The sequence below is a fragment of the Lwoffella lincolnii genome, assembly GCF_037201985.1.
GTDB lineage: Bacteria > Pseudomonadota > Gammaproteobacteria > Pseudomonadales > Moraxellaceae > Psychrobacter > Psychrobacter lincolnii.
The window spans coordinates 922744-1153429 of sequence record NZ_CP147511.1 but is presented as its reverse complement, the minus strand read 5'-3'; the positions used below and the strand labels follow the sequence as shown (position 1 = coordinate 1153429).

Below are 230686 nucleotides of genomic sequence, written 5' to 3'. Positions count from 1 at the left end.
GACTGATGGGACAGATGGTTTGGTGTGGGATTGACAGACATAAATGGATTGTCATTCATTGGTTTGCCAGTGATGTGGTCGGTTGTGTGGTCAATTGTGGGTTGTTTTTTTAAGTTTGGTTGCTGATTCATAAAAATCCTTATATGATGGTGGTTATGTTATGGTTTCATTAATGATGGTCTCATTGAGACTCTCACTCATCAAGGCGAATTGTCCTTAAATGGCATTGTTACCACTTAACACTGTACTTAACCTTGTGCTGTTAACAGTATATTTAATATTTAAAAACAGTGTTTTTAAAAACAGTGCTTTTAACCTTTTCATGCCAATTTATTTTGATACCAATTTAATGGTTAATGTCTTATTATTTCTCTCATTGGTTATCTAATTTGTAGTTATCTTATTAATTATTGTATCGAGACTGTGCCGTGCGACGTTTTTTTTATTCTTATCAGTCAGATGATGTGGCTGTTTATCCGATGCTATCTTCATTAAAAGTAGGTGATGACGTGGATTTACCAATGGACATCTGTCATCATTGGTGTCAAGTGTTGCGAGCAAAAGTGGGCGATGTTGGTGTGTTATTTGATGGTTTGGGCGGTGAATATCAAGTATGTTTAAGTCATATTGATAAAAAATCTGCTCAAGTTACGTTGCAAGGGTTTGATAAGGTTGACAGAGAGGCTAATATACATGCCAAACTGGCTTTGGTGATGAGTCGTGGTGATCGCATGGATTATGCCATTCAAAAAGCCACTGAGCTTGGTGTGGTTGCCATTCAATTACTCAGCAGTCATCATGGTGAGGTGCATCTTAAGAGCCAACAAGTGGATAAAAAACTGGCACATTGGCAACAGATTGCCATCAGTGCTTGTGAGCAGTGTGGTTTGAATCGTCCACCTTTGTTGCTTGCTCCCATGCCCATTGCTGATTATTTGTCATCATCTGCTGATGTTAGCAATGACAAGCACAGTATCAAGGTGAGTAACAGCGTGGCACGATTGATTGATGAGCCTTATTATCAGAGATTATTGATGCCAAGCATGCCCACCAGTATGCTCATAACTCCGACTGATACTGACAATGATGGCATGAACTTTTTAAAATCAGAACATATCAAGCTGATGCTAAGTGTGCCAAATGTTGATAATGCTGGTGTGGATATTCGAGCAAAAGGGTTGCTGACTGTGCTTAATCATATCAAAAACCATACCAAAAACCATGTCAAAAACCATGCCAAACCAACCATTGAATTGTTGATTGGTGGAGAAGGGGGGTTAAGTTTGGCAGAACAAAAACAAGCATTGGCAACAGGTTGGCAAGCATGGCAGATTGGTGAGCGTGTGCTAAGGACAGAAACCGCCCCAGTGGTGGCATTGGCAAGCTTGCAGGCACTGCATCAGTCTCAGTGTCTTAGTGATGAGTGGCATGCTTGATGGGTTGAATGGTGATGGGTTGAATTTAACCGTTATTTCCCCAATTAACATTATTTTATCAATTTAAAGTCATTGTTAATATAATATTCAATAATCATATTGTTAATCGTTAAGTTGTTCAAATCGTTATGTTGTTAGTGGTCATGTTATCAATCGTCATGGAGGGACTGTGCCATTAGTAAAATGAGTGTGTTTTATGATTGAAAAAACAGTAAAAGATGCCTTATTGCTCAAACTCATTACCCATACTCAGCTGGGCATGTTTATCTTGGACAGCCAATTTCGCTATCTGTATGTTAACCAAACTTTCACACATACCCTTGGCATCAGTGAAAACTATGTGCTGGCTCGACCTTTTAGCATTTATGAGTTGCCCTATTTGTTGCCAGAATTGCAAGAGATGATAAGCAAGATATATGACAGTTTGTTAAATACGGGCGAATTTAAAGGGGAGATGGGCTTTTTTACCCACAGTCAACATCGCATGGTATTGCAGGTGGCGATTTATTCTGAGGTCATAGAGGGTGAGTTGTATTATGTTGGGAAATTTCAAGATGTGAATATTAAAGCAAAATCAGAACTCACGGCTGGCGTGTTAAGTCATGACCCATCAACCAAAATTCCCAACCGTCAATTTTTTTTGATACAAGCCAATGACCTTTTACTCACCACGGTCAAAGAGTTGGTGTTGGTTCGTCTCAACATTGACCGATATCGTTTATACCAAAGCACTTTGACCAAGGAGCAATGCCAGAAGCTATTGACAGATTTTGTTAAACGGGTAACAGATTTGCATTTGGTGGGTTTAAAGCTGTTTGCCCGTTTTGGGGGTGATGATTTTGCCTTGTTGTTTGAAGTTAATGACGCACAAAGGGTGCGTCAGTCGTTAGACAAATTGATGCAGTTGTGTGAATTGCCGTATTTGATTGATGAAGATGTGGTTTATTTAAGGTATTCGGTTGGGGTGAGCCATTATCCCAAACAAGGCAATCAAATTGATTTGCTGATTGAAAATGCTGAAAAAGCCATGCACCATGTTAAGCTTCATGGTGGTGGTGATGTGCATTGGTTTGATAAACGCATCAACGTGTTGTCGCAAGATGATTTAAGATTAGAAAATGAGCTAAGGCAAGCGTTAGACGCTCGTCAGTTTTCCCCATTTTATCAGCCGAAAGTTCGCCTTAAAGATGGACGCATTGTGGGTTTTGAAGCCTTAGTACGTTGGCAACACCCCACACGGGGCATGGTGTGTCCCATTGATTTTTTAACAGGCATCATTGAGCATAAGCTTACCTTTGAGCTGTTTACCCAAATGGCAGAGCAGGTCTGCCAAGATTTACAGCGTTGGAGAGAAATGGGCTTTCATGACATTTCTGTGGCGATTAATGCAGAAGCCAGTGAATTAACACACGCAGGATTATTGCCTTTTTTACGAGAGTTGCTTGCTAAGCACACCATCAATCGTCATTGTCTGCACATCGAAATCACCGAAATGACGCTCATGCACCATCGTCAAACGGTACAAGATGCCATTCAAGCCATTAAGGAGATGGGCATTTTAATCTTGCTTGATGATTTTGGCACAGGTTATGCGTCACTTAATTATCTGCAACAATATGAATTTGATTATCTAAAGATTGACAAATCGTTTATCAATCACATCAAAAATAATATTGTACAACAGCACATCGTTGAAACCATCATCAGTTTAGCAAAAAGACTGGGGCTTAAAACCGTGGTTGAGGGTGTGGAAACCAAAGAGCAAAGTGAGCTGATGCAACAGTTGGGTTGTGACTTTGCTCAAGGCTATTATTATGGCAAGCCGATGCAATATCAACAAGCGATTGAATTTATTACCGCTCATCTAGGACACAAAAATAGCGACAAAAAACAGCCAAACAAAAAATAACCAAACAAAAAACAGCCACACAAAAATCAATCCGTGACTTGTGAGTAAGATTTGCTGACTTGTGCAATGTTAATTGACTGGTTATCTTAACTGTTGAATTGATGTTGTTTAAGTTTTATTATTTAAATAATTTTTTAACTGATTTTTAAGATTTATTGTATTAATTTGCTGATTAGGAAGGGAAGGATAGGTGATGGCAATTTATACCGCCCCATTACAAGACATGCGTTTTATTTTAAATGATGTGTTTGATGCTCATAATTTTTGGCAAAAAAATGCCAATTTGGCACATGTGGACATGGATACGGTCAACATGATATTAGAAGAGATGGCTAAGCTGTCGCAACAAGTGCTGTTGCCACTGAATCGTAACGGTGATGAAGAGGGGGCAAAGTATCTGGGTGATGGCAAAGTCGCCACCCCCACAGGGTTTAAGCAAGCTTATCAGCAATATGCTGAAGTAGGGTGGATAGGTTTGGGTGGTGATCCAGCATATGGCGGACAGGGTTTTCCTAAAATGGTGACCATGCTTATTGAAGAGATGATGTTTTCGGTTAACCAGTCATTTGCCTTGTATCCCAACTTGACTGTTGGTGCAACCTTGTGCTTGTTGGCTTCAGGTTCTGAAGAGCAAAAACAAACGTACCTAGAAAAAATGTATGCTGGTGAATGGTCAGGGACAATGTGCCTAACTGAGCCACATGCTGGTACGGATTTGGGCATCATTAAAACCAAAGCTGTGCCAAACGATGATGGCAGTTATGCCATTTCTGGTACAAAGATTTTCATCACCGCAGGCGAGCATGATTTGACCGATAACATCATTCATTTGGTGCTGGCAAAAACCCCGAATGCTCCTGAAGGTTCTAAAGGCATTTCATTGTTTGTTGTGCCTAAGTTTTTGGTTAATGATGATGGCAGTCTTGGTGAGCGCAACGATGTGTGGGCAGGCTCTATTGAGCATAAGATGGGCATCAAGGCTTCTGCCACCTGTGTGATGAATTTTGATGGGGCAAAAGGCTGGATTATCGGTGCAGAAAACACAGGTTTGGCATCTATGTTTGTGATGATGAACTATGAACGAGTAACCATGGGTTTGCAAGGCTTGGGTGGCACAGAGTTGGCGTATCAAAATGCAGTCGCTTACGCCAAAGACCGCACGCAAGGACGCAGTGATACAGGCATCATCAGCCCACAGACTTCTGCTGACCCCATCATTCATCATGCCGATGTGCGTCGTATGCTCTTAAATGCCAAAGTCAATAGCGAAGCATCACGCTGTTTTGCCATGTATGTTGCCAAACAGTTAGACACGGCTAAGTTTGGCACAGATGCTGAAAGTGCCAAAGTTGCCACGACTCGTGTGGCATTATTAACCCCGATTGCTAAGGCATTCTTAACTGACAAAGCATTCACCGCCACTGTTGATTGTCAACAAGTGTTTGGTGGTCATGGTTATATTCGAGAGTGGGGCATGGAGCAAATCGTGCGTGATACTCGCATCTCGCAGATTTATGAAGGCACGAATGGCATTCAGTCACTGGACTTGCTTGGGCGTAAAGTCGCCAAAAATGGGGGTAAATACATGCAGAGCTTTTTGACAGAAGTGCGTGAGTTTATCGCAGGCATGACCGTTGACCATGCCATTAGGCAAGCCACATTAGATGCTGTCAACATCATCGAAGACTTAACCAACACCGTATTATCAAACATTGGCAAGAGAGAAGATGAAATCAATGGCTGTGCGGTGGATTATCTACATGCCACAGGTCATCTGTGTTACGCTTACATGTTTGCGATGATGGTGCAGGCCACTGATGGTAAAGACGGTGAGTTTTATGCCAATAAAATCAAGCTGGCAAATTACTTTGTTGCCCGCATCTTACCACAGATAAACGCTCATGCTGATATGGTCAAAGCAGGCAGCACATCGATGATGGATTTTGATGTGGCGTATTTTGTTCAATAGAAGACAGGCTTCAAATAAGCATTGACCCTAAATTTGGCTCAATGAGCATCTGTCTAAAAAACAGCACTCATTGAGTTGCTGTTTTTTGCTTTTTATTAAATGGGTGATGACGGTACCGACGCAAAAACCAACCCAACACCGCCAAACGCAATAACAACAATGCCCAAACGCTCAGCCAAATGCCTGCCACCGCAAAGGCATGATAGAGCCATAGACTTAGCGGAAAAAACAGCACAGCCACCATCAATGCCGCTTGGCGAATTTGTTTGCCTGCTGTCATACCAAAAAATATGCCATCAAGCCAATACGCACCCACGCCAACCAAAGGCAACATGATGGCGTACCAACGGTATTCATACGCCAACGTGGCCACGGCATTGATGTCAGTCATCATGTCAAGATACGCATCAATACCAAGCCACCAAAATAACACCAACATCACCGCCAAAGCATGGCTCATGATGCCAGTTCTTCTTACCACCAACCAAAACTTTTGTTTGTTGCCTTGTCCATGACTTTGTCCAGACAGATTTTCTGCTGCCACTGCCAAGCCATCTAGGGCAAACGCCGATAAATTTAAAATCTGTAACAACACCCCATTTGCCGCCAGCACCACATCGCCACTCATGGCAGATAAGCGTGTAATCCATGCAAAGCTTAACGTCAGTACCAAGGTGCGGATAAAAATGTCTCGATTGAGTGAAAATAGCCTAAGCATTTTATCACCACCAAACTCATCATAACGCCAGTAACACAGCTGTCGCCATGACAATGTCAGCTCTGAACAGATAAAATACAATGCCAAGCCCACCGCCAACCAATAAGCAATCACTGTTCCCAATGCCACGCCTGCCAAGCCCATGTCAAACACATAAACCAACAATAAAGTCAATATAATGTTGCTAATGGCAATAAAACTCTGTAAATACAGCATGTGGCGAGTTTTACCCATGCCTGCAAAAAATCCCAAAAACACAAAGTTCATCAGCTCCGCCACAATGCCCCATAGGCGTACTGACAGATACGTTTTGGCTTCAATCACCGCACTGGCACTGCCACCGAGCCAAGATAGTCCCACATTGATGGTCAATGGTTGTGTCAAAAACACCACCATGCCAATGACCATGGCAAGCAACATTGCTCTGTGTAAAATGGGGATTAATGGGTGAGATGGGGCGGTGGCATCATCATCTAAATTGGCATCTGTCTGAGCAGATGACTGATATTGACCAACCGCTTGGGCAGTCAGACCAGAAGACGCATACTGTAAAAAGTTAAAATTGACGAGCAGCAAGGTCAAAAGCTGAATTGCCAACATCATGCCTGCCAATTGGCTACTGCCTTGCATGTGTCCCACCACCGCCGTGTCAATCAGACTTTGTAAAGGCATGACAATGTTTGCCAAGGTGACAGGAATGGCAAGATGTAAAATATGACGGTAGCTAACAGACATCATGATGTTTGAATCACAAAACTTAACATGCTTATAAAACCTAAAATGCTTATCCATTCAGATAAGGGCATACGCATAAAATAGCCCAAGTAAAAATTTATCATCACCATTGGTTTAAAAAAAGCACCTAAGTTAGGTGCTTTTATATGACCATGACAAAAAAACATGACCATGACAAAAAACAGTGGCTTATTCACTAAACGCTTTTGGATCTTGAAAGCTAACCACTTCTTCTTCAAACTCAGGTTTCACTTTCACCACAAAATCATCTCGTGATAAACCCATACGCAGTGGAATGGAGCTGGCAATGTAAATTGATGAGTATGTGCCTGCAATCAAGCCAATAAATAAAGCCACCGAGAACCAATATAATCCTTCTCCCCCTAAAAACATCATCGCCAACACCACCACCAACACCGTCCCCACAGTCATAAAGGTACGGCGTAGGGTTTCGGTCAAAGATAGGTTCAATACCTGTTTTGGGGTCAAATCACGTACTCGGCGAAAATTTTCTCGTATGCGGTCATAAACCACAATGGTGTCATTCAATGAATAACCAATGAGTGCCAACACCGCTGCCAATACCGTTAAATCAAATGGCCAACCGAACAAGGCAAAAACACCCAAAGTTACCACCGTGTCATGGAATAATGCCAATACCGCTCCCAACGCTAATTTAAATTGGAAACGAATGGCAACATAGACCAACATACACGCCAATGCCAATGCCAATGCCATGACCGAGTCGATATAAACATCATTGCCCACTTGGCTGCCAATGATGTTGATGTTGGCAATCTCGGCATTATTATTGGGCAAGTCCAAGGCATGATTCAAAGCAACTTCCAGTCCATCGGTGTTGTCATCTTGTGGTGGTAGACGCACCAACAAGTCTGTGTTTGCCCCCACATATTGCACCACCGCATCGGTAAAGCCATTTTGTGCCAACACATCGGTAATTTGAGCCTGCTGCACGGGCTGTTCATAGACCACATCGGCAGACACCCCACCAGTGAAATCCAATCCGAGATTTAACCCATTAAAAAAGATGGCAAATAAGCCAGTAAATACCAATAAGATTGACAAAATCCCCATGGGTTTTTCAAACTTCATAAAGTCAAGCAAACGTTGATTGCCAACAGTTTTTAGACCACCTTCAGCGATGGCGGCCTCATCTGCCACAAGGTTGGTGGTGGCATTGTTGTCAGTGGCATCGGTGATAACATCATGCTGAGCATCGACTTGCCCAGTGATTGTGGTGATGTTTGATGAAGATTGGTTACGATGACGAGCCACATTACTGCCTTTACCATCACGTCTTGGGCGGCGGCGGTTGCGATGAGTTTTTTGCCCGTTAATTTCTGTCGTGTTGGTGCTTTGTGAGTTAGGGGATAGCTGGTTGTCATTTTGCATGTTTTGTCTCCTAACCAATGCTTAAATGTTTGATGGATTTACGTTTACCATAAAAAATTTGCACCAAGGCACGAGTTACCATCACTGCCGTAAACAGCGAGCTGATGATGCCAATGGCAAGTGTGATGGCAAAGCCCTTAATTGGGCCTGTGCCAATGGCAAATAAAATAAACGCCACAAGCAGTGTGGTTAAGTTGGCATCAAAGATACTGCTATAAGCACGGTCAAATCCTGCCACGATGGCTGATTTGGCACGCACGCCGTTGGCAAGTTCTTCTCGTATGCGTTCAAATATCAAAACGTTGGCATCTACCGCCATACCAATGGTCAGTACAATGCCTGCGATGCCCGGTAAAGTCAGCGATGCACCCATGATGGACATGATGGCAACGATGATGATGACGTTTAATGCCAAAGCAATATTGGCAATCACTCCAAATAGGCGATAAAACACAATCATAAATAAGAACACCAGCATATAGCCCACTTGAGTTGAAAAAAGACCCTTGTCAATATTTTCTTGTCCCAATGATGGACCGATGGTGCGTTCTTCAACAAAATACATGGGAGCTGCCAATGCCCCAGAACGCAACAATAACGCCAATTCTGCTGCTTCAGCACTGCTGTCGAGTCCTGTGATGCGAAATGACGAACCAAGCACGGCTTGAATGTTGGCACGATTGATGACTTTGGTCTCAGCATACGGCGTGCGGATTTCTTTACTTTCACCACTGACAGCGTCTTGTTCATAGCTGATGCGTTGTTTGTTTTCAATAAACAGCACCGCCATTTGTTTGCCAACCGCTGTGCGAGTGGCATTTTGCATCAGTTTGCCACCTGCATTATCCAGGGTGATGCTCACTTCTGGGCGACCATTTTCGTCAACACCAGTTTGAGCATTGCGGACTTTGTCTCCTGTAACAATGGCTTGACGCTCAAGTAACACAGGTGGACCATCTAATGTGCCAAAGGGGAAGCTTTCTGTTCCTGCAGGGGGCAGACTACCTGTGAAGGTCTCTGCGCCTTCTGCCACCATTCTAAACTCCAAGTTGGCAGTACGACCCAATACCCGTTTGGCTTGGGCAGTGTCTTGCACCCCAGGCAACTCAACAACGATGCGATTTGCCCCTTGTGATTGTACTAAGGCTTCTGCCACGCCAAGTTCGTTGATGCGATTGCGTAGGGTGGATAAATTTTGTCCCACGGCGTATTGATTGATTTCGGTTAAAGTGGCATCGTTATAGGTCAAATTTAAAGCAGGACCTTGCTCATCATAGCTTGCGTTAAAGTTAAAGGCATGACGCATGGGTAAGCCAAGTACCTGCTGAGCTTTATCACGAGTGGCGGTGTCATTAAAATGCAAAAGCATGCCTTGTTTGGTCAGCTTTTGACTGACAACGGCTATCTGCTCTGCTCTTAAATGACGACGCACTTCACGACTGGCATCTTCCAGACGGCTTTGTAACGCTTTATCCATGTCCACTTCAAGAACAAAACGGACGCCCCCACGTAAATCCAGACCAAGCTTCATGGGCTTAGCTCCGATGTCACGTAGCCATTGAGGGGTGGTTTGGGCAAGGTTTAATGCCACCACATAATCATCTCCCAGTTTTTGTCTTAGCACTTCTTGTGCTTTTAACTGGGTTTCAGAATTATTTAAACGTAACAAAGCACTGTTGCCTGTTAACGTCGCACCATGAAAGTCAACACCAGCTTGTGATAGCAGATTTTTTGACTCCTCAAGCACACTTTGGCTAAGTTCAGTGCCTGCTTGACTGCTGGTGATTTGTACCGCAGGTTCATCAGGATAAAGGTTGGGTAGGGCGTACAAGCCAGCGATGACAAACACGATTGCAATGATGATGTATTTCCAATAGGCGTATTGCATAATCACTTCTTATCTATAAAAACGTTTATAAAAACGCTGATTTAAAAAGCTAAAACAGCAAACATTCTAAAAGTCTGCCTTTATGGGCAGTGTGTTAAGCACCTGTGGATACGTTGTCAATCGTACCATTGGGTAACACAGAGATGACCGAGGCTTTTTGTACCATGACGTTGTTTTTGGCATTTAATGCAATCACGGCATAATCACCATCAATGGATAACACCTTACCCATCAAGCCCCCTGCAAAAATCACTTCACTGCCCACTTTTAAATTATCAATCATCTGCTTGTGTTCCTTGTTGCGTTTGGATTGTGGGCGGATAATCAAAAAATAAAAAATGGCAAAAAAAGCAATGGGCAACAGCAACTGGCTAAACATCGCCACACCAGTCGGTTCACCAGCAGCATGGGCGGTTTGAATAAAAGCAATCATACACAACTCGATATTTGATAGAATTGATAAAATTGATAAAATTAATGTCATTTAAAATGAATGTCATTAAAGTCATTTCACATTAATGTCATTCAAAAGTCATTCACACTCAAGGAATTTACTGACAATAAAAATTATAAAAAATAATAATGGGGCATACTACCAAAAAATAAACGCTTTGGTAACAATTAATTGATAATAAAGCGTTCAATCACCCAAGAAGTCATGCTAAGATGATGGGGTTTATCGTTATTTTATCATCACATTCCCCATATTATATGAGTCATATTAGTTGCTAAGGTTGCTTTTGTTTACGTTCATCAAATGCCTAACTGTGCCAAGCCTGTCAAGGTCATCAAACATATTGGAACGATTGCTTTATTCATCATCATTCAAGCCTGTTACTTCGGTTTGTGGTGCTTGGTGGGATGTTTGGGTTTGTGGTGCTTTGGTTTGTATTGGCGCTGGGTTACCCAGCACCGCATTTGCCATGGATGCCACCACTGATGCCAGCACTCATAATGTGGTCTTACTGGTGTTATTTGTGTTTATGGCAATTGCGGTGTCATTTACTTGCTCAGCGGCTGAATCGACGCTTTTGAGCATCACCCCATCTTATATCGCTGACATCAAAGAAAGTGATGCCAAGCGTGCAGACATGCTCAAACGGTTAAAACAAGACAATGTTGACCAATCGTTAGCCGCCATCTTAACGCTCAATACCATTGCCAACACTTTAGGCTCTATCGGAGCTGGTGCTCAAGCCAATTTGGTATTTGGCAGTGCGTGGTTTGGGGTGTTCTCAGCGGTGATGACCTTAGCAATTTTGACCTTCTCAGAAATCATTCCCAAAACTTTGGGTACGGTATACTGGCGACAACTCAGTGGCATGGTGGCATATTTTGTCTTTGGCGTTATCAAACTGTTGTATCCTGTGATTTGGTTATCCGAGCGATTGACCAAATTTTTGGTTAAAGGTAAAGATGCGCAGGTATTTAGCCGCCGAGAATTTGCCGCTTTGGCAAGTGTGGGCGAAGAATCAGGGCAAATTAACCCACTTGAATCACGCATCATTCGTAACATGTTGGCATTTGGGGCAATCAAAGTCGAAGACATCATGACCCCACGTTCGGTCATCATGGCATTTGAGCAAAATGCCTTGGTCAGTGATGTGTTTGCCAATCATAGCAAAATTGGCTTTTCTCGCCTGCCTGTGTATGATGAAGCATTAGATAACATCACAGGATTTGTACTAAAGACTGACCTGCTACTGAGCAGAGCCAATGGCAATCTTAACCAGCCGATTAGTAATTTAAGCCGTGAAGTCAGTTTTGTGTTTAATAAAATGAAGCTGTTTGATTTGCTTGATTACATGTTAAAACAGCGTATTCACATTGCCATTGTGGTGGGTGAATATGGTGAGGTTAAGGGTCTGGTTAGTTTAGAAGACGTGCTAGAAACACTACTGGGTCTTGAAATTGTTGATGAAATTGACAAAGTAGAAGACATGCAAGAGCTTGCTAAACAACTGATGCACAAGCGTAGTCAACGGCTTGGCGTGAGCTTAACTGATGATTTAACCGAACAACGGATATCAAACTAAATAACGAGGTTGATTTATGTCTTTATTGCATGCTTTTATCCCATCACCCAATGACAGATACCATCGCAATGGCTCAGTAAACAAGCGTGTGTTAAATTCTGTGTTAAGCCGAGCGTTGAAATATGCTTTAATTGGCTCTATTGCAGGCGTTGGCATTGGTTTGATGACCAGCACCGCACAAGCGGTCTCCCCAACCCAAAACGATGTGTATCAATATGCTGCCGCCATGGAACAAGCCGTTAACAGTAAAAATATCAGTGGTGTTAGCAGGCTGATTGATGATGATGCCATCATTGTCATTAACCGTAATGGACAGGCCAACCTTAATAAAGATGCCTATCTTAAACTGCTACAAAAAAGCTGGCAGTCATCTGGTAACTACCGCTATGATATTGACGTACAAGATGTCATCATCGCAGGAGATGAAGCCAAGGTTACCATCAAAACGGTAGAACACTTTGAAAAAGGTGGCAAACCTGTGGTACATACCACCATTTCACGCACAACATTGTCATTGGTGAATCATCAAGCCATGTTGTTAAAAGCAGTGTCGCAAGTAACCATTGAATAGGCTTGTTCATCTGTATTCATCAATCATTCATCTTAAATTATTCATCTTAAGGCTTTGCATTTATGTGTCAGTTATCTTAAGATAAGCCATTAATTAATGAAACGATGAATTAATGAGACGATGAGCCACCAGACGATGTGTTGAGCATTGATAAGTTTTTCATTTATCGATCTGATTGTCTGTCGATGTGATTGTCGTGAATGATAATTCCGTGTTGTGAGTGATAGTAAGGTAAGGATAAAGAGCGTATGCGACAACCACAAATATTACAACCGCAAATGTTGGCCGTGTCAGTATCAGCATTGATGCTGGTGGCCTGTGGCAGTACACCCAGCACATCAACACCAACATCAACAACAAAGCCCACCGTCCGCCCTGCCCCTAGCCATACAGTACCCACCACCGCACCCAGTCAAGCACCTGTCATTATCAGCCCCACCACCACCAACCCCAATGCCATCAGTCCTAACCATCAGGTTGAGGCACTGTTAGATGAAGAAAGTCTGGAAGAATTGGCAGATTTACTAGAAGCCACCGACATGAAAATGGTGGAGAATAAAAAGCAAGACATTATTCGTTATGGTGATTTATGGGATAGGGTGCGAGCAGGATATAAGCTGAACCCAACGCCAGCATACAACCCGCGCATCGAAGCTCAAAAAACATGGTTCATTACTCGTCAAGATTATTTAAATCGTTTAACCGCTCGTGCCAGTCGCTATTTATATCACACCACCAAAGAGGCTGAACGTCGTGGCATTCCAACCGAACTTGCGTTATTGCCTGTGATTGAAAGCTCTTATGACCCAAATGCCACCAGTAATGCCAATGCAGCAGGTCTGTGGCAGTTTATTCCCAGTACAGGCTTGGCATATTCTTTATCACAGACATCAGATTATGACGGTCGCCGTGATGTGATTGAGTCCACTCGAGCTGCTTATGATTTTTTAAGCACGCTTTATACTCAGTTTGGCAGTTGGGAGCTGGCACTGGCTGCCTATAATGCAGGTCCTGGGCGTATCAGTCGTGCCATCGTTGCCAATCAAGCACAGGGGCTTCCAACCGATTTTTGGTCATTACGCCTGCCCACAGAAACCATGAACTATGTTCCCAGATTTTTGGCGGTGGCTGATATTGTCAAAGACCCCAGTGCATATCATGTTTATCTGCCAGCCATCGCCAACCAACAGCACTTTAGAGAAGTGTCAGCTGGTGTGGGGGCCAATCTGACTGATGTGTCTAAAGTGACAGGGGTGGATTATCAAGAGCTGATTAGTCTAAATCCGGGGTTAAAAAATGGTGTGCTATCAGCTTCTGCACCCCAACGCATCATCATTCCAAACTCGGTGGATTATAACAAAGATAAAACAATCCAGACCTTAGGCACATCAAGTTATGTGGCAAGCAGTGTCCAGCCAATTGGTGATGTGCCAACATCAGGCGATGCACTGGCGGCTTTTGCTCAGCGGGGCAATCGACCCACCGCCATTAACCCCATACCAAGCACACCAACGCTAAGCACGCCAATACCAAGCGTCTCCGCACAACACCCCACCCCACCTATCCATTCTGCTAACACCAGTCATACAGAGCCACCGCTGTCCGCTCAAGAGCTGGCGATGATTAGCAATCAAGTACGTCAAGAACAATTAAATAAAATCATTACCACAAATACTTCAGGTTCGGTTGAGCTTGCTTCGCTAGAAACTCAGCAATCTGTGCTTGAGTCATTGGGTCAAGAAAAACGCCTAAGCTATGGCACATCTAATAACACAGCAAATTTAGAGGCAACCCGTGGTAAACGCAGTATCTATCGAGTTCAACCCGGAGACACACTGAGCAACATTGCTACCCGAGCAGGAGTCAGCTGGCGTGATATTGCAAAATGGAATCAAATCAACCCAAGTGATACATTACTGGCAGGGTCAAGTTTGTATCTTTATGATGCCAAACCAATTTCGCCATCAACTCCATCAGCTTCTTCTGCAACCAAGCCAACCAGCTATGTGGTTCAGCGTGGTGATACTTTGATAGAGACGGCTAATCGCTTTGGGTTATCGGTCAATCAATTGGCAAGTTACAATAACTTAACCACCAATGATAAGCTGTTAACAGGGCAAACGCTATGGCTTATCCCTGATAAGACCAGCAGCACCAGTAAGAGTAAGCTTGATTCTCTTGCGACAAGCTCAAGCCCATCTAACATGACCACGCAAAATTACCGTGTGCGTCGTGGTGACAGTTTGATTGGTTTATCAAATCGTTATAATGTGCCTGTCAGTACCTTGGCAACACTCAATGGCATCAGTGAAACAGATGGGTTATTGTATGATACCATCATCAAGTTGCCTGCCAATATCAATGTTAATATCAACGCTAGGTCAGACAACAGTTCAACAACTTCGACCGCTTTGGCATCGACTGATGATAATGTATCAAGCAGTTATAAAGTACAAAGTGGCGATACGCTCATTGGCATCGCTAATAAGCTGGGTGTGAAAGCAGAAGACATAGCAGCCATCAACCGTTTTAATGCCAACCATCTGGTGCAAAGGGGACAAACCATCAAAGTCCCTGCCTCTCAACAAGCAGTTGACCGCAAACTAAACAACGAATCCATCTTGCACAAAATCCAGTCAGGCGATACTTTGATTGGGCTTGCTAACCGTTATGATGTTTCTGTGTCTGATTTGGCAAGTGCCAATGGCCTTAGCACCACCAGCACCCTTATCCGTGGTAAAACGTTAACCATTCCAGCTGCAGATGGTGGCACGTCGTCTGGTAAGCTTGGCAGTTCAAGCACCAGCAGTGGCCGTCCTGCTAAGACCAACACCGCCAGTACGCCAACATCTGCCACCGAAACTTATGCCGTCAAGCGGGGGGACAACCTAATCAGTGTGGCACGCCGATTTGAAACCAGCACCCAAAACCTAGCGGCATTAAACGGCATTGCCAATAATGCTCAGTTACAAATTGGGCAAAATCTGATTGTTCCTATGGCGACATTAAGTTATAAAGTTAAATCAGGCGATAACCTAATCGGTTTGGCAAATAAATATGGCATCAGCCCATCTGAGCTTGCCAAGATGAATGGATTGGACAATAATGCCATGTTGGTGATTGGGCAAATATTAACCGTGCCTAATCCTAACAAATAACGCCCATTTATCCATAAAATATAACCAAAAAACAAACATAACTAAAAAACAAATATAACCAAAAACTCCCTAAGGGCCTTACTTTTTGAGTAAGGCTCTTAGACTTGCCATGTAATCATCACCAACCTTTTGTGGGTCTTTTTGGGTTTGTTGTTTTTTGACTTTGCTGGGCCAATCAAGATGCTCTTCGGGCAGCTCTTCTAAAAATCTTGATTGTGTGGTGGTTTTCATTTGTCCTCCATGACGTCGCTGGGTTGCTATGGTCATGGTCAGCTCCTTTTTGGCACGGGTGATGCCCACATACATTAAACGGCGTTCTTCTTCTATGGTGTCAGACATGATGGCATTGCGATGTGGTAACAAATCTTCTTCTAGCCCCATCATATACACATACTCAAATTCAAGCCCTTTTGCTGCATGTAAGGTCATTAAATTGACTTTATTGGTGTTCTCTTCTTCTTGTTGCTGTTCTAACATGTCAAGCAAAACCAACTTGCGTATCACCGCATCGATGGTTCGATTGTGGTCATCTTCAGCACGGTTAATCAGTGCTTGAATGCTGTTATATAGCATCTCGATGTTGTCTAGGCGGTTTTTTTCTTGTTGAGGGGTTTTGCATTCTTGACGCAAGGCATCAATGTAACTGGTTTCATCAATCATCTGGCGAATGATGGGCACAGGGTTGTCATGACCATCGAGCTTTCGAGTATGATGCTCAATAAAATCAGCAAATGCCTTGAGCGTGCCATATGCTTTATTAGGCAAAACGTGAGCCAACCCATTATGCCCACATGCTGTCAATAACGATACCCCATGTTCGGTTGCAAACAGCCCCAACTTTTCTAAGGTGGCAGGCCCCATACCACGTTTTGGTGTATTGATGATGCGTAAAAAAGCCGCATCGTCTTCAGGGTTTAAAATAAGCCGTAGATAGCCCATGATGTCTTTGATTTCTCCACGAGCAAAAAATGAAGTGCCACCAGAGAGTTTGTAAGGTATCTGTAATTGCCTTAATTGTGCTTCTAACATGCGTGCCTGAAAGTTACTTCGGTATAGCACGGCATAATCTTCCCATTGGTTGCCATGTCTGAGTTTATGGGTAAGAATTTCTTTGGCAACCCTTTCGGCTTCATCATCATCATTACGGCAGTTGATTATCCGAATCAGTTCACCATGCCCTTTTTCACTCCAAAGTTTTTTGGCAAAAATATGCTCATTATTGGTAATCACCGAGTTAGCAGCAGATAAAATTCGATTGGTTGAACGATAATTTTGCTCAAGCTTGACCACCTTTAACTTAGGAAAATCCTGTTGTAGCAGTGCCATGTTTTCAGGTTTTGCCCCTCGCCATGCGTAGATGGACTGGTCATCATCACCCACCACCGTGAAGCGGGCTTCGATTCCCACCAACAACTTAATCATCTCATACTGGGCGGTGTTGGTGTCTTGGTACTCATCGACCAACAGATAACGGATGCGAGCTTGCCATTTATCACGCACGGTGCTGTTGTCTCGTAATATTTTGGTTGGTAGGACAATCAAATCATCAAAATCCACCGCATTATAAGCACGTAAATTGCGTTCGTATAACGCATACAAGTTGGCAAAAATCAAATCTTCAGGATCGTTTAACGTGTCTGCTGCATGTTCAGGGTCAATTAACGAGTTTTTCCAATCACCGATAAATTTCATCGCCTTAGCAATCAGCTCACGACTTTCTGCCCCAGACAGATTATCACGCATCATCAGCTCCATCAGTAGGCGTTTGGAGTCATCACTGTCCATGATCGAAAAATTGCCTTTAAGCCCAGAATGTAACAGCTCATGGCGTAAAAACTGTAAACCAAACTGGTGAAAAGTCGACACGGTTAAACCACGGCTACGCTCACTGGGCAATAACTTTTGTACTCGAGCTTTCATCTCTCTTGCTGCTTTATTGGTAAAGGTAACAGCAGTGATACGCTCAGCTGGAATTTGGCACTTCTCAATAAGATAAGCAATTTTTCGTGTGATGACCGAAGTCTTGCCAGAGCCTGCCCCTGCCAGTACCAGTAATGGACCTGTGGTGTATTGCATGGCTTCTTGTTGGCGCAGGTTTAGCTTACTCATAATAAATGACCGACTAATGACAAAAAATGAATGACAAAGAAATGACAGAAAAAACCCATCATTATAGACACATACATGACTTTGACAAGGAAAAAAGCACAAAGACCACCCACAAGCTTAATGATTGATGATAAATAAGCTTTAGAACTGTATAAAAAATAAACAATCTTAGCTTAGCCTTGTTTTGCAAGGCACACACCCTGTTAAAACCCTGCTTATCCACAAAGTTATCCACAGGTAATGGGGATAACTCACTGGGTTGCTGGTTTATAAGTTGCTAACTTTTAAGCTTTTGAACTGTTATCATCGGTTGTTTCAGTTTTGCCTTTTTAGTTTTGCCTTTTCAAGATTTAGCAAAACTGATAAACTTAGCTTGGTTAGTTATTGAGTTAGTTGAGTTATTGATTTTAAGTCATCAAAGGTAATCAGTCATGTTATTTGTTACAGGTGGGTTGGGCTATATTGGCAGTCATTTTGTGGTATCAGCATTACAGGCAGGTCATGATGTGTTGGTGTTGGATAATCTGAGCAATAGCCATGCCGATGTGCAAGCAAAAATAGAGATGATTTGTCAACGTTCATTTATTTGCGTTCATGGTGATGTGCGAGATGCAGCTCTATTGAATAGATTGTTTAGTGAACATGACATAAAAGCGGTGGTGCATTTTGCAGGGTTAAAATCAGTGGCAGAATCTGTGGCTAATCCACTGAGTTATTACGATAATAATGTCTATGGCAGTCAGATTTTATTACAAGCCATGCTCAAGCATGGTGTCTATCGATTGATTTTTTCATCATCTGCCACTGTCTATGGTGAACCGCACTATTTGCCTTATGATGAACAGCATCCAACCAATCCTGTGAATCCATATGGTCATAGCAAACGTCATGTTGAGCAAATGCTGGCAGATGTTTGTGTGGCACACCCTAACTTTACTGCCATATCTTTACGATATTTTAATCCAATTGGGGCACATTCGTCAGGGTTAATCGGTGAAAACCCAAAGGACATACCCAATAATCTCATGCCCTATGTGCTAAAAGTTGCCAAAGGTGAATTACCTTATTTGCAGATTTTTGGTGATGATTATGATACTAAAGATGGCACAGGTGAACGTGATTATATTGACATCATGGATTTGGTGGCAGGTCATATGGCGGCGATGGCATACCTTGCTAACACAGGTCATCATGTCTTTAATCTGGGAACAGGTAAAGGCACAACTGTGCTTGAGTTGGTCTCGGCATTTGAATTGGCAAATGATTTGAATGTTAATAAAAAAGTGGTGGCAAGAAGAGAAGGGGACTTGGCAAAAGTATGGGCAAATTGTGGTAAAGCTCAAGAGCAACTTAAATGGTCAGCTCAAATTGATGTGAACACAAGTTGTGTGATGGCATTTGGGGTTTTAGCTGACTTGAAAAGATAATTTTGTTAAACAACCTTAACCATATACATTTTTTAAAAAATCAAAAAAACAATTATCTGGCACTTCAGTGGTGTAGGTTAGTTTATGTATACTGATGGTATCGGTTATCTGATTAAATTTATCCTTATCAAAAGTATTATGAAGTTCACTGGCTAATAGATGTGGCAAAGTGTCATCAAATATCTCGCAATTATCGTTTTTTAAATAATTTTTTATTAAAACATCAAACATGATTTGAAATAAAAAATAATGTGGGATGCTGTGAGAGTTTTTCCAGAAATTAAGCATGATGTTTAAGCAATGTTGTACTACTAGATTTTGCTTATCTGCCACTATAAAGCTATTCATAACATTCACAAAGTGACTGTCATGTCAATTAAAATATTTGGAGTTATGGCTTACCCAAAAATCTTTTCTATCCGCATTTTTATCTCTTTGAAACATAAAAAAACTTTTTCCGCTAATATTGTTGTCGATGGTTGCTGTCAATAATATGGTTGCATCTATCCAAATACCACCGTAATTATTTAATAAAGCCAATCGAAGAATGTCTGAAAAAAAAGCTGGTTTAAAAACTCTGGCTTTTTTTTCTATAAAATCAGGTATTTCTAAGTAGTCATGGATATTGCCATTATCAAGGCGAATAACGGTATAATCTCCTTTGTGCATATTTACTGAGTTAAAGCTCATAGTGACAATATCAGGTAATTTATTGTTAATGCCTTGTCCCCAGTACTGCCAAATGACTTTTTGCGTATTTAGTTGCTTTTTTGCTTTAATTTCAATCTTTGGAAATTTTCCTGAAAAATAAACTGAAATAACTTTATCCCAACACTTAGCCAAATATTCTTGATGGGTCAGTTCTGCTTGCTGCAGTTTTTGTAGTCTTATTTTTTTTGGTATAAAAGTTCGATAAAGCCCTTTATAGGGTTTTTGATTAAAAAAGATGATTTTTTGTTTTTCTTTTGGCATGCTAGAAAAGTCATCAAAAAGTTCTACGTTCATAATCATAATCCAAAATGGTCTTTTATCTTTTCAGTAATAGACACTCTTGATGTTTCATCATATTTTTTGAATAATGAAAACCATTGATTTCTCCCTAAGTAGTTAATTTGGAATAATTCAGGTTGTTTATATAAGCACATCATAAAAACACCTTGGTCATCATCAACAATATTATTGCATAATTTACAAAATAGGTCTTTAGGTTGGTTACTAAAACATATTGACTGTTCCAGTATTCTATGTTTTTTGATAGTTCTTGAGAGATGTTTGATAAAAACTCATGGTTACTCTGTATGTCAGCAATTTTTGCTAATATATGATTGAATTTTTTAAATATATTAAGACAAATCACCGTTGTTGGTCTGCTTTTCCGCATCGTCAGTATTTTTTCTTTGAATTTTTCTTCGGTAAAAATCACCATGTTATTATCCAAAGTTGCCAAATAAGAAAAGTATTCAAAATAAGTGTTTGTCGTGCGTTTTAAATAACTTGGATAATGTTCGGTCGAAATGTTTCCACGTCCAATATCGAAAAAAGCAGTTACTATTGTAATATCGTTCATCGATTTACTCAAGCTTGATGGGACAATCCATATGGATTGCATTTAAATTTTGAGAAAAATACTTTATAATGCCGCAAAGTTTATCAAGTGTGTGGATGGTTCTGGTTAAGCACAAGATGATTTTTGTTTGCATGATTTTATCATACTATTTTAATTTGCCATACTTTTTTAGAGAATATGAAACATATTATTCAAATTATCAGTCTTATCACGGCTAAACAGCGTAGAGAGCACATCAGCTCTCATTTTGCTCATCTTAATATGCCTTTTAAGTTTTTTGATGCGGTGAACAAAGAGACTTTGCATTTAGTACTAAGCAAATATCCGCTGAATTTTACCAAAGATGGCTTGACAGACGGTGAAAAAGCATGCTTTTTAAGTCATTATCTGCTTTGGCAGCGTTTGTGTGCTAGTGATAACAACTACCTGATTGTCTGTGAAGATGACGTTGTATTAAGTCCAGATGTTGGTAAATTATTAGAAAATCTACCTGCCATTATGCAAGATTGTGATATTTTAAAATTTGAAACCATGCTTAGACCTGTGGTGATTGAGCCTGATTGGCAAAAAACATTTGAAGGGTTTGTGCTAAGAAAACTGAAAACCGAAAATATGGGGACAGCAGGCTATGTTGTCTCAAAAGATATGGCTTGCCATTTGGTTAATTTTTTTAAAGATGCCCGTATTCATCAACCCATTGATCATTATTTATTTAGGGATTTTTTATCAATGGATAAAAAAATCTATCAAACTGTACCCGCATTTGCCATTCAAGATGATGTGCTAAATTCCGACAAAAATCATTTGCGAAGCGATTTGCATGACGAAAGAATAAAAAGAAGAAATAATAAAAGACTGCATTCTAATAAATTGATTAGAGAGTTTTTGCGATTATTTCAACCTTTTAATACAAGATATCGTAAAGAAAAGAGAGATGATAGGCTTATTGTCAATTATGGTCAAATTATCATGTTTAAAACGGATGATTAAATGCTTAAAATTTTCTTGATTAATCTTGATTCTCGTCCAGACAGATTGGCATATGTGTCTAAACAATTAGATGAACTGGGTTTGGATTTTATTAGAATTTCGGCAGTGGTGGGTAAGGACTTGAACTTAGAAGAGCAACAACTCTTTGATAAACGGGGCTTTATTCTAGAACAAAAAAAAGAACTTGTGTTAGGTGAAATTGGTTGTGCCATGTCGCATAGATTAATCTGGCAAAAAATGCTTGATGAAAATATTGACCATGCACTGATTTTGGAAGACGATGTTAATATTGATGAATATTTGGTGGATTTTTTAAAAAAAACAATACATTATCAAGAATTTGATTTTTTAAATTTATCCTTTACCAAACCCTATGAACTTAATGAGCAGGCACTTCATTTTTTGCAACAGAATGGCATTACGGAACGTCCAAAATTATGGCAATCACGAAAGATTTGGAAAAAAATTGAGTCTAAAAATGGATTTCGTATTTTTAAATTGTATTTTTTTAAAAAGTTTACACTTTGTGAATGTGATTTTGCTCCATCTTTGGGTAGTGGGTATATTATATCTAAATTAGGTGCTGAACATTTTTTACAAGCAAGTGATGTGATGACATTTCCAATAGATTTGACATGGCGTTTTTCTGCTGGGTTATTAAGACAAGGATTTGTATCAAATGTATTGATAGAGCAATGTTTGGATACGGACATAAAAGGAAGATATGTGGGTTATAAATTAACGCCATTGCAAAAATTACAACGTATTTTTAAGAAAAGTCGTTTTTTAAAACGTCGAATCGCTGTATTAAAAATGTATGGATTGGAAAAAATGTAGTGAAATAAATGTGGTGAAACAAATGTGGTAAAATAAAGGAATGTAAATGCTTAAAATCTTTTATGTCAATCTTGATGATAGCCATGATCGCAATCAACAGATGATAAAGCAGTTGGATGGTTTGGGTCTGACTTATGAACGTATTTCGGCGGTTTATGGTAAGGATTTGACGGATGAGCAAAAATCTTTTGTTAATTATCATGATTTTTTACTGCGTATGAAGCGCCCAATGCAAGATGGTGAAATTGGCTGTGCCATGTCGCATCGGCTGATTTGGCAAAAAATGCTTGATGATAACATTGAGTATGCGTTAATTTTGGAAGATGATGTGGTGATTGATGAAGATGTGTTGTCTGTCATTCATTGTCCCTCTTTTTATCAATCGTTTGATTTTTTAAATTTATCCTCAAATTTTCCTTACAACCCAAACAGGGCGTATTTAACCCAATTGCTGGCAAATCAACCAACCGCCATTCGCACTGAGCAGAATAACAATTTATGGTCAAAAATTGACTGGGGTAAGCATTGGAAAATCTACAAACTGCATCAACATCAAAAAATCATTGCCTGTGAATGCGACCCTGCACCAGCATTGGCCAGCGGCTATCTGCTGTCAAATAAAGGGGCGAAGTCTTTTTTGCAAGCAAGTCATGTGCTTGATGTGCCGATTGATAATGTGTGGCGACATGCAGACGGTGAGTTGCGTCAAGCATTTTTGCCAAAACCATTAATTATACAGTCAGATATTGATAGCAATATTGGCGATAGAACAAAAACGGTACAATTAACACTCATGCAAAAGCTCAAACGGGCCATGCTTAAACGAAAACCAAACCCACGTCATGCTGATGTTAGGCGAATGTATCATGTTAAATAACGTTACTGTAAATGGCAACGTCAATGGTGATTTAAAATCCAAGCCACTGGCGTCAAAAACCAAGCCAATAATTGTGTTGGCAACGTTTACTTTGCAAGGGGGTGGGGCAGAGCGATTTGTGTTGACATTGGCAAAAGCCTTTTTCAAACTTGGGTTTGATGTGCATGTTATTGGTTTTAAAGCCCAAGTAGATTATGAGTTAACCAATGATGTGACGGTGCATTTTTTGAATTATCAACAATATCGTTGGTTGCCAAAATCATTGCGTTATCCCTTATTTGCCAAAATTTTTGATGGTTTTGTTAAAAAACACATTGGCACGCCAACTCTTATTTTATCTAATTTGTATCAAGTAGATTGTGTTTTACATCACAGCAAATTGGATAACATCGTTTATGTGATACACAATACTTTATCGATGGAATATAAGCTGATGACCAGTCATTTTGATGGCAATCAAAAAAAAATCAATGACTTAAAACAGCTTTATGCCAACCACCCTGTGGTGTGTGTCAGTCATGGTGTGAAAGATGATTTTGTGCAATATTTGGGGCAACACCCCAAAATGACCGCCATTCACAATCCCATTGCACAAGATGACATCAAGAGACAAGCCAATGCCTTTGACGCTCATGCCAAACTGCCGAAATCCTGTGAGCAGGGTTATCTTATCCATGTGGGTAAGTTCAAACCCCAAAAAGACCATAAATCGTTAATACAAGCTTATGCACAAAGTACGCAAGCATTGCCATTGGTATTGCTTGGCATGGGGGGTGAGATGTCCGCTTGTGAGCAGTTGGCTGATGAGCTGGGCGTTTTAGATAGGGTGATTTTTATGGGGTTTCAGTCCAATCCTTATCCTTTTATTAAGTCTGCCACTGCCATGATATTGGCATCACAATTTGAAGGGTTTGGCATCGTCATTGCAGAAAGTTTAAGCTTGGGTGTGCCAGTGATTTCAACCGATTGCCCACATGGTCCTGCTGAATTGTTGCCAGATAATTGCTTGGTAGAGCTAAATAATCTAAGTGCGTTGACGGACAAAATCAATCAAGTCATGAATAAGCCACAAGACTTTATCACACCGTTTGCAACGCATTTATTACCCGAGTGCGTTGCTCAGGCGTATTTGGATTTTATGAGAGTAAGCAGGGTGGATTAATTGATATTTGTTTGTTGCAACCGCAACTTTGCCCCTTTTTTATCTTCATAATTGGTGAGCAACTTTGCCAAAAAAATGTGTGGATAGCAGTTGTTGTTTACCGTCACTCTTGGCAAAGTCAGTAATTCATCGCTGGTTAATCCTCCTTGGGGTACTTCTGTTCTGCCACGATACATGGCGGTGGCGGTATCAAACCTTTGTTGTTTTAACATCGCCACATGGCTTGAGTGAAATTTACCGTATGGATAACAAAAATGTCTCATCGGTACGCCAAGCAACTCTTCTAAAAATTGTTTGCTGTGTGTGATTTCTTGTTCTGCGGTGGCATCGTCAACATCGATTAGGCTGATATGACTGTGCGTATGTACGCCCACTTCCATGCCTGCATTTAGCCACTGTTTAAGCTCAGCATCTGACATGAGTAGATTTTTGGGAATGCCTTTGGCTTCGTCCCATTGATTATGGCCGCCAATGTGTCCGCTCACCACATAGCAGGTGGCTGTAAATCCATGGCGTTGTAAAATCGGTAAGGCCTGCGTTAGGTTGTTGCGATAACCGTCATCAAAGGTAATGCCGATGACTTTGCCCTGTTTTTCACCTTTTAGATAAGGGGTGAGTTCATACATGGATAAGCCTTGATAACCAAGCAATTTGAGTATTTTCATTTGTAGAGCAAACCGTTTGGGTGGCAAGTGCAAGCACTTAAACGGAGCATTTTTGATGGGGTGAGAGATGCTGTGATACATTAAAATTGGGATTTTTTGCATGATGATGGTTTCTTATGAGATTGTTTTATAAAGTTGTTTTGCAAGATTGTTTTTATGTGGTTGGTCATCGTATCGGTTCTGGTTTAAAAATACGCTTAATGGCTTGGGCAAGCGTCAGCCAAAACGGTCGTTGAAAATTGATGGCATGAATGTTTGCACATTGAACGGCAAAATCACTGTCATCAAACTGTTGCCAAAATGGCATCATTTGGCTCTCCACATAAGCTTTTTGTCGTCTGCGAGAAAAATGACGCACGAACTCTTTGCCTTCGATGATTGTGTAATGCTGTTTGAAAATTTCAGCAAAACAGAACTGTTCAACAGTGCGAGCATTGGTCAAGGCCCTGATGGGATACATCAAGTTGCAAGCTTGTAATAAATAAATAACGGCATGACTTTTTACGCCCATGATAAGTGAACTGTACATGGTTGCATGGTCTTGTAAGCGGTAGATGAGCGGTGAGCCGTCTGCTGGGTTGATGTGACTGATGTCCTTGCCTTTTAAGCCGTTGATGCCTGCTTTATTCGCTTCACCATAAAGATAATTGCGATATTTTTTATGAGTAAAAATTGCAGACTCTTTTTTGTACATGACCACATGTTTATCATCAATCTTGTCATATAAAGGCATGGGATTGGTTAAAAAATAGGTATCGCTGTCAAAAAATAAAAACTTGCTATGATTATCAGCAATGTGATGCTTGATGAGCAGCGCCATGATATGGGCAAGCCCTAAGGTTTTTAGGCGGTAGTAATAATTATCCTGTGTGGCTATGTGAAATAATTTATCCGATAGGGTTAAGTTAATCAACTCTAAGTCAGTTTGTTGTTGCCAGCTGGCAAAAAAATCAGGGCGTTCAGACAGCACAATGACGGTGGGGCGCTCATGCCCATCAATCTGAGCAAAAAAGCTCAAAATACTCAGTTTAACACCATCATAATACATTTCGTCATCACCATAAACCACATAGCATAAAAAATGCGAACGTGGTGTGGCATGTTGGGCAAATTTTAACGCTTGCCAATCTTGGCTTGGCAAGTCATTTGGTTCAACCAAGGTGTTAAAAGTCTGGACATCTAACATGACATTGTTTGGCATGGGTCACCACCAACGTGTGCGTTCACGGGTATGGCGATTTTTTGCACGGCTATATATGTTATTGTTGCTGTCTAATTGCAACCGCTCAAACACGTCAATGACGATTTGTCCCAACTCATGTTCATCGCACAGTTTGTCCAGTCTCCATCGCATGTTTCTTAGCGTGTCATCTGTTCCAACTGCCATGGCAGATATGCCATCAAATAACGCCACTCGTTTGGTTTGTAGGGTTTGTTTGATGTGTTCGTTTTCTGTTAAATCTGTGCCATTCACTTGGCAAAGAAGCCGTTCGGTTTCGTAAGATTTTATGGTATTGATAAGCATCACAGCGTTCATCAACAATGCTCTTAAGCCAAAATCATCATCACAATCAATAAAAGTATCACATGCAGAAATCAACCAGCGTGTGTTTAATGATTTTAATAAAAAGTCCTTTTCGCTTAACCATAAGGCTTTGAATTTCTCATAATTATCCACCACATCAATGTCACGGCGAATCAGTACAATCAGCGTGGCATGATAATGATTGATTTTAGGCTCACCGATAAACTCATGGCGTAAATTGTCGATATGTTCGTGCAAATTTTTGGCAGAACCGAAAGTATAAGTTTTGTCTTGACCGTTGATGATGGTGGATTTTAGTTCGTTAATATCAATGTCGGTGAGGGTGTCATAGAGCTGGCTTGCCCCAAAACGGCGTTGATGGCGGCTAAACGAAAACCATTGTTCAAGACGAGATTTTTTTCTGGGTGGCATGATACATTCCAAAAGTCATTGATAATTATTGACTGTCATTGACTGTCATTTTTGATGATGATAAATCCATAATAATACATATTTATCCAAGGTATAAAACATCAACACCACTGAAGCCATCCACCCATAACGCCCTGCTAAAAATTGTCCACGTAGCCAATATTCTCGAATGAATGAAAACACACTTCGCAACCCTGCTGTCAATAAAGAGCCGTGCTTGCCTTGCTGGTGGTTATCTATGGCCCAATCATTGGCATAGCGAATGCGTTTGACAAGATAATGATACAAATCATCGTTGGTGTGATGGTGTTGCAAACCGTTTAGTTTGACGATTTGAGCATCTTGGGTATCAACCGATTCATGCACCTCCAAATCATTATAGCCCAGATGGCTGGGATAAAGGCGATTTTCCCAATCTCGATACCAACCATTTAAATGGGTGGGAATGCCACAAAAATAATTGACCCGAGCAAACGCATAAACCTTATCACGTTGCACAGGCTTTTTAAGCACATCGGTAATGGCTTGTCGCAAGGGTTGGTCAAGGCGTTCATCCGCATCAAGTACAAGCACATAATCGCCTGTGGCATAAGCTTGGGCAAGCTGTCGCTGTTTGCCAAAGCCTTGCCAATCGGTATTGACATGCCATTTTGCCCCATGACTTTCGGCGATTTGGCGAGTGTTATCAGTACTGCCACTGTCTAACACAATGATTTCATCAACGATATCATGCACCGTCTCTAGACATGCTTTTAGGTGTTTACTTTCATTTTTACAAATCATCACCAATGACAGCGTGGATTTTTTTTGTGAAACATCAATGGGTTTTAAGTTTTGTGCCATCGCCACAGAATGTAAAAAAGCGTGTTCGGCTTGGTTGTGGGTTAAATCATACAGACAAGCATATTTATTAAATGTATATTGGGTAAAAAATAATGAATAAATCAGCCCATAACGACCTTGTAAGAATCGACCGTCAAGCAGGTATTGTTTAATAAATGCCCATAAAGGATTAACCACAACTTTATAAAATTTACCCTTTTTGCCTTGAGCGTGCCTGTCATCTGCCCATGCTTTGGCATAATCTAAGCGTTTATTTAGCCAAAACAGCGGCGTGGGGGCGGTGTGGTGGTGTAAAAAACCGCTTAATTTTTTGGTTGTTGCGTCATTTAATATCACAGACTCATGCACTAGGTTATTGTCATATTGAAACTTTTTGGGATACAGTCGCCAATGGGCCTTAACCCCCCATAAGGCATTATCAATTTGATGCCCAAAGACAAAATCAAGCCGTTTGATGCCATAAACCGTATCGGTAGGGGGGTTTTTGATGACCTTTAAAATGCTGTTTTTGAGCTGTGGCGTCACCACTTCATCAGCGTCCAATGCCAAAATCCAGTCGCCTATGGCATAAGCTTGGGCAAGCTGTCGCTGTTTGCCAAAGCCTTGCCAATCGGTATTGACATGCCATTTTACCCCATGACTTTGGGCAATTTTTTGACCATCATCGGTACTACCGCTGTCTAAAATGATGATTTCATCTACCCAATCGGCAATGGCAGGTAAAGAAACCTTAAGATTGTCAGCTTCGTTTTTGACAATCATCACGACAGATATCGTATAATTTGATGATTGTTTCATTTTGGAGATGCCTGTATCTCATCAGCTTTTGGCATCAGTAATTGCCCATCAAAAGGCGTTAGATTACCATATGCTTGGGTATGCTCAAAAAATATGGGTATGTCATCTGGGTTTTCTTGTTCGGTTCTTGATAAAAAAGTATTACGTGTTTGATTATGTGTTTTAATGCCTAACCAATCAGCTAAAAACCAGACAAAGCCATGGCCTGCTTGTGGTGTATTATTCTCTATACGTTCGCTGTCATCACTGGATAATTTAAACAATGGTGTGCGTAAAGTAAATTGTGTGTCATCATGTTTGAGTTTGGTTTGGTGTAAGCCATGGTCAGATGTATAAACCATACTAAATGGTTGGTTGTTGTTTTTATTGGCAGTATGTAATAGTTGATAAATTTCTTTTAAAAACATATCAGTTTGGTAGATGGTGCTTAAATAATCTGCCAAATCGTCATTATCAAAATAAAAACGTGGGCGTTTATTATCTAAGCGTTTAACAAAACGAGGGTGTGAACCCATAAGATGTATGGCAATGAATTTGGGCTTGTCTGATGGAGAGTTTATCGCTTTTTCTATTTCTGCTAACATTTCATGATCAAATCGGTGAGTCTTGGTTGGAGCGTGGTCTCCATAAAAATACAAGTGATTGGCTTGATTAGCAATATATGAAACTTCATTATCAAATACACCCACATGATCTTGATTAGAAATCCAATAAGTTTCAATACCAACTTGGTTTGCTAAGGAAAAAATACTGTTTTGAAATTCCACTTTTTGTGGGTTGGGAATGGTTAAAAGTCGTGGCACTGATGTGGTTGTATGACCTGCTGGTGAAATAAATTGATTGTATTTAATTCCGTTGACATTATCTAAAAAAGGTGTGGTTTTGACAGGATAACCATATGAAGACATATAGTATTTAGACATACTTTCACCCAAGACAAACACATGATTTTTATATTTTGGCACATAAGCAGATACTTTCCAGTCAATTGGTTTTTTAGAAAGTTCTTGCAGATTATTTTGATAATTTTTATAAATATGATAACTTGTGGTGGTATAGGGAATAAGATTTAGGATTTTAGAAAAATGCCATTTAAAATATGAATGCTTGATTGGTATGATACAGCCAATAAATACTAAGATTAAAATGATAGAAAACCAATAAAAAAATTGACGCTGTTTATGTGTTGCTCTAATTTTTTTTGTTAAAAAAAGTATGATGAGTGTTAAAATGATAATACCAAGATAAATCCATAATGTAAATGGGTCAAAAAATTCCGTTACTTCATTGCGGTTAGTTTCCAAGGCAGAAAAAATCATAGCCGAGGTTGGATAGCCATATTGTAAACCAATCGGAAAAAACAATATCCACGCTAAAAATAGTGGGCTTAATAATTTAAAAACAATTGGTTTTAACCATAAGAAATTGATAATGACCCAAATAAGTAAGATGTCATGTACGTGAGGCTGATTACCTGATACGCCCCAACATAGCAACGTTGCGAATAATAACGTTGCGATGAATATGAGATAATTATAATATTGAAATGGTTGATTATGATGGATTTTCATATTTATTAGCTTCATCTCTATTTTTTTTAATCATTGCCAATAATCCTTAATCCAAGGCGTTGGCAATACTTTACGATACCATTTGCCACTTTTACCGACAATCGCATCAGGTGGATTAATCTCTCCATGAAAAATGACGATTTTTGCTGTATCTGGCAGTTGTGGCGGTTTGATAAAACTGATGGGAAAGGGTTGTACGCATTGGTATTTAAAGCTGACGCACCAACGGCTGTCCCAATATTCTAAATGATGATGTGTTTGTAGATAATTGGATAAAAATGCTTGTTCGTGGCGGAACTGCTGACGAATGGTATCAAAATTTTGTTCAAAGTGGCTTAATAAGTTAGGATACGTGTTTTGCCCAATGTCAAAACGATATACTGAGCTGTTACCCACCATTCGCCAAGGTTTTTTCCAATCACGAATGATCATCACGCTGTCATCATGCTGTGCCTTGTGGGTAAAAAAACAGTCGATGTTATCAACAATGACGATGTCAACGTCTAAAAATAATGCCACACCTTTTAAATCATAAAGCTGTGGTTTAAATGTGGTGAGTTTTTTCCAACCACGTTCGGGTAGATGACTGGGTATGCTTTTGGCAAATTGTAAATCAGGGATTGGATAGCAGTGAATGTTTGGGTCAATGCCTTGGTCATCATCGGTTAAGCACACCATTTGAAATGGTAAGGTTAAATTTTTTTTAACCATCTTGTACAGTCGGTTGACGTATTGTGCAGGGTATTTTGTACCCCATTTCATACAGATGACGTAGCGAGTTTGGGTCATGGTTTAATCTTTTTTGTTGTCAGATTTGTTGTCAGAGAATTTGCTTGTCAAGGCATTGAGTTGTTTGCTGTTGGCTTGATAGACATCATCAATGTTTGGGACATATTTAAAACGCCGATAACCCCACATATAATGCTCAGATAAAGGGGTTATCATGGTTTGCATGGCATGATTAAGAGCGGTGGTTGCGACGGTACTGTCTTTATCGTATAGCGCAGGTTGGTTGAGTTCATAACAATGCACATCAAAACCGTTCCCGTCAGTACGGCGAATGCAGGCCAGTCCCACCAAGGCACAACCTGTTTTACTGGCAAGTTTGGGGGCAAGGGTACTAGATAGCGTGGGAATGCCAAAAAATGGCACAACCACTCCGCCAGTTGGGTCTGGTACATGGTCGGGTAACACAATGCTAAATCCACCTTGTTTTAGGGTTTTAAAGATGGATTTGACGCCCGTGGCATCGGTGGGAACTAAGGTGGCATTGAGACGTTGACGACCTTGTAGCACAAATTCATTGCTCAGTCTTCCCTTAACAGGTTTGTACATGATGGTGGGTGAGCCAAATTGATTGAGCCATGCGTTCATGATTTCCCAGGTGCCTAAGTGCGGTACGATGGCAAGCATGCCATTGGGGTTCTTTAATCCTGCTTGTAGAATATGTGGGTCATGTACTTGCTTAATTTGCTGAATGCTCCAGTTGGGTGGCATTGCCCAAGATTTGATTGATTCGACACTGCTTAGGGCTTGGTTGGTAACGATGGCATGATGCAAGGCTTGTTTTTGCTTTGGGCTAAGATTGGGGTATGCCAGTGAAAGGTTGGTGTTGATGGTGCGATGCAGTTTCAGGTTGGGAAATTGCTTCATTCCCCAAGCCACTAAATGTGCCAATGCCCGTAATACGGACATTGGCACATATTTAAACAATGAATAGGGGTTCATGATGTCAGTGTCAGCAAGATGGGATAATGGCTATTTCGCTGATGCCAGCTCTTGCTTTTGCTCACGTAAGCGAATACCCAAATCACGCAACTGCTTGTTGTCCACTTCAGCTGGGGCCTGGGTTAATGGGCAGTCAGCGGTTTTGGTTTTGGGGAAGGCGATGACATCACGGATAGAACCTGCCCCAACCATCAGCATGATTAGACGATCCAGACCAAAAGCAATGCCCCCATGTGGCGGTGCACCAAACTTTAACGCATCTAATAAGAAGCTAAATTTTTCTTCGGCTTCTGCTTGGTTGATGCCCAATGCTTCAAACACCGCTTCTTGCATGTCGACGGTATTGATGCGTAGGCTTCCACCACCGATTTCTGTGCCATTTAGCACCATGTCATAAGCGATGGATAGGGCAGTCTCGGGTGAGTCTTTTAGTTCTTGCACACTGCCCTTAGGTTTGGTAAAGGGGTGGTGCATCGATGTCCATTTGCCGTCATCTGTCTCTTCAAACATGGGGAAGTCCACCACCCACAGTGGCGCCCATTCACAAGTTGCCATGTTCATGTCATGACCAACTTTGACACGCAATGCTCCTAAAGCATCATTAACCACACGGGCGTTGTCTGCCCCAAAGAAAATTAAATCACCATTTTGGGCGTTGGTGCGTTCGATGATGGTTTTTAGGGCATCGTCATGGATATTTTTGATGATTGGGGATTGTAGCCCTGACTCTTTATCCACGCCGTTATTGATGTTGGTGATGTCATTAACTTTGATGTATGCCAAGCCTTTTGCCCCATAGATGCCCACAAACTTAGTGTATTCATCAATTTGTTTGCGAGTCAGCTCATTGCCATTAGGAACACGCAACGCCACCACACGCCCTTTGGGGTCGTTGGCAGGACCTGCAAAGACTTTGAAGTCCACATCTTGTAACACATCTGCCACGTCAATCAGCTTTAATGGAATGCGTAAGTCAGGCTTGTCAGAAGCATAATCACGCATGGCATCGGCATAGGTCATGCGTGGGAATTTGCCCAAATCCACATCTAACATGGTCTTAAATAAATGCTTAATCATGCCTTCGTTGATGTCCATGATTTCTTCATCGGTTAAAAATGACGTTTCAATATCCACTTGGGTGAATTCTGGTTGGCGGTCGGCACGTAAGTCTTCATCACGAAAGCATTTGGCAATCTGATAATATCTATCAAAGCCCGACACCATCAGTAATTGTTTAAATAACTGTGGCGATTGTGGTAAAGCAAAAAAGTTACCTTGACGTGTGCGACTGGGTACAAGATAATCTCTTGCGCCTTCAGGAGTGGCACGGGTCAAGATGGGGGTTTCGACATCTAAAAAGCCATGTTCATCTAAATAGCGACGAATGACAGAAGTGGCTTTAGCACGAAATATCATGCGTTCTTGCATTTCTGGGCGACGCATGTCCAGATAGCGATATTTTAAACGCAATTCTTCTGAGACGTTTAAGTTGTCATCATTGAGTGGAAATGGTGGCGTTTCGGCTTTTGCCAGTACCGTGATTTGTTTGCCCAACAGCTCAACCTTACCACTGGTCATGTTGGGATTTTCAGTCCCTTGATAGCGACCTCGTACTCGTCCTGTGATTTGTAAAACATACTCTGAGCGAGCGGCATCAGCGGTGGCAAAGGCCTCTGGGGTATCAGGGTCAATGACTACTTGTAAAAGACCATGGCGGTCACGCATGTCTAAAAAGATGACCCCCCCATGGTCACGACGACGGTGTACCCAACCCACCACGGTGATGGTTTGGTCGATAAGCGCTTCGCTGACATTGCCACAATATTGAGTACGCATTTGACTGCCCATAAAATTCACTGCCTTAAAATCAAGATAAATAACATTGAGATAAATAAAATTGAATATCAATCATCGAGTAAAAATAATTTAATGGCTAATTATGCCTTTTTGTGGCTTGGCTGACAACCTTACTGTTTCACTTGTGGTTAAAAATATGTTAAATGTGGTAAATGATGGGTCAACGTGAGATAAAATAAACAGTTAAGAGCAAACAATCAAGAGTAAGCCTAAGTAATTAAGCGTAAGTAATTAATAAGCATAAGTAATTAAGCGTAAGCAGTTAAGAGACAGTGGCATTATATGCTATGATAGGCAACACAAAAAAACGCTGTTTTACTTGATGTGTTTGACCCTTTGTATGTTACCCATTTAAGTCAGTTTTCCATTAAATCCGTTCTCCATTAAAACAAAAGGATAAACCCCAGTCATGGATTCATTAAATGTCATCAACATTTTATATCTGGTGGGTGCGTTGCTGATATTTTTTAGCATCATGGCAAGTACGGTATCAGCACGGCTTGGCATGCCATTGTTGCTGTGTTTTTTGGGTGTGGGCATCTTGGCAGGTGAGCAAGGTGTGCTGGGCATTCATTTTGCTGAGTATGGATTTGCCAATTTTATTGGGCAAGCAGCACTGGCGTGCATCTTGCTTGATGGTGGTCTTAGGACATCGTTTCAGTCGTTTAGAGTGGGTTTGCGTCCTGCCATTACTTTGGCAACGTGGGGAGTGTTTGCCACGGTTTTGGTGTTGGGTTTGTTTGTTACTTGGCTGATGGATTTAGATTGGCGACTGGGTCTATTGATGGCTGCGATTGTTGGTTCAACCGATGCAGCAGCGGTGTTTTCCTTACTGAGAAATGGTGGTGTCAAACTCAACGAACGGGTACAAGCTGCTCTTGAATTAGAGTCAGGGGCAAATGACCCATTAGCAATTTTGTTGGTAACAGGACTAATAGCGTTAAATGTTGACCCTAATGGGCTGAACATGGCTGGCTTTATGCTGTTGTTGTTGCAGCAAATTGGGGTGGGCTTAATCATGGGCATTGCTGGGGGGTATTTGCTGTCTAGACTATTGCCAAAATTGGCATTGGCAGAGGGCATGTATGCCATTTTGATTATGTCGGCAGGTCTTGGCGTGTTTGCTGCCACCAATTTGCTGGGTGGTAGTGGTTTTTTGGCAGTGTATTTGACGGGTATTTTAATTGGTAATTATAAAGTGCGTGCCACCGAACATGTGCTTAGGGTGATGGACAGCTTTGCTTGGCTGTCACAAGCGGTGCTGTTTGTGGTGTTGGGTATGCTGGTTACGCCATCAAATGTGCTTAATGTCTGGTATTATTCACTTGCCATTACCGTATTTATGATTTTTGTTGCCAGACCTTTGGCGGTGTTCACAAGTCTTAAACCATTTAAGTTTAAAAACCGTGAGATTGGTTTTATTTCTTGGGTGGGGCTAAGAGGGGCTGTGCCAATTACCTTGGCCATTTTACCCATCATGGCTCAGGTAGAAGATGCGTTTTTATTGTTTGACATCACCTTTGGTGTGGTGGTGTTGTCTTTGCTTGTGCAGGGCATGAGCATTCCATTTATGGCAAGTCGTTTTAATGTGCGATTGCCAACCAATGACGACCCTGAAGCTCATTTGGAGATATGGGTATCGGACAAAGAACGCATTAATTTGTATAAGTTTGTGGTAAAATCTGGCGCGTTTGCCGTTGGTCGCCACCCAACCAGCATCACCAACCGCCTAAGTTCAGATGACATTCAGCTGTTCGCTTTGGTGCGTGGTTCTCATTTTTTACCTGTTCATGCAGACACGGTCTTAAAGCCCAAAGATGAGGTGTGGTACGCTTTACATGGGGATTATGCCAAAAAAATTGCCACCATTTGTAATGACAGCAACATCAATTTACAATCACATGATGACTTTTATGGTGATTGGTTGGTGTCGCCACATGCCAAATTGGTGGATTTGCCATTTTTAAAGTCTTTGCTAGACCAAGATTGCCCCAAATCTACCTTACCAAAACACATCAATAACCAAACTGTGGCAGAGTACATGCTTTTTGAGCTAGAGACCAAACCTGTGGTTGGCGATACGATAGATTTGGGCAGTGAATGGGCGTTAATCATTCATCAAATGAATGATGATGGCAGTATTCGCAGTATCGGTCTAAAGCATTTACAAAGTAAAGACGTTGATTAAAAAATGGTTAAAGATAAAAAGATGTAAAGATAAAAAGATTGTAAAAATGCTGATGATGCCCCATATTAAGGTTTTGGGACAGACCCCAATGTCCCAATGCTCCAATGTCCCAATGCGACGTTGCTGACATGCTGTTCCTAATACGTAAAGTTTTTAACACATAAATTCTTAACACGTAAAACAGTGATGTTATTAAAAAAAGTAACGTTATTAAAAAAATAGAAAATTGACGGAAATTAAATATGTTATTTCATTCGGATAAAACCCCCATTGAGCTTAAAGTCATTCACCTAAACCAAAAACAGCAAAAACGTCGTGAACAGCTGTTGGCAGCCAAAAACGACAAAAATGGGCTAAAACAGCTCAAAAAAAGCCTGGCCAAACAAGCCAAAAAGGCACTAAAAGATAACCTAAAAGGCAAAAATAAAGGCAAAAAAAGCGTCTATGTCATTGATTTTGATGGTGATATCAAAGCATCAGCGGTCAAACATTTGCGTGAAGAGATTAGCACCATTTTAAGTTGTGCTGAGCAAGGTGATGAAGTGGTGGTGCGTTTGGAGTCCTCTGGTGGGCTGGTGAATGGTTATGGCTTGGCAGCGGCTCAGTTGGTACGCATCAAAGATGCCAACTTACATTTAACCATTTGTGTGGATAAGGTGGCAGCCAGTGGGGGCTATATGATGGCGTGTGTGGCAGATAAAATCTATGCCGCCCCCTTTGCTGTTATTGGCTCGATTGGTGTGGTGGCTCAGCTTCCTAACTTTAATAAGGTATTAAAAAATCATGACATTGAATATGAAATGTTCACCGCTGGCGACTACAAACGCACCGTCACAATATTTGGTGAAAATGATGATAAAGACCGTGCTAAATTTCAACAAGAAATTGAGCAAACCCATCAATTATTTAAACACTTTGTAACCACCTACCGTCCCAAACTTGACTTAGATGCTGTGGCGACAGGTGAGCATTGGTATGGTGAGGATGCCCTAAATTTGGGCTTGGTTGATGAGCTTAAAACATCTGATGCTTATCTGTTAGAAAAAATGCAAACGCAAGAAGTCTATGTCTTGCATTCGCAGACAAAACCAACGCTTGCCCAAAAACTTGGCTTTGCTGCCATGGCAGAGCAGTCTGCCAGTTGCTTAATTGACATGGTAAGCGATAAATTACCACAAGTCATCACTCAGCTAAACAATGGCAAACGCAGTTGGTTTTAACCAGTTGGTTTTAAAAAAGTGAGTTTTAACAGCATGTGAGCCATATTAAGCCACATATCACAAGGTCATACCATAAGAACGTCAATGCCTATTTCTGTGTTAACACTTCTTCCCCCAGTCCTTGCCAAAGATCGCCATTTTTTAGAGCAACAGGTGCGTCAAGCCGCCTCGCAACTTGTCTTTGAGCAAGGCAACTTTGAGCAAGGTAAAAAGCAGGGAAAATCAGCTCAAGCCAATCAAGCTGATTTAACTTTTGATGGCTCACCTTTAACTCTTGACGATTTGCCAGCCAAACTTGTTGATAAAATCAGCAAATCACATGAGGCAGTACAAGCAAGGAAAAACAGCGTGCCAATCATCACACTGAACGATGATTTGCCCGTGAGTCACTCTGCTGATGTGTTGGTTAATGCCATTCAAAAACATCAGGTCATCATCGTGGCAGGGGAGACAGGCAGTGGTAAAACCACCCAACTGCCTAAGATTGCTTTGCTTGCTGGGCGTGGGCTGACAGGACAAATCGGACATACTCAGCCAAGACGGTTGGCAGCTCGTAGTGTCGCTAATCGCATTGCTGATGAACTTGGTGAGCCATTGGGTCAGTCAGTGAGCTTTAAGATTCGTTTTAATGAGACAGGCTCGCCCAAGTCATTGATTAAGCTGATGACTGATGGCATTTTGTTGGCGGAGCTGTCGCATGACCGTTTTTTGACTCGTTATGACACCATCATCATTGATGAAGCCCACGAACGCAGTCTAAATATTGATTTTATCATGGGATATCTTAAAAACCTGTTACCCAAACGCCCTGATTTAAAGGTCATCATCACATCAGCGACGTTAGATACCCAGCGGTTTAGCCAGTATTTTAGTCAGTATGACCCTAAAACTAAGCGGTTAACACCTGCCCCTGTTTATCAGGTTGAAGGTCGCAGTTATCCTGTGGAAGTTCGGTATCGCCCACTGACTGATGAGCCTGTGCATGGCAGTGATGATGATGCTTTTGATGAATTTGAAGACAATCTGCCCCGTGCGGTGGTGGCGGCAGTGGAAGAATGTTTTGCTGATGCCCATGATAAAGGACATGCTGACCAAGCGGATATTTTAATTTTTGCAGCGACAGAAGCTGAAATTCGTGATTTGCAAGAGGTGCTACAGACACATGGACCTAAGCACACGCAAGTATTGCCTTTATATGCACGGCAAAGTTATCGTGAGCAGCAACGCATTTTTAACCCATCAGGGGGCAGACGCATCGTCATCGCCACCAACGTGGCAGAGACTGCCTTAACCGTGCCAGGTATCCGTTATGTGATTGATTTAGGATTTGCACGCATTTCTCGCTATTCACATCGTTCACGCATACAAAGACTGCCCATTGAAGCAATTAGCCAAGCGGCCGCCAATCAGCGAAAAGGTCGTTGTGGGCGTGTTGCCCCTGGTGTGTGCATTCGTTTGTATGCTCAAGAAGACTTTGAATCTCGTCCTGTGTTTACTGACCCTGAGATTTTGCGAACCAATTTGGCATCTGTGATGCTACAGATGGCAAATTTACGGCTTGGGTCGGTAGATGACTTTGATTTTATTGAACCGCCAGATGGTCGCTTGGTCAATGATGGGCGAAAACTGCTTGATGAACTTGGAGCAATCAAAACCATTGCCAATAAAAACAGCCGTCATCAATCCAAGCGTCAGCAGACGCTTGATGACATTCAACTGACTGACATTGGTAAAAAAATGGCACGCATGCCCATTGACCCCAGACTTGCCCGCATGTTGGTGGCAGGGGCAGAGTTTGATTGCCTTCCCCAAATGCTCATCATCGTGTCAGCGTTGGCAGTGCAAGACCCAAAAGAACGCCCATCGGATAAACGCACCCAAGCCGACCAAAAACATGCCCTGTTCCGAGTGGAAGATTCGGACTTTTTATTTTATCTGAAACTTTGGCAGGCGATATTTGCCAATGATGATAACGGCTTGTCTAATAATGAAATCAAAAAGTTTGCCAAAAAGCATTATTTAAGCTTTCCAAGGCTCAGAGAATGGAAAAAAACCCATGGCCAATTGACACAGATGGTGGCAGATTTGCGTCTGTTAAACAATCCTCATGGTAAAACTGACCACAGCCATGATGACGGTACTGATATCATGGCTTTATTAACCCAACAGACCCAAGACAATCCTGTCAAGGTCAGGGCCAATGACAAAACCAATCATAAAGCCAATGACAAAACGAATGATAAAGATAACCCAAGAGCCTTACATTATGCCAATTTGCATCGTGCGTTATTGACAGGCCTATTAAGCTTTATTGCCCATAAGACGGATACTCGTGGTGAGTATTTGGCAGCAAGGCAACAAAAAACTCGTATTTTTCCTGCCAGTGTGTTGTATAAGCAAAATCCGCCCTGGGTGATGGCGTTTGAAGTGGTGGAGACATCGCAAGTCTATATGCGAACCCTTGGCAAGATTGAGCCTGAATGGATACTTTCAACAGCAGGTGAGTTGCTAAAATATCATTACTATGAACCACATTGGTCAAAAAAAACAGGCAAGGTGCAAGCTTATGCTCAAATCAGCTTGTTTGGTTTGATTATTGTGGGCAAACAGCTCACCAATTATGAACAGGTCAATCTGACCGAATCTCGTGAAATTTTTATTCGAGATGGGTTGGTCACTGGTGATTATGGTCGGAATCCCCCTTTTTTACAGCATAATATGGATAAGATTGCCGATGTTGCTCGCATTGAAGACAAGCTTAGACGCAAAGATTTGTTGGTTGATGAAGAAGCGTTGTATCAATTTTATGACCGTAAAATCCCACAACATGTTGCCAGTCGTAAGACATTTGAAGACTGGCGGGCAGAAATTGAAGCCAAAGACAGCCAGTTTTTGTTTTTTACTGATGATGATGTTCTGACCCAAACCGCACCAACCACAGGCGATTTTCCTGAGAATTGGCAGTTGGGGGAGTTAAGATTGCCCTTAACTTATGTGTTTGACCCTGCCAGTGATGATGACGGTGTGAGCATTCGTGTGCCATTGGCTGCCTTACCACAATTAGATGCTGTTGAGCTTTTGTGGGGCATTGCAGGGTGGCGATATGAATTGGTGTTGCAGTTATTAAAATCTTTGCCTAAAGAGATTCGTCGTCAAATTGTTCCCATTCCTGATACTGCTGATGAATTGTATGATGAACTGGAGCATAATCATCAGCAAGGTTTGCTAAACCAGCTATGTCAAGCCCTGAACAGTCGTGGCATCGCAGTCACCCCAAAAGACTTTGATTCCAGCAAAGTAGACCGATATTTGCAACCACAAATCTGTGTGGTCGATGACAAAAACCGCCTAATCGAAAAAGGGCGAGACTTACAAACCCTACAAATTCGCCATGCCAGCGAAACCAGCCAAGCGGTGCATGAGCAGGCAGGGCGACATGATGACTTTCCTGAGCATTTTAAATTTGCCATTATCCGTCACCGTGCAGGCGTGGTGATGAAAGAGTTTTCTGCCTTAGTGAGTGATGATGCTGGCATGGCGGTGTCCATTCATCAATTCACTGATTTAAATGTTGCGTTACATGCCCACCGTCAAGGGGTATTGACCTTAATCAAAAGGAATTTGGGGGCAAAACAAAAACAGCTCACCAGTCAGATTGACAAGTCGTTTAAGCTGGCGTTTGCCCCATTGGGTGAGCTTGATAAGCTAAAAAATATCGTCATTGATGCCACTTTAGATGCGTGCCTAAGTGGTGCATCAGGCGGTGCATCAGATGGCATGTCTCAGACACAAGTCGCCAAATTTATTCATGATGATGTCTTGCCACAATCCATTGATGACAGACTGTATCAGCTGGCAAGTCATTTGCCATTGACCCAAGCTCAATATGAACAAAGCAAAAAAGCGGTACTCAATGCCTTTTTGCCAATGGGACAAACGGTGTTAAAACTGTTAAAAGAAGTCTATACTCGTTGGCAACGCATTCGCCAAACCTTGTTGATGCTAGACCGTGATGTGTTTGCTGAGTCGATAGATGACATCGAAGACCAGCTAGATGACTTGCATTTGGCTGATTTTGTCTATCGCATGGCGTATGACAGGTGGCAACAATACCCCAGATACCTTGAAGCCTTGGAAATTCGGCTAGAACGCTTGCCACATAATTTAGAGGGCGATGTCGATGCGGTGTATGCGTTAGATGAACATATGGAGCGACTGGCAGGGCGAGCCGATGACCCTGCCATTAGCGAGTACCGTTGGTTGGTGGAAGAATACCGCATTCAGCTGTTTGCCCAACCGATGAAAACCCACACGCCAGTGTCTGGCAAACGGCTTAAAAAACTGTGGGAGTCGCCATATTGAACAAGCAAGTGGTTCTAGGCCCTTTAATCACAGATGAACACCTAACCTTTGAGCAGGTCAATGCCATATATGGTTTGTACACGGCTGATATGGTGAACAGCATCACTCATGTCGCATCTGAGTATGAAACTGACCAAATCAGCATCACAGGTTATCTTTATCCAAACAGACTACAAAAGGAGCTTAACAGCCCAAAATCCAGTTTTATTGATGGTAAAAGCCCGAATATGCCAAACACACACACGTTGAGCATTGGCATTGATGAAGCAGGTAGAGGCCCATTGCTTGGTGGAGTCATGGTGTCAGCGGTGCTGTTGCCAACCATATTATCGGGTACGTTTGTTCAATTATCTGATGACATTAACTTTAAGAGCAGTCCATTGGCAGGGCTTAACGACTCAAAAAAATTGACTGCCAAACGTCGTGAGCAATATGCTCAAGCCATACAAGACACCGCCATTGGGTATGTGCTGGTTGATGTGCCAGCAGTGGTGATAGATGGCATTAATGTTTTGCAAGCATCATTATTAGCAATGCAGTTGGCAAGTGATACGATGCTTAAGCAAATCAGTGCTGGTGTCTATGATGTCTATGGATATGGTGATGGTGGTGGCGTTGGCGACAAAAGCATCATAAAGCGACTACAAATCAAGCCATTGGTTGATGGCAATCGCTTACCATCATTAATGATGGCAGACCACCATCACTTATGGCAACCACTGATACAGACTTATGATTGGTCAGTCAGTCAGCTATGTCCGCAAGCCATTATCAAAGGTGATATGTTGCATAGTAGCATCGCTGCTGCCAGCATCTTAGCCAAAGTCAGTCGAGATAAGCAGATGCTGGTCTTAGCCAAGCGTTATCCTCAGTATTTGATTGACAAACATAAAGGTTATCCAACCCAAGCCCACCTGCTTGCGATTGCTGAGCATGGCATACTACCAGAGCATCGGCGTAGCTTCGCTCCCATTTGCTCGTATCGTAAGTCCCATTAAATCCCTAAGGCATTTGATAGAGGGTGTTTAATTTAAGGGGTGAATGATTGTCTAAAATTTTTAGTTTAAAATAATCATGTTTGTCAATTTTTTCTAAGGAAAAATGAAACATGTCATGTTCATTGTTTTTATGGAGCAGAAGAAATCTTGCAAAAAATAATTGTTTAGACTGTTTGCTGTAATTGTCTAGCAGTTCAATTAACTGATGATGAATGCAATACACATCATCTTGTCTTGTCTGACAAAGACTTTCGTCATATCGATAATAACCATACTTCTTAGATTGATGGTCATTCATATGATGAAACTTTAAAAATCTTTCTTGGGTAATTTTAAAGATGTCATCATCAGAAATGATTAGGTAAATATGAGACATAGACGCACTTCAAAATTGAACATTTGTCATTAATAATGGTTGCCATTAATGATGGATACTAAAACTCATCTAAATTCTCAAATAATCAAGTATTATGACGTATGACACACTACCAATCAACGACATAATCAATGACATGAAAAACACCCTTAGAGAAAACCCATTGAGTAAACCAAATAGCACAAAGTTTAGGATTAACGTGATAAAAAAGTAGATAAGACATTTTTTTATCATGCGACTAATCCCTGCCAACGTTTGTTTAATATCCAATGTGAGCATGTCATCATAATCCATTTTTTGACCATTTACTTTTTGACCACCTGCTTGTTGAGTAAAAAAAGTTAAAAGTTAAGTGAAATCAGTGATTATCTATGTTTTACTCAACAATAGATATTTATTTAACAATAAGACTTTTTTATTCATTAAAAACACCCCAAAGGTTGTCTCACTTTTGGGATGTGGTTTAAAATCATCGATGGGCTTTTTTAACCATTTGCAACATTAAATTTTTAACCATTTGCAACATTAAAAATTGTCATGCTAAAAATTAGTACGATAACTCAGCACGGCGGTTTTGGGCATGGTCAGCTTCAGTACTGCCAGTGGCGATGGGTTGTTCTTCACCATAGCTGACCACTTGAATGTTGGCAGGGTTTACGCCTTGAGATGTTAAGTAATCACGCACTGCTTGGGCACGACGTTCGCCTAATGCCATGTTGTACTCACGGCTACCACGCTCATCAGTATGCCCTGCAACCAGCACACTGGCATTTGGGTTGTTAGACAGTAAGTTGGCATGTTGGTCAAGTACGTTGGCAGATTCTGTTGTGATGATACTTTGGTCAAAGCCAAAATACACCACTGTTTGTAGGTTATCAGCCGTGGTGGTAACAGCGGTGCTATTAGAAACCAGTTCACCACCCATATAGCCAACATCTGCTCCACTTGGAACACCAAGCGGGGCAACCAATACTGCAGATTTGTTAGGCTTGGTAGAACAACCAGACAATACCACCGTGCTTGCAACCACTAAAGCGGTTAAAAATTGATAAGAAGTACGCATCATAATAAAACCTTATTGATGATAAAGAATTGATGATAAAGAAGCCACATTGGCATATTAAAAAACCCAAATGCCGACTTTGACAGATTTGTCAGCATCATGCTACCTATTGGTAAACAAAGTTTGCTTAAATGTAAAACTTAAGCAATTTTGCTAATAATCGCAAAGTTTATCCATAATAACAAGCATTTTTTGCTTATTTGGTTGTTTATGGGCTTAACGATGAATGGCTCGATGCCCAATGTCATGTCGGTAGTGCATGCCATCAAATGTGATGCGTTTGATGGTATCAAGAGCTGTTTGCTGGGCGGTGGTAATGCTGTCAGATAAAGCGGTTACACACAATACCCTACCGCCATTGGTAACCAGTTGTCCATTGTCCATGGCTGTCCCTGCATGAAACACTTTGACATCAGCAAACTTGTCATCAGCAAACTTGCCTTCAAGTTGCGTTAATCCTGTGATGATGTCGCCTTGAGATGATGATTCTGGATAGCCTTTAGATGCCAACACAATGCCCAATGCAGCTCGGTTATCCCAATCAGCGATTAATGGCAGTTGTCCTTGTAATCCTTGTGCCACAAGTTTGGGCAGTGATGACTGCAATCGCATCATGATGGGTTGTGTTTCTGGGTCACCAAATCGACAGTTAAATTCAATGACCTTTGGGTTACCTGCGTTATCTATCATCAACCCAGCGTATAAAAATCCTGTATAAGGATGCCCAGCGTCTTTCATGCCAGCAACCACAGGTTTGATGATGTGGTTGATGACTTTATGATGCACATCATCGGTTACCACAGGGGCAGGGGAATAGGCGCCCATGCCACCTGTATTAAGTCCAGTGTCTGCCAGCCCCACCCGTTTATGGTCTTGACTGGTTGCCATTGGTAAGATGTTGTCGCCATCAATCATACAAATAAAGCTGGCTTCTTCTCCTGTTAAAAACTCTTCAATGACCACTCGACTGCCTGCACTGCCGAACTTGTTGTCTGACAACATGTCATCAATGGCAGTGTGAGCATCAGCCATGTTGTCTGCAATAATCACCCCTTTGCCTGCCGCCAATCCATCTGCTTTGATGACGATGGGGGTGGTTAATTGGTTCACATGGGCTTTGGCATCATCGGCATTGGTAAAGCTTTGGTAGCTGGCAGTCGGAATGCCATGCTGTTGCATGAATGCTTTGGCAAAGGTTTTTGAGCCTTCAAGCTGGGCACAATAAGCACTAGGGCCCCATATGTGAATGCCTGCTTGACGACAATCATCGACAATGCCTGCCACCAAAGGGGCTTCAGGACCCACTATCACCATGTCCACGTCATGGCGTTGACAATAATCAATGACAGCAGTATGGTCGCTGATGTTCAAATGAATATTTTGGCATTTGGGTTCGTTGGCAGTGCCTGCATTGCCCGGAGCAACCAACACTTGTTTGACGGCTTCGTCTTTGGCACATTGCCATGCCAGGGCATGTTCACGCCCACCTGAGCCAAGTATCATAATTTTCATCATGTTCTCCTTTAAAAAGACGTGTTAAAAAGACGTGTTATTTTTGATGCAAATATTGACTGATGATGTGGCTTAAATAAGGGATAAAATATCCTGCCAAATCATGCCCCAACCCTTTAATGAGTTTAAAATCAGCATTGGGGATATGGTTCGCTACGTTGCGTCCATGATGCCATGGCAATAGCCCGTCTTTATCACCATGCAATACCAAGGTTTTTGCCTGAATTTGTTGACTATAGGCACGGATATCACCTGTTGCCAATATCGCCTGTAATTGTTGAATGATGCCAAGCTGGTGAACATTACGCAGGTGTTTTTTGGTGATGAGGCGTTTGACTGGTTCATCATCTATGAATCCAGGCGAACCAACCATGTGCATGAACCACACCCCATGAGCCACAGAAGCCTGTAAAGAGGTGTTGTCTGGCTTGGTAAACAAGGCATTTAACTGTTTGAGTTTTGGTGGTGGCAACAGACGAGCATTGGTCGAGGTGAACAGCAAAAGCAATCTGTCGATATGATTGGGATAATTAGCCGCCAAAATTTGGGCAATCATACCCCCCATAGATGCCCCAAGCACATGAAACTGCTTAAAACCAAAAATTTGCCTTAGTCGATTTAGCAAGCCTGCGGTGTCGTCTGCCATGTCTTGTAACCTGTAGGCGACAGAATGACGATTTTTTAAGCCCACCTGCAACCTAAGCATCATCTCTAAACGGTTAAAAGAAGACAAATTAGGTAAAGATGGATTGATGATTTTACTTGATAGACCAATATCACGGTTATCAAAGCGAATCACAAAAAAGCCAGCTGCCACCAATTGCTTGATTAAGGCATCTGGCCAGAACAGCATTTGTGACCCCAAGCCCATGATTAACAATACTGGTGGGTGATTGGGATTGCCACCTGCTTCCACACTCAAGGTAATCTCTGGTGAGATTTGGATAAACGCATGATACATGCCTTGGGTCAAATCAGAGATTGTCCATTCAATGGCTTTTGCGTCATCGCTTTTTGCATCATTACCTTTTGCGTCATCATAAGTTGCGTCATCATAAGGTTGCTGTTGCCACTGACTGGCAGGCACAAAATTGGCTGATGTCATAAATACTCTTGGCTAAATGGGCGTGTCATATTTAAAGTTCATTTAAATTTAACGGTCATTTAAAGCGTGTTTACCGTGTTGTTAGAATGGTGATAAATCAAGCGTTGGCCTTGCAGGCGTTTTAAATTTCCAGCATTTGAAAATCCATCTTACCCACGCCACATTCAGGACAGCTCCAGTCATCGGGAATGTCTTCCCATTTTGTTCCCGGTTCGATGCCTTCTTCTGGGCAACCCAATGCTTCATCATATATCCAGCCGCAGACGATACATTCATAGCGTTTCATTCATATTCCTTAACCTTGAGATTTTTTAACTTTTAGAGCATGGTGTTAAGCTTGATGGCAAGTTTGCTGGTGGCAAGTTTGTTAAAACAAGTTTGTTAAAAACAGACATTATGCCTTAAATCTGTGTGGCTATCCACAATTACTGTCCACAATTACCGCCACAACCCACCACCATAATCCCAATCATCAAAACAAGCCAAACACTCAACAGTCAGACTCGGTTGCTTGGATTTAAAAAAATTTATTCACATTTAACAATTTTAACAATTTACTCACATTGTAAAATCTTTGTATTTATTAAATAAATAACAAACATGCCATTATTCATATCAATCTATATCCTTATTGCTCAAACTGTCCTATAATAACCAAACAGTCACTAAAAATTAACTTCAATTCACCCAACCAAAAGGACACGTCGATGAACTATTATAATGATACAGACAGCAACGAAACCCAAGAGTGGTTGAATGCGTTTGATTCTGTCATCAAACATGCTGATAAAGAAAGAGCCCAATTTTTATTAAAAGCCTTATATGATAAAGCAGTACAAGAAGGACTGCCATTTAACCGTCTTGATACCGCTTATATTAACAGCATACCAGCCGAAGATGAGCCTGCTTATCCTGGTGATTTACATATGGAGCGTAAAATTCGGGCGTTAATTCGTTATAATGCTTTGGCGATGGTGATGCGTGCCAACCAAAATGATGATGATTTGGGTGGTCATTTAGCGACATTTGCATCCAGTGCCACTTTATATGAAACAGGGTTTAATCACTTCTTTAGAGCTGCTAATGACCATTTTGGCGGGGACATGATTTATTATCAAGGACACTCCGCCCCTGGGATTTATGCTCGTTCATTCTTAGAAGGTCGCTTATCTGAAGAGCAGTTAGAAAATTTCCGCCGTGAAGTGGGTGGTAAGGGATTATCAAGCTATCCACACCCTTATTTGATGCCAGATTATTGGCAGTTTCCAACTGTATCGATGGGCTTAGGTCCTATCATGTCCATTTATAATGCTCATGTGCAAAAGTATTTGATTAACCGTGGGTTGTTAGAAAATCAAGACCGTAAGATTTGGTCATTCTTAGGCGATGGTGAGACCGATGAGCCAGAAAGCCTAGGGGCAATCTCTTTGGCTGGGCGTGAGAAGTTAGATAACTTGATTTGGGTGATTAACTGTAATTTACAACGCCTTGATGGGCCTGTGCGTGGTAATGGCAAAATCATTCAAGAGCTTGAATCAGTGTTCCGTGGGGCAGGCTGGCGGGTCATCAAAGTAATATGGGGTGGCAACTGGGACCCACTATTAGCCAAAGATGACAGTGGGGCATTAAAACATCGCATGATGGAAGTGGTCGATGGTGAATATCAGCTGTATGAAGCTCGTGACCAAAAGTTTGTGCGTGAGCAGTTCTTTGGTAAATACCCTGAGCTCAAAGAAATGGCCAATTCACTGACTGATGAAGACATCGCCAAACTCAACCGTGGTGGTCATGACCCTGTTAAAGTGTATGCTGCGTTTAGCGAAGCCATGAAAACCAAAGGACAACCAACTGTCATCTTGGTAAAAACCGTTAAAGGCTATGGTCTGTCTGAGCAAGCACAATCAGTCAATAAAACCCACCAAATCAAAAAATTAGATCCAGAGTCTTTGGTGTATTTTAGAGATCGCTTTAACTTACCGTTCACAGACGAGCAACTGACGGCGTTGCCATTTTATCGACCAGAAGAGGATTCTGCGGAGATAAAATATCTAAAAGGTCGCCGTGAAGCTTTGGGAGGGCATCTGCCTAATCGTCGCAGTGGTCATATCCCTTTACAAATTCCTGAGCTGTCCATCTTTGATAAAGTATTACAAGGCAGCAATGGCAAAGAGCAATCCACCACCATGGTGTTTGTGCGCTTATTGTCTGCCATGCTTCGCAATAAAGACATTCAAGACCGTGTTGTCCCCATTGTGCCAGATGAAGCTCGTACTTTTGGCTTAGAAGGCATGTTCAGACAACTGGGCATTTATTCAGCATCAGGTCAAACCTACACACCAGAAGACAGCGAAGCATTAATGGGCTATAAAGAAGCCAAAGATGGACACATGCTAGAAGAAGGCATTAACGAAGCAGGAGCGATGAGTGCTTGGATTGCATTGGCAAGTAGTTATTCCATCAATGCTTTGCCGATGATACCCATGTACATCTACTACTCCATGTTTGGGTTTCAGCGTGTTGGTGATTTGGCTTGGGCGGCAGGTGATTGCCAAGCACAAGGATTTTTATTGGGAGCGACCGCAGGACGCACCACACTAAATGGTGAGGGGTTGCAACATCAAGACGGTCATTCACATATTTTATTTGGTACTGTGCCTAACTGTGTGTCTTATGACCCTTGTTATGGCTATGAGCTGGCAGTCATCGTTCATGATGGCTTACGTCGTATGTACGGCGAAGGTGAGCGTGTGTATTATTACATCACCTTGATGAATGAAAATTATGAGCAACCTGCCATGCCAGAAGGTGTGGAAGAAGGCATCAAGCGTGGCATGTATTTATTAGAAGACAACAGTGATGGTGCAACGCCTCAAGTGCAGTTACTTGGCTCTGGTGTCATCTTAAGAGAGGTACAAAAAGCGGCAAAAATCTTAAAAGATGACCATAACATCACCTCTCATGTGTGGAGCGTAACCAGCTTTAATGAATTGACTCGAGATGGCATGGCATGCGATGATTATAATCGTTTGCACCCTGCCAAAGCTCCTAAAGTCTCTTGGATAGAAGAGCAATTTAAAGGTTATGAAGGCGTGATTGTCGCATCGACTGACCACATACGCAACTATTCAGAGCAAATCAGAGCATGGCTTCCCAAAGAAGTCAGTTATGCCACATTGGGTACTGATGGTTATGGTCGCTCAGACAGTCGTCAGCAGTTGCGTCGATTCTTCCATGTGGACGCCGAGCATGTGGTGGTCGCCACCTTAAAATCATTGGCAGACAGAGGTGAAATCAGCTTAGACGTGGTACAAAATGCCATCAATAAGTTCAATATTGATGTTGACCATCCCCCTGCGTGGCAACCACAACCGCATTATGACCATTTTCCTGATGCACCAGCACCTGAAGTCATCAACCCAAATCCAGTGCCAGAACTGAAAGAAGAAGATGAATAAAGCCATCTAATAAAATTGAGGCACGACCTTGGCAAACGTCCAAGGTCTGTTATTTAGAATCATTCTTATGACAAATAAAAAGTAGGTGAAACAATGGAAATCAAAACCCCAGATTTAGGCGTAGACAGTGCTGAGGTCAGTGAAATTTATGTCAATATTGGCGATGTGATTGCTGTCGATGACAACATCGTTCTGTTGGAGTCTGACAAAGCCTCTGTGGAAGTGCCAAGCACCATTGCAGGTAAGGTTAAAAGCATCATGGTCTCTGTTGGTGATACGGTCAGCGAAGGCGTGGTGCTGTTAGACGTTGAATCTGAAGGCACTGAATCTGAACAAGCACAAGAGATAACACAAAACGCAACTCAAACACAAGATTCAACCCAGAACCCTGTGAGTGCCGATGCCAGTGGTCAGCAAAACAGTGATGAACACGGCGATGCTCAATCTGTTCAAAGAGCTGGTGAGTCAGTTACCCATGCCTTGCCAGACTTAGGTGTCGATGAAGCTCAAGTGGCTGAAATCATGGTCAATGTTGGGGACACGGTCAGTGCAGAACAACCGTTAATTTTGGTTGAATCAGACAAAGCATCGGTAGAAGTGCCCGCCCCAACCAATGGCGTGATAGAAAAAATCTTGGTATCAGCAGGTGATACGGTCAAAAATGGTCAAGATTTTATCGTGCTATCGTCCTCTTCTGCCCAATCTTCTGCCCAACAACCAAGCCTTGCCCCAACTGCTGATGAACAGCCTAAAAACACATCAGACAATCAGCCAACTGACACCAACGACCAGACCCAAAAAACCGCCGTGCCAGAGAACAACACTCAGCCAGCAGAGCAAACCCACGCTTTACCAGATTTGGGCGTAGAAGAAGCTCAAGTGGCTGAAATTATGGTTAATGTCGGTGATGAAGTGACTGCTGAACAGTCAATTTTGTTGGTTGAGTCGGATAAAGCTTCGGTGGAAGTGCCAGCCCCTGTGTCAGGTAAAGTTATCAAACTGTTGGTTAATGCAGGCGATACAGTCAGTAATGGCCAAGATTTTATTGTCATTGCCAGCCAAAGCTCACAATCTTCAGCTTCAGCTTCTCAAAGTACCAATGCCAACAAGCCAAGTCAGCAAACTGAGCAAGGCAAACCGAGCGTTCAACAAGGACAACAAGGACAACAAGGACAACCAGCAAAAACACAGACTTCTGTTGCTCAAACATCTCCACAAGTGAACACAGCAAAACTGACCGAATCCCAAGTGAATGCCAAAGCAACCGATGTGTATGCAGGTCCTGCGGTGCGTAAATTGGCACGTCAGTTGGGTGTGGACATCACTCAAGTCAAAGGCAGTGCTGTTAATAACCGCATCATCAAAGAAGATTTGTTTGCCTTTGTCAAATCTGCCATGCAAAATACTGGCAATATGACCAGCAATGCACAAGCGAATGTAACCACCACCCCTGCCGTGTCATTACCAAAACTTCCTGACATGTCAAAAGTCGAGCTATGGGGTGAAATAGAGCGTCAGCCATTAAGCCGATTGCAGAAAGTGTCCATTCCACAGCTTAACCACAACAACCACATTCCCCAAGTGACTCAGTTTGACTTAGCAGACATCACTGACACCGAAAGCTTCCGTGGTGAGCTAAAAGCAGACTTTAAAAAACAAGGCATTGGTTTAACCATTTTGGCATTCATCGTCAAAGCCACCACATACGCCTTGCAACAGCATCCTAAGTTTAACAGCCATCTCAGCGATGACAACACTGAACTGTTGGTGCGTAAATCAATCAATATGGGCATTGCTGTTGCCACAGAAGACGGCTTGGTTGTGCCAGTCATCAAAAATGCCCAAGATAAAGGCATCAAAGAGTTGGCGGTTGAAATTGGCGAATTGGCTGGTAAAGCCCGTGATAAAAAGCTCACCCCAAAAGACATCACAGGGGCAAGCTTTACCATTTCTTCACAAGGTAACTTAGGTGGTACGGCATTCACCCCACTGGTTACTTGGCCACAAGTGGCAATCTTGGGTGTGTCTGAAGCAAACATGCAACCCAGATGGAATGCAAGTAAGCAAAACTTTGAACCAAGACTGATGTTGCCACTGTCTTTGTCATATGACCACCGTGTCATCAATGGGGCAGATGCCGCTGTCTTTACCCGTTATGTGGCACAGCTGTTGGCAGACCCTCGTAAAATCTTGTTATAATCCACATAAGTCATTATCTACACAAAAAGCAGTCTTTGGACTGCTTTTTTTATCATTGATGACAAATGAATGGTAATATGACTGATGGCAATATTTGCTTGGGGATACATCTCCCTAAGCGGTTTTATAAAAATCTTATAAAAATCTGTCTGATAAAAATTTAAAATAAGCACTTGCATTTTATTCTTTTTTTCAATATTGTAACAATATCATTTATTAAATGATTTAAAGGATTGTTAAATTGTTAAAAGGAATTTATATGCTTCAATCAAAACCCATCTCTTTTGGCTTGGCGGTTGCTACCATCATTGGCTTGAGTGCGTGTAACAAACCAGCCAATCAAACTGCCCCAGCCGATGCCGCCGCATCCACTGATGTGTCTGCTGACAGTGTGTCTCAGGGGACTTTGGATAAAATCAAACAATCAGGCACCATTGTTCTTGCACACCGAGATTCATCCATTCCGTTTTCTTATATTGCAGATGACCCAAATCAGCCTGTTGGTTATGCTCATGACCTACAATTAAAGGTTGTGGAAGCGTTAAAAGAAAAGCTACAAATGCCTGATTTAAAAGTACGCTACAATCTTGTCACTTCTCAAACACGCATTCCTTTGGTACAAAATGGCACGGTTGATTTAGAATGTGGGTCAACCACCAACAACGAAGAGCGTGCCCAGCAAGTTGATTTTTCAGTAGGGTTTTTTGAAATTGGCACCCGTCTGTTGACCGCAACCGATTCGGGCATCAATGGGTTTGATGACCTTGCTGGTAAGACTTTGGTCACCACTGCTGGCACAACTTCTGAACGCTATATCCGCCAATTTAATGATGACAAACAATTAAACATCAACATCATCTCAGCCAAAGACCATGGCGAATCATTCTTGATGCTTGAAAATGGCCGAGCCCAAGCCTTTATGATGGACGATGTGCTGTTGGCAGGCGAAAAAGCCAAATCTAAAAACCCCGATAAATGGCATATCGTCGGTGAACCACAATCTTTTGAGATTTATGGTTGTATGGTTCGTAAGGGCGATGGTGAGTTTAAAGCGGTTGTAGATGATACCCTAAAAGCCGTCTATGCGTCAGGTGAGATTAACGGCATTTATGATAAATGGTTCATGCAACCAATCCCACCAAAAAACATCAACATGGCATTCACCATGTCTGATAGCTTAAAAAATCTTTTGGCAAATCCAACCGACCAACCAAAACAAACTCAATAGGATTGATGCCCCAGCAAAGATGATGGGGCTGGTTGGCTGTTGCGATTGTTGTTATGTGTGATATTTGATAAAGGGAATGACTTTGAATTATCAATGGAATTGGGGCGTACTTTGGCAGTCCACAGGCATTGGCAATGAACTGTATTGGCATTGGTTGGTCATCGGTTTTAAATGGCTGCTCATTATTGGTGGTACAGCTTGGCTGATTGCCATGGTGATAGGGACGATACTTGGAATCATGCGTACCCTGCCCAATCGCAAGACACAGAGCATTGCCAAGATTTATGTGGATTTTTTTCGCAACATTCCTTTATTGGTTCAGCTGTTCTTTTGGTTTTATGTGATGCCAAATCTGCTAACCGAAGGGTTTCGCACCTTTTGGTATCAATCACTTGATCCAAACACATCGGCAGCCATGTCAGCGGCCATCGGTCTTGGGCTATTCACTGCCGCTCGCATCATTGAGCAGGTACGAACAGGCATTCAATCACTGCCAAAAGGTCAGGCGAATGCAGCGGCAGCCTTGGGTTTTAACACAGCACAAGCGTATCGCCATGTGATTTTGCCCCAAGCCTTTCGTGCCATCTTACCACCGCTAAGCTCTGAGCTGACCAATTGTTTTAAAAACGCCTCCATTGCGTCTTTGGTTGGTGTTACCGAGCTTATCAGCCAAACCAAAACCATCAGCGAATACACCCAAAACAGTTTTGAAATTTACACTTATGCTACAATCATTTATTTGTTGTTTAATTTAACCTTAATTTATGGCATGACTTTGCTTGAAAATAAGTTACGCATCAAAGGTCAAATCAGTGGGGAACAGCATGTTTAATGACATTCAAACCGCTGCCCCAATTTTGTTATCAGGATTGTCAATTACCTTTAAGGTGCTGTTTTTTTCTGTTTTAGGTGGGTTATTACTCGGTACGCTGCTTGCTTTGATGCGTCTGTCGGGGAAAATCATTTTGGCATTGCCTGCCAAGCTTTATGTCAATTATTTTCGCTCAGTACCGCTACTGTTGGTGTTGCTTTGGTTTTATTTTGCTGTTCCCATGATTTATACCATGATAACTGGCAAATATCTCACGATTGATGCCAAATTTATGAGCTGTGTCATCGCTTTTGTCATGTTCGAGGCGGCTTATTTTGCTGAGATTGTGCGTGCTGGGATTCAGTCCATTGGCAAAGGGCAAGTCAATGCAGCAAAAGCACTTGGCATGACTTATTCACAGACCATGCGTTTGGTCATTTTGCCACAAGCGTTTCGTAAAATGTTGCCACTGGTACTCCAACAATCCATCATTCTTTTTCAAGACACCACTTTGGTTTTTGCGGTGGGTTTGGTGGATTTGTTTCGTGCCGCCTATGTGCGTGGCGAGCTTATGGGACTGCTTGAATTTTATATCTTAAGTGCAGGGGCGGTGTATTTTATCATCAGTTTGATTGCGTCTAAGGGCGTGGCAAGACTTCAAAAAAATCTGCGTGTATGACATGTATGACACAAAAGGCAATAAGGCCAATAAGGACAAATGATGGCAATCATAACCCAACTCGATGACAAATCTTATATTAACGAATTTGGCGGCTTGGTCACTGACAGTGGTCATAAATCTGATGACATCATGATTAAAATTGATGAAGTCAGCAAATGGTACGGCGATTTTCAGGTATTGACGGACTGTGTCGCACATGTGCATAAAGGCGATGTTACCGTGGTTTGTGGTCCTTCTGGCTCAGGAAAATCAACCCTCATCAAAACCGTGAACGGACTTGAGCCTTTTCAAAAAGGTAAAATCACCATCAATGACATCAGCGTCGGCGATAAACGGACCAATTTGCCCAAACTGCGTAGCCAAGTTGGCATGGTGTTTCAGCATTTTGAGCTGTTCCCTCATTTATCCATCATCGATAACCTAACCCTTGCTCAACAAAAAGTACTGGGGCGTAACGCTGATGAGTCCACCAAAAAAGCCATGAATTATTTGGACCGTGTGGGTTTGGCAACACACGCCAAAAAGTTCCCCGCTGAGCTTTCTGGCGGTCAACAGCAGCGAGTGGCCATCGCTCGTGCTTTATCAATGGATCCGATTGCCATGCTGTTTGATGAACCCACATCCGCACTTGACCCTGAAATGATTCAAGAAGTGTTAGAGGTGATGGTGGATTTGGCCAACGAAGGCATGACTATGATGTGTGTAACGCACGAAATGGGATTCGCTCGTCAAGTGGCAAGTCGCATCATCTTTATGGACCAAGGGCATATTGTGGAAAATTGTAGTAAAGACGAATTCTTTCAAAATGCCAAATCAGAAAGAGCCCAAGCGTTTTTGGGTAAAATTCTAAGTCATTAAACTGCCAAGCCATTCAATTTTTTATCAGTATTTATTGACAATACCCCATGACAAACGGACAGATTTAACCCTTAATTAACCACGTCATGTTAGCCATCATGTTTTAAACAGCCATCATGTTTTAAACAACCATTGTCCGAGTAATGTCGCCAAATTTTTTGCATCGTGATTTTTTGGCAGCTTCGCCATCATCTCAGACAGTGGGTTGTCGCCATTGTTGATATGAGTATGGTGTAATTTTAACCGCCAGTCAAAACCATGACGAGACAAAGTCGCTACCCATAAGGTGTGGGAATCATGGGGTAGGGCAGTTAGGTCAATGTGCTGCAGGGTACTCCCCATGCTGTCTTGTAAATGAATACTGCCTTCACTGACGGCATTTAGGGGGGCATGGTTGAAGGTGCTGGCGGTCAAAGTGATGTGGCGAATATGGGTTGGTAAGTGTTGTAATCGCATCTCAATCGATTCCAGCTCATCTGTTTGCTGAGTAGCGTCTGTTTGTAACGTAGAATCGGTGCTGATGGGCTTTTTTTTACCCAGTCGTTCATCACCGTGATGGCGAATATTCTGTGAGATGTCACGTAAGTTTTTATACCACACCATCTCGACCAGTTGGCCTGCATCATCATACAAAAACGCATGCAAGTCGATGTCTAACGGCACGCTGGTTTTTTTTATTTGATGAATCAGTCCAGATTTGTTAACAAAGGTGCGTTGATAATCTAAAGTAAAATAAATCGGCAAAGCATATTGTGCATTGCTTAAGCAAATATCGTCTTTTAAAACATGACCCTTTGGGTCGTCATTTTGTAAGGATTTACTAAAGACATTTAAATTGGGTTGACGCATCATTGACATTCTCATCGAATTATGGATAAGTTATAAATAACAAAAAATAACAATTAGAACCATGATAATGATAGCCATGATAACACAGACGGACTGTGAGCAAATGATTATTGAGAATATTTTCATCTGTGGGTAGAGCGACTATAATACCGCAACAATACCGTAACTTTAGGTTTTATATGTTTTATCGTCAGTTTTTAAGGATAATCCCACATGCCAAAGTCAATGCCAAAGCCCACTTTATCCAATCAAGATACCAATCAAGATGCCCAACAGTCAGCCAGTGCGATGGCATTTAATAACGGTCGTTGGTTCACTGACTTTTTGCCCTTTTCTGGTCGCCTAGAGCAAGACAACGTTGGTATCAATGAATATTTGCCAATCAGTCAAAGTGTGTTGATGGCAGTGCAACATGCGTTTGCCATGTTTGGGGCAACGGTATTGGCACCGTTACTCATGGGGTTTGATGCCAATTTGGCAATTTTACTTTCTGGGGTGAGTACCATTTTATTTTTTGTCATCACAGGTGGGCGTATGCCAAGCTATCTTGGCTCAAGTTTTGCTTTTATTGGGCCTGTGTTGGCAGTAACCGCTTATGCTGGTAGTGGGCTAAACCCCAATTTGTCAGTGGCATTGGGTGGCATCATGGCGTGTGGCATTTTGTATGCTCTTATTGGCTTGGTGGTGATGAAAATAGGGACAAGTTGGATTGAGCGGTTGATGCCTCCTGTGGTAACAGGAGCGATTGTGATGATTATTGGTTTAAATTTGGCAGGGGTAACGGTCTCTGGCGTATCAGGCAATGAGTTTGATAAATGGATGGCGGTTATGACTGTATTGGTGATTGCGTTGGTGGCGGTATTTGCCAAAGGCATGTTTAAGCGATTGTTATTGTTGCTTGGGTTGTTATTGGCGTATGTTTTGTATTGGGTGGTAACAGCGGTCATGGGTCTGGGTACGCCGATGAATTTTACAGAAGTGGCAGCGGCTGATTGGGTAGGGTTGCCAACTTTTTATGCCCCAAGTTTTGATGCCAATGCCATCATCATGCTTGCCCCTGTGGCGTTTATTTTGATTGCTGAAAATTTAGGGCATTTTAAAGCCGTGGAAGCCATGACTCAGCTTAAAGTAACGCCGTTTATTGGTCGGGGGTTTGTGGCAGATGGTTTGGCGACGACATTATCGGCAGGGCTGGGCGGTACGGGTGTAACCACCTATGCTGAGAATATTGGCGTGATGGCAGTTACCAAAGTATATAGCACCATCGTGTTTGTGCTGACAGGTGTGGTTGCGATATTGCTTGGACTGTCGCCAAAGTTTGGGGCAGTGATTCATACCATTCCAACCGCTTTGCTTGGTGGTGCGTCGATGGTGGTGTTTGGTCTTATCAGTGTGGCAGGGGTACGGATTTGGCAGGATAATCAAGTGGATTTTTCTGATAATCGTAACTTATTGATAGCAGCCATCACCGTCATCATGGGAACAGGGAATTTTAGTTTAACCTTAGGTGGCTTTGACTTAGGAGGTATTGGCACAGCGACATTGGTGGCGATTTTATTGAATGTGTTATTTTATCAAAAACAGGCTTAAACGTTGGTTTTGATTTTTATGATTCATTCTCTGCCCAAATAGCTGTCCCAATCTTTCCATATGGGTTGCAATCCTTGTTCTGTGAGTTTGCGTACAACTGCCTTAGGGTGGCGGTCATCATCAATGCTAAATTGCTCCAATGTGTCATCTGCTGTTTGGTTATCTGCTGCTGAATATCCGCCCGGTTTGGTCTGTGAATAGGCACTCATTTGTGTTACCATTAAGGGTATCACATGGTCTCTAAATGTTGGCGACTCTCTGGTAGACAGCACAATGTCCACCTCAGGGGCGAACAGACGCAATGCACATAACACTTGAACAAGCTCTTTATCGCTCATGGTACAATGTGGCGATATTCCTCCTGCACATGGTCGCAGGCGTGGCACAGCAACGCTAAACCGACTTTGCCAATGGGTTTTTTGTAGGTAGCGCAGATGTTCTGCCATCATATAGCAGTCTGTGCGAAAATTGTCAGACAACCCCACCAACACCCCAAGCCCAATTTTATCAATCTTGGCTTGTCCGATTCTATCAGGTGCATCTAATCGCCAGTTGAAATTTCTTTTTTTTCCCTTTAAATGATGATAAGCATAGCTGGGCTTATGATAAGTCTCTTGATAGAGCATGACGCCATCTAGCCCCCATGATTTTAGCTGAGCGTAATCATCGGTTGATAACGGTTGCACTTCCATCAACAAAGATGACACATGCTCTCGCACTGTTTTGATGTGTTTTTTAAAATATGGCATGCCCACTTGACTGGGGTATTCACCTGTTACTAACAACACTTGACTAAACCCTAAGCGGTTAATGGTTTGGCATTCTGCCACAATCTCATCATGCGTGAGCGTTTTTCTGGCCATCGGATTGGACAACGAAAACCCACAATAGGTACACTCATTGGCACATAAGTTAGACAGATACATGGGGATAAACAGCCCCACGGTATTACCAAAGCGTTGACGGGTGATTTTTTGTGCTTTAACCGCCATTGCTTCTAGATATTGACTCGCCGCAGGTGATAATAACGCCATCAAATCATTCATGTCTGGCTTATCTTTGGTCAAGGCAATTTTGACATCATGGTCAGTTTTACCATAGATGGACAGGCAAATCTCGTCCCAATTAAGCGTGTCTAAATGGGTACTAAACGTCATCACGCCTCCAAAAATCCAGTCAAAGGGCTGGTTGGCATGGCAGTTTTGCTCACAGTGCCACGCTTGGCAAGGCGTGTCATCATGCCCACTTGAACCGCCCAAGCAAACGCCTTTGCCATCAGCATGGGGTTGCCTGCTGTTGCGATGGCGGTGTTAATCAATACCGCATCTGCCCCCATCTCCATTGCTTGGGTTGCCTGACTGGGTGAGCCAATGCCTGCATCAATGATGATGGGAACGTTGGCCTGTTCTATGATAATCTCTAACATGGCTTTGGTTTGTAGTCCTGCATTTGAGCCAATGGGTGCTGCAAGTGGCATCACCGCATGACAGCCCACATCTTCTAATCGCTTGCACAGAACAGGGTCAGCCCCACAATAGGGCAACACAACAAAACCCTCTTGAACCAATGTCTGTGCCGCTTTAACGGTCTCTATTGGGTCTGGCATCAGCCATTTGGGGTCGGGGTGAATTTCTAACTTTACCCAATTTGTGCCAAGAGCTTCACGAGCAATGTGTGATGCAAATATGGCTTCTTTGGCATTTTTTGCCCCAGACGTATTGGGCAGTAAAGACACCCCCAATTCTAATAAAGGGGCTAGGATATCATCATGTTTGTTTATCAAATCTATGCGACGCATGGACAGTGTAACCAGCTCACTGTTTGCCGCTGTGATTGCTGATGTCATCTGTTCTGGGGTGGCAAATTTGCCTGTACCCATCAGCAATCTTGTTGCAAATTGTTTGTTGGCAATGACCAGACCATCATCTTGTTGATTTTGCATCTCAATCTTTTGCATTTCAACCTCCTGCTATCGCACCAAATATGAGCATGGTGTCATTGGGCTTTATGATTTTTGACCAATCATCTTGTGATAAAATATGTTCATTGAGTGCCACGGCGACATTTTGGTTGTCTGTTATTTTAGTAACAATTTCCGCCACACTTGTTCCCATTTGACAATCAAAGGGCTTATCATTAAGGGTGAACTGTATCGTTTTTTTGTCAATCATCAATCATCTCCTGCTCCTACCATCTTTAATAGCTGACAAGTTGCCTTTTGCCAATCATCGGCTTGGGTGATGGCACTGACTACCGCAATGCTTGGCACGCCTGTCATCAGCACCTGTGGCACTTTATTGATGTCAATGCCTCCAATGGCGACTGTTGGATAATCGCCCAGCTGTTTGACTTGCTGTTCTAACGCAACCAAACCTTGTGGTGATGATGGCATGTCTTTGGTTTGGGTGGCAAATATATGCCCCAGTGCAATATAAGATGGAGAAATTCCAAGAGCAACATTCACCTCTGCCATATGATGCGTTGAAATGCCAAGTCTAAGACCTGCATCGGCAATGGCATCAAGGTTGGCACTTTGAATGTCCTCTTGCCCCAAATGCACGCCATACGCCCCATGATGAATGGCCAATTGCCAGTAGTCATTAATAAACAGGCGAGCTTGATATTGTCTGCCAAGGGCAATGGCTTGCTTGACCGTTGTCGTTACTTGTGCTTTTTGAGTGGCAGACAGTGTGTCCCAATCGCCTGCTTTTAGCCGTAATTGAATGGTCTTAACACCCAAATCAAGCAGTCTTTTAATCCATATGATACCATCAACCACAGGGTATAACCCCATACGATATGGCACAGTGGCGAAGATGGGGTTGTAGATAACGTTGTTTTTAATGTTAACGCTGTCTGTAAGGTCATCAGACATCATGATAAAGCCTGCTTATGTGTTATTGTTGGTGATAGATTAGAGTATCATAAAATTAAGACACATATCATTAAGACATTATAGATGACTTACGTAACTTTAGTAAGATAATTTAGGTGAGATAAACAGTAAGATGAAATCTTAAAATGTGGTAAATTACCCACTGTATCAACGCAGAAATCCAATTCAAGCATGGTAGACAGCGACCAGTCTAAAACATAACGCCCATACCAATCAATCATCGCTTTTAGTAATTTTAATCATGAAATCATGTCTATATTTTCTGCAGAAAAGAATGTCCGTGAAGACATTCGTTCAGCAGTGCCTGAATTTTTTAGCAAGTTAGATAAATTAATCAAAGAAATTTTAGGAGTAAAAACCAATGTCAGTAGGATTAAGACAGCACAGCAAAGCAGAGATACTGGAAATGACCAAAACAGATCTGATAGAGATGTTTAAGACAATACCAATGAAAGAACAACAAACGAACAATCAGATATTAGAACAAATTCTCCAAGCACAGACACCAGCACAAGCTTGGCAGGCAATCAAACCAGTATTTCATCTAACAGAGCAAAACAATCACCAAGACAACACACCATTTTAGCCATTAACAAATCTGTCAATAAACTCAATACTCCCAAGCCATTGCTAAAGGTTCTGTATTAGATAGTCAGATAAACAACAATGAGACTAAATTAAAAATAGATTATGCTGCCAATAGAATGGCACTGCCATCAAAGGCAGTAATGCTTGGGTTGTTAAAGGGTTTAAAAAGTCCAAAGATGGTTATGGTCAGGGTCATGGCAAAACCATACCTACTGAACACCAGTCCTATTCCGCTCGTACTGGTGCAGGAGCTTTGGACAAAGATGGTACTGAAGACAATCAGATGGTGAAAGTAGAGTAGGTGGATATACTTCTACCCCTACGCACACTAAGCCTACAATGACACGTCTTAATGTGGGAGCATCTGATAAAAGTAAAGACCTTGTGGCAAATATGGTAGCCACAGACTTCGCCAATGACGAACTGACTTCTAACCGCTCTCACAAGGTCTCTATAGACAGTCTAATCTAAGACATCAAACAATTCAACCAACCAAGGCATTCAACCCTACCTAAAACCACCACAGAGCCACTTAAAGGGTTGGATAATGAGTGGTTATTAAAAAAAGACAAATCTTGATGATTTGTCTTTTTTTATGTGGGGGTATTTTAAGGTGGTATCAAGCAAAGTACAGACGTGTGCGAATGCACACACATATTGAATAATAAGTCTTGCTCAAACCTACATAAAAAAGGCTTTCAAAACGTTTGAAAGCCTTGATTGACATGGGGGTATTTGGTGGGCCCAGTAGGACTTGAACCTACGACCAAAGGATTATGAGTCCTCTGCTCTGACCAACTGAGCTATAGGCCCTATCAATAGGGACAAAATATTAACGCATTTAAAAAAAATATGCAATAGCTGAAATTCTATCATTTAAGCTAAAATGTGTTGACAGTCAAAAATTAATCTATATAATAGCCCCCCATCTATGCGGGAATAGCTCAGTTGGTAGAGCACGACCTTGCCAAGGTCGGGGTCGCGAGTTCGAATCTCGTTTCCCGCTCCAATCATGCTTAGTTTCAAGCTAAAAAGCCTAACGTAATCGTTAGGCTTTTTTTATTGCCAATAACGCCACTTGCATATGAAGGCTTTCATGCTTTGCTTTTTTTCTAAAAATATTTTATAAGTAATATTATAGAAACAAAAATTACAAAATAAATACATAAAATTCTCAAAAAAAAACGATTTGTTGACACTAATTACATTTTGTTAGAAACTAATCGCAATTCAATACGTTCATACACATTAATATGGCATTTGATAAGAAATTTGTATGATTTGTATGAATGGTTAAGGCGTGTCATTTTCTCATTTTCAAAGGATAAATCATGAAAGTCAAACAAATTACCCTAGGTTCTTCAACGCTCGCTCTTGCGGCACTTCTGACAGCGTGTGGTGGCAGTAGCAGCTCTGGCGTGCAAAAACCAACACCTTTGGTGGCTAATACTAATAATTCTGGCAACCACGGTAACCACGGTGCTACCAATCACGGTAACCACGGTGCTACCAACCACGGCAACCACGGTGCTAACAACCCAGTACCAAAATGGGATGCAACTGTCCGTTATGCTTCATTGAGAAATAATGCAATTAAGGAAACAAATGATTATGCACGTAAAGAACTTGGTCTTGTTCCCAAGAATACTGGCTACACTCTAAGCGTAGACGGTAAGGTACAAGCCCATGATATCGACCTTAGCAAATACGCTAAGGGACATCATAAATTTTCTGTCCAAGAAAGGGTAACTGGTAGTGCTGACGGAGTTCAAGGTTCTATCACAAGAAACTCTGATGTTTATCTTTTTAAACAAGATTATTCATTAGTCGCAGGGATTCATAATAAAAATATGACCGTAAAATTGGGCAATGAGACAGATAACATACCTATTGATGAGATGTACGCTCTTGTTCGGGGAGTACCCACCGAAAAATTACCAACCATAGGCAAGTTTAATTACTCAGGTTCAGGTAAGATTTGGTCGCAATCTGGGGCTCAAGAAGTCAATTTTAACTATAATGTGGATTTTGCTGAAAAAACAGGCAGTGGCAGCCTTGGTAATATCACCTTATCAAAAGGCGACATCACCACACAAACATTCACAAATGAGATTGATAATAGCTTTATTACCACCCCAGGCATTGAAGGGCGGGCAACTGCTGGCAGCCTTAATGGTGGTTACAGACTTGGTTTCTTTGGGCCAAATGCCGATGAGATTGTCGGTTTAGTGGAGCTGGGCAATGAAGAAGATGTGATTGGCATGTTTGGTGGTACTAAGCAAAAATAAGCGCTTTGATTGATTGCATGACAAAAGGCCGTCATCTGACTGACGGCTTTTTGTGTGTTTTGTTTTAATGGAACATTTATGAAAAAACTTGGCTTTTTTATAACCAGTCTCATGCTGATGTCTATCATGACGCATGCCAATCATGCCAATGTGGTGCATACCCAAGGCGTTGATATGCCATTAGAAAAAACCCCTGACATCACACCGATACAAAAGGCAGGCTCTGAGATTAACATGGGCAAAGTAGGTACGCTAAACCTAGGTGATGGGCTGACAGGGCAGATTAATCGGGCGATTGTGGCAAAAGATTGGCAATCGCTTGATGGGCTGCTACACACCTATCAATCATCAGCAGAATATGACCCCATACTGTATCAATATGCACTGGGGGCATGGCATCGCTCACAATTTAATCATCATCAGGCGATAGCAGTGTATCGGCAAATGCTGGCGGACAATCCTGATTTTCATTATGTCCGTTTTGACCTTGCGCTCATGCTCTTTGAAGATAAGCGCTATGATGAAGCCAAATCAGAGCTGATGGCGGTTAAGCCTTTGCTAAATGCTGACATGCAGGCATTGACCGAACGTTATCTTGACCAAATTGATAAACGTAATAAAGCGAACACAAGTTTTAATGTCAATTATGAAAAAACCGACAACGTCAATAACGCTTCACCTGCCACCCAAGTCAGATGGCAAGGTAAGACATGGAAAAAAACCGCTGAGAGTCTGCCCCAAAAAGCCACAGGGGTGCGATATGGTTTTGACATCGCCAAAGACAAACAGCTTAGAGCCAATCACTACCTAACCGCCAATGCAGGCATTGATGGGGTGCATTATTGGAATAAGCCTGAATATGATGAACAAACCGCCACGCTTGGGCTGGGATATAAATACCAAAACGTGCGTGGTAATGTCAGCGTCGTGCCATTTTTGAATCATACATGGCTTGATGATAAGCCTTATCAATATGAAACAGGCATCAAAGCAAACATCAATCGCCGTATCAGCTCAAAACTTCATGTGGGGGCAGGCGTGCAATACGCCAAACGATACTATGATGAGAAGCGACTGGCAGAGCGTTATGACAGCGATGTCCGTCGTGTGAGTGCCAGTTATCGCTATGTATTAACGCCGAGCTTGATGGTTTTTGGTGGGGTGGACATTACCGATGATGACACTAAGGATAAAGAGGTTGCGTCTGTGCGTCATGGCATAAATTTGGGTGTGCTAGGTGAGATGGATAATGGCATGGGCGGACGTGTGTCGGTGCGTTATGCCAAACGAAAATTTGACGCACCTGAACAGCTGCTTTATGGTTTTGTCCGTCAAGATGATGAATATTATCTACAAACAGCACTGTGGTATGATAAGTGGCAATACAAAGGCTTTGTACCAAATCTTAATATTAACTACCGTAAGATAGACAGTAACATGGCGGACTTGTATTCTCGTGATGGTGTGCAGTCATTCATCAGCGTTGAGAAAAAGTTCTGATGGGTAAGGTGGTTGTACTGGGTGGTTGTATTGTGTTGGGTGATGACCACTACCTTAAGGACTTAAACCTCAATCATTCGTCGCTCCGTGCATTCATCTTTTCGTGCAACTTTTTGATATGCGCCACTTCATTTTTGGCACCCAGCACCACTGGCACACGTTGATGAATGTCAGTCGGTATGATGTCTAAAATTCGCCTGATGGCATCGGTACTTGCGCCGCCTGCTTGTTCAATCAGTAAGCTCATCGGATTGGCCTCATACATCAAACGTAACTTACCAGCCTTGTGGGGGTGTTTGGTATCAAATGGGTAGCTAAATACCCCGCCACGGCACAAAATCCGATGCACATCGCCGACCATCGCCGCCACCCAACGCATGTTAAAATCTTTGCCACGCACGCCATTTTTACCATCGACAAGCTCATCTACATAACGTTGCATTGGTGGCAACCAATAACGGTAATTTGACGCATTGATGGCGTATTCGTTGGTATTGGGTGAGATGGTGATTTTATTTTTAATCAACACAAATTGGTCAGTGGTGGGGTCTAGGCTAAACATTGCCACGCCATTACCTGTTGTGAAGGCAAGCATGGTTGATGTGCCATAAATCACATACCCTGCTGCCAACTGTTGTGTGCCTTTTTGCAAAAAATCGGTGTCGGTTGCTTGCTTGCCTTGGTGATGATACGGCAAAATTGAAAAAATCGTTCCCACCGTCATGTTGATGTCAATGTTGCTTGAGCCATCTAGTGGGTCAAACAACACCAACACACTGCCTTCTGGATTGGTTGGGGTGATGTCATCAAGCTCTTCTGATGCCACGCCTGCACAGTAACGATTGCCAGTTAAGGCAGACAACAACAATTCGTTGGCAATCACGTCCAGTTTTTTTTGCTCTTCATCTTGTACGTTTTTATTGCCTGCGTCTCCTAAGATGTCTGCCAATGCCCCTTGGCGTAATAACGCACTGATTTGTTTTGCCACTTGAGCGATGCTATTGATGGTGTCGATGGTGGCATCTCGATATGCTTCATTGACTGTGGGTGAGACTGTGTTTGGCTCAGACAGATATTGCTTAAGGTGGGTGGTGTTTGGGTGTGTGAGCATGACCATGATTGTTCCTTTAACGGTTTTTTTAACTGCTTTTTTATGAAACGTGATACCTAAACTGTGATGCGAGTAATGGCGATGATGTTTGATTGTGTGTGATTGTTGTGTGTGATTGTTGTGTGTGATTGTTGTATGTGGTTAAGGAGTGCAAAATAACCCCAATGTTAGCATAAATTGCCTTTAGCCTTTAAAAAATTTACGCTAAAATACGGATAAAATTCAGCAAAATGAGCAAACGTAAAACACAAATAAGACGCTTTTTTTATTGCTATCCATCTCAGTCCATTGCAGTCCATCGCATGGCATGTCTGACGACACAATGACACTGTCTTTACAATATCATGATTGTGTCATCACAATTTATTGACAATGCCATCTTAACCAAAAGGCAATTTTTATGAACATCGCTTCTACTAACGCCACCTATCAGCCTTTGCCTTTTCAATCATCACAACAGATTTTAACCGATATTGATGCCCGTCTAAATGCGTCATTAAGCCGTCCACAGTTGACCGATGATGGGCAACTTCGCCATTTTTTAGGGGTAGAAGGGCTAAACCGCCAACAGCTTGAGAACATCATTGAAAAAGCCATGGGGTTTTTTGATGCCCATGGTGGTTTGATGACCAGCAATGAATTAGAAGGTTGTACGGTGATGAATTTGTTCTTTGAAAATTCCACCCGCACACGCACCACCTTCGAAGTCGCCCAAAAACGCTTAGGGGCAAATGTCATCAACCTAGACATTGCAAAATCCAGCACCAAAAAAGGTGAAAGTCTGCGTGATACCCTTTGGAATTTACAAGCCATGTCAGCAGATGTGTTTGTGGTGCGTCATTCTGCCAGTGGGGCGGCCCATTATATGGCGACCGAAGTTACCCCCAATGTTGCCATCATCAACGCAGGCGACGGCTGGCACGCCCACCCAACGCAAGCCATGCTTGACATACTCACCATTTACCGTGAAGCAGATAAGCCCTTTGATGAACTTTCTGTGGCGATTGTTGGCGACATCAAGCACAGCCGTGTGGCTCGTTCGGACATTTCGGCTTTGACGACTTTGGGGGTACGTGATATTCGTGTCATCGCCCCCAAGACTTTGTTACCAAAAGGCATTGAACGCCATGGCGTCTTAGTATTTGATGACATTGATAAAGGCGTGGCGGATGCTGATGTGATTATTGGCTTACGCATTCAAAATGAACGCATCGGCTCACCCTTGTTGGCATCGTCTGGTGAATATTTTAAACACTACGGCATCACCGAACAACGGTTAAAACTTGCCAAGCCCAATGCGTTGGTCATGCACCCAGGCCCTATGAACCGTGGCATTGAAATCGCATCAAGCGTGGCAGATGGCAGTCAATCGGTGATTTTAAAACAAGTCAATAACGGCATTGCGGTGCGTATGGCGGTATTGGCATTGGCGATGGCAGGACAACGACAAGGAGGGCATTTTAAACCTTACAACTAAGATGGATTTTTATTTTTTATAAGGATAAAGTCATGTTAACAAAATTCATAGCGTTAGCCATGGGTGTGTTGTTGTCGGTGTCGGCGGCGGATATGGCGACGGCGGATATGGCGACTTTGACACGCCAAGCCCAAAATGGTGATGTGGCGGCTCAGCTTGATTTGGCTGATGAGTATTATAAGCGAGGTAACCATGCCAAAGCATTTGAATGGACTACCAAAGCTGCCAGTCAAGGGCTTGCAACTGCTCAATATAGTTTGGGGTGGATGTATGTCAACGGTCATGGCGTGAGCCAAGATTATCAAAAGGCGGTGGAATGGTTTACCAAAGCCGCCAATCAAGGGCATGCAGCTGCCCAATATAATCTGGGCGGAATGTATGCCAAGGGTCATGGCGTGAGCCAAGATTATCAAAAAGCATTTGAATGGACTACCAAAGCCGCCAATCAAGGGTATGCCGATGCTCAAAATAATCTGGGCGTGATGTATGACAACGGTCATGGCGTGAGCCAAGATTATCAAAAAGCATTTGAATGGACTACCAAAGCCGCCCATCAAGGGCATGCAAAAGCCCAATATAATCTGGGCATGATGTATCACAAAGGTCATGGCGTACGCCAAGACTATCAAAAGGCGGTGGAATGGTTTACCAAAGCCGCCCAGCAAGGGCATGCAGATGCTCAAACTATTTTGGGTGTGATGTATACCAAAGGCCTGGGCGTGCGTCAAGACCATCAAAAGGCGGCGGAATGGTACACCAAAGCCGCCCATCAAGGCGATGCAGTCGCCCAATTTATTTTGGGCTTGATGTATTATGATGGTGAAGGCGTACCCCAAAATAAAAGCACCGCCAAACGCTACTTTGGTCAAGCCTGTGATAATGGAGAACAGTCAGGCTGTAATAAATACCACGAGCTAGACCAACAAGGCTACTAGGTGCTGATGATGCCCCGTATGACCCCAAATCAAGCAAATCAAGAGAATGCGATGAAAAATCTACTTCCCCCCAACTGGTGATTTTAAAACAGGTCAATAACGGCATTGCGGTGCGTATGGCGTTATTGGCATTGGCGATGGCAGGACAACGACAACGACAAAAAGACCATTTTAAAGCTTACAACTAAGTTAGATTTTTATTTTTTATAAGGATAAGGTTATGTTAACAAAATTCACAGCGTTAGCCATGGGTGCGTTGTTGTCGGTGTCGGCATTGGCAGCGGATATGGCGACTTTGACACGCCAAGCCCAAAGTGGTGATGTGGCGGCTCAATTTAATTTGGCTCATGAGTATTATCAGCAAGATAACCATGCCAAAGCGGTGGAATGGTTTACCAAAGCCGCCAATCAAGGGTTTGTAGATGCCCAATATATTCTGGGCTTGATGTATGCCAACGGTCAAGGCGTACGTCAAGATGATCAAAAGGTGTTTGAATGGTACGCCAAAGCCGCCCATCAAGGGCATGCAAAAGCCCAATATAATCTGGGCGTGATGTATCACAAAGGCCTGGGCGTGCGTCAAGATTATCAAAAGGCGTTTGAATGGTTTACCAAAGCCGCTCATCAAGGGTATGCCGATGCTCAAAATAATCTGGGCGTGATGTATGACAAAGGCCTGGGCGTGCGCCAAGATTATCAAAAGGCACATGAATGGTACACCAAAGCCGCCCATCAAGGCGATGCAGGTGCTCAACGTAATCTGGGGTGGATGTATGAGAATGGTCATGGCGTGAGCCAAGATAAAAGTACCGCCAAAATTTACTATGGTCAAGCCTGTGATAGTAGTGGAATGCTGGGCTGTGATCACTACCGTAGGCTAGACCTACAAGGCTACTAGACGCTGATGATGCCCCGTATGACCCCAAATCAAGCAAATCAAGAGAATGCGATGAAAAATCTACTTTCCCCCCCCCAACTGGTGATTTTAAAACAAGTCAATAACGGCATTGCGGTGCGTATGGCGGTATTGGCATTGGCGATGGCAGGACAACGACAAGCAGGTGATTTTAAAGCTTACAACTAAGTTAGATTTTTATTTTTTACTTTTTATTTTTTATAAGGATAAGGTTATGTTAACAAAATTCACAGCGTTAGCCATGGGTGTGTTGTTGTCGGTATCGGCAATGGCTGCAGATATGGCGACTTTGACACGCCAAGCCCAAAGTGGTGATGCAGCGGCTCAATCTGATTTGGCTGATGAGTATTATCAGCAAGGTAACCATGCCAAAGCATTTGAATGGATCACCAAAGCTGCCAATCAAGGCGATGCAGTTGCTCAATATAATCTGGGCTGGATGTATGCCCTAGGTAAAGGTGTACGCCAAGATGATCAAAAGGCGTTTGAATGGTTTACCAAAGCCGCCAATCAAGGCGATGTATTAGCCCAATTAGTTCTGGGTGGGTTGTATTATAAAGGTGAAGTCGTGCACCGAGACTATCATAAAGCATTTGAATGGTACACCAAAGCCGCCCATCAAGGCGATGCAGATGCTCAAACTAATCTGGGTACGATGTATTACGACGGTCAAGGCGTGAGCCAAGATTATCAAAAGGCGTTTGAATGGTACACCAAAGCCGCAGGTCAAGGTGATATATTAGCCCAATTAATTCTGGGCGGAATGTATGTCCAAGGTGAAGGCGTACGCCAAGATTATCATAAGGCGGTGGAATGGCTTACCAAAGCCGCCAATCAAGGCGATGCAGTCGCCCAATATTATTTGGGCGGAATGTATGAAAACGGCCTGGGCGTGCGTCAAGACCATCAAAAGGCAGATGAATGGTACACCAAAGCCGCCAGTCAAGAGTATGCAGGTACCCAAGATAATCTGGGGCTGATGTATGACAATGGCAAAGGCGTACGCCAAAATAAAAGCACCGCCAAACGCTATTTTGTTCAAGCCTGTGATTATGGCGAACAGTCAGGCTGTGCTAACTACCGAATACTAAAATACTAAACCAACAAGGCTACTAGGTGCTGATGATGCCCCATATCCCAAATCAAGCAAATCAAGAGAATGCGAGAACTGGGGCATCAAGCGTGGCAGATGGCAGTCAATCGGTGATTTTAAAACAGGTCAATAACGGCATTGCGGTGCGTATGGCGGTATTGGCATTGGCGATGGCAGGACAACGACAACGACAAAAAGACCATTTTAAACCTTACAACTAAGATGGATTTTTATTTTTTATAAGGATAAAGTTATGTTAACAAAATTCACAGCGTTAGCCATGGGTGTGTTGTTGTCGGTGTCGGCGGCGGATATGGCGACTTTGACACGCCAAGCCCAAAGTGGTGATGTGGCGGCTCAGCTTGATTTGGCTGATGAGTATTATAAGCGAGGTAACCATGCCAAAGCATTTGAATGGACTACCAAAGCTGCCAATCAAGGGTTTGCAGATGCTCAATTTGGTTTGGGCGTGCTGTATCACAATGGTCATGGCGTGCGCCAAGATTATCAAAAAGCGGTGGAATGGTACACCAAAGCCGCCAATCAAGGGCATGAATATGCTCAAGGTATTTTGGGCTGGATGTATGAGAATGGTCATGGCGTGAGCCAAGATAAAAGCACCGCCAAACGCTACTATCGTCAAGCCTGTGATAATGGAAATCAGTCAGGCTGTGATAACTACCACAAGCTAGACTAACAAGGCTATTAGATACTGATGATGCCCCATATCCCATATCCCAAATCAAGCAAATCAAGAGAATGCGATGAAAAATCTACTTCCCCAAGACTGGCAATTTGACACCGCCCAACTCAAAGGCATAAGCACAGATGGCAAATGGCTATTACCGCCCCTTGTTGATCTGTGTGCCAGATTGCGAGAGCCGGGGCATCAGTCGCACGGCACACTGGCAAGCGAGGGGCGAGCGGCACGCCAAAATGGCTTTTTGCATGTGGTCATGCCACCTGATACCAGCCCTGTGCTAGAAAACGGCTCACTGTTAAAGGGTCTCAAACAAAAAGCATGGGCAGACGGTGGCATTTACTTGCATGTTTTGGGGGCATTGAGTGCAGGCTTAGAGGGCAAACAACCTGCCAATTTGGCAGGACTAAAACAAGGCGGTGCTATCGGTGTGAGCAATACAGCGGCAGGTTTTGAGAGTGATTTGGTATTGTTACGCTGTTTAGAATATGCAGCGACCTTTGACATCAAAGTCTTCTTCTACCCTGATGAACCCAGTTTATCGGCAGGGGGTGTGGCTCATGATGGCTATATCGCATCTTTTCATGGATTGCAAGGCATTCCGTGGCTGGCTGAGACCATTGCACTATCTAAGCAAATTTTGATGACCGAAGAGACAGGCATTCATGCACATTTTAGCCAAATCACTTGTCGCACCTCGGTAGAGCTAATCCGTCATGCCAAACAAAAGGGCTTGCCCATTACCTGTGATGTGGCGATGCACCAGTTGCACCTGACCGATGATGACATTGAGGGTTATAACGCTCATGCTTATGTGTTGCCCCCTTTGCGTAGTAACACCGACCAACAAGCTCTTATCAAGGGTCTTCAAGATGGTACGATTGACGCCATCTGTTCTCATCATGAGCCTTTATCAAAGGCCGCCAAACAAGCCCCCTTTGCCCAATGCCAAGCAGGCATCAGTAACTTTGATACCTTTATGGCACTGGCGGTGCGATTGGTTCATGAAGGGGTATTGACTGGTGAACAGTTGGTAGAAAAAATCTGCCTAAATCCTGCTCGCATTGCCCAGATTGGCGACTTTTATCAAGACAAAGGCGGAGCGGTGTTGGTTAATCCCAATTTGTCTTGGCAAGTGACAGAAGACACCATGCAATCAGCGGGTAAAAACACCCCCTTTATCGGACAGACGCTGATGGGTAAAGTAGAGCAAGTGTTATTCTGACCTTTGTTCATCTGCTGATGGCTTATCACTTTCGGTGATGATGGCGGTGTTTTTATCAGCAGAATCAGCGGATTTACGCTTGCTGATGGATTTAACGCCAGCTTTCATACGCTCAATGAGTTGCCCCACGGTGGTTTTTGCATTGGACGCATCAATATTTGCTCGAATGTTTTCAGGATTGGCTTCAAAAGTATCAGAATAACCATTTCTAACAGGGCCATTTTGAGCATCACCATTTTTAACATCAATGGCATGGGCATGATGGTTTGTTTTTTGATGGGTTGAATGGTCATTGGCAGGGTGGGTATGTGCCTGATGGGTTGAATGGTGGGCTGAATGGTGGGTCGATTGATAGGCGAAGCTGTGCCTTACTCTTGATTCATCAATCTTATCAGTCTTCTTGTCATTCTTATCAAGGTTATTAATATCATCAACGTCATCAACGTCATCAGCGTCATCAATGAGGTTGTCTTGTGCCGATTCACGCATCTGACTGTTTTCAAATAAGCTTAACAGACTGATGTTCATCTGCTCTTTAACCAATTGCTGGCTATGTTGGAAGCGATTGGCGATAAGCCCCAACCAAGAATCATGGTCAAAGGGTTGCATCTTGGCAATCTCGCCTTTGATGGGTAGGGCGTAAGGCAGATTTTGATATAATTGCCATAGGCTGATTTGGCTTAAGTCTTTTTTTAGCAGATAATCGCCCTTATCTGTGTTGGCAATTAAATCATTGTCTTTAAGTAGATTGATGTATTGATACCATTTGGGTAACTCTTTCCGTCCAAGAATGTTACGCAGTTGTTTTTCTGGTGTGCTTTTACCAACTTGATGATTCTTAAACACCAAATTCAACATGTCTAATAAACTAAAAAATGGATGACGAGGGTTCACTTCATCGCTATCAAACACGGTTAAAGTGTAACTGATTTCTACCCCCAACAAAATGATATTCCATGACAAATGTATCCATAACAAAAATACAGGCAATGCTGCAAATGCCCCATAAACCGCTTCATAACTGGTAAAATTGGTCATCGCTGTGCCAAAAACCTGCTTTAACCCTTCAAACAAAATGGCAACAATCCCGCCTGCAATCGCAGCATGTTTGATGGGAACATTGGCTTTAGGAATGAACCAATACATGCCCACAAAACCTGCAATGGTGATTAAAAAAGACACCAACTGCACCCAAAATGACCAATCAATGCCATAACCCATAAACTGCTGATTCAAAAAACTCAGACTTTGCACTGTGCTTGAGACAATGAATGCTGTTCCCAATACCAAAGGACCTAAGGTGATGATTGTCCAATAACGAATGACACTTTTAAGCCCACCACTTCGGCCTTCTACTCGCCAAATTTCGTTAAAAGCAGTCTCGATGGTGGTCAGCGTCATGATGGTGGTAACAAACAGAATCAACACACCGATGGCGGTCAGATTGGACGATTTTTCAGCAAAGCTGTTGATGTATTGACTGACCTGAAAGCTTGATGATGGCATCAAGTTACTATAAACCATGTTATAAATTTGCTCACGCACTTCCGATAAGGCAGGAATGGACGAGAGCATCACCAGCATAACCGTCAAAATGGGAACGATTGATAACAAAGTGGTGTAGGTCAAAGAAGCTGCTTTTTGTTGGCATTTATCTTCAATAAAATTTTTGACCAAAAAGAACAAAAACTCAAACCAGCGACTGTCATAAAAAGGCAATTTCTTAAGTAAATTTGTCATTTATAAGTCTCATCAATTACAATGGTAACAATAATCAGCTTTAAATAAAACAAAGTTGAACAGTAAGGCAAAAATTATTGACAATGTAATGTAAAATCAGTCAATTAGCAATAAGTAAACGCATTTTGCCAGACACATGACCTTTTTACCTGCCCTTTTATATTATAGACAAAACGGACACCATATGATGACAACCACATCTGCCCCTTATATTTTGGTCTTATATCACTCTACCTATGGCACAACCAAGCAACTTGCTTATCAGATTGCCCAAGGGGTGCAAGAAACGGGTATGATGGTGAAAATTCGCACCGTACCAACCGTTTCTGCTGACACGCAAGCCAGCAAGCCTGCCATTCCTGATGACGGTGATTTGTATTGCACTTTTGATGATTTAAAGCACTGTTCAGGTTTGGCATTGGGCAGTGCAACTCACTTTGGCAACATGACCGCTGCGATGAAATATTTTTGGGACAATACCGTAACGTTATGGATGGCTGGAGATTTGCAAGGTAAGCCAGCGTGTGTGTTTACCAGCACAGGCAGCATGCACGGTGGGCAAGAAAGCACCTTATTAACCATGATGTTGCCACTTTTGCATCATGGCATGTTGTTGTTGGGTTTGCCGTATGCCAATGCAGAGCTAAACCGCACCAATCAAGGAGGCACGCCTTATGGGGCAAGTCATGTCAGTGGGGCAACGCATAACAATGTGATGACACAAGATGAAAAAACCTTGGCAGTGGCTCAAGGTAAGCGATTGGCTCAGGTTGCCCAAAAGCTGTTGTTGCCTAAAGTCGTTGCCCAAAAATGATAAATGGTGAATGGCCATTGACATATGAATCATGATTAGTTTGATTTTTCTATGTGATAAATATCTTTAGTTTGCTATCATGAATTTAAAGTTAACCTTTATTTTGGATTGTAAAAATGCCAGTGCTTAGTTTATTTGGGTTGATTTTTGAGTGGCATGATGACAAATTTGAACTTATTCATAAAAAGCGTGGCATTACTTTAGACGAGGTGGCAAGCGTATTTTTTGATAGCAATTCGCTTGAAAAAGAAGATTTTGGTGCTTATTCTGAACAAAGAACATTGATAATTGGCATGAGTAATCAAGCAAGATTATTGGTGGTGGTTTGGACGCAGCGAGATGAAACTTATCGCATCATCACCGCCTTTTTCCCAACCAAACATCAAGAAAGGGAGTACGCCCATGCAAGGCACTAAATATACAGATATCGAGTATGAACGCTACAAAGATTTCGATTTTAGCGGAGCAAAGCCCATACAAAATCCAAAAATTTTAGAAGCCAGAGCAAGAAAACAAGCTCATGATTTAAGCAAATTTTTTGATTATGATGTTATTGAAGCCATCAAAAAACACGACAACGAACACGACAGACAAAGAGCAAACACGATACTAAGAGCATTATTCACCTAAAAAAATCCACCACTTAGGTGGATTTTACCTAAGTCATCAACAAGCACTTATATTTTAAAGCCAAGTTCAATCAAATACGGCCTGTAAAACTCTTTACCTTTTTTGTCTTAGTCAGCATGCGTCATTGACAAAATTGAAAAGTCATAGACAAAATTGACAGTAAAAACGCTTATTTGACCGCTGATAACGCCATTTGCATCTGTGTGCTGTCATTGTTTTGTATGACTTTGACAGGCAGATAATTCAGACTTGGGGCAAGCCAAAAAGTGGTTTGGCGGTCTTTGTCATCGTGTATCCTGTCAATGCGTACGGTGTCATAACTGCCAGCAGGCACGGTGATTTTAGCCCTGCCAGACTGTTTAAATTGAGTGGTTTCGATTTTATCTTTTTTGACCAAATCATATTTGCCCGTAAACTTGCCGTTAAGCAGTTCTTGGCGGATTTGCACTTCCAAACTCAGCTCATCAAATGCAGGTTGTGTTGTGTTTAACGTGATGCTTTTGCCTTTATAAGAGCTGACCACCTTGTCATTGGCAAAGCTGACTTTATGCAGATTGCCCACGCCCAAAATCTTATAAGCGGTGCTGGCAGACTGGGGCTTTACTTTGTCATCTATGATTTTAAAAGAGCTGGTTTGCTTGGCAGTGGCAGAACCCAGCATGGCAGTTCCATTCACCTGATACGTCCAGTCATTCCCATCGTGGCTTAAGGTGCGAGTGGCACTGCCCTTGCCACTGACTTTATCTTTGACCAAAAACGCATAAGTGGCGGTAACAGGCTCAATGGTACGGGCTTGGCTGTTCATGGTAAAAGCTCCCATCGATAAGACACAAATAAATAAAGCATGCAGGTGCTTGGGCAGGCGCATGGTGTGTTGAATATGTTGAGCTGACTGTGTTAATTGTGCTAAAACAGTGTTTTGATAAAAAACCCGCTTTTGATAAAAAAGCGGATAAAAAAGCGGGCGTGTGCTGTGGGGCATGATTTGCTCCTAATTCATCAGTGTCATCTTCATCATTGCCAATTTGGCATCATAATGGTCATATTTTGTTACAATTTCAAGGGTAATTTTATTATTTTTGTTGGGACAACCACACAATGGCAATGAAAGCTAAAAAAGCAATGAATGATGGAAAAATTGATGGAAAAATTGATAAAAAATCATCAATCAACCTTGAATACAAATCACATAATCCCCATTCTTGCTACAACCCCAAACACACCCACAAACAGTCTACAGACCATCTTATAGATGAATGGCCGTGATAGACAATGTGGTAGGGCAATGAAAGATGAAAGTATGCCATCCATGTCGGTGTGAAATGTTGGTGTGATTGGGTACAAAAACCTAATAATGTTAACGTTAAATTGGAGTAAAAAGATGAACATTCGTCCTTTACATGACCGCATCGTGGTTCGCCGTGTGGAAGAAGAACAAAAAACCGCAGGCGGTATTCTTTTGCCAGGTTCAGCGCAAGAAAAGCCCCAACAAGGTGAAGTGCTTGCCGTGGGTAATGGTCAAATTCGTGATAACGGTGATGTCCGCCCCTTAGATGTCAAGACAGGGGACAAAGTGCTGTTTGGTCAATACGCTGGTCAAACCGTCAAGGTGGACGGTGAAGAATTGCTTATCATGAAAGAAGCTGACGTATTGGGTGTGCTTGAGAGCTAAATTGGTAATCTAACCAGTAATCTAATCAATAAATTTAATAAATTCAATAAATGGAGAATAATCTCATGGCTAAAGATGTGAAATTTGGCAGTAATGCCCGCAAAAAAATGATTGATGGTGTCAACGTATTGGCAGACGCTGTTAAAGTTACTTTAGGCCCTAAAGGTCGCAACGTGGTGATTGATAAATCTTTTGGTGCCCCAACCATCACCAAAGACGGCGTATCAGTTGCCAAAGAAATCGAACTTGAAGATAAATTTGAGAATATGGGTGCTCAACTGGTGCGTGAAGTTGCCAGCAAAACCAATGATGTGGCAGGTGATGGCACCACCACCGCCACTGTATTGGCTCAAGCCATTTTACAAGAAGGCATGAAATCGGTTGCTGCTGGTATGAATCCAATGGATTTAAAACGTGGCATTGATAAAGCCGTACGCAAAGTTGTGGAAGAAATCCACAACATCTCAACCCCTGCCGATGACTTTAAAGCCATTGAGCAAGTGGGTGCCATTTCTGCCAATTCAGATGCCAAAGTTGGTGAACTTATCAGTAAAGCCATGGAGCAAGTGGGCAAGCAGGGTGTCATCACCGTTGAAGAAGGTTCAAGCTTTGAAGACACGCTAGAAGTGGTTGAGGGCATGCAATTTGACCGTGGTTATATCAGCCCTTATTTTGCCAACAAACAAGACAGCCTAACCGCTGAATTTGACAACCCATATATCCTATTGGTTGACAAAAAAATCAGTAACATTCGTGAAATCGTGCCATTACTTGAGCAAGTCATGCAAACCAGCAAGCCATTGCTCATCATCGCTGAAGATGTCGAAAACGAAGCACTGGCAACCTTAGTGGTGAATAACATGCGTGGTGGATTAAAAACGTGTGCGGTTAAAGCCCCCGGATTTGGTGATCGCCGTAAAGCCATGTTGCAAGACATCGCCATTCTAACAGGTGGTACGGTCATCTCTGAAGAAGTGGGCTTAAGTCTAGAAACCGCCAATATTGAGCAGTTAGGCACTGCCAAAAAAATCACCGTGGGTAAAGAAAATACCGTCATTGTTGATGGTGCTGGCAATAAAGCTGACATCGATGCTCGTGTGGAATCTATCCGCCGTCAAGTTGAAGAGTCTACTTCTGACTATGATAAAGAAAAACTACAAGAACGCATCGCCAAGCTATCAGGTGGTGTGGCTGTCATCAAAGTCGGTGCTGCGACCGAAACTGAGATGAAAGAGAAAAAAGACCGTGTGGACGATGCCCTACATGCCACTCGTGCGGCAGTAGAAGAAGGCGTGGTTGCTGGTGGTGGCGTTGCTTTGGTGCGTGCATTGTCTGCTCTTGATAAGCTGACAGGCGACAATGATGATCAAAACGCAGGCATCAACATTCTTCGCCGTGCCATGGAAGCCCCACTGCGTCAAATCGTCTCTAACTCAGGTGATGAAGCGTCTGTTGTGGTCAATGAAGTTAAAAATGGCTCTGGCAATTACGGCTATAATGCCGCCACTGGTGAATATGGCGACATGATTGAAATGGGTATTCTTGACCCTGCTAAGGTAACTCGTTCAGCCCTAGAAAATGCTGCTTCGGTTGCAGGCTTGATGTTGACCACGGAAGCGATGATTACCGATTTGCCTGCCAAAGATGACCCCATGGCAGGCATGGGTGCTGGTGGCATGGGCGGTATGGGTGGCATGGGCGGTATGATGTAAATCGTCGCCCCATCTTTATCAAACCCTTTTTTATCAAACCCTTTGCTTCAAAAAAAGCCCTTTTTATTAAAAGGGCTTTTTTTATTGGTGAATGATTGGTGAATGATTATGAATAATTAATGAATGGTTAATAAATAAACATCATTCATTTCTTCTAAACACCCAAGTTTTATCATCTGACGCATCTTTAACATAAGAATAGCCGTCCCAATCAAAGCCCTTTAACTCGTCAGGATTGCTAAGTTGGTTGTCAGCGGCGTATCTTACCATCATGCCACGAGCTTTTTTGGCATAAAAACTGATGACTTTATATTGACCATTTTTATGGTCTTCAAACCTTGGGGTGATGATGTTGGCATTGAGTGTCTTTTTATCGATGGCTTTAACGTATTCGTTCGATGCCAAATTAATGACGGTATTGTCGTCAGACAGACGCTGATTCATCAATTCGCTGATTTGACTGCCCCAAAATTCATACAGATTATTGCCTTGGGTGTTTTTCAGCCTTGTTCCCATTTCTAGGCGATAAGGCAATATCAAATCCAAAGGTTTTAATAACCCATACAAACCTGATAAAATTCCCACATGCTCATTAAGATACATCACCGCTTGCTTATCTAGTCCATAAGCATCTAGCCCTGTATAGACATCACCATCAAACAAATAAATGGCAGGTTTGGCATTATCTGCACTAAAAGGTGTTTGCCAGTCTTGGTTTCGCTTGGCGTTGAGTTGTGCCAGATTATCAGAGATGCCCATCAGCTCCATCAGTTCGATGGGCTCAAACTGTTTTAACTGCTTCATCAGCGTTTGCGATGCGTTTATCAATGCAGGTTGGCTGTAATGATTGCCCACATTGATGGGAATGTCATCAGTTTCATTTAAGCTTTTGGCAGGCGATAATAAAAAGTACATGGATTTTCCTTGCTTTTTTAAAGGTAGGAATTCAAATTTTTATTTATGACTTGTTTGATTGTTGTTGGCTTAACCATGTGTGAATGGCGATTGCCTGCTCATTGGCATTGCCAATATAGGTGGCAGGGGTCAAGTCTGCCAAGCGTTTTTTCTCGCTTTCTGGCACGGCATTTAGCTCATCACCATGAATAAAATCCAGCATCATCTCACGGGTCATGGCTTGTCCACGGGTTAGGACTTTTAATTTTTCATACGGTTTTTCTATATTATAGCGACGCATGACGGTTTGAATGGGTTCAGCAAGCACTTCTTGCGCATTGTGCAAATCTTCATTAAGACGATTGGCGTTTATCTCCAACTTGCCAATGCCTTTTAAGCAGGCATCAAAGGCAATCAAACTTTGGGCAAAACCCACGCCCATGTTGCGAAGGACGGTTGAGTCGGTTAAATCTCGTTGCCAGCGTGAAATGGGCAATTTTTCGCCCAAATGAGCCAAGACTGCATTTGCCAGACCAAGGTTGCCTTCAGAGTTTTCAAAATCAATCGGATTGACCTTGTGGGGCATGGTTGATGAGCCAACCTCGCCATCTTTAAGTTTTTGTTTAAAGTAACCAAGCGAAATATAGCCCCACACATCACGGTTAAAGTCGATTAAAATCGTGTTAAATCGACGCAGGGCATCAAATAACTCCGCCATATAATCATGTGGTTCAATTTGGGTGGTGTATGGATTGAATGTCAAACCAAGACTGGTAACGAATTTTTGGGCATGGTCTGCCCAGTCAATGTTGGGATAAGCAGATAAATGGGCGTTATAATTACCAACCGCACCGTTTATTTTTCCTAATAATTCCACATGATTAAATTGGGTTAATTGGCGGTGTAGGCGATAGGCAACATTTGCCATTTCTTTGCCCAATGTGGTGGGGCTGGCGGTTTGACCGTGTGTGCGTGAGAGCATGGGTTGATTGGCGTGCGTTTGGGCAAGCGTGGCGATGGCGTCAATGAGTTGTTGCATGCTGCTTGCCAGAACATCACGACTTGCCTTTAGCATTAAGGCATGTGATAAGTTGTTGATGTCTTCGCTGGTGCAGGCAAAATGGATAAACTCGCCCGCATTTTTAAGCTCGTCAATATCAGCGATTTGCTCTTTTAAAAAGTACTCCACCGCCTTGACATCGTGGTTGGTGGTGCGTTCAATCTCTTTGATACGCAGGGCGTTTTCTTCGCTAAAATTTTGCACAATTTCATCAAGGCGTTGGTTGGTTTTGGCAGAAAATGGCTGAATTTCTATCATCTGTGGGTGATTGGCAAGAGCTTGCAACCAACGGATTTCAACGGTAACCCGAGCGTGGATAAGTCCAAATTCTGACAGATACGGACGCAAAGCATCGCATTTAGAAGCATAGCGGCCATCAAGTGGGGATAGGGCGGTAAGGGTGGATAACGGCATGAAAATTCCTAATAAAAAAATAACTAAAATAAATCACCAAATCATCATGGCGAATAATTAGACGCATTATAACCAATTTGGTCGCTAATTTCTTTAATGAAACTGATTGATAAATATATTGATGTTTTATTAAAAAATGTCTTGCTTAGTTTGTAATTTGTTATTATATTATAAGTATAGTTACTATTTTAACCCAATCCATACACGCTCATACAAGGACACGCTTATGAAAGCATTATTGACAACCACCATGCTGGCTGCTGCCATGACTTTAACCGCTTGTGGTGGTGGCAGTTCGGACAGCTCTGGCGAACAAGTGGCAGTAAAAAAAGACACAGTAAAAAAAGACACCATACCCACACCTACCACTCCAACAACTCCTGCTCCTAAAAATCAAACAGGCAAGAAATCTAATGTATGTGAGACTAATGGTTCAACAGTCTATGCAACAGCAACTGGGTGTATTTATTCTTCACCAGGCTTAAATAATGGGGCGAACATAACTTACACTTGTAGTAATGGTCGAGTAACTTCAACTGTAGGGCTTTCTGCTGGTGAGAACATCAATCTAAATGGCGTCACCATTACTTGTAAACCATAAGGATTAATTTGGTAGGGCTAACAATTGTTTAAAACAACGGCTTATAGATATAAGCCGTTGTTTTAATAAGCCGTTGTTTTATGTTTTTTATTATAGGTAGGGTTAGAATGAAATCACTTCTTAGTACCAGTCTGTTGGCAGTGGTTCTATTATTGAGTGCCTGCGGTGGTGGCAGTTCGGACAGCTCAGGCAGTCGTGCCATGAATGACATGAAAAAACAATCAGAAGAGTTTTTTAAAAATTCTTACGAAAAATCATATGTCAATTACCCTGACTGTCAAATTGATCAGAGCAAGGGCATTATTTATGTTGGTAGAAGACAACTTAATGCCATTGTTCCACAAGAATGTAAAGTTAAATTACCCAATCTAAACGGTGGTCTGACTTTTAGCCTAAAATGCTATACCAACCTGAGTACCAACAATTTGCCTTATATTAATATTAAGGGAGAGTCTAGACATATTGGTGAACTAAAAAATATGATAAAAACAGGCAAGCCTTATTTGGTAAGTTGCTTAAAATAACACATGAAAAATAAACTGTTTTTATTGATTTATACCCTAGTGGTATTTGCGTTTGGGTCATTGGTAACGTTCTTACTGATGACTCGCTCGCATATGGCTCAACTGGCACAACTCAAAGCAAAAACATCAACCAATATCCATGATTTGGCCACTCCTTTACCACACAAATTACCACAGGGTGAAAACATTGAGCAAGCCTCAGAACAACCACTCATCATTGAATCACTTGCCATTGAGCATGGCCTAACTCAAGCACAGACCAATCAGCGTAACTTTTCTACACAAGATTTTAATGAACAATCTGCCAAAGCGGTGTTAAACAGCATTTCCAACCGTCAACTTGATGCTTATGTGGAACGGTTTATGACGGATAAAGATGCCGAGTTAATCAAAGACAAACGTCAATTTGCCAACCGAGCGATTGAAGAGTTGTATCAACCTAATGACAATCAGCCGTTGACAGGGCAGATAATCATGTCCGCCAGTCCCAATTTTACTCAGCAGTCCATAAATACCAACACCTTATCCAAACGGCAAAAGCTCTATGCCCATCTAAATACCTTTGGCAAAGTACCATTGGGGGCAAATGTTTTTATAAAGTGGACAAACCGTACCACTGGAGAAGTGTTGCTGTTTGAAAAAAAACTGATATTGCCAAACTCAAATACCAACTGGGTCAGCTATCAACCATATGATTCATGGCAAACAGGCAGTTATGATGTGAAATTTTATCAGTTTACTTCTGAATTAACGCCTGTGGCTCAGTTAAGTTATGATGTTTATCAAGTGATTGATTAGGTGGTTGATTGGTGGATTATGCTAAATTGATGACCTTAAAACTAAAACGAAACTGACGCATTTGTCCCATCAATCACCCCACCCCCTAAGCAAATGTCGCCATCATAAAACACAACCGATTGCCCTTGTGTTACCGCACGCTGGGCATCATCAAACACCACTTTGACTTTATCGCCTGTCTCATCAAGGGCAAACACCGTACAATCTTGGTCAGGCTGGCGATAGCGGGTTTTGGCGGTGCATCTAAAACCTTGCTTGCCAAAAATCTGAGCAGGTGGAGCAATTCCCCAATCCAGTTTATAAGCGGTGAGTTCGTCAGATTGTAACATGGCATGATTATGCCCCTGTCCGACGATGAGACGGTTATTTGTCAGGTCTTTGTGTAACACAAACCACGGCTCTTCAGGGCGATTTGCCACACCGCCGATGCCAATACCGCCACGCTGTCCGATGGTGTAATACATCAAGCCATCATGTGTGCCGATTTTTATGCCATCATCGGTGTAGATATCGCCTTTTTGGGCGGGCAAATACTGTTGTAAAAAATCCTTAAACTTGCGTTCACCAATAAAGCAAATCCCTGTGGAGTCCTTTTTGTTGGCGGTGATAAGGTCATATTTTTGGGCAATGGCTCGCACTTGTGGCTTTTCAAGCTCACCGATGGGAAAAAGTGCCTTAGCGATTTTGTCGCCCCCCACAGCGTGTAAAAAATAACTTTGGTCTTTATTGGTGTCCAAACCACGCAGCAACTGGGCCCTGCCATCTTGACCAAAACCACGGCGTGCGTAATGTCCTGTGGCGATAAAATCCGCCCCAAGTCCAAATTGTGGCCCAGACGCATAATCCAAAAAGGCTTTAAACTTAATTTCTTTGTTGCATAAAATATCAGGGTTTGGCGTGCGTCCTGCTTGATATTCTGCCAAAAAATGTTCAAAAACATTGTCCCAATATTCCATGGCAAAGTTGGCGGTGTGTAATTTAATGCCGATTTTATCCGCCACCGCTTGGGCGTCGGCAAGGTCAGTCATGGCGGTGCAGTATTCACTGCCATCATCTTCTTCCCAATTTTTCATAAACAAGCCTTCAACATGAAAGCCTGCTTGTTGTAACAAAACAGCCGATACCGAGCTGTCCACACCGCCAGACATGCCAACGATGACTTTAATGTCTTTGGGGGGGGTATTTAAAGTGTTGGCAACATCAGCCAAAGTAAAAGCAGTGGTTATCATAATCAAAACTAATTAAAAATTGATGGTTATTGGTTGTGTTTTTATGGGCTATTGATGGGTTTTGCAAAATGCAATGTGCCATTATAACAGAGTTTGATAACAGAGTTTGTGGCTGATATTGATGGCTGATGTGGATAAAAGATACTATAATGACACAAACAACGAATTGGTTAAAGGAAGTCATGCGACATGATAAAAATTGGTCAAGGGGTGGACATTCATGCCCTACACAATAACGGAAAAGCCAACCAATTTGTGAAATTGGCTGGTGTGGAGATTGAACATCATCTCAGCCTACAAGCCCATTCTGATGGTGATGTGGTGCTACATGCTTTGGCAGATGCCTTGCTTGGAGCAATGGCATTGGGTGATATTGGTGAGCATTTTCCTGACACTGACCCAAATCACGCAGGGCTGGACTCTGGTGTGCTGTTAAAAGCGGTTTATAAGAAAATCACCGATACAGGATACCGCATTGGCAATGTGGACGTTACCATTGTGTGTGAACGCCCAAAAATCAGCCCTTATAAAATTGCCATGCGAAAAAATATCGCCCATCTTTTGAACACTTCGGTGGATAATATCAGCGTCAAAGCCACCACCAGCGAAAAACTGGGTTTTACAGGACGGCAAGAGGGCATCATGGTTACAGCCGTGGTACTTTTAGTCAGGCATGAATAAAATTAAGGCATGATGCTAAAAAACGCAGACAAATTCATCAAAGCTCAACCTTAGCACGTTGGGCTTTTTTTGTGTTGGGTATTTTTATATTGAATCTTTTTATATTGAAATTTGGCATTACGATAGGCGAAATTTGCACATTATTTTGATGACAGTTTATTTACAATATCTGTCTGATTGTTAAGATAAAATCAATCAAAAATAATACTTGATTTATGATATTTAGGTAATGCCATGACCCAATTTGACAGCCACTACCCACATGATGTGCAAGCAAACACCGCTTTACCCACCATCAACCAATGGCAGGATAAGCCAAATTTTTTTAATAACATCAGCCAACTGGCAATACAAATTCTTGATCCCATCGCCATTGATAAAGGTCATTATCCTGTCAAAGAAATGGCTGAGCTTGCCAAACTGGGGGCATTTGCCCCACATTTATCCAGTCAAGGTGGACGCTTTGATCAAGCGATTGCCAGTACGGCAAAAATTGCCCAAGTCTGTGGCACAACAGGATTTTTATCTTGGTGTCATCAAGTGATGGGATTGTATCTTGACCAGTCAGACAACACCCAACTCAAACATCAGATGTTAGCCAATCACACACTGGGCAACACGTTTGGCGGAACGGCGTTATCCAATCCGATGAAAACATGGGCAAACATTGAGCCGATGATTTTGCGTGGCAAAAAAGTGGCAAATGGCTATTTGGTGTCAGGCACATTACCATGGATCAGCCACATCGCCCCAAATCAATATTGTGGAGCAGTGGCGACGGTTGAGCATGTTGGGACAACACCGTATGATGTGTTCTTTTTATTAAGCTTCGATGATGACCGTCAAACACAATGGAAGCTCAATCCATGCCCAACATTCAGCGGTATGGAAGGTTCAAGCACGTGGCAAATTGAACTCAATGATTATTTTGTGCCAAATGAGACCATCATTGCTGACCCTGCCAAACCGTTTATTGAGCGAATTCGTGGGGCATTTGTGCTGATGCAGATGGGAATTGGTGTTGGGATTATTCAAGGGGCAATAGATGACATTCGTGCTGTTGAAGCTCAACTGGGGCATGTCAATCAATTTTTGGAAGACCAAGCAGATGGTTTGCAACTTGCCCTTGATGGGGCGGTGGCACGCACGGCCGAACTTGCCAAAACACCGTTTGAGTCCAGCAAGGATTATCTGCTTGATGTGTTGGATTTACGCATTCAAGGGGCAAAATTGTCTTTGCGTGCCACTCAAGCAGGCATGCTGCATCAAGGAGCAAGGGGCTATTTGATGACGGCACACCCACAGCGGCGGTTGCGTGAATCCCAGTTTGTGGCGATTGTTACCCCAGCAATCAAGCATTTGCGTTATTTATCGCATCAATTGATGACGGAAGTGACGCCAAACTGAATTGGTTGTGTGTTTTGAATTATACAATATATAATTTTCATTGACATAAGCGAAACAAGGAGTTGTGATGGAAGTTACCATAATACAATGGGACAATGGTGTTGGTGTCAGAATTCCTGCTGGTATTTTGGCAGAATTGAACTTGACCAGTGAACGGCGAGTTGATATTCGTGCTGAAGCGGGAAAGATTATCATTGAGCCAATCCTTGATAATCAAGAAACCCTTGATAAACTATTAAGCCAAATCACACCAAATAACTTACACGATGAAATTGATTTTGGGCAATCTGTTGGCAAGTAACGGTTATGAGTTATGTTCCAGATGTTGGTGATATTGTTTGGTTAGAATTTGACCCGCAAGCAGGGCGTGAGCAAGCAGGACATCGCCCTGCGGTGGTATTAACACCAAAAAGTTATAATCAAATCACAAACTTACTTATCTGTTGTCCATTAACCACAAAAATCAAAGGTTATCCATTTGAAGTGATGATTGATGGTGTGCCACAAAACGTGGCATTATCCGACCAAATCAAAAGTTTAGATTGGAAAGTTCGTCATGCCAAACTTAAAGGTAAAGTAAGTCAGCAAGAATTACAACAGTTGAAAGATAAACTTGCCTTGTTGTTGGACATATCAAACTAAGTCTCCAATATCACTCAAGCCAATAAACAAGAGAAAACAATAAACAAGAGAAAACAATGAACATAGACAAAGATGGCAACCCAACAGATGGACGTGGCGAATGGCAACAATTTCTTTGCCGAGCGTGTGGTTGGATATATGATGAAAAATTAGGTGACCCAGATGGGGGATTGCCTGCTGGCACACGATTTGATGACATTCCTGATGATTGGCAATGTCCGTTGTGTGGTGTTACCAAGCGAGATTTTGAACCATTTACCCCACGCAATGTCGCCATTGTCAAACCTCAAATCAACCCAACAGGTGATGTGGGAGGTTTGGTGGTCATTGGGGCAGGGTTGGCAGGTTGGGCGGTGATTGAAGCGGTGCGAGCATTGGATTTTGAGTATCCGATTACCTTAATCACCGCTGACACTGGCGACCGTTATCATAAACCACAATTATCGGTGGCAATCAGTCAGCATAAAACTGCTGATGGGTTGATTAACCAATCTGCCATTAGCGAAAAAGACCGCTTAAATGTGGGCTTGGTGGCAGATACTTTTGTCATGCACATTGATGCTGTCAATAAACAAGTGCGTACCACACGGGGTGATTTTTATTATGAATCTTTGGTGTTTGCGATTGGGGCAACGCCTATTTTACCAGCCAGTTTATCCCCTAAATTTGTTTGGCGGATTAACCATATCGACATGTTTGCCAAATTACACAATAAACTTGCAGACAAACCCAATCAGTCCATTGCCATCATTGGTGCAGGCATGGTGGGCAGTGAATTGGCAGAAGACATGGTCAAAGCAGGGCATCAGGTTACTTTAATTGACCGCAACCAATTGCCCCTTGCTGATGTGTTACCAATCAAAGCTGGTCAAATGGTTAAAGATGCACTTGAGCGGACAGGCATTCGTTTTTTAGGTGGTCATGTGGTCAGTGGCATAAAAAAAACCGCTCAAGACCAATATGACATAAGTTTTGAAAATGGCAATCGTATTTTGGTGGACGAAGTGGTGGCAAGCACAGGGTTGATGGTCGATGAACGATTACCAAAACGAGCAGGGATTCTCTTTAACCCACAGCAAGGCATTTTTGTTGATGGTCAAACATTACAGACATCACAAACCGACGTGTATGCCATTGGTGATTGTGTGGCAATCGGTGGGCAGGCGTGCCGTTATGTTGCCCCATTGAGGGAGCAAGCCAATACCATCGCCCATCAAGTGTTGCGTCTTAAGCATTCAGGTTATGCCCATCAATCTCCCATCATTCGTTTAAAAACCAAATCAGTTTCGGTAACGATGACTGGAAATCCTTGCAAGCAAGCACATTGGCAAACCTTGGTAGATGATGGTCATGCCTTAATCATGCAGCAGCCCAAAGAGATGGGCAATGCAAGGGTGGAAATTATGGTGAATGCCAAAGCAGGTTTGATGACACCACATGATGACATGACGATTTAATCATCTCCGCTACCAGCATTGAAGATTGGGAGCTGGATTCATGCTGGTTTTGGCCACGCATATTTGGATTTATTGGCAAAACAAACAACCTTTGCCAAACAAACTGCTTGAAGCCATTCAAACTGCAGACAAACTTGCGATTAGTGCCATTTCTTGTTGGGAATTGGCTCAATTAATTTGTAAAAAGCGAGTAAAATTGTCAATTTCAGTTGCAGGGATTTCCAAACATATCAGTAATTAATGACGGTAATGGCATTATGGTAACGGCACAATACCAACAGCAATGGCACTAAATAAGGTTAATAACGACAACCCCCAAATCCAAAAAAATGAATGGCGAATGTGTTTGCCCATTGATAAATCAGCCAACCCAAGCCCCATCCATAAAGCAGGTGATAACGGTGTCACAAATGTCCCCACAATACTGCCAATAAGCATGGCATAACCTGCTGATGTTGAAGCAACACCTGCTTGGGTGGTGATTTGTTCTACCACAGGGAATAATCCAAAATAATACGCATCTGTACTTAATACCAACTCAAGCGGAATGCCAATAATACCGATGATGATATGTAAATAGGGTAAGCTTGAATTTGGCAGTATCTTAACCAAATCATGAGAGATGGCATCGAGCATGCCTGTGCCTTTTAAAATCCCCAAGAATGTGCCAGCGGATAAAATAATGCTTGCCATAACAATCGCACCACCTGCATGGGCATTGATGCGAGCCAGCTGTTGTTTTGGGCTATGATAATTGGTCAACAATAACACAGATGTGGCAATCATAAACACATACCCAGGTGGTAGCATGCCTGAAAATAATACGGCCATGGTCAGCACAAAAATCACCACATTAACCCAAAATAACTTAGGGCGTGCTAAACTTTGTTCTTCTTCACTTAATTTAGCAGGTTTGATGAGTTCGCTCACATCAGGCAGTACTCCAAACTCTTTCACAATGCGTCTTTTTTCCTTGATGCCCAAAATCACTGCCAAAGCGGTGATGTATGTTAAAGCAATGACTTGCACACCAAATAATGGGCGATACAACTCATTAACATCCATCTCTAACACAGTTGCCACACGTCCTGTCGGTCCACCCCAAGGAAGCATATTTACCACGCCTGCACTTGCTGCTAATAATAAAAATAGCATATAAGGATTCATGCGAAGCTTTTTATACAGTGGCAACAAAGCAGGAACAACCAATAAAAAAGTGGTTGCACCTGCCCCATCAAGCTGTGCCACTACTGACACCAGTACCGTACCGACACTCACGGCGATGACATTGCCACGAGTGAGTTGAACCAACTTATCAATTAAAGGGCGGAATAAACCAACGTCACTCATGATGCCAAAGAATAAAATGGCAAAAATGAACATAATCACAATCTGAATGACTGATTTTGTCCCTTCACCATAAAAATCCTTGATTTGTGCCAAATCAAAGCCTGCCACCATCGCACCGATAATTGGCACAAGCGCCATGGCAATAATGGGCGATACTTTTTCTGTTAAAAGCAAGCCAACAATCACAAGAATAATTGCCAAACCAATGAATGTTAACATAGGATATGTCCCTTAATGTCATGTAATGACATGCCCAATTTTTTATTCATTTTTTATTTGTCAATTGGCTTTTCTACCACTTAGCTTACCCATCGTCAAGAAAAATCCAATTGGCCAAACAATGGCAGGAATAAACCAAATGGGATTGAAAATAAACGCCATGCCCAGTAAGCCTGCTTGTATCACATAATAGCTCATGCTGATTAAAGTAATGCGAATAACCGCCCCTTCACGGTTAATTAAACCAACCACCGCAGACGCTGCCACCACATTATGCACTGATACCATATTACCTGCTGCACCGCCCACCGCTTGTAATGCCACCACCTTACTTGCCATGGCGGTATCCAAGCCAATTTGGGTGGCGGTTGACCATTGAAACGATGAAAACATCATGTTGCTTACCGTATTTGAACCAGCAATAAACGCTCCTAACGCCCCAATGCTTGATGCAAAGAGTGGCCAAGCATCACCAAATGCCCCTGCTGCACTTTGGGCAAGCATCACAGGCATGGCAGGCAATACGGTGGCGGCATCGGCTGCTGATGCTGAATTGATAAACACCTGCACCATTGGAATGGAGCATAATAACGCAGGTGCTGCTGCCAACATGGTTTTAGCGGATATTGACCAGCTTTTTTTAACTTGAGCTTGGTTCATGCCAAAGATAAAAATACAAATAATTGATGCAATAAGCAGGACAGAAGCAGGCGAATACAGTAACATCTCTTTTGTGCTGATGGTTGTGCCAAACAGGTTGTCAAACTTTAAGGTTAAAGCATCACTGGTTAATAGACCTTTAAGTCCAATGGCTGGAATGCGAGTCATAATCAGCAAGATAATGACAATCAAATAAGGTGAAAACGCACGCAATACCGAAAACTTAGGTGCAACGCTGTCATCGTGTTTGTCATGTTGTAATTCACCCATCCATGACTCATGCCATTTTGACGTTTGTGGAAAATCAAAGGTTTCTTTGGGTTGCAAAAATCCTGCTTTGGCAGCAGGCACAACAATCGCCAAACCAATAAAACCACCGACCAATGATGGGAATTCAGGTCCTAAAAATTTAGCGACCAAAAAGTACGGCACAGTAAAGGCAATCCCTGCAAATAAAGCAAAGGGAGCTACTTGTAATCCTTGAGTAAAGGAGCGTTTTTCACCAAAAAATCGTGTTAAAAAGCAACATAAAATTAAAGGGATTAATACCCCAATCATCGCATGGAACATACCAACATTGGCGGTGGTTTGTAGAATATAATCATCTAAGGTGGCAGGGGTAATGGCAGAGATGATGTCTGCATTGTTATCCAACCCATTTTTTACCCCAATCAGCAGTGGTGTCCCAACCGCACCATAAGACACAGGGGTAGATTGAATGATAAGCATTGCCATCACTGATGCCATGGCAGGAAATCCCAAGGCAAATAACAACGGTGCTCCAACAGCAGAGGGTGTTCCCCAACCAGAAGCCCCTTCGATTAAAGAGCCAAATAACCATGCCACAATAATCACTTGAATGCGACGGTCAGGTGAGATGTCCATAAATCCTTTACGAATGGCTAAAATTGCCCCACTTTCTTTGACAGTGTTTAACAATAAAATGGCGGTAAACACAATAAACAAAACGCTGATGGCGGTGATAACGCCTTTGGTGGTGGCAGCCAAAACTTGGTTAATGTCAACATGCCATGCAAATATTGCCAAAGCTGCTGTGATGAGGTAAGTTGCTGCCATTGCATATTTGGCAGGTAATCGCATGATGACCAGCAATAACAGCACGATAAGGATTGGTAATAATGCCAAAAAAGTATACATGGGCAAACGCTCCTTGTTTATAATATTTACAATAACTTTCTTAAATCTTGTTTGTTAACATACATATATGATAGCTTAACAATAATTATCTTAAAGAAATAAAATAATACTCTATTATCCAAAAGTCATTCAATACCATTTATTCAAAAAAACCAGAAAAAACTAGAAAAGATGCGAAAAATGACTGAAAATATGTGTCAAACAGTTTGTTGTTTTCTAAAATTTTATTACTTTTAATTATGAATATTTTGTACAATACATCACAAAGTTACTGGTTTATACTTTACTAAAGGACAAACATATGATTATCTCATCTGGTAATGACTACAAAGAAGCGGCACGTCGTCGCCTACCACGGTTTTTATTTGACTACATTGATGGCGGTGCTTATGCTGAATACACCCTAAAGCGTAACGTCTCAGACTTATCGGAAGTGGCATTGCGTCAACGGGTCTTAAAGGACATGTCAAGTTTGGATCTGTCCACCGAGATTTTTGGTGAACGTCTCTCCATGCCTTTGGCGTTATCGCCTGTGGGATTAACAGGCATGTATGCCAAGCGTGGTGAAGTGCAAGCGGCTAAAGCTGCTGACAAAAAAGGCTTGCCATTTACCTTATCAACGGTGTCTGTGTGTCCGATTGAAGAAGTTGTGCCAGCGATAAACCGCCCAATGTGGTTTCAGTTGTATGTGTTAAAAGACCGTGGCTTTATGCAAAACGTGCTGGAGCGTGCCAAGGCGGCGGGGTGTACCACCTTGATATTTACTGTGGATATGCCTGTGCCTGGGGCAAGATACCGTGATGCTCACTCAGGAATGAGTGGGCCAAATGCTGCCATGCGTCGTTACCTGCAAGCCACATGGCACCCACATTGGGCAATTAATGTGGGTTTATTGGGTCGTCCGCATGATTTGGGTAATATCTCAAAATACATGGGTAAAACCATTGGTTTAGAAGACTATATCGGTTATCTGACCGCCAATTTTGACCCATCGATTTCATGGAAAGATTTGCAATGGATACGAGATTTTTGGGACGGCCCAATGGTGATTAAAGGCATTTTAGACCCTAAAGATGCAAAAGATGCGGTGAGCTTTGGTGCAGATGGCATTGTGGTGTCTAACCATGGCGGTCGTCAGTTAGATGGTGTGCTGTCCACCGCCAGAGCCTTACCAGCGATTGCTGATGCGGTAAAAGGTGACATCAAAATCTTAGCAGATTCAGGCATTCGTAATGGTTTGGATGTGGTGCGCATGCTTGCCATGGGGGCAGACTTATGTATGATTGGTCGGGCGTTTGTCTATGCGTTGGCAGCAGAAGGGGAAGTGGGGGTAACCAATTTGTTGGATTTGTTTGAAAAAGAAATGCAGGTGGCAATGACCTTAACCAGTTCAGCATCGATTAAGGACATTAATCATGAGTGTTTGTTGGATTTTTTAAAGTCATCAAATTCATAAAGTCATCAAACCAAAGTCATTAAACCTGTCAAATGATTAAAATCCATCATCTAACCTAACGTTAATGGGCGATTGGAAGAGACTAAAAAGCATGTCTCTTCCCATTTATTTTTAATTTTATTTATTTTTTAAGCAGATGTTCATAGCGTTTGTCAGTAAGTGTCTCCATAAAAGCGACAAGGGCTTCTACTTTCCTGTCGGTCAGCTTTTGAGCTTTGAGTTCTTCTAGACTGATGTTTTGCGTGACTTCAGCATCATTCCATGGCTTATTTGTTTCAGGATTGATGCGGTTATCTGGGTTATTATATTTATCATAAAATAAGACGACAGTTTTTAGGTCTTTAAATACCCCATTGTGCATATAAGGAGCGGTAACAGCAACGTTTCTTAAAGTTGGCGTTTTGAATTTGCCCTTTTGGTTGGCATCGTGCGTCAGTTTTGGGTGATTCATCAATCCTAAATCAACAAAATCAGTGGCCACTTTCGTCAGTGCCAACATCTGTTTGTTACTGGGTACGCCAATATTGTGGTATTGATAATTGGTGAACGTTTCATATTGGTCATCTTCTTTTGACTGAGGCAATTTGTGGCAACGATGACAATTAACATTGTCGTTGGAGAAAAATAACGTTCGTCCTAAATCTTCTAAGGGTGTTAATTCATATTCACCTTGTAAATATCGGTCATATTTTGAATCAAATGGTGAAAATAGGGGTGTTGTCTCAAAAGAGGCAATGGCATCAGTCATGGCATCATAGGCTTTATCTGTGTCCTGCCAAATGCCTTTACCATAAATATTGGCAAACGCATGCAAATAGTGGGCATCTTGTTTGAGTCGCTGAATGATGGTAGATTTATCCGTACCCATTTCTATGGGGTTCAGTGGTGGCTGGCCTGCTTGAACAATTAGGTCATCTGCACGACCGTCCCAAAATTGTCCACCGACGTATGCTTGATTGATGTCATCAAAATAAAAATTGGGAGAAAAATGGGCATAACTTGCCGTTGGGGTGTTGCGATTGCCAAAAGAATGCCCATCATCTCCTAAAGACACCATGCCTTTAGCAGCGGTTTGTCTGCCATCTGTGAATGCCAAATCAGGATTGTGGCAAGTGGCACAACTCATGGTTTGATTTTTAGACAAACGGGTGTCAAAAAATAACATTTCCCCCAATCGTTGTTTATTCTTTAGTGGTTGCCCATCAATCTGCATTTGTCCATCAATCGGCTTGCCTTTATTAAAGGCATGGGACATCGATGTGCTGGTCAGAGCCATAAGCACGGTGATGCTAACTGCCGTTAACGTGGTCAAAACATATGGAATGTTATGATTTTTTTGCGTGTTGTTTTTTTGCATACCATGCTCCACAATCAAAAAATGGTTGTAACAACAGATTGCCAATACTGCGATGGTGTTTGTCAGTTTTCTTTGTCAACCCAAAAGTGTCTGGCGGTGCATAATCTTGACTAAAAGCTTGCGTGTTGTGCCAATTATCAAAAACACTTAAATATCCACCATAATTTTTATGACCACAAGACACACTGTGATGCAGTTGATGCTGAGCTGGTGACATAAACCACATTTCAAGCCATTTGGGGTATCCAAGATAAATGTGCGAATGTCGCAAATTACCACCAATCAGGGAAAACATCGCCACCAAAGCATTTACCCCAAATATGGTAATGATATTTAACTGTGCGCCAAAAAGCCATAAGCAAATGCCCGTAACCATACCAACACTGAGTGCGTATCGCAAACCAAATAACAAATTTTCCAATGGATGCACCCGATAAAAAGTGATTGGGTTTAATAACGTTGCACTGTGATGAACCTTGTGAAATTGCCATAAAAATGGGTTGGTATGTAGCCAACGGTGTAGCCAGTAGCGACTAAATTCACCAAAGATAAATATCATCAACGTATAAATGGTGGCAATCGTCCAATTTGGCAGTGGTAGGAGCAAAGGGGCATGAACGTAAGTCAAGCCATTAAAAATCAGCGTGGTAACCGTCTTTGCTGATAAAATTAGGGGCATCAAAAGATGGGTTTTAATCAACCAAGCCACCACAAAATATTTGTAATCCAGTATGGACTGTGGGTGTAGCCAGTATTGTCGAAGGTGGTTTTTAACATCGTGATATCTAACATCGTGATGCCTAACATCGTGATGCTTAACATGCTTGTTTGATGATGGTTTGTGGTAAAGCCAATACACCATGGTTAAGATACCAGCACCACACAGATAAACCCAATATAATCTTTGGTTGGGATTAACCAAATATTCATTGACTAAAGGCAGGTCGATAAACAGCATATTGGCTTGCATCAATCACCATCTGCTTCAAGAATGACTGGCTGTATTGGTAAGGCATGGATTAAGTGCTGATAATAGCCAATTTGTAACTGGTGAATGGTGTCATACAGTTGGGTGCTTTTATGGTTGTCCATTGCAAGTTCATCAATGGTTAGGTGTTGTATTTGATGACGGGCATCTTTTAGCAACTTTTGGTTGTCATTTAATGGTTTTTGGGCATGGTATAACTGAGTAATGTCAACCAAATTGAAGTAATCTTGTTGGTCAATCAGCTCAGATTGAGCTTGCAAAATGGCATCAATGGCATTCACACTCAACCCACTGAGATAAAACTCTGCCCGTTTTTTATCTGGATTGTTTTGATATTTTTTGGATAATCCAGCCACATCAGCAATCCGCCATTCTTTTAAAAAATGGCTTTGATTCGCCAGCGTGTTGATTATCTTGGATAAAGAAAGTTTGGGCTGATTTAAGTAATCCACTCTTTTATGTTGATAGGTGTGTTTGATGGTGTCCAGATGTTGACAAATATGTTGGCTGATGGCGTGAGCAATGTGTAAGTCTCGTTGATTAAGATGCTCGTCTTGATATAAAACGACTTCCAGAGCATTGATGGTTTTGTAAGAGTTTTTAAATAGAGCAACTTCAGGTTTGCTATGACTGCTCAATACTTTTTGCATCTGCTCATGAATGTTTTCATTACCAATATGAAATATGTCAATATAACGTGGGGTGTCAATGACATGCACATCAAAATCACCTGCAATGTAAGTAGCTTCAACTTTTTTCCAGTTTAATGCCAAATCTTTAAAATGCTCATCAATCGTTTGGGAACGCACCCCAGCTGTTGACTGTTGTAGTGTTGTTGCCAGTTGTTGACAGCTGTTCAAGGCGATATTGGCATTTTTTTGCAAAACATTATCATAAATACTGGCCAGTGCTTGTTGTTCTTGTTCATGATGCTTTTGTTCATGTTGTTGATGACTGTCTTGTTCTTGTTGGGCAATGGCGAGGGTGCTTAAGCCAACAGCGATGATGATGATGAGTCCGAGATGTTTTATGGCGTGCGGCATCAAACTGCCCTTATGTTGGTGATGGTGAACATGGTTAATTATAACGTGTTTAAGAAGTCCAACAAATCATGACGTTGTGTTTTGTTCAGTTGGATAAATGCCTGTTTTGCCTGTTCTGCTTCACCACCATGCCATAAAATGGCTTCAGTAACGGTGTTGGCACGTCCATCATGTAATAATGGTATGTTAGCACGGCTTTTTGCACCCAATCCCCATAAAGGCGTGGTTCGCCAATGCTGTGGGGTGGCATCATATTCTGGGCGGGCATCAGCCAAATCCGGCCCCATGTCATGCAACAATAAGTTGCTATAAGGTTGAAATATGATGCCATCATGAGTTTTTTGTATGGGAGTATGACAAGTGGCACATTGTAATGTTTTAAATAGAGCCTGTCCGTTACGTTTGCTGTTGTCTGCGATGTTTTTAGGGGCTTTAAGATGTTGTAAATAAAAAGCAATGGCTTGTAGGCGACCCATTGGCAAGTCCAAATCTCCTTCTGGGGTTGGGCGTGGACGTGGGGCATTGACACAGGCAGTTTGTTGCCAAGTACAGTTTTCATTAGGGTGCAAAGGGTTGGTCAGTCCCATGTCGTTAATGGCGGCATCAGCGGTTTGCATCAAAACGCTGGGCATAGATGCTTTATGTCCAAACCGCCCAATGGCAAGGCGGTTATTGCCAACATCGTGATTGCCAATGTCAGGGGCATAATTCACTTTGCCATAAATACCATCTTGATTGCTGTCTTTTTCATCAACTGCTGACAGTATGTCTTCATCAGGAATTTTCTGTAAAAGACCAAGCCCCACTAATAAAGGAGCAATTCTCAAGCTAATGCGTGTTTGTGAATTGGGTGTGCCATATTGCCAATCACTGACCTTGGGTATGGGTTTGCGTAAATGAACCACCGTGCCATCTGCTAACGTTTGTTGACCATATTGCCACACAATGTCTGTTTTGGCTTCAAAAGGAACACCATGAATGCCATTAACCGCTAATTGACTGCCATAAATGGAATCGGTGGGAGTCATTTGTTGGTACTGACCATAATGGTGTTTGTTGGGTTGTGATAACTTAAATACCAAAATGCGACTGTGATTGCCGTCATCGTTAAAGCTTTGTTTATGTCGAGTGGCACGATGACAAGCAACACAAGCATTGGCATTAAATAATGGGCCTAAGCCATCTCTTGCTGTGGTGGCACTGGGGGCAGCAACCCAAGTAATGGTAAAAAAAGAGCGTCCAAGCATGAATTTATCCATATCAGCATCAGACAGCCCATCTATGGGTTGATTACTGGGTAAATGCTCACGAGTCTCTGACCATGGCATTGATAGTAAGATTGGTAAGATTTGGGCATGGCTGTTGGTGATGAAGCACCAACAAATCGCATATAAAATCTTTATACCCCAAATCTTTATGTTTCCCAAAATCTTTGTTTTACCCCTCAATTTTGGTCTCTTCTTGGTCGGTAACATCATCGGTTGTCAGATTAATTTGATAAGCTTTGGCAATGTCAACCATTTTATCTCCCAATCGGCGTAGCTCATTTTTTAAACTGACAATATTCATGGTTGATGCCACATTTTGTGGTTGTATTTGATAATCAAAGTGCATGCTGGTTTTTGCCAAATGATCGATTGTGGCAATGCGTTTATCAATGCTTGCAATCATTTGATTGATTTGTTTTTGTTCATTGGGACTTAAGGTGTCAATTAAGGCGATACGTCCAATTTTTTTACCTTGATAAGTGCCATACAAAACATTTTTAAATCCAGCAAAATTTTGCATGATGTCTCGGTGGGTATTATCAGAAAAACAAGAATGTTCATCTTCTTCACTGGGTGTTAGCACAGCAACGGCGATGCGTTCGTTGGCAAGCTCAGATTTGATAAAAACCCCCATGCCTGTAAAAATATCTTTTAAGGCAGTTTTTTTATCTATATTTTTATCCGCATGTTTGCCCATAAGTCTGCCATTTAGAGCGTTGTAATATAAGCCATTTGGTTGCCATGCTTGGGTTACGGTATGTAAGTCGTCAACCAATTTTTGAGCCGCCGCCGTCAGATACGCCAAACGTCGTTTTGCATTTTTGTCAGTTGTGAAGTCGGTTAATGGACGTTGCCCAGCTGTCATTGGACCATGGGTGATGGTGTCTTCTATAAAATTATGATAGTCTTGGTCTTGCCCCCATAATAAAAATTCAATGGCATGGTAACCTGTTGCAACATTGGCCTCGCCGCCATTTTCATTAAGTTCGGTCAATACTTCAGGGGTGATGTCAGTGATATCAACCGCTTGGGCATTTTCTCCTATTGGTGTGAATAGACCCGTGGCATCAATGATGTTGCCCTGTGTGCGATTGCCATCGGCATCGATGGTATAGTCAATCATGTGTTCATCTAATGGCCACGCATTGATTTGCCCCTCTAAATTGCCATAAATCTCTGCCACCCAACCTTCCTCAGCATCGATAGGACCTTGTGATAGGCGAAAAATTTCTGTCAAACCATAACTTTCTCTGGCCTGTAACCATGCTTCTTTGGCGGCATTTAAGTTTTGTTGAGTTGGATATTTGGCAAATCGCTCTAAAGCTTTTTGCAATATTTTGGCATCGTTTAGGCTGGCTTGATAGCTTTTTTGTGCCAACACGCTGTAGTTTTTTAGAAAGTTTGTTGCCTGTTTTTGTATGTTGATGGATTGATTGAGTTGGACAGCTTGTGTGTGAGCTTGTGTATAAGCTTGTGTGTGAATGGAGGATAAACTTGCAAACGTTGTGGCGATGATGGCAAGTGCGCTAAAAGAGAGTTGTTTCATGATGTTGTCCTGTACTGGGTTGGTTTTACGATATCTTGTCAGCTTTACAATATGTTGTCTTACAGCAAGTTAGCCATATGGACTAATAAGCCAATCTTAGATAACAGTAAAAGAAGATGATGACTGAGTTAAACTGGTTTGATGAGTTACATTTAAGAAACATGTTAGATAAATAATAATCATTTTTATTTATAAATGCAACTTTTAATTTAGCTGGTTCATCAAATCCTCCTAGCGTGGAAACCATGCACTTTAGGGCATGGAGGAAGTGCTGTGTTGTTAAATTGATATTTCACATTTTTAATGATAAAATGTGAGCTATGAAACATCGTGCCTACAAATTCCGCTTTTACCCAACTGATGAACAAGCCAAACTGCTTGCTCAAACCTTTGGCTGTGTGCGGTTTGTCTATAACACGATTTTGCGTTGGCGTACTGATGAATACTACCAAAGCAAAACTAAAATTGGCTATATTCAAGCCAATGCCAGATTGACTTGGCTTAAAAAACAACCTCAATTTGCTTTTTTGAATGATGTTTCGTGTGTTCCCACCCAACAAGTACTTAGACATCAACAAACCGCCTTTAAAAACTTCTTTGAGGGTCGTGCTAAATACCCAACATTCAAAAAGAAAACTCACAAGCAATCGGCTGAATTTACCAAAAGTGCTTTTAAATACACAGACGGTCAGCTTTTTATTGCCAAAAGCAAACAACCGCTTAATGTTCGTTGGTCTAGGCAGCTGCCAAGCGAGCCAAGTACCATCACAATCACTAAAGACTGTGCAGGACGATATTTTGTGTCGTGCCTGTGTGAATTTGATAATCAAATTTTGCCAAAATCTGATACCACCATTGGTATTGATGTTGGCATTAAACATATGTTTGTTACCGACAGTGGTCTTAAAATTGACAATCCTCGCCTAACAGCCAAATACGCTACCAAACTTGCTAAGGCTCAAAAAGCCTTGAGTCGCAAAAAACTCGGTTCGGCTAACCGTGCCAAAGCAAGAATGAAAGTAGCCCGTATTCATGCCAAAATCTTAGATTGTCGATTAGATAACTTGCATAAGTTATCTCGCAAATTAGTCAACGATAACCAAGTGATTTGTGTTGAGTCACTGCGAGTAAAAAACATGATTAAAAATCCCACGCTTGCCAAGCATATTGCGGATGCAAGTTGGGGTAGACTTATCCAACAATTAGAATACAAAGCTGATTGGGCAGGTAGAAGCTTAGTCAAAATAGACCAGTTTTTCCCAAGCTCTAAACGCTGTTGTCATTGTGGATACACTTTGCCTTTTTTAAGTCTTGATACTCGCCATTGGGATTGCCCTGAGTGCAAGACTACCCATGACCGTGATGTCAATGCTGCCAAAAATATATTAACCGCAGGGCTTGCGGGGCTTGCCTTTGGAGAGAATGTCAGTCTTGTGTAGTTAGTCTGCATAAGCCAATCTCGTTGAATTAGGAAACACCCAGTAGCGATATTGGGAATCCCCTTGCTTTAGCTAGGGGAGAGGGTCAAATTGAAATGGTTAATCAGTCGGTCAATTAACCATGGTGAGTTGTGCTTGATGGATTGCAATTTGTGTTGAGATTAGATATGATTGTCAAGGCTTTAATAGACATTTATACAGTTTTCATAAAATACATTTGCCATCAATTTGGAATCATCATGAATGACATCAATCCAGAAATCAAATCACTCATTGAAAGTCAAATTCAAGAACATAAAGTGTTGTTATACATGAAAGGCACACCACAATTTCCACAATGTGGATTTTCTGCTCGTGCCATAGAGGTATTGACGCAAATCGGTCGACCATTTGCTTTTGTTAATATTTTAGAAAATCCAGAAATTCGTGCCACTTTACCCTTGATTGCCAACTGGCCAACTTTTCCACAGTTATGGATTAACGGTGAGTTGATAGGTGGTAGTGATATTATTTTACAAATGTACCAAGCAGGTGAGCTTGCACCCATGGTAGAAGCACATAGCCCAGAAGCTTAACCTTTATCTTAACTCACAGGCCTCAATCTGGTGATTGGGGTTTTTTTGTTTAAGCTTATGTCTGTTTAAATTTAAAAAACAGTCATGTGTCAATTTTTCACAAAATTGGCGATAAAATTGACTATAATGAGCGGTTTTTTCTTTCATAACAATTTTTTTTATAACAAATTTTTTCTTTCATAATAAATAAGCAACAAACGAGGTAACCCATGCGATATCCTAAACATTATGATGTCATTGTCATTGGTGGTGGTCATGCAGGCACAGAAGCGGCATTGGCATCGGCACGCATGGGAGCAACCACATTGTTGCTCACCCATAATATTGAAACTTTGGGGCAGATGAGTTGCAATCCTGCCATTGGTGGCATTGGTAAATCACATTTGGTGCGTGAGGTGGATGCTCTGGGTGGGGCGATGGCATTGGCAACGGACAAATCGGGCATTCAATTTCGAGTACTTAATGGCCGTAAAGGGGCAGCGGTACGAGCAACCAGAGCCCAAGCGGACCGTATTTTGTATAAAGCTGCCATTCGTCATATGTTGGAAAATCAGCCCAATCTTGACCTGTTTATGCAGGGAGCAGACGATATTTTGATGGATAATGGTAAGGCGGTGGCCGTGGTGACTGCCACGGGCATTGAGTTTGGTTGTGAGCAGGTGGTGCTCACATCAGGGACGTTTTTGGGTGGGGTTATTCATATTGGTTTACAAAATGCCAAGGGTGGGCGAGCAGGTGATCCGCCATCGATTCGATTGGCTGACCGTTTGCGTGAACTGAAGTTACCTGTGGGACGCCTAAAAACAGGCACGCCTGCTCGCATTGATGCTCGTACGGTGGATTTTAGTGTGATGACCCCACAGCCTGGAGATACACCTTTGCCTACGATGAGCTATATGGGCAATGTTGCCATGCACCCGCGCCAAATCAATTGTCATATTACCCACACCAACGAGCGAACACATGACATCATTCGCAATCATCTGGACAGAAGCCCTATGTTTAGTGGACAGATAGAAGGAGTAGGCCCCAGATATTGCCCGTCCATTGAAGATAAGATTCACCGTTTTGCGGATAAAGACAGTCATCAAATTTTTATTGAGCCTGAAGGTTTAACCACGCATGAATTGTATCCTAATGGCATCTCAACCAGTTTGCCGTTTGATGTGCAACTTGAATTTATCCGTACAATGAAAGGTTTAGAAAATGCCCACCTAACTCGCCCTGGCTATGCCATAGAATATGATTATTTTGACCCACAAAATCTTAAACCCACTCTTGAGACCAAGTCCATTGATGGGTTGTATTTTGCAGGGCAAATCAATGGCACAACAGGCTATGAAGAAGCAGCAGCTCAAGGTTTATTGGCAGGGTTAAATGCTGCTTTGGCAAGCTTAGGGCGTGAACCATGGACACCAAGACGAGACCAAGCTTATCTTGGTGTGTTGGTAGATGACCTAATTACCAATGGCACAAAAGAGCCATATCGCATGTTTACCAGTCGAGCAGAATATCGCCTACTATTAAGAGAAGATAATGCAGACCAACGTTTAACTGCCATTGGGCGACAACTTGGCTTGATTGATGATGTCCGATGGGATTCATTCAATCGTAAAATAGATGCCATTGCCCAAGAAACATCACGACTAAAAGAGTTGTGGGCAACGCCACAAAATGAACTTGGTGAACGCTTTGCTCAGCAAACAGGTGAACATCTGTCTAAAGAAGCCACTGCCTATGATTTGCTAAAACGTCCCCATGTAACCTTTGCTGATATTGCCAGTATTACTGATGGCCAAGTGGATAAACAGGTGGGGGAGCAGATTGAAATTACCGTTAAATACGCAGGTTATATCGACCGTCAACAAGATGATATTAAGCAGATGAAACGTCTTGAGAACACAGCATTGCCTGTGGATTTTGACTATGCCAGTATCTCTGGGTTATCTCATGAAATCATTCAAAAATTAACCCAAATTCGCCCTGCTACATTGGCTCAAGCCAGTCGCATCAGTGGCGTTACTCCTGCTGCGATTCAATTACTTGCCATGACGGTAAAAAAACAGCGTAAAAGTCAGATGGCTTTGATGTCGTCTGAACATGACTAGGGATAACGTATGGGCTTGGTGTTTTAGTATTTTTAGATTTTATCTATCATTTGAGACCATGAGCATCATCGTATATTATGCTCATGGCTTTTAGGGTTTATTCAAAAAAATATCTTAAGATACGTTAGCATCTTTTTTCAACTGGTGTAATGATAGTGCAATATCAGTACTGATATCAGAATATTCTGAACCTGCACCAATCATTTCTTTGGCTTTATCAAAATTTTTTCGATTGATTTCTTTTGCTACTTTACCGATTTCTTTGTGGAATTCTGCATGTTTTTGTTTGCAGTGGCGATAACTCTCAAGAGCAGCCAAGGCGTTTACGTTATCTTCATCATAAAGCCAAACACCTAAGACACATAAATCATCACGAGACACTTTGGCTTCATCTAGGGTCTCTTCATTATTAATGGCTTCTCTTAATTTGCCTTTCCAGTCTGCATGAGCTTTTAATGCTGCACTAAAATCTAGAGGTTGAATGGTTGTGCTGGGATTACTCATAAAGAAATATCCTAATCAAAATAAACATGGTTAATTTGCTTATGTGACTTGTTAATTTTTATCAATAGATGTTACTTTTTTTATTAAGAAAACTAAACAAATCTTTGCTATTCTATCAAATTTAAGGGGGGGGGGGCAACCTTTTATAGCCATAAAAATCCTGTGTTTACAAATCATGGTTTGCAATCGTATTATGTGGTTTTTTATCAAAATGGGGGGCATATTTTAATTTGGCATTAGGATAGATGAATTATGCACATGATTTTATAAGAATGTTCTTTACAATACGCAATTGATTTATGGCGTATTTATTATTTATTCGTGCAACCATGTGTTGGTTTCGTCGTTTTATCAAATGTTATGTGTGATTTGTAAAGTGCCTGCCATTGATGAAATACATTGATAAAACACCATGAAAACAAGACAGGGTTTAAAATGATGTGAGAAGTTATGTCTGTTTTAATCAGTTCTGCCAGCTTTGCTTTTTCTATTGTGTTGCCAAGTTTGTTGTTAATGGGATTGGGGTTTTTCTTACGATGGCATCATAAAATCAGTCGAGAGTTTATTAATGACGCATCACATTTGGTGTTTCAATACAGTTTGCCATGTTTATTATTTTTAAGTTTATTCAATACGCAGGTGGATATTAAAGCACAGTTACCATTGATAGGGGCTGGGGTGGTGGTAACATTGCTGTTGTTTGTTGGGGCTGAAGTGTATGCACATTATTTTATCACCAAGTCAGAAGATAAAGGTGTGTTTGTGCAAGGGGTGTTTCGCAGTAATATCGCCATCATTGCTTTGGCAACGATACACAATGCTTATGGGGAAGTGGGTTTGGGTATTGGGGCGGTATATATGGGGGTGTTGATGGTGCTGTTTAATGTGTTGGCGGTCATGACGTTAAGCCATCATGACAGTCGTCAGTTTAAAAATCAATCTAAAACCACGGCACAAACTTTGTCTTTGCTTGGGGTTAATCTTATTAAAAACCCACTGAATATTGCTTTATTTCTGGCGGTGATTGCTAAGGCATTAGATGTACCAACACTGCCAGCATCTGTTGTCAATGTGGGTGAATTATTGGCAAGGGTTGCTTTGCCGCTTGCTCTGATTTGTGCTGGAGCAACCGTGAATTTTAAAGACATGTTAAGTTTATCTGGTGTGTCGATGCAGGCAAGTCTGATTCGTATTTTTATTGCCCCTATGTTGGCGGTATTGGTCGGTTGGGTCTTTGGCTTGATAGGGGGAGTGGCGTTTATTCCCCATGCCAACGAGACTGCTGACATGGTTGATATGGCAAAGGTACAAATGGGGGTGTTGTTTTTGATGGTATCTGCCCCCACAGCAGTGGTGAGTTATGTCATGGTAAAAGCCATGGGTGGTAATGAAATTTTAGCCGCCAACATCATCGCATTTACCACCATATTTAGTATGATAAGTATGGCGGTGGGGTCAGCGGTGTTAAGGGCAATGGGGTGGATGTGATGCGATATGGTTTAACTTGCTGAGTGCAACGCAAACATCAGTGCAACGCAAATATCAGTTTAAAGCAAACAATTCAAGCGTGCTGGTCAGCTCAATGGACGCAAGACGCATGTCTTGTTCCCAAATATTGGCAGCGACAATCAGTTCATCAGGACGATATGTGTCAATGAATTGCCTAAGCTTGGGTCTGACGTCATCAACACCACCAATAAAAGAGACTGCTTGGCTTTGCTCTACAAATGCCTGCTCTTGTGGGTGCCACAGTGTGTCCATATTGGCAACAGGTCTTGGCACTTTACCCAAATTACCACGCACCAGTTGTAAAGCACTTTGTTGAGCCGATGTGAAGTGATAATGGGCTTCGTCAGCATCATTTGCCAGCAGTAAGTTGGCGGCAAGCATGACATATGGCTGTTGGCAATGGGTAGATGGCTGGAAGTTTTGTCGATAATGGGCAATGGCATCACCCATCATTCTAGGGGCAAAGTGGCTGGCAAACGCATAAGGTAAGCCCAATTTGGCGGCCAAATTGGCCCCAAACAGTGATGACCCTAATATCCACACTGGCACACGACTGCCCATACCGGGGTAGGCGGTAACATCATTGCTGGCATCGCTGGCGTACAGATAACCCATCAGCTCTTGCACATCTTGTGGGAAGCCATCAGCACTGTGCATGGTACGCCGTAATGCTCTAAATGTTGCCCCATCAGAGCCGGGGGCTCTGCCCAAACCTAAGTCGATGCGGTCGCCATACAAGGCTTGTAATGTGCCAAACTGCTCAGCAATCACCAATGGTGAATGATTGGGCAACATCACACCACCTGAGCCGATGCGAATGCGACTGGTTTGAGAACCAATGTGCGACAGTAGTACAGCGGTGGCAGCACTGGCAACGGCAGGCATGTTATGATGCTCTGCTAACCAATAGCGATGCAACCCTGCTTTTTCAGCTGTTTTTGCAATGGCAACGGTTTGTTTAACCCCATCAGCAATCGAACGCCCTTCGGCGATGGGAGCTAAGTCCAGATAAGATAATTTTGGTGTTGGCTGATGATTCATTTTGGCACTTTATCCTTAAAAACAGTCATTTGAAAATTGGTCGCAAACACATCGCATACAAATCACTTGGCATACAAATCACTTGCCAACCCCATCAAACTGTTGTTGACATAAGTGAATAAACGCCTGTCCAAATTCACGCACTTTGGCATCATCACGCACGGCTATCCAACTGGTAAATCGCCCAAATGCGTCAATGTCCAGTGCGGTTAAATTGGCATAATGCGTTGGTTCATAAGCCATCTGGGCAATGATGCCTACCCCAAGCCCTGCTGCCACATAGGTGCTGATGACATCAGCATCGAGTGCTGCCAGCACAATATCAGGCGTTAGTCCAGCATTTAAAAAGGTGTCATCAATCACCCCACGTCCTGTAAAACCACCATGATAAGTGATGATGGGATAGCTTGCCAAAGTTGGTAAGTCTAGGGGCAAACCCAAACGGTCTTCTGTGGCTAATGGGTGATTTTTTGGCACAATCACCTTATGCGACCAGTCATAATAGCGAGTGCATCGTAAATAGTCGTTGTTTAGCAAAGCTTCGGTGGCAATGCCAATGTCGGCTTGCCCACGAATGACCATTTGGGCGATGCTCTCTGGGTCGGCTTGTTGCAGCACCAAATTGACCTTGGGATAGCGATGGCGAAATGCCATGACTATCTGGGGCAACACATAGCGTGCTTGCGTGTGGGTGGTGGCAACGGTCAAGGTGCCTTCTAGTGGATTGGTGTGGTCTAGGGTAATGTTTTCGATGGTGCGAATTTCGGTAAAAATTGTTTCGATATGTGGCAGTATGGCTTGTCCAACTTCGGTTAAGCCTGTCAGTCGTTTACCTTGACGGATAAAGACATTGGTTTTTAATTGACTTTCAAGAGCGGAGATGTGTTTGGATAAGTTAGATTGGCTGGTATGTAAGACGTTGGCAGCTTGGCTTAAGTTGTAGCCATTGATGACGGTGTGCCAGACGGTTTCTAGCTGTTTTAGCTGGATTTGTAAATGACGTTGATTGATGATGATGTCAAGGGACATGAATGTGTGGTTCTCGTATTTGGCTGACTATATTTGGCTGATTGATGCGTTTATTTTAGGGCATCTTTGATGGCGTTGATTAAAAATGCTTGTAAATCGTCATCACTGTTTTTTATATGTTCACTGATTTTATCATATAGACGTTGGCTAACATTGATGGTCAGTTCGATGTCTTCACCGACTAAGCTGTGTTTATTCACACTGATGATTGCCCATGTCCAGCCTGCGTATTTTGTATCAACCAAATGAGTGTTAATATCGCTGGCTTGAGGCAGGGCGTTGTCTTGGTCGATGCAATCGCTTAGATAAGCAAATACCGCTTGGCGGGCATGGGCGATGGTGTCTGCCATGCTGTTACTGGTAATCTCAAGTGAAGGAATGTCAGGTAATTTAGCGACAAACTGACCGTCATGGGGTTTGATGGCAACAGGATAAAGCATGTGATGTCCTTATTATTTTATTAAAGTGGTGTTTTATAAAAGTGATGTTTTACCATGACCATGAAAATAGCCATAAAAAAATGGCTGTTTCAATGAGAGTTTATGCAGATAACGCTATCCATGTATGGCATTATAATATGATTTGAATTACCATAACACACTTAATTATAAATTGCTCAATATTGCCATGGCGTTATTGAGATGTTTAGATTTGATTTTTGAGAACTTGCATGAACCATACCGACAAGCAACCTTCCAATCAGCCACCCAATCCAATCATCGAATCTGTGCCAGCCAAGCAAATTTCAGACCAGCAAGCGTTAGACGTACCACACATCACCACCACCATGACAAAAAAATCATGGCAACAGGCGATGATGGCTTATCTTGATTGCCGTGCGTTGATCATGCTGTTTTTGGGTTTTTCTGCTGGCATTCCCATTTTGTTGATATTCTCAAGTCTGTCATTGTGGTTAAGAGAAGCTGGGGTTGATCGCAGTGTGGTAACCATGTTCAGTTGGGCAGCTTTGGGCTATTCGTTTAAGTTTATTTGGGCGCCTTTGATAGATGCTGTGCCATTGCCTGTGCTGACCGCTAAAATGGGACGCAGACGGGCGTGGATGTTGATATCCCAAATTGGGGTGGTGTTGGCCATTGTTTTGATGGCAAGCATTAACCCTGCTGAACAGTCTTTGCTGCCGATGATGGCAATGGCAGCGGTGCTGTTGGGCTTTTCTTCTGCCACCCAAGACATTGTGATTGATGCGTATCGCATTGAGTCAGCACCCCTTAATATGCAGTCGGTGTTGTCTGCCATGTATACGGCAGGTTATCGGTTGGGCATGATTGTGGCGGGAGCAGGGGCGTTATATTTGGCAGACAGTTTTGGTTCAACCGAAGCGGTTTATCATTATCCTGCTTGGCGTAACACTTATTTTATCATGGCGGCGGTGATGGGTGTGGGCATATTGACCACATTATTGATAAAAGAGCCACTGATAAAAGAACCATTGATAAAAGAGCCGATGCTAACAACAGAACCCATTAACCAAGAAATACGCCAGATGGGTCAAACCAGTGATTATGTGCGTTTGGTGGCGGTGTTTGTGTTGTCAGTGATGGCGTTTATCATGGTGTTTAAGCTTTCTGGTTCATTGTTACCAAAAGTGGACAGCCCATTGATGGGATTTTTGTTGGAAGTGGTGCATTTGGTGTTGGCGTTGGGGCTGGCGTTGGTAACAGGTTATGCGTTGGTACAGGCCAAATTGGTGGATAAGCAGGTGGCATTTGCCACTTGGATTGAGCCAGTACTGGATTTTTTTCGTCGTTATGGCTCACAAGCGATGTTGCTCCTTGCATTGATTGGGTTGTATCGCATTTCTGATATTGTTGCAGGGGTCATCTCCAACGTGTTTTATCAAGACATGGGCTTTAGTAAAACTGACATTGCCACAGCGGTGAAGTTGGTGGGTGTGGTGATGGTGATTGTTGGGGGGTTTTTGGGTGGTATTTTGGCACAAAAGATGCGTATCATGCGAGCCATGATGGTGGGTGCGATATTGGCATGTGTTACCAATTTATTGTTTGTTCTGTTGACCTTACACCCAGGTGAGCTGATGTACATGTATGTGGCGGTGATATTTGATAATTTGGCTGCTGGGCTTGCCAGTGCCGTGTTCATTGCTTTTTTATCGGCATTGACTTCCATTCGTTTTACCGCTGTGCAGTATGCCATTTTTAGTTCATTGATGACGCTGTTGCCTAAGGTGTTGGGCGGTTATTCTGGGGCGATTGTGGACAACATGGGTTATCTATTTTTCTTTATCTTTACCTTTGCCATTGGCATACCCATTTTGGGGCTGATTTATTGGGTAGATAAGAAGATGGACATTGCTGAAGTGCCAAAAAACTAAAACCAAAAAACCAAAAAACCAAATATGTCATTAACCATCAAACAACTCAAAGCTCAGTTCACCAGTATTTATGCTGATTTGCCGACACATTGGCAAAGAGATTGGCTGCTGCATATTATTGACAAGCCCAGTGGTTTTTTAATCAGTGATGATGACCATTTGCTCAGTGATGATGAATACACACGTTGGCAGGTAGGCATGAATAAGATGCAAGCAGGCACACCTTTGGCATATTTGACGGGGGTTCAGGCGTTTTGGGGGTTGGATTTTGCAGTCAATGAACACACGCTGATACCTCGTCCTGATACGGAAGTGTTGGTTGAGCAAGTGTTGATATGGATTGAGCAACAGTCGCAAGATGCTCAACATCGTTGGCAAACAAACCAGCATCAGCCATTGAAGCTGTTGGACATGGGAACTGGCTCTGGTTGTGTTGCCATCAGTCTGGCGTTTGAGCTTAATCAACGTCAACACAAAAAACATCAGCAATATTTTAACAGCCAATCATGGCAAGTATTTGCCACTGATATCAGCCCACAAGCATTGACCATTGCCAAAAAAAATAGCCTAAGCAATTTGAATGATTCAAAAAATTTAGATTTAACCCAAACATCAATCACATTTTTACAAAGTCATTGGTTCAATGATTTGCCAATACCCCAATATGATGATGATAAGTTTATGGTGATTGTCAGTAATCCTCCCTATATTGATAAAGCCGATGCTCACCTTGCTAATTTAACTGCAGAACCCATCACCGCTTTGGTGGCAGATAAGCAGGGTTTGGCAGACATTGAGAGCATCATTATGGGAGCAAGGGCATATTTGCAGGTCAATGGACTGTTGGCGATTGAGCATGGGTACACACAGGCGAAAGCGGTTAGGAACATATTTGATACTTATGGTTATCACAATGTCCGCACCGTACAAGATTATGCTGGGCAAGATAGGGTAAGTTTGGGTGAGCTTGAATGAATTGAAATGAGTTGAAGCAAACGTAGCGACAACACAGCCACTTAATAGCCACTTAAATCTAGCAACTTAAATAACTTAAATATAGCCACTTAGCCATTGAGTAAAATGACCTTGTTTTTAGTTTGGTCATTTTTAGTGATTTGTTTATTAATTTTTATAAAAATTTTATCAAAAGGGTATGTTATGTCAGAAACCACCAGCAAAACCACCAATGACATTGAAGTCATCAACTCACAACTGCCTGATGCCCCAACAGGCAGTTCAGACAATATGTCAGCAGATGCGTCATCTGCTCAAGCATATCAAAAAATATATTTGCAAGATTATCAAGCCCCAGCATTTAACATTGCCCAAGCGGACTTGACCATTCAAGTGTATGACCAGCACACATTGGTAAGCAGTCATCTACACATTCAAAAGCAAGATGCTGATTATCAAGGGGGTTTAACCCTTGATGGTGTGGGGCTTGAGCTGATTGACATTGCCATTGATGGGCAAACACTGCCCAAAGAGCGTTATCACACCGATGCCACCAGTCTGATGATAACCGATGTGCCTGATGATTTTAGTTTATTCACTCGTGTCAAAATCGACCCCAATCACAACACCGCCCTAGAAGGCTTGTATCGAGCAGGAGAGGGTGATGATACCATGTATGTAACCCAGTGTGAGCCTGAAGGCTTTCGAAAAATCACCTATTTTATTGACCGACCAGACGTGTTATGTGAATACACCACTCGCATCGAAGCAGACAAACGCTATCCTACCTTGCTTGCCAATGGCAACCTTATTGAAGCAGGTGAGATTAGCGATGCCAATTCTGGCAATGCTGGCAATCGTCATTATGCTGTGTGGCATGACCCCACCAAAAAGCCCAGCTATCTGTTTGCTTGTGTGATTGCTGATTTGGCGGTATTAGAAGACAATCATATCACCAGTGAAGGCAGAGATGTTTTGTTGCAAATCTATGCCAAACCCAAAGACATCAGTAAGTGTGATGTGGCAATGACTGCCTTAAAAGATGCCATGCGTTGGGATGAAGTGAACTATGGGCGAGCTTATGACTTAGACCGTTATATGATTGTGGCGGTCAGTCAATTTAATATGGGGGCAATGGAAAATAAGGGCTTGAACATCTTTAACACCGCTTGTGTGTTGTCTGAACCTGCCACCACCACCGATGCCAGAAGCTTTAGAGTCAAGGCAATCATTGCTCATGAATATTTTCATAACTGGACGGGCAATCGCATTACCTGCCGAGATTGGTTTCAGCTGTGCTTAAAAGAAGGCTTGACCGTCTATCGTGATCAGTCTTTTTCTGCTGACCAACAATCTGCCAGTGTACAACGCATCGAAGATGTGGCGATATTGCGGACAAGCCAGTTTGCTGAAGATGCCAGCCCATTGGCTCATCCTGTCCGTCCAGAGAGTTTTATTGAGATTAACAACTTTTACACCGCCACCGTGTACGAAAAAGGGGCGGAAATTGTTCGAATGTTGGCAAACTTACTTGGTGAACAAAAATACCGTGCAGGCATGAATGAATACTTTAAGCGTTATGATGGTCAAGCGGTAACGGTAGAAGATTTTTTGTCAGCCCTTGCCACCCAAGATGTTCACGTTCTTGACTTTATGCCATGGTATCGTCAAGCAGGCACGCCTAATGTTCACATTGAACAAGACTTTAATCCCACCACCGCTCAGCTGAATTTGAGCATCAAGCAACACACTCGAGCAGTAACAGGACACCCCAAGCCTGTTGCTTTGCCCATTCCTATGGACATGGCGGTGTTTGATAGGCAGACAGGCAACCTTGTGTTTGAACAGACGCTTTTGATAACCCAAGACAACCAAACGTTTGAGCTTGACTTATCGACTGTGTTGCCAACAGTCGATAAAATGCTTGACCCTGTGTTATCAGTATTTCGCAATTTTAGCGCACCTGTAACGGTGGACTTTGCTCAATCCACTGATGATTTGTTATTTTTAATTGCCAATGAAACCAATGGCTATAACCGTTGGCAGGCAGGGCAAGGGGTGGTTAATCGCTTACTCAGACATGGCAATGATGATGGTATTCATGGTGGTGGCAACGTGGTTGACGCACTTCGTGATGAACACCAGCGTTATTTTGCTACTTTAAATCAGGTCTTAGCAGAGTTGACGCAGTCAGATCCCATGTTGGCATCTTATATGCTTGATGTGCCAAATGAAAATGAGCTGGCAACTGGACTTAGCCATGATTATGACCCAATGCTTATTAAAAACAAACGAGATGCCTTTATTAAACACATGGCAACTGCCTTACAAGACACTCTGATAACCGCATATCAACATAGCCAAGCAGAAAGTTATGTGGATAGCCCCAACGCCAGAGGCAAGCGAGCATTACGCAATGTGTGCTTGTACCTTCTTGGCTTTATTGAGCAAAAACAAGCCATGACATTTGCCACCCAACAGTACGCAGATGCCCACTGTATGACTGAGCGACAAGGGGCATTACAAACCCTAATTAACATGAATAACGCCCAAACACAACTGTCGCATTTTTATCACACATTTTCAGATGAACCGTTGGCAGTGGATTTATGGTTTGCCGTGCAAGCAGGCAAGCATGATGTGTCTGTGGCAGAAATCCAAGCCCTAATGCACCATGAACAATTTGATTGGCATACGCCCAACCGAGTGCGTGCGGTATTGACAAATTTTGCCAATCGTCCAGTGGCATTTTGGTCAACCGATGGTATTGAGCTGTATTGTCAAGCCATTGGTAAGCTTGATGACATCAACCCAGTTTTGGCTTCAAGACTGCTACAAAGTGTCTCTCACTGGCACACATTGATAAACTCGAAACAAGTCAATGTCAAAGCACGCCTACTTGAGCTAAAAACCAACATTCACTCTAAAAATGTCAGTGAAAGCTTAGATGCGATTTTATCGGTTGAATGACTAAAATGACTAAAATGACCAAAACATAATGACCATGCTAAAGTCATCTTCATCATGACTTACTGACCAGAAACTTAAGACCAGAAACTTAAGATTAGGAACTTAAGCAGATAGCTGTTAAAATAACGGCTGTCTTTATTTGATGTTTAATAAAAATCTGATACTTGAGAAAAATTGCAATATGTTTCAATTACATGCCACACTTGCCAAAGACACTTTCTATGTTGGGGAATTTCCCTTATCCACTTGTCGTCTGATGAATGACTGTCAATTTCCTTGGCTAATACTTGTGCCAAGGATAGCAGGAGTGAAAGAAATCTATGAACTCAGCCCAAATGACCAAGTGCAGTTTTTACGTGAATCCAGTTGGTTATCTAGCCAACTTGCTAAGACATTTGGGGCGGACAAAATGAACGTGGCTGCCCTTGGCAACCAAGTGCCACAATTACATTTTCATCATATCGTGCGATACCAAAACGACAGCAAATGGCCAAATCCTGTTTGGGGAACACCTGCCATTCCTTACAGCAATGCGGTGCTTGCCAACATGCAGCAGGCATTGATGATGGCACTTAGGGGTCATCATGAAATGCCATTTCAATGGCGTTTTGACGTGTAAAACGTTGATGGCATACCAATCACCCCATATCATCCATATCATATGGTGGCAATGTTTAGTTAGAAATGTTTAGTTAGATTAGGTGTCGCTGACAAAAATGCCCACTGAACGCTCTTGTACTTATCCGCATGTCGAGTTCATACCGATATTGGTATCAGCATTGTTGTTGGTGCTTTGGGGTCAGCTGGACATGTCATATCATCATGCCGATAACATTCATCTGTTAACATGGCTGTTTGTCGCCTTGATGGCAGCAGTAGGTATGATGGGCTGGTCTTCAAACAGAGCCAACCAGCATCAGCCGTTAATCAATGATGGTTTAGATGTGCTTAGCTTGTTTACTTTGGGGTCTTTAATATTATCAACGGGGTTGTATTCGTTGGTGAATCTGCTTTATGTTGCCATGATGCTGATACGTTTGATAAAAATTCAACCGTCAACTCGCTTGGTCAAATTGCTGGTTGCCTTATTGCCATTATTGACGGCTTATGCGTTATTCACACAGGTGCATAATCCTGTTTATGATGTGTATTTTCCGATGTTGCCTGATGTGATGCAAGCGGCGCTGTTGGCACTTGGGTTAATGGGCATGGTGGCAGATGGGTATTATTTACTCCATGATGCCAATCGATTAGATAAGCAATCAAGTAAGATGGGCATCAATCATACCACTGATAACAACACCGTACTTAACGAACGCATCAAAGAGCTTGGCTTGGTCATCAACAGTTTAACCCGCTATGTGCCTTGTCAGTTACACTCATCGATTATTCGTGAGCATCATACCCCCATCATTTATAACAAACGCACCGAATTGACCTTAATGTTTGCTGACATTGTTGGCTTTGCCCAATTGTCTGAAAGCTTAAGTGCTGAGCATTTGGCAAATGTTTTAAACACCTATATGGCAGCCATGACACGCATCAATATCCAGCATGGGGCGTTATTGGATAAATTCATCGGTGATGGCATGGTGTGTTTTTTTGGTTATCCTAAGTCCAATGATGTCCGTGGTGATGCTGTGGCGTGTGTGGCAATGGCGTTAGACATGCAACAACAAATGCACCTACTTAGCAATCAGTGGCAGATGATGGGGATTGATGATGTTCATATCCGCATTGGCATCAACACAGGTTGCTGTCATGTGGGTAATTATGGCAGTAAAGACCGCATGAGCTTTACCGTGATAGGGCGAGAGGTTAACTTTGCCGCTCGTCTGGAAGCGGCTGCTCAACCCAAAGAAATTTTAATCAGTCAATCAACTTATGACTTGGTCAAGCATAAATTTCATTGCCAAAAAGCAGGCAGTCTAAAAATTGCAGGATTTCAGGACACATTACCCTGCTATCGAGTGATGGCAAACCCTCAAGAAATCCAGAAATCTGAGGGGGGGGGGCATGCTCAGAACACTTATGTCATATAGAATAAGGCAAGCGGGGTAGGACGCATATTACGCATATTAATGATTCTCTGATGCGTGATTAATGGTGTATTTGGGAATTTCGATTTGTAAATCCGTGTCGTCTAAGATGACTTGACATGATAAACGGGAATCAGGCTCAAGCCCCCAAGCACGGTCTAGCAGGTCGGCTTCAATGTCGTCCATGTCATCAAGACTGTTAAATCCCTTTCGCACAACCACATGGCAAGTGGTGCAAGCCTTTGACATGTCGCAAGCGTGTTCTATTTTTATGTTATGTTCAAGCAAGCCTTGACATAAATTATCGCCTTCATTAAGTTCAATCTCCGCACCATCTGGGCAGATTTCGTGATGGGGCAATATGGTAACTTTGGGCATGATGACTCCAATTTGGGTTTGCTTTGTTAAAGCGTGTTTTTATTCAAACAATGACTTGATGTGATGTCAATATGACATTCAATATGACATGACATCAAGTCAATATGTCATCTATGATTGCCATTGACTGGGTGTTGTGCCTGTCATGCTTTGGCGAACCGCTTGGTTCATAATCACACTGGCAAAGTCATCGCTGATGCCTTTTAGGTTGCTAACAGCGGTGTGCAGATGGTTTTTATCACCCATACTAATGGCGTTTTCAACGTGTTGCATGGCGGTTTTTAGTGCTTGTGTTTGTGTGCTGTCCAATAAATGGCCAAATTCAACCAACGCCGACTCAATCGCCAACAGCTCCCGTTTGGCTTCTACTTGACTTTCAATCAGGCTACGTTGGTCTTTATCTGACTGAGCATTATCAAACCCTGCTTGTAGTAGCTTTTCTTGGTCAGCGTCAGACAGTCCATAAGATGGCTTAACCTGAATGTTGCTTTGTTTGCCTGTGGTCAGCTCTTGGGCGGTTACGGTCAGTTGCCCATTGGCATCAATGGTAAAACTCACTTCGATGCGAGCCAATCCTGCTTTCATGGCAGGAATGCCAGTAAGTTTAAATTGCCCTAACGAACGATTGTCCGCCACCGTATCACGTTCACCTTGCACCACATGAATAATCATGGCGTTTTGATTGTCTTGATACGTGGTGAAAACCTGCTTTCGACTCACTGGAATGGGGGTGTTGCGTGGAATGATGACTTCCACCAATCCACCCATGGTTTCAAGCCCCAAAGATAAAGGCGTTACGTCCAATAACAGCACTTGTTTATCTGATTGTTGACTGATAAGTTGGTTGGCGTATCTGGCAGCCCCCAACGCCACCACTTCATCAGGATTGATGCGAGATAAGGGCGTTTTGGCAAAATAATCCGCAACCAACTGTCCAATGATGGGCAGTCGGGTTGAACCACCCACCAGCACCACATCATCAATGGCGGATTTATCCAGTTTGGCATCTCTTAATACTTGTTCACACACTTGTAGCGTGCGATTGGTAACGGGCAATATGATTTGTGCCAGCTGTTCTGCATTCAATGTGCCTTGCCAATGTGTGTCATTTAAGGTAACAAAAACATCAATTTGGGCTTGGTGAGATGCTTGTTGTTGGAGTTGTTGGCTAAGCTGCTCTTTATATGTTTTTGCCAATATGTTAAGCCGTTGTTTTTGTAGATTGTCTATCTGTTTTGGCTCAAATCCAGCTTGTTTTATTAACCAATTTGCCAAAAGTCTGTCTATGTCATCACCACCTAACGCACTGTTACCCCCTGTTGCCACCACTTCATAGATGCCTTGATTGAGCTTAAGCAATGACACATCAAACGTGCCACCACCCAAATCATAAATCAGATGATACGCTTGTTGCTGATTTTGGTCTAAACCATAAGCCATGGCGGCGGCGGTAGGTTCATTAAGCAATCGCAAGACATCAAGACCAATCAGTTGAGCGGTGTCTTTGGTGGCTTGGCGTTGGGCTTCATCAAAATAAGCAGGAACGGTAATCACCGCCCCAACAATGCTGTCATCAGGTAGGGCTTGTTTGGCTCGCTGATATAACTGCTCAAGAATCATGGCAGAAATTTCAACAGGATTTTTGTTGCCTTGTGGGGTTGCGATGCTTGGCATAAAACCATCATCACCAACCAGCTGATAAGGGTGGTTAAAGCGAATGTCTGACTGAGTGCGACCCATAAAACGCTTGATGGAGCGAATGGTATGCTGTGGATATTGTTCTGCCATGGTTTCAGCAGGATTGCCAACCAAAGTGGTGTCTTTGCCAAAATACACCACCGATGGTAATAGTTTTTGGCAATCCACACTGTCTTGCACAGATTTGCCATCACCTGATTGGCATTGGCTGACTTTATCACCAATAACTTGGGGCTCACCTGAGCGAGTAACTGCCACCAATGAGTGGGTTGTCCCTAAATCAATGCCCAAGGCAAAACGGTGGGCGTGAGGTTTGGCACTGTGATGGGGTTCAGCAATTTGCAATAATGACATAGTTTATTAACCACGAACGTTTATTAACCACTTATTAACCACTACATTGATTAAAAACCACCAAATAGCGATTAAAAATAACACATATTATAAAGAAAACTGGATAATAGGCACAGCCCAAACCAGAGTCTAAACGTATAAATCATCATCTAATGTGTCTATTTGCGATGACTTATCCATCTTTTTGCTGATGTCTTTATCAATTTTTACCAAAAACTGAAGTTTTTGCGTGGCATCGATTGCCGATTGCCAATCCTGCTGATGGTAAGCTTGGGTAAAATCATTTGATAATTGTGCCAACCAATCTTGCATTTGCTTTTGTAATGAAGGTAATTGTTGGGCATCTGCATCATCAAGCCTAATACGAAAATCCATCGCCAAATCTAAAAAATCCAAATCATAAATGGAATCTTGAATGTGTGCGTCTTGCCCAACCAAGGCCAACAAATGGCTGGCACGGCTATCTGGGTATCGTAGGGTTTGGTAGCCTTGGTTAATCACCGCAGACATTTGTTCACTTTGTCTGTTGTTGGTTTTACTGTCAATAACATCTGGGTGATATTGAGTTTGCAAGGCACGCAGTTGGCTGTCCAATACGGATAAATCAATCTCAAAAGCAGTTGGTAGTTTAAATAAGCTAAAATAATTCATTAATAAATCCGATTAAACTGTAAACGATTCACCACAGCCACATTCGCCTTTTTGGTTGGGGTTGGTGAATTTAAACCCTTCGTTCAAACCTTCTTTGACATAATCCATTTGCAAGCCATTTAGATAAACCATGCTTTTTGGATCAACAAAAAGATTCACGCCTTGACTTTCAAAGCGTTCATCATTGTTGTCAGGCTCATCAACAAACTCAAGCACATACGCAAGCCCCGAACAACCAGCCGTTCGCACACCCACACGTATGCCTTCGCCATGCCCACGATTGGCTAAAAAGTTACGGACGTATTCACCTGCGCGTTCGGTCAGTTGTATCATGTTATGTTCTCGTCAGTTTTATTCACTCTTATTTGTCAGCTTACTTAGCGTTATCTTACTTAGCGTTATCTTACTTAGCGTTATCTTACTTAGCGTTATCTTGCTTAGCAAGCATTATCTCAGCAATCTTAAGCACCCACTTTAGTTTGATAATCGTCAATCGCCGCTTTAATGGCATCTTCTGCCAAAACAGAGCAATGGATTTTAACAGGGGGCAATGCTAACTCTTCAGCAATGTCTTTATTTTTAATTTCACGGGCTTGGTCAAGTGTTTTGCCTTTAAGCCACTCAGTAACCAGCGAGCTTGATGCGATTGCTGAGCCACAACCATAGGTTTTAAACTTAGCATCTTCTATCACGCCATCATCGCTGACTTGGATTTGTAATCGCATCACATCACCACAAGCAGGGGCACCCACCATGCCTGTGCCAACGTTTTTGGCATTTTTGTCAAAATTACCGACATTACGAGGATTTTCGTAATGGTCAATCACTTGGTCTGAATAAGCCATTTGGTAACTCCTTTATTTTCTTTATTTTGGCTAATGCGTTGGCATCGGTCAATCAGTCATCGTTCATCATTTATTAATCATCAAATTGGTCAAACACATCAATCAATGCTCTTGCCATTCTACTTGGTTTAAATCAATGCCTTCTTGGTACATGTCCCAAAGTGGCGACAGCTGACGCAATTTGTCCACCGCTTCGTGAATTTGTGTGATTACCAGTTCAATATCAGCTTCGGTGGTGTAACGACCCAAGCTAAAACGAATGGAGCTATGTGCCAACTCATCAGGTCTTCCAATGGCTCTTAACACATAAGACGGCTCAAGGGTTGCTGATGTGCAAGCTGACCCTGATGATACCGCCAGATTTTTTAGCGACATCATCAATGACTCTCCTTCCACAAAGTTAAAGCTGATGTTGACAATGTGTGGCACAGAATGCTCAAAATCACCGTTAAGATAAATCTCTTCAATGTCTTGCAGTCCTTGCCAAAGCTGTTGGCGTAGTTTTGTAACATGCTCAAAATCTTGCTCAAACCGCTTGGCAACCAAATCAAACGCCTCTCCCATGCCAACAATCTGATGCGTGGGCAGAGTGCCTGAACGCATGCCTCGTTCATGTCCACCGCCATGCTGTTCAGCTTTAATGCGTGCTCTTGGTTTGCGACGCACAAACAACGCCCCAATGCCTTTAGGTCCATAGGCCTTATGTCCAGAAAAGCTCATCAAATCTACTTTTAGCTCAGATAAGTCAATGCGTGTTTTGCCAATCGCTTGAGCCGCATCAACATGGAACAGCACACCTGCTTGACGAGTGATGTCGCCAATACTTGCCACATCAGTGAGTGTGCCAAGCTCATTATTGACCATCATCAAACTGACCAAAATGGTGTCTTCTCTTAACGCTTCTTTCACTTGCTGGGGCAAAATCATGCCAGTGCCTTGTTGTGGCTCAAGATAGGTAATTTCAAAACCCTCTTGCTCAAGCTGTCTGCAAGTATCTAACACCGCTTTATGCTCAATCTGACTGGTGATGATGTGTTTGCCACGACTTTGATAAAAATGTGCCGCCCCTTTAATCGCCAAGTTATCAGACTCGGTTGCTCCAGACGTAAAAACAATCTCACGAGAGTCAGCATTGATAAGCTCAGCAATCTGCTCACGTGCGGTCTCCACCGCTTCTTCTGCTTGCCAACCATAACCGTGTGAGCGAGAAGCAGGATTGCCAAACACCCCATCAAAAGTCAGGTACTGTGCCATCTTTTTGGCAACCTCTTCGGCAACAGGTGTGGTGGCGGCATAGTCAAGATAAATCAGTTTGGATTGGCTCATGATGCAGAGACCTCTTTATGGTGATTACGAATATTAATGGTATGAATGGTGTGATGACCATCGACTTTGTTGTCGTGTCTTGTGGTTAGAAATCTTTGTCGTTCTGCTGTGCTATGCACATGTTCCATATCAAGAAGTTGTAGCAGTGTGATGTTTTTTAGGTATTGTTCAATGTGCTTAGACAACGCATACCATAAGTCATGTGTTAAGCACATTGCCCCACCTTGGCAGTCGCCTTGACCTTCACACAGCATGGCATTAACCGACTCGTCAACAGCGGTAATGACGCTCATGACATCGATTTCATTTAAAGGCTTGGCAAGATGATAACCTCCTGCTGCCCCACGAGTGCTGACGACAAATCCTTGCTTACGCAATTTGGAGAATAATTGTTCTAAATAAGAAATGGATATGGACTGACGCTTGGCAATGTCAGATAATGACACGGCAGTGTCTTGCTGGGCTTCTTGCAATGCCAAATCCAGTAGGGCAGTAACCGCATATCTGCCACGAGTTGTCAGACGCATGGGAAATCCTCATATGTATAATCGGTATGTATGTTGGTGCATATGTTGGCATCATTATTGGCACAATGGCTTTTATTGACTTTTTTTGTTTGCTGATGTTTGTTCGATGTCGATGACATTGATGATGAATAAAAGCCATGCTCATTAAGACCTAAGACCGCTTAGGTGAACACACGCCATTATATTAATCTTGACTAATTTAGTCAAGATTAAAAATGACCGTGAGATGTCCATAAAAAAATAGATTTGTTAATAAAGGTAACCGTAACCACATGTCCATAAAGGGGCAGTTAACAAAAGTGGTTGTCAGGGGTGGTTATTAGGGCTTTGAACTGTTTCTTGAAATCTAACTAAATCTATCTTATAATATCCAAATGAATAGATTAATCAGTATCAACGAAGCTTCCAAACAACTTGGCGTGTCCATCTCAACCTTACGCAAATGGGAACAAATAGGTGTGCTTGTCAAGGCAGTACTACAATGACCACCATTCGTGGACACATCATAGAGCTAACCCCCAACAACACCCAAGCCACCCATCTCAAAAAAGCGTGTGGCGTTGCCAGATTTGCCTATAATTGGGCGTTGGCAGAATGGAAAAAGCAATATGAACAAGACAAAAACTACCGTGATGAATGTCAAGCAAAAGGCATAACCATTGACGAAACCAAACTTCACAAACCATCACAAGGTAAACTAAGAAAACAACTTAATTCTATCAAGCGTGAACAATTCCCCTTTATGCTTGAAGTTACCAAATGCTCCCCACAACTTACTATTATGCAACTAGGCGATGCCTTTAAACGCTTTTTTAAAGGCGAAAGCAAATATCCCCAATTTCGCAAAAAAGGCGTCAATGACCGTTTTAGCCTATCCAACGACCAATTTAAACTTAAAAGTAAAAATAACAAACCACACATTCAAATCCCCAATCTGGGGTTGGTTAGAATGACCGAACATCTAAGATACAATGGCAAAATCCTATCCGCCAAAGTTTTTACCAAGGGCAGTAAATGGTTTGTGAGTATTGCTGTTGAATTAGATGACACTCAAAAACCTTTACCCAAAACAGGTAAATCAGTCGGTTTAGACTTAGGCATTACCGATTTAGCCACGCTTTCAGATAGTACAAAAATCAAAGCCCCAAAACCACTTAAAAACAAACTTAAAAAACTGCAAAGATTGTCAAAATCTTTATCAAGAAAACAAAAAGGCAGTAATAACCGTGAAAAGGCGAAAACCAAGCTCTCACGGCTGCATGACAAAATCAGTTGTATCAGAAAAGACTTTACTCATAAGCTCACAACACAACTTGTCAAAAGTTATGACGTGATTTGCCTTGAAAACCTTAACGTTAAAGGCATGGTTAAAAATCGCAAGCTTGCAAGGTCTATCCATGATTTGGGATTTTATGAATTTAAACGGCAACTTATTTATAAAGCAAATCAATGGGGCAAGAGCATCAAAGAATTGGACAGGTTTTACCCAAGCTCTAAAACTTGTTCAAATTGCGGTTTTATTATGGCAAAAGAAAACTTGACACTTGCGGTTAGACATTGGATTTGTCCTAGTTGCCATGCCAATCATGACCGTGATATTAATGCAAGTATCAATATTTTAAATCAGGAAGATAAGGTTTTAACTTTATCTTAATATTAATCGTTGGTGGGTAAGTTCTATCCCCAATTAAAAACGCCTATGGAGTTGATGTAAGTCCAAGTTCAAACGAATAAGGCAAACAACGTTGAAGTAGGAATTAAACGCTAAATTTGCCTTTGGGTAGATTTGGGTGGGTTTTAAGGAACGGCAGTGGTGAGTTGCAAAGGTAATTGTTAAGGTGGTTAAGACAAGCTGTTAATTCATCATCAGCATCACCACCGCCACCAAACAAATGACAGCAAGGGCAATTGATAGGTAGGTATAAACATTTTGCCGACTTTTTAATTCTGCCAGTTGTGTGGTCAAGCGAGCGTTATCAGTCATCAGTTGGTCATTACTTTGCTCAAGCTTGGCAATTTTTTCTTGATAATCCGTTATCTTCTGTTGTTTGTTGGCTTCTTGCTCTTCTTGGCTGGGCGTTTCTTTTTTATTTTTGTCAAATAATGCGAACAGTTGAGCCAACAAATGACTGACGCTTAAAGTTTGTAAAAAGTGCTTAAGCCATTGTACTTTTTGTTCATCACCCAAGTATTGTAGTGCATCAATCTTTGCTTCTTTATCAGATAATATTGCCAAAATGACCTGAAAGCTATAAGCATTCACCATGATGTCTGCTTGGTCTTTTTGTATGGGCAAGTCAGCATCTAGCAAAATGCCTTTGGTGCTAAAGGACAGATAAATCCGCTCATTAGGCAAATAGGTGTTTATCTCAACCACCACTTGAGCTTGTGCCAATGGATATGCTGCCTGACGCAGTTGGGCATCAAAGCGTAAAATTAGGGTGAGCATGGATTCGGCGACCACCAAAAAGAAATCCAGCACACGCTGGGACCAATAACGAGACTCAGACCACGATTGAGAAGACGATGATTGCTTAGAGTCTGTGTGGAATTGTTGCGTCATGTCGTTACCTTATGGTTGGTAATAAATGGTTGGTAATAACGGCTAGCAATGCTGGGTAACATGCTCAGATTATTGTGATTGCTCGCTGAATGATAAATGCTTAATATTCAATACTCAAGGGTGAAATGGTTGATGGTAGATGATAGCATCTTTGACAGTGTGTTTCATCATTCATTTGTTGTGCAACATTGATTTGAATTTTAATCGCATTCTTGACATGCTGCTAAGCATTGCTGTCATTCATCAGTAAAATTCCTTTTTAACTTGACCTATCTGATAAATTTGATTATTGTCTGTTCATCGGCGTGTGTTTATGGTTTTTTTTATGGTTTGTGTTGATGGTGTGTGGTCATTTGGCTGTTACACTGAAATTCACTCAAGCCTACTTAAATCTGCTTAAGCCCACTTAAGGCATCAGATATGGACACACCTTAATGTAGCAAAAGCTAATGTAGCAAAAGCATTGCTTTCTTACCCCTGTGGCGGTACAATGTTTCACCCCATGATTTTAAAGACCATCATTTTTAAGGAACTGTTATGAATAAATCTGAATTAATCGACAGCATCGCAAAAAAAGCTGACATCAGCAAAGCTGACGCAACCAAAGCGTTGAACGCTTTTATTGACACCGTTGGTCAAGCACTAGAAGAAGGCGACAGTGTGTCATTGGTTGGTTTTGGCACGTTTAGTGTGAAAGAAAGAAAAGCCCGCACAGGTCGTAACCCAAAAACTGGCGAAGAAATTCCCATACCAGCCAGCAAGATACCGAGCTTTAAAGCAGGTAAAACGCTAAAAGAGAGTACCAATAAATAGTTACCAATAAACAATGACCAATCAATAATTAAGTGGCAATAAATCATGTCATTTGCTTATTTTGCTTAAAGTTTTAGTCAGTCAAATAAAGATAAAGACGCACCCCAAGTCGGTGCGTTTTTGTTATGTTGGCATTGGCTTAAGGTGATAAGGTTAACCATGAGTTAACGTTAAAACAATGGGTTAAATGCAGGCTAAATGCAGGTTAAATGCAGGTTAAACGTGGGTTAAACGTAGGTTAAATGATGATGTCCAAATGAGCAGACTTGATGACATTGCTTGTTTATGACATGAAAGATGATATTAAAGGCATTTCTTGCTTAGTCATTTCAAGGTATAATGTGATGTTATTGTCTGTTTGATGTTGTTTTAAATTAAAAAACCAAGTAAAAAACCAAGTAAGAGAGCTAAGCAGTTAGGCATATGGATAAATTAAGAGATTTTTTAAAAAGCTGGCCGGGTCGTATCATATTGATATTGGTGCTATCACCCATGGCATTGTTGGGCATTGAGTCTTATATTCATGGCTCAGTTGACCCCAATGAAGTTGTCAGAGTCGGTGATAAAAGCATTACCAGCTCTGAATTGCAGGCAATGATGACAAGACAGCGACAAACCATCTTAGACAGCGGTGTGGATTCTGGTCTTATCCATGAAGATGTGCTACAAAGTCAAGTGCTTAAAAGCTTAGTGGACAGAGCCATGCTAGAGCAACAAGTGAACAAATTGGGCTTGGGCGTGTCTGATGCCACCATCACTCGATTGCTACAACAAAACCCCAACTTTTTAGATGCAGATGGCAATTTTTCTAACCAATTATTTGAACATTTTTTACGTTCGCAACACATGAATAAAAATCAGCTGTTTGCTCAATATCGCCAACAAATCGTATTGGATCAGCTAAATAGAGGCATTGTCAATACTGCCATTTATCCCATCAGTGCGGTACAGCGTCTGATTGGCTTACAGATGGAGAGTCGTGAAGTTTGGTTAAAACGCTTTGCTTGGCAGGATTATCAAGACAAGGTGCGTGTTTTAGATTCACACATTCAAGATTATTATCAGCAACATCATAATGACATCAATAGCGTGGAGACCGTAGATTTAAGCTATATTAAAATCACCCCACAAGATTATGCCAATGTGCAGGTTACCAAGGCAGACATTGAGCAACAATATGAGCAGTATCAACAAGAATATGATGCCAATAGACAGCGTCATTTAAGCCAAATCCTACTGACTGGTAAAGATGCACAAGCACGAGCCAATCAGCTGAAACAACGAATCGATGCAGGAGAAGACTTTGCTAAATTGGCAAAAACCTCATCAGATGACCCATCAGGAGCAGATGGCGGTGCGATTGGGAATTTCAGCCGTGCGTTGTTTGCTGATGACGGTGATAAAGTGGCTAAAGTCCTTGATGGGCTGGCAGTGGGCGAGGTCAGTGAGCCAGTACAGACTCAATTTGGCTATCATTTGTTTGTCATTACCTCAGACAATCAACCAAATATGCCAAGTTTTCAGGAACTTCATCCCAAACTTGAACAACAAGCCAAAACTTATAAAGCCAGAATGGCTTATGATGATGCGTTAATCCAAATCAATCAGCTGGCTGCCGATGGCTATGGCATCAATGACATTGGCAAACAGCTGAATATCAAGGTCAATCACATCAAAAACTATCCCAAAGAAGATAACCAAACAGCATTGGCACAACCTGTGGTGATAAAGACGGCCTTTGATGAATTTGCCCTACAAGACCAGTCGGTATCGACCAGCATTGAGCTTTCTGATGGCGTGGTGTGGGTACAATCAAGCAATCATCAACCTGTCAAGCCATTAACCTTAGCACAGGCAACCCCGCTTATCAGACAAACATTGACGCAACAAAAAGCCAGTGAGCTGGCATTGGCAGATGCCAAACAACTTGCTGCCCGCATCAATCAATCTTCAACAGATTTGGCAAATATGGGGTTAATGGCATTGGGTGATGTTACCAGACAAACCCCATTGTTAAACGTTCATGAAAAGCAGTTGGCATTTTCTCAAGGTAAATCAAACATTGGGCAAGCACAAGGGCAGGCAAATCAAGAACAGACAAACGATGTCATGGGCGTGGCAACCATGACGGACACAGGAGCCAGTGTGATGGCATTAGCTCCCATGCAACAAACCAATGTCAGTCAACTGGGTGAAGAGGAAACGCAAGCTGTGGCGATGAATGTCCGTGATAACGTTGGGCAAGACCAAATGCAGGATTATTTGGAATATCTGCGTTTAAACCACAAGATTACCTATCACGATAATGCGTTGCAGCAACTGGTGCATTAACCGTTTAATAAGCCGTCTAATGAACAGTTTAATGAACAATCTGATGTGGACATCGCTAAAAAATGGTTAAAAAAAGGACAGCAATTTGCTGTCCTTTGACTTTTTAAGATGGATTAATGGGTTAAGATGGGTGATGGTATTAGTGGCGAAAATGACGCACCCCTGTAAACACCATTGCCATGCCATGTTCATCAGCCGCTGCAATCACATCATCATCACGTATTGAACCACCTGGTTGAATGACTGCTGTGATGCCCACTGCTGCCGCATTGTCAATGCCATCTCTGAACGGGAAAAACGCATCTGATGCCATGACTGCTTGCTTGGTGGTTAGATTGGCGTGTTCTGCCTTGATGCTGGCAATGCGGGCGGCATTTACTCGACTCATTTGTCCTGCCCCAATGCCAATGGTGCGTAAGTCTTTGGCATAGATGATGGCATTGGATTTGACATATTGACAGACTTTCCAGCCAAACAGCAAATCTTGTAATTGAGCGTCAGTTGGCTTGACTTTGCTCACCACTTGTAACTCATCGATGCTGATGTTATCAAGGTCTTGCTCTTGTACCAAAAGCCCCCCTGTTACCCGTTTATAATCCAGTAAAGCCAAGCGTTCGTGTGGAATGGGTAAAGCACCACAGGTGAGAATCCGCACGTTTTTTTTGCTGGCGGTGATGTCTAACACACCGTCTTCTAAACTTGGGGCGATGATGACTTCCACAAACTGATTGTCAATGATGGCTTGGGCGGTTACTTTGGTCAGTGGGCGATTAAAAGCGATGATGCCACCAAAACTTGACTCTGGGTCAGTGGCAAAAGCCGTTTGATACGCACGAAGTTGGTCAACATTGACCGCAACGCCACAAGGATTGGCGTGTTTGACAATCACGCAAGCAGATTGTGAGAATGACTTGACACATTCTAAAGCGGCATCGGTATCGGCGATGTTGTTATAAGACAACTCTTTACCTTGCCATTGCTTGGCGGTGGCGATACAAGCTTCATTGGCTTCATGTTCAACATAAAAGGTGGCTTGTTGGTGGGGATTTTCGCCATAGCGTAGGTCTTGCGCCTTGAGAAATTGCAGGTTTAACGTGTTGGCAAAGGGTTTTTTATCATGGCCATCGTGTGAGCGACTGCCCAAAAAGCTGGCAATCATGCCATCATAATGGGCGGTGTGTTCAAAAGCTTTAACCGCTAATTGATAACGAAAGGCTTCATCTAAACCCTTGTTTTTGAGCTGATTGATGACGTTGTCATAATCGTTGGGGTTGGTGATGATGGCGACTGACTGATGATTTTTAGCGGCCGCTCTGACCATGGTAGGGCCACCAATGTCGATGTTTTCGATGGCATCGCTCATGCTCACATTGGGATTGGCAATGGTTTGGGCAAAGGGATATAAATTCACCACCACCAAATCAATGGCATCAATGCCATGCTGAGACATCACCGCATCATCAATGCCACGCCTGCCTAAGATGCCACCGTGAATGATGGGGTGTAAGGTTTTTAACCGTCCGTCCATCATTTCAGCAAAACCTGTGTGTTCAGAGACTTCGGTAACCTTGATGTCGTTTTGTGTTAACAGCTTTTGTGTGCCACCAGTGGATAAAATGCGAAAGCCAAGTTGTTGCAACTGCTTGGCAAATTCAACAATGCCTGTTTTGTCAGACACGGATAACAATGCGATGGGTTGGGTCATACCGTTAATTGCCCTTTATTGGAGTGAATAAAATAACCGCCAAGTGGCGGTAAAATAAAAAAACCGAGATAAAAAAATTAAAGTTAAAATGAAAACTAAAGTTAAAACCAAGCCCCATGGTATCATGTTCATAACATGCCAAACAACGCCATTTTTTTTCTTAATGTGCCACGACTGATGCCAAGAATTTTAGCAGCTTCGCTTTGGTTATTGTGAGTTTGTTGTAACACCACTTTGATGAGTGGTTGCTCAACTTGTTGAATGACCATCTCATAAAGTTGGCTGGGCTTGTTGCCATCAAGTTGTAAAAAATAATCCTGTAACCGCTGTTCGGTAAAGCTTGCCAGTGTGGTGGCCTGAACAATGGGCGGTGTGCTGGTGGTGTGTTGGTTAAATAAGGCAGTGCTGATAGAGTCTGACATGTCCATAACTACTTTAAATATGATTGTTTTGAATACAACTGCTTTAAATACAACTGCTTTACATACAACTTTAAATGTGCCAATAAGCGTGTGTTAACAAAAAATAGTGTGTTAATAAAATGGCTCAACTTGCACCTCGCCGACACCACTTGCAGGGATAGGTACGGTAAACATGATGACTTTACTCTGCTTAGCACCCATGCGTTTTTGTGCGATGGTGAGATAATCTTGCGGTGTGGCAATAAACTGTCCAAGCAGTTGCTCACCGTTTGACAAGGACACTTTCACATTGGGATAAATCAACTCGTTATTGGCTTGGTTTTCTAGACCAATTAACACATCGCTGTGTTGAGCGGTGGTGTTGACGCTACTGGGTCGAAACCCACTTTGAATATTGAGCTGGCTTAAATCTGTGCTGGGTAAACTGCATGATAACGCTGAGCATAGCCCTTGAATTTTATTGGCATAATCTGGATTGGTCATTAGCCTATCGACATTGAATATCAGATATTGTACCCACATAAGGGCAATTAACAACAGACAACCAACCCCCCATATCAACTGCGTTAGCAGAGGTTTGCCCATGGTGGGTTGAGCTTTTGGGTTAGAAGCAAGGCGTTCGTTGATTTTATCAAGCACATCATCATTATTCAGGGCTTGTTCGTATTCGGTATCTACGCCGTATTCTGCCATCAGGTTGGATAAGTCGTCGGCATCTGGTGCAATGTGTGGGTGTTTTTGTTGGTGGTTGTCATCAGATAACAAGGCCTGTAGCCAATCATCAGTGCCATCAGAGTTTGTACCATTGCCATGGTTAAATAAATCATTGGGTTTGTCTTCACTGGCAAAGCGGACAACTTTTTGTTTTTTTTCTGTTTGTGTGTTGATGTTGGGAGTATCTTCTTTGGGTTCTTTGGGCTGTAGCTGTCGTTTTTGTTGTTCAAGCCATGCGTCCATGTCTTCTAAATCACCAAAGCTGTCTTCTTCGCTGTCGTATGGCATTTCCATGTCATCGGATATCATGTCATCAGATATCATCATGTCATGGTTGTTGCCAGAAGATGATGACGCTGATTTTGTCGTCTTTGTCGTGGCGGCAATGTCAGCATTGGTAATGTCAGTATTAATGGGGCTGTGTTTTTGTGCGTCTTGAGTCATATGAATACAGTTTCCCAATAAATGCCTATTAAGAAAATGACCATTCGCCATAAAATATCAAGCGAATATAGCAAATATCCTAACAGATGTTAAGCAATGTTTCTAGTATGTTAAACAATTATCTGGTTAAACAATTATCTGACCAGACACCCTTGCCCAATGTTTATCTTCCTCATTATCGAAGCGGTAAGCATCATCTAAATAAAAATATGGAGCATAAGCGGTCTGAATTTGCTCAACTTGTTCATATAACAAGCCAGATAAGACCACCTGTCCTTTGTCGCTGAGCAGGTTGGCAAAATAACCACTTAATTCGATTAATGGTTTGGCAAGGATATTGGCGGTTATCAAATCACCCTTAAAGTCAGTGTTATTTTCACAAAATGTAACAAATTGTTGTGGTAAAAAGGCACTGATACGCCCATCAACATGATTACGCTTGGCGTTTTGTTGGGTTGCCAGTACTGCTTGTGGGTCAATATCCACCGCATAAACATGTTTTGCCCCCATCATCAAAGCGGTGATGCCTAAGATGCCAGAGCCACAACCATAGTCAATCACCACTTTGTTATGTAGCGGTTGTTGGTTGAGCCAATCAAGACAAAGTCGGGTGGTGGCATGATAGCCTGTGCCAAATGCCAAACCAGGGTCCATCATGATGTTGATGGCGGTAGGGTCTGGGGGGGTAAGCCATTCAGGGACTATCCATAGCCCTTCACAGCAATGAATGGGCTCAAACTGGCTCATCCATTCACGCTCCCAGTCTTTATCTGCCAGTAAGTCCACCCAAACTCTGCTGGTAGTCAAATGACTGGCGATTTTTTGGGCCAAATCTTCAAAATCAGAAGGATTGGTTAAATCATCGGTGGGAATGGCAAAAATACCTGAAATGATGACGTTGTCCCACAAGGGGGAGTCACCTGGTAATGGCTCAAACAAAGGCTGATCGCCTGCATCATTGAGTAAAATAGACAATGCTCCTGCTTGCATGAGCAGTGCTTCGGCAATGTCGGTGTCAGATTTTGGGCATTGAAAGTTGAGTTGTTGCCAAGGCATTGAGATGTCCTTATATGAAAAAGAAATATGAAAAAATATATAAAAAAGCTTAAAAAATGGGCATGGTTGGGCTGATGCTCTGTTTTTATTTTGACAACTTTTGATAAGGTTGGACTAAAACCATTCTAACGCCTTGTCGTACCAAGTATCCGTCGCTGATGAGGTATTGGTCTTTGGGTCATCGTTGATTGGTGCGTTTTCATTATCAATGACATCATTGTTTTCATCATCACCTGCTTGCTGGTCTTGCCTTGCTTCATCTTGCTCTTCTTGCAACCATTGCTGTTGCAGTTGTTCTTCTTGGTATAGATTGATGGCACATTCGCTGGCGGTTGTGGGAATGTATTTGCTTAAAGCGGGCAAGTAGCGAGCGTTGGCACATTTTTCGTTAGATAAAGAGCCGTCGTTATTTTCTAGCCAAACCCATTCGATGTTGTCAGGTTGTGGCAAGTTGACAGGGGTTAGTTTGAGTCTGCCCATGTAATCTGTCCATAATGGCAATGCGCCAGAACTGCCACTTAACCCAATGGGTTGGTTATCGTCCCGTCCAACCCACACCACAGTCACATAGTTGCCACTATATCCTGCAAACCACGCATCACGATGGTCGTTGGTTGTGCCTGTTTTGCCTGCTAAATTTAGGTTTTTGCCAAGCTTATTGACCGCTTTGGCTGTGCCATCTTTGACCACTTGCTGTAAGGCATAATTGGTTAAAAAGCTGACATCTTGAGGAACGCTTGGTCTGGTTTTTAGGGTGTTGCGTTGTAGAATGCGCCCTTGTGAATCGGTTACTGAGAGAATGCTGTGTAGCGGTGTTTGAAAACCACCAGAGGCAAACACTTGATACACGCCAAGCATGTCCATGGGGCTTAAGGTTGCTGACCCCAATAGCGTAGATGGGTAGGCAGGCATCTGTTTTTTAATGCCTAAGCGTTGCAGCTGTTTAAGATAAGTATCGATACCAAATTCCATGCCCAATCGCACGGCAGCTTGATTGTATGAATTTGCCAAAGCACTGGTAAAAGCCACATGTCCGTGGCTTGCACCGCCATGGTTTTTTGGTGTCCAAGTATCGCCATTGCCAAGTTTGATGGAGATGGGTGAGTCGTCTACTGAACTTGCCAGATTGTATTTGCCACTTTGTAGAGCGGTCATATAGATGACAGGTTTTAGCAATGAGCCAACTTGACGATTGGCATCAACCGCACGGTTAAAGCCTGTAAATTCACTGCCACTGCCCACAACAGCAACCACTTCACCTGTTTGTGGGTTGGCACTGACCAATGCCCCTTGTAATTCTTTGGTTTTTTTTGAAGATTTTCTTAAGGTTTTTAGCTGTTTGCTGACCGCTGTGTCTGCTGCCGTTTGGGCAATGGGGTCTAAGGTTGAGATGATGCGTAAACCTTCGTTCTTTAAATCTTTGGCATGATAGACGCTGTTTAACTCACGTTTAACAATATCTAAAAAATCAGGAAACTGACTTTTGCCCACACTTGGCTTATCGACCACATCGAGTGGTTGGTTAATTGCTTTTTCATAATCAACTTGTGACAGTTTGCCTGTGATTAGCATGTTATTTAGCACCACGTTGCGACGCTTTAAGGCAATCTCTGGGTTGCGTCTTGGGTTGTAGTGGCTCGGTCCTTTTGCCAAACCAACCAGTAGGGCGTACTGGTCAACTCGGATTTCATTTAACGGTTGATTAAAATAAAACTGCGATGCCAAGCCAAAGCCATTGATTGAGCGGTTACCATTTTGCCCTAAATTAATTTCATTGAGATAGGTTTGTAGAATCTCATTTTTGTCATAATGAACTTCTAACAACACCGCCATTAACGCCTCGGTGGCTTTACGGCTTAAGGTGCGTTCTGAATTGAGATAGAAATTTTTTATCAACTGTTGGGTGATGGTTGAGCCACCTTGCATCGACTGTCCAGAAAAGTTATTGACCACGGCTCGGGCAATGCCACGCAAAGACACACCCTTATGCTGATAAAAACTGCGGTCTTCGGTGCTGATAAGTGCATCAATTAAGGGTTGTGGCACGTCTTGTAATTTTATCACCACTCGGTCTTCGTTGTTGTCAGGATAGATGCCACCGATATTGACAGGTTCAAGGCGTATGATGCCTGATTTATTGGGTAGGGTGCTTTGAATGTTGTCAATCTTATTGCCATTGATACGCAATTTGATGATTTGTGGTTGGTCTTGGTCACTGCCACTGTAGCTAAATCCACGAGTGTGAATGACATAGGTATTTTTATCTTTATGATAGGTACCTGTGCGTTGATGGTTGGTGTTGCTTTGATAATTCAGCAACTCAAGCCATTGGTCAATCACGTCATCAGCAACCGTTGCCCCTTGATATAATTCTAAGGGCTTAGAATACACTTTAGCTGGAATATTCCAACGTTTGCCTTCAAATTTAGCAGTGATGGTACGGTCAAGGGTAATCATGTAAAATACAAACAACACCATCAACACAATCATGCCAATCAACAGCAAAAATCCAATGACCATGCCCTGCTGTTGTTGTGGCAAGTGGGGGTATGGGCGTTTTGGGTATGAAGAGTGTATGAGCGGTTTTGATTTGAATTTTGGTGGTTTTAATGTCATGGTTTTAATGTCATGGTTTTGGGCTGTGGGTTTTTCGGTGTTATGATGACGCAATTTGGCTTTTATTTCAATGTGGTTTGTTGTGGTTTGTATTACTCTATTGATTTTATTGACAAATTTAATCATCAGTTGCTCAATAATCGTTTTTATCACCCCCGTTTTTATTGATTTGATGTGTCCATTATGTTTGAGTTTTTTTAAGCCCAGTCTTTTAATGTTAATTCTAAGAATTTTAACCCCAATTTTAACCCCAATCATCATGTCATTGTGAATTGCACCGTGAATCGCACCATAAATAGCACCGTCCAAACCAGCCAAACGGCCTTAAGTCAACATGACCCAGTGAAATTGCAAGGCTTGATATTGCCTGATGATGGGCATTGCTTTCACTGTGGTGAGCCTCTGCCAACACCACCGTTTATCGCCCATGTGTTGGGTGAAAATCGGTTAATGTGTTGTTTGGGGTGTCAGTTAGCCGCTCAAAGTATTGTTGAAGCAGGGCTTGAGCAGTATTATCTTGATCGCAGCGAAATCAGCCGTACCGCCAGTTTGCCCAGTGAGTTGTCTCGCTTGCAAGCTTATGACCATGACGACGTTAAGGCACAGTTTGTTTATCAAGAAGATGGTTTGTCAGTGGCACAGTTGTCGGTTAGTGGGCTTAGGTGTGCAGCCTGTGGCTGGTTGATTGAAAGTCGCTTGGCAGAGTTATCAGCGGTAAAACGCTGTCAGGTAAATTTGACCAATCAACGAATGCAGGTGGTGTGGAATGAAGACGCCATCGCCATCAGTGATATTTTACATCGCATTCATCAAATCGGCTATGATGCCAAACCTTATCGCCAAGATACCCACGAAGCGATGTTGGCTCGGCAAAATAAAGCAATGATGATACGTCTTGGCATTGCTGCCTTGGGGGCAATGCAAGCGATGATGTTTGCAGTGGCGTTGTATTTTGGTGAATATCGTGGCATGCAGTTGTTGCAACGGGATTTTTTGCGGTGGGTGTCGTTATTTGTCAGTGTGCCAGTGTTCTTTTATGCGGGTTTGCCATTTTATCAGTCGGCTTATTCGGCACTTCGGCTAAGGCAAGTGAACATGGATGTGCCTGTCAGTATTGCGTTGGTGGTAACGTTTGTTGCCAGTTTTTATGCAACGGTAACAGGCACAGGGCAGACGTATTATGACTCAGTGAGTATGTTTGTGTTCTTTTTGCTGGCAGGTCGTATGGTTGAGCATAATGCTCGCCTAAAAGCTGTTAACATGAGCAATGATTTGGTGGTGATTGAACCGATTGTGGTCAGAAGGTTGGGGCAGGCAAATGAGCTGACATGTGCTTATTTAGAGCAACTTGCGTTGTCAAATGCTCAGCACAATACTCAACAAAACAATACTCAACAAAATGCTCAAATCAGGGCATTGACAGACCGCTTGGTTAAAAATATTTTGGCAAAACCATCAGCTGGCAACAAAATCACCACTGTCTTTGCTGATGAAGTGATTGAAGTTACAGATAAAAGCTTGCAAATTGGTGATGTGATTGAAATTGATGCTGGCATGCAAATCATCGCAGATGGTCTGTTATTAAGCGATCATGCCAGTGTGTCGCAAAGCTTGCTCACAGGTGAGAGTGATTTAATTCATAAGCATCAAGGTGATGACATCATCGGTGGCTCACAAAATGACAGCCAACCTTTTAAAATGTTGGTAACCGCTTTACCACAAAACAGCCAAATCAGCATCATTGACCGTTTAATGATGCGAGCGATGAGCGAAAAACCCCAAATTGCTCAAAAGGCAGACCAATGGGCAAGGTGGTTTGTGTCTCGGGTGTTGGTGTTGTCGCTGTTGGTGTTTTTTGTGTGGTATTGGATAGACCCTGCTCAAGCAATATGGGCAACGGTGGCGGTGCTGGTGGCAACGTGTCCCTGTGCTTTATCATTGGCTACCCCCATCGCTTTGACTGTGGCAACCAATCGTTTGGCACAACTGGGTTTTGTGAATTCACGAGGGCATACGCTTGAGACTTTAGCAAATGTAACCCATGTGGCCTTTGATAAAACTGGCACACTCACCATGGGTAAGCCCAATCTGATTAACGTCATCTTAACCGATATTGCCCATCGTCAAGGCTTGGATAAAATGGCTTTGGTGAGCATGGCGGCGGCATTGGAAGTGGGCAGCCGCCACCCCATTGCTCATGCTTTATTGACCGCCGCCCATCAACAACATTTGCCTAAGACAGACAACCTGCAACACCATGCTGGTGGTGGGGTTGAAGCGATGATTGAGGGTGGTTTGTATCGCATTGGTCATGTTACTTTTGTGCTGGATAAACATGATGCAGATGACCATCATTTTGCTCAAGCCATCAAATTGGCTAATCCCAATGATTTGATGGGCAATCATCAAGTCATGTTATCACAAAAAATAGACAATCAGTGGCAGTTACTTGCTTGGTTTGATTTTAATGACACCTTGCGACCACAGGCAAAAGACAGCATACAAAAGCTACAACGTTTAGGATTACAGGTGCTGATGTTGACTGGAGACCCCAATGATAAAGCATTGGGCATTGCTCAAGAGCTTGGTATGGATAAGGTTGCTCATGGCTTAAGCCCAACCGATAAAGTCAGTCATCTACAAGCCATTCAAAAGCAAGGTGGTAAGGTGTGGATGATAGGCGATGGCATCAATGATGCTCCTGTGTTGGCAGCGGCTGACGTTTCTACCGCCATGGTGGGGGCAGCAGATTTGGCTCAAGTGTCTAGCGACAGTTTGTTATTGCAAGGGGATTTGGCAGTTTTGGTTGCTGCCAAAATGATGGCGGACAGCACACAACGCAAGATTAAACAAAACCTAACTTGGGCAATTGGCTACAACACGATGGTACTATTGCCTGCAGGATTGGGCTATGTACCACCTTGGTTGGCTGCCATTGGCATGTCAGTCAGCTCATTGGTGGTGGTGGTCAATGCATTAAGAAGATAAATAAACACCTATCTAAAGATGTTTTAATCCACATGTTTTAATCCACCCATACCCAACCATTATCTAACCATTCCTTGAGTTTGCTGGTGGGTAGCTCTTTTAACTGTTGCCAGCTTAGGGGTTTGCCATCAGCAAGATGTTTTAACAGTCTGATGTCGCTGTCGGTTAAATCGCTTAGAGCTTGTCCGTTGGCGTATAAAGTGATGTGGCCATCATGATTGTTATGATTGCCACTGCTATTAAGACTGCCACTGTTATCATGCTCATGACACACATAAATAAGACGGCTGTTTTGGTCAGGCTTAAGCAGATGACCTTGTTGTAGCAGGGTTATCAGCTCATCTATTGAGATGTCATTTTCCATGCCAAGCAGGTCATATTGGCGACGGCTGACCAATTCAGCGATGCTTTGGGTAAACACAGCACCGCCTTGTTCTGATTTTAGCCACTCAATTAAGTTGGTTTTTAAAACATGGATACTGTCTTGGCTTAGCTCACCGACGGCTTGGGTTGATTGTGGCATGATAAAAGGTGAAGATAAATTCAATGATGATGGGCTGGCATGATAAGCATCAAGTGCATCAAAATCCGTTACCACATCGGCTAAGTTGTCTAAAAGTTGCGTCATGTTGGGTCGGCGAAAGCCAAATGAAAATGTTAAACTGTCAGACATTGCCACGCCATAATGTGATAGCTTGGGTGGCACATACAGCACATCACCAGCTTCTAGTATTTGGTCAAAAATAATCTCTCCCATGTCCTTTAATAGACGAATGGGTTGGTTGGGGATAAATTTATCATCAACTTGGCACATCTTACCTAACTGCCATCGCCGTGTGCCATAACCTTGGGCTAAAAACACATCATATTCATCAAAATGCCTGCCAACACTGCCACCAACAGGGGCATAAGAAACCATAATATCATCACGTTGCCACTGTGGAATGAAGTCAAACGCTTGCCACATCTCACCAAGCTCATACGACCATTGTTCCATGTTTTGTACAAGTAGCGTCCATAGCGTTGGTAATTGTTCAAAATGCTGGTCGGTGAGTGGACTGGTGTCTAGCGTCCAATGATGGTCTTGACAGCATAACTTGCCAGATGTATTTGGGCTGTCTGACTGTGCTTGCTTGGGATTTTGCTTGGGATATTGACGGATAAGCCGAGCATTCACACCATCACATTGAGCCAATTGTATGATGTCATTTGGCTCATATTTGCCCATTAAAGCAGGCAGACCACCTTTGATAAGCAGGGGTTTTTTTTGCCAATATTCGTGTAAAAATGTGTCAATGCTCATGCCTTGGGGTAGGCAAGGTGGCAGGTTAGGTGGTGTGTTTTGGTGGTTGGGCATGGTATTGGGCATGGTGGCTTCTTGCATTAATTAATATCAGATTTTGGGTGAGTTTTTAACTGGGTTTTAATTTTAATTAAATCAACACGCACTATAAAATCAACACGCACTATAATTCACAGTTACCCCAACTGTTGCCGTTGGAATGATGTTTTTAGCAAGGCTTTTGGCGTGGATGGCAAGCCCACCCTTGGCGGTTTCTTTATATTTATCACTCATGTCTGCTCCAGTTTGCTTCATGGTTAAAATGGCTTTATCTAGGGACACAAAGTGTTGACCGTTGCCCCTGAGTGCCAAGCGAGCGGCATTGATAGATTTAATAGCCCCCATGGCGTTGCGTTCGATACAAGGTACTTGTACCAGCCCATCTATGGGGTCACAGGTTAAGCCCAAATTATGCTCAATGCCAATTTCAGCCGCATTCAGACATTGTGAAACATCGCCCCCCAGCACTTGAGTGAGACCTGCTGCTGCCATGGCACACGCTGACCCCACTTCCCCTTGACAGCCCACTTCCGCCCCAGAGATGGACGCATTTTGTTTTATCAAGCTACCAATGGCGGTGGCGGTCAGCAAAAAGTCATGTACCCCTTGACGACTAAAGCTTGCGATGAAATCACGATAATAATGCAGCACCGCTGGAATGATGCCAGCAGCCCCATTGGTTGGGGCAGTAACCACTTTGCCACCATTGGCATTTTCTTCATTGGCAGCGATGGCGTATAAATCCACCCAATCCATCGCCACAAGCGAGTCGTTTTGGTTGTGGTTTTGTTGTTTTTCTTGCTGTAGCTTATCGTGTAAGGCCTTGGCACGGCGTTTGATTTGCAGCCCACCTGGCAAGATACCCTCATCTTGGTAGCCATTTTTGACACATTGCTGCATCACTGCCCAGATGTCATCAAGATAAGATTCTATTTCGCCACGGTTACGGTAATGTAGCTCATTTGCCATGACCAATTCACTGATGCTCATATGATGGGTTTCACAAAGCTGTTGTAAAGTCTCAGCCGTACTAAAAGGATACGGGTCTTGGTTGGCGTTGTCTTCGATGACTGTGTCGTTGGCGTGGGAGATGTCATCGGCATTTAGCACAAACCCACCACCGATTGAATAGTAAGTTTGTTGATATTGCTCATCATTGGCAAGTTTGGCGGTGATGGTTAAGGCATTGGGGTGATAAGGCATCACCGTATCATCATGCCAATGTAAATCTTGTTCGTAGTCAAAGTGAATGGCTTTTTGTCCTGCCAGCAATAAAACTTGTTCACGCATCACAGGAGCAAGGTATTCTTCTTTTCTTAACGTATCAATGGTTTTAGGTTCATGCCCAAGCAACCCAAGCAAAATGGCGGTGTCGGTGGCATGCCCTTTGCCAGTCGCTGCCAATGAACCATATAAATCAATGAATATGTGGGTGATGTCATCTAAAAGGTGTTTGGCTTGTAACTGTTGTAAAAATTGATTGGCAGCAACCATAGGTCCGACGGTATGCGAGCTGGAAGGACCAACCCCAATTTTAAATAAATCAAAAACTCGTATCATAAAACCACCTTGTCCTTTGTGTTGCAAGAATATTGATGTCATCAAAAATTTGTCCATATCAATTGAGCATATTAGCATAAGCTTACTGAATGCACATAACAAGTTTTGTGAACACAAATCTATGAACACAAACCCTTGAATTAATAAAATCACTGTGAATGATTGGTTTTTGCAAATTTGCTCAAATGCTTTATCATAGCGTCTAATTTTAAATGGTGTTTATTAGGATTTATTATGTCGCCACAATCACCACAATCACCACAATCACAATCAAACACAGTCGTTTTGGACAACATCAGTAAAGATGATGGCGATCATCTTTTTTGGAACATCATACGTATCGTGCCTGATTTTCCCAAACAAGGCATTGACTTTTATGACATCACCCCCTTGTTAAAAACACACATCAACGAAGTGATTGATGCGTTGCTGATGGCTTTGCCTGATGGTTTGTTAGATGAAGTTGATTATTTAGCAGCGATTGAAGCAAGAGGCTTTGTGTTTGCCAGTTTATTGGCTGGCCGCTTAGGCATGGGTATGATATTGTTAAGAAAGCCGGGTAAACTGCCGCCACCAGTCGCCAATAAATCTTACGTTTTAGAATATGGACAAGACACCCTTGAAATGCAAGATAACTTAACCCCTGCAAAGGTGTTGCTGGTCGATGACATCTTAGCAACGGGTGGCACACTAAACACCGCATATCAGTTATGTAAACAAGCAGGGCATGAGGTGGTATCAGCGTTGGTATTGCTTGACTTAACAGAATTGCATGGTTCGTTCCCCATGCCTGTGCATGCGGTATTGAAAGCATAAAAAATTGACGGTAATCTGCCCAAAAGCATGCTCAATTCATAAGTACGCTCAATTAATCATGCTGAATTGACCATGCTTCATTAACAATGCCTTGTTTTTTTACCATTTTGTTTGGTTTTTTGGGTGTTTAATTTTTGGGGATTTTTAATTTTGGGGAGTGATGAAAATCAAGCAAAAATATTGGATTTTGTGCTGTCTTTATCTAAAGAGTAATACAATGGGCTTATTGTGATGACAAGCACATGATGACAGCAACATTTATACACTAAAAAATATACACTAAAAAAGCCTTAAAAACGCAACGTTTTTAAGGCTTTTGATATATGGTACCCGGAGCCGGACTTGAACCGGCACGATATTGCTATCGAGGGATTTTAAATCCCTTGTGTCTACCAATTTCACCACCCGGGCAAAACTTTTAATGTATTCATCATTGGCAATTGCATGGAGGCTGGAGTCGGAATCGAACCGGCGTACACGGAGTTGCAGTCCGCTGCATGACCACTCTGCCATCCAGCCAATCAAGGCTCACTATAATAACAAAAAAAAATAAAAAGGCAAGAATTTTTTTTTAATATTTTTTCACTGCTGTTAAATGGTCATGTCTTAAGCAATCATTTTTTTAAGCAATCGTTGAACCAATGGGAGCATCATCGGGCAAAGTGATGACAACCAAGGCAGTTTTTGGGTCGCCTGCTGATAATATCATGCCTTCAGATATTCCAAACTTCATTTTGCGTGGGGCAAGATTGGTAACGCAAATGACCTTTTTATCCTGCAACTGCTCAGGCTCGTAAAACTTACGAATGCCACTAAACACATTGCGGGTCTGTTCTTCGCCAACGTCTAAAGTGAATTGCAACAGTTTATCCGCTCCGTCCACATAATGGCATGCCAATACCTTAGCAACTTTCATTTCTACTTTGGCAAAATCATCAATGCTGATGTGTTTGGCATCATTTTGGGCGTTATTGTGGGGGTGGTTTTGTGTGGTTGGTGTGTTGGTTTTGCTGTCTGTTTTTGCTGGCATGGACTCTTTAGATGCGTTAATCATGGCGGTAATTTGACTGTCTTCAATGCGTTGCATTAAGGGTTTGAATTGATTGATTTTGTGATTAAGTAATGACTGATGACGGCTGGCAAAGTTTAAATCTGCCACATTTAAAAATGCTTTGGCATTATCAGCCAATTCTGGTAAGACTGGGGCAAGATAGATGATAAGCTTATGGAATATGTTGATGGCTATCGAACAGATGTCTTGTACTTCTTGCTGGCGGTTGGCTTGTTTTGCCAATAACCACGGTTTTTTGTCATCAATGTATTCATTGGCTTTGTCGGCACATTGCATGATTAATCGCATGGCTTTAGCAAAACTTCGGTTTTCATAGGCAGCTGCGATTTGCTCACCCATTAGGTCAATTTCTTGGAGTAAAGCAGGTTCAGTACAGGTGGCTGATAACACCCCATTATGATTTTTAAGCAAAAATCCTGCACTGCGACTGGCGATATTGACCACTTTGCCCACCAAATCGGAGTTGACTTTTTGCATGAAGTCGTCCATGTCTAAATTAATGTCTTCAACATGTTCGCTCAATTTACTGGCAAAATAATATCGCAAATATTCAGGGTGCAGATGTTTGGTATAAGTCTCAGCTTGGATAAAAGTCCCACGAGACTTGCTCATTTTTGCCCCATTGACGGTCAAAAATCCGTGAGCAAATACCCCTGTTGGTGTGCGAAATTCACTGCCAGACAGCATGGCAGGCCAAAATAAGGCATGAAAATACACAATGTCTTTACCGATGAAGTGATACACTTCGGTTTTATTGGCATTTTCTTGCAACCAGTAATCATCAAAGTTTAAATCTTCACGGCGATTGCATAGGTCTTGAAAACTTGCCATATAGCCAACAGGTGCGTCCAGCCACACATAAAAGTATTTATCATCTTCATCTTTGGGGGTGTCGGGAATTTTAAAACCAAAATATGGTGCATCACGGCTGATGTCCCATTTTGCAAGCCCTGCATCAAACCATTCTTGTAACTTATTTACCACAGATGGTTGTAAGCGATCATTGTCATGCACCCAAGATTTTAAAAAGGCGTCAAAATTTGGCAAATCAAAAAAGTAATGCTTAGATGTCTTTAAGACAGGGGTTGCCCCTGATAAGGTAGAGTGGGGGTTGATAAGTTCAGTGGCGTTATAGGTGCTGCCACACACTTCGCAGTTATCACCATATTGGTCTTGGGTGTTGCATTCTGGGCAAGTGCCTTTGACAAAACGGTCTGCCAAAAACAGCTCTTTTTCTGGGTCATATAATTGCTCAACGTCGCTGGTGCTGATGTGTCCAGCATGGTTTAAACGGCGATAAATCAGTTCGGAAAATTGGCGATTTTCTTCACTGTGGGTGCTGTGGTAGTTGTCAAAATGAATCAAAAACTTGGCAAAATCAGCTTCGTGAGATGCTTTGACATTGGTGATTTGCTCTTCTGGGGTGATGCCATTGTCTTGGGCTTTTAACATGATGGCTGTGCCATGAGCATCATCAGCACAGACATAAGTAACCTTATGACCTAGGGCTTTCATGGCACGCACCCAAATGTCAGTTTGGATATATTCCACCAAATGCCCCAAATGGATAGGGCCATTGGCATAAGGTAGGGCAGATGTGACTAAAATTTGTCGAGTTGAAGATACAGAGGGGTGTTGGGTTTGGATTGTTTGCACAAATCACCTATGAGCTTTAAACGATGAATTAAATGATGCGTTAAACGATGAATTTTAAAAAGGGATAACGACTTATCCCTATGATAACGTAATTTTCTGAATTTTGTTAATGGATTATGTGGCAAGGCTGATGCTGGGCCAGGCTAAAATGAGCCGAACATCGTTCCCAATATCATGACCACCACGGTGGCAACAATGGGAATTGCCATGGTTACCATCGCCAAATTGACATAAGACTCCTTATGCGTCAGCCCACAAATGGCAAATACCGTGATGACTGCCCCGCTATGCGGTAGGGTATCTAAACCACCTGCTGCCATAACGGCCACACGGTGCATCAGCTCTGGATTAATGCCAGCATTTAATGCCATTTGATAATAATCTTCTCCCAACGTCTTTAGGGCAATGCTCAAACCACCCGATGATGACCCTGTAATCCCTGCCAGTGTGGTCATGGCAACCGCTTCAGAAATGAGTGGGTTATTGGGACTTAAATTTAAAATATTGTCTCGAATAATCACAAAACCTGCCAAAGTGGCAATCACCGCCCCATAACCCACTTCAGAGCCAACATTAAACACGGGTAACATGGCATCATACGTGCCTTTATTGATTGAGCCTTGTAGATTGTCCCAATGGCCCAATCGCATCACAATCAACACCAAACAAGCAATCATCAACGAGATGATGATTGACCAAAGACCCAATGCCCCTGCAATCGCAAGATTTGGGAAAGCGGCTTGTAGACCACTAAAATCCATGGCTGGGAACACCACATAAGTCAACAACGCATTGACCCCAATGACCAATATCAACGGTATCATTGCCATCATCATTGACATGTGTTTATTGAGTACACCATTTGTGCCATCATCTATGCCATCATTGATGACGATGTCATCATCAGCATGTGTGCCATAACCTTCACCTGCTGCATTTGCCTTTGTGGCACGGCTTTGTAACCATAGCCAACCACCGATGAACATGATCATACCACCAATGATGCCAAGCATGGGGGCAGCAAAAACATTGGTGTTGTAATAAGGAATGGGAATGGCATTTTGAATGGCAGGCGTACCAGGCAGAGCGGTCATGGTAAAGGTAAATGACCCCAAAGCAATGGCAGCAGGGATAAGACGTTTTGGCACATCAGCAACTTTAAACAAATCTTTGGCAATGGGATAAATGGCGAATGCCACCACAAACAAGGAAACCCCACCATACGTTAAAATGGCACACACCAAAATCACCGCTAAAATGGCTTTATTTGCTCCCAACTTGCCCACCACCGTGCGAGCAATGGCAGCTGCCGCTCCTGAATCTGCCATCAGCCGACCAAAGATTGCCCCCAATAAGAATATGGGAAAAAATTTAATCAAAAAGCCACCCAACGCACTCATAAACACGTCAGTATAAGCAGGAATGGTGTTTAAAAAATCACCTGATAGCACCACCGCCAACATCGCCATGATGGGGGCTAAAATTAGGACGGAATATCCACGATAAGCAAAAAACATCAGCAAAAATAACGTGGTGATGATGGCAAGAGTACTCATGGGCGTTATCCTTATCGTCCTTAAGACATCAGTAAAAAATCTGACGCAGTGAATTTGGTGTTTTGGTTTTTTAGGTTTACAAGTTTAGCAAAAAATGCTTATATGGAGATGAATTTTTTGATGCGTTTTCACCCTGATGTGTTTACATTTTTATGTTAACTCTGATGCTTATTAAAATGATGTTTGTTACAAGGATTTCCCATGAGCATGGATGCCCAAAATTCTTCCATCAATTCTAATTCGCCCAACCAAAAAACATCTGAGCGTTTAGGATTTTTTGCTATGTTAACCAACGCCAGTGTGGTGTTGGTGAATCGCTATTTGCCATCACCGTTTGTTTTTTCCATCATGTTAACACTCATTGCCTTTGTTGCTGCCATATTGGTAACAGGGCAAGGAATCATTGATGTGGCAGGATCTTGGGGTAAAGGTTTGTGGTCTTTACATGGGTTTGCCATGCAGATGGCGTTAATTTTGGTAACAGGTTATGCCTTTGCCAATGCCCCATTTATTCAAAAACTGTTAAATGGCATCGCCAGTCAAATCCGTTCACCAAACATGGCAATCATGATGGCAACCTTGGTTGGATTGGTTGGCTCATGGTTAAACTGGGGTTTTGGTTTGGTGATTGGGGCGGTGTTTGCCAAAGCCCTTGCCAAGCAAGTTAAGGGCGTGGATTATCCGTTATTGGTGGCGGCCGCTTATTCAGGGTTTTTGGTGTGGCATGGTGGTTTGGCAGGTTCAATTCCATTGACCTTAAGCACAGGCGGTGAGACCTTAGCTAAGTTGTCAGCTGGGGCGATGTCTGATGCGGTGCCAATTTCACAGACGCTTTTTGCAGGGTATAATTTATTTATTGTTGGGCTATTATTGCTGGTTTTGCCGATTTTAAATCGATTGATGCACCCAAAAACCCCCACCGTCATTGATGCCACATTATTAAAAGACAGCGATGATGCCTTACCAGCAAAAGACACCCCCGCTCAAAAATTAGATGACAGTCGATGGATTGCAGGGGTGCTGTTGGTGTTTGCTGGCATGTATTATGTCAGTGAATTTGGTCAAAGTGGCTTTAGCTTGGGGTTGGATATTGTCATTGGTCTGTTTTTATTCATTGGTTTGTTGTCACATGGCACGCTAGAGCGGTATTATCGAGCCGTGGGTTCTGGTATTGGTGGCATCACAGGGATTGTGTTGCTGTTCCCATTTTATGGTGGCATCATGGGGATTATGACAGCGGTAGATGCTGATGGTGTGTCTATTAGCACACAGGTAACGCAGTTTTTTGTTGATTTTGCATCGGCAGAGAGTTTGCCTATTTTGGCGTTTTTAAGTGCTGGGTTGGTTAATGTGTTTGTGCCATCAGGTGGTGGTCAGTTTGCGGTACAAGGTCCTGTGATGTTGCCTGCCAGCATTGAGCTGGGTGTTGACCCTGTGGTAACGGCAATGGCAATCGCTTGGGGCGATGCGTGGACGAATATGATTCAGCCATTTTGGGCGTTGCCATTATTGGGCATTGCTGGGCTAGATGCCAGAGCAATTATGGGTTACTGTTTGATTATTTTGTTGGTGTCAGGGATAATCATCAGTGGGGTGTTTTGGTTGGCAGTTTGACCCTTGACCAGACCGATTTTTATCGTTTAAACAGGTTTTATTGTTATCTTTTATCATTATTATCATTTATCGTTATAAAAAGGAGCAAATTATGAAACAATCTAAAGTCTATGACAATGCCAAAGATGCGTTGGCAGATGTGGTTGCTGATGGGCAAACGCTTGCCATTGGTGGTTTTGGGCTTTGTGGCATTCCAGAAGCTTTAATCACCGCTTTGCGTGACAGTGGTGTCAAAAACCTAACCTGCATCAGCAACAACGCAGGCGTAGATGATTTTGGGTTGGGGTTGTTATTACAAACTCACCAAATCAAAAAGATGATAGCGTCTTATGTTGGTGAAAATAAAGAATTTGAACGCCAGTTTTTATCAGGTGAGCTGGAAGTTGAGCTGACCCCACAAGGCACATTGGCAGAGAAATTGCGTGCTGGTGGGGCGGGCATACCTGCTTTTTATACCGCCACAGGGGTCGGCACTCAGGTTGCTGATGGTAAAGAGACTCGAGAATTTAACGGCAAACAATACATCATGGAACACAGTTTGACCGCTGATGTGGCGCTGATTAAAGCCCAAAAAGCGGATAAAGCGGGTAATCTGGTATTTAATAAAACCGCACGTAATTTTAACCCTGATTGTGCGATGGCAGGTAAAATCACCATTGCTGAAGTTGAAGAATTGGTAGAGATTGGCGAGATTGACCCTGACCACGTGCATCTGCCAGGGATATTCATACAAAGAATTGTGGTCAATACCGCTGTTGAAAAACGCATTGAGAAAATCACCACAAAAGATTGATGTTGATGTGTGATGACAGACAGCATGGATAACACAAACCATGGATAACACAAACACAGCTAACTTTAACCACATATCCTTTAATCACATCTTTTTCACACACTCATAAAAGGACAATAACATGGCTTGGAACAGAGAACAAATGGCACAGCGTGCCGCCAAAGAATTGCAAGATGGTTTTTATGTTAACTTAGGCATTGGCCTACCCACACTGGTTGCTAACCATATCCCTGATGGCATGAATGTTTGGTTACAATCAGAAAATGGACTGCTGGGTATCGGCGAATTTCCAACACAAGACACGGTAGATGCTGATTTAATCAATGCAGGTAAACAAACCGTTACCGCACAGACAGGAGCAAGTTTTTTTGACAGCTCAACCTCTTTTGCCATGATACGGGGCGGTCATGTCAATTTGGCAATCTTAGGGGCGATGGAAGTGTCTGAAAAAGGGGACCTTGCCAATTGGATGATACCAGGCAAACTGGCCAAAGGCATGGGTGGTGCGATGGACTTGGTCGCTGGCGTACAAAGAGTGATTGTGTTGATGGAGCAGACCAACAAACACGGTGAGCCAAAGATATTACCTAAGTGTGAACTGCCGCTGACAGGCATTGGTGTGGTTGACCGCATCATCACTGAGCTTGGTGTGTATGATGTTACCGACAAAGGGCTAAAACTTATTGAGCTTGCTGATGGCGTCAGTTTTGAAGAGGTGCAACAAAAAACGCCTGTTACGGTTTATCAATAGCAATTTATCAATAGCAATTTATCAATAGCAGTGTATTACAATAGAAGTGTATTAATAGCAACGTGATTAGCAGGTAGTGATAACCAGATGGTGATAACTAAGTTTAACCACCAAGTATTGATGAGCAAATCACGTTAAACAATCAACTGTATCAAAAAAACTGCATCACAAAAACTAAGGATAACGACAATGACTCAAATCAAGCATGATTTAACAGGTAAAGTGGCACTGGTTACAGGTTCAGCCAGCGGCATCGGTAAAGACATTGCTCAAACCTTTGCCAAAGCAGGGGCAATCGTTGCCATCGCTGACATCAATATTGATAACGCTCAAAGCGTGGTTGATGAAATCCAAACTCAGGGCGGGCAAGCCATCGCCATTGAGATGGACGTTACCAACGAAGAAGCGGTCAATAAAGGCGTACAAAAATTGGTGGATACTCATGGCACAGTGGATATTTTGGTATCCAATGCAGGCATTCAAGTGATTAATCGCATTGAAAAAATGGCGTTTGATGATTGGAAAAAAATGCTTGCCATTCATTTAGATGGGGCATTTTTGACCACCAAAGCTTGCTTGCCACACATGTATAAAGACAACAAGGGCGGTACGGTGATATATATGGGGTCAGTGCATTCGCATGAAGCGTCATTATACAAAGCCCCTTATGTTACTGCCAAGCATGGCTTACTTGGGCTAAATCGAGTACTTGCCAAAGAGGGTGCTGAACATAATGTCCGCTCACATGTCATCTGTCCTGGGTTTGTCAAAACGCCATTGGTAGAAAAACAAATCCCAGAACAAGCCGCCGAAAAAGGCATCAGCGAAGAAGAAGTGATTAATGACATCATGCTCAAACACACTGTAGATAAAGAATTCACCACTGTTGATGACATTGCTCAGTTGGCATTATTTTTGGCAGCATTTCCAAGCAAAGTATTCACAGGACAATCCATTGTTGCCAGCCATGGTTGGTTTATGAACTGATGTTAATTGATGAATTGCTGATGGACAGATAAATCACATCAATCCATCAGCGTATCAGCTAAAAGCCCTTTTTTTTAAAGGGCTTTTTTGTATCTTCTACTGCGTCTGTTATTGGTACTGCATCTGTTTGGCACGGTATTTGTTATTGCATCTGTGATTGATAATGTGGTTAAATGACGGATTATGGCTTATCAATACTTATCAATATCAATACTTATCAAATAAGAAAAATCACCATGACCGATGTCAACACCAACACCGATCCAGCTTTAACCCAAAAACAAGCCGCCGCCAAAGCCGCCTTAGATTATATCGAAGAAGGCATGATTTTGGGAGTGGGAACAGGCAGTACCGTGAACTGTCTGATTGAGCTATTGCCACAGATGAAGCTAAAAGGTGCAGTGGCAAGCTCTCAGATAACCGAAAACAAGCTAAAAGCATTGGGCATTGATGTGCTGGATTTAAATTTTGTTGGTGAACTGGATTTGTATGTTGATGGGGCAGATGAAGTGAATGATGCCTTGCAATTGGTCAAAGGTGGTGGTGGGGCATTAACACGAGAAAAAATCGTTGCTGCGGCATCAAAACAGTTTGTCTGTATGGTTGATGCCAGTAAAAGCGTTAAGCAGTTGGGGGTTGATTTCCCCATTCCCATTGAAGTGTTACCACAAGCACGCTCATACGTTGCCAGAGAATTGGTTAAAATGGGGGGTGAGCCAATTTATCGTGAAGGGTTTGTTACCGATTATGGTAACGTCATTTTAGACACTTATGACTTAGATGTGAGTGAGCCACCACACATGGAACATGTTTTAAATAATCTTGTGGGGGTGGTGTGTCATGGTATTTTTGCGGTTAATCATGCCGATGTGGTGTTAAAAGCCACCTCAACTGGCATTGACATTCTGTCATTCACAGAAACAATCAAATAATATCAATAGAATAATATCAATCAAATAATATCAATAAAACAGTTTGCCTGCGTTTGTCATGACAGAATGAATGGGCGTTTCATACATCGTGGTTAAATTTTGCTCAGTCATGACAACGTTTGGTGTGCCTTGTGCCAATAAATTGCCTTGATGTAAGGCAATGACCCAATCTGCACACTGATAAGCATGACTTAAATCATGCAGTACCATGATGATGGTTTTTTGTTCATTTTTTTGTAATCTTTGTAGATGGGTCAATAAAAAACGCTGATATTTAATGTCCAAATGATTGGTTGGCTCATCTAATAATAAAATATCAGTATTTTGCATTAATGCCCGAACCATGGCCAAACGTTGCTTTTCACCACCTGATAGCGTTTGTAAACGGTTGTTTTTTAAGTGAATCAAACCAAAATCGGCAAGTATTTTCTCAGCTTGGGCAAGCATGTTGCCATCAGGCATTTGATACCATGCAAGATGTGGTGTTACGCCCAATGTGGCGTATTCTAAGACGTTTAATGGCAATTCAAATTGTTCATGTTGTCCAACCCATGCAATTTTTGCCTGTTTGACCAAATCATGCAGGGGTTGTTTGTTAATGTGGATGTCCGAATTGATTTGACAATCAGCTTTTTGACCCAAAAGTGCATGAATAAATGTGCTTTTTCCTGCCCCATTTGCACCAATAATCACCGTAATCTGCTGATAAGGCAGGCGGACATAAGTCATGTTAAGTAGGCTTCTTTTGCGATTTTGTACTGACAGATGGTTGATGATGATGTCGCCAGATGTCTTATTGGCAGATGTGTTGATGAATGGCATGTTTATGCCCACCTTCTTTGAACAAACAGCCATATGAAAAATGGTGCGCCTAACAGTGCTAAGATGATACCGACAGGCACATCGACTGGATAAGCGATTTGACGTGCGATACTGTCAACAACCAATAAAAAGATTGCTCCCAACCACCCTGAGTAAAACATAATTTTTTGCCGACCACCCCCTAAAGCCCCAACCAGCAGATTGGGGACTATCATGCCAATAAATCCGATTATCCCTGATAATGACACAGCAGCACCTGTCAATAAGGCACAAGCGATGATTACCCACATTTGAGTTGTAACAACGGTCATTCCCATGGAGATGGCGGTGGTTTCACCGAGCATTAATATGTCCAGCTTTCTACCAAGACCCAGTAACATTAAAAGACCAATCAGCATACAGCTGATGGCATAACGTAATGGCACAAAACCTGCTTCTGCCAAGCTTCCTGCCAACCAATTGGTGGCACTGCGTAACACCATGTCATCGGATAAAAACAATATCAAACTGACCAATGCCCCACAAAAGGCACTGATGATAAACCCTAAAATCAAAAGCCCAATTTTTCCACCTTTTAGCCAGCGATGGCACACTAAAATCAATAGGCATACCAATAAACTACCAATAAATGCAGACATGGACACAGCAAAACCACCCAAACTTAAGCTTAGGCTTAACACCACGCCTAACGCTGCCCCGCCTGATGTGCCAATCAAACTGGCATCTGCCAATGGATTTTCAAATAAAGCCTGTAGTGCAGCACCACCAACGGATAATGCCAAACCAACCAATAGCGACGTTAATACTCGTGGATAACGAATTTTCCAAACGACATCATCAAGTTGTAGTGGGTTTGACCATGAACCAAAGCCAATCCCCAAACAAAAAAAAATGATGATGACACTCAATAAGATTGCCAAAATATGGCAAGATAAAGGTGATATGAGTGCTGTTTGCTTGATGGGTTTTAACGACTGCGGTTGATACATGTCCTGCCTTTGTGCCTGCCTGCTGTTTGGCTATTTATTATTTAACGATTTTATTCGTTATTATTTAATGATTTTATTATTTGATGATTGGCTGTTTAACCGCTGACGGTTTAATGGCTTATTTTGCCAGTTTATTGAGCTTGTCAATCACAGCAGGAGAATCTAAGCCATAACGCAAAAAATCATTGGCAGGCCAAAATTGAATGTTGTTGTTTTTGGCAGCAGGATTGATGGCGATTTCAGGGCGTTGTTTGTATTGTTCAAGTGAACCCAAAGTGGCTTTATGATGGTCAGCAATGATGATGACATCGGCTTTGGCAGCAAGCCAACCTTCACGAGACATCGGCACAAACCCTTTAACATTCGCAGCGTTAATGCCCCCAGCACGACGAATCAATTCGTCAGCAACAGTGCCTTTGCCTGCCACAATGCGTCCATCATAACTGAGCAAATAGCGTTTTTTGGTGGCAGGTCTTGTGTTCATGCCAGACAGCCATTCATCTGCCATTATTTGAGCAGCCATAGGCTTACCCATCAATTTGCCAATCTTGACAATGCTGCTGGCATAAGTCGCCACTTTTTCGTTGGGGGCAACATTGATGGCTTCAATGTTGAGTTGATTAAGACGTTGAAAAATACTGGAAGGTTGTGCCATATAACTGCCCAATACCAGGTCAGGTTGGGTGGCCACAATCGCTTCAGGGGTGATGTTGCGGTGCATGCCCACAACGGCGGCGTGTTTTAAGGCGGGCGTTTTGTTGGTGGTGTCTTTACCAACGACTTTATTGGCATCACCTAAGGCAACCATGATGTCAGCAACATCTGGGGTTATGGTAACCACACGTTGATAGGCAAAAGCTGATAAGCTGATGGTTAAGCTTGTTAGCAGTATAGTGAGTTTTTTGATAAATGGTGTCATGGTTGTTCCCATCAGGTTGTTCCTATCAGGTCATGGTTATTTGGTCATTGTCATCAAGCAGGGTGTGCTGATTGGGCAGTTTGGGCAATCGGTTTGGCAAAATCTTGTATGAGTTTGTCTGTTACATGTCGCCAACTTGACAGCTCAGGTTCTCCCTCTAAGCGTTGTCCAAAAAAGCTGACAATGGTTTTGCCTGATTTGTCAAAAGCTTCCACACAAGTGATGATGCCATCTGATGTTGGGCGTTTGACCACCCACAGTTGAGTAATTGCCACATCGTGTAAGTGTAAAGTAAACTGTGTGCTGTCTTTATCTAAAATATTTATCCAATCACCCGTGCGTTTAATGTGGTGAATGTTACCTGTTTGGATTTGTACCACGCCTGTATTGCCAACAAAGGTCATCAGTGGGCAGTCATGTTCTTTAACGAGTTGAAATAACGGTTCAATGGCATCAACTTGCAGAGCCACGGCATGTTTTTCGGGGGCATGGTGGTAACTACTGGCTCTATCAATCCCCAATTTTTGAATGATGAAATGAAATTGGTGAATGTTGTTCATGTTTAGCCATTGTTGTTGAAAATCAGCAATGGTCTTTTTATCTAAGGCTTGTAATTGCCAATCACCATCATGTTGTTGTGATTTTTTAAGACAGATTTCTTGTGGTGTGTCATCGTTTATCTCATCGGTATCGTTGTTCACAATGTCAACATAGGTATTGGCTTGTTTGGCATACCCATCGATGAGTGCCTGCCATTTTTGTACTTGGTCATCACTGGTTGATTGTAAGAATATTTTGTTAATGGCGTTGCCTTGCTCATCAAAAAATTGCAAGCTGTAGGAGGGTTTATTGTGGTTGCTGTTGTCATTGCCATTGTCATTGCCATGAATTGAAATTGCCAACATGTGTTGCCACTGATTGATAAAATAACGCAAATCCAAACCACCCACATTCACCATCAGTGCCATATTTGTGCCGATTTTTAAATTTTGATACCGCCCTATTTTTTCATGAACAGCATGCTCATTACGCACAATGCTCAGTAGCTCATGGAACTGCTCAAGCTTGGTTAACATGTCTTGGCATTGTGTCCCAAGATATTGCGAATGTGGTGAAGCCAATAACAACGCAAGTTCACTGACCCCCAATAATTTTGCCCCTTCGGTAGGAAATAGCATGGGTGTTTTGGCTTTTTCTCGTTGATAACGTTGCCAAAGTCGAGCATCTTTATGGCGAATGTCAATACAATCTTGATTGTTACACATGGCTATTGTTCCTTTTAAGTTTTCAATGAAAATTCCAAAACATCAATACCAAGCTGATGTGTCTGTGGTATTTATTTAACAGTACCGCCTGTTTAACAACATCGCTGTTGCCTATTATGGTTAGGTTATGGTCAGATTTTGTTTGCATGGTGTTTGTGTGATTTTTGGTATTATTTTTTGGCGTTGTTTTGGTAGGGTACGGCTAAAAATAACACTTGCAAACGATAATTATTATCATTATTATAAATTAATACTTATCATTTGCAAGTGTTATTGTTAAATAACAGCCATCAGCCATGCCAATCATGTGAATTATGCCAATCATGAAAACATCAGCATCAGTATTAACGTCCTGCTTATCCGCCATCAGTTTGTCTTGGCAAGCTAAAGATTTACAAAAACAGTACGTACAAAAAAATCATAAATCAATGGGGTTTTTTTGTCTGTCGCTGATGATGGGCGTGTGGGTGCCACTGGCGTATGCTGATTATGGGTTTAATGATGTGTCTAATACGTCCATCAATACGCCCATTACCATTCTTGAGCCAATCGTCATCTCCGCCACTCGTAGCCAAAAAACACTGACCGATTCCCCCGTGACTGTTCAGGTGTTAGATGCTCAAACACTTGCCAAACACCATGCCCATACCCTAAAAGATGCCATTGCCTTATTGCCCAATGTGAATTTGCGTCCAATTCATGGTAAGGCAGGCTATGAAGTCATCATGCAAGGCATGGGGGGAGATCAGGTTTTGGTATTGATTGATGGTTTGCCATTAACCGCAAGCACAGGTTCAACCGTTAACCTAAATCAATATCTGAATGCTGAAGTTGCTCAAATTGAAATCATTCAAGGGGCGTCATCAGCTCAGTATGGCAGTTCTGCAATGGGTGGCGTTATTAACGTCATCACCAAAAAAATACACAATGACCAACCCATTAAAAAACATCTTGACATACAGCTGGCAAGTAATGGCAAACAAAACCCATCACAAAAAACAACAGATAACAATGTGACGCATCTTGAAGCCAGCATTGATGCCAAGCTTGATGACAAAGGTCAATGGCTTGGAAGGATATTGGCATCGTATCATGACGATAAGGGGCTAGATGACGACATGACAACTTGGGAACGCATCAAAGATGCCAGCAAACAAAAACAGATGACAGCCAAGCTGGTGTATCGTCCCGATGTTCATAATGATAAAAAACAAGCATGGTTTGAGATGACCAAATATGACGAAGACAATATCAGCAAATTTAAAAGACAGGCTGGTCAAAAGCACGTACAACAGCAACGAGAAGAAAACATCGACAAAACACGTCATGTGTTGGGATTTTTGTATCAATTTGACCCAAATGAACAAATTGACCCAAATAAACAGGGTCAGCATGACAAAAATCATCTCGCTCATCATGTGCTTGCTGGCAGTTTACAAGGGTCATTGTTGTTTGAAGATTATCACAGTCATGCCAATACGTTTGCCTTAAATGCCGACAATGACATCATCAGCACCCCAGTGTTACAACGTCAAGCAAACATTGGTACATATTTGGCTCAATTACAATACAACCTACCAAAATTAACGATGAATAACAGCACCCACTTATTACAAGTTGGCACGCAATGGCAACAAGACAAATTGTCTCAAAGGCAAAATGGCAACAGTGAATTGATGGCAGATAAGGTCAAGCGTGATGCCATAGAAGCTTATGTACAAGATGATTGGCTGCTGGGTGATGATTGGGAACTGTTAACAGGCATTCGTTATCAATATGACAGTGATTTTGGCAAACACATTGTGCCTAAGACAGCGTTAAGGCATACCCATATTGATGATGACGGACGCAGGCATGTTTGGCGAGCCAGTATCGGGCAAGGCTATCGTGTGCCAAACCTAAAAGAACGCCATTTTTTATTTGACCACAGTGCCTATGGTTATAAAGTGCTTGGCAACCCTAATTTACAACCAGAGACGTCCACCAGTTATCAGCTTGGCTACCAGCGACAACTCAACGACCATGCTGATGTGGCATTTAATCTTTATTACAATGACATTAAAAACTTAATTGGAACTGATTACTCTGCTCAAGATGGTAACATTAAAATATTTCGTTATGAAAATGTCAGTGATGCACTCACCTTTGGCGGTGATGTGAGTGGCAATTGGCAGATTGACCAGCACAATCTGTTGGGAATCAGTTACGCTCACACAAAGACAAAAAATAAGCAAACAAAAGCCCAACTTGTGGGGCGACCACAGCACACAGCAATGCTGACATGGCTTTTTCAATTAAACAAAAATCTAGAATTCATCAATCAATTAAAATATGAATCCAAACACCTTGTGGACAGCAAGAAAAAAACCCACTCACCAGGCTGGTTTGTGGTTAATAGCAAAATAAATTATCAACTCAACCCAAATGTCAACGTACATGTGGGCGTGAACAATCTTTTTGACAGACAAAAAGATGCTGATAATGACAATGACTTCAGCCCTGTTGATAACCGTCAATGGTTGGCTGGAGCAAGTTTTAACTTTTAACTTGTTTTAACCAGTTTTTAACTTAACTTTTCACGTTTTTAAGAGCATACTCGGCTCTAAGGAGAAAATGATGCGATTATTGGCTTTAAAATCACCGTCAACTTTGATGGTATTTACTCAAACTTTGTTGGTAAGTTCACTGTTGGCAGGGTGTGGCAATGACTCAAATAATCATGTCAGCTCACAACATAACCCACCATCTGCTAAGCCATCTCAAGGTTTTAGCCAAACTGCCCAATGGCATGTGAATACCCAAAAGGCAGGGGAAAGCTGTTATGATTTTGACAGCAAGGCAGAAGTGGCATGCTCCAGCGATGTATGGGATGTTAAGCTTGAGCATAAAAATCGTGCTTATAAGTTATGGACAAATGGTGGCACAAGTGGCAATGGTCATGGTGGGGCATTGGGTCTTAGGGATTGGCAGACCTTAAAAACCTATCAATATGCGTCCTATGATCCTAAAACCAATCAAGACATCAGTCGCTTTTATCAACAAGATAAGCCAGCTGGTCTTTTTGCAGATAAGCCTTGGTATGTTTACAACCTAAAAGCAAAACATCAGCTTTATCCCAATAATCGTGTGTATTTAATCACCTTAGACTCAAGCAATCGCACAACAACAAGCAGTGTCCAAGCCCCGGTGTATGCGTTACAAATCATCGGCTACTATGATGAAAAAGGCACATCAGGTTACCCCACCATTCGTTATATCGACGTGGCAAACCCTAACAACGTCAACACCAAAACCATTGATGCCAGTGCCACAGATAAATGGGCATATTTTAATCTAAAAACCAATCAAATAACCAGCGAAAATCAAGAGTGGCACATTGCGTTTAATCGCATGAATGTGAAATTAAATGGTGGCGATTCTGGTCAGGGTAAGGTTGGGGCTTATTTGGCAAAAACACCAACTGGCTATTATGATGAAAAAAATCAGCCCATCACCAACAAGTTTGCCTCTGATAACAGCAAAGAAGCACTTAAAGAGTTAACGGATATCCAAGCATATGATGTCAAAGATAATCAGGTTAAATGGGTACAAGACACATTAAGTTCTGTTCTTAATCCTACCCATAAAGGCAATTTCCCCGTGTTGGATTTTGGTTGGTATACCTATGATGGTAGAACACATAAACTGTCAGCAAAACCTGAAAGTGTGGCAGAAGGGGCATTAATTCGCTCAGCAGAGGGCAATAGCTATGCTCGAATGCGACTTAAGGAGATAGGCTATGCTGATGGCTCACCCTTACCAACAAACTTTGTCTATCATTTTGACATTCAACCAAAATGATGCTTAACATGCCGTCGATGGCATTGATGTGTTCATCATCAAACGCCTGTTCTCGATACAAAGCAAACATTGGCATGCCATTGTTCACAAAATCCCCCTTGCGTGCCATAATACTGCATTCCCAATGCCACTCGTGCGATGATGGCATAAATAAACGCTGACACAAAACTTGCAATGGTCAAGCGAGTGCTGTCATCAGCAACCACAAATACCCTTGCTCTCGGGGTGGCGTTATCAGAGGTTGAACCAAGAGCGGTTACCATGATGGATAGGGAAAATGTGGTTACTGTCAACATGCTTGATGCGATGATGTCAAGTAGACTTGATAATGTCTCAGCGGCGATGCTGGGTACAGCATCTTCTGCCAAATAGCGGTTGCCTATGGCAGCGGCCAGAGAAAATACCAAGGCGAATATCACCCCAATTGTGGGCATGATCCAAAGATTGCGATCTGGGTCAGTGAGCCAAGCTTTGATGCGATACCACATAATTTTCCTTAAAAATCAAATAAAATAATCATAAAAGCCAATCAGACCGTCAGGCGTGTTGGTCTTAGCCCAAGGCGACACATCAATTCATAACTGATGGTGTTTGCTGACGTTGCTATCGCATCAATGTGAGGGGCGTTGGGCGGTTGTCCCCATAAGACGACATCACACCCTATCAACTCTGATAAGTCAACAAAAGTCTGTTTGTCATCAGTAAAATGTCTCGCCAAATGACTGACATCTATCATCATCATGTCCATGGCAATCCGACCAATGATGGGGCAGGCGATGCTCAAGGTGTCATTTTTAGCGTTTTGGTGGTGAGGGCGTTTCATGTTGGGTGGCAACATCACACAAACATAAGCGGTCTTATCCACCACCCTAGGATAACCATCACCATAGCCGACACTGACCACCGCCACATGGCAGGGGTGTTGGGCGGTCCAACAACTGCCATAGCCGACACATTCGCCTGCCTGCAAGTGATGCACCGCCATGATGCGACTGATGAATGTCATGACCGTACGCACATTAAGCGACTCAGCACAGATGTCATTAAAAGGAGAACTGCCATATAACAAAATACCGGGGCGTACCCAATCATGGTGTTGGTCAGCAAAACGAATGATGCCTGCAGAGTTACATAATGACGCTTGAATGTTTGGGCTAATGGTTAGCCTAAGCAAATCAAGCAAATCATTAAAACGTTGAATTTGGGATTTACTGCTTATCCAATTATGTTGGTCATTCAGATTAATCCGCTTAAAACTGTCTGCATTGGCAAAATGGCTCATCAGTACCACATCAAATCCTGCGGCATATAACTGGGCAACCGCCACTTGCGTTTGTCGTGCATCAAAACCCAAGCGGTTCATGCCTGTGTTGTACTTAACCCAAACAATGGGGCGTGGGTCATCTGTTGCGTGATTGGCGATATTGGCGATACTGTCGTTGCAACTGGCATTTGTCATTCTGGGCAGTAAATGCACTTCTGCCCAAGACAATGCCCATTGTAATTGTCTGTGCTGATGAATGACGCACATCATGCCCTGATTTTGACAAAGTAGCCATTCATCATAGCTAAATGCCCCTTCTGTCAATAAGATGGGCTTATCCCAACCTGCTTTTCGACAGTCCATGGCTTCTGCCAAACATGCCACTCCGATGGCATCAGCATCTATTAGGGCAGGCAAACACACATCAATACCATGCCCATAAGCATCTGCCTTAACCATGGCAAGTACTTTGGCTGTTTTACTCAGGGTCTTGATTTGTTGTAAATTATGACAAAGGGCATCGGTGTCAATATGGATGCTGGCATGACGGGCAAATACCTGATCGCCAAAGGCAGTCAAAGCGGTAGACAGTGGGTTTAAAGCAGGTTTATTGGTCATTATCATAGGGTGGGTTTCGGTGGGGTTCATATTAACGTGAGTGTTAGGGTTGATGTTAAAAGAATAACGTGAGTTTATGTCAGTTGTCATGTTGGTTGTCATGTCAATGGCACTCACCAAGGCTTGAGCCAAACTGCTGGCTGATGCTTGTCCTGTGCCAGCCAAATCCAATGCCGTACCGTGGTCGACAGATGTTCTGATGTAGGGCAGTCCTAAGGTGATGTTGATGGAATCGCCAAAACCATGTGATTTTAACACAGGTAACCCTTGGTCATGATACATGGCAATGATGGCATCACACTCTTGCAAATACCGCTGAGTAAACAAGGTATCAGCAGGCATCGCCAAACTGATGTCGTGTCCTTGTTGTTGTAGCTTGGTGAGTACGGGGTTGATGATGGTGATTTCTTCTTTACCCAAATGTCCACCTTCACCTGCGTGGGGATTAAGACCACAGACCAATATTTTGGGCTTGGCAATACCAAACTTATGTATCAGGCTATCTAATACAATGTGTGCCGTCATGTGTACCTGCTTTGGAGTGATGGCGGCTGCCACAGCGTGTAAGGGCAAATGGGTAGAGACAAGGGCAACTTTCATTTTTTGATTGGCAAGCATCATCACCACTTTATTGTTAATACCATCAATGCCATTCATTTGCATAAAATATTCGGTATGTCCACTAAATGGCGTGCCATCAGGTAAAGTCAGCTTGGCATCAATTAAGGCAGATTTTTGTAAAGGAGCGGTTACGATGCCAGCCACCTTTTGTTGACTGGCAAGCGTGTGTGCCAGTCGCAACTGTTCAAGCACCATAGCAGAATTATGGATATTGATGATGCCTGGCTGAACAGGCTCGGCGGTGGCGATGGGCAATACCAAAAAATCTTGGGTTTGCCAGTCTTTAACTTGGGTTTGCCAGTCTTTAACAGTGGCTAAATTAATGACTTGCCAATTTGGTTTTCTGTCTAATGTGTTGATAAGCTGTGTTTGACGCTGTTGTAAGGCTTGCGGGCAGGCAGTTACCAAAAATGGGGGAAAATGATGGCGATGACGCAGGCGATTGAGTGTGCCATCGGAGGCAAGTTGTAATATAATATCCATACCGATGCCAGCTGGCTCACCTGTGGTGATGAGTAAGGGGCGGTGTGTCATAGACGTTCCTACACTGATATTGCGACACTTAGCTTATAAAAGCCACATAAAGCATGGCTAACATCATTCATCATTTAAGTTAACGTCAATGACGTTAACATCATTTAAATGCTTGGTTAGACCTTACTGACACGTCATTTTATAAGGTTATGGGCATTTTCGCCATATCTGATGACCAAAACACCAATTAAACACCAATTAAAAATCAATCACACAATCAACCACACAACACAATCAATAAAACGCAATCAACAAAACGCACTTTAGGTTAATCATGACTGAATCACAACTCAACATTCCCCAACAAACCTTGCCATCAAAACAAGAATCAGCAACCAACACAAACTTGCATCAAGCACATGGTTCACATGGCTTAAACAAAGAAGGGTTGCTCAAACAACTGCCACCGCATAACATGGAAATTGAAAAAGCACTGTTGGCATCGTTGATGAGTGTCAGTGAATCGTATGACCGCATTGCTGATATTGTGCGAACACAAGATTTTTATGCTGTGCGACATCAGTCCATATTTAATGCCATCAGTGCTTTAGCCCACGCCAATGAACCGTATGACAGCGTCATGGTTTATGAATGGTTAGAGCGACAAAAAAAGTTGGACATGGCAGGCGGTGAGCAGTATTTGGGTGATATTTTATCGCAAAGCCCTGCCACTTTATTTAACTTAACTGGCTATGCTGAGAGAGTCAAAGAACTGTCCACCTTACGTCAACTGATTGACGCTTGTAATGAGGTGCTTAATTTGGCATATCAGCCCAAAGAACAAAGCATCAGCGAGATACTTGATAAGGCTGAGTCAAGTATTTTTGCCATCAATGAGCAATACAGCAAGCGAGCAGGACAAAAAGGCCCAACGGCGGTTAGCGACATTCTTCCCAGCGTGGTCAATCAAATTGATGAACTCAGAAAAACCCCAGGTGGCATGATTGGGCTTGAGACCACCTTTGTGGAATTAAATAACAAAACACAAGGGTTACAAAATGGTGATTTGGTGATTGTGGCGGCACGTCCGTCCATGGGGAAAACCACCTTTGCCATGAATCTGGTAGAGAGCGTCTTATTTAAGCATGATTTACCTGTGGTGATGTTCTCCATGGAAATGCCGTCTGAATCCATTGTCATGCGTATGATATCATCATGGGGTATGGTCAACCAAGCCCGTTTGCGTTCAGGGCAGATGAATGAAGAAGAATGGGCAAGAATGATAAATTCGGTTGAACATATCCAAAACACCAAGCTATATATTGACGACTCACAAGCCCTACCACCATCAGAAGTGCGTTCACGCTGTCGCCGTATCGCTAAGGCTTATGATGGCAGGCTTGGGTTGGTTGTGGTGGATTATTTGCAATTGATGAAAGTGCCAAGCATGGACGGCAATCGAGTCGGTGAAATCTCCGAAATTTCTCGTAGCTTAAAAGCATTGGCCAGAGAGATGAATTGCCCTGTGATTGCTTTATCACAGTTGAATCGTAGCCTAGAAAACCGCCCCAATAAACGCCCCATCATGTCAGATTTACGTGAATCTGGGGCGATTGAACAAGATGCAGACTTGATTATGTTTATCTATCGAGAAGAAGTGTACAATGAACATACCGATGCCAAGGGGGTTGCTGAGATTATCATTGGCAAACAGCGAAATGGTCCTATCGGCACAGTGCGGTTAGAGTTTGAAGGGCAATACACTCGCTTTAAAAACTTGACGAATGAGTTTAGCATGGACATACCATCTTATGAAGAATGATACCCTTACCCACCTTATCAATGCCCACCAATTCAATGCTCACCAACCACGCAAACGCTTTGGGCAGAATTTTTTACATGACCAATCCATCATCGCTCAGATTGTTGATGCCATTTATCCACAAAAAGATGATTTATTGGTGGAGATAGGTCCGGGTATGGGGGCATTGACTGAGCCGATGCTCTCACAAGTGGATAACATGACGGTGATTGAATTGGATAAGGACTTGGCAAGCAGTTTGCGGTTGCGTATTGGTGCGCACAGCCATGGTAACTTTACCATTGTGCAAGATAACGCCATGACAGTGGATTATCGCTTGCTGCATCAGAACTTAACTCAGAGCAAACAAGCCACCAAACCAGCTAACAAGACATTTGTTGTCAGTGCCAGCGATAAGTTACGCATTGTTGGCAATTTGCCTTATAACATCTCCACGCCCATTTTGTTTCATTTGCTTAACTTTACAGACATTATCCAAGACATGCACTTTATGCTACAAAAAGAAGTGGTTGACCGAATCACGGCTGACGTGGGTACAAAAGCCTATGGCAGACTATCGGTGATGATGCAATATCACTGTGAGCCACAATATTTGCTCACCGTACCAAATGGGGCGTTCAACCCACCGCCTAAAGTTACCAGTGCGGTGTTTCGTTTAACACCTTATGTTAAAAAACCTGTTACCGCCAACGATGAAGCACGATTTGCCATGGTGGTCAGAGAATGTTTTAATCACCGCCGTAAGACTTTACGAGCGATTTTCAAAAAAAATGCCCTATTACCAACCCTGCCAACCACTGCTTTTGATGACATCGGAGTCGATGAAATGGCACGCCCAGAGACGCTGACGGTGGCAGACTTTGTGGCATTGAGTCATGTTTTGTACGACAGTGGTCAATAAGCAATCCTAACTGATATGTATTAACCAACATAAAGCAAAAGGAGCAAAAGTGGCTTTCCGACATCAATACGTCATTGGTGATTTACAAGGGTGTTACCAAGCTTTTAATTTATTATTAGATAAACTAAATTTTGACAAACGCCAAGATAAGTTATGGCTGGCAGGTGATATTGTTGCTCGTGGAGAAGATTCACTTGCCACCTTACGACAAGTCAAAGAACTGTGCGAACAAGGGACGGCAGACATTGTGCTTGGCAATCATGACATCAATTTGATTGCTACATGGCGTGGCGTGGTTAAAGTCAAAGCCAAAGACAAAACCCAACCGATACTTGACGCACCAGATGTTGATGAGTTGATGAACTGGCTTAGACACCAGCCAGTATTGCAGTATCCTGATGCCAATACGGTCATGGTACATGCAGGCATTCCCCCCCATTGGCACATCAAAGACGCTGATGGCCATGCCAAAGAGTTAGAAGCTCAACTAAGAAGTGGCTTAAAATATTTAGACAGGCTGTTGCCACATCTATACAGTAAACAAGCCGATGATTGGTCAGATAAGTTGCATGGCTACACACGAGTGCGTGCCATCTGCAATTATTTCACTCGCATGCGACTTTGTAAGCGTGATGGCAGTTTAGAATTTCATTTTAAAGGGGATTTAAAGCAAAAAATGCCCAAAGATTTTTGTCCTTGGTTTGACTGGCAGGTGCAAAGAAAGCGTAAGATTTTATTTGGGCATTGGGCAGCGTTGCAAGGACAGATTGATTTACCCCATGCTAGGGCGTTGGACGGTGGCTGTGTGTGGGGAGGGCAGTTGTTGGCGTATCATTTGGACAGTGGTAAAGTAACGGCAATGGATAATCCTGTTGTCAATGCTGTCAATTCCGCCCATTCTATTAAAGACAGCCAGTAGTGAATGGCTGATGAGCTGTGATGACAGTCGGTGATGACTGTGTGGTTATGGCATGTGGTTTATAGGCAGTTAGGCGGTTTGGGTAATCCTGCAATGCGATTGACGTGCCTTGCCACCAGCCCTGTGTTAAACAGCTGTTGTAAAAGTTGGTTACTGATGCCCTGCTTGGGCAGTTGTTGTTGTAGATATTTAATCAATGCACGAGTGGCTGGCGGGTGATGATAAGTGGCATAAAACTGCCTAACCGTCACTAAGATGACATGATGAACATCGGTTAAGGTGATGTCCAGGGTATCTGCCAGTTGTTGAGCCACTTGTGGTGTCCACTGATGATGATTGAGCAAATGGCCCTCATCATCTAAGGGTAAGTCATCTAAGGGTAGATTTAAAGATGCGTTATTTGCCATATTTTTAAGCCGTTTGGTTGCTGTTGATTGTTTTTTTTTTTGAATTATTTTTTGATTTGTGGGGGGTGTTAGGGGGAGGCATGTCATTGGCTAATGGTGATGACCTTATCTGCCTGATTCACCAAATCCACCCACATCAACTCGTCAATTAAGTTGATGTCATGACGTTGCAATGTTGTTTTGACGGCTTGTTGAGCAGTTGGGTTCATGGCATCAAGGTCGGACTTTAAGGCAAACCAGCTAATTTGCCTCATCTTGCTTTGTTCGGTGCTGGTTTCGGTGCTGGTTAAAGACAAGCAAGTTAAGGGCGTATCATCTGGCAGATTGCCATTCATTGGCATGTCCGTGTCTGCTGTCATGTCGCTGATAAACGTTTCTAGGTAAGTAAACAGCCAGTCTGCATAAGCTGCGGTTTGGTTAAGCAATAAAACTTGTGTGTGAATGTTGGTCGGTTGAGTGTTGGTCGGTTGATGGATAAATGTCATCAGTGTGGCGGTATTTTTCTTTAATTTATCCAAGTTACTGTGCAATAAAATCAGTTGGGTGTGCATATGAACTGGCTCTTAATCGGTAAGGTTTCATATATGGCATGGTTTTTATGTCGTTATCATCATGGTTTTTATGTCGTTATCATCATGGTTTTTTTGAATTTGAATAGGCTATAGTGATAACACTTGCTCAAATTTTGTATAATCCACATTTTCAGGAACGAACATAAACCGCTCTGCCAAAGTTGGCTCAAGCATGCCAAATAGCCAACCTGTTTGTACGCTGTCTTGAAGCCACACGGTGGGCAGGTCATACAATGGTAATGATTCAATCATACCTGACACTCGTGTGTTTTTTGCCAATAATTGCCCATAAGTGGTTGGATGAAGCAGTAACTGTACTCGATGGTCAAAACTTGCCAAGGTCAAGGCCAAAGCCAATGCTTCGTATAACAAAAGCTCGTTGGGTGCGTGAATGTCCATAAGAATGTTCATTAAAAAGTCACCACTTTATGCGAGTCCATCAGCATGGCAAGCTCACTTAAACCCACCAATTTAAAACCTGTTGCCAAACTGTCCCCTGTCAGTTGATGGCGTTTGGCATTGTCTGCATCACATACCCCACGTGCCAACGCTGTGCTGACGCACACAGGCAAGGTCATGCCATGCTGATGAGCAAATTTTTGCCAATCTTGGGTTAGGTTGATTTGGTCATCAGGTTGCCAACGCAATCGGTTGGCAATGCTGGCAGCATCGCCATAAAAGAATATTTTTAATTCCGTGGATAATGTGTTATCAGCATACATTTGTTTGGCATAAGCTTGGCAAAATTGTAGTGCTTTATGTGCCAATGAATGTGTCGGTGGGCGAGTCATCAAGACAAGCATGGGGGTCGATGTGGGGAGAAATGTATCAGTAACAGCGTGTGACATACAAAACCATCTAGTTTAAACTTATGGTCAGATAAGTATAGCAAAACTTATCTTCTTTAACAAATTGTCTGTGTGTTGCTGATTTCTGTGTGTCAGTGCCATCGATTAATGCCATCGGTCAGTACCAATGCCAAGCCAATGCCAAACAGTCGTTGCCAAAAAGCCATTACCAAAAAATAGGTAACATCATATGTCCAATGAAGCAATCCCCAATAATTTAGCCCCCCAAAATTCAGCCCCCACCTCTGAGCAAAAAAAAGCCTTAGAGCAAGCCAGTGAGTTTGCCCATCAGTTATATGCCAAGCAGTCTGGCGTTTGTGATGCCTTTTTGCGTGGTTATCCGCTGTCTAGCACGCTAAGCAAACAGCAAATCGAAGACCTTATCCAAGATTACACTTTAGATGCAGAGTATCAGCTTGCCGATGAGCAAGGGGTTATGAAAGGTCTGCGTCAGTTAAGAAACCTACTGATGATGAGATGGATATGGCAAGATGCTTTACATCTGATTGGTCTTGAGAAGCTGACTGAAGAGCTGTCAGCTTTTGCTGATGGTTGTGTCAAGTTTGCCAAAGATTATGTGTACAATCAGCTGGTGCGTCGTTATGGTGAACCGATGGTGTTGGGGGCGAATAACAAACAAAGAACGGCTGTCAAAGATGATGTGGCAATCTTTGCCATGGGCAAGCTTGGGGCAAAAGAGCTGAATTTATCCAGTGACATTGATTTGATATTGGTGCATCAAGGTCAAGGAGAGACTCAACCGCCAAAGCTGTCAAGTCAATCATCAGTTGATGTATCAAGCACACACAAACAAAAATACAAGCCGATTGATAATAAACGGTTTATGACTCGCTTGGGGCAAGGCATCATTAAGCTATTGGACAGCAACACGGCTGATGGGTTTGTGTTTCGAGTGGACATGCGACTTCGACCATGGGGCGATGGCAGTGATTTGGCAATTCATGAGTCGGCGTTGACGACATATTTTAGCAAACATGGGCGTGATTGGGAACGGTTCGCTTGGTTAAAAGCACGGGTGATAAATGACATTGATGCTGGATTTGCCAAGCGATTAACCAGCATCATTAAGCCGTTTGTGTTCCGTTATTATGTGGATTATAGTGCGTTTTCGGCATTAAGGGAAATGAAATCGATGATACAAAGCCAAGTGGCTCAGCGTGAGGATTTAAGCAATATCAAGCTTGGCGCAGGGGGTATTCGAGACATTGAGTTTATTGTGCAAGCGTTTCAGCTTATTTATGGGGGGCGTTATCCACAGTTACAGGTCAAGCCGTGTTTGCAGGCGATGAAGCGGTTGGTGGAATTTGATTTGTTAAGTCAAGAGCATTACCAAGCATTGCAGTCTGCTTATCGGTTTTTACGGCGGTTGGAGCATGGCATTCAAGCCATTCACGATCAACAGACCCAACGGCTACCCACAGATGACCAATGGCAACACAATTTGGCAATGACGTTGCGGTTTGATGATTGGCAAGCATTGTTGGCACAGTTAGATGAGCATCGCCATCAAGTGATTGTCCAATTTGATAAAATGGTAACCTACCGCCAATTTGCCCATGAGCAGGCATTTTATCCTGACAAGCAAGATGTGGGTAAGCTAAATGTCATCTTGACTGCTGATAATGAACGACGGCTCAAAGACTTTTGGGCAAGTAAAATGGTGGCATCATTAACCGATGAAGCACGAGAACGGTTAAATCGTGCTTATCCTGTCATGGTGTCTGCTTTATTGCAACACGAGCAAAGACAACAAGGGGCAAATGACGCTTTGCCCAGATTGTTAGATTTGCTTGAAGCCATTTGTCGGCGGTCGATTTACTTGGTGATGTTGGCAGAAAACCCCAATGCCACATTTAACCTAATTCCCATGCTGTCCGCCAGTCCTTGGATTGCCAGTGAGTTGGCACGTTATCCTGTGTTGCTTGATGCGTTTTTACAACAACGCCATCATCATTTGCCAGATAAAGCCAAGTTGCGTGATGTCTTACAGCAACGTTTGCTTGGGGTTGAGCCTGATGATGAAGAAGGACTGCTGAATGTCTTAAGATTGTTCAAAAAAATACAGGTAATGGCGGTGGCAAGCAGTGATGTCATTGCCGAACGCCCCATCATGAAAGTGTCAGACTCGCTCACCTTCATTGCTGAGGTGGTGCTGGAAAAAGCCTTATATTTTGCCTTTACAAGTTTGGTGAAGCGACACGGTTACCCCATTAATCAGCAAGGTGAACCTGTTACAGAATCAGCATGTGGTTTTGCCATCATTGGCTACGGTAAATTGGGTGGTATTGAGATGTCATATTCATCAGATTTAGACCTGGTGTTTTTGCATCAAATCAATGAACGTGCAATGACCACAGGAGAAAAATCCATCAGTGGCATGAAGTTTGCTGCCAGACTTGCCCAAAAATTGATGAACTATCTTAGCACCCAAACTCGTGATGGGAGAGCCTATGAGATTGACATGCGACTAAGACCGTCTGGTAATGCTGGTTTGATGGTGGTTTCTGCCAACGCCTTTGAGCAATATCAGTTAGAAAAAGCATGGGAATGGGAGCATCAAGCCTTGGTGCGAGCCCGTGGCATTTGTGGTGATGGGCAGGTGATGGGTGTGTTTGAACGCATTCGCAGGCAAGTGTTGTGTTTGCCCAGAGAATCACAAGCGGTCAAGCAGGCTGTTATTGAAATGCGAGCAAAGATGCAAACCCATTTGGGCAGTCAAACAACGCTTAAAGACCAAAGCAAAGTGCATCTTAAACAGGATACTGGTGGCATTGTGGACATTGAATTTTTGGCTCAATATGCGGTGCTTGCTTATTCTCATCAATACCCTGAATTGGCGAGATGGTCAGATAATGTGCGTATTTTTGAGACCTTGGAGCAGACCCACATATTCACCAGCGAACAGTGCAAAATCTTGACGGACAGCTATTTATTGATTCGAACAGCCACGCATCAACTGGCATTGTCTGAAAAATCGCTTGTGGTTGATAAAGATAAATGGCAACAAATCCGTCAAGCAGTTAAAGACATTTGGTATGAAATCTTAGGCTCACGACAAAGTGATGCTGACACGCCATCATTAAAAAAAGAGCAGTTGCCGTTGCCATTATATGAGCATCACAGTATGGGAATCACATAAATAGCCAAATCAAAAATAGAAAAGTTGCTTGTAAATGGTGCTATAATCCAAGACATACCATATGCTGTTTATCATGGTATTTGTAACATCGCATTTAAACAGCGATATCATAACCGTTATTTGCAACAAAATTGAAAAAGGAATGAACCATGAACATGGCAGAACAAACAGGAAAACTTTGGCTAAACGGTACTTTTGTTGAGCAACCAGATGCCAAGATACATGTGTTTACTCACAGTTTACACTATGGCATGGCGGTGTTTGAAGGTGTGCGTGCTTATCAGACCGATGATGGGCGTACAGCAATTTTTCGCTTACAAGATCATACCGTGCGTCTGCTTGGTTCGGCCAAAATTTTGCAACTTGATGTGCCATACAGTCAAGATGAACTTGAGCAAGCACAAAAACAAGTCATTGTTAAAAATGCACTGGCTGAAGCTTACATTCGCCCTTTAATATGGGTTGGGGCAGAAAAATTGGGCATCTCTTCTTGTGGCAACAGCATTAACGCCATGGTTGCTGCTTGGCATTGGGGAGCATATCTGGGCGAAGATGGCATAAAAAATGGCATTCGAGTCAAAACATCTAGCTACACACATCACCTGCCCAACGTTACCATGTGTAAGGCAAAGGCAGCGAGCAACTATCCTGTCTCCATCTTAGCCAATCAAGAAGTTACCAAAAATGGCTATGATGAAGCCGTTTTAATGGACCCCCAAGGATTCGTTTGTCAAGGTTCTGGGGAAAATTTATTTTTGGTCAAAAATGGTGAATTACACACCCCAGATTTGGCAGGTGGGGCATTAGATGGCATCACTCGCCGTACCATCATGCAGTTTGCCCAAGATTTAGGCATTAAGGTGCATGAGCGTCGCATCACTCGTGATGAGTTTTATCTGGCAGATGAAATTTTTATGACAGGCACAGCAGCGGAAGTTACCCCCATTCGTGAATATGATGACAGAATCATCGGTAATGGCGGTCGTGGTGAGCTGACTGAACAATTACAAAGCCTATATTTTGATGTGGTGCATGGCCGCAATGATAAATATGCTCATTGGTTGAGTTATGTTAATCAATGATGTGGCTTGTTAAATGATGTGGTGTGTGATTGTCAGCAGTCTGCAAAAATAGGCAAAAACAACATACAAAAATAAAAAGACAGCTTTAGGGGTGTCTTTTTTTGTTCATTCCCTGCCTGTGTCATGTTAAAATGGTTTTTTGCATCATTTTGATGGCCATTTATGACATCGCTTATAAGCACATTCTATGACTAATCAAAAAGCCAATCATTCTGTGAGTATCGGTCAGCTGTCAGATTTGACAGCGTTAAAAGGCGATGCGGTTGTTATTAGCAACATGCTAGATAATGCACTCAAGCAATTTTCCAAGCTTGAGTTATCAGCAGGACAACGGTGGCAGTTGTTAAGCTATCTTAATATGCTGTTGTTTTGGAACAAAGCCTATAACCTAACTGCCATCAGTGAGCCAAAAACCGCTTTTATTAAGCACATTGTGGATTGCTTGGCAATGGTGGCACATTTGCCAGCTGACCGTTTGGCGGTTGATGCTCTTGATGCCCCCATTCGTTTGTTAGATGTGGGAACGGGAGCAGGATTGCCAGCGATGATTATCGCCATTTGTCGCCCTGATGTGCAGTGTGTGGCATTGGACAGTAACCAAAAAAAAATACGCTTTATCAAGCAGGTTGCCAGTGAGTTGGGCGTTCGTAACTGTTTGCCAGTGGCGTCACGCATTGAAACCCATATTGAAACCCACACGGACAGTTATGACTGGATAACCTCAAGAGCATTTGCCAATTTGCAAACGTTTGCTGATATGGCCATGCCTTATTTGACAGAATCTGGTCATCTTTTGGCAATGAAAGCTCGCCTGCCAGAGGTGTCGCATTTAAAGATGGATTTTGTGGCAAAAAACAGTGATGGTCAATCTATTGACCATACTGATGTCAAAATCGATGCCAAAACCGATATGATGTTATCAGAGACTGCTGAACAGTATGCGCAGCTATCACAAAACTGGCGCATCAAACTTATCGAACTTGACGTACCCTATTTAGATGAGCCACGACATTTGGTTACCATGCAGTCATACTGACCTAATATTCAAATTATTTGTAGCAAAGGTGTCATATTTCTTATGATGGAAATCATTGCAATCGCCAATCAAAAAGGTGGTGTTGGCAAAACAACCACAGCGGTTAATTTGGCTGCAAGCCTACATGCCAAACATAAACGAGTTTTGTTGATTGACCTAGACCCACAAGGCAATGCCACATCTGGCACAGGCTTGGACAAATCAGAGTTACAATTGACCATGGCAGATGTGTTGCTTGAAGGCGTGCCTGTACAACAAGCGGTGGTAACATCACCATCGGGGTTTGACGTGGTGGGAGCAAATAAAGACTTGGCAGGCATGGACATTACTCTGATGGGTAAAACCGACAGCCATAGGCTATTAAAGACCGCCCTTGGCCGCTTAAAAGACACGCAAGAAAATCAAGCAAAACCTTATCATTATGTTCTTATTGACTGCGCTCCAAGCCTAAATCTATTGACCATCAATGCCTTGGTGGCGACACAAGGAGTCATCATTCCCATGCAATGTGAATATTACGCATTAGAAGGATTGGCGGATTTATCCAGTACTCTTGATCGCTTAACTGAGCTAAATCCAGAGCTACATATTAGGGGAGTGGTGCGAACTTTATTTGACAGTCGTAATACTCTGGCTAACGATGTTTCTGATGAATTAGATGCCCATTTTGGTGATATTATGTATCGCACTTGCATTCCTCGTAATGTTCGCTTAGCAGAAGCCCCAGCTCACGGCATGACCGCCATTGATTATGAAGCCAATTCTAAAGGGGCTAAGGCTTATCAAAAACTTGCTAACGAAGTCATCAAACAAACCAAGCAAAAAACCAAGCAAATGTCACTTTCTTTGCAAACAAAAACGCCTTAATTTAATGTGGTTATCAATTCATTATTCATATTTTGACTGAATAGGTAGTATTCATGGCAAAAAAAAGAGGTTTAGGCAGTAATCGAGGGTTAGATGCCTTGCTAGGCTCAATCAAGCGTGAAAAAACCATCACCACTGCATTGACAGACAATGCGTCATTACATTTGCGTTTGGACACATCAAGCGATGACAATGCTCAAAGCGCTGTTAACAGTGATTTTGTTACCAACGATTCTGTTAAAAGCGAGGAGGTTGCCACCAACATTAAGCCATCGCTGGGCAAACGCAACAACTCTACCAACGTCATCAACACCCCCAGCACAGATGTGGGAAATGATGCTGACATCAGTCTTATCAAAATTGACATCAGGCGATTACAGTCTGGCAAATATCAGCCCAGACGAGACATGAGTGAGCCTGCTTTAGCAGAGCTTTCTGAATCCATTCGCCAACATGGCATCATGCAACCCATTGTCATCAGACCGCTATTAGCCAATGAAGACAAAACTGATGGGCAAGTTACTCACGAAATCATCGCAGGTGAGCGACGTTGGCGAGCAGCAAAAATGGCAGGTGAAACACACATACCTGCCATCGAGCGGGTATTGTCTGATGAACTTGCCATCGCTTTGGCACTCATCGAAAACATTCAGCGAGAAGACTTAACCATCATGGAGCAGGCCGAAGCTTTGCAACGGTTTCATAGTGAATTTGACATGAGCCATGCCATGATTGCTGATGTGGTGGGAAAGGCACGCACCACAGTATCTAACTTACTGCGACTTAATCAATTGCACGATGACATCAAAGTATGGCTAAACCAAGGTGATATTGACATGGGTCATGCCCGAACCTTGCTGTCATTATCACAAGAGCAACAACCCATCATTGGCAAAAAAATCATCGAACAAGCCATGACTGTCAGAGAAGCTGAAAAATTGGTGAAGTCGATTTTAAAACCAGAACGCAAATCTTCTGAACAAGCCCAACAACAACGGCATGGCCATGATATTGAACGGCTAAATCAACGTTTGTCTGACCATTTTGGGGCGGTGGTGAAACTGAAACAAAAAGCCAATGGTAAAGGCAGTGTGGAGATATTTTTTGATAATGCTGAAGAATTATCACAACTGCTGAGTCAAATGCACTACCAAGAAAGCTAGCAAAAGGGCTGGCAAAAAGATTGACAAGAATACTGACTGAAAAAAAACATGAAAAAACAGCAACACACACTCTGTAACATTGGTTTATTCATTCACCAAAATACTTTATAATGCCATGTTTTAAAGCCTGTATTTGGCACAAAATACTGTGAATGAAAAATACTGTGAATAAAATATGGGCATTGAATGCTGTGAATATATAAGCATTCATATTAAGCGTTTGATATTAAATCTATTGGGTTTAATGGGTCGTTAGGGTTTGGCATTATGTGGGAGTTGGTAAAAGCGGGCGGTTGGCTGATGACGCCTATTGTGTTGTGTTCAATATTGGCACTCATCATCATCATTGAGCGGGCAAGTCAATTACAGCTGGATAAAGTTGCTCCTAAACGTTTGCGTGAACAATTGATTAATCGGCTTAGAGAAGCTGATGACATCAGTCGCACTCAGTTGATGAATGTTAAAGAAAAAAATCCGCTTGGTGATATCTTAGCCACAGGTCTGTTATATCGGCATTATGGTGTGGAATCGATGACCATGCACATGCAAAACCGTGCCAGTGTGCAAATCCATGCCCTAGAAAAAAACATCAACATGCTAGGAACAATAGGGGCGATTGCTCCGCTATTGGGGTTATTAGGGACGGTGCTTGGCATCATCAGCTCATTTTTAGCAATCAGTGATGTTGCCATGCAAGACCCAACCATGCTGGCAGCAGGCGTGTCGCAAGCGTTGATTACCACAGCGGCAGGCATGATTGTTGCCATTCCTGCGTTGGTGGGTTATCGATATTTTCAGCGTCGCATCGTGGACATCAATGCTGAGTTTGAGACCCAAGCTGGGCTGATGATGCAAGAGTTGTATGATTTTAACTTGATGCCATCTTATGAACACCGCAGTTCAATGCCCATTGGGGCAGATCCTTTATATGTCAGACCTGCTGACGCATCACACCATTAGTCAATCAATCATGATGAACCAATCATGACAAATCAGTTAAAAGGATGGCGTATGCGTTTTCGTAAACCTATCGTTGAACCTTTAGAAGTCAATTTAACGCCAATGATTGACTGTTTGTTGTTTTTGATTGTATTTTTACTATTGGCAACGTCATTTAATCACTTTAGTAAGCTGAACATCGTTTTACCCGAAGCACAGGGTGTGCCAATTGTGGAAGATGACAAACGCATTGAAGTGGCGGTACAAGAAGATGGCAGTTATTTGGTCAATGGCATCTCCTTGGCAGTCAGTAACGAAGCTGAGCTGATAAACATGATTCAGCAAGAAGCAGGAGATGATCGCAAATTGTTGTTTGTCATTGCTGCCGATGCCAATGCCACCCATCAATCGGTGGTCAGTGTCATGGATGTGGCGGGTAAAATGGGGTTTGTGAACATGAATATCAGCACCGTTGTGCCAGTCGGACAACTGCCAACCAGCACAAACCTCACTCCAACAACATCAACACCATAAACAAAACCGCCAATGCCATAAATTGCTGGTTTTTGTCGGTTTATGCCATCATTGGCTTATATATCATTGGGTTATATTCAGTCATCTATGCCACAGTTACCCCCTAAGATAAACGTTTTATATCGCTTAAGTTCTCCCAAACACCCTTTTCGTCGCTTGATGCGTTACGTCTATCCGTATTGGTGGGCAATGCTTCTTGTTACCCTTGGCTTTATCATCAACTCTGCCACAGAAGTCAGTATTGCCAAAATATTACAGCAAATTATTGATGCCATCGGTCAAAACAATCAAGCACAAATGTCATTGTTGCCTTTGTTGGTCATTGTGTTATTTGTTGCTCGTGGGCTAGGGGCGTTTTTGGGTAATTACTTTTCTGCCTTGATTTCTCGCAATTTGGTCTATGAACTTAGGGTGGCAGTTTTTAATAAATTATTGCGTTTGCCAAGTGGCTTTTATCTTAAAAATCCTGCAGGAACAATCTCGTCCAAACTGATTTTTGATGTGGAGCAGGTTACCGCTGCCAGTACAGACTCACTAAAGACCCTTATCCGTGATGGATTTACCATCTTTGGGTTGTTGGTCTATTTGTTGTATTTGAATTGGAAGCTCAGTTTGCTGTTGTTTTTGGTATTGCCGCCCATCATGGTGTTGGTGCGTTATGCCAGCAAACAGTTTTTAAATTTATCCAAAGGCATTCAGCAGACCATGGGTGAAGTTAGCCACATCAGTAATGAGGTCATTCATGGCTACCAAGTGGTTAAAAACTATGGTGGACAAGACTATGAACAGCGACGCTTTAATAAGGCATCTAAAAGCAACCTTGAGCAAGGGCTAAAAGTGGTGGTGGTTGCAAGCATCAACACCCCAATTATTCAGCTATTGTTGGCGATGGCTCTGAGTGCCATCATGTGGATTGCCATGCGTCCACAAGTGTTAAGTGGCATCAGTGCAGGTGAGTTTGTGTCCTATTTGGTGGCAGCAGGGTTAATCGTCAAACCTGTACAGAACTTAACCGACATCAATCAACGATTACAACGTGGGGTTGCTGCCGCTGAGTCGATTTTTGAGCTATTAGACCACCCTGAAGAAGAAGATTTGGGCAAACAAAGTCGAACCATAAAGGGAGTGATTGATTTTGATGGGGTCAGTTTGGTCTATGAAGACGGTACGACCGCCATTGATGAATTCAATTTACACATTGCTGAAGGAGAAACAGTCGCTTTTGTTGGGCGGAGTGGGGCAGGCAAGACTTCATTGGTCAACTTACTGACTCGCACGTTGCAACCGAACACAGGCAGTATCCGTATTGATGGTGTCTTGCTTAATGACTACAGTTTGGCATCACTTCGAAACCAAATCGCCATGGTCAATCAACAAGTGATTTTGTTTAATGACAGCGTCAAAAATAACATCGCTTATGGCAAACTTGCTGATAAAAGTGATGCTGAGATTCAGCAGGCGATTAAAACCGCTTATGCCGATGAATTCATTGCAAAGTTACCGCAGGGCATTGATAGCCAAATTGGGGCAGAAGGGTTGCAGCTGTCAGGAGGGCAGCGTCAACGTTTGTCGATTGCCAGAGCCTTGTTAAAAGATGCTCCGATTTTAATTCTGGACGAAGCCACCAGTGCATTGGACAATGAATCTGAACATTTTATCCAACAGGCGTTAAACAACGTCATGAAAAACCGCACCACTTTGGTCATTGCTCACCGTTTAACCACCATTGAAAAAGCGGATAAAATTGTGGTCATGGAGCAAGGCAAAATCATTGAGATTGGCTCGCATGACACTTTAATGAGCCAAAATGGCGTCTATTCCCAGCTTTATCGACGTAATTTTGATGAAAATTTGCCTGTTTAAATAATGTGGTTGATGTCAGTGGCTGATGACTGATGAAAAGTGTAAGTGTATTGTCATACTAAAAATACCAAAAATAACATAAAAATAGCCTAAGCAATTTTTAATATAACCAAACTCAAATTTACCATCAGAAAAAACGAAACCAAAATAAAATCGCCACAATAAAAAGGCTAACTCAAAGTCAGCCTTTTTGTCATACATCAAAAAATTAAGCTTACGATGCCAATGCTTTAACCGCTTTATTCAAGCGACTCTTATGACGAGCGGCTTTATTTTTGTGAATAATGCCTTTATCTGCCATGCGGTCGATGACAGGCACTGCTTTATTAAAAGCTTCTGTCGCCGCTGCATGGTCTTTATTGTCAATGGCAGCATTGACACGCTTGATGTATGTACGCACCATAGAGCGTTGTGATGCAGTATGCTGACGACGTTTGGTATTTTGACGGGCACGTTTACGAGCTTGTGCAGAGTTTGCCACGAGCGTCTCCTTTAAAGAATGAATGTGAGCATCTAAAAATAGATGGCAAAATAAAAATGATGCGATTGCTAAAACAGCAATGATAAACAAAGTGGTCATTTGCCAAGATTGTCGTGATATTGGTTTGATTGGGAATAATTTAACATCAAATCAAACACCAGCAACAATCAAAGTGGGTGATTATAACAAATTTTATACCCATCAACAAGACAGCCATCTTGTTTTTATTTTTAAGGTTGACACATTTTAAACGTTTTCATTTCAAAGCCATCAAATATGCGATACAATAATCTCTAACGGTTTTAGTCATTCAACAGCTTTAATCATTCATAGTGAATTAATTATAGTGAATCTTTTTTGTCATGCAAAAAAAAGCCATTATCATCGGAGCAACAGGACTGGTCGGTGCTAAGTTGGTTGATCAGCTGATTGCTTTATATCAGACGGTGATTGTCATTGCTCGTACGCCTCCCAAAAAAATGACCCCAACCACACATTTTTATCAGCTTGCCAACTTTGATCATTTGTCAGAGTTGTTTGCCAGTTTGAATGTTGATGGCAATACTGATGCCTTTAGTTGTCTTGGTACTACCAAAAAACAGGCAGGCAGTCGTGATGCTTTTTGGGCGATAGATTATGACATCAATCTGACTTTTGCCAAACTATGCCAACAAAAAGGGGTGGCACAATTTTTTTTGCTGTCATCCATGGGAGCAGATAAAGACAGTCGTTTTTTTTATAATAAAGTCAAAGGTGAGCTGGAAGATGCCATTAAACAGCTTGGGTTTGAATGTGTTTATGTGTTTCGCCCAGCACTGTTACTTGGTAAGCATAAGGGTCGTCCATTGGAGGCCGTCAGTCAAGGATTGTTTAAAATGGTGTCGCCACTTGTGCCACAAAACCTTGCCGTACGTCCCATTTCAGCAGGTCGAGTGGCAGCTGCCATGGCGATTACGGCACATCAATCGCATCAACGCTTGTCAAAACACAGACATCAAAACCAAAATGGTAATGGTGATAATGCACAAACCAATGGTTCAATAACTGTCATCAATAATCAGCAAATGCTGATGATGACCTATTTAAATTGATGGGTTTAAATGCAGGAGGCATTTAAACCCATGTTTTTAAACCCGTGTTTTTAGGTTAGGGCAAATCCATGCAAGTGTATTTGGTTGGTGGGGCAGTGCGTGATGCTCTGCTTGGTCTTGACAATCAAGACCAAGATTATGTGCTTGTTGGTGCAAACGTTCAGCAGATGTTGGACTTGGGTTATTTACCCGTTGGGGCAGATTTTCCTGTGTTTTTGCATCCACAGAGTAAAGCAGAATTTGCCCTTGCCCGCACCGAACGTAAACAAGGCATGGGTTATTTGGGTTTTGAGGTGGACAGTCGTCCTAGCGTGACGTTGGCAGAGGATTTATTAAGACGAGATTTGACCATCAATGCCATGGCAATACAGCTACATGGGCTTGATGACTTAACTCCGATTGACGGCACAATCATTGATCCTTATGGTGGAAAGCAAGATTTGCAAGCACGTCGCCTTAAGCATGTGTCTGACGCATTTGCTGAAGATCCGTTGCGAGTGTTGCGAGTGGCACGCTTCTATGGGCGTTATAAAGGCATGGGCTTTGACGTAGATGACAGCACTTTAATGTTAATTTGTGCCATGGTGGCATCAGGCGAATTAAACGGCCTTACCCGTGAGAGAGTGTGGCAAGAGACCAGCCGTGCGATGATGCAAGATTATCCCCATGCTTACTGGCAGTTGTTACAACACACCAATGCCATGCAAGTGATTTTTTCTGGCATATTCCCCACATTGGTTGATTTGAGCGATGATGGGTTGTTGGCAGTTGCTTTACGGTTGTGTGCTGATAGGTGCTTGAATTTATCACAGCGTTGGGCGGTGTTCACAGCGATGATGGCAAAAAGCTATGACGAGAAAACACATGGCAAAACGTATGATAACAGCCGATTGCAGACACAACAAAATCAATCTTTTAACCACAATACAGATGTTGATGTCGATGCGTGGCAAATGATGATCCAAAAGTTGGATAAAAGCATCACAATCCCCAAAAAAATCAGCAAATTTGCTCAACTGACGGCTAAAAATGCCCTTATGATGGACAAACTGCTGATGCACACTCTACATTCTGTTGCCATGACAGATTCATCAAATGTCAATACAAACGCAAAGTTATCCAATCAAGCTCAGATAATGACCGAATTTATCAACACCACCAAAGCCAATAAGGACGCTAAAACTTGGCAACAAATATATGATGTGCTGACATTGATGAAACAAGCACAAATGATGGTACAAATGCAACATGCCATTAACGCATTTTGTGCGGTGGGCATGAATGACATTGAGCCAAATTTAAGCGGACAAGCCATTGGCAAGGCATTAAATGAAAAGCGGCAACAGCGGATAAGACAAACTTTGTCCTAATCTTTTTATGATAGACATGTTCATGTTCATAAAAAATGGGCTTAATGTCATGCGATGTTTTTTATAGACTGACGTTTCTTATGCAACCCCAGTGATTAAAAAGTCAATTTTTTAAAATCAATTAATTGGTTTGACATTGATGTCTGGAGCAGGGAGGTCCCAAATGCGGAATTTGCCCGCATCAACAATGGCAATCTGTTGAGCGATTTGGGCATTATTGGGGTGTTTTTTTTGTAGGCGATGTAGACGCTGTAAACCAGCTGACACATTATCTGCCATGATTTCTGCTTGTGCCATGGTCTGTTCAGCTTCCACCGATCCTTGATTGGCGGCGATGTCTAAGTATTTTTTGCCTTGTTTATATGCCCCACCTTCTGACAACAAAATACCATAAAGTAGATTGGCATCGACATCATTGGGTTTAAGTTTAATCGCTTTTGCCACGTAATTACTGGCAGCAACGGCATAATCTGACCCCATGTCTAAGTTGCGAGCCATTCCGTTAAGTTTGGCTGCACGCATCAACACATCATAAGACGCATTGGGAGCATCAGCAAATTGAGCAATCCATGTGGCATAAGCTTTAATGGTTTGACTGGTATGGTATTGTTGTGAGCGGTTGGGGAAATTGGGGGGATAGTGGCGAACGTTTGGCTCAATGTCTGCCAAAAATTCATCTAACAGCGACACGTCAATTTGAGCATTACCCGTGGTGCTTTGGTTTATCAATACTGTGGGAATAAAAGCCAAATCAGAGACGCTAACAGATGGTGTGGGAATGTTGGGCAATGTGCTGGGGTTAAGGGGCGTGCCTAACATTTGTATGGTTTGTGCGTTGGCATGGCTGGCGGTTATGGGGGTTATGGACACCAACAATGATAAAGCAGAAGCCGTTATCAACGCATTGATTTTATGAGATGTCAAGTTAAAAACTAAAAAGGGCATAAAAAAGTTGTCCTATTATCAAGATAAAATAAATGTCCAAATGAAAACAAGCCTCCCATTAAACACAAAAATGAGTGGGTTTTCCATTGTTAAGCTGTTACAAAACTGTATTCATTACTGTGTTCATTCTCTTAAGTTAAATGCTCTTGATTTAAGGCTCTGAATTTGACATACTCCCACCACCAAACCTAGCGGTTATGATGGGGGAATCTTTGCGACCCATAACAACCTCAATTTAGATTGAGTTGCTACCTTTCGTCATGCCACCATCGCTGAATAGTATCGGCATGAGGGAACTCTTTACACAGTAGCAAGTCCTGCCACATCAGCTAATGCTTGTGCTTTTTATGGTTCTTTACCATGTTTTTTACACCTAAATCTTCAAGTGCATGACTGGTGGCTTGGTTTTCGCAAATCAGTTTATGGGTGAATTTATGGTGTTTATGTTTATATGGTGTCAGTCTAAACGCTGGTTGCGTACTTTTTCATGAATACGAGCAACGGCTAATTTTTTGAAATATGGGTATAATTTAGCATTGTTTTTATTTAGTGTCTATGACATTAAAAATGATACGCCACTTGCTTCATGCGATTTGCCAGCCAACGCATGGTGATGCGGACAGGTAAAGACAGCTGACTGCCCCCATTTTCTAACGCCATGTGCCGATGCTCCAATTCTTCTTTATCCATCTGTTGTAAAATTTGGCGGCTGCGGTGGTCATCAATGGGCAGTTGTGCCACATGCTCTTGTAAATGTTCGCTGACTTGAGCTTCTGTCTCTGCCACAAATCCCAAACTAAATTCATTGGAGATGAATCCTGCCACTGCCCCTAGGCCAAACGAAAGCCCATACCAAATAGGTGTGAACACGCTAGAATGACTGCCAAGCTCGTCTAGGCGAGTTTCACACCAAACCAAGTGGTCAACTTCTTCTTGGGCAGCATGGTTCATGGCAGACCTGACCGCATCATTTTTGGCACTAAAGGCTTGTCCATGATATAGCCCTTGAGCGCATACTTCACCAGTATGATTAATACGCATCAATCCTGCCACATGGCGGGACTCTTGGTTACTAAGCTTAGGTAAGATGTCATCACTGACAGGCAAGGCTCTGGTGTGCAAATTGCTATGGGGAATGATGGCTCTTAGCGACTGGTCAAATTTTTGTATCAGTCGGTCATGTCCATTTAACTGACGCTTAGGTTTTGGTGAAGTTGTGCCATGATTGGCTGTCATAACGCCCCCCTTTAAAATCACTTAAAATCACTAAAATCACATCGATTTAAAACACATCGTCTGTGGTTTGAATGTTCATGCTACCAGCGTGTTTGTGGAGTTTTAGGTATAAAAACCCACCAAAAATCAAGTTTAACACACCTGTTATCAAAAACAACTGGGGCAGACTTAACGACAGCACTGATAAGGCCATGATGGCAACAATGGCTGACGTTACCATAAAAATGGCGTTAAAAATATTATTCGCCCCAATCACACGAGCCCGATGACTTTTGGGGGCATAAGCCTGCATATAGGCGTATAACGGCACAATATAAATGCCCCCACTAAAGCCCAAAAAAAATAAATCCATAAATACTCGCACGCTGCCATCAACCGCCAAAAGCTCAGTGATGCCAAGTAACTTATCAGCAGAAATCTGAATGTCGCCAATGCCCCTTAATGAAAAAAACAAATTAATGGCAAACACACTCAAGCCTGCAATGCCAAACGGCAACAACTTTAAGCTCACTTGGTTTTTGGTGAATTGCTTACAAAGTAATGACCCAATCGACACCCCAACCGAAAACAACCCCAACATAAAAATAACCACCACTTCATTGCCATGCAAAATCGTTTTACTAAACTCTGGCACTTGCGTTAAAAAGGTTGCCCCATAAAACCAAAACCAACTGTTGCCCAAAATGATAAAAAACAACAGCGGAAAACCATATAAAAATTGAATGGTCTGCCAGCTGGTGGTGATGATGTTCCAATTCACTGTTAAATTGGGCTGAGTGGCAGGTGTGTGAGGAATGTTTTTAGCTCCCATCAACCCCACGATTGCCACCAGCACCACGGTGGTGCATATCCACACATAAGCATTGGTTAATTGGGTTAAAACCCCTGCCACAATCATGCCAAGCAGTATTGATAATGATGTTCCCATTTGGAACAAACCATTTGCCCCCACCAGCTCATCTTCGTGCATGACTTGGGGCAAATAGGCGTATTTAATTGGACCAAAAAACGTTGATTGTGTGCCTAATAAAAACAACGCCACAAACAACAACCAATACAGCTGCATAAAAAAACCAAAAACAGCAATCACCATGATGACAATTTCTAAAATTTTAATGTTTACCGTCAATTTGGACTTTTCGTATTTATCCGCCAACTGTCCTGCCAGCGCAGAAAATAAAAAATAGGGTAAAATAAACAACATCGCTGCCATATTGTTTAAGGTGCTGATTTCCATGCCCATTTGGCTTGCGACATTGTAGGTCAACACCAACAGCAGGGCCTGCTTAAACAAATTATCATTAAATGCTCCCATAAACTGGGTAATGAACATGGACGTAAAGCGTTTTTTGGAAAATAATGCAAATTGACTGGACATGGTTGCCCCTACTGAATCAAACCAATGACGACACAAAAAACCAAATGAATAACATGAATAAAGCCAAGTAACCTGATGCTCAAGGTAGCATAAAGGTGGCTTTTTGGCTATGTTATCATGATGATACCTGTTAGAATGCAGACGTTTTATGCTTAAAACACTGATGCTTAAATACCAAGACCTCTAAACGATATGACTGATGCCATGACCAAACACCCACTTTATTTAATCATGAATTATCAACGACTTTCACGCCTTTTACCCACTTACACAACAGGGCAATCATCAAGGCAGTTACGGTATGTGGGTGTTAGTGTGCCTTTTGTGCTATTGGCAGTCATGCCAATCTCTGCCGTGGCAGTCATCGATGTGGCACAATCAGCAAATTTTGAACAAAAAATGGTAGAATTTAACCAGTTATTCACCCAAAATGATGGACAACAAAAGCCATTGTTAGATGATGCTCACGTTGATGAAACTTTAACAGCACTCAGGCTAAAACAAGCGGTTGAAGCAGGTATCATTGATGAAAAAGTACTCGAAGACTATCGCAAAAACACATTAAAATCGTTGCAAAGCACTCAAACCGTCAGTCATGATGACGTGAATGCTCATAATAATGACGTGAACAGTAAAACCAATCAAGGGCAACTCATCAACGTTGATGATAAGGGTGATAATGACAACGACAATAAGTATGGGCAAGACGATGATTTAAGCAACGACCTGCCAGCCGATGGTTTACCGCAAGCCAGCAGTTGGCAGAACTTACAACAAGCTGTCAAACACGCTCAAGCTCAGCAGTATCACATGCAAAGCATTCAAGAGCTTGAACAACATGCTCAGCAAGTGGCGACTTATACACAAGGTTTGCTTAGTTCGCCTAAGTCAGTGCCAGTTGCCAAACTTGATAATACAACACCCAATGTTCAACTGATAAAAGAAGACACATCAACCAATAAACTCTCTGAAACGGCTCAACAGATTAATGATGTTGTTGAGCAAAACCAACAAGACGTACAAACTTCTTTAGGACAATTTGGCTTTGAGCAAATCCAAGCTCACACTGAGCAAATTGAGCAACAGCCCCCCACAAACGCACCAAATCAAACAACACCAACAATAAATGTCTTTAAACGCTTATATGCCAATCTGTTTTCAGATGGTTATTTGCCGTTACCTAAGCTAGATGCCAATATTTATCTAAAAGTGCCCGCCAATGATGGCAACCCTGATAATGACCGATTGGTTAAAGTTGATACCAATAGCCAACCTGCCAAAAACATCAAGGCATCATTAGAAGATTTGTTTGTCGAATCGGTTGCTGATTTTAAAGCAGCATTACCCAAAATCAGAGAAACCGCCAAAAGTGCTGCCGAAGCGGTTGGCTATTATGACGTGCAGATGCAATTTGTGCAGACTGACAGCAACAGCATCGATGTCATCATCGACTCAGTGGGTGAACCTGTCATCGTTGATAAACGAGTGGTCGAAGTACGTAACATTGATGGCAGTGGTAAAGAGCCTTTAACTGCCATGCAAGATTATTTGCCGCCATTACAAGGCGAGGTATTCAATCATGGTATTTATGAAGCCAGTAAACAGGCAATTTCTCAGATGGGAAGTCGTTTTGGTTATTTTGATGCCAGCTGGCTAAGTCATTCTGTTGATATTGTGTTGCCTGATAACACCGCTGACATTGCCTTGCTATATGATGCAGGACAGCAATACGACTTTGGCGATGTGGTTTTTTTTACTTATGATAAAGACAGCCAAAAGCTGACCACTGACCCCAATAAATTGCCTGTGAAACCAGAATTATTACAACAGTTGCTTACCTTTAAAACAGGGGAAAATTATCATGCACCAGCGATAACCAAGTTTAGCAATGATTTATCTGCCACCCGCTATTTTAATACGGTTAATGTGGAGACAGTGTTGCCACAACGTGGTGTACAGGCTGGCATGCCATCGGAGACGACTACAGATGATGACAATTTAAATTTAGATGGTTTAAATCATGATAACTTGGATAATGATGCCCCAGATAATGGTAACTCAGATAACTTAGATGGCTTGGAAAACATTGCCCCCATTGAATTTGAAATTGACACTGACATCGAAAATAAACTGTTTGCCATTGAGCAAAAGGCACAGCAGTTATACAATCAGCCAGATGATAGGGTGTTATTGGAAGATGACACACAAAGCACCACTTTACTTGGTAAAATCAGTGATAAAATCAGCGACATTGCAGGCAAGCTTGACCCATTGCCTGATAATCGGTCTGAACATGTTGAACGTCCTGTGCTTGCCAATAAAATCACCCCTGAGCAGGTTTATGACAGTAAAAAAGTGCCTGTTTATGTGTATGTGCAAAGTGATAAGCCCAGAGATGCTCAGGTTGGTTTTGGTTATGGCACAGACTCAGGCATGCGATTGACAGGTCGCTTGGATTACAATCTGGTGAATCGAGATGGCTATCAAGCAGGTGTTCAAACGTCATTATCCAAAATTAATAAAAATGTCAGTGCCTATGTCAGCCGACCATGGAAGCACCCACTTGATGATACCATTAAGGCAAATGTCAAGTACGAAGAAGAGCTGATTGACCAAGGGTTTGGCTCGTTTAGTCTGCAGTCAAAATCCATCTTGGCAGGACTGTCACGCAATGTCATTAAAGATTCAGGTTGGAATAGAACCTATTCTATCCGCTATCGATATGACAACCTTAGCTCTGATATCGATGCGTCTTTTTATCGCAATTTACCCATTCGCTTTGCTGCTGGTAATGATACCCAGCAAGCGTTGCTATTTGGTTATGGCTTAAGCAAAACTGAAGCTGATGACCCCATCAACCCAAATTTTGGGGTGCGGCAGTATTATTCTGTTGAAGGTGGGGCAAAGTCGCTGCTGACCGATACCAACATGATCATCGCCAAAGCTGGTGTGAGTGGGGTGTATGGTTTTGGTGAGGGCTTGAAACATCAAGTCATCGGTGGCTTAGATGGTGGCTATATTTGGGCAAAAGATTTTTTTGAAGTGCCTTATAAGCTAAGATTTTTTGCTGGGGGTGATCAAAGTATTCGTGGTTATGATTATAACAGCTTATCACCATTAGAGTTTGATTATCTGTATGGTGGACAAGTATTGGCAGTGGCCAGCTTTGAGTATAACTATGAATTTTCCCCCGGGTTTCGTGGTGCGGTATTTACTGACGTTGGCAATGCTTATGATGCTCATTTCACCACCGATACCAAAGTGGGGGCTGGGTTTGGCATTCGTTGGGCATCACCAGTTGGTCCTGTTCGGGTGGATTTGGCCGCTGGCGTGAGTGAAAATGACCCACCCATTCGTTTGCATTTTTTTATTGGCTCACCATTGCGATGACTGTATTGGTTTATCGTGGTTGGGCATCATTCTTATCGTTGTTATGTCGTTGTCGTTGGCTTGTCATTGCGACACATCGCAAAAAATGGCAGATGCTTGTTTAAATATGTTATAGTTTGTCCGTTTTTTTATTTGTTGATGATTATCTATCTATGGCACAGCCCAATTCAACTGACCCTAAAGGCGGTGATTCTCAGACCAGTAGCCCAGCCAAGCATCAATCTAAGGCGGTTAAACGCTGGACTCCGCTTGGCTTTTTAATCAAGCTGTTTTTGTTTGTGTGTTTGTTTTTTACGGCGGTGTTGGTGGCATTTTTTTACGCTGCTGGCACAGAGCAGGGAACTGAGTATTTATTGAATAAAATTGCTCAACAGACGGGCATTGGCTTTAAATACGGTCGGGGCAACCTAAAAGATGGGATTTGGATTACTGACATCGACATCGATGCCAACCAAGACATTCACATTGGGGTAGATAAGGTGTTTGTTAAGATTGGCTGGCGGGCGGTGTTTTCTAGACAAGTGCATCTGCGTGAAGCCAGTATTCATCATTTGGTCATTACCAATCGCCAACCACCAACTGACGAACCTTTTGATTATAAAACCTTACAACTGCCAATCAATCTGCGTTTTGATGCCGCTGATATTAACCGCATTACCTACAATCAAGCAAGCAAAGACCCCATACATGTTACTGATGTGGCGGTCAATGATTTGACGTGGATTGGAACTCAGCTTAAGTTGGGTAAAGGGCAGCTATATTATCATGACATGCTTAGCGTCCATGACCTAACTGGCGACATGGATTTAAAAGGCACTTATCCACTGGATTTGTCAGCGGTGGTGCATGTCAATGCGTTGGATAAGGCGTATGTCGATGCCCTACAAATCACCGCTCAGGGCAGTCTTAAACGATTACATGGCACGGTTAAAAGCCAATATAATCATGCAGACGTTCAGGGTGAATTTTTGGCACAACCGATGGACAGCAATGCACCATTTTGGGCAAAGTTGCGTTATGAAAAGCTTCATCTGCCGTATGCCAATGAACAAAACATCATCTTGCAAGATGGGCTGGTCATCGCTTCTGGCATCACATCAGACATTGATTTGCGGATTAACACTCAGCTGTCTGGTCAGGACATTCCCACTGGACACTATCAGGGGCGAGCCAAAGTTGATGTTAATAACAGCTTATTAGACATAAAACAACTCATCGCAGATACGCCACATGGTCGTCTACATGCTGATGGTTTGATTGACTGGTCAGATGCGGTGGACATCAAGGCGACTGTCAACTCAGATGATTATGCGTTACGTCAGTCATTATCACCTGAGTATCAAGAGTACCAAGCTTATTTGCCACAAAAATTAGATGGCACGTTGCACTTTCATTTGCTGACGCAAAACGCTCAAGGCAATCTTGAAACGGACATGGTTCTAAACCAGCGTGATGGCGAATATGTGCAAGCCAACATCATAAAAGTCGAAGATAAAAGTAATAACCAACAGCCTTTACTGATAGATGCCAGCTGGCGACAGCTTAAACGGCAAAATCTGCCAGATATTGGCAACATCGACAGCGACCACGGCAACGTAAAAGTTAAGATGCAAGGACAACGTTTAGATGTGCAGGCCAATGCTCAAATCAACGAGTTAAACGTTGCTCCTAAAGGCAATTATGTTGTCAATGTCCATAAAATGGGTAGCCGTATTGACTTATCACAGGTTGACTATCAAGGCGTGGTGGGTCAGCTGTCAGGGAATGGGCAAATTAACCTTGCCAATCGTGGCAAACCCTTAAACTGGCAAATTCATGCCAGCACCGAGGGTTTGTATCCTAACCGTTATCAAGACAATTTACCAATCGATAAGCTGACAGGTGTTATCCATGCCAGTGGTAATCTGGTGGTGGATAATCATGGTAATCAGCAACATCACATCAGCATACAAAATAGTGATTTAAGTGCCTTGCTTGATGCCAGCCAAGATAACCGACAAATCAACATTGGTGGCACAGGCGTTGCCAACATACGCTTGGCAGATGGTGAGCTGACTGCATTTACCGCCGATTTTGACGGTGAGCTTGGTACGACTGATGTGCCAAAGGGACGTATTCTCTTGCAAGCCCGTGGCACTGCCAATGACATTCGTATTAATCAGCTGACGTATCAAGGCAAAGCAGGTCATTTAGATGGCACAGGGCGAGTTCAATTAGGGGGCAGTCGCCTAAGCTGGGACATTGATGCCAAGCTACAAGATTTGAATACAGGCTATTTTATCACCGATAATCCTACCATCATCACAGGCAAGCTTAATTCACAAGGCAGTTGGATAAAGGGTAAAACCGAAGCAGAAACAGGGCAGTTGGGTGATTTTACCGCCAAATTTGCAGGGCAAGTTGATACCGATAAATTGCCAGCAGGTAATTTGTTGGTTGACATCAAAGGTAATGCCCAAGTCATCGACATCAACCGATTGTATCATGATGGTGATGCAGGTAAGTTAGATGCCAAGGGAACACTTGACATGCGTCAAGGTTATCACTGGCAAGTCAATGCAGAGATGAACAACTTTAATTTGGGTTATTTTGTCAAAGACATGCCCAGCCGTCTTAGTGGACATTTAGACAGCACAGGCAGTTGGCAGACCAATGCCCAGCGTATCCAAATTCAAGACATGAATGTCTCTGGGCAACTCAAAGGTCAACCCTTTAAGGCACAAGGGGCAATTAACGTACAAATGCAGTTGCCCAAAGACATTAAAGGCCATCTCAATCGCCTAAAATCAGCTGACACAAACAGTCAATACAACCAAGTCAATGACATGATTGATGCTTTACAGGCAGATAATCTGGTCATACGTTGGGCGGATAATTATCTGACTGTCTCAGGTGATAAGCAACAACTGCAAGCCAAAGTCAACATCACCAACCTTGACCAATTAAACTCACGGTTAAACGGTGAAATTTCTGGTGGCATGAGCATGCTACAGACCGAAAACAGTCGTCTACCAACGTTATATGTTGATGTTCTTGCCAAACGTTTGGCGTTGCCTAACTTGCTGTTGGCAAGCGGTCATGTCAAAGGCAAACTGGTGGATTTGGGTAACAGCCCCAGTCAGCTAACCGTGCAAGCGGTGGATTTAGAAACCGCCAATCAACAAATCAATCAGCTTTATTTGGTGTTTAATGGCACAATGGCAAAACACACCGCCCAAGTTAAAGCCAAAAAAGATGACAGTCGGTTTTCTGGTTTACTGACAGGAGAGTATGATACCCAAACCATGCGTTGGCAAGGGGTGATGGCTCAAGGTGAGCTTGCCAGCCAAGGCACGGTATTAAAACAACAACAACCCACGCAAACAGTGCTAGATGTTGATAACCAATCGCTAAAAATGGCAGCTCACTGCTGGCAGACCAATGATAAAGCAGGTCAGTTTTGCTTAAACCAACCGTTGAATGTCAATAAAAATTCAGGTAACGTTAACCTACTGATTGATAACATAGACACCAAGCTGTTTGCCTTGGCGATGCCAAAAGATATCCGTTGGCGTGCCAAAGTACATGGCACAGCAAAGTTATCATGGCAACAAGGTCAAAATCCTGTCATCGATGCTGCCATCTATTCACAAAATGGCAAAATTGGCATGGTTCAAGATGGCACAGGTAACATTGACATTCCTTATGACCGGGTATCACTGCGGTTAATCAGTCAAGCCAATGGGCTAAAGCTAAGAGCTGACCTAAATAATGGACAACGAGGCAATGGCTATGTGAATGTGCTGATTAACCCAACTGCCCAAGACAAACCCATTCAAGGCAATTTGGTGGTTGATAAACTTAACTTGGCACTATTTAAGCCGTTTTTTCCAGGCATGCGAGTGTTAGAAGGGCAAGCAACTGCCAATGGGCAGCTGTCAGGCACACTAAGCACGCCTAAGTTTGATGGCAAGGTGGCTGTTCGACACGGTAGGGTAAGCATGCTTGACATGCCAGTGGATTTGCAAAATATTAATGCCACCGCTGACATTCAAGGCACAAACGCTGATATCAAAGGCAGATTTATGAGTGGTGAAGGGCAAGGCTCAATCACAGGCACGATTGATTGGCGAAATCAGCTGATTGCCAAGCTTGGGGTACAAGGTGCTCAGCTTTCTGTGGTACAGCCACCCATTTTATCTGCACGCATCAACCCAGATATTGAGATGATTGTGCGTCCAAGTGATAAATACATCTCCATCAAAGGGGTCATCACCGTTCCTAGTGCCACCATTCGCCCGCCTGAAGCCAATGAAGACATCATTGGTAAATCGGCAGACGTGATTGTGCTTGACCGCCGTGCTGTTGGCAACATTGAGCAGGTTTTGGCCGTTACCAAACCTTGGGACATCAACGCAGATATTGGTGTCGACTTAGGTCATCATGTAACCTTTAGAGGGTTTGGGGCGGTGTTGCCATTGGCAGGCGCATTGACGGTACATCAACACGGACAAGGCATCATGACCGCTAAGGGCATGATACAGGTTGCCAGACGCACCAATGTTGATGCCTTTGGACAAAGTTTGGACTTAAATTATGCTCAAGTACGTTTTGATGGTGATATTCGCCGTCCCACATTGAGCATTGAAGCGGTCAAAGAAATCAACGCAAGTACCGTGGGCTTACGAGTGAAAGGTGATGCCAGTAATCCTAATATCATTGTCTTTAATGATGCAGGATTGAGCGAACAGCAAGCCATGAATGCGTTGGTGACAGGGCGGATAGAGAATTCGTCAGCCACGCAAATCAGCGAACAGGGTTTTCGCTCAGAAGTTACCAATAACATCGCTGCTGCTGGTTTGAGCTATGGATTGCACGGCACACGCCAATTTACCAATGAATTGGGACGGGCATTTGGGTTACAAAGCCTAACCGTCAATGCGGCAGGCACGCAAGATGACACCAATGTCAATGTCACAGGTTACATCACCCCAGACCTATATATCCGTTATGGGGTTGGCGTATTCAATGCCCAAAGTACCTTGTCTGTCCGTTATCAGTTGACCAAACGAGTGTATGTGGAAGCCACATCATCACTGGAAAAATTCGTTGATGTGGTGTATGGCTGGCAGTTTTAGCCAACCATTTTAACAAACTTACCATTTTAACAAACTTAACAAACGCCATGCCCAAACCAAATGGTTAAGGAGATAAAAAGTGGATAACATGAGCAATCAGCCTAATACATCTGATGTGCCTAATGTACTGAGCATCGCAGGCACTGATCCAACAGGTGGGGCAGGGGTGCAAGCGGACATTAAGACCATCAGTGCATGTGGTGGCTATGCCATGAGTATCATCACTGCTGTGGTTGCACAAAACACCACTGGCGTGCAACAAGTGGAACTGATGCCTGTGAGCCTAATTGAAGCTCAATTAGATTCGGTATTTGACGATGTGCAAGTAGATGCGGTCAAAATTGGCATGCTGGGTGATTCGGACATCATCTGTGCGGTGGCAAAAAAATTACGCCATTATCAACAGAAATATCAACAACAGCAACGCACTTTTGTCATCGTATTAGACCCTGTGATGGTCGCTAAAAGTGGTGATAGATTATTGGTAGATACTGCGATTAAGGCATTAAAAGAAGAGCTGATGCCGTTGGTGTCGTTGGTAACGCCAAACTTGCCAGAAGCTGGCGATTTATTGGGGCAAGCACAAGCAGATAACCTTGATGCCATGCAAAGGCAAGCCAAGCAGTTTACTGTGCCTGTGTATTTAAAAGGTGGGCATTTATCATCAACAGGGTTGGCAGATGAGCAGGCGTGTGATGTGCTTGTGTCTGAACATCATCAGCAATGGTTTTTTAGCCAGCGTATTGCCACACACAACACGCATGGCACAGGCTGTACATTATCGGCGGCCATTGCCACTTATTTGGCAAAGGGAATGTCAATGAATGACGCTTGTCAGTCTGCCAAAAATTATCTGACCGATGCCTTACGCCATGCCGATGAGCTAAATGTGGGCAAAGGACAAGGACCTGTTCATCATTTTTTTTAAATCAGCTTAACTAAGCCACTTATTAAAAATGACTTATTTAGAAAAAACCAAACGACGCTGATTGTCTTGAACCGCTTGAACATAAGGATTGATGCCTTTATCTAAGATTTTAAGTGTTTCTGTTTCAATCTTTTGGTTCATCTGAACATAAGTCTGCTGATTGCCCATCATTAAGTTTTGCCAGTTTCCAAGCATGGCAAGCCCCAACACCATCTGTGAGCGATATAATTGCGTGGTGATGTCACTCAAGGACTGCATGAATGCCAACTGTTTTTCCGCTATCATGGCATGAATCTCATCGTGTTGTTGTTTGGTGCTGTTCTGATTGGTTGGGTCAGTGCTGGCAATTATCCATAATCGGTTTGCCATGACTTGTGGAACCGCCAACAGCATGGCAAGTGTTTTTTGTTGTAATTGATGAGTATCGGTTAAGGCTGGCATGAGTGGTCTGTTATCCTTGTATTGTGTTATCATCACTTCGTCATCAACATCACTTCGTCATCAACATTGTGCTACCATCTTTTTGTGACTGTCTTTGTGTTATGATGACAAATATGATTGCAAATAAATGCTAACATATTTTTATAAAAAATATGTTATTGGTGTTACAGATTATTGGTGTGAAAAATGTTAAAAATTTAAGGACAAACCTAAGGATAAGCCATGTTAAACACAGCAACCATTTTAAAATCCATTCCTGTTGGCGAAAAAGTCGGCATCGCTTTTTCAGGGGGACTTGACACATCTGCTGCCATTTTGTGGATGAAGCAAAAAGAGGCACTGCCTTATGCTTACACCGCCAATTTAGGGCAACCTGATGAACCTGATTATACCGCCATTCCCAAAAAAGCCAATCAATACGGTGCGGTCAAAGCAAGGTTGATTGATTGTCGTACCCAGCTGGCGTTAGAAGGCATTGCTGCCATTCAGTGTGGGGCGTTTCATATCAGAACAGGTGGCATGCCTTATTTTAACACCACGCCATTGGGTCGTGCGGTGACAGGGACGATGTTGGTTACTGCCATGAAAGAAGATGATGTTCATATTTGGGGCGATGGTTCAACCTATAAAGGCAATGACATTGAGCGATTTTATCGCTATGGGTTATTGACCAACCCAAATCTAAAAATCTATAAACCTTGGCTTGACCAAACATTCATTGATGAGTTGGGTGGTCGGACTGAGATGAGTCAGTTTTTGATTGACAATGGTTATGATTATAAAATGTCTGCTGAAAAAGCCTATTCAACGGATTCTAACATGCTTGGTGCAACGCATGAAGCCAAAGATTTGGAGTTTTTAGATGCCAGCATGCACATTGTTGAGCCAATCATGGGGGTGGCATTTTGGGACAATGCGATTCACATTGACAAAGAGACTGTTACTGTGCGTTTTGAGCAGGGCATGCCTGTGGCATTAAATAATCAGAGATTTCATAGCCCTGTTGATTTGATGTTAAAGGCGAATGAGATTGGTGGTCGTCATGGGCTTGGCATGACTGACCAAATCGAAAACCGCATCATTGAAGCCAAATCTCGTGGTATTTATGAAGCCCCCGGTATGGCACTGTTGCACATCGCTTATGAACGACTGCTGACAGGCATTCACAATGAAGACACCATTGAGCAGTACCGTATTAATGGCTTGCGTTTGGGTCGCTTGCTTTATCAAGGGCGTTGGTTTGATTCACAAGCACTTATGTTGCGTGAAACCGCTCAACGCTGGGTTGCCAAAGCCATCACAGGTGAAGTCACGCTTGAGCTACGCCGTGGCAATGATTACAGCATTTTAAACACCGCTTCAGATAACTTAACTTATCACCCCGAACGCTTGACCATGGAAAAAGGGGATTCAAGCTTTAGTGCTGTTGACCGTATTGGCCAGCTGACCATGCGTAATTTAGACATCACAGACACCAGAGATAAGCTTGGCATCTATGCAGGCGTTGGGTTACTTACCACAGGGCAGGGGGTGTCTGTGCCACATTTAGAAAATTTATCTGATGATATGTAAAATCAAGCTAAAAGATGTGTCATCTGTTTAATTACTGGGTACTGGCATCAGCAGGCACATACACATCACCCACCATGGTTTATCAATTGCCACTTGCCCAAATAGGTAATTGACATCATGGTAGGCTCATAGAATCTTGACACAATCACCACTTTGGATGTGCCAGATTAGCCATTACCCAGACCATTAATCTGTTTGCCATAAGGGTCAGGACTGCCAACGACACGCAAAAAAACTGGCCTCATGCTTGCCCTGCCACTTGGCAACGCTCGGTTAGGTCACTAAAGTTTAAAAAATGTCCCTTTGGAAGTACCACCACGCATATAAGTGGCAGGGATTGGGGTTTGCATAAAAACTCCTTGTATCGTTTTAACTGTTTATATATTTATGATAAAGAATATCGGCAAATTCACTTTCATTTAATTCGCCAAGTACCAAATCACGCATTGCGTCTGCCATTAAAATATGGTCAATGGTAATTTCATAATCATTGAGTGATAAACATTCTAAGGCAACCGCCAAACCTGTGCGTTTATTGACATCGGATAATGCGTGAGCCATTGCAATGCTATTGGTATATTTACTGGCAATTTCAAAAACATCATTTAATCCGTCATATAAAATCGCATTATCAATTCTGGCTAATTCTCCTTGTAATTTACCAATATCTGCTTGCCCTTTCATACCTTTTTCAATTTCAATCACTCGCTCAAAGGGAAAACAAATAATGCCCATTACATATCCGCCAAGCGTTTAAAGGTTTCTTTATGCGTGCGTAATACAAGTTTGGTTTCGGATTTGATGATTTGTTGCCCTTGTTCGCCTGTTAAATCCAGTTTTTTGGTGGCAAGGATTTTTGGGCGTGGGATTGGGCTAATACCATATTTTGAAAGTTTATGGGTCATTGGAGTTTCCTTTGGTTATCAAAACTATGATGTTATTACAATAAAGCCCCTTGTGAATTATCTTTTAACTTCTTATAAGAGTTATCTATTTGATAATCTTGGTACAATGCTAAAAAATTTTCTTGTGATAATGTTGCTTGTTCCAATATCCCTTTTTCACACAAGGAACAAAACAATGCAACAGATTGGGCTTGACAGTTAATAGACTTTTCGGGATTAAATTCAATATCTGTAAATGCTTGATATTTTAGTAATTTATCGTGATATTCAGGTTTATTTTTTTTATTTTTCAAAGCATTTACATACAACCAATCATAAAAAGCGGTTAAAGGTGTGGTTTGCCACAATTGATTGTAAAAGTTAAAACTAATTATATTGCCAGAACTTTTAAGTCTAGGGTCTTTTTTAGCTTCTCTTGATGGCTTGTCTAGTAAATCAAGATATTGAATACCACCTTCAAAAACTTTACTACTCTGAAAAGCACTTTCTACACTAAAAGTTCTACCTTTAATTTTTGTTGTAATCATTAAGTTAAAAGCACTTAATGCTACACCTAGCTCATTTTCTGATTTACTAGATATTTCTAAAATATTATCAAAGCCAAATCTTTCGTTTATAGATTGATGTAAAGATTTAATAGATTTTTGCTTTTGGCTAATAGCAAAACCTGAATGATAAATAAAATCTATCATTTCAACTTGAACTAATTTATTTTCATCTTTACTTGGGATATAAGTTGGTCTCTTAGCCATAGTTAGTAACCTATTGTAGTCCACTCTCTTTTGCCAAATAAACCTTGACTATTAGAGTTTGATATGAATTTTAAATTTGGGTAAGCCTTCTTATATTTATCAACATACTCTTGTTCAGAAAATACACAACCTCTTATATATTTTGGTTCAATAATAATGGTGAGCGTTAATTCACAATGGGGACTAATGTCGCCTTTTACGCCATAAATTTCCGTACCGTCCAATTTGAGCGTATGACGATTTTCGCCAAATTAACAATGGCAACACACCCATGCCCACAAGATTGGTTCTGTGAATGCGTTCAAACCCTTCGGTAACAATGGCTTCCACGCCAGCCAATCGCACGCCTTTGGCTGCCCAGTCTTAGTTTATTTGCTTGTTGCTAGCCAAAAACGCCCATGGTATTGGCAACATATAACAAAGCAAATCCAAGCAAAAACATAAAACCGATGATTGACAACGCTTGAATGCCAGATGACAGCTTTTGTTCTGAGCGTACCAAAGAGTAGTTTAGCCACGCAAAAACAGGCGCAGACACAAACGCAGAACTCATGGCAAATTTGAGCATATTACCAAGCTGACCTGTAAAAAAAGCAATGACAATAAACCCACCAAACACCGCCCACGATATCCAAAATATCAACTGACCACGGCTGATTTCATGCTCACCCTTTATCAATCGCCAGCATTCAGCATTGGCGCGCCCATAACCATCACCTGAGGTGAGAGTGGTGCTAAACATACACATAAACGCAATAAATGCCACCAACAACCGTGACCATTCACCAATGGTGGCGGTGTACATGTCAATCAATTGCCCAACATAAGCACTGCCAGCGGTTTGAATCTCTTGCCCTGAACCGTACTGAACATACACACCCAACGCCAAAAAAAGCACCGCTAAGATGGTTGATGTGGCAAAACCCACATTAAAATCCAATCGTCCTTGTTCGTGGGTGGTGTGGTCAGTTTGGATTTTTTTAGCCGTCCACATAGAAGTAATCACAGAAAATTCAAGCGGCGCAGGCATCCAGCCGACCACCACCACAATAAAGCTCAAACTTGCCAGATTCCAAGGGCTAGGCTCAACAAAATCCGCCGCCATGACGGTGGGTTTGCCTGCTGCGATAAACACCGCCGCAACCGTGGTTATCGCCAACGCCAAAATGATGATTTTGGTTATGCCATCTAACACATTGTAACGCCCAGCAATCAACAACACCCAAGAAACCACCATCACAACGACCGACGCTGTTAAAGGCGTTAGCCCCAAACTTGGAAACATAAAGGTTAAAATCACCGCTGACATTAGCCCAACCGCCGCTAAAGTGATGATGGAGGAGATGACTGATAAAATAAAATACACCCAAAGATAGACTTTGGATTTTTTGGCATAACCTGCAATCAGACTGTCGCCTGTGTCATACACATAATCGATGCCAAAACGAAAAAAAGGATACTTCAGCACATTGGCCAAAATAATGACAATGGCAAGTTGCCAGCCGAATAATGCCCCCGCTTGGGTTGATGACACCAAATGCGATGCACCAATGGCAGCCGATGCCATCAAAATTCCAGGGCCAAAGACCTTCCAATTAATCTTACTAATCCTGCCAAGAGAATGGCTTTTTACTTGAGTGGTCATGAGTGTTCCGTTCCTAAATGTGACAATTTATGACAGCTTATTGATATTGCCATTTGTTAATATCATGTTACCGTACCTTACCATCAAATAATAAATTGACCTAATGAATATTCTTTGACCAATATTGAGCAATTTTTTAGCAAGGCTTGACTGCTTTATCATCTCTTAGCGAAACAAACACTCGACAGCATGTTATTTGACGCATAACTTGGTTATAATGACCATCATTGACAGATTTTACAGACAGACAACATCACAAAAAACGGAAAACCATCACGATGAAAAACCCACTCAACAAAAAAACTGCACAACCTAAGCAACCTAAGCAACCTAAGCAACCTAAGCAAAAAAAGCCAAACTTATTCACTCAGCTGACCGCAAAAAAAGGCAATCAACCAAAAGCAAATGCCCAAAAATCAACCACAAAAAAAACAGGCAACGGTTTATTGGATAAATTGCGTGGCAAAAAAAGCCCTACCAAACCATCAGAGCAAATGACACAGACGCAAGCGCCCAGTCAACCTAACTCAGAAAATGAGCCCCAAGCCAACGTAAAAAAAGGATTTGTCTTGCCATCATTTGGCAAAAAACAACCAAAAACCAAAAAAGGGCATCACTCAGCAATGCCAACCACTCAAAACACTCAGAAAGCAACTACCAAATACAATAAAGACACATTACAGCAGCTCCTTGCCACAAAAGGGCAATTTATTATCTTTGGCATCATTGTTTTGATTGTTCTTCTGCTGGCTTTTGTGATTGCTAGTAAATTCATTTGGAACAACGACGAAAAAATAGAGCCAGCACCACAGCAAAGTGAACAGCAACCAAATGAGGTATCAACCGTATCTGATGAAAACACAACACAAGACACCGACAACACCGATAACGCTGAAGTCAAAGCTGATTTACAACCAGATACTGCCACCGCTCAAATAGAGACTGATGCCGAGATTGACGCTGAAGCTGACGCTCGGAGTGAAGAAACACAATCACAGATTGCCAATGCCTTAAAAGGTGTTACTCTAGGTGATGCAAAAAAACGTGGTGGTAATGTCAGTTATGATGAATTTGTCAGAGAATCAAAAAATAAAATCTATGTGGAAGAGAAAAGTAAAAAGCGTGAAAAATCTGAATGATACGATATGTTGATGCGATGCGTTGACTTAACAGCAGTTTACACCCGAACAGTGAGTAAATCGCACAACGTCTATTATGTTATCAATAAGATTGCTCACGGCAAACTTGCACAATCATAACTGCAAGTTTGCCGTATCGAATTTAACATAATTTCATGTTGTGCGATTTGCTCACAACGCCAGCTAGGCGGTGGGTTTTATTTTTTTCTTTTGTCTTTTTAGCCATCATATTTTGATTCTTTTGTGATGTCTGTCTGTGATGAAGTCCACCATATTTAATGGTGGACTTATGAGCGAATATTCGCCTTTTTGGGTGATTTTTGTTCAATTATTGAACAGTTATTCATGTTCTATTGCGTATGTTATACCTTCAATCATATTTAGTGCTTTTAATTTCTTTTTATATTCTAACTTATCAATTCTTTTTTCAATGCTTTTTAACCTTCCTTGTTCACCCTTTAGAAATTCATCTACGCTTATGTCTAAGACATCGCATATCTTGATGATTGTATCTATTCTTGGGCTTTTCGCTGTTCCATTTGCTATGTCATAGAGTGTTGAGCCTCTTATTCCTGTCGCTCTTGAGATATCTGCTACGCTTAAATTGTTTTTTTCTAGCAACTTATTCAATTTTGTTGATATTTGGTTCATGAAGATTTTCCGTGTAAATAAGATTAAATTTACATTTTTTCGTAATGTTCTGTTTGATTTTTACGTTTTGACGTTGTATAGTGTTTTTGTAAAATTTACGAAAAATCGTAATTTCAGTTAGATTTATCTTCTTCTATCTAGCGTATGGACTGATTGATGATTGATTTGTTAGAGTTAAAAATACCTTTTGATTCTTCGATTGTTGAGACAGTTGATGATAGTTACGCTTTTGTTGGTATTGATTTGAGTGAGTTAGATATTCCACTGGGAGCAAAGTCGATACATTGGCGTGAAGATGGCACGATTGGTACAAGCAATCTATATCACCCCTATGAAAGCCTACCAACTTCTTTTACTGGCATGGCTTTTAAATGTCATTTTGATGGTCATTTCTTTCCACATGTCACCTTAAAAACAAGTCCTGCCAAAATTTTACAAGGTCATAACGTTTTTGGCTTTGATGATATGGCGTTATCTGTTGAAGAAATGCTATATCAATTAAGCATTACTTATCCTGTTTTGTATGGTCTTTTAGCGTTACAAGAAACCAGTATTTTAAAAATGGACATCACATATATCGCCAATGTTGATAGCCCCATGCAAGTACGTCAACTTGTTGATTATATGAGCCGTGTTAGTAATGGACATACCAAGCCCACCAAGTCAAAAAAATATGAAACAACTTGTTACTGGGGTGGTGCTAAAACGCGCCTTATCAAACAAAAGCTATATAGCAAATGGGAAGAGTATCAAAATCAATTAGAAGAATATAAAAAGTTATCAAAGCGTGGAGACGCACACGCTAAAAAGATTGTTACTGTGATGAGTGATGAAACAATTCAAAGACTTGCAAAAAAATCAGTTCGTTGGGAATGTACATTAATGCAACGTTGGCTAGAAAGAAGAGGATACCCTTTGAATGTATGGGAATTTATCAAGCTTGAGCAACAACAACCTGATTTGTACCCCAAGCTTTGGAAAACTGGTTTTGCAAAGATACATGACGCACTAAAGGGACAAACCATGACATATGTTGATGACACCAAATTATTGGCACGGCTAAAGGCTCAATTTGCAACCACAACACCAAAAGGCAAGGTCAGTTATAGAAAGGCATTAAATTTATATGGCTTTTACAATCAACTAAAAGCATTTGGTTATGACGAATTAAAGAAACAAGGGCTTTATAGCACAAGACGTTTTAATGAGTTAATTGCTGATTTATGTTTATGTGGTTTTAGTAAATCATACTTACAGAATTTACATGTTGTCAATGATGAAACAAAAGTCATTCCATTTGTGCAATTTATCAATGTTGACTTTGGTCAACAAGTCCCCGATTGGTATGTTAAACCAATTTCAACCCCCCAAAAGCTGTTAATGACAGCATAGGATTAGAACATGTCTATATCTTTACGCACCGCTAAAATGACCATAGTACCCAAATACTATGAAGATAAACAAGGTAAAAAACGTTTTTCAGCTGACATTATCGAACCTGTCAACTATCCGATAAATTTATCGCATGAAGGTGGCAACTCAATCCCTCAATTGGAAGCTTTATTACAACAATGTGCTGATGATTATGCCCCTGTTGAAATTACTTACGTTATGGGCAAAGACAACTGGGGCAAACAGTCATTAACTTTATTTGACGCTGTTCCAGAAAAAAAACCAGTGAACCCAACACACAATAACAAGGTTACCCCATGACAAAAGCCCATGACTGCCTAGTAATAGCAAATGAGCAACAAATTACCATGGTTAGCTACTTAAAACGCATCTTACGCACAGTAGCAGGTGATGATGTAACAATTACATTTGTTGATGGCAGTCGTCTTATTTATTGTTACACACAAAGCTGGCGGACAGACAGATTGATTGTTGATGATAGTGAAGCAGGGGAATAGCATGCAAGATAGATTTTATACAACGCCAGATGGTTACACACTGCCTGCTGTTTGTCTTAGCTGTGGTGGTGAATTGGATGACGCATACGTTCCCGATGTTGGTATGTGTTATGCATGCAACTTGCTTTTTTTTGAAAATGATTCGGTTTCAGATGACTATGTAGATACATATGATGATTATGACATTGATAATGATGTTCCGTTTTAGGATTGATTATGTATGTCTGTTATGAGTTAGCCAAAAGACCTAATATTTATGGTGAGTATGCCTGTAAACACTGGCAACAATTACCAGAAACACAGATTTCAGGGAATGACCATATTACCCCTGAACTAGCAGGGGCATTGATAACCTTTGCCCTTATCATCAACGTCTTAGCCATGGGTATTCGTGGCATGAGGCAGTCATTTTAGGAGAATGAACATGTCAAACGCTGTTCGTGTCATCGACACAATGCAAGAACAACCCAAACCAAGCATGTGGCAACGTGCAAAGGGTTTTGTACAACAAAAGACTTATCAAGTCGCTACCGTTGGTGCGGTTGGTATTACCGCCATGTCATCGGCTAATGCCGCTGACTTTACTTTAGACACAACATCAATCATTGCAGCCATTGGTGTTACCCTAGCTGCGGTAACAGCAGTGGCATTATCAGCCGTTACCATACCCTTGGTGATAAAAGGCGTGAAGTACGTAAAGGCTGCTTTTTAATCACACATTAACAAACAGTCATCAGCGAGACTAAACCCCCAATAGGGACAGATACAGCGGTCACGCTGGGACTGGCACTATTGGGGGTTTTTATGTCTGCACACGATGCAACATGGTTGATGTTTATATTCATAAGCATCTTAGCAATAAGGGACATGTTCAATGGTTAAGTATCTTTTAGTCTTGTCTATGTTCTTTGCTACATCTGTATTTGCTGGTGGTGCAGGAGGCTCATGGGGCGAACCAACACAACCCACAAAACCAGCCCCCACAAATGACACTGGCGATTACACAGGAGGCGGTGGCAAATTTGGTGGCACAGGTGCAGGTGGTAGCTGGGGCGATGACTATTCAGGCGGTGGTGGTAAATTTGGTGGTAGCGGAGTAGGGGGGTCATGGAACAGCAGTTCATCAAGCTCATCAAATAGCGGTGCATCATGTACAAATGATGGTTGGGAATTTGAATACATTGTACTTGAAGATAGAAAATCATTTAACAGCCTAGAACAAGCTTGTAGATATGTCTGGTCTAATAGCTTCTTAAATAAAAAAGGTTACAAAGAAACAAGACAATCGAGTGGTTCTTCTCGTGGTAAATACTATCGTAAAATAAAAGTCATTGATGACTGGTCTGCTCAATGTAGTATACATGTCGGCGATAGAGACTATGAATATGACAATAATATTGGTGGTTATGGCATTCGTGGTTGGAATGTCGCTAAATATTATAAAGGCAAAGTCGAAATCTGCGACCCTGAAACCATGCCCCCAATTCCAAACTTTCCCATGCCACCTACCCCTAACACCCCAACTACTCCTAACACTCCAAGCGGTGGCGATGGTAGCACTGGCGGTAATGGCAATGGTGGCACAGGTGGCAACACAACCAATCACAACCACACAACAAACAACTACAAATGGGACATCACAACCAATAACCACAACACAACCAACAACACAAACCACATCACAAACAATCACGGCATATCAGATGACAAAATCAACCAGCTCATCATTGCGATAAAAAACCAAAATCATGACGTTGATTTAACAAGTGTTATTAATGCAATTAACACAGTCAATCAAAGCATTAACAACTTATCTTTTGAGCAAATAAAAAGCATTGAAGTTGACTTAACAGCAGTTATTAACGCAATCAATGCTAACAAATATGATGACACACAACTTCAGGCTAAACTGAATGAGTTGGCACAACAGATTGTTCAAACAAATGCCAAGCTTGATACAATCATTGACACATTAAATCGCCCACAACAATGCTCAACAAATCCATTTAATAAAAAGATTTGTGATTTCATTGATTGGTTTCAAGGTAGCATACCACCACTTGATGACAATTCTGCTGTGTCTGTTGATGATGGCAGTCATTTTGACTGGCAAAGCATCGCTCAAAATAATTATCTAACCTTACCGTCATCATGTCCTTTTAACCCTTTGTTTAACGTACCTTTCTTAGGCAAGGCGGCATCTATTGTCTTTCCGATGGACATAGTTTGTCGTGGGGCAGTCATGCTTAAAGTATTGATACTGTTATGGGCATCATTCACCAGTCTTAGAATAATAGGAGATACACCGCTATGAGCATTTGGAGTAATGTTGTTAATGTGGGCAATGTCATTTTGCATAGTGGCATTAAGCGATTGTTACTGGGTGCTGGGTTGGGTCTAACGAGTGGGGCAGTGGTTCTTGTTGTCTTTAATTACTATCTCACCAAGTTTATTAATGCCTTTGACATGATAGACAGTGATTATATTGGTTTACTTGGATTGATGGGGGTTGATAAAGCAGTGTCAATGATAGTTGGGGCATATGTCATCAGATTGACAATATTATCAACACGTTTAAGCATAAGAGCAAAATCACATGAGTGATATTAAGCCAAATTACAACATTAACGGCCTTGGCAATGGCTTAATTACGGGTTTACAAGGTGCTGGTAAATCGCACTTTGTTATGACACAAATCAAATGCTTGCTTGATGACACAGACATAAATATTTACTTGATTAACGTTGATGGTGTTACTTTAGAGCATGACAGGCTTACTTTAGCCAATGCCGATTTTAACTGGATAAAAGACGCTGAAAAAAACAGCATTGTCATCTATGATGAAGCTGGCACTATTGAGCGATTTAGTAATAGCAGTAAAACAATCAACAGTAACCCTGAAGTTGCTCAATTGACAATGTTAAGGCATCATGGCAAACAAGTGTTCTTTGTCGCTCAAGACCCAAGTTTACTGCACCCAGCAGTTAGAAAGCTGATGGTGCGTCATCTGCATTTCAGCAACCCCTACAACGACCCTAATAAAACTCATTGTTTTGTCTTTCCGCAAACCATTGATAGAATAGACAGCGTGTCAAAAACTTGGAAAAAATCAGCAATACAAGAATTTGAACATACTCTTTATCCTGAAATATTTGCACTTTACAAGTCTGTTGACGATGGGGCTAACCATGTCAAAACAAAGCAAGTCAATCATAAAGCAAGGCGTGTATTTATCGCTGTTGCCATCATAGCTGTATTGGCACTGTTAGCCTTTGCCACGGCTTTGTATTTTGGTTTATCGTGGTATCGTGATTTTGACAAAATAGAGACAACCGAAGTTATTGAAACGGTTACTGAACAAGTCAATCCAGTGTCTGCTCAAGTAGTACCAGTCAATCAAATGGCAGATGATGGCAATGCCATGTACGCACGAGAACAAGAATTATATGCCGAGCGTCTGCCAAATGACTATAAGCTATTATCTGCTAACGATGAATTGCGTGTCTCTGGGGTTATTCTTATGGGTAAACATTGCCGTGCCTATAACGCCAAAGGTGAGCAATTAACAATCTCTGATGATGATTGTCATCTCATATCAACTAAAGGCATTAAGATTAAAGGTGGTCAAAAAAATCAGCTCATCACTCAGCACACAATGCCACAACAACAATCTACAGGCAACACACTTGAGCAATCTCAACCGTATTAACTTAAGCATGCCGCCCCATCGCACCCCATAGCCACAGAAAAGCAGTTTGCAAGACGCAGTGTCAAGGGCAGTTATAAAATAAATTAGGTCGCTTTTGCCTAATTTATTTTATAACTGGGCGAAGCCTTTACCCTTGACACAAGTCGCAAACTGTTAAAACAATGGCTATATGGGGTGTGTGGGGCAATATCTAACACCCATTTACACCCAAACAGTGAGCAAATCGCACAACGTCTATTATGTTATCAATGAGATTGCTCACGGCAAACTTGCACAATCATAACTGCAAGTTTGCCGTATCGAATTTAACATAATTTCATGTTGTGCGATTTGCTCACAACGCCAGCTAGGCGGTGGGTTTTATTTTTTTCTTTTGTCTTTTTAGCCATCATATTTTGATTCTTTTGTGATGTCTGTCTGTGATGAAGTCCACCATATTTAATGGTGGACTTATGAGCGAATATTCGCCTTTTTGGGTGATTTTTGTTCAATTATTGAACAGTTATTCATGTTCTATTGCGTATGTTATACCTTCAATCATATTTAGTGCTTTTAATTTCTTTTTATATTCTAACTTATCAATTCTTTTTTCAATGCTTTTTAACCTTCCTTGTTCACCCTTTAGAAATTCATCTACGCTTATGTCTAAGACATCGCATATCTTGATGATTGTATCTATTCTTGGGCTTTTCGCTGTTCCATTTGCTATGTCATAGAGTGTTGAGCCTCTTATTCCTGTCGCTCTTGAGATATCTGCTACGCTTAAATTGTTTTTTTCTAGCAACTTATTCAATTTTGTTGATATTTGGTTCATGAAGATTTTCCGTGTAAATAAGATTAAATTTACATTTTTTCGTAATGTTCTGTTTGATTTTTACGTTTTGACGTTGTATAGTGTTTTTGTAAAATTTACGAAAAATCGTAATTTCAGTTAGATTTATCTTCTTCTATCTAGCGTATGGACTGATTGATGATTGATTTGTTAGAGTTAAAAATACCTTTTGATTCTTCGATTGTTGAGACAGTTGATGATAGTTACGCTTTTGTTGGTATTGATTTGAGTGAGTTAGATATTCCACTGGGAGCAAAGTCGATACATTGGCGTGAAGATGGCACGATTGGTACAAGCAATCTATATCACCCCTATGAAAGCCTACCAACTTCTTTTACTGGCATGGCTTTTAAATGTCATTTTGATGGTCATTTCTTTCCACATGTCACCTTAAAAACAAGTCCTGCCAAAATTTTACAAGGTCATAACGTTTTTGGCTTTGATGATATGGCGTTATCTGTTGAAGAAATGCTATATCAATTAAGCATTACTTATCCTGTTTTGTATGGTCTTTTAGCGTTACAAGAAACCAGTATTTTAAAAATGGACATCACATATATCGCCAATGTTGATAGCCCCATGCAAGTACGTCAACTTGTTGATTATATGAGCCGTGTTAGTAATGGACATACCAAGCCCACCAAGTCAAAAAAATATGAAACAACTTGTTACTGGGGTGGTGCTAAAACGCGCCTTATCAAACAAAAGCTATATAGCAAATGGGAAGAGTATCAAAATCAATTAGAAGAATATAAAAAGTTATCAAAGCGTGGAGACGCACACGCTAAAAAGATTGTTACTGTGATGAGTGATGAAACAATTCAAAGACTTGCAAAAAAATCAGTTCGTTGGGAATGTACATTAATGCAACGTTGGCTAGAAAGAAGAGGATACCCTTTGAATGTATGGGAATTTATCAAGCTTGAGCAACAACAACCTGATTTGTACCCCAAGCTTTGGAAAACTGGTTTTGCAAAGATACATGACGCACTAAAGGGACAAACCATGACATATGTTGATGACACCAAATTATTGGCACGGCTAAAGGCTCAATTTGCAACCACAACACCAAAAGGCAAGGTCAGTTATAGAAAGGCATTAAATTTATATGGCTTTTACAATCAACTAAAAGCATTTGGTTATGACGAATTAAAGAAACAAGGGCTTTATAGCACAAGACGTTTTAATGAGTTAATTGCTGATTTATGTTTATGTGGTTTTAGTAAATCATACTTACAGAATTTACATGTTGTCAATGATGAAACAAAAGTCATTCCATTTGTGCAATTTATCAATGTTGACTTTGGTCAACAAGTCCCCGATTGGTATGTTAAACCAATTTCAACCCCCCAAAAGCTGTTAATGACAGCATAGGATTAGAACATGTCTATATCTTTACGCACCGCTAAAATGACCATAGTACCCAAATACTATGAAGATAAACAAGGTAAAAAACGTTTTTCAGCTGACATTATCGAACCTGTCAACTATCCGATAAATTTATCGCATGAAGGTGGCAACTCAATCCCTCAATTGGAAGCTTTATTACAACAATGTGCTGATGATTATGCCCCTGTTGAAATTACTTACGTTATGGGCAAAGACAACTGGGGCAAACAGTCATTAACTTTATTTGACGCTGTTCCAGAAAAAAAACCAGTGAACCCAACACACAATAACAAGGTTACCCCATGACAAAAGCCCATGACTGCCTAGTAATAGCAAATGAGCAACAAATTACCATGGTTAGCTACTTAAAACGCATCTTACGCACAGTAGCAGGTGATGATGTAACAATTACATTTGTTGATGGCAGTCGTCTTATTTATTGTTACACACAAAGCTGGCGGACAGACAGATTGATTGTTGATGATAGTGAAGCAGGGGAATAGCATGCAAGATAGATTTTATACAACGCCAGATGGTTACACACTGCCTGCTGTTTGTCTTAGCTGTGGTGGTGAATTGGATGACGCATACGTTCCCGATGTTGGTATGTGTTATGCATGCAACTTGCTTTTTTTTGAAAATGATTCGGTTTCAGATGACTATGTAGATACATATGATGATTATGACATTGATAATGATGTTCCGTTTTAGGATTGATTATGTATGTCTGTTATGAGTTAGCCAAAAGACCTAATATTTATGGTGAGTATGCCTGTAAACACTGGCAACAATTACCAGAAACACAGATTTCAGGGAATGACCATATTACCCCTGAACTAGCAGGGGCATTGATAACCTTTGCCCTTATCATCAACGTCTTAGCCATGGGTATTCGTGGCATGAGGCAGTCATTTTAGGAGAATGAACATGTCAAACGCTGTTCGTGTCATCGACACAATGCAAGAACAACCCAAACCAAGCATGTGGCAACGTGCAAAGGGTTTTGTACAACAAAAGACTTATCAAGTCGCTACCGTTGGTGCGGTTGGTATTACCGCCATGTCATCGGCTAATGCCGCTGACTTTACTTTAGACACAACATCAATCATTGCAGCCATTGGTGTTACCCTAGCTGCGGTAACAGCAGTGGCATTATCAGCCGTTACCATACCCTTGGTGATAAAAGGCGTGAAGTACGTAAAGGCTGCTTTTTAATCACACATTAACAAACAGTCATCAGCGAGACTAAACCCCCAATAGGGACAGATACAGCGGTCACGCTGGGACTGGCACTATTGGGGGTTTTTATGTCTGCACACGATGCAACATGGTTGATGTTTATATTCATAAGCATCTTAGCAATAAGGGACATGTTCAATGGTTAAGTATCTTTTAGTCTTGTCTATGTTCTTTGCTACATCTGTATTTGCTGGTGGTGCAGGAGGCTCATGGGGCGAACCAACACAACCCACAAAACCAGCCCCCACAAATGACACTGGCGATTACACAGGAGGCGGTGGCAAATTTGGTGGCACAGGTGCAGGTGGTAGCTGGGGCGATGACTATTCAGGCGGTGGTGGTAAATTTGGTGGTAGCGGAGTAGGGGGGTCATGGAACAGCAGTTCATCAAGCTCATCAAATAGCGGTGCATCATGTACAAATGATGGTTGGGAATTTGAATACATTGTACTTGAAGATAGAAAATCATTTAACAGCCTAGAACAAGCTTGTAGATATGTCTGGTCTAATAGCTTCTTAAATAAAAAAGGTTACAAAGAAACAAGACAATCGAGTGGTTCTTCTCGTGGTAAATACTATCGTAAAATAAAAGTCATTGATGACTGGTCTGCTCAATGTAGTATACATGTCGGCGATAGAGACTATGAATATGACAATAATATTGGTGGTTATGGCATTCGTGGTTGGAATGTCGCTAAATATTATAAAGGCAAAGTCGAAATCTGCGACCCTGAAACCATGCCCCCAATTCCAAACTTTCCCATGCCACCTACCCCTAACACCCCAACTACTCCTAACACTCCAAGCGGTGGCGATGGTAGCACTGGCGGTAATGGCAATGGTGGCACAGGTGGCAACACAACCAATCACAACCACACAACAAACAACTACAAATGGGACATCACAACCAATAACCACAACACAACCAACAACACAAACCACATCACAAACAATCACGGCATATCAGATGACAAAATCAACCAGCTCATCATTGCGATAAAAAACCAAAATCATGACGTTGATTTAACAAGTGTTATTAATGCAATTAACACAGTCAATCAAAGCATTAACAACTTATCTTTTGAGCAAATAAAAAGCATTGAAGTTGACTTAACAGCAGTTATTAACGCAATCAATGCTAACAAATATGATGACACACAACTTCAGGCTAAACTGAATGAGTTGGCACAACAGATTGTTCAAACAAATGCCAAGCTTGATACAATCATTGACACATTAAATCGCCCACAACAATGCTCAACAAATCCATTTAATAAAAAGATTTGTGATTTCATTGATTGGTTTCAAGGTAGCATACCACCACTTGATGACAATTCTGCTGTGTCTGTTGATGATGGCAGTCATTTTGACTGGCAAAGCATCGCTCAAAATAATTATCTAACCTTACCGTCATCATGTCCTTTTAACCCTTTGTTTAACGTACCTTTCTTAGGCAAGGCGGCATCTATTGTCTTTCCGATGGACATAGTTTGTCGTGGGGCAGTCATGCTTAAAGTATTGATACTGTTATGGGCATCATTCACCAGTCTTAGAATAATAGGAGATACACCGCTATGAGCATTTGGAGTAATGTTGTTAATGTGGGCAATGTCATTTTGCATAGTGGCATTAAGCGATTGTTACTGGGTGCTGGGTTGGGTCTAACGAGTGGGGCAGTGGTTCTTGTTGTCTTTAATTACTATCTCACCAAGTTTATTAATGCCTTTGACATGATAGACAGTGATTATATTGGTTTACTTGGATTGATGGGGGTTGATAAAGCAGTGTCAATGATAGTTGGGGCATATGTCATCAGATTGACAATATTATCAACACGTTTAAGCATAAGAGCAAAATCACATGAGTGATATTAAGCCAAATTACAACATTAACGGCCTTGGCAATGGCTTAATTACGGGTTTACAAGGTGCTGGTAAATCGCACTTTGTTATGACACAAATCAAATGCTTGCTTGATGACACAGACATAAATATTTACTTGATTAACGTTGATGGTGTTACTTTAGAGCATGACAGGCTTACTTTAGCCAATGCCGATTTTAACTGGATAAAAGACGCTGAAAAAAACAGCATTGTCATCTATGATGAAGCTGGCACTATTGAGCGATTTAGTAATAGCAGTAAAACAATCAACAGTAACCCTGAAGTTGCTCAATTGACAATGTTAAGGCATCATGGCAAACAAGTGTTCTTTGTCGCTCAAGACCCAAGTTTACTGCACCCAGCAGTTAGAAAGCTGATGGTGCGTCATCTGCATTTCAGCAACCCCTACAACGACCCTAATAAAACTCATTGTTTTGTCTTTCCGCAAACCATTGATAGAATAGACAGCGTGTCAAAAACTTGGAAAAAATCAGCAATACAAGAATTTGAACATACTCTTTATCCTGAAATATTTGCACTTTACAAGTCTGTTGACGATGGGGCTAACCATGTCAAAACAAAGCAAGTCAATCATAAAGCAAGGCGTGTATTTATCGCTGTTGCCATCATAGCTGTATTGGCACTGTTAGCCTTTGCCACGGCTTTGTATTTTGGTTTATCGTGGTATCGTGATTTTGACAAAATAGAGACAACCGAAGTTATTGAAACGGTTACTGAACAAGTCAATCCAGTGTCTGCTCAAGTAGTACCAGTCAATCAAATGGCAGATGATGGCAATGCCATGTACGCACGAGAACAAGAATTATATGCCGAGCGTCTGCCAAATGACTATAAGCTATTATCTGCTAACGATGAATTGCGTGTCTCTGGGGTTATTCTTATGGGTAAACATTGCCGTGCCTATAACGCCAAAGGTGAGCAATTAACAATCTCTGATGATGATTGTCATCTCATATCAACTAAAGGCATTAAGATTAAAGGTGGTCAAAAAAATCAGCTCATCACTCAGCACACAATGCCACAACAACAATCTACAGGCAACACACTTGAGCAATCTCAACCGTATTAACTTAAGCATGCCGCCCCATCGCACCCCATAGCCACAGAAAAGCAGTTTGCAAGACGCAGTGTCAAGGGCAGTTATAAAATAAATTAGGTCGCTTTTGCCTAATTTATTTTATAACTGGGCGAAGCCTTTACCCTTGACACAAGTCGCAAACTGTTAAAACAATGGCTATATGGGGTGTGTGGGGCAATATCTAACACCCATTTACACCCAAACAGTGAGCAAATCGCACAACGTCTATTATGTTATCAATGAGATTGCTCACGGCAAACTTGCACAATCATAACTGCAAGTTTGCCGTATCGAATTTAACATAATAGACGTTGTGCGAAGTTTGGCTAATCGGTTTTTATGACTGGCTGTTAAATTCTTTTATGTTGACATTATGATTGTCAAAGATTGGCTGGTTTGGCTTCGGTAATGTGTCTGATACTTTGGTGGCTTGGCGTGATTTGGGTATCATGGACGGATATTCGTTCATCATGCGACATAGCCCATCAGCTATGATGAGTGCTTCGCCATGGCTGTTGTATACTCGACAATGTTCGCTTGAGCTGATAATCATTGCTGGACGTACGTCTTCATGTTCTGCAAGTTCTGCAATGTGCTTTGGTAAGTATTTGGCTTTCAACTCTTCAAGTTCAAAGCGAATTTTGTTGATTTGTTCAAGTTGTTGCTGGTTTTGTTGTTCTAAGCTTTCTATGACTTGTATTGTTTGTTCGTTTTGTGCTGGTTTGTTTAGTAATACGCTGTTGTCTTTGCGTGACCATAAAAATTCCCCTATGATGAGTAATATGATGATGGGTAGCATTAGTACCATTGGGGGCTTGAATGGCTGTTTTTCGTGAGATGTGGCACTGATGTACGCCTTTTTGTATTTGGGTAGAAATAAAAAGGTTTCAATGGTGCTGGCATCTTCTAGATTAACTTCTGCTCTCGGGTTTAATTTAAAGTCGTCCCATTTGTAGACCTTTGCCATGGGTAGATTAAATTTTTTCTTGACGTGCCAATGCTCGGCAGTCAATCCCCTTATGTGAGTGTGAATGAATTGGGGAAACTGGGTGATAAAATAAATGATATGTCCAGCATGTCCATGCTCGTTAAGTGATATTGTGCTGGGGTTTTTGGATAGTGAGCCTGATACGTCTTTGACAAAGTCAAGTTTATGACATTCGTCAAAGATGAATATTGAGTTATATGGCGGACACCAGAGATTATCAGGTTTTTCTGGGTCGTCATGTTTACCAAACCAAATGGTTTCTTTTTGTTCTTTGGTTAAGTCGGTTATGCAGTCATCAAAGTAAACATCAACATCATCACTGTTAATGCCAGCGATATCGATATAGATTTTACGTCTCGGCTTGCCTTGCTTTTCTAGTTTATCGTTTTCGTCTTGGAGTTTGTATAACTCTTTGACTACTCTCAAAGATTTGCCGTTGCGTGGTTGTCCTGTAATTGTGTAGATAGCCATCTACCCTTTCCCCAATGCCATTTTAGTGGATAGTATGAATGCACGAATGGATAACGCACCCATAACAATAGATAAAGCTGTATCTAGCTGAGAAATGCCAATCAATGCGGCCACATCACCCATATAGCCAATTTGTTGCATGGCAGAATTTATATACTGGTCAAAGAAGTATTGGATAATGCTATAAGTGAATATGCCAACAGCTAAAGAGACAAAGAATTTTGCAATGGCAAATCCTGTAAACCATTTTAAGAGTGTGGGTAATAAAGCCAATAGATATTGCATCAGTCAGTACCTTTTACAATGATAAATGCCCCTGCCATGTATGCTAAAAATAAGAATGCTGGGGCTAGGCGTGCTAAAGCATCGCAGAATATTGGCAAGGGCATGACAAAATGAGTGCCAAACACGTCAAAGCTGTAATGTTCACTGCTTGGGCATTGTTTTTGTGCGTTAATGCGATTTTGGTGTATGTCAAATCCACGTATGGCTTGCCATGGGTCTATTTGTGCTTTAATAGGTTCATCAGATAAAGATAAGTCAGATTGTAGTGTTTGTGGGGCAGGTTTTAATAAATCCCTGATTTGTACAAGCAAGCCTGTTTGTTCATCGGCTTTGTCGTTTGCGTCATTGAGCTTGTCGTTTGCGTCATTGAGCTTGTTGTTGGTGTCATCAAGCTTAATGTTTGTTTGGTCTTGGCGGTCAGTGACTGGTGTTAAGTCTATTTGTTTGTCATTGATTGCTTTTGTGACTTCATCAATTTTTAGCTTGAGTTGTGTGTCATCGTATTTGTTGTTTTTGATTGCGTTGATGATTTTTGTTATGTCTGCTTCAATGTCTAATACTTGCTCAAAAGATAAGTTGTTAATGCTTTGATTGACTGTGTTGATTGCATTGATGATTGGTGATAAATCTATGTTTTTGTTTTGGTTTTTGATTGCAATGATGAGCTGGTTGATTTTGTCATCTGATATGCCGTGATTGTTTGTGATGTGGTTTGTGTTGTTGGTTGTGTTGTGGTTGTTGGTTGTGATGTCCCATTTGTAGTTGTTGGTTGTGTGGTTATTGTTGGTTGTATGACCACCATTGCCACTACTACCAGTACCAGTATCACTACCGCCACCAGTGCCACCGCTTGGGGTGTTAGGAGTGGTTGGGTTGTTAGGGGCAGGTGGCATGGGAAAGTTTGGAATTGGGGGCATGGTTTCAGGGTCGCAGATTTCGACTTTGCCTTTATAATATTTAGCGACATTCCAACCACGAATGCCATATCCGCCAATATTATTGTCATATTCATAGTCTCTATCGCCAACATGTATGTAACATCGAGCAGACCAGTCATCAATGACTTCTATTTTACGATAGTATTTACCACGAGAAGAACCGCCCGATTGTCTTGTTTCTTTGTAACCTTTTTTATTTAAGAAGCTATTAGACCAGACATATCTACAAGCTTGTTCTAGGCTGTTAAATGATGTTCTATCTTCAAGTACAATGTATTCAAATTCCCAACCATCATTTGTACATGATGCACCGCTATTTGATGAGCTTGATGAACTGCTGTTCCATGACCCCCCTACTCCGCTACCACCAAATTTACCACCACCGCCTGAATAGTCATCGCCCCAGCTACCACCTGCACCTGTGCCACCAAATTTGCCACCGCCTCCTGTGTAATCGCCAGTGTCATTTGTGGGGGCTGGTTTTGTGGGTTGTGTGGGTTCGCCCCATGAACCGCCTGCTCCGCCTGCATAAGCTTGGGTTGAAAAGAATAAAGCTAAGATTACGATTTGGGTTTTCATTTTTGCATGCCGTTAATCATGATTTTGACAGCCATTACAAATGTGAAAACTATGAGCCAGTTTAATATGCTGGGTTCGTTCATTTAATTCACCTTATTTAATTTTTTGGGCGTTCCTACTTTTTTACCCCCATACCAGACCGTTACCTAGTAAAAAAGCAGTCGGGCTTTTCGCTTCAATAACTGCATTCAATCATCTAATAACACTAGATATAAAATCGTCTCTTTCTAACGAGTAGCCAATTTTAGATAAGTTTTTATTGATGATTGAATTTGTTATTTCTCGCTACAATCCCTAACGCAAAAGCAAAAGCAAAAGCATATTCTTTTAAAATCGTGCAAGCGTTTAAGATGACCCACACCCCCCATATAGTTACTGTTTTAACACTGGTGGGGTTGGCGTCAAGGTTATACAGAGTGTCTTTAATAAGTACCCTAATAATTGATAAAGCTAATTATTAGGGTACTTATTAAAGCCAACCTTGACCCTGCACCCCACCAGTGCTTTCCTGTAACTATGGGGTGCGATGGGTCGGAACGGTTGTTAAAACTAAAAAAAGACTGGCTAACCATCGCTAACCAGCCATATACAAGATGAACAGATTTAAAGCTGATTAACGTAAAACACGGCGTATCATCATGAACAATACTGCCACGATGACTAAACCTATCATGGCAGTTCCTACATTAACCATTTCAGGCTTCGTATCGTTGATTTGTGTTACAAGGTTAGATGTGTCCATCACCGCTTCAGCAAGTGATGCGGTTGATGCACCTAATGCAACAGAGCCAAAAGCACCAGCAGTTAATGCTGCGGCTAACTTGTTGTTGCGTTTGTCTCTTTCGTTGCGTTCAAGTTGGTTTTGAGTTTTCATGGTTGAGTTCCTTATTTAGCCATGGATTTTAAGAAGCTACCTAGCTCACCAAATAAAAAACCTAAAAGTAGTGATGCAATAATAGCTAACGATATTTCCCCAGCTTGCTCTGGAGTGATTGCTAGTGCTTCTAGCAAACTTTGTTGAGACTGTTGAACTGTCCAATGTTTACAGGCGTATTCACCATAAATGTTGGGTCTATCTGCCAATAGCTCGCAAACATAGTGTTTCATGGTCAATCATTTTGTTGTGGTTTTAGGGGTATAGTCGACGTCAATAACGTTAAATACATAGCTTTTTGAATTGCCGAATGTTTTAACGTCAGTTGAGCCAGTAACCTTTGCAATATCACCGTTTTTTTCAGCAAGCAAAAGTTTTTGTTTGGCTGTTTCGGTATTTCGACAGTTTGAAAAGTCAAATGTATATGTAGTAAAACTGGGTAAATCAACTTGTAACACTGGTTCTGTTTCGCCAGTTTCTTTGCCTAAAGCATCTTTAAGCTTTCGTTGATAGGACTTTGGGTTAAGTTCATAAGTTGGGTACATGGTCATGCTCCTATGCGACATTGATTAAATATTGTTTAAACTCATCAAAGTAAGTTGAAACAGGTTCTTTGTAAGACTTCGGTAATGGTGCGTTAAAGTCTAGGTTTAATAATCTTAATATTTGTGTTTCTTCATTTTTGGCTAAGTTCTGAAGGTCAGAGCGTTTAAAACCTGCGTCTACTAGGGATTTGACATTACGGCAAAATGTAGCTTTAGATGATGTGCGTTTAACTTCATAAAACCCATCTTGTTTTAAGCGCTTATAAAAGTTATAAGCATGGCTTGCTCTGGTTGTTGACTTTTTGCCAGTTGGGGTTATGGTTGTTAGCTTATCAAGCAGAATTTCATAAACTTTTAAATCATCGGTAGGCATGGTAATACCTTGCATTGCATTAAAAAAATCTTTGGTTTTATGGTGAAATAAGGTTTTATAAATGTCTGGATTGTTTAGCTGATGGTGTAATAACTGCCAAATGTTCGTCGGTAATCCAAACTGCTTAATCATCTCACGCTTAACAATGACTTCAATTCTTACAGATTTACTTGCAAAATCTTGCACATCATCAGTGAAAATATGGGTTAACTTGTGAATACTGGTTAAACAACCTTTCTTAGCTTTATGTTGAAGGGGTTTAATTTCATTGTTAACCAATTCGACACCTTTGCAATAAACTTTAAATCCACCAACATCGCTTTTACGACTACCAAAATACAAAGTATTGATACAGCCATCTTTGTTTAAGATACACAAGTTACGATAGCGTCCCCAATCGACGTTACGTAGATACTCACGCACACGAATGGCAGTCTCTAATGATTGTGTTTGAGCAGGTAACGTGATGTCAAAACGTGAAATCTCAGCATTGGCAAAGTCTAAATACTTACAAAATTCAGGGTATGTCTCTTTAAATACACCAAGCATCTCTAAAATCCCTGTAATCATGTTGCAAGACCCATAAACATTATGACCTTGAACAATTTTAGCGATTGAACAATTTAATTGAACATAGGGCAGATAGTTGTTTGCACGGTGAAAAAACTTAAAGCCTATGCCCGTGTGTGATGTTGGTAAGCTTTCTTGCATGTGATAAAGCTCAAACGGGATTTTAGTGCCATCATCTTGTTTCGATACATAACGAGATGCAGCCTTTAAATCGTAGTCTGTAACATCTCCGATAATCTCATAAACATAATCAGTAGAACGAGTATACATCTTGTGAATTGGTATCAAGACTAAGACTGTATCTATCATTAGAGACATTAAAGACTACCCTATTAGTATATGTTTTATCGTATTATTAATACGATAAAACATATACTAATACGATAAACCATATCATTCAAGTATAAAAATACAATAAATCGTATTTTTATATAAAATATCGTTTTTATGTGGGATTTGAGAGATGAACGAGTTAGGCAAGAGAATAAGCAAAAAATGCGAAGAGCTAAAAATAACGCCAAAAGACCTAGCACTCTTTGCAGAAATGAAATACTCGACATTAAACAGTATGATGAATGCGGACGTACCAAATCCAACGCTACAAAACATGAAAAAACTTAGTATTGCATTAGGAACAAGCTTGGACAGCCTAGTATTTGATGAAAACTTAGAAGAAGATGAAGAAATGGGGATTATTTTAAAAGAACTTAAAACAATAAGAAGCGATGATAAAAAAAGAATACTTTATATGATTAGAATGATGATTGCAGAAAGTAAGCAAAAAGCATAAAAAGTCTCAAATTTGAGACCAAAACCCACCACCATAGATGGTGGGTTTGTCTCGCTCAGTCGGTCAGTCGCTCACGCTCCTTCCCTCCTTCGCTCAACAATTCACCCTAAATATTCTTTAAAAATTTAAAGCTGAAAAGACAAAGGAAAAAAACAGCTTTGCCAACTTCGCACAACACACATTATGATTACACCTTCGCTAACGCTCAGGCAAAAAACCGCCCCGCTGTCGAAATGATAGCGGGGCGAACTTTTGTCATAACCTTGTTACATTGTGCGAAGTTGGCTAATCGGTTTTTATGACTGGCTGTTAAATTCTTTTATGTTGACATTCTGATTGTCAAAGATTGGCTGGTTTGGCTTCGGTAATGTGTCTGATACTTTTGTTGCTTGGCGTGATTTGGGTATCATTGACGGATATTCGTTCATCATGCGACATAGCCCATCAGCTATGATGAGTGCTTCGCCATGGCTGTTGTATACTCGACAATGTTCGCTTGAGCTGATAATCATTGCTGGACGTACGTCTTCATGTTCTGCAAGTTCTGCAATGTGCTTTGGTAAGTATTTGGCTTTCAACTCTTCAAGTTCAAAGCGAATTTTGTTGATTTGTTCAAGTTGTTGCTGGTTTTGTTGTTCTAAGCTTTCTATGACTTGTATTGTTTGTTCGTTTTGTGCTGGTTTGTTTAGTAATACGCTGTTGTCTTTGCGTGACCATAAAAATTCCCCTATGATGAGTAATATGATGATGGGTAGCATTAGTACCATTGGGGGCTTGAATGGCTGTTTTTCGTGAGATGTGGCACTGATGTACGCCTTTTTGTATTTGGGTAGAAATAAAAAGGTTTCAATGGTGCTGGCATCTTCTAGATTAACTTCTGCTCTCGGGTTTAATTTAAAGTCGTCCCATTTGTAGACCTTTGCCATGGGTAGATTAAATTTTTTCTTGACGTGCCAATGCTCGGCAGTCAATCCCCTTATGTGAGTGTGAATGAATTGGGGAAACTGGGTGATAAAATAAATGATATGTCCAGCATGTCCATGCTCGTTAAGTGATATTGTGCTGGGGTTTTTGGATAGTGAGCCTGATACGTCTTTGACAAAGTCAAGTTTATGACATTCGTCAAAGATGAATATTGAGTTATATGGCGGACACCAGAGATTATCAGGTTTTTCTGGGTCGTCATGTTTACCAAACCAAATGGTTTCTTTTTGTTCTTTGGTTAAGTCGGTTATGCAGTCATCAAAGTAAACATCAACATCATCACTGTTAATGCCAGCGATATCGATATAGATTTTACGTCTCGGCTTGCCTTGCTTTTCTAGTTTATCGTTTTCGTCTTGGAGTTTGTATAACTCTTTGACTACTCTCAAAGATTTGCCGTTGCGTGGTTGTCCTGTAATTGTGTAGATAGCCATCTACCCTTTCCCCAATGCCATTTTAGTGGATAGTATGAATGCACGAATGGATAACGCACCCATAACAATAGATAAAGCTGTATCTAGCTGAGAAATGCCAATCAATGCGGCCACATCACCCATATAGCCAATTTGTTGCATGGCAGAATTTATATACTGGTCAAAGAAGTATTGGATAATGCTATAAGTGAATATGCCAACAGCTAAAGAGACAAAGAATTTTGCAATGGCAAATCCTGTAAACCATTTTAAGAGTGTGGGTAATAAAGCCAATAGATATTGCATCAGTCAGTACCTTTTACAATGATAAATGCCCCTGCCATGTATGCTAAAAATAAGAATGCTGGGGCTAGGCGTGCTAAAGCATCGCAGAATATTGGCAAGGGCATGACAAAATGAGTGCCAAACACGTCAAAGCTGTAATGTTCACTGCTTGGGCATTGTTTTTGTGCGTTAATGCGATTTTGGTGTATGTCAAATCCACGTATGGCTTGCCATGGGTCTATTTGTGCTTTAATAGGTTCATCAGATAAAGATAAGTCAGATTGTAGTGTTTGTGGGGCAGGTTTTAATAAATCCCTGATTTGTACAAGCAAGCCTGTTTGTTCATCGGCTTTGTCGTTTGCGTCATTGAGCTTGTCGTTTGCGTCATTGAGCTTGTTGTTGGTGTCATCAAGCTTAATGTTTGTTTGGTCTTGGCGGTCAGTGACTGGTGTTAAGTCTATTTGTTTGTCATTGATTGCTTTTGTGACTTCATCAATTTTTAGCTTGAGTTGTGTGTCATCGTATTTGTTGTTTTTGATTGCGTTGATGATTTTTGTTATGTCTGCTTCAATGTCTAATACTTGCTCAAAAGATAAGTTGTTAATGCTTTGATTGACTGTGTTGATTGCATTGATGATTGGTGATAAATCTATGTTTTTGTTTTGGTTTTTGATTGCAATGATGAGCTGGTTGATTTTGTCATCTGATATGCCGTGATTGTTTGTGATGTGGTTTGTGTTGTTGGTTGTGTTGTGGTTGTTGGTTGTGATGTCCCATTTGTAGTTGTTGGTTGTGTGGTTATTGTTGGTTGTATGACCACCATTGCCACTACTACCAGTACCAGTATCACTACCGCCACCAGTGCCACCGCTTGGGGTGTTAGGAGTGGTTGGGTTGTTAGGGGCAGGTGGCATGGGAAAGTTTGGAATTGGGGGCATGGTTTCAGGGTCGCAGATTTCGACTTTGCCTTTATAATATTTAGCGACATTCCAACCACGAATGCCATATCCGCCAATATTATTGTCATATTCATAGTCTCTATCGCCAACATGTATGTAACATCGAGCAGACCAGTCATCAATGACTTCTATTTTACGATAGTATTTACCACGAGAAGAACCGCCCGATTGTCTTGTTTCTTTGTAACCTTTTTTATTTAAGAAGCTATTAGACCAGACATATCTACAAGCTTGTTCTAGGCTGTTAAATGATGTTCTATCTTCAAGTACAATGTATTCAAATTCCCAACCATCATTTGTACATGATGCACCGCTATTTGATGAGCTTGATGAACTGCTGTTCCATGACCCCCCTACTCCGCTACCACCAAATTTACCACCACCGCCTGAATAGTCATCGCCCCAGCTACCACCTGCACCTGTGCCACCAAATTTGCCACCGCCTCCTGTGTAATCGCCAGTGTCATTTGTGGGGGCTGGTTTTGTGGGTTGTGTGGGTTCGCCCCATGAACCGCCTGCTCCGCCTGCATAAGCTTGGGTTGAAAAGAATAAAGCTAAGATTACGATTTGGGTTTTCATTTTTGCATGCCGTTAATCATGATTTTGACAGCCATTACAAATGTGAAAACTATGAGCCAGTTTAATATGCTGGGTTCGTTCATTTAATTCACCTTATTTAATTTTTTGGGCGTTCCTACTTTTTTACCCCCATACCAGACCGTTACCTAGTAAAAAAGCAGTCGGGCTTTTCGCTTCAATAACTGCATTCAATCATCTAATAACACTAGATATAAAATCGTCTCTTTCTAACGAGTAGCCAATTTTAGATAAGTTTTTATTGATGATTGAATTTGTTATTTCTCGCTACAATCCCTAACGCAAAAGCAAAAGCAAAAGCATATTCTTTTAAAATCGTGCAAGCGTTTAAGATGACCCACACCCCCCATATAGTTACTGTTTTAACACTGGTGGGGTTGGCGTCAAGGTTATACAGAGTGTCTTTAATAAGTACCCTAATAATTGATAAAGCTAATTATTAGGGTACTTATTAAAGCCAACCTTGACCCTGCACCCCACCAGTGCTTTCCTGTAACTATGGGGTGCGATGGGTCGGAACGGTTGTTAAAACTAAAAAAAGACTGGCTAACCATCGCTAACCAGCCATATACAAGATGAACAGATTTAAAGCTGATTAACGTAAAACACGGCGTATCATCATGAACAATACTGCCACGATGACTAAACCTATCATGGCAGTTCCTACATTAACCATTTCAGGCTTCGTATCGTTGATTTGTGTTACAAGGTTAGATGTGTCCATCACCGCTTCAGCAAGTGATGCGGTTGATGCACCTAATGCAACAGAGCCAAAAGCACCAGCAGTTAATGCTGCGGCTAACTTGTTGTTGCGTTTGTCTCTTTCGTTGCGTTCAAGTTGGTTTTGAGTTTTCATGGTTGAGTTCCTTATTTAGCCATGGATTTTAAGAAGCTACCTAGCTCACCAAATAAAAAACCTAAAAGTAGTGATGCAATAATAGCTAACGATATTTCCCCAGCTTGCTCTGGAGTGATTGCTAGTGCTTCTAGCAAACTTTGTTGAGACTGTTGAACTGTCCAATGTTTACAGGCGTATTCACCATAAATGTTGGGTCTATCTGCCAATAGCTCGCAAACATAGTGTTTCATGGTCAATCATTTTGTTGTGGTTTTAGGGGTATAGTCGACGTCAATAACGTTAAATACATAGCTTTTTGAATTGCCGAATGTTTTAACGTCAGTTGAGCCAGTAACCTTTGCAATATCACCGTTTTTTTCAGCAAGCAAAAGTTTTTGTTTGGCTGTTTCGGTATTTCGACAGTTTGAAAAGTCAAATGTATATGTAGTAAAACTGGGTAAATCAACTTGTAACACTGGTTCTGTTTCGCCAGTTTCTTTGCCTAAAGCATCTTTAAGCTTTCGTTGATAGGACTTTGGGTTAAGTTCATAAGTTGGGTACATGGTCATGCTCCTATGCGACATTGATTAAATATTGTTTAAACTCATCAAAGTAAGTTGAAACAGGTTCTTTGTAAGACTTCGGTAATGGTGCGTTAAAGTCTAGGTTTAATAATCTTAATATTTGTGTTTCTTCATTTTTAGCTAAGTTCTGAAGGTCAGAGCGTTTAAAACCTGCGTCTACTAGGGATTTGACATTACGGCAAAATGTAGCTTTAGATGATGTGCGTTTAACTTCATAAAACCCATCTTGTTTTAAGCGCTTATAAAAGTTATAAGCATGGCTTGCTCTGGTTGTTGACTTTTTGCCAGTTGGGGTTATGGTTGTTAGCTTATCAAGCAGAATTTCATAAACTTTTAAATCATCGGTAGGCATGGTAATACCTTGCATTGCATTAAAAAAATCTTTGGTTTTATGGTGAAATAAGGTTTTATAAATGTCTGGATTGTTTAGCTGATGGTGTAATAACTGCCAAATGTTCGTCGGTAATCCAAACTGCTTAATCATCTCACGCTTAACAATGACTTCAATTCTTACAGATTTACTTGCAAAATCTTGCACATCATCAGTGAAAATATGGGTTAACTTGTGAATACTGGTTAAACAACCTTTCTTAGCTTTATGTTGAAGGGGTTTAATTTCATTGTTAACCAATTCGACACCTTTGCAATAAACTTTAAATCCACCAACATCGCTTTTACGACTACCAAAATACAAAGTATTGATACAGCCATCTTTGTTTAAGATACACAAGTTACGATAGCGTCCCCAATCGACGTTACGTAGATACTCACGCACACGAATGGCAGTCTCTAATGATTGTGTTTGAGCAGGTAACGTGATGTCAAAACGTGAAATCTCAGCATTGGCAAAGTCTAAATACTTACAAAATTCAGGGTATGTCTCTTTAAATACACCAAGCATCTCTAAAATCCCTGTAATCATGTTGCAAGACCCATAAACATTATGACCTTGAACAATTTTAGCGATTGAACAATTTAATTGAACATAGGGCAGATAGTTGTTTGCACGGTGAAAAAACTTAAAGCCTATGCCCGTGTGTGATGTTGGTAAGCTTTCTTGCATGTGATAAAGCTCAAACGGGATTTTAGTGCCATCATCTTGTTTCGATACATAACGAGATGCAGCCTTTAAATCGTAGTCTGTAACATCTCCGATAATCTCATAAACATAATCAGTAGAACGAGTATACATCTTGTGAATTGGTATCAAGACTAAGACTGTATCTATCATTAGAGACATTAAAGACTACCCTATTAGTATATGTTTTATCGTATTATTAATACGATAAAACATATACTAATACGATAAACCATATCATTCAAGTATAAAAATACAATAAATCGTATTTTTATATAAAATATCGTTTTTATGTGGGATTTGAGAGATGAACGAGTTAGGCAAGAGAATAAGCAAAAAATGCGAAGAGCTAAAAATAACGCCAAAAGACCTAGCACTCTTTGCAGAAATGAAATACTCGACATTAAACAGTATGATGAATGCGGACGTACCAAATCCAACGCTACAAAACATGAAAAAACTTAGTATTGCATTAGGAACAAGCTTGGACAGCCTAGTATTTGATGAAAACTTAGAAGAAGATGAAGAAATGGGGATTATTTTAAAAGAACTTAAAACAATAAGAAGCGATGATAAAAAAAGAATACTTTATATGATTAGAATGATGATTGCAGAAAGTAAGCAAAAAGCATAAAAAGTCTCAAATTTGAGACCAAAACCCACCACCATAGATGGTGGGTTTGTCTCGCTCAGTCGGTCAGTCGCTCACGCTCCTTCCCTCCTTCGCTCAACAATTCACCCTAAATATTCTTTAAAAATTTAAAGCTGAAAAGACAAAGGAAAAAAACAGCTTTGCCAACTTCGCACAACACACATTATGATTACACCTTCGCTAACGCTCAGGCAAAAAACCGCCCCGCTGTCGAAATGATAGCGGGGCGAACTTTTGTCATAACCTTGTTACATTGTGCGAAGTTGGCTAATCGGTTTTTATGACTGGCTGTTAAATTCTTTTATGTTGACATTCTGATTGTCAAAGATTGGCTGGTTTGGCTTCGGTAATGTGTCTGATACTTTTGTTGCTTGGCGTGATTTGGGTATCATTGACGGATATTCGTTCATCATGCGACATAGCCCATCAGCTATGATGAGTGCTTCGCCATGGCTGTTGTATACTCGACAATGTTCGCTTGAGCTGATAATCATTGCTGGACGTACGTCTTCATGTTCTGCAAGTTCTGCAATGTGCTTTGGTAAGTATTTGGCTTTCAACTCTTCAAGTTCAAAGCGAATTTTGTTGATTTGTTCAAGTTGTTGCTGGTTTTGTTGTTCTAAGCTTTCTATGACTTGTATTGTTTGTTCGTTTTGTGCTGGTTTGTTTAGTAATACGCTGTTGTCTTTGCGTGACCATAAAAATTCCCCTATGATGAGTAATATGATGATGGGTAGCATTAGTACCATTGGGGGCTTGAATGGCTGTTTTTCGTGAGATGTGGCACTGATGTACGCCTTTTTGTATTTGGGTAGAAATAAAAAGGTTTCAATGGTGCTGGCATCTTCTAGATTAACTTCTGCTCTCGGGTTTAATTTAAAGTCGTCCCATTTGTAGACCTTTGCCATGGGTAGATTAAATTTTTTCTTGACGTGCCAATGCTCGGCAGTCAATCCCCTTATGTGAGTGTGAATGAATTGGGGAAACTGGGTGATAAAATAAATGATATGTCCAGCATGTCCATGCTCGTTAAGTGATATTGTGCTGGGGTTTTTGGATAGTGAGCCTGATACGTCTTTGACAAAGTCAAGTTTATGACATTCGTCAAAGATGAATATTGAGTTATATGGCGGACACCAGAGATTATCAGGTTTTTCTGGGTCGTCATGTTTACCAAACCAAATGGTTTCTTTTTGTTCTTTGGTTAAGTCGGTTATGCAGTCATCAAAGTAAACATCAACATCATCACTGTTAATGCCAGCGATATCGATATAGATTTTACGTCTCGGCTTGCCTTGCTTTTCTAGTTTATCGTTTTCGTCTTGGAGTTTGTATAACTCTTTGACTACTCTCAAAGATTTGCCGTTGCGTGGTTGTCCTGTAATTGTGTAGATAGCCATCTACCCTTTCCCCAATGCCATTTTAGTGGATAGTATGAATGCACGAATGGATAACGCACCCATAACAATAGATAAAGCTGTATCTAGCTGAGAAATGCCAATCAATGCGGCCACATCACCCATATAGCCAATTTGTTGCATGGCAGAATTTATATACTGGTCAAAGAAGTATTGGATAATGCTATAAGTGAATATGCCAACAGCTAAAGAGACAAAGAATTTTGCAATGGCAAATCCTGTAAACCATTTTAAGAGTGTGGGTAATAAAGCCAATAGATATTGCATCAGTCAGTACCTTTTACAATGATAAATGCCCCTGCCATGTATGCTAAAAATAAGAATGCTGGGGCTAGGCGTGCTAAAGCATCGCAGAATATTGGCAAGGGCATGACAAAATGAGTGCCAAACACGTCAAAGCTGTAATGTTCACTGCTTGGGCATTGTTTTTGTGCGTTAATGCGATTTTGGTGTATGTCAAATCCACGTATGGCTTGCCATGGGTCTATTTGTGCTTTAATAGGTTCATCAGATAAAGATAAGTCAGATTGTAGTGTTTGTGGGGCAGGTTTTAATAAATCCCTGATTTGTACAAGCAAGCCTGTTTGTTCATCGGCTTTGTCGTTTGCGTCATTAAGCTTGTTGTTGGTGTCATCAAGCTTAATGTTTGTTTGGTCTTGGCGGTCAGTGACTGGTGTTAAGTCTATTTGTTTGTCATTGATTGCTTTTGTGACTTCATCAATTTTTAGCTTGAGTTGTGTGTCATCATATTTGTTAGCATTGATTGCGTTAATAACTGCTGTTAAGTCAACTTCAATGCTTTTTATTTGCTCAAAAGATAAGTTGTTAATGCTTTGATTGACTGTGTTGATTGCATTAATGATTGGTGATAAATCTATGTTTTTGTTTTGGTTTTTGATTGCAATGATGAGCTGGTTGATTTTGTCATCTGATATGCCGTGATTGTTTGTGATGTGGTTTGTGTTGTTGGTTGTGTTGTGGTTGTTGGTTGTGATGTCCCATTTGTAGTTGTTGGTTGTGTGGTTATTGTTGGTTGTATGACCACCATTGCCACTACTACCAGTACCAGTATCACTACCGCCACCAGTGCCACCGCTTGGGGTGTTAGGAGTGGTTGGGTTGTTAGGGGCAGGTGGCATGGGAAAGTTTGGAATTGGGGGCATGGTTTCAGGGTCGCAGATTTCGACTTTGCCTTTATAATATTTAGCGACATTCCAACCACGAATGCCATATCCGCCAATATTATTGTCATATTCATAGTCTCTATCGCCAACATGTATGTAACATCGAGCAGACCAGTCATCAATGACTTCTATTTTACGATAGTATTTACCACGAGAAGAACCGCCCGATTGTCTTGTTTCTTTGTAACCTTTTTTATTTAAGAAGCTATTAGACCAGACATATCTACAAGCTTGTTCTAGGCTGTTAAATGATGTTCTATCTTCAAGTACAATGTATTCAAATTCCCAACCATCATTTGTACATGATGCACCGCTATTTGATGAGCTTGATGAACTGCTGTTCCATGACCCCCCTACTCCGCTACCACCAAATTTACCACCACCGCCTGAATAGTCATCGCCCCAGCTACCACCTGCACCTGTGCCACCAAATTTGCCACCGCCTCCTGTGTAATCGCCAGTGTCATTTGTGGGGGCTGGTTTTGTTGGTTGTGTCGGTTCGCCCCATGAACCCCCTGCTCCGCCTGCTTGGGCTTGAACAGCTAATAGGGCTGTCAAAGATAGAGTCAATATGCGTTTCATCGTGATGCACCTGATGCAATGATGATAAACGCAATAAAAAACATGATGGCAGGTAAGTAATTTAATAACATAATTCTATCCTAAAACTAAATTATTAAATTACTGGACAGTACTGGACTGCCCAATAAAGAGCGATAACAACAGATAAAACTAAATCAAGCTACGCAAGATTTTCCAGCCACGAATACCAACACGAACACCCAAATAAGCACCACCAACGGCAGCAATTGGGGTCGCTAAAGCTTCTAGCGAAGATACAACGACAGAAGCATCAGGAATTTTATCGTCAGCAAATGCAACAGCAGACATTGCCATGCCAGTGATAGCGGCCATTGCAGGTTTAGCCATACCTTTTATAGTTTCAAACATGATAATTTCCTTAAACTAAGAGATAAATAAGACGAAAACCATAGGCAATTCCAAGCAATAAACAACATTCAATGCTGATGCTCATGGCTTCATCTGGCGTTAAAGGTGGAAGTAATGACACGGTGTTTTGTGGTTGTACTTCTACCCATTCACGGCAGTCATAACCGCCGTAAATATTTTTGACTGTTTCAAGCTTAAGACATTCGTATGTAGCCATATCAGTCTCATCTATTTAAGTTAAAATCATGATGGATAAGGGTTTCATGATTTTATTGTAGGCAGTTTTAAGTCTTTAATAACGGTTACTGGTTGACCGTAATCATTAATTTCAATGCCTAAATCAAACTCAAGCTCGACAGGCAAACGGTCTCTAAGTGTGTCTAATTTGGCAAATTGACTGGCTTTGCCATATTTAAAGGATTGCTCTTTAAATCCATAGCCATTTGCTTCTGCATAAGGTACTTGCACCACAATGTTGGTTTGGTCTATGTTGTATGGGTTGCCTG

At 42.0% G+C, this 230686-nt stretch carries 210 protein-coding genes, 4 tRNA genes and 6 pseudogenes (2 of these 220 running past the window's edge); 113 read left to right on the top strand and 107 right to left on the bottom strand.

Annotated elements, in window-relative coordinates; translation table 11 throughout:
* Window positions 1-131 carry the start of a DUF4870 family protein gene (locus WDM69_RS05320; RefSeq protein WP_078306696.1) on the bottom strand. It extends 418 nt beyond the left edge of the window, so the window shows 131 of its 549 coding nt (coding positions 1-131); it begins with the start codon at window positions 129-131; its stop codon lies beyond the left edge, outside the window.
* Between the two features lie 297 nt (window positions 132-428).
* Here WDM69_RS05320 and WDM69_RS05315 point away from each other — a divergent pair, with 297 nt between their 5' ends.
* The 3 genes from WDM69_RS05315 (at window position 429) to WDM69_RS05305 (ending at window position 5314) form a co-directional block, all read left to right on the top strand.
* Complete coding sequence (locus tag WDM69_RS05315; RefSeq protein ID WP_338755061.1) at window positions 429-1436, top strand: 16S rRNA (uracil(1498)-N(3))-methyltransferase; 1008 nt, start codon at window positions 429-431, stop codon at window positions 1434-1436.
* A gap of 196 nt (window positions 1437-1632) precedes the next feature.
* Complete coding sequence (locus WDM69_RS05310) at window positions 1633-3345, top strand: GGDEF domain-containing protein (RefSeq protein ID WP_338755060.1); 1713 nt, start codon at window positions 1633-1635, stop codon at window positions 3343-3345.
* 193 nt (window positions 3346-3538) lie between these two features.
* Window positions 3539-5314, top strand: a complete 1776-nt coding sequence (locus WDM69_RS05305) for an acyl-CoA dehydrogenase C-terminal domain-containing protein (RefSeq protein ID WP_338755059.1) — start codon at window positions 3539-3541, stop codon at window positions 5312-5314.
* Window positions 5315-5381: 67 nt separating this feature from the next.
* On the opposite strand, the gene WDM69_RS05300 is transcribed toward WDM69_RS05305, so the two are convergent.
* From WDM69_RS05300 to yajC, 4 genes are all read right to left on the bottom strand, one after another.
* Window positions 5382-6770, bottom strand: a complete 1389-nt coding sequence (locus tag WDM69_RS05300; RefSeq protein ID WP_338755058.1) for an MATE family efflux transporter — start codon at window positions 6768-6770, stop codon at window positions 5382-5384.
* A 186-nt stretch (window positions 6771-6956) separates the two neighbouring features.
* Window positions 6957-8180, bottom strand: coding sequence for a protein translocase subunit SecF (secF, locus tag WDM69_RS05295; RefSeq protein WP_078306690.1), 1224 nt, complete (start codon window positions 8178-8180; stop codon window positions 6957-6959).
* A 10-nt stretch (window positions 8181-8190) separates the two neighbouring features.
* A complete protein-coding gene (secD, locus tag WDM69_RS05290) occupies window positions 8191-10068 on the bottom strand; it encodes a protein translocase subunit SecD (protein WP_338755057.1) in 1878 nt (625 codons plus the stop codon).
* Window positions 10069-10162: 94 nt separating this feature from the next.
* A complete protein-coding gene (gene yajC, locus WDM69_RS05285) occupies window positions 10163-10501 on the bottom strand; it encodes a preprotein translocase subunit YajC (protein WP_078307030.1) in 339 nt (112 codons plus the stop codon).
* Window positions 10502-10991: 490 nt separating this feature from the next.
* On the opposite strand from yajC, the gene WDM69_RS05280 reads away from it, so the two are divergent.
* The 3 genes from WDM69_RS05280 to WDM69_RS05270 all read left to right on the top strand — a co-directional run bounded on the left by WDM69_RS05280 (window position 10992) and on the right by WDM69_RS05270 (window position 15833).
* Window positions 10992-12104, top strand: a complete 1113-nt coding sequence (locus tag WDM69_RS05280; RefSeq protein ID WP_338755056.1) for a hemolysin family protein — start codon at window positions 10992-10994, stop codon at window positions 12102-12104.
* A gap of 16 nt (window positions 12105-12120) precedes the next feature.
* Complete coding sequence (locus WDM69_RS05275) at window positions 12121-12675, top strand: nuclear transport factor 2 family protein (RefSeq protein WP_338755055.1); 555 nt, start codon at window positions 12121-12123, stop codon at window positions 12673-12675.
* 248 nt (window positions 12676-12923) lie between these two features.
* Complete coding sequence (locus tag WDM69_RS05270; RefSeq protein WP_338755054.1) at window positions 12924-15833, top strand: LysM peptidoglycan-binding domain-containing protein; 2910 nt, start codon at window positions 12924-12926, stop codon at window positions 15831-15833.
* Window positions 15834-15911: 78 nt separating this feature from the next.
* Here the strand turns inward: WDM69_RS05270 and WDM69_RS05265 are convergent, their stop codons facing one another.
* Window positions 15912-17942 (bottom strand): UvrD-helicase domain-containing protein, encoded by a 2031-nt coding sequence (locus WDM69_RS05265; RefSeq protein ID WP_338755053.1) that lies wholly within the window; start codon window positions 17940-17942, stop codon window positions 15912-15914.
* A 431-nt stretch (window positions 17943-18373) separates the two neighbouring features.
* On the opposite strand from WDM69_RS05265, the gene galE reads away from it, so the two are divergent.
* Entirely contained in the window at window positions 18374-19369 is a 996-nt protein-coding gene (galE, locus tag WDM69_RS05260; RefSeq protein ID WP_078306684.1) for a UDP-glucose 4-epimerase GalE, read from the top strand.
* Between the two features lie 15 nt (window positions 19370-19384).
* Here the strand turns inward: galE and WDM69_RS05255 are convergent.
* The 3 genes and pseudogenes from WDM69_RS05255 to WDM69_RS05245 form a co-directional block, all read right to left on the bottom strand.
* Window positions 19385-20341 (bottom strand): annotated as a pseudogene (locus WDM69_RS05255) (capsular polysaccharide synthesis protein).
* Between the two features lie 35 nt (window positions 20342-20376).
* Window positions 20377-20514, bottom strand: a complete 138-nt coding sequence (locus tag WDM69_RS05250) for a hypothetical protein (protein ID WP_338755886.1) — start codon at window positions 20512-20514, stop codon at window positions 20377-20379.
* Window positions 20514-20936 (bottom strand): WlaTC/HtrL family glycosyltransferase, encoded by a 423-nt coding sequence (locus tag WDM69_RS05245; RefSeq protein WP_240494835.1) that lies wholly within the window; start codon window positions 20934-20936, stop codon window positions 20514-20516. Before WDM69_RS05245 ends, WDM69_RS05250 begins: the two co-directional genes overlap by 1 nt.
* A gap of 177 nt (window positions 20937-21113) precedes the next feature.
* Between WDM69_RS05245 and WDM69_RS05240 the strand changes: the two genes are divergently transcribed.
* Genes WDM69_RS05240 through WDM69_RS05225 form a run of 4 tightly spaced genes read left to right on the top strand, consistent with a single transcriptional unit; the run spans window position 21114 to window position 24802 of the window.
* Entirely contained in the window at window positions 21114-21926 is an 813-nt protein-coding gene (locus WDM69_RS05240) for a glycosyltransferase family 25 protein (RefSeq protein ID WP_078306681.1), read from the top strand.
* Window positions 21927-22763 carry a glycosyltransferase family 25 protein gene (locus WDM69_RS05235; protein WP_078306680.1) on the top strand — a complete coding sequence of 279 codons (837 nt, stop codon included), beginning with the start codon at window positions 21927-21929 and terminating at the stop codon, window positions 22761-22763.
* Window positions 22764-22809: 46 nt separating this feature from the next.
* Window positions 22810-23640 (top strand): glycosyltransferase family 25 protein, encoded by an 831-nt coding sequence (locus WDM69_RS05230; RefSeq protein ID WP_078306679.1) that lies wholly within the window; start codon window positions 22810-22812, stop codon window positions 23638-23640.
* Window positions 23630-24802, top strand: coding sequence for a glycosyltransferase (locus tag WDM69_RS05225; protein WP_158077853.1), 1173 nt, complete (start codon window positions 23630-23632; stop codon window positions 24800-24802). Before WDM69_RS05230 ends, WDM69_RS05225 begins: the two co-directional genes overlap by 11 nt.
* Here WDM69_RS05225 and WDM69_RS05220 read toward each other — a convergent pair.
* From WDM69_RS05220 to aspS, 8 genes are all read right to left on the bottom strand, one after another.
* Window positions 24799-25569 (bottom strand): polysaccharide deacetylase family protein, encoded by a 771-nt coding sequence (locus WDM69_RS05220; RefSeq protein ID WP_078306677.1) that lies wholly within the window; start codon window positions 25567-25569, stop codon window positions 24799-24801. The two genes, WDM69_RS05225 and WDM69_RS05220, sit on opposite strands and share 4 nt — an antisense overlap.
* Window positions 25570-25633: 64 nt before the next feature.
* Window positions 25634-26668, bottom strand: coding sequence for a hypothetical protein (locus WDM69_RS05215; RefSeq protein WP_078306676.1), 1035 nt, complete (start codon window positions 26666-26668; stop codon window positions 25634-25636).
* A 3-nt stretch (window positions 26669-26671) separates the two neighbouring features.
* Entirely contained in the window at window positions 26672-27424 is a 753-nt protein-coding gene (locus WDM69_RS05210; protein ID WP_078306675.1) for a hypothetical protein, read from the bottom strand.
* 45 nt (window positions 27425-27469) lie between these two features.
* A complete protein-coding gene (locus WDM69_RS05205) occupies window positions 27470-29065 on the bottom strand; it encodes a glycosyltransferase family 2 protein (protein WP_078306674.1) in 1596 nt (531 codons plus the stop codon).
* Entirely contained in the window at window positions 29062-29988 is a 927-nt protein-coding gene (locus tag WDM69_RS05200; RefSeq protein WP_158077852.1) for a sulfatase-like hydrolase/transferase, read from the bottom strand. Before WDM69_RS05200 ends, WDM69_RS05205 begins: the two co-directional genes overlap by 4 nt.
* Before the next feature lie 678 nt (window positions 29989-30666).
* The gene (locus tag WDM69_RS05195; RefSeq protein ID WP_078306672.1) at window positions 30667-31425 is read right to left on the bottom strand and encodes a glycosyltransferase; all 759 of its coding nucleotides are present in this window, start codon (window positions 31423-31425) and stop codon (window positions 30667-30669) included.
* Between the two features lie 3 nt (window positions 31426-31428).
* Window positions 31429-32364: a lysophospholipid acyltransferase family protein gene (locus WDM69_RS05190; protein WP_078306671.1), complete on the bottom strand. Its 936-nt coding sequence runs from the start codon at window positions 32362-32364 to the stop codon at window positions 31429-31431.
* Between the two features lie 30 nt (window positions 32365-32394).
* On the bottom strand, window positions 32395-34200 hold the full coding sequence (gene aspS, locus WDM69_RS05185; protein ID WP_078307028.1) for an aspartate--tRNA ligase: 1806 nt from the start codon (window positions 34198-34200) through the stop codon (window positions 32395-32397).
* A gap of 430 nt (window positions 34201-34630) precedes the next feature.
* Here aspS and WDM69_RS05180 point away from each other — a divergent pair, with 430 nt between their 5' ends.
* From WDM69_RS05180 to WDM69_RS05165, 4 genes are all read left to right on the top strand, one after another.
* Window positions 34631-36409, top strand: a complete 1779-nt coding sequence (locus tag WDM69_RS05180; RefSeq protein WP_078306670.1) for a potassium/proton antiporter — start codon at window positions 34631-34633, stop codon at window positions 36407-36409.
* 242 nt (window positions 36410-36651) lie between these two features.
* Window positions 36652-37629 carry a protease SohB gene (sohB, locus tag WDM69_RS05175; RefSeq protein ID WP_078306669.1) on the top strand — a complete coding sequence of 326 codons (978 nt, stop codon included), beginning with the start codon at window positions 36652-36654 and terminating at the stop codon, window positions 37627-37629.
* 84 nt (window positions 37630-37713) lie between these two features.
* The gene (gene hrpA, locus WDM69_RS05170; RefSeq protein ID WP_338755052.1) at window positions 37714-41991 is read left to right on the top strand and encodes an ATP-dependent RNA helicase HrpA; all 4278 of its coding nucleotides are present in this window, start codon (window positions 37714-37716) and stop codon (window positions 41989-41991) included.
* A complete protein-coding gene (locus WDM69_RS05165) occupies window positions 41988-42989 on the top strand; it encodes a ribonuclease HII (protein WP_338755051.1) in 1002 nt (333 codons plus the stop codon). The genes hrpA and WDM69_RS05165 overlap by 4 nt, the downstream gene beginning before the upstream one ends.
* Before the next feature lie 4 nt (window positions 42990-42993).
* On the opposite strand, the gene WDM69_RS05160 is transcribed toward WDM69_RS05165, so the two are convergent.
* From WDM69_RS05160 to WDM69_RS05140, 5 genes are all read right to left on the bottom strand, one after another.
* Complete coding sequence (locus tag WDM69_RS05160) at window positions 42994-43365, bottom strand: hypothetical protein (RefSeq protein ID WP_338755050.1); 372 nt, start codon at window positions 43363-43365, stop codon at window positions 42994-42996.
* 547 nt (window positions 43366-43912) lie between these two features.
* Complete coding sequence (pal, locus tag WDM69_RS05155; protein WP_422393256.1) at window positions 43913-44431, bottom strand: peptidoglycan-associated lipoprotein Pal; 519 nt, start codon at window positions 44429-44431, stop codon at window positions 43913-43915.
* A gap of 213 nt (window positions 44432-44644) precedes the next feature.
* Window positions 44645-45940, bottom strand: coding sequence for a phosphoribosylamine--glycine ligase (gene purD, locus WDM69_RS05150; RefSeq protein WP_338755884.1), 1296 nt, complete (start codon window positions 45938-45940; stop codon window positions 44645-44647).
* A gap of 37 nt (window positions 45941-45977) precedes the next feature.
* Window positions 45978-47045, bottom strand: coding sequence for an alpha/beta hydrolase (locus WDM69_RS05145; protein ID WP_338755049.1), 1068 nt, complete (start codon window positions 47043-47045; stop codon window positions 45978-45980).
* Window positions 47046-47166: 121 nt separating this feature from the next.
* Window positions 47167-47331: a rubredoxin gene (locus WDM69_RS05140; RefSeq protein WP_078306663.1), complete on the bottom strand. Its 165-nt coding sequence runs from the start codon at window positions 47329-47331 to the stop codon at window positions 47167-47169.
* Window positions 47332-47752: 421 nt separating this feature from the next.
* On the opposite strand from WDM69_RS05140, the gene aceE reads away from it, so the two are divergent.
* The 6 genes from aceE to WDM69_RS05110 all read left to right on the top strand — a co-directional run bounded on the left by aceE (window position 47753) and on the right by WDM69_RS05110 (window position 56278).
* A complete protein-coding gene (gene aceE / locus WDM69_RS05135) occupies window positions 47753-50500 on the top strand; it encodes a pyruvate dehydrogenase (acetyl-transferring), homodimeric type (protein ID WP_338755048.1) in 2748 nt (915 codons plus the stop codon).
* 93 nt (window positions 50501-50593) lie between these two features.
* The gene (locus WDM69_RS05130; protein ID WP_338755047.1) at window positions 50594-52699 is read left to right on the top strand and encodes a 2-oxo acid dehydrogenase subunit E2; all 2106 of its coding nucleotides are present in this window, start codon (window positions 50594-50596) and stop codon (window positions 52697-52699) included.
* A 259-nt stretch (window positions 52700-52958) separates the two neighbouring features.
* Entirely contained in the window at window positions 52959-53927 is a 969-nt protein-coding gene (locus WDM69_RS05125; RefSeq protein WP_338755046.1) for a glutamate/aspartate ABC transporter substrate-binding protein, read from the top strand.
* A gap of 82 nt (window positions 53928-54009) precedes the next feature.
* A complete protein-coding gene (locus tag WDM69_RS05120; RefSeq protein WP_338755883.1) occupies window positions 54010-54759 on the top strand; it encodes an amino acid ABC transporter permease in 750 nt (249 codons plus the stop codon).
* Window positions 54752-55417, top strand: a complete 666-nt coding sequence (locus WDM69_RS05115) for an ABC transporter permease subunit (protein WP_078306658.1) — start codon at window positions 54752-54754, stop codon at window positions 55415-55417. Before WDM69_RS05120 ends, WDM69_RS05115 begins: the two co-directional genes overlap by 8 nt.
* 132 nt (window positions 55418-55549) lie before the next feature.
* Entirely contained in the window at window positions 55550-56278 is a 729-nt protein-coding gene (locus WDM69_RS05110; RefSeq protein WP_338755882.1) for an amino acid ABC transporter ATP-binding protein, read from the top strand.
* Window positions 56279-56392: 114 nt separating this feature from the next.
* On the opposite strand, the gene WDM69_RS05105 is transcribed toward WDM69_RS05110, so the two are convergent.
* Window positions 56393-57130 (bottom strand): TerD family protein, encoded by a 738-nt coding sequence (locus WDM69_RS05105; protein WP_158077851.1) that lies wholly within the window; start codon window positions 57128-57130, stop codon window positions 56393-56395.
* Between the two features lie 285 nt (window positions 57131-57415).
* Between WDM69_RS05105 and WDM69_RS05100 the strand changes: the two genes are divergently transcribed.
* Window positions 57416-58717: a solute carrier family 23 protein gene (locus WDM69_RS05100; protein WP_338755881.1), complete on the top strand. Its 1302-nt coding sequence runs from the start codon at window positions 57416-57418 to the stop codon at window positions 58715-58717.
* A 23-nt stretch (window positions 58718-58740) separates the two neighbouring features.
* Here WDM69_RS05100 and thiH read toward each other — a convergent pair whose 3' ends face one another.
* Genes thiH through thiE form a run of 4 tightly spaced genes read right to left on the bottom strand, consistent with a single transcriptional unit; the run spans window position 58741 to window position 61595 of the window.
* Window positions 58741-59976, bottom strand: coding sequence for a 2-iminoacetate synthase ThiH (gene thiH, locus WDM69_RS05095; protein ID WP_338755045.1), 1236 nt, complete (start codon window positions 59974-59976; stop codon window positions 58741-58743).
* Window positions 59874-60674 carry a thiazole synthase gene (locus tag WDM69_RS05090; RefSeq protein ID WP_338755044.1) on the bottom strand — a complete coding sequence of 267 codons (801 nt, stop codon included), beginning with the start codon at window positions 60672-60674 and terminating at the stop codon, window positions 59874-59876. Before WDM69_RS05090 ends, thiH begins: the two co-directional genes overlap by 103 nt.
* Before the next feature lies 1 nt (window position 60675).
* Window positions 60676-60888 (bottom strand): sulfur carrier protein ThiS, encoded by a 213-nt coding sequence (gene thiS, locus WDM69_RS05085; RefSeq protein WP_338755043.1) that lies wholly within the window; start codon window positions 60886-60888, stop codon window positions 60676-60678.
* Window positions 60888-61595, bottom strand: a complete 708-nt coding sequence (gene thiE / locus WDM69_RS05080; RefSeq protein ID WP_216635440.1) for a thiamine phosphate synthase — start codon at window positions 61593-61595, stop codon at window positions 60888-60890. The genes thiS and thiE overlap by 1 nt, the downstream gene beginning before the upstream one ends.
* Window positions 61596-61862: 267 nt before the next feature.
* Between thiE and WDM69_RS05075 the strand changes: the two genes are divergently transcribed.
* From WDM69_RS05075 to WDM69_RS05065, 3 genes are all read left to right on the top strand, one after another.
* Window positions 61863-62051 (top strand): hypothetical protein, encoded by a 189-nt coding sequence (locus WDM69_RS05075; protein WP_338755042.1) that lies wholly within the window; start codon window positions 61863-61865, stop codon window positions 62049-62051.
* A gap of 10 nt (window positions 62052-62061) precedes the next feature.
* The gene (locus tag WDM69_RS05070) at window positions 62062-62199 is read left to right on the top strand and encodes a hypothetical protein (RefSeq protein ID WP_338755041.1); all 138 of its coding nucleotides are present in this window, start codon (window positions 62062-62064) and stop codon (window positions 62197-62199) included.
* 341 nt (window positions 62200-62540) lie between these two features.
* Window positions 62541-62672 carry a hypothetical protein gene (locus WDM69_RS05065; RefSeq protein ID WP_338755040.1) on the top strand — a complete coding sequence of 44 codons (132 nt, stop codon included), beginning with the start codon at window positions 62541-62543 and terminating at the stop codon, window positions 62670-62672.
* Window positions 62673-62937: 265 nt separating this feature from the next.
* On the opposite strand, the gene WDM69_RS05060 is transcribed toward WDM69_RS05065, so the two are convergent.
* A tRNA-Ile gene (locus tag WDM69_RS05060) sits at window positions 62938-63014 on the bottom strand.
* A 120-nt stretch (window positions 63015-63134) separates the two neighbouring features.
* Here WDM69_RS05060 and WDM69_RS05055 point away from each other — a divergent pair.
* The 3 genes from WDM69_RS05055 (at window position 63135) to WDM69_RS05045 (ending at window position 65989) form a co-directional block, all read left to right on the top strand.
* Window positions 63135-63210: transfer RNA gene (locus WDM69_RS05055), tRNA-Gly, on the top strand.
* Window positions 63211-63532: 322 nt separating this feature from the next.
* A complete protein-coding gene (locus WDM69_RS05050; RefSeq protein WP_338755039.1) occupies window positions 63533-64489 on the top strand; it encodes a factor H binding protein domain-containing protein in 957 nt (318 codons plus the stop codon).
* Between the two features lie 78 nt (window positions 64490-64567).
* Window positions 64568-65989, top strand: coding sequence for a surface lipoprotein assembly modifier (locus WDM69_RS05045; protein WP_338755038.1), 1422 nt, complete (start codon window positions 64568-64570; stop codon window positions 65987-65989).
* A gap of 73 nt (window positions 65990-66062) precedes the next feature.
* Here WDM69_RS05045 and WDM69_RS05040 read toward each other — a convergent pair whose 3' ends face one another.
* A complete protein-coding gene (locus WDM69_RS05040; RefSeq protein WP_338755880.1) occupies window positions 66063-67100 on the bottom strand; it encodes a class 1 fructose-bisphosphatase in 1038 nt (345 codons plus the stop codon).
* Window positions 67101-67500: 400 nt separating this feature from the next.
* Here WDM69_RS05040 and WDM69_RS05035 point away from each other — a divergent pair, with 400 nt between their 5' ends.
* The 9 genes and pseudogenes from WDM69_RS05035 to WDM69_RS04995 all read left to right on the top strand — a co-directional run bounded on the left by WDM69_RS05035 (window position 67501) and on the right by WDM69_RS04995 (window position 73446).
* Entirely contained in the window at window positions 67501-68577 is a 1077-nt protein-coding gene (locus tag WDM69_RS05035; protein ID WP_338755037.1) for an aspartate carbamoyltransferase catalytic subunit, read from the top strand.
* Between the two features lie 32 nt (window positions 68578-68609).
* Window positions 68610-69512, top strand: a complete 903-nt coding sequence (locus WDM69_RS05030; RefSeq protein WP_338755036.1) for an SEL1-like repeat protein — start codon at window positions 68610-68612, stop codon at window positions 69510-69512.
* Window positions 69513-69583: 71 nt separating this feature from the next.
* Window positions 69584-69700, top strand: a pseudogene (gene pyrB / locus WDM69_RS05025) (aspartate carbamoyltransferase catalytic subunit); the annotation flags it as partial.
* A gap of 32 nt (window positions 69701-69732) precedes the next feature.
* Window positions 69733-70410, top strand: a complete 678-nt coding sequence (locus WDM69_RS05020) for a tetratricopeptide repeat protein (RefSeq protein WP_338755035.1) — start codon at window positions 69733-69735, stop codon at window positions 70408-70410.
* 75 nt (window positions 70411-70485) lie between these two features.
* A pseudogene (pyrB, locus tag WDM69_RS10025) lies at window positions 70486-70596 on the top strand (aspartate carbamoyltransferase catalytic subunit); the annotation flags it as partial.
* A gap of 46 nt (window positions 70597-70642) precedes the next feature.
* Window positions 70643-71527, top strand: a complete 885-nt coding sequence (locus WDM69_RS05010; RefSeq protein ID WP_338755033.1) for a tetratricopeptide repeat protein — start codon at window positions 70643-70645, stop codon at window positions 71525-71527.
* A gap of 74 nt (window positions 71528-71601) precedes the next feature.
* Window positions 71602-71742 (top strand): annotated as a pseudogene (gene pyrB, locus WDM69_RS05005) (aspartate carbamoyltransferase catalytic subunit); the annotation flags it as partial.
* A gap of 32 nt (window positions 71743-71774) precedes the next feature.
* A complete protein-coding gene (locus WDM69_RS05000; protein WP_064645757.1) occupies window positions 71775-72218 on the top strand; it encodes a tetratricopeptide repeat protein in 444 nt (147 codons plus the stop codon).
* A 67-nt stretch (window positions 72219-72285) separates the two neighbouring features.
* Entirely contained in the window at window positions 72286-73446 is a 1161-nt protein-coding gene (locus WDM69_RS04995; protein ID WP_338755032.1) for a dihydroorotase, read from the top strand.
* On the opposite strand, the gene WDM69_RS04990 is transcribed toward WDM69_RS04995, so the two are convergent.
* Window positions 73438-75186 carry a YihY family inner membrane protein gene (locus WDM69_RS04990; protein ID WP_338755031.1) on the bottom strand — a complete coding sequence of 583 codons (1749 nt, stop codon included), beginning with the start codon at window positions 75184-75186 and terminating at the stop codon, window positions 73438-73440. The genes WDM69_RS04995 and WDM69_RS04990 overlap by 9 nt on opposite strands.
* Before the next feature lie 184 nt (window positions 75187-75370).
* Here WDM69_RS04990 and wrbA point away from each other — a divergent pair, with 184 nt between their 5' ends.
* The 3 genes from wrbA to WDM69_RS04975 all read left to right on the top strand — a co-directional run bounded on the left by wrbA (window position 75371) and on the right by WDM69_RS04975 (window position 76630).
* Window positions 75371-76000: an NAD(P)H:quinone oxidoreductase gene (gene wrbA, locus WDM69_RS04985; protein ID WP_422393255.1), complete on the top strand. Its 630-nt coding sequence runs from the start codon at window positions 75371-75373 to the stop codon at window positions 75998-76000.
* Window positions 76001-76116: 116 nt separating this feature from the next.
* Window positions 76117-76416: a BrnT family toxin gene (locus WDM69_RS04980; protein ID WP_338755030.1), complete on the top strand. Its 300-nt coding sequence runs from the start codon at window positions 76117-76119 to the stop codon at window positions 76414-76416.
* On the top strand, window positions 76403-76630 hold the full coding sequence (locus tag WDM69_RS04975) for a hypothetical protein (protein WP_338755029.1): 228 nt from the start codon (window positions 76403-76405) through the stop codon (window positions 76628-76630). The genes WDM69_RS04980 and WDM69_RS04975 overlap by 14 nt, the downstream gene beginning before the upstream one ends.
* A 169-nt stretch (window positions 76631-76799) precedes the next feature.
* On the opposite strand, the gene WDM69_RS04970 is transcribed toward WDM69_RS04975, so the two are convergent.
* A complete protein-coding gene (locus WDM69_RS04970) occupies window positions 76800-77612 on the bottom strand; it encodes a DUF3108 domain-containing protein (protein WP_338755028.1) in 813 nt (270 codons plus the stop codon).
* Between the two features lie 116 nt (window positions 77613-77728).
* Between WDM69_RS04970 and WDM69_RS04965 the strand changes: the two genes are divergently transcribed.
* The 3 genes from WDM69_RS04965 (at window position 77729) to groL (ending at window position 80014) form a co-directional block, all read left to right on the top strand.
* Window positions 77729-77896 carry a hypothetical protein gene (locus WDM69_RS04965; RefSeq protein WP_338755027.1) on the top strand — a complete coding sequence of 56 codons (168 nt, stop codon included), beginning with the start codon at window positions 77729-77731 and terminating at the stop codon, window positions 77894-77896.
* Window positions 77897-78011: 115 nt separating this feature from the next.
* On the top strand, window positions 78012-78302 hold the full coding sequence (gene groES, locus WDM69_RS04960; RefSeq protein ID WP_078306643.1) for a co-chaperone GroES: 291 nt from the start codon (window positions 78012-78014) through the stop codon (window positions 78300-78302).
* Between the two features lie 65 nt (window positions 78303-78367).
* Window positions 78368-80014, top strand: coding sequence for a chaperonin GroEL (gene groL, locus WDM69_RS04955; protein ID WP_338755026.1), 1647 nt, complete (start codon window positions 78368-78370; stop codon window positions 80012-80014).
* A 141-nt stretch (window positions 80015-80155) separates the two neighbouring features.
* On the opposite strand, the gene yaaA is transcribed toward groL, so the two are convergent.
* Both yaaA and purB read right to left on the bottom strand, forming a co-directional pair.
* Window positions 80156-80929, bottom strand: coding sequence for a peroxide stress protein YaaA (gene yaaA / locus WDM69_RS04950; RefSeq protein ID WP_338755025.1), 774 nt, complete (start codon window positions 80927-80929; stop codon window positions 80156-80158).
* A 43-nt stretch (window positions 80930-80972) separates the two neighbouring features.
* Window positions 80973-82382, bottom strand: coding sequence for an adenylosuccinate lyase (gene purB, locus WDM69_RS04945; RefSeq protein WP_338755840.1), 1410 nt, complete (start codon window positions 82380-82382; stop codon window positions 80973-80975).
* A gap of 226 nt (window positions 82383-82608) precedes the next feature.
* Between purB and WDM69_RS04940 the strand changes: the two genes are divergently transcribed.
* From WDM69_RS04940 to WDM69_RS04930, 3 genes are all read left to right on the top strand, one after another.
* A complete protein-coding gene (locus WDM69_RS04940) occupies window positions 82609-82983 on the top strand; it encodes a hypothetical protein (RefSeq protein ID WP_338755839.1) in 375 nt (124 codons plus the stop codon).
* A 107-nt stretch (window positions 82984-83090) separates the two neighbouring features.
* Entirely contained in the window at window positions 83091-83507 is a 417-nt protein-coding gene (locus WDM69_RS04935) for a hypothetical protein (protein WP_338755838.1), read from the top strand.
* A 3-nt stretch (window positions 83508-83510) separates the two neighbouring features.
* The gene (locus WDM69_RS04930) at window positions 83511-84305 is read left to right on the top strand and encodes a hypothetical protein (RefSeq protein ID WP_338755837.1); all 795 of its coding nucleotides are present in this window, start codon (window positions 83511-83513) and stop codon (window positions 84303-84305) included.
* 41 nt (window positions 84306-84346) lie between these two features.
* Here WDM69_RS04930 and mnmA read toward each other — a convergent pair whose 3' ends face one another.
* Window positions 84347-85534: a tRNA 2-thiouridine(34) synthase MnmA gene (mnmA, locus tag WDM69_RS04925; protein WP_422393265.1), complete on the bottom strand. Its 1188-nt coding sequence runs from the start codon at window positions 85532-85534 to the stop codon at window positions 84347-84349.
* A gap of 189 nt (window positions 85535-85723) precedes the next feature.
* Between mnmA and ispF the strand changes: the two genes are divergently transcribed.
* The 6 genes from ispF (at window position 85724) to WDM69_RS04895 (ending at window position 89962) form a co-directional block, all read left to right on the top strand.
* Window positions 85724-86215, top strand: a complete 492-nt coding sequence (gene ispF, locus WDM69_RS04920; RefSeq protein WP_338755836.1) for a 2-C-methyl-D-erythritol 2,4-cyclodiphosphate synthase — start codon at window positions 85724-85726, stop codon at window positions 86213-86215.
* Between the two features lie 234 nt (window positions 86216-86449).
* The gene (locus WDM69_RS04915; protein ID WP_338755835.1) at window positions 86450-87622 is read left to right on the top strand and encodes an acyl-CoA dehydrogenase; all 1173 of its coding nucleotides are present in this window, start codon (window positions 86450-86452) and stop codon (window positions 87620-87622) included.
* Between the two features lie 67 nt (window positions 87623-87689).
* Window positions 87690-87923 carry a hypothetical protein gene (locus WDM69_RS04910; protein WP_078306633.1) on the top strand — a complete coding sequence of 78 codons (234 nt, stop codon included), beginning with the start codon at window positions 87690-87692 and terminating at the stop codon, window positions 87921-87923.
* Window positions 87924-87928: 5 nt separating this feature from the next.
* Complete coding sequence (mazF, locus tag WDM69_RS04905) at window positions 87929-88264, top strand: endoribonuclease MazF (protein WP_078306632.1); 336 nt, start codon at window positions 87929-87931, stop codon at window positions 88262-88264.
* A gap of 56 nt (window positions 88265-88320) precedes the next feature.
* Entirely contained in the window at window positions 88321-89721 is a 1401-nt protein-coding gene (locus tag WDM69_RS04900) for an FAD-dependent oxidoreductase (protein WP_338755834.1), read from the top strand.
* Window positions 89722-89761: 40 nt separating this feature from the next.
* Entirely contained in the window at window positions 89762-89962 is a 201-nt protein-coding gene (locus WDM69_RS04895; protein ID WP_078306630.1) for a PIN domain-containing protein, read from the top strand.
* 14 nt (window positions 89963-89976) lie between these two features.
* On the opposite strand, the gene WDM69_RS04890 is transcribed toward WDM69_RS04895, so the two are convergent.
* Both WDM69_RS04890 and WDM69_RS04885 read right to left on the bottom strand, forming a co-directional pair.
* Window positions 89977-91290, bottom strand: a complete 1314-nt coding sequence (locus tag WDM69_RS04890; protein ID WP_078306629.1) for a CitMHS family transporter — start codon at window positions 91288-91290, stop codon at window positions 89977-89979.
* A gap of 60 nt (window positions 91291-91350) precedes the next feature.
* Window positions 91351-93108, bottom strand: a complete 1758-nt coding sequence (locus WDM69_RS04885) for an L-lactate permease (RefSeq protein WP_078306628.1) — start codon at window positions 93106-93108, stop codon at window positions 91351-91353.
* 301 nt (window positions 93109-93409) lie between these two features.
* On the opposite strand from WDM69_RS04885, the gene lldD reads away from it, so the two are divergent.
* Complete coding sequence (gene lldD, locus WDM69_RS04880; RefSeq protein WP_338755833.1) at window positions 93410-94564, top strand: FMN-dependent L-lactate dehydrogenase LldD; 1155 nt, start codon at window positions 93410-93412, stop codon at window positions 94562-94564.
* 121 nt (window positions 94565-94685) lie between these two features.
* Here lldD and WDM69_RS04875 read toward each other — a convergent pair whose 3' ends face one another.
* The 5 genes from WDM69_RS04875 to WDM69_RS04855 form a co-directional block, all read right to left on the bottom strand.
* Window positions 94686-95921 carry a cytochrome-c peroxidase gene (locus tag WDM69_RS04875; protein WP_078306626.1) on the bottom strand — a complete coding sequence of 412 codons (1236 nt, stop codon included), beginning with the start codon at window positions 95919-95921 and terminating at the stop codon, window positions 94686-94688.
* Complete coding sequence (locus tag WDM69_RS04870) at window positions 95890-96891, bottom strand: sterol desaturase family protein (protein WP_078306625.1); 1002 nt, start codon at window positions 96889-96891, stop codon at window positions 95890-95892. Before WDM69_RS04870 ends, WDM69_RS04875 begins: the two co-directional genes overlap by 32 nt.
* Window positions 96891-97952 carry a hypothetical protein gene (locus WDM69_RS04865; protein WP_078306624.1) on the bottom strand — a complete coding sequence of 354 codons (1062 nt, stop codon included), beginning with the start codon at window positions 97950-97952 and terminating at the stop codon, window positions 96891-96893. The genes WDM69_RS04870 and WDM69_RS04865 overlap by 1 nt, the downstream gene beginning before the upstream one ends.
* Before the next feature lie 38 nt (window positions 97953-97990).
* The gene (locus tag WDM69_RS04860) at window positions 97991-99280 is read right to left on the bottom strand and encodes a di-heme oxidoredictase family protein (protein WP_158077848.1); all 1290 of its coding nucleotides are present in this window, start codon (window positions 99278-99280) and stop codon (window positions 97991-97993) included.
* Between the two features lie 109 nt (window positions 99281-99389).
* A complete protein-coding gene (locus WDM69_RS04855; protein ID WP_078306622.1) occupies window positions 99390-100766 on the bottom strand; it encodes an imelysin family protein in 1377 nt (458 codons plus the stop codon).
* Between the two features lie 320 nt (window positions 100767-101086).
* Between WDM69_RS04855 and WDM69_RS04850 the strand changes: the two genes are divergently transcribed.
* The 3 genes from WDM69_RS04850 to mnmG all read left to right on the top strand — a co-directional run bounded on the left by WDM69_RS04850 (window position 101087) and on the right by mnmG (window position 104888).
* Entirely contained in the window at window positions 101087-102205 is a 1119-nt protein-coding gene (locus WDM69_RS04850; RefSeq protein ID WP_338755832.1) for an RNA-guided endonuclease InsQ/TnpB family protein, read from the top strand.
* A gap of 239 nt (window positions 102206-102444) precedes the next feature.
* On the top strand, window positions 102445-102780 hold the full coding sequence (gene grxD / locus WDM69_RS04845) for a Grx4 family monothiol glutaredoxin (RefSeq protein ID WP_078306620.1): 336 nt from the start codon (window positions 102445-102447) through the stop codon (window positions 102778-102780).
* 209 nt (window positions 102781-102989) lie between these two features.
* Window positions 102990-104888: a tRNA uridine-5-carboxymethylaminomethyl(34) synthesis enzyme MnmG gene (mnmG, locus tag WDM69_RS04840; RefSeq protein ID WP_338755831.1), complete on the top strand. Its 1899-nt coding sequence runs from the start codon at window positions 102990-102992 to the stop codon at window positions 104886-104888.
* Window positions 104889-105002: 114 nt separating this feature from the next.
* Here mnmG and WDM69_RS04835 read toward each other — a convergent pair whose 3' ends face one another.
* Window positions 105003-105392: a CZB domain-containing protein gene (locus WDM69_RS04835; protein ID WP_078306618.1), complete on the bottom strand. Its 390-nt coding sequence runs from the start codon at window positions 105390-105392 to the stop codon at window positions 105003-105005.
* Window positions 105393-105842: 450 nt separating this feature from the next.
* Between WDM69_RS04835 and WDM69_RS04830 the strand changes: the two genes are divergently transcribed.
* Window positions 105843-106880, top strand: a complete 1038-nt coding sequence (locus WDM69_RS04830; protein WP_338755830.1) for an AEC family transporter — start codon at window positions 105843-105845, stop codon at window positions 106878-106880.
* 54 nt (window positions 106881-106934) lie between these two features.
* Here WDM69_RS04830 and WDM69_RS04825 read toward each other — a convergent pair whose 3' ends face one another.
* From WDM69_RS04825 to WDM69_RS04815, 3 genes are all read right to left on the bottom strand, one after another.
* Window positions 106935-107942: an LLM class flavin-dependent oxidoreductase gene (locus WDM69_RS04825; protein WP_338755829.1), complete on the bottom strand. Its 1008-nt coding sequence runs from the start codon at window positions 107940-107942 to the stop codon at window positions 106935-106937.
* A gap of 78 nt (window positions 107943-108020) precedes the next feature.
* Window positions 108021-108971, bottom strand: a complete 951-nt coding sequence (locus WDM69_RS04820; protein ID WP_338755828.1) for a LysR substrate-binding domain-containing protein — start codon at window positions 108969-108971, stop codon at window positions 108021-108023.
* Window positions 108972-109021: 50 nt separating this feature from the next.
* Window positions 109022-109411, bottom strand: a complete 390-nt coding sequence (locus WDM69_RS04815; RefSeq protein WP_078306615.1) for a type II toxin-antitoxin system HicB family antitoxin — start codon at window positions 109409-109411, stop codon at window positions 109022-109024.
* A 347-nt stretch (window positions 109412-109758) separates the two neighbouring features.
* Here WDM69_RS04815 and WDM69_RS04810 point away from each other — a divergent pair, with 347 nt between their 5' ends.
* The 5 genes from WDM69_RS04810 (at window position 109759) to WDM69_RS04790 (ending at window position 117290) form a co-directional block, all read left to right on the top strand.
* Window positions 109759-111324, top strand: coding sequence for an AmpG family muropeptide MFS transporter (locus WDM69_RS04810; RefSeq protein WP_169832902.1), 1566 nt, complete (start codon window positions 109759-109761; stop codon window positions 111322-111324).
* A gap of 24 nt (window positions 111325-111348) precedes the next feature.
* A complete protein-coding gene (gene prmC, locus WDM69_RS04805; RefSeq protein WP_078306613.1) occupies window positions 111349-112299 on the top strand; it encodes a peptide chain release factor N(5)-glutamine methyltransferase in 951 nt (316 codons plus the stop codon).
* Between the two features lie 183 nt (window positions 112300-112482).
* On the top strand, window positions 112483-115248 hold the full coding sequence (pepN, locus tag WDM69_RS04800) for an aminopeptidase N (protein ID WP_143823251.1): 2766 nt from the start codon (window positions 112483-112485) through the stop codon (window positions 115246-115248).
* Window positions 115249-115429: 181 nt separating this feature from the next.
* Window positions 115430-115867, top strand: coding sequence for an HIT domain-containing protein (locus WDM69_RS04795; protein WP_078306612.1), 438 nt, complete (start codon window positions 115430-115432; stop codon window positions 115865-115867).
* Between the two features lie 97 nt (window positions 115868-115964).
* Window positions 115965-117290: an adenylate/guanylate cyclase domain-containing protein gene (locus WDM69_RS04790; RefSeq protein WP_338755827.1), complete on the top strand. Its 1326-nt coding sequence runs from the start codon at window positions 115965-115967 to the stop codon at window positions 117288-117290.
* Between the two features lie 36 nt (window positions 117291-117326).
* Here WDM69_RS04790 and fdx read toward each other — a convergent pair whose 3' ends face one another.
* The 7 genes from fdx to WDM69_RS04755 all read right to left on the bottom strand — a co-directional run bounded on the left by fdx (window position 117327) and on the right by WDM69_RS04755 (window position 123066).
* Window positions 117327-117665 carry an ISC system 2Fe-2S type ferredoxin gene (fdx, locus tag WDM69_RS04785; protein WP_078306610.1) on the bottom strand — a complete coding sequence of 113 codons (339 nt, stop codon included), beginning with the start codon at window positions 117663-117665 and terminating at the stop codon, window positions 117327-117329.
* Window positions 117666-117776: 111 nt separating this feature from the next.
* Complete coding sequence (gene hscA, locus WDM69_RS04780) at window positions 117777-119717, bottom strand: Fe-S protein assembly chaperone HscA (protein ID WP_338755826.1); 1941 nt, start codon at window positions 119715-119717, stop codon at window positions 117777-117779.
* Window positions 119718-119846: 129 nt separating this feature from the next.
* Window positions 119847-120368, bottom strand: coding sequence for a Fe-S protein assembly co-chaperone HscB (gene hscB, locus WDM69_RS04775; protein ID WP_078306608.1), 522 nt, complete (start codon window positions 120366-120368; stop codon window positions 119847-119849).
* Between the two features lie 12 nt (window positions 120369-120380).
* A complete protein-coding gene (gene iscA, locus WDM69_RS04770; protein ID WP_078306607.1) occupies window positions 120381-120701 on the bottom strand; it encodes an iron-sulfur cluster assembly protein IscA in 321 nt (106 codons plus the stop codon).
* A gap of 128 nt (window positions 120702-120829) precedes the next feature.
* The gene (gene iscU, locus WDM69_RS04765; protein ID WP_078306606.1) at window positions 120830-121213 is read right to left on the bottom strand and encodes a Fe-S cluster assembly scaffold IscU; all 384 of its coding nucleotides are present in this window, start codon (window positions 121211-121213) and stop codon (window positions 120830-120832) included.
* A 102-nt stretch (window positions 121214-121315) separates the two neighbouring features.
* Window positions 121316-122539 (bottom strand): IscS subfamily cysteine desulfurase, encoded by a 1224-nt coding sequence (locus WDM69_RS04760; protein WP_078306605.1) that lies wholly within the window; start codon window positions 122537-122539, stop codon window positions 121316-121318.
* A complete protein-coding gene (locus WDM69_RS04755) occupies window positions 122536-123066 on the bottom strand; it encodes an Rrf2 family transcriptional regulator (RefSeq protein WP_078306604.1) in 531 nt (176 codons plus the stop codon). The genes WDM69_RS04760 and WDM69_RS04755 overlap by 4 nt, the downstream gene beginning before the upstream one ends.
* Window positions 123067-123440: 374 nt before the next feature.
* Here WDM69_RS04755 and WDM69_RS04750 point away from each other — a divergent pair, with 374 nt between their 5' ends.
* Both WDM69_RS04750 and WDM69_RS04745 read left to right on the top strand, forming a co-directional pair.
* Window positions 123441-123551 (top strand): MerR family transcriptional regulator, encoded by a 111-nt coding sequence (locus WDM69_RS04750; RefSeq protein ID WP_078306603.1) that lies wholly within the window; start codon window positions 123441-123443, stop codon window positions 123549-123551.
* Window positions 123548-124720 carry an RNA-guided endonuclease InsQ/TnpB family protein gene (locus WDM69_RS04745; protein ID WP_338755825.1) on the top strand — a complete coding sequence of 391 codons (1173 nt, stop codon included), beginning with the start codon at window positions 123548-123550 and terminating at the stop codon, window positions 124718-124720. Before WDM69_RS04750 ends, WDM69_RS04745 begins: the two co-directional genes overlap by 4 nt.
* A 201-nt stretch (window positions 124721-124921) precedes the next feature.
* On the opposite strand, the gene WDM69_RS04740 is transcribed toward WDM69_RS04745, so the two are convergent.
* Entirely contained in the window at window positions 124922-125629 is a 708-nt protein-coding gene (locus WDM69_RS04740; protein ID WP_338755824.1) for a hypothetical protein, read from the bottom strand.
* 537 nt (window positions 125630-126166) lie between these two features.
* Here WDM69_RS04740 and WDM69_RS04735 point away from each other — a divergent pair.
* On the top strand, window positions 126167-126442 hold the full coding sequence (locus WDM69_RS04735) for an HU family DNA-binding protein (protein WP_338755823.1): 276 nt from the start codon (window positions 126167-126169) through the stop codon (window positions 126440-126442).
* 423 nt (window positions 126443-126865) lie between these two features.
* Window positions 126866-128773 (top strand): peptidylprolyl isomerase, encoded by a 1908-nt coding sequence (locus WDM69_RS04730; RefSeq protein WP_338755822.1) that lies wholly within the window; start codon window positions 126866-126868, stop codon window positions 128771-128773.
* A 139-nt stretch (window positions 128774-128912) separates the two neighbouring features.
* Here WDM69_RS04730 and purH read toward each other — a convergent pair whose 3' ends face one another.
* The 5 genes from purH to mrcB form a co-directional block, all read right to left on the bottom strand.
* On the bottom strand, window positions 128913-130478 hold the full coding sequence (gene purH / locus WDM69_RS04725; protein WP_338755821.1) for a bifunctional phosphoribosylaminoimidazolecarboxamide formyltransferase/IMP cyclohydrolase: 1566 nt from the start codon (window positions 130476-130478) through the stop codon (window positions 128913-128915).
* Window positions 130479-130606: 128 nt separating this feature from the next.
* Window positions 130607-130900, bottom strand: a complete 294-nt coding sequence (locus tag WDM69_RS04720; protein WP_078307004.1) for a helix-turn-helix domain-containing protein — start codon at window positions 130898-130900, stop codon at window positions 130607-130609.
* A gap of 111 nt (window positions 130901-131011) precedes the next feature.
* Window positions 131012-132058: a DUF3426 domain-containing protein gene (locus WDM69_RS04715; protein WP_158077847.1), complete on the bottom strand. Its 1047-nt coding sequence runs from the start codon at window positions 132056-132058 to the stop codon at window positions 131012-131014.
* A gap of 126 nt (window positions 132059-132184) precedes the next feature.
* A complete protein-coding gene (prmA, locus tag WDM69_RS04710) occupies window positions 132185-133114 on the bottom strand; it encodes a 50S ribosomal protein L11 methyltransferase (RefSeq protein WP_338755820.1) in 930 nt (309 codons plus the stop codon).
* A 114-nt stretch (window positions 133115-133228) separates the two neighbouring features.
* Entirely contained in the window at window positions 133229-135730 is a 2502-nt protein-coding gene (gene mrcB, locus WDM69_RS04705; protein WP_422393272.1) for a penicillin-binding protein 1B, read from the bottom strand.
* A gap of 342 nt (window positions 135731-136072) precedes the next feature.
* Between mrcB and WDM69_RS04700 the strand changes: the two genes are divergently transcribed.
* Complete coding sequence (locus WDM69_RS04700) at window positions 136073-138718, top strand: heavy metal translocating P-type ATPase (protein WP_338755876.1); 2646 nt, start codon at window positions 136073-136075, stop codon at window positions 138716-138718.
* Window positions 138719-138755: 37 nt separating this feature from the next.
* Here the strand turns inward: WDM69_RS04700 and WDM69_RS04695 are convergent, their stop codons facing one another.
* Window positions 138756-140087 (bottom strand): JmjC domain-containing protein, encoded by a 1332-nt coding sequence (locus WDM69_RS04695; RefSeq protein WP_338755819.1) that lies wholly within the window; start codon window positions 140085-140087, stop codon window positions 138756-138758.
* A gap of 87 nt (window positions 140088-140174) precedes the next feature.
* Window positions 140175-141620, bottom strand: coding sequence for an L-serine ammonia-lyase (locus WDM69_RS04690; protein WP_338755875.1), 1446 nt, complete (start codon window positions 141618-141620; stop codon window positions 140175-140177).
* Between the two features lie 234 nt (window positions 141621-141854).
* Between WDM69_RS04690 and WDM69_RS04685 the strand changes: the two genes are divergently transcribed.
* Window positions 141855-142436 (top strand): adenine phosphoribosyltransferase, encoded by a 582-nt coding sequence (locus WDM69_RS04685; RefSeq protein ID WP_338755818.1) that lies wholly within the window; start codon window positions 141855-141857, stop codon window positions 142434-142436.
* Between the two features lie 324 nt (window positions 142437-142760).
* Here the strand turns inward: WDM69_RS04685 and WDM69_RS04680 are convergent.
* From WDM69_RS04680 to WDM69_RS04665, 4 genes are all read right to left on the bottom strand, one after another.
* A tRNA-Leu gene (locus tag WDM69_RS04680) sits at window positions 142761-142847 on the bottom strand.
* Window positions 142848-142881: 34 nt separating this feature from the next.
* Window positions 142882-142955, bottom strand: a tRNA-Cys gene (locus tag WDM69_RS04675).
* 103 nt (window positions 142956-143058) lie between these two features.
* Window positions 143059-145164, bottom strand: coding sequence for a methionine--tRNA ligase (metG, locus tag WDM69_RS04670; RefSeq protein WP_338755817.1), 2106 nt, complete (start codon window positions 145162-145164; stop codon window positions 143059-143061).
* Window positions 145165-145307: 143 nt separating this feature from the next.
* Window positions 145308-146720, bottom strand: a complete 1413-nt coding sequence (locus WDM69_RS04665) for a GntP family permease (protein WP_338755816.1) — start codon at window positions 146718-146720, stop codon at window positions 145308-145310.
* A gap of 201 nt (window positions 146721-146921) precedes the next feature.
* Here WDM69_RS04665 and WDM69_RS04660 point away from each other — a divergent pair, with 201 nt between their 5' ends.
* From WDM69_RS04660 to rpiA, 5 genes are all read left to right on the top strand, one after another.
* Window positions 146922-148334, top strand: coding sequence for a short-chain fatty acid transporter (locus WDM69_RS04660; RefSeq protein ID WP_338755815.1), 1413 nt, complete (start codon window positions 146922-146924; stop codon window positions 148332-148334).
* Between the two features lie 91 nt (window positions 148335-148425).
* Window positions 148426-149127, top strand: coding sequence for a CoA transferase subunit A (locus WDM69_RS04655; protein WP_338755814.1), 702 nt, complete (start codon window positions 148426-148428; stop codon window positions 149125-149127).
* Window positions 149128-149248: 121 nt separating this feature from the next.
* Window positions 149249-149878: a CoA transferase subunit B gene (locus tag WDM69_RS04650; protein ID WP_338755813.1), complete on the top strand. Its 630-nt coding sequence runs from the start codon at window positions 149249-149251 to the stop codon at window positions 149876-149878.
* A 189-nt stretch (window positions 149879-150067) separates the two neighbouring features.
* The gene (locus WDM69_RS04645) at window positions 150068-150865 is read left to right on the top strand and encodes a 3-hydroxybutyrate dehydrogenase (protein WP_078306995.1); all 798 of its coding nucleotides are present in this window, start codon (window positions 150068-150070) and stop codon (window positions 150863-150865) included.
* 236 nt (window positions 150866-151101) lie between these two features.
* Window positions 151102-151797, top strand: a complete 696-nt coding sequence (gene rpiA / locus WDM69_RS04640; RefSeq protein ID WP_338755874.1) for a ribose-5-phosphate isomerase RpiA — start codon at window positions 151102-151104, stop codon at window positions 151795-151797.
* Between the two features lie 30 nt (window positions 151798-151827).
* Here the strand turns inward: rpiA and WDM69_RS04635 are convergent, their stop codons facing one another.
* The 4 genes from WDM69_RS04635 to WDM69_RS04620 all read right to left on the bottom strand — a co-directional run bounded on the left by WDM69_RS04635 (window position 151828) and on the right by WDM69_RS04620 (window position 155792).
* On the bottom strand, window positions 151828-152619 hold the full coding sequence (locus WDM69_RS04635) for an ABC transporter ATP-binding protein (protein WP_338755812.1): 792 nt from the start codon (window positions 152617-152619) through the stop codon (window positions 151828-151830).
* Window positions 152620-152621: 2 nt separating this feature from the next.
* The gene (locus WDM69_RS04630; RefSeq protein WP_338755811.1) at window positions 152622-153608 is read right to left on the bottom strand and encodes a FecCD family ABC transporter permease; all 987 of its coding nucleotides are present in this window, start codon (window positions 153606-153608) and stop codon (window positions 152622-152624) included.
* Window positions 153609-153726: 118 nt separating this feature from the next.
* A complete protein-coding gene (locus WDM69_RS04625) occupies window positions 153727-154527 on the bottom strand; it encodes a heme/hemin ABC transporter substrate-binding protein (protein ID WP_338755810.1) in 801 nt (266 codons plus the stop codon).
* Window positions 154528-154580: 53 nt separating this feature from the next.
* Window positions 154581-155792: a ChuX/HutX family heme-like substrate-binding protein gene (locus WDM69_RS04620; protein WP_338755809.1), complete on the bottom strand. Its 1212-nt coding sequence runs from the start codon at window positions 155790-155792 to the stop codon at window positions 154581-154583.
* 323 nt (window positions 155793-156115) lie between these two features.
* Here WDM69_RS04620 and WDM69_RS04615 point away from each other — a divergent pair, with 323 nt between their 5' ends.
* Both WDM69_RS04615 and WDM69_RS04610 read left to right on the top strand, forming a co-directional pair.
* Complete coding sequence (locus WDM69_RS04615) at window positions 156116-158338, top strand: TonB-dependent receptor (RefSeq protein WP_338755808.1); 2223 nt, start codon at window positions 156116-156118, stop codon at window positions 158336-158338.
* Window positions 158339-158405: 67 nt separating this feature from the next.
* Window positions 158406-159632, top strand: coding sequence for an HmuY family protein (locus WDM69_RS04610; RefSeq protein ID WP_240494830.1), 1227 nt, complete (start codon window positions 158406-158408; stop codon window positions 159630-159632).
* 38 nt (window positions 159633-159670) lie between these two features.
* On the opposite strand, the gene WDM69_RS04605 is transcribed toward WDM69_RS04610, so the two are convergent.
* Together WDM69_RS04605 and pdxA are read right to left on the bottom strand one after the other, a co-directional pair.
* Window positions 159671-160120 carry a DUF2254 family protein gene (locus tag WDM69_RS04605; protein WP_078306584.1) on the bottom strand — a complete coding sequence of 150 codons (450 nt, stop codon included), beginning with the start codon at window positions 160118-160120 and terminating at the stop codon, window positions 159671-159673.
* 41 nt (window positions 160121-160161) lie between these two features.
* Entirely contained in the window at window positions 160162-162669 is a 2508-nt protein-coding gene (pdxA, locus tag WDM69_RS04600) for a 4-hydroxythreonine-4-phosphate dehydrogenase PdxA (RefSeq protein ID WP_338755807.1), read from the bottom strand.
* A gap of 274 nt (window positions 162670-162943) precedes the next feature.
* On the opposite strand from pdxA, the gene dnaB reads away from it, so the two are divergent.
* Genes dnaB through WDM69_RS04585 form a run of 3 tightly spaced genes read left to right on the top strand, consistent with a single transcriptional unit; the run spans window position 162944 to window position 166251 of the window.
* On the top strand, window positions 162944-164431 hold the full coding sequence (gene dnaB / locus WDM69_RS04595; RefSeq protein WP_338755806.1) for a replicative DNA helicase: 1488 nt from the start codon (window positions 162944-162946) through the stop codon (window positions 164429-164431).
* Window positions 164421-165332: a 16S rRNA (adenine(1518)-N(6)/adenine(1519)-N(6))-dimethyltransferase RsmA gene (gene rsmA, locus WDM69_RS04590; protein ID WP_078306582.1), complete on the top strand. Its 912-nt coding sequence runs from the start codon at window positions 164421-164423 to the stop codon at window positions 165330-165332. The genes dnaB and rsmA overlap by 11 nt, the downstream gene beginning before the upstream one ends.
* A 49-nt stretch (window positions 165333-165381) precedes the next feature.
* Window positions 165382-166251 (top strand): symmetrical bis(5'-nucleosyl)-tetraphosphatase, encoded by an 870-nt coding sequence (locus tag WDM69_RS04585; protein ID WP_338755805.1) that lies wholly within the window; start codon window positions 165382-165384, stop codon window positions 166249-166251.
* Between the two features lie 59 nt (window positions 166252-166310).
* Here WDM69_RS04585 and WDM69_RS04580 read toward each other — a convergent pair whose 3' ends face one another.
* The 4 genes from WDM69_RS04580 to tusD all read right to left on the bottom strand — a co-directional run bounded on the left by WDM69_RS04580 (window position 166311) and on the right by tusD (window position 168033).
* Window positions 166311-166658: a TusE/DsrC/DsvC family sulfur relay protein gene (locus WDM69_RS04580; protein WP_338755804.1), complete on the bottom strand. Its 348-nt coding sequence runs from the start codon at window positions 166656-166658 to the stop codon at window positions 166311-166313.
* 83 nt (window positions 166659-166741) lie between these two features.
* A complete protein-coding gene (locus WDM69_RS04575; RefSeq protein ID WP_078306580.1) occupies window positions 166742-167209 on the bottom strand; it encodes a hypothetical protein in 468 nt (155 codons plus the stop codon).
* 108 nt (window positions 167210-167317) lie between these two features.
* Window positions 167318-167629, bottom strand: coding sequence for a hypothetical protein (locus tag WDM69_RS04570; RefSeq protein WP_338755803.1), 312 nt, complete (start codon window positions 167627-167629; stop codon window positions 167318-167320).
* An 11-nt stretch (window positions 167630-167640) separates the two neighbouring features.
* Window positions 167641-168033 carry a sulfurtransferase complex subunit TusD gene (tusD, locus tag WDM69_RS04565; protein WP_411350837.1) on the bottom strand — a complete coding sequence of 131 codons (393 nt, stop codon included), beginning with the start codon at window positions 168031-168033 and terminating at the stop codon, window positions 167641-167643.
* 235 nt (window positions 168034-168268) lie between these two features.
* Between tusD and glnE the strand changes: the two genes are divergently transcribed.
* The 8 genes from glnE to msbA all read left to right on the top strand — a co-directional run bounded on the left by glnE (window position 168269) and on the right by msbA (window position 178722).
* Window positions 168269-171238 carry a bifunctional [glutamate--ammonia ligase]-adenylyl-L-tyrosine phosphorylase/[glutamate--ammonia-ligase] adenylyltransferase gene (glnE, locus tag WDM69_RS04560; RefSeq protein WP_338755801.1) on the top strand — a complete coding sequence of 990 codons (2970 nt, stop codon included), beginning with the start codon at window positions 168269-168271 and terminating at the stop codon, window positions 171236-171238.
* 149 nt (window positions 171239-171387) lie between these two features.
* Window positions 171388-172320, top strand: coding sequence for a branched-chain amino acid transaminase (locus tag WDM69_RS04555; protein ID WP_078306577.1), 933 nt, complete (start codon window positions 171388-171390; stop codon window positions 172318-172320).
* A 187-nt stretch (window positions 172321-172507) separates the two neighbouring features.
* On the top strand, window positions 172508-173356 hold the full coding sequence (gene rsmG, locus WDM69_RS04550; RefSeq protein WP_338755800.1) for a 16S rRNA (guanine(527)-N(7))-methyltransferase RsmG: 849 nt from the start codon (window positions 172508-172510) through the stop codon (window positions 173354-173356).
* 45 nt (window positions 173357-173401) lie between these two features.
* Entirely contained in the window at window positions 173402-174223 is an 822-nt protein-coding gene (locus WDM69_RS04545; protein ID WP_338755873.1) for a ParA family protein, read from the top strand.
* Between the two features lie 53 nt (window positions 174224-174276).
* Window positions 174277-175386 (top strand): ParB/RepB/Spo0J family partition protein, encoded by a 1110-nt coding sequence (locus tag WDM69_RS04540; RefSeq protein ID WP_338755799.1) that lies wholly within the window; start codon window positions 174277-174279, stop codon window positions 175384-175386.
* Window positions 175387-175653: 267 nt separating this feature from the next.
* Window positions 175654-176346: a MotA/TolQ/ExbB proton channel family protein gene (locus WDM69_RS04535; RefSeq protein ID WP_338755798.1), complete on the top strand. Its 693-nt coding sequence runs from the start codon at window positions 175654-175656 to the stop codon at window positions 176344-176346.
* A gap of 51 nt (window positions 176347-176397) precedes the next feature.
* Window positions 176398-176859: an ExbD/TolR family protein gene (locus WDM69_RS04530; protein WP_078306981.1), complete on the top strand. Its 462-nt coding sequence runs from the start codon at window positions 176398-176400 to the stop codon at window positions 176857-176859.
* 159 nt (window positions 176860-177018) lie between these two features.
* Window positions 177019-178722: a lipid A export permease/ATP-binding protein MsbA gene (msbA, locus tag WDM69_RS04525; RefSeq protein WP_411350838.1), complete on the top strand. Its 1704-nt coding sequence runs from the start codon at window positions 177019-177021 to the stop codon at window positions 178720-178722.
* 214 nt (window positions 178723-178936) lie between these two features.
* On the opposite strand, the gene rpsT is transcribed toward msbA, so the two are convergent.
* Window positions 178937-179203, bottom strand: coding sequence for a 30S ribosomal protein S20 (rpsT, locus tag WDM69_RS04520; RefSeq protein WP_078306574.1), 267 nt, complete (start codon window positions 179201-179203; stop codon window positions 178937-178939).
* A gap of 362 nt (window positions 179204-179565) precedes the next feature.
* Between rpsT and WDM69_RS04515 the strand changes: the two genes are divergently transcribed.
* The gene (locus WDM69_RS04515; protein ID WP_338755797.1) at window positions 179566-180294 is read left to right on the top strand and encodes an NAD-dependent epimerase/dehydratase family protein; all 729 of its coding nucleotides are present in this window, start codon (window positions 179566-179568) and stop codon (window positions 180292-180294) included.
* 68 nt (window positions 180295-180362) lie between these two features.
* The gene (locus WDM69_RS04510; RefSeq protein WP_338755796.1) at window positions 180363-181664 is read left to right on the top strand and encodes a hypothetical protein; all 1302 of its coding nucleotides are present in this window, start codon (window positions 180363-180365) and stop codon (window positions 181662-181664) included.
* A gap of 117 nt (window positions 181665-181781) precedes the next feature.
* Here the strand turns inward: WDM69_RS04510 and WDM69_RS04505 are convergent, their stop codons facing one another.
* From WDM69_RS04505 to WDM69_RS04495, 3 genes are all read right to left on the bottom strand, one after another.
* Window positions 181782-182609: a tetratricopeptide repeat protein gene (locus WDM69_RS04505; protein ID WP_338755795.1), complete on the bottom strand. Its 828-nt coding sequence runs from the start codon at window positions 182607-182609 to the stop codon at window positions 181782-181784.
* Between the two features lie 561 nt (window positions 182610-183170).
* Window positions 183171-183845 (bottom strand): 2-polyprenyl-3-methyl-6-methoxy-1,4-benzoquinone monooxygenase, encoded by a 675-nt coding sequence (gene coq7 / locus WDM69_RS04500; protein ID WP_078306570.1) that lies wholly within the window; start codon window positions 183843-183845, stop codon window positions 183171-183173.
* A 46-nt stretch (window positions 183846-183891) separates the two neighbouring features.
* The gene (locus WDM69_RS04495; protein ID WP_338755794.1) at window positions 183892-185223 is read right to left on the bottom strand and encodes an MFS transporter; all 1332 of its coding nucleotides are present in this window, start codon (window positions 185221-185223) and stop codon (window positions 183892-183894) included.
* 204 nt (window positions 185224-185427) lie between these two features.
* Between WDM69_RS04495 and WDM69_RS04490 the strand changes: the two genes are divergently transcribed.
* The 3 genes from WDM69_RS04490 (at window position 185428) to thiD (ending at window position 194658) form a co-directional block, all read left to right on the top strand.
* Window positions 185428-188613: an autotransporter assembly complex protein TamA gene (locus tag WDM69_RS04490; RefSeq protein WP_338755793.1), complete on the top strand. Its 3186-nt coding sequence runs from the start codon at window positions 185428-185430 to the stop codon at window positions 188611-188613.
* A 152-nt stretch (window positions 188614-188765) separates the two neighbouring features.
* Window positions 188766-193730: a translocation/assembly module TamB domain-containing protein gene (locus WDM69_RS04485; protein WP_338755792.1), complete on the top strand. Its 4965-nt coding sequence runs from the start codon at window positions 188766-188768 to the stop codon at window positions 193728-193730.
* An 88-nt stretch (window positions 193731-193818) separates the two neighbouring features.
* Entirely contained in the window at window positions 193819-194658 is an 840-nt protein-coding gene (gene thiD, locus WDM69_RS04480) for a bifunctional hydroxymethylpyrimidine kinase/phosphomethylpyrimidine kinase (RefSeq protein ID WP_338755791.1), read from the top strand.
* A gap of 33 nt (window positions 194659-194691) precedes the next feature.
* Here thiD and WDM69_RS04475 read toward each other — a convergent pair whose 3' ends face one another.
* Window positions 194692-195099: a hypothetical protein gene (locus WDM69_RS04475; protein WP_078306566.1), complete on the bottom strand. Its 408-nt coding sequence runs from the start codon at window positions 195097-195099 to the stop codon at window positions 194692-194694.
* Window positions 195100-195321: 222 nt separating this feature from the next.
* Here WDM69_RS04475 and argG point away from each other — a divergent pair, with 222 nt between their 5' ends.
* On the top strand, window positions 195322-196671 hold the full coding sequence (argG, locus tag WDM69_RS04470; protein WP_338755790.1) for an argininosuccinate synthase: 1350 nt from the start codon (window positions 195322-195324) through the stop codon (window positions 196669-196671).
* 78 nt (window positions 196672-196749) lie between these two features.
* Here the strand turns inward: argG and WDM69_RS04465 are convergent.
* From WDM69_RS04465 to WDM69_RS04440, 6 genes and pseudogenes are all read right to left on the bottom strand, one after another.
* Window positions 196750-197021: pseudogene (locus WDM69_RS04465) on the bottom strand (PrpF domain-containing protein); the annotation flags it as partial.
* 19 nt (window positions 197022-197040) lie between these two features.
* Window positions 197041-197406 carry a type II toxin-antitoxin system death-on-curing family toxin gene (locus WDM69_RS04460; protein WP_078306564.1) on the bottom strand — a complete coding sequence of 122 codons (366 nt, stop codon included), beginning with the start codon at window positions 197404-197406 and terminating at the stop codon, window positions 197041-197043.
* Window positions 197406-197576 carry a hypothetical protein gene (locus tag WDM69_RS04455; RefSeq protein ID WP_064602424.1) on the bottom strand — a complete coding sequence of 57 codons (171 nt, stop codon included), beginning with the start codon at window positions 197574-197576 and terminating at the stop codon, window positions 197406-197408. The genes WDM69_RS04460 and WDM69_RS04455 overlap by 1 nt, the downstream gene beginning before the upstream one ends.
* Window positions 197577-197611: 35 nt before the next feature.
* Window positions 197612-198328 (bottom strand): DarT1-associated NADAR antitoxin family protein, encoded by a 717-nt coding sequence (locus WDM69_RS04450; RefSeq protein ID WP_078306563.1) that lies wholly within the window; start codon window positions 198326-198328, stop codon window positions 197612-197614.
* A gap of 155 nt (window positions 198329-198483) precedes the next feature.
* Window positions 198484-198691, bottom strand: a pseudogene (locus WDM69_RS04445) (hypothetical protein); the annotation flags it as partial.
* 19 nt (window positions 198692-198710) lie between these two features.
* Window positions 198711-199973 carry an NRAMP family divalent metal transporter gene (locus WDM69_RS04440; RefSeq protein WP_078306562.1) on the bottom strand — a complete coding sequence of 421 codons (1263 nt, stop codon included), beginning with the start codon at window positions 199971-199973 and terminating at the stop codon, window positions 198711-198713.
* Window positions 199974-200251: 278 nt separating this feature from the next.
* Here WDM69_RS04440 and WDM69_RS04435 point away from each other — a divergent pair, with 278 nt between their 5' ends.
* Entirely contained in the window at window positions 200252-201112 is an 861-nt protein-coding gene (locus WDM69_RS04435) for a hypothetical protein (protein WP_338755789.1), read from the top strand.
* Window positions 201113-201451: 339 nt separating this feature from the next.
* Here WDM69_RS04435 and WDM69_RS04430 read toward each other — a convergent pair whose 3' ends face one another.
* Window positions 201452-201763 (bottom strand): helix-turn-helix transcriptional regulator, encoded by a 312-nt coding sequence (locus WDM69_RS04430; protein ID WP_338755788.1) that lies wholly within the window; start codon window positions 201761-201763, stop codon window positions 201452-201454.
* Between the two features lie 156 nt (window positions 201764-201919).
* Here WDM69_RS04430 and WDM69_RS04425 point away from each other — a divergent pair, with 156 nt between their 5' ends.
* The 9 genes from WDM69_RS04425 to WDM69_RS04385 all read left to right on the top strand — a co-directional run bounded on the left by WDM69_RS04425 (window position 201920) and on the right by WDM69_RS04385 (window position 207382).
* On the top strand, window positions 201920-203155 hold the full coding sequence (locus WDM69_RS04425) for a phage/plasmid replication protein, II/X family (protein ID WP_338755787.1): 1236 nt from the start codon (window positions 201920-201922) through the stop codon (window positions 203153-203155).
* A gap of 9 nt (window positions 203156-203164) precedes the next feature.
* Complete coding sequence (locus WDM69_RS04420; RefSeq protein ID WP_338755786.1) at window positions 203165-203476, top strand: hypothetical protein; 312 nt, start codon at window positions 203165-203167, stop codon at window positions 203474-203476.
* Window positions 203473-203673 (top strand): hypothetical protein, encoded by a 201-nt coding sequence (locus tag WDM69_RS04415; RefSeq protein WP_338755785.1) that lies wholly within the window; start codon window positions 203473-203475, stop codon window positions 203671-203673. The genes WDM69_RS04420 and WDM69_RS04415 overlap by 4 nt, the downstream gene beginning before the upstream one ends.
* 1 nt (window position 203674) lies before the next feature.
* The gene (locus WDM69_RS04410; RefSeq protein WP_338755784.1) at window positions 203675-203881 is read left to right on the top strand and encodes a hypothetical protein; all 207 of its coding nucleotides are present in this window, start codon (window positions 203675-203677) and stop codon (window positions 203879-203881) included.
* Window positions 203882-203889: 8 nt separating this feature from the next.
* Window positions 203890-204087, top strand: a complete 198-nt coding sequence (locus tag WDM69_RS04405; RefSeq protein ID WP_338755783.1) for a hypothetical protein — start codon at window positions 203890-203892, stop codon at window positions 204085-204087.
* Window positions 204088-204097: 10 nt separating this feature from the next.
* Window positions 204098-204385, top strand: coding sequence for a hypothetical protein (locus WDM69_RS04400; RefSeq protein WP_338755272.1), 288 nt, complete (start codon window positions 204098-204100; stop codon window positions 204383-204385).
* A gap of 189 nt (window positions 204386-204574) precedes the next feature.
* Window positions 204575-205987, top strand: coding sequence for a hypothetical protein (locus WDM69_RS04395; protein ID WP_338755782.1), 1413 nt, complete (start codon window positions 204575-204577; stop codon window positions 205985-205987).
* Window positions 205984-206277, top strand: a complete 294-nt coding sequence (locus tag WDM69_RS04390) for a DUF2523 family protein (RefSeq protein WP_338755269.1) — start codon at window positions 205984-205986, stop codon at window positions 206275-206277. Before WDM69_RS04395 ends, WDM69_RS04390 begins: the two co-directional genes overlap by 4 nt.
* Window positions 206270-207382, top strand: a complete 1113-nt coding sequence (locus tag WDM69_RS04385) for a zonular occludens toxin domain-containing protein (RefSeq protein ID WP_338755268.1) — start codon at window positions 206270-206272, stop codon at window positions 207380-207382. The genes WDM69_RS04390 and WDM69_RS04385 overlap by 8 nt, the downstream gene beginning before the upstream one ends.
* 502 nt (window positions 207383-207884) lie before the next feature.
* Here WDM69_RS04385 and WDM69_RS04380 read toward each other — a convergent pair.
* A complete protein-coding gene (locus WDM69_RS04380; protein WP_338755788.1) occupies window positions 207885-208196 on the bottom strand; it encodes a helix-turn-helix transcriptional regulator in 312 nt (103 codons plus the stop codon).
* Window positions 208197-208352: 156 nt separating this feature from the next.
* Between WDM69_RS04380 and WDM69_RS04375 the strand changes: the two genes are divergently transcribed.
* The 9 genes from WDM69_RS04375 (at window position 208353) to WDM69_RS04335 (ending at window position 213815) form a co-directional block, all read left to right on the top strand.
* Window positions 208353-209588, top strand: a complete 1236-nt coding sequence (locus WDM69_RS04375) for a phage/plasmid replication protein, II/X family (RefSeq protein WP_338755787.1) — start codon at window positions 208353-208355, stop codon at window positions 209586-209588.
* A gap of 9 nt (window positions 209589-209597) precedes the next feature.
* Window positions 209598-209909, top strand: a complete 312-nt coding sequence (locus WDM69_RS04370; RefSeq protein WP_338755786.1) for a hypothetical protein — start codon at window positions 209598-209600, stop codon at window positions 209907-209909.
* A complete protein-coding gene (locus WDM69_RS04365) occupies window positions 209906-210106 on the top strand; it encodes a hypothetical protein (RefSeq protein ID WP_338755785.1) in 201 nt (66 codons plus the stop codon). The genes WDM69_RS04370 and WDM69_RS04365 overlap by 4 nt, the downstream gene beginning before the upstream one ends.
* 1 nt (window position 210107) lies before the next feature.
* Window positions 210108-210314: a hypothetical protein gene (locus WDM69_RS04360; RefSeq protein ID WP_338755784.1), complete on the top strand. Its 207-nt coding sequence runs from the start codon at window positions 210108-210110 to the stop codon at window positions 210312-210314.
* A gap of 8 nt (window positions 210315-210322) precedes the next feature.
* Window positions 210323-210520 (top strand): hypothetical protein, encoded by a 198-nt coding sequence (locus WDM69_RS04355; RefSeq protein ID WP_338755783.1) that lies wholly within the window; start codon window positions 210323-210325, stop codon window positions 210518-210520.
* A gap of 10 nt (window positions 210521-210530) precedes the next feature.
* Window positions 210531-210818 carry a hypothetical protein gene (locus WDM69_RS04350; RefSeq protein WP_338755272.1) on the top strand — a complete coding sequence of 96 codons (288 nt, stop codon included), beginning with the start codon at window positions 210531-210533 and terminating at the stop codon, window positions 210816-210818.
* A 189-nt stretch (window positions 210819-211007) separates the two neighbouring features.
* The gene (locus tag WDM69_RS04345) at window positions 211008-212420 is read left to right on the top strand and encodes a hypothetical protein (protein WP_338755782.1); all 1413 of its coding nucleotides are present in this window, start codon (window positions 211008-211010) and stop codon (window positions 212418-212420) included.
* A complete protein-coding gene (locus tag WDM69_RS04340; RefSeq protein ID WP_338755269.1) occupies window positions 212417-212710 on the top strand; it encodes a DUF2523 family protein in 294 nt (97 codons plus the stop codon). The genes WDM69_RS04345 and WDM69_RS04340 overlap by 4 nt, the downstream gene beginning before the upstream one ends.
* Window positions 212703-213815 (top strand): zonular occludens toxin domain-containing protein, encoded by a 1113-nt coding sequence (locus WDM69_RS04335; RefSeq protein WP_338755268.1) that lies wholly within the window; start codon window positions 212703-212705, stop codon window positions 213813-213815. The genes WDM69_RS04340 and WDM69_RS04335 overlap by 8 nt, the downstream gene beginning before the upstream one ends.
* Before the next feature lie 346 nt (window positions 213816-214161).
* Here the strand turns inward: WDM69_RS04335 and WDM69_RS04330 are convergent, their stop codons facing one another.
* From WDM69_RS04330 to WDM69_RS04300, 7 genes are all read right to left on the bottom strand, one after another.
* Window positions 214162-215283, bottom strand: coding sequence for a zonular occludens toxin domain-containing protein (locus WDM69_RS04330; RefSeq protein WP_338755781.1), 1122 nt, complete (start codon window positions 215281-215283; stop codon window positions 214162-214164).
* Window positions 215284-215568 carry a DUF2523 family protein gene (locus WDM69_RS04325; RefSeq protein ID WP_078306559.1) on the bottom strand — a complete coding sequence of 95 codons (285 nt, stop codon included), beginning with the start codon at window positions 215566-215568 and terminating at the stop codon, window positions 215284-215286.
* Window positions 215568-217085 (bottom strand): virulence factor TspB C-terminal domain-related protein, encoded by a 1518-nt coding sequence (locus WDM69_RS04320; protein WP_338755780.1) that lies wholly within the window; start codon window positions 217083-217085, stop codon window positions 215568-215570. The genes WDM69_RS04325 and WDM69_RS04320 overlap by 1 nt, the downstream gene beginning before the upstream one ends.
* Window positions 217086-217698: 613 nt before the next feature.
* Entirely contained in the window at window positions 217699-217959 is a 261-nt protein-coding gene (locus tag WDM69_RS04315) for a major capsid protein (RefSeq protein ID WP_338755779.1), read from the bottom strand.
* Between the two features lie 11 nt (window positions 217960-217970).
* Window positions 217971-218192: a hypothetical protein gene (locus WDM69_RS04310; protein ID WP_338755777.1), complete on the bottom strand. Its 222-nt coding sequence runs from the start codon at window positions 218190-218192 to the stop codon at window positions 217971-217973.
* A gap of 6 nt (window positions 218193-218198) precedes the next feature.
* On the bottom strand, window positions 218199-218504 hold the full coding sequence (locus tag WDM69_RS04305; RefSeq protein ID WP_338755776.1) for a hypothetical protein: 306 nt from the start codon (window positions 218502-218504) through the stop codon (window positions 218199-218201).
* Window positions 218505-218514: 10 nt separating this feature from the next.
* Window positions 218515-219717: a phage/plasmid replication protein, II/X family gene (locus WDM69_RS04300; RefSeq protein ID WP_338755775.1), complete on the bottom strand. Its 1203-nt coding sequence runs from the start codon at window positions 219715-219717 to the stop codon at window positions 218515-218517.
* Window positions 219718-219910: 193 nt separating this feature from the next.
* Here WDM69_RS04300 and WDM69_RS04295 point away from each other — a divergent pair, with 193 nt between their 5' ends.
* Window positions 219911-220237 carry a helix-turn-helix transcriptional regulator gene (locus WDM69_RS04295; protein ID WP_338755774.1) on the top strand — a complete coding sequence of 109 codons (327 nt, stop codon included), beginning with the start codon at window positions 219911-219913 and terminating at the stop codon, window positions 220235-220237.
* A 296-nt stretch (window positions 220238-220533) separates the two neighbouring features.
* Here WDM69_RS04295 and WDM69_RS04290 read toward each other — a convergent pair whose 3' ends face one another.
* The 7 genes from WDM69_RS04290 to WDM69_RS04260 form a co-directional block, all read right to left on the bottom strand.
* A complete protein-coding gene (locus WDM69_RS04290; RefSeq protein WP_338755773.1) occupies window positions 220534-221655 on the bottom strand; it encodes a zonular occludens toxin domain-containing protein in 1122 nt (373 codons plus the stop codon).
* Window positions 221656-221940 carry a DUF2523 family protein gene (locus tag WDM69_RS04285; protein ID WP_078306559.1) on the bottom strand — a complete coding sequence of 95 codons (285 nt, stop codon included), beginning with the start codon at window positions 221938-221940 and terminating at the stop codon, window positions 221656-221658. It abuts the gene before it with no gap.
* Complete coding sequence (locus WDM69_RS04280; protein ID WP_338755780.1) at window positions 221940-223457, bottom strand: virulence factor TspB C-terminal domain-related protein; 1518 nt, start codon at window positions 223455-223457, stop codon at window positions 221940-221942. Before WDM69_RS04280 ends, WDM69_RS04285 begins: the two co-directional genes overlap by 1 nt.
* Window positions 223458-224070: 613 nt before the next feature.
* A complete protein-coding gene (locus WDM69_RS04275) occupies window positions 224071-224331 on the bottom strand; it encodes a major capsid protein (protein ID WP_338755779.1) in 261 nt (86 codons plus the stop codon).
* Between the two features lie 11 nt (window positions 224332-224342).
* A complete protein-coding gene (locus WDM69_RS04270) occupies window positions 224343-224564 on the bottom strand; it encodes a hypothetical protein (protein WP_338755777.1) in 222 nt (73 codons plus the stop codon).
* Window positions 224565-224570: 6 nt separating this feature from the next.
* A complete protein-coding gene (locus WDM69_RS04265) occupies window positions 224571-224876 on the bottom strand; it encodes a hypothetical protein (RefSeq protein ID WP_338755776.1) in 306 nt (101 codons plus the stop codon).
* A gap of 10 nt (window positions 224877-224886) precedes the next feature.
* Window positions 224887-226089 (bottom strand): phage/plasmid replication protein, II/X family, encoded by a 1203-nt coding sequence (locus WDM69_RS04260; RefSeq protein WP_338755775.1) that lies wholly within the window; start codon window positions 226087-226089, stop codon window positions 224887-224889.
* 193 nt (window positions 226090-226282) lie between these two features.
* Here WDM69_RS04260 and WDM69_RS04255 point away from each other — a divergent pair, with 193 nt between their 5' ends.
* On the top strand, window positions 226283-226609 hold the full coding sequence (locus WDM69_RS04255) for a helix-turn-helix transcriptional regulator (protein ID WP_338755774.1): 327 nt from the start codon (window positions 226283-226285) through the stop codon (window positions 226607-226609).
* Between the two features lie 296 nt (window positions 226610-226905).
* On the opposite strand, the gene WDM69_RS04250 is transcribed toward WDM69_RS04255, so the two are convergent.
* The 6 genes from WDM69_RS04250 to WDM69_RS04225 all read right to left on the bottom strand — a co-directional run.
* The gene (locus WDM69_RS04250; protein ID WP_338755773.1) at window positions 226906-228027 is read right to left on the bottom strand and encodes a zonular occludens toxin domain-containing protein; all 1122 of its coding nucleotides are present in this window, start codon (window positions 228025-228027) and stop codon (window positions 226906-226908) included.
* Complete coding sequence (locus WDM69_RS04245) at window positions 228028-228312, bottom strand: DUF2523 family protein (RefSeq protein WP_078306559.1); 285 nt, start codon at window positions 228310-228312, stop codon at window positions 228028-228030.
* Window positions 228312-229811: a virulence factor TspB C-terminal domain-related protein gene (locus WDM69_RS04240; RefSeq protein WP_338755772.1), complete on the bottom strand. Its 1500-nt coding sequence runs from the start codon at window positions 229809-229811 to the stop codon at window positions 228312-228314. The genes WDM69_RS04245 and WDM69_RS04240 overlap by 1 nt, the downstream gene beginning before the upstream one ends.
* Before the next feature lie 150 nt (window positions 229812-229961).
* Window positions 229962-230180, bottom strand: coding sequence for a major capsid protein (locus WDM69_RS04235; protein ID WP_338755771.1), 219 nt, complete (start codon window positions 230178-230180; stop codon window positions 229962-229964).
* Window positions 230181-230190: 10 nt separating this feature from the next.
* Window positions 230191-230397, bottom strand: coding sequence for a hypothetical protein (locus tag WDM69_RS04230; protein ID WP_338755770.1), 207 nt, complete (start codon window positions 230395-230397; stop codon window positions 230191-230193).
* Window positions 230398-230441: 44 nt separating this feature from the next.
* Window positions 230442-230686: the 3' portion of a hypothetical protein gene (locus WDM69_RS04225; protein ID WP_078306555.1), read on the bottom strand. Its footprint extends 55 nt past the window's final position; the window shows 245 of its 300 coding nt (coding positions 56-300); its start codon lies off the right edge, out of view — the gene reads right to left on this strand; the stop codon is at window positions 230442-230444.

Excerpts from the sequence above, each read along its gene's own strand:
- WDM69_RS05310 (WP_338755060.1), top strand. The coding sequence starts at position 1,633 with ATGATTGAAAAAACAGTAAAAGATGCCTTATTGCTCAAACTCATTACC.
- WDM69_RS05305 (WP_338755059.1), top strand. The coding sequence starts at position 3,539 with ATGGCAATTTATACCGCCCCATTACAAGACATGCGTTTTATTTTAAAT.
- WDM69_RS05300 (WP_338755058.1), bottom strand. The coding sequence starts at position 6,770 with ATGATGTCTGTTAGCTACCGTCATATTTTACATCTTGCCATTCCTGTC.
- secF (WP_078306690.1), bottom strand. The coding sequence starts at position 8,180 with ATGCAAAATGACAACCAGCTATCCCCTAACTCACAAAGCACCAACACG.
- secD (WP_338755057.1), bottom strand. The coding sequence starts at position 10,068 with ATGCAATACGCCTATTGGAAATACATCATCATTGCAATCGTGTTTGTC.
- yajC (WP_078307030.1), bottom strand. The coding sequence starts at position 10,501 with ATGATTGCTTTTATTCAAACCGCCCATGCTGCTGGTGAACCGACTGGT.
- WDM69_RS05280 (WP_338755056.1), top strand. The coding sequence starts at position 10,992 with ATGGATGCCACCACTGATGCCAGCACTCATAATGTGGTCTTACTGGTG.
- WDM69_RS05275 (WP_338755055.1), top strand. The coding sequence starts at position 12,121 with ATGTCTTTATTGCATGCTTTTATCCCATCACCCAATGACAGATACCAT.
- WDM69_RS05270 (WP_338755054.1), top strand. The coding sequence starts at position 12,924 with ATGCGACAACCACAAATATTACAACCGCAAATGTTGGCCGTGTCAGTA.
- WDM69_RS05265 (WP_338755053.1), bottom strand. The coding sequence starts at position 17,942 with ATGAGTAAGCTAAACCTGCGCCAACAAGAAGCCATGCAATACACCACA.
- galE (WP_078306684.1), top strand. The coding sequence starts at position 18,374 with ATGTTATTTGTTACAGGTGGGTTGGGCTATATTGGCAGTCATTTTGTG.
- WDM69_RS05250 (WP_338755886.1), bottom strand. The coding sequence starts at position 20,514 with ATGTGCTTATATAAACAACCTGAATTATTCCAAATTAACTACTTAGGG.
- WDM69_RS05245 (WP_240494835.1), bottom strand. The coding sequence starts at position 20,936 with ATGAACGATATTACAATAGTAACTGCTTTTTTCGATATTGGACGTGGA.
- WDM69_RS05240 (WP_078306681.1), top strand. The coding sequence starts at position 21,114 with ATGAAACATATTATTCAAATTATCAGTCTTATCACGGCTAAACAGCGT.
- WDM69_RS05235 (WP_078306680.1), top strand. The coding sequence starts at position 21,927 with ATGCTTAAAATTTTCTTGATTAATCTTGATTCTCGTCCAGACAGATTG.
- WDM69_RS05230 (WP_078306679.1), top strand. The coding sequence starts at position 22,810 with ATGCTTAAAATCTTTTATGTCAATCTTGATGATAGCCATGATCGCAAT.
- WDM69_RS05225 (WP_158077853.1), top strand. The coding sequence starts at position 23,630 with ATGTTAAATAACGTTACTGTAAATGGCAACGTCAATGGTGATTTAAAA.
- WDM69_RS05220 (WP_078306677.1), bottom strand. The coding sequence starts at position 25,569 with ATGCAAAAAATCCCAATTTTAATGTATCACAGCATCTCTCACCCCATC.
- WDM69_RS05215 (WP_078306676.1), bottom strand. The coding sequence starts at position 26,668 with ATGCCAAACAATGTCATGTTAGATGTCCAGACTTTTAACACCTTGGTT.
- WDM69_RS05210 (WP_078306675.1), bottom strand. The coding sequence starts at position 27,424 with ATGCCACCCAGAAAAAAATCTCGTCTTGAACAATGGTTTTCGTTTAGC.
- WDM69_RS05205 (WP_078306674.1), bottom strand. The coding sequence starts at position 29,065 with ATGAAACAATCATCAAATTATACGATATCTGTCGTGATGATTGTCAAA.
- WDM69_RS05200 (WP_158077852.1), bottom strand. The coding sequence starts at position 29,988 with ATGTCTAAATACTATATGTCTTCATATGGTTATCCTGTCAAAACCACA.
- WDM69_RS05195 (WP_078306672.1), bottom strand. The coding sequence starts at position 31,425 with ATGACCCAAACTCGCTACGTCATCTGTATGAAATGGGGTACAAAATAC.
- WDM69_RS05190 (WP_078306671.1), bottom strand. The coding sequence starts at position 32,364 with ATGAACCCCTATTCATTGTTTAAATATGTGCCAATGTCCGTATTACGG.
- aspS (WP_078307028.1), bottom strand. The coding sequence starts at position 34,200 with ATGCGTACTCAATATTGTGGCAATGTCAGCGAAGCGCTTATCGACCAA.
- WDM69_RS05180 (WP_078306670.1), top strand. The coding sequence starts at position 34,631 with ATGGATTCATTAAATGTCATCAACATTTTATATCTGGTGGGTGCGTTG.
- sohB (WP_078306669.1), top strand. The coding sequence starts at position 36,652 with ATGTTATTTCATTCGGATAAAACCCCCATTGAGCTTAAAGTCATTCAC.
- hrpA (WP_338755052.1), top strand. The coding sequence starts at position 37,714 with ATGCCTATTTCTGTGTTAACACTTCTTCCCCCAGTCCTTGCCAAAGAT.
- WDM69_RS05160 (WP_338755050.1), bottom strand. The coding sequence starts at position 43,365 with ATGTCTCATATTTACCTAATCATTTCTGATGATGACATCTTTAAAATT.
- pal (WP_422393256.1), bottom strand. The coding sequence starts at position 44,431 with ATGATGCGTACTTCTTATCAATTTTTAACCGCTTTAGTGGTTGCAAGC.
- purD (WP_338755884.1), bottom strand. The coding sequence starts at position 45,940 with ATGAAAATTATGATACTTGGCTCAGGTGGGCGTGAACATGCCCTGGCA.
- WDM69_RS05145 (WP_338755049.1), bottom strand. The coding sequence starts at position 47,045 with ATGACATCAGCCAATTTTGTGCCTGCCAGTCAGTGGCAACAGCAACCT.
- WDM69_RS05140 (WP_078306663.1), bottom strand. The coding sequence starts at position 47,331 with ATGAAACGCTATGAATGTATCGTCTGCGGCTGGATATATGATGAAGCA.
- aceE (WP_338755048.1), top strand. The coding sequence starts at position 47,753 with ATGAACTATTATAATGATACAGACAGCAACGAAACCCAAGAGTGGTTG.
- WDM69_RS05130 (WP_338755047.1), top strand. The coding sequence starts at position 50,594 with ATGGAAATCAAAACCCCAGATTTAGGCGTAGACAGTGCTGAGGTCAGT.
- WDM69_RS05125 (WP_338755046.1), top strand. The coding sequence starts at position 52,959 with ATGCTTCAATCAAAACCCATCTCTTTTGGCTTGGCGGTTGCTACCATC.
- WDM69_RS05115 (WP_078306658.1), top strand. The coding sequence starts at position 54,752 with ATGTTTAATGACATTCAAACCGCTGCCCCAATTTTGTTATCAGGATTG.
- WDM69_RS05110 (WP_338755882.1), top strand. The coding sequence starts at position 55,550 with ATGATTAAAATTGATGAAGTCAGCAAATGGTACGGCGATTTTCAGGTA.
- WDM69_RS05105 (WP_158077851.1), bottom strand. The coding sequence starts at position 57,130 with ATGATGCGTCAACCCAATTTAAATGTCTTTAGTAAATCCTTACAAAAT.
- WDM69_RS05100 (WP_338755881.1), top strand. The coding sequence starts at position 57,416 with ATGGCATTTAATAACGGTCGTTGGTTCACTGACTTTTTGCCCTTTTCT.
- WDM69_RS05090 (WP_338755044.1), bottom strand. The coding sequence starts at position 60,674 with ATGCAAAAGATTGAGATGCAAAATCAACAAGATGATGGTCTGGTCATT.
- thiS (WP_338755043.1), bottom strand. The coding sequence starts at position 60,888 with ATGATTGACAAAAAAACGATACAGTTCACCCTTAATGATAAGCCCTTT.
- thiE (WP_216635440.1), bottom strand. The coding sequence starts at position 61,595 with ATGATGTCTGATGACCTTACAGACAGCGTTAACATTAAAAACAACGTT.
- WDM69_RS05075 (WP_338755042.1), top strand. The coding sequence starts at position 61,863 with ATGTCTATATTTTCTGCAGAAAAGAATGTCCGTGAAGACATTCGTTCA.
- WDM69_RS05070 (WP_338755041.1), top strand. The coding sequence starts at position 62,062 with ATGAAAGAACAACAAACGAACAATCAGATATTAGAACAAATTCTCCAA.
- WDM69_RS05065 (WP_338755040.1), top strand. The coding sequence starts at position 62,541 with ATGACACGTCTTAATGTGGGAGCATCTGATAAAAGTAAAGACCTTGTG.
- WDM69_RS05050 (WP_338755039.1), top strand. The coding sequence starts at position 63,533 with ATGAAAGTCAAACAAATTACCCTAGGTTCTTCAACGCTCGCTCTTGCG.
- WDM69_RS05045 (WP_338755038.1), top strand. The coding sequence starts at position 64,568 with ATGAAAAAACTTGGCTTTTTTATAACCAGTCTCATGCTGATGTCTATC.
- WDM69_RS05040 (WP_338755880.1), bottom strand. The coding sequence starts at position 67,100 with ATGCTCACACACCCAAACACCACCCACCTTAAGCAATATCTGTCTGAG.
- WDM69_RS05035 (WP_338755037.1), top strand. The coding sequence starts at position 67,501 with ATGAACATCGCTTCTACTAACGCCACCTATCAGCCTTTGCCTTTTCAA.
- WDM69_RS05030 (WP_338755036.1), top strand. The coding sequence starts at position 68,610 with ATGTTAACAAAATTCATAGCGTTAGCCATGGGTGTGTTGTTGTCGGTG.
- WDM69_RS05020 (WP_338755035.1), top strand. The coding sequence starts at position 69,733 with ATGTTAACAAAATTCACAGCGTTAGCCATGGGTGCGTTGTTGTCGGTG.
- WDM69_RS05010 (WP_338755033.1), top strand. The coding sequence starts at position 70,643 with ATGTTAACAAAATTCACAGCGTTAGCCATGGGTGTGTTGTTGTCGGTA.
- WDM69_RS05000 (WP_064645757.1), top strand. The coding sequence starts at position 71,775 with ATGTTAACAAAATTCACAGCGTTAGCCATGGGTGTGTTGTTGTCGGTG.
- WDM69_RS04995 (WP_338755032.1), top strand. The coding sequence starts at position 72,286 with ATGAAAAATCTACTTCCCCAAGACTGGCAATTTGACACCGCCCAACTC.
- WDM69_RS04990 (WP_338755031.1), bottom strand. The coding sequence starts at position 75,186 with ATGACAAATTTACTTAAGAAATTGCCTTTTTATGACAGTCGCTGGTTT.
- wrbA (WP_422393255.1), top strand. The coding sequence starts at position 75,371 with ATGATGACAACCACATCTGCCCCTTATATTTTGGTCTTATATCACTCT.
- WDM69_RS04980 (WP_338755030.1), top strand. The coding sequence starts at position 76,117 with ATGCCAGTGCTTAGTTTATTTGGGTTGATTTTTGAGTGGCATGATGAC.
- WDM69_RS04975 (WP_338755029.1), top strand. The coding sequence starts at position 76,403 with ATGCAAGGCACTAAATATACAGATATCGAGTATGAACGCTACAAAGAT.
- WDM69_RS04970 (WP_338755028.1), bottom strand. The coding sequence starts at position 77,612 with ATGCCCCACAGCACACGCCCGCTTTTTTATCCGCTTTTTTATCAAAAG.
- WDM69_RS04965 (WP_338755027.1), top strand. The coding sequence starts at position 77,729 with ATGGCAATGAAAGCTAAAAAAGCAATGAATGATGGAAAAATTGATGGA.
- groES (WP_078306643.1), top strand. The coding sequence starts at position 78,012 with ATGAACATTCGTCCTTTACATGACCGCATCGTGGTTCGCCGTGTGGAA.
- groL (WP_338755026.1), top strand. The coding sequence starts at position 78,368 with ATGGCTAAAGATGTGAAATTTGGCAGTAATGCCCGCAAAAAAATGATT.
- yaaA (WP_338755025.1), bottom strand. The coding sequence starts at position 80,929 with ATGTACTTTTTATTATCGCCTGCCAAAAGCTTAAATGAAACTGATGAC.
- purB (WP_338755840.1), bottom strand. The coding sequence starts at position 82,382 with ATGCCGTTATCCACCCTTACCGCCCTATCCCCACTTGATGGCCGCTAT.
- WDM69_RS04940 (WP_338755839.1), top strand. The coding sequence starts at position 82,609 with ATGAAAGCATTATTGACAACCACCATGCTGGCTGCTGCCATGACTTTA.
- WDM69_RS04935 (WP_338755838.1), top strand. The coding sequence starts at position 83,091 with ATGAAATCACTTCTTAGTACCAGTCTGTTGGCAGTGGTTCTATTATTG.
- WDM69_RS04930 (WP_338755837.1), top strand. The coding sequence starts at position 83,511 with ATGAAAAATAAACTGTTTTTATTGATTTATACCCTAGTGGTATTTGCG.
- mnmA (WP_422393265.1), bottom strand. The coding sequence starts at position 85,534 with ATGATAACCACTGCTTTTACTTTGGCTGATGTTGCCAACACTTTAAAT.
- ispF (WP_338755836.1), top strand. The coding sequence starts at position 85,724 with ATGATAAAAATTGGTCAAGGGGTGGACATTCATGCCCTACACAATAAC.
- WDM69_RS04915 (WP_338755835.1), top strand. The coding sequence starts at position 86,450 with ATGACCCAATTTGACAGCCACTACCCACATGATGTGCAAGCAAACACC.
- WDM69_RS04910 (WP_078306633.1), top strand. The coding sequence starts at position 87,690 with ATGGAAGTTACCATAATACAATGGGACAATGGTGTTGGTGTCAGAATT.
- mazF (WP_078306632.1), top strand. The coding sequence starts at position 87,929 with ATGAGTTATGTTCCAGATGTTGGTGATATTGTTTGGTTAGAATTTGAC.
- WDM69_RS04900 (WP_338755834.1), top strand. The coding sequence starts at position 88,321 with ATGAACATAGACAAAGATGGCAACCCAACAGATGGACGTGGCGAATGG.
- WDM69_RS04895 (WP_078306630.1), top strand. The coding sequence starts at position 89,762 with ATGCTGGTTTTGGCCACGCATATTTGGATTTATTGGCAAAACAAACAA.
- WDM69_RS04890 (WP_078306629.1), bottom strand. The coding sequence starts at position 91,290 with ATGTTAACATTCATTGGTTTGGCAATTATTCTTGTGATTGTTGGCTTG.
- WDM69_RS04885 (WP_078306628.1), bottom strand. The coding sequence starts at position 93,108 with ATGTATACTTTTTTGGCATTATTACCAATCCTTATCGTGCTGTTATTG.
- lldD (WP_338755833.1), top strand. The coding sequence starts at position 93,410 with ATGATTATCTCATCTGGTAATGACTACAAAGAAGCGGCACGTCGTCGC.
- WDM69_RS04875 (WP_078306626.1), bottom strand. The coding sequence starts at position 95,921 with ATGCAAAAAAACAACACGCAAAAAAATCATAACATTCCATATGTTTTG.
- WDM69_RS04870 (WP_078306625.1), bottom strand. The coding sequence starts at position 96,891 with ATGCAAGCCAATATGCTGTTTATCGACCTGCCTTTAGTCAATGAATAT.
- WDM69_RS04865 (WP_078306624.1), bottom strand. The coding sequence starts at position 97,952 with ATGCCGCACGCCATAAAACATCTCGGACTCATCATCATCATCGCTGTT.
- WDM69_RS04860 (WP_158077848.1), bottom strand. The coding sequence starts at position 99,280 with ATGCCATGGTCAGAGACTCGTGAGCATTTACCCAGTAATCAACCCATA.
- WDM69_RS04855 (WP_078306622.1), bottom strand. The coding sequence starts at position 100,766 with ATGAAACAACTCTCTTTTAGCGCACTTGCCATCATCGCCACAACGTTT.
- WDM69_RS04850 (WP_338755832.1), top strand. The coding sequence starts at position 101,087 with ATGAAACATCGTGCCTACAAATTCCGCTTTTACCCAACTGATGAACAA.
- grxD (WP_078306620.1), top strand. The coding sequence starts at position 102,445 with ATGAATGACATCAATCCAGAAATCAAATCACTCATTGAAAGTCAAATT.
- mnmG (WP_338755831.1), top strand. The coding sequence starts at position 102,990 with ATGCGATATCCTAAACATTATGATGTCATTGTCATTGGTGGTGGTCAT.
- WDM69_RS04835 (WP_078306618.1), bottom strand. The coding sequence starts at position 105,392 with ATGAGTAATCCCAGCACAACCATTCAACCTCTAGATTTTAGTGCAGCA.
- WDM69_RS04830 (WP_338755830.1), top strand. The coding sequence starts at position 105,843 with ATGTCTGTTTTAATCAGTTCTGCCAGCTTTGCTTTTTCTATTGTGTTG.
- WDM69_RS04825 (WP_338755829.1), bottom strand. The coding sequence starts at position 107,942 with ATGAATCATCAGCCAACACCAAAATTATCTTATCTGGACTTAGCTCCC.
- WDM69_RS04820 (WP_338755828.1), bottom strand. The coding sequence starts at position 108,971 with ATGTCCCTTGACATCATCATCAATCAACGTCATTTACAAATCCAGCTA.
- WDM69_RS04815 (WP_078306615.1), bottom strand. The coding sequence starts at position 109,411 with ATGCTTTATCCTGTTGCCATCAAACCCCATGACGGTCAGTTTGTCGCT.
- WDM69_RS04810 (WP_169832902.1), top strand. The coding sequence starts at position 109,759 with ATGACAAAAAAATCATGGCAACAGGCGATGATGGCTTATCTTGATTGC.
- prmC (WP_078306613.1), top strand. The coding sequence starts at position 111,349 with ATGTCATTAACCATCAAACAACTCAAAGCTCAGTTCACCAGTATTTAT.
- pepN (WP_143823251.1), top strand. The coding sequence starts at position 112,483 with ATGTCAGAAACCACCAGCAAAACCACCAATGACATTGAAGTCATCAAC.
- WDM69_RS04795 (WP_078306612.1), top strand. The coding sequence starts at position 115,430 with ATGTTTCAATTACATGCCACACTTGCCAAAGACACTTTCTATGTTGGG.
- WDM69_RS04790 (WP_338755827.1), top strand. The coding sequence starts at position 115,965 with ATGCCCACTGAACGCTCTTGTACTTATCCGCATGTCGAGTTCATACCG.
- fdx (WP_078306610.1), bottom strand. The coding sequence starts at position 117,665 with ATGCCCAAAGTTACCATATTGCCCCATCACGAAATCTGCCCAGATGGT.
- hscA (WP_338755826.1), bottom strand. The coding sequence starts at position 119,717 with ATGTCATTATTGCAAATTGCTGAACCCCATCACAGTGCCAAACCTCAC.
- hscB (WP_078306608.1), bottom strand. The coding sequence starts at position 120,368 with ATGAATTATTTTAGCTTATTTAAACTACCAACTGCTTTTGAGATTGAT.
- iscA (WP_078306607.1), bottom strand. The coding sequence starts at position 120,701 with ATGATACAACTGACCGAACGCGCAGGTGAATACGTCCGTAACTTTTTA.
- iscU (WP_078306606.1), bottom strand. The coding sequence starts at position 121,213 with ATGGCTTATTCAGACCAAGTGATTGACCATTACGAAAATCCTCGTAAT.
- WDM69_RS04760 (WP_078306605.1), bottom strand. The coding sequence starts at position 122,539 with ATGAGCCAATCCAAACTGATTTATCTTGACTATGCCGCCACCACACCT.
- WDM69_RS04755 (WP_078306604.1), bottom strand. The coding sequence starts at position 123,066 with ATGCGTCTGACAACTCGTGGCAGATATGCGGTTACTGCCCTACTGGAT.
- WDM69_RS04750 (WP_078306603.1), top strand. The coding sequence starts at position 123,441 with ATGAATAGATTAATCAGTATCAACGAAGCTTCCAAACAACTTGGCGTG.
- WDM69_RS04745 (WP_338755825.1), top strand. The coding sequence starts at position 123,548 with ATGACCACCATTCGTGGACACATCATAGAGCTAACCCCCAACAACACC.
- WDM69_RS04740 (WP_338755824.1), bottom strand. The coding sequence starts at position 125,629 with ATGACGCAACAATTCCACACAGACTCTAAGCAATCATCGTCTTCTCAA.
- WDM69_RS04735 (WP_338755823.1), top strand. The coding sequence starts at position 126,167 with ATGAATAAATCTGAATTAATCGACAGCATCGCAAAAAAAGCTGACATC.
- WDM69_RS04730 (WP_338755822.1), top strand. The coding sequence starts at position 126,866 with ATGGATAAATTAAGAGATTTTTTAAAAAGCTGGCCGGGTCGTATCATA.
- purH (WP_338755821.1), bottom strand. The coding sequence starts at position 130,478 with ATGACCCAACCCATCGCATTGTTATCCGTGTCTGACAAAACAGGCATT.
- WDM69_RS04720 (WP_078307004.1), bottom strand. The coding sequence starts at position 130,900 with ATGTCAGACTCTATCAGCACTGCCTTATTTAACCAACACACCACCAGC.
- WDM69_RS04715 (WP_158077847.1), bottom strand. The coding sequence starts at position 132,058 with ATGACTCAAGACGCACAAAAACACAGCCCCATTAATACTGACATTACC.
- prmA (WP_338755820.1), bottom strand. The coding sequence starts at position 133,114 with ATGCCTTGGCAACAACTCAACTTTCAATGCCCAAAATCTGACACCGAC.
- mrcB (WP_422393272.1), bottom strand. The coding sequence starts at position 135,730 with ATGACATTAAAACCACCAAAATTCAAATCAAAACCGCTCATACACTCT.
- WDM69_RS04695 (WP_338755819.1), bottom strand. The coding sequence starts at position 140,087 with ATGCCCAATACCATGCCCAACCACCAAAACACACCACCTAACCTGCCA.
- WDM69_RS04690 (WP_338755875.1), bottom strand. The coding sequence starts at position 141,620 with ATGATACGAGTTTTTGATTTATTTAAAATTGGGGTTGGTCCTTCCAGC.
- WDM69_RS04685 (WP_338755818.1), top strand. The coding sequence starts at position 141,855 with ATGTCGCCACAATCACCACAATCACCACAATCACAATCAAACACAGTC.
- WDM69_RS04665 (WP_338755816.1), bottom strand. The coding sequence starts at position 146,720 with ATGAGTACTCTTGCCATCATCACCACGTTATTTTTGCTGATGTTTTTT.
- WDM69_RS04660 (WP_338755815.1), top strand. The coding sequence starts at position 146,922 with ATGAGCATGGATGCCCAAAATTCTTCCATCAATTCTAATTCGCCCAAC.
- WDM69_RS04655 (WP_338755814.1), top strand. The coding sequence starts at position 148,426 with ATGAAACAATCTAAAGTCTATGACAATGCCAAAGATGCGTTGGCAGAT.
- WDM69_RS04650 (WP_338755813.1), top strand. The coding sequence starts at position 149,249 with ATGGCTTGGAACAGAGAACAAATGGCACAGCGTGCCGCCAAAGAATTG.
- WDM69_RS04645 (WP_078306995.1), top strand. The coding sequence starts at position 150,068 with ATGACTCAAATCAAGCATGATTTAACAGGTAAAGTGGCACTGGTTACA.
- rpiA (WP_338755874.1), top strand. The coding sequence starts at position 151,102 with ATGACCGATGTCAACACCAACACCGATCCAGCTTTAACCCAAAAACAA.
- WDM69_RS04635 (WP_338755812.1), bottom strand. The coding sequence starts at position 152,619 with ATGCCATTCATCAACACATCTGCCAATAAGACATCTGGCGACATCATC.
- WDM69_RS04630 (WP_338755811.1), bottom strand. The coding sequence starts at position 153,608 with ATGTATCAACCGCAGTCGTTAAAACCCATCAAGCAAACAGCACTCATA.
- WDM69_RS04625 (WP_338755810.1), bottom strand. The coding sequence starts at position 154,527 with ATGACACCATTTATCAAAAAACTCACTATACTGCTAACAAGCTTAACC.
- WDM69_RS04620 (WP_338755809.1), bottom strand. The coding sequence starts at position 155,792 with ATGTGTAACAATCAAGATTGTATTGACATTCGCCATAAAGATGCTCGA.
- WDM69_RS04615 (WP_338755808.1), top strand. The coding sequence starts at position 156,116 with ATGAAAACATCAGCATCAGTATTAACGTCCTGCTTATCCGCCATCAGT.
- WDM69_RS04610 (WP_240494830.1), top strand. The coding sequence starts at position 158,406 with ATGATGCGATTATTGGCTTTAAAATCACCGTCAACTTTGATGGTATTT.
- WDM69_RS04605 (WP_078306584.1), bottom strand. The coding sequence starts at position 160,120 with ATGTGGTATCGCATCAAAGCTTGGCTCACTGACCCAGATCGCAATCTT.
- pdxA (WP_338755807.1), bottom strand. The coding sequence starts at position 162,669 with ATGACACACCGCCCCTTACTCATCACCACAGGTGAGCCAGCTGGCATC.
- dnaB (WP_338755806.1), top strand. The coding sequence starts at position 162,944 with ATGACTGAATCACAACTCAACATTCCCCAACAAACCTTGCCATCAAAA.
- rsmA (WP_078306582.1), top strand. The coding sequence starts at position 164,421 with ATGAAGAATGATACCCTTACCCACCTTATCAATGCCCACCAATTCAAT.
- WDM69_RS04580 (WP_338755804.1), bottom strand. The coding sequence starts at position 166,658 with ATGGCAAATAACGCATCTTTAAATCTACCCTTAGATGACTTACCCTTA.
- WDM69_RS04575 (WP_078306580.1), bottom strand. The coding sequence starts at position 167,209 with ATGCACACCCAACTGATTTTATTGCACAGTAACTTGGATAAATTAAAG.
- WDM69_RS04570 (WP_338755803.1), bottom strand. The coding sequence starts at position 167,629 with ATGGACATTCACGCACCCAACGAGCTTTTGTTATACGAAGCATTGGCT.
- tusD (WP_411350837.1), bottom strand. The coding sequence starts at position 168,033 with ATGCTTGTCTTGATGACTCGCCCACCGACACATTCATTGGCACATAAA.
- glnE (WP_338755801.1), top strand. The coding sequence starts at position 168,269 with ATGTCCAATGAAGCAATCCCCAATAATTTAGCCCCCCAAAATTCAGCC.
- WDM69_RS04555 (WP_078306577.1), top strand. The coding sequence starts at position 171,388 with ATGAACATGGCAGAACAAACAGGAAAACTTTGGCTAAACGGTACTTTT.
- rsmG (WP_338755800.1), top strand. The coding sequence starts at position 172,508 with ATGACTAATCAAAAAGCCAATCATTCTGTGAGTATCGGTCAGCTGTCA.
- WDM69_RS04545 (WP_338755873.1), top strand. The coding sequence starts at position 173,402 with ATGGAAATCATTGCAATCGCCAATCAAAAAGGTGGTGTTGGCAAAACA.
- WDM69_RS04540 (WP_338755799.1), top strand. The coding sequence starts at position 174,277 with ATGGCAAAAAAAAGAGGTTTAGGCAGTAATCGAGGGTTAGATGCCTTG.
- WDM69_RS04535 (WP_338755798.1), top strand. The coding sequence starts at position 175,654 with ATGTGGGAGTTGGTAAAAGCGGGCGGTTGGCTGATGACGCCTATTGTG.
- WDM69_RS04530 (WP_078306981.1), top strand. The coding sequence starts at position 176,398 with ATGCGTTTTCGTAAACCTATCGTTGAACCTTTAGAAGTCAATTTAACG.
- msbA (WP_411350838.1), top strand. The coding sequence starts at position 177,019 with ATGCGTTACGTCTATCCGTATTGGTGGGCAATGCTTCTTGTTACCCTT.
- WDM69_RS04515 (WP_338755797.1), top strand. The coding sequence starts at position 179,566 with ATGCAAAAAAAAGCCATTATCATCGGAGCAACAGGACTGGTCGGTGCT.
- WDM69_RS04510 (WP_338755796.1), top strand. The coding sequence starts at position 180,363 with ATGCAAGTGTATTTGGTTGGTGGGGCAGTGCGTGATGCTCTGCTTGGT.
- WDM69_RS04505 (WP_338755795.1), bottom strand. The coding sequence starts at position 182,609 with ATGCCCTTTTTAGTTTTTAACTTGACATCTCATAAAATCAATGCGTTG.
- coq7 (WP_078306570.1), bottom strand. The coding sequence starts at position 183,845 with ATGACAGCCAATCATGGCACAACTTCACCAAAACCTAAGCGTCAGTTA.
- WDM69_RS04495 (WP_338755794.1), bottom strand. The coding sequence starts at position 185,223 with ATGTCCAGTCAATTTGCATTATTTTCCAAAAAACGCTTTACGTCCATG.
- WDM69_RS04490 (WP_338755793.1), top strand. The coding sequence starts at position 185,428 with ATGACCAAACACCCACTTTATTTAATCATGAATTATCAACGACTTTCA.
- WDM69_RS04485 (WP_338755792.1), top strand. The coding sequence starts at position 188,766 with ATGGCACAGCCCAATTCAACTGACCCTAAAGGCGGTGATTCTCAGACC.
- thiD (WP_338755791.1), top strand. The coding sequence starts at position 193,819 with ATGAGCAATCAGCCTAATACATCTGATGTGCCTAATGTACTGAGCATC.
- WDM69_RS04475 (WP_078306566.1), bottom strand. The coding sequence starts at position 195,099 with ATGCCAGCCTTAACCGATACTCATCAATTACAACAAAAAACACTTGCC.
- argG (WP_338755790.1), top strand. The coding sequence starts at position 195,322 with ATGTTAAACACAGCAACCATTTTAAAATCCATTCCTGTTGGCGAAAAA.
- WDM69_RS04460 (WP_078306564.1), bottom strand. The coding sequence starts at position 197,406 with ATGGGCATTATTTGTTTTCCCTTTGAGCGAGTGATTGAAATTGAAAAA.
- WDM69_RS04455 (WP_064602424.1), bottom strand. The coding sequence starts at position 197,576 with ATGACCCATAAACTTTCAAAATATGGTATTAGCCCAATCCCACGCCCA.
- WDM69_RS04450 (WP_078306563.1), bottom strand. The coding sequence starts at position 198,328 with ATGGCTAAGAGACCAACTTATATCCCAAGTAAAGATGAAAATAAATTA.
- WDM69_RS04440 (WP_078306562.1), bottom strand. The coding sequence starts at position 199,973 with ATGACCACTCAAGTAAAAAGCCATTCTCTTGGCAGGATTAGTAAGATT.
- WDM69_RS04435 (WP_338755789.1), top strand. The coding sequence starts at position 200,252 with ATGAAAAACCCACTCAACAAAAAAACTGCACAACCTAAGCAACCTAAG.
- WDM69_RS04430 (WP_338755788.1), bottom strand. The coding sequence starts at position 201,763 with ATGAACCAAATATCAACAAAATTGAATAAGTTGCTAGAAAAAAACAAT.
- WDM69_RS04425 (WP_338755787.1), top strand. The coding sequence starts at position 201,920 with ATGATTGATTTGTTAGAGTTAAAAATACCTTTTGATTCTTCGATTGTT.
- WDM69_RS04420 (WP_338755786.1), top strand. The coding sequence starts at position 203,165 with ATGTCTATATCTTTACGCACCGCTAAAATGACCATAGTACCCAAATAC.
- WDM69_RS04415 (WP_338755785.1), top strand. The coding sequence starts at position 203,473 with ATGACAAAAGCCCATGACTGCCTAGTAATAGCAAATGAGCAACAAATT.
- WDM69_RS04410 (WP_338755784.1), top strand. The coding sequence starts at position 203,675 with ATGCAAGATAGATTTTATACAACGCCAGATGGTTACACACTGCCTGCT.
- WDM69_RS04405 (WP_338755783.1), top strand. The coding sequence starts at position 203,890 with ATGTATGTCTGTTATGAGTTAGCCAAAAGACCTAATATTTATGGTGAG.
- WDM69_RS04400 (WP_338755272.1), top strand. The coding sequence starts at position 204,098 with ATGTCAAACGCTGTTCGTGTCATCGACACAATGCAAGAACAACCCAAA.
- WDM69_RS04395 (WP_338755782.1), top strand. The coding sequence starts at position 204,575 with ATGTTCTTTGCTACATCTGTATTTGCTGGTGGTGCAGGAGGCTCATGG.
- WDM69_RS04390 (WP_338755269.1), top strand. The coding sequence starts at position 205,984 with ATGAGCATTTGGAGTAATGTTGTTAATGTGGGCAATGTCATTTTGCAT.
- WDM69_RS04385 (WP_338755268.1), top strand. The coding sequence starts at position 206,270 with ATGAGTGATATTAAGCCAAATTACAACATTAACGGCCTTGGCAATGGC.
- WDM69_RS04380 (WP_338755788.1), bottom strand. The coding sequence starts at position 208,196 with ATGAACCAAATATCAACAAAATTGAATAAGTTGCTAGAAAAAAACAAT.
- WDM69_RS04375 (WP_338755787.1), top strand. The coding sequence starts at position 208,353 with ATGATTGATTTGTTAGAGTTAAAAATACCTTTTGATTCTTCGATTGTT.
- WDM69_RS04370 (WP_338755786.1), top strand. The coding sequence starts at position 209,598 with ATGTCTATATCTTTACGCACCGCTAAAATGACCATAGTACCCAAATAC.
- WDM69_RS04365 (WP_338755785.1), top strand. The coding sequence starts at position 209,906 with ATGACAAAAGCCCATGACTGCCTAGTAATAGCAAATGAGCAACAAATT.
- WDM69_RS04360 (WP_338755784.1), top strand. The coding sequence starts at position 210,108 with ATGCAAGATAGATTTTATACAACGCCAGATGGTTACACACTGCCTGCT.
- WDM69_RS04355 (WP_338755783.1), top strand. The coding sequence starts at position 210,323 with ATGTATGTCTGTTATGAGTTAGCCAAAAGACCTAATATTTATGGTGAG.
- WDM69_RS04350 (WP_338755272.1), top strand. The coding sequence starts at position 210,531 with ATGTCAAACGCTGTTCGTGTCATCGACACAATGCAAGAACAACCCAAA.
- WDM69_RS04345 (WP_338755782.1), top strand. The coding sequence starts at position 211,008 with ATGTTCTTTGCTACATCTGTATTTGCTGGTGGTGCAGGAGGCTCATGG.
- WDM69_RS04340 (WP_338755269.1), top strand. The coding sequence starts at position 212,417 with ATGAGCATTTGGAGTAATGTTGTTAATGTGGGCAATGTCATTTTGCAT.
- WDM69_RS04335 (WP_338755268.1), top strand. The coding sequence starts at position 212,703 with ATGAGTGATATTAAGCCAAATTACAACATTAACGGCCTTGGCAATGGC.
- WDM69_RS04330 (WP_338755781.1), bottom strand. The coding sequence starts at position 215,283 with ATGGCTATCTACACAATTACAGGACAACCACGCAACGGCAAATCTTTG.
- WDM69_RS04325 (WP_078306559.1), bottom strand. The coding sequence starts at position 215,568 with ATGCAATATCTATTGGCTTTATTACCCACACTCTTAAAATGGTTTACA.
- WDM69_RS04320 (WP_338755780.1), bottom strand. The coding sequence starts at position 217,085 with ATGAAAACCCAAATCGTAATCTTAGCTTTATTCTTTTCAACCCAAGCT.
- WDM69_RS04315 (WP_338755779.1), bottom strand. The coding sequence starts at position 217,959 with ATGAAAACTCAAAACCAACTTGAACGCAACGAAAGAGACAAACGCAAC.
- WDM69_RS04310 (WP_338755777.1), bottom strand. The coding sequence starts at position 218,192 with ATGAAACACTATGTTTGCGAGCTATTGGCAGATAGACCCAACATTTAT.
- WDM69_RS04305 (WP_338755776.1), bottom strand. The coding sequence starts at position 218,504 with ATGTACCCAACTTATGAACTTAACCCAAAGTCCTATCAACGAAAGCTT.
- WDM69_RS04300 (WP_338755775.1), bottom strand. The coding sequence starts at position 219,717 with ATGTATACTCGTTCTACTGATTATGTTTATGAGATTATCGGAGATGTT.
- WDM69_RS04295 (WP_338755774.1), top strand. The coding sequence starts at position 219,911 with ATGAACGAGTTAGGCAAGAGAATAAGCAAAAAATGCGAAGAGCTAAAA.
- WDM69_RS04290 (WP_338755773.1), bottom strand. The coding sequence starts at position 221,655 with ATGGCTATCTACACAATTACAGGACAACCACGCAACGGCAAATCTTTG.
- WDM69_RS04285 (WP_078306559.1), bottom strand. The coding sequence starts at position 221,940 with ATGCAATATCTATTGGCTTTATTACCCACACTCTTAAAATGGTTTACA.
- WDM69_RS04280 (WP_338755780.1), bottom strand. The coding sequence starts at position 223,457 with ATGAAAACCCAAATCGTAATCTTAGCTTTATTCTTTTCAACCCAAGCT.
- WDM69_RS04275 (WP_338755779.1), bottom strand. The coding sequence starts at position 224,331 with ATGAAAACTCAAAACCAACTTGAACGCAACGAAAGAGACAAACGCAAC.
- WDM69_RS04270 (WP_338755777.1), bottom strand. The coding sequence starts at position 224,564 with ATGAAACACTATGTTTGCGAGCTATTGGCAGATAGACCCAACATTTAT.
- WDM69_RS04265 (WP_338755776.1), bottom strand. The coding sequence starts at position 224,876 with ATGTACCCAACTTATGAACTTAACCCAAAGTCCTATCAACGAAAGCTT.
- WDM69_RS04260 (WP_338755775.1), bottom strand. The coding sequence starts at position 226,089 with ATGTATACTCGTTCTACTGATTATGTTTATGAGATTATCGGAGATGTT.
- WDM69_RS04255 (WP_338755774.1), top strand. The coding sequence starts at position 226,283 with ATGAACGAGTTAGGCAAGAGAATAAGCAAAAAATGCGAAGAGCTAAAA.
- WDM69_RS04250 (WP_338755773.1), bottom strand. The coding sequence starts at position 228,027 with ATGGCTATCTACACAATTACAGGACAACCACGCAACGGCAAATCTTTG.
- WDM69_RS04245 (WP_078306559.1), bottom strand. The coding sequence starts at position 228,312 with ATGCAATATCTATTGGCTTTATTACCCACACTCTTAAAATGGTTTACA.
- WDM69_RS04240 (WP_338755772.1), bottom strand. The coding sequence starts at position 229,811 with ATGAAACGCATATTGACTCTATCTTTGACAGCCCTATTAGCTGTTCAA.
- WDM69_RS04235 (WP_338755771.1), bottom strand. The coding sequence starts at position 230,180 with ATGTTTGAAACTATAAAAGGTATGGCTAAACCTGCAATGGCCGCTATC.
- WDM69_RS04230 (WP_338755770.1), bottom strand. The coding sequence starts at position 230,397 with ATGGCTACATACGAATGTCTTAAGCTTGAAACAGTCAAAAATATTTAC.